Here is a 230686-nt window from a genome sequence, read left to right as displayed (position 1 = left end):
TCAATCTTACATCCAGTTTGATAGGGGTATTCCCTCCTACACGAGTGATTTCACGTTCTTGCAAAACCCTCAGCAACTTACTCTGGTTATTAAGATCCAGCTCTGCTATTTCATCCAAAAAAATAGTACCGCCATCGGCCTCTTCAAACTTCCCTATTTTCCTGGCCACGGCACCAGTAAATGCTCCTTTCTCATAACCGAACAACTCACTTTCAATAAGTTCACCAGGTATAGCGGACATATTTACAGCCACAAACTTTTTATGTTTTCGCTTACTATTATAATGGATAGCCTTCGCTACAACCTCCTTACCTGTTCCTGTTTCACCTGAAATCGAAACATTGATATTCGTCTTGATGGCCTTTTCAATTAGGCCGAATACTTTTTGAAGGGATTCACTGCTCCCGATGATGTGCTTTTGAAAGGAAAATCGCTGTCCCAACTCCTCCTTAAGGCTTTCCACTTCCCTTTTCAGACTTTGGTTTTCCCTGATCCGAATGATGCTGTTCCATAGTAAATCCTTGGTGGCATCATCCTTAAGCAGGTAGTCGCTTACGCCCATTTTAAGTAACTTCACCGCAATGGCAATGTCCTCCTGAGAACTCACCACAATAACTGGCAAATCTGGTTGGGCTTCCCTGATCCTCTTAAACAATTCATCCCCCTTCATATCTGGCAGGGAAAAGTCCAAAGTCACCACATCAGGCTTCTTGTGCAAGTTGGCCAATAGCGCCTTGCCTGTTTCGAAGCGCCTCACCTGATAATCCGGATTTAGTCCCAAATGGTACTCTATGATTTGTCCATACCACGGATCATCCTCTACAATAAAAATCTGAAATCCATCCGTTTTCATATTAATTAAAGAATTGAATTGAGTCTGCCTAAAAACCTAATATATAAAATATCAGCGAATCAAATTACAGAATTTAGAATGTATTCCATATTCTGGAAAATTGGCACAAGCAAAACCCTTCATTAAGCCTCAAAATCAACGATTTAACTTTCAGGCATATCAATTGTTATTTGTTTACCAAGATCCTCCCGGTTTTTGGGAACTGATCAAAAACCTGAGCCATTAGAATACGAAAAGAATGAATCAGGTCATGGTTGCTTTAGACAATAGGAGAATACTTAAGGTTAGTTAGTAAAAGTTGATTGATCACCCGATTACCAACTCGATTATACTTTAAGTTAAGCTTTCGTGAGGGATGATCCCTCCGAAAGCTTTTAATCTTTTATATACTCCTTTATGGAAGTTATAGATATCTCCAACTCCTCCAAAGCCTTATCTATCAACACCTTCAAATTTAAATCTTCAAAATCTTTACAATCGGAACGTTCAATTCCACCGGACAATTCAGCCAGTTTTTCCATTCTCAGTGATTTAGCAGATCCATATAACTTGTGGGCAGCAATGGTCAATTGCGGGTCTTTAGCCGCTGCAAATTGCATGATATCACGGAGTGAACTCTCCAGTTCCTTTAGGCCTGATTTCAAAATAACCTGAAACATCGGATCTTCTATCTCTCTAATGCCTAACAAATTCTTTAACTGCTCCACATCAAAATCACTGTTGGGGGCTGCTTTAAGGGCTTTTATCGGACAAACAGCATGATGGGTGCTCATCTCCCATTTCTCCAGTAACTTGATCAAATCCACTTCCACAAATGGTTTTGCGATAAAATCGTTCATACCTGCCTTAAGGCACTTTTCTTTCTCTCCCTTGATATTCCCCGCAGTCAAAGCGATGATCAGGATATGCTGCTGTGGATATTTTTCCCTAATGGCTGCAGTGGCCTCATAACCATTCATTTCGGGCATTTGGACATCCATAAAAATAATATCCGGAAGCTCAGTGGCACAGATTTCCAAAGCTTCTTTTCCATTACTGGCTTCTAAGACTTTGATGCCAGGAGAAATATTTTCCATGACCGTTTTTGCCAATAACATATTAATGGTATTGTCCTCCACCAACATCACTTTGACACCATTGGGCAAAACCGAAGCTTCCTGCTCCCTTTTGATCTCCTGCCTTTTATTACTTTCTTTTCGGTTGATCGCCAGTAGCGCATCATACATATCCCTTAATTTGATCGGCTTAACCAACCTCAATTGAACATTGAGTTCCTTACAAGCCTTTACTATTTTTTCATCATCGGAAGAGCTGTGCAGAAAAATAATCGGTTGGCTTTCGAAACTTTCCCTAATCTTCCGTATTGTCTCTATACCATCCATCATAGGCATATGATAATCCATCAGAATCACATCAAATTTTTCCTCATTGATAAGCCTTTGGATGGCATCGAAACCATTCTTCGCCTGAACAGTCGCAATTCCTCTTAGCGCCAGCATTCGCTCTAGGATCGTTCTGTTGTTCTCGTTATCATCGACTATCAGAATATTCTTGATGTTGAGCTCTTCATCCCACACCATGGGCTCCCCATGTTCACATTTCACCTTTAGATCAAAGAAAAAAGTACTCCCCTTCCCCACTTCACTTTCCAAACACATTTCACTGCCCATCATATGAAGCAAACTATTGGAAATGGTCAGTCCAAGCCCAGTTCCGCCATACTTTTTGGTGGTGCTAACATCTTCTTGGGAAAATGCCTGAAAGATTTTCTTCTGTTTATCAGGATGTATCCCTATCCCTGTGTCCTTCACAGAAAACCTGATGCTCATCTCTCCATTTTGGTCCTTCTTGCTCAATGGCCTCAATTTCAATTCGATTTCTCTCTTTTCTGTAAATTTTGAGGCGTTTCCCAATAAGTTCACCAAAACCTGTTTTAGCCGCACACTATCCACCCAAATATACCTGGGAATCTCCGGATCGATATTCAGCAACATTTCTAGTCCTTTCTTGTGGACTTCATAAGTAATGATATCACTTGCCTGGTTGCTAAGTTCATACAAGTCACTTTTGTCCACATCCAGATCCAGCTTTCCTGCCTCGATCTTTGAGAAATCAAGTATGTCATTGATAATGTTCAGCAGGGAATTGCCAGACTGATTGACAATAGACAGGTACTGGGATTGTGTTTCTGTAAGCTCTGTTTTTAATACCAAATCCGTAAAACCAATCACCCCGTTCAAAGGCGTCCTGATCTCATGGCTCATATTGGCCAAAAATTCCGATTTGGCAATACTTGCCTGCTCAGCGAGCCGCTTGGCTTTCTTCAGTTCTTCTCTTTGCAGACAGGTTTCTGTAATGTCCTGGGTAAGCATCATGATCCCTCCTATCTCTCCATCAAACTGGTACCAAGGCCTTACTTCCCACCTTAGGTATTGCTGGTGGTCCCAGCCAGGAGGCGTCCATATATCTTCTTCATTACTGATCACTTCCCCCTTCAAACACCTGGAATGGATCTCCTTCCACTCGTCCGTAATACCAGGAAATACCTCGTAATGAGACTTGCCCTTCAAGTCTTGGCCCTGAAGTCTGTATTCTTCAAGCCACCTGTTTGAATAAGCCACATATTTTATTTCCGTATCAAACATGGCCACTGCAGCTGGCGCATGGGTAACAAAGGCATTTAATCGCGCCTTCTCTATAATGAGCTGCTTCTCTGCGTTTTTCCTTTCGGTAATATCTGTCGCAATACCCAAATACCCTATTATATCATCCTTTTCATTTCTAATGGGCGTTACGGCCAAAGAAACATACAATCTGCTACCATCCTTTCTGATATAAGTCCACTCTCTTTCCTCTGCTCCCACCAGCTGTGACTTGTACGCAAATATCCTAAACCCCGTTATCGTCTCTCCGTACTCCTTGCTTAATTCTTCCCCTCTTTTGGCCAGTTCCTTAGGATCATGAAAGATGACCGGGCTTTCTTTATTGACCATCTCCTCCGCACAATAGCCCAGCATTTTTTCTGCACCTCTATTGAAAACGTTGATGACCCCATCTATATCTGTAGAAATAATACTCACTTCCGAAGAAGCATTCTGAACATCCTCTAATAATTTCTTGGACCGGATAATTTCTATTTCTGCCTTCTTTTTTTCATCTATGTCCTGAAAGGCACCAAATAGCCTTACACAAACACCATTTTTAAACTCCGGACGCCCCATGGCCCTGACCCATTTTTCCTTACCCTTGGCAGTAATCAGCTGTAGCTCCAGATCATAAGGTTCTCCTTTTGTAGTCGCCCTTTCAACAGCTTTGATTATTTTTTCCCTACTCTCACCCTCTTTGTAAAAGTTAATCCCTTCATCAATTACTGGCTGGTAATCTCCCCCCACCTCATGGATCAGCTGGGTCACTTCTGACCAATAAAGTTTCTTACTGGCAAAATCACATTCCCATCCACCTACACTCGCCATCTTATTGGTATGTTCTAGCATCTCTTTAAGACGATTATATTCCATCTCCAATTTATTGCGCTCAGTGATGTCCAATGCATTGCCCAAAACATATGCCGGTCCGTCCTTACTCTTCTCCAAAACATTTGAAAAAAGCCAAATTCGAAGCTCCCCGGACTTATTCAGAATTTTCATGGTCCCCTGGGCAAATCCCTTATCTTTGATGATTTTAAGATAAGCATCGAAGCCTTCCTGACGATCAACAGGCATAAGGTCCGGAAGTTTCTTACCTATCAAGTCTTCCTGATTATAGCCCAAACTGTTCGAACTGGATTCATTCACCATCAACAGTTTTCCAGAAAGGTCATGGATACACATCAAGCCCAAAGAATTTTCAAAAAATCTCTTGAATCGCTGTCCTTCATTCCCTTCCATCCCCTCCAATTGGGATAAATGCTCCTTAATTCCCTCCAAAATAAGCCCTTGGGATTTTAGCTGGTTTTCATCGGGCTGGCGGTCTCCTTCCCCCAATAGCACAAGCCAATGCCCGACGATTTGATCTTCAAGCTCGAGAGGCAAAACAGCAGCATAGGACAACTCAACATCCCCACATACAAAACCAACAAGATCCTCAAGTTTTGAATAGTCCAAACCTTCGGAAAAATCCTGACATAAAAGCTGAAAACTATCCTGCTGCTCCTTAAAATCCCCTTCACTAATGCCCAGCCCCACTAAGTACCGGATTTCCTCATCTTCTTTTTTTACAATAAGAGCAACAGGTAAATCCCAATTCATCCTCAACAGCTCCAAAGACCGCTGCACTTTGTGGGTGATTTTTGAGTATTTTGTAAGCTCAGATTGATCATTATTGGTAACTACTTGCTTCATCATTGGGAACAAAAATTGGTCAGGCTAATCATACCCATCTTTTTCCGGTTTCCCCCTAAAAAAACGTAAGTAAAAACTAGCGCAAATAATATTAAAATCAGTATGATTAAAGATATAACAACACAAAGGAATTAGGAAATTCTTTCCTTCAAATTAAAGCCCCTACTTCCTGCCATATCTTAAAAAATTATCTACAGGACAACCTCAACCTCTCCCTTCATTTATCCTGATCAGCTCAAAAAAATATTGCCCCAATCTCTTACTATATGGAGCAAAAGCTTGGGGCAATACCAACAGATGACTTGAAATATTATCGCTACCCCCGGATAATCAACTCATTACTCACATAAAAATCTCCGAATAAACAGGCTTCAAATCCAGGGGATCATCCATCTCTTCCTGTAACTTCAGCAAATCTTCAAACATACTTTTCACCCTATCTGCATATTCCGGCTCTTGGGATAAATCATTCATCTCCATCGGATCCTTATTCATGTCAAACAATAGTATTTTATTAATTTTTGGATAAACCATAAGTTTAAACCCATCCTTGCGGATCATCCTTTGGGAATTCATATAAGCACCATAAATACCATTTTCATAATGACCTCTTTCTTGCTTACCTTTTGCCAAGTCCAAAAAACTGTTGAACGCTACATACGATGGCTTTTCAATATGGGCCAGATCTAAACTACTAGCCATAATATCTTGAAGGTAAACATCCTCATCGACCAGCTTCCCTTTCGGAATATCGGGACCGCTTATCATAAGCGGAACCCTAATACTGTGATCAAACATACTCTGCTTACCCATCAATCCATGGTGACCTACTGACAAACCATGATCTCCGGTAAAGAATATATAGGTATTTTCCATTTTTCCTGAAGCGGCTAAACTGTCCAAAATCTTTCCGATTTGCTCATCCAAATGCGTTATGATGGCATAATATTCTTTCAGATGGGTCTTTATGGCCAATTCAGTCCTTGGGAATGGTGCCAAAGCCTCATCTCTCAAGCCGATGGTATTTCCTATGGCCTCCTTATAAGGATATTCTGGCAACCAATTTTCCGGCACCGGTATCTCGTCGATATCATATCTATCCAAAAATGACGGTGGTGCCTGCCTTGGGTCATGGGGAGCATTAAAGGCCACGTACATAAAAAAAGGATTTTCCTTATTTTTTGCATCGGCCAAGAAGTCCAGTGCATCATCCCTGACTACTTCCGACCAATGTTTACCTCCAGCCCAATACCCACCATTACTCGTATCAGCAGAGGACCACGAGTGATCATTTATATCCAAGGGTCGGAAATAGCCCTTAGGCCGTAAATCCCTATAATCTCTTCCCGCACTTACCGCTTCTATCAACTCCTTTTTATCCGGAACTGTGCCCCAATGATCACGGGGCATACCTGACCGCACATGACGGACCTCTTTAAACACCTGGTCTGGAGCAGCATTTACATGCCACTTTCCTGTCATATAAGTATCATAGCCCGCACCCTCCATTAAGCGACCCCATGTCTGTTGCATCGCCGTCGAGTCTCCGGAAGTCCAGGGGGCATTCATTTGCTGGGCCTGCCAAATATACCTTCCGGAAATCATCATGGCCCTGGATGCCACACAAATGGCACCATTCCACCCTCCCATATTATAGGCATGGGTAAAAGTAGTACCTCCCCTGACCAAGCGATCCAGGTTTGGGGTTTCGATCACTTCATTGCCCAGCGCATGAATGGCTTCATAGGTAAAATCATCCGCAAATAGGAACAGAATATTGGGCGATTTTACGGCTTCTTTGTCTGCATCATCAGGACGATGCTGGCATGCTCCCAAAAGCAGGAGTGTACAGAAAAACAATACATGGCAGCTCTTCATTAGGTTTATTTAAATTTCACTGAACACTTAATCAATCCTTAGTAACTTTTGAACCCCACCAATCTGGATTCGGCTGCCAATCTTTCTCAAACATTTCCATCCTTTGCTTTTCTAGCTGTGGCAACCTGACTTCCCGGGCCTTATTGAGCACTTCCCTCTCCTTGTCAGCATCATATTGCGGATCCTTCTCTGGTAGATTCGCCTCCGTTTTATCCAGTCTTTTGAAAAGTTTTTGTTGCAATTGCTTGGTCACCTTAGGCTCAAGGGAAGCCAAGTCCTTATATTCAAAAGGATCCGTTTCCAAATTGTACAACTCCGGCTGCCCATTCTCCCAATAGTAAATCAATTTCCACTTCCCTTCCCTTATGATCGAGCTAGGATCTCCACCTTGATTTCCATAATGCGGATAATGCCAATAAAGGCTTCTCTTTTTCATGGCTTCTCCCTTCATAGCAGGAAGTAAACTTATACCATCTACTCTTTTACCGGTATTTTTAGCTCCAACCAAATCCAAAATGGTAGGATAGAAATCAATTCCACTCGCAGGATAATCAATCAGCATATTGGGCTGCATTCCCGGAACTTTAATAAAGTAGGGAACACGAAGCCCTCCTTCCCACTGATAGCCTTTACCGCCTCTAAGCGGCAAATTGGAAGTGGAAAAATTATCTCCTGAAGCCACACCACCATGATCTGAAGTAAACACGACAATGGTATTTTTGTCCAATCCACTTTCTTCTAAGGCATCCATAACGATACCCACAGCTTCATCCATGGTTTCTACCAGACCTGCATAAACCGGATTATCCTGGACTTCTCGGATAGGCAGTCTTCTTTCCATGGCAAAACCATTTTCTACAGGTCCTTTTTGCACTGCTTTCTCTCTATATTTGCTCCACCTCTCCTCGGTTGTTTGGATAGGGCCATGAACCGCATAAAAAGCCAACATGGCAAAGAAAGGTTGCTCATGATCTCCTTTGATATACTGTGCCGTTTCCTTGGCCAGTCTGATGCTTAGGTTTTCTCCGTCTGGGCCCTGCTCCAATTTAGGATTGATATATGGGGCAAAATACCCTCCCAATGGGCTGCCTTTATCCCAACCACCTTTGTTGATATCAAAACCATGATCCTCAGGATAAGAACCTTCATCTCCCAAATGCCATTTTCCCGCATAAAATGTCGCATAGCCCTCTTGCTTCAATGCCTCTGGAAGCGTCAGGAAATCGTTCCTCAACTGATGTTCATAATGAGGGGGCAATAATTTAGTGCTTCTTCCATAATTTCTCCACTGCTCTCCTTCAGGCGCACCTATCCAATCAGTTATTCCATGCACATCTGGGCTCACTCCTGTCATGATACTAGCTCTTGCTGGACTGCAGACCCTTCCTGCGGTATATCCTTGGATAAACTGAAAGGAAGATTTTGCCAATGCATCGATATTGGGGCTTTCATAAAAAGTGCTCCCTGTGACGCCTAGATCATGGTAACCCAAATCATCTACCAATACAAAAACGATATTGGGTCGCTCTTGGGCCATCGATACAGGACTTGACACCATAGCCAATAGCCCCATCATAATTGGAGCCATTAAAAACCTTATCACGCTACTACTACAATATTTCAAAACAATTTTCTTTTGATTTACAAGCTAAAAATACAAATAATAAACAAATACAATAGTTTATCGCGATAAAAATAAGTTTTCGAAAATAGCATTTAGAAACCAATCCATGTTACCGAAGCTAATAACATATCAGAAATATCCCCTTCATCCCCTATGTCTTTTTTCTGGACCAATCGAAAAAGTCGATGGGGCATGCTATACCTGCTTTGCCTTTCACCATCCCTCATTAGTTTGATCCACCGATGCACACAGATGTGATGATTTTTTCAGGATAAATCTGTGTTTTTCTTCTTTATCTATGGATAATCATTATCCTAAAACCCTTTAGGCCTGCTCCAATTCCCATCCACTCTTTAGAAATATGGATAGATCCCTTTTCTCTAAGAACCTTTCCATTATTAAATAAAGCAGCCCCCTCAATGCTATGAGGAGGCTGCTTTAACCTAAACAATCTCTAATTAATCAGGACTCATTATTTACTATGGTCTCCTTTTTCATTTTGATTTTCTGTGAAAGTTCATTGATAGAACCCTTTAATTCATCAAACTTCTTGTCCATCTTACCATTTAAGGAGTGGGCCAAATCTTCACCTTGTTTTTGAAATTTCTTTCTGGTCTTGCCACCTTCATCTGGAGCAAACATAACTCCCAAGGCTACACCTGTAAGCAATCCTGCTGCTATTCCTAACAATACTTTTCCTTCACCCATAATTTTACAAATTTTAGTGGTTAATAATTTCAATAAACATATATTCCATCAAAACATCTGCTTGGTATAAAAATCAAATGATCTGATACATTTAACGTTGCAACAACCATGCTAAAACCACAGCATAGACAGTATTTTAAGCATTTATTCTCTTCCTTCCTCAGGTTGGAATGCATCCAAGCCATCTTCTACCAATCGAAAAATAGTCCTCTTTAATTTTCTAAAGTCTTTGGCCAGAAGATTCAATAAATGCTCTAATTCTTCATGACTGGAAATAATAAGATGACTTGCGGATTTGTTTCCGGATTTCAAATGCTCACTGATGGCCTTCATCTGACGGTCTATTTTAAAATCCACTTCCTCTCTTCTTCTATCCAAAATCATCAGCCTATTTTCAATTCTCCGCACATGGTTAAGATCAATATCCTCCATAAACCTGTAGAAATATTTCCCTAAAAGTTCCTTGAGAAACCGGAGTTCATCTTTATAAAAAGCCAAATCTGAACGCCAATGTTCTCCCAAGGCATAACAATTCGTCAGTATATCCCCATTGAGATTTAGGTTCACCCCAACACCTGATTGTATTCCTATTTGCCCTGCCATGTCCCAGACTTGTTTTGATTACATGAAGTCCTGCTGCTAATTCAGCGCAACGCATACACGCTTAATCTATACTGTCCCAAATGGACATCCCATTAGACTCACGCTATTGTCCCTTTTAATAAGGTCCTTACATGATTCCCAACACCTAATTTGTTATATCTTAATTTAACCAAATACCATGCGATTGGCAATATTTTTATGAAAAATATCCTCTTTTCCTTAAAAGGAATTTTCTCCTTATAATTTTAGCTCATTCGGGCTGGGCTTATTCTTATCCCAGCAATCTAAATTAAATGCAGTGACTTCTGCTATCTTCTCCAAGGCTTCCTTTGTTAGAAAAGCCTGATGACTTGTGATCAGAACATTTTGGAAAGTTAGTAAGCGGGCAATCACATCATCCTGAAGAATATCTTCGGAATGGTCCTCAAAAAACAAGTCTTCCTCCTCTTCATAAACATCCATTCCCATTGCCCCGATTTGCCCACTTTTCAATCCTTCTATAACATCCAAAGTATTCACCAATGCTCCCCGACTGGTATTGATCAGCATCACGCCCTTTTTCATCTCCTTGATGCTTTCCCTGTTTACCAAATACCTGGACTCAGGACTAAGAGGCAAATGAAGACTGATAATGTGGGAGGACCGACACAATTCCTTAAAACCGACATACTTCACGCCATATTTTTCCACCAATGATTCATTGATATAAGGATCATAAGCTAAAATCCGACACCCAAATCCTTTTAATATAGCCACCACTTTACTTCCTATTTTCCCCGTACCCACTACACCAACTGTTTTGCCTTCCATATCAAAGCCTACCAAACCATCCAAAGAAAAATTAAGATCCCTTATCCGGTGATGTGCACGCGGCAATTTACGGTTCAAGGCCAACATAAGCGCTACAGTATGTTCCGCTATGGCTGCAGGAGAGTATTCTGGAACCCGGGCCACCTTGATGCTTAGTGCTGCTGCCTTTTTCAAGTCCACATGGTTAAAGCCGGCAGACCTTAATGCCAAATACTTCACGCCCAATTGGCTCAACTTTTCCAGCACAGCCGCAGAGGCATCATCGCTTACAAAAATAGATACGGCATCACATCCCTCCGCCAGCCCAGCAGTATTGACTGTCAGTCTGGCTTCGATCAAATGAAGCTGGTGATTGGGAATCGCCGATTTCAGATAACTTTGCTCAAATTTATGGGCACTGAACACACTTACTTTCATAGGAATAGCATTAATTTTTTATTGCAGTCTTAACCAACAAAGCGCGCTTGAGCTTCTCACTTGTATTTAAATTTAAGCGTTTTTTGAGGACATAAAAATGATATTTGTCAACTACCAAAAGATAAATCCCATTAGATGTACATTTCTAAAAATGGATCAAGCAATATTTCTGGGACGTGAATAATTTCAAACTTAAATTTTGTCCACTCTTGTCAGATTAAGCGTAGTTTAAGTAATAAACCTACTTAGACAGTCAATTGCGCAAAAGGATGAACATGGAACTGCTTATTTATAATACATATGCGTTCATCCTTATCCATCAGTGGTTAATAAATAGCGCATATCAAAGCTAAAAATAGACTGTTTCCCCCAGCTTTTCGGCTTGGTCCATGAAAATTCCACAAAAAAAATCCATACCGCAATGATATGGATTCAAGTAAATGATTTCTTTAAAAGGACCTTACATTTTTGGACTCAAAGCCCTGTCAACCGCCAAATGCAAGGATTTGATCGAAAAGGGTTTTTGAAGTATAAAACTATTTGGAATCCTTTTTATCATCTTTTTCATCGATTCGCTGTTTTCATTTGTACTTAAAAACAACAAAGGGCAGGAATAGTCTTTCCTGATATCCCTCGCCGTCTCAATACCATCCTTTCCTCCATTTAATCTTGTTCCCAAAATCACAAAGGAAGGTGCAAATCGATTGACCAATGCTTTTGAATTGATCCCTGAACCGATACTACATACCTCATAATCTTTGTAACTGAGGATTTCTTTGATATTATCGGCTAGATCAAAATCTTTCTCTAGAATTACGACTTTAGACATAGTTTTCTGGTGTGTGTGGCAACAGATTCGTAAAAGAATAAATTAGAACAATTTTAATACCAAAATGTTTGCTGGTGAGACAAACTTGATACCCAAAACATTCTAACCACCTGAATTACAACGATTATGACCTGATTTTAAATCATAATTATTTCGGAAGATATTACAATATTTCCATAAAGCCAAAATTAATTATTGTACCAAAAAACACCAATGTCCAAATCAATTCCACATATACTATCCCTCTCACTAAAAACCAGCTGCCCAATCGTCTCCCCTAGGATCTCCAGCCCCCTCCAAAAACCCCTCTGCATTGACCAAAATGGCATCTACCCTACCTATATTTCCCCTTTCTTTGATCTCATGTCCCAGTCCTTCCAAGATTGATTTTGTTGCTTCATCAATAGCATTCTTCTCTGGAAAAATAAAGTTAGGCTTCCATTGATGATGGATTCTTCCTGATGAAATGGCCTCAGTCATGTCCATACTGTGGTCTACCACATTTAATATGGTCTGGTACACAGAGGTAATAATGGTACTGCCACCAGGCGTGCCCACCACCATCATTAGTTTTCCGTCTTTTTCCAATATCGTAGGCGTCATGGCACTTAACATCCGCTTTTCAGGCTGAATGGCATTTGCCTCTCCCCCTAACAGGCCGTAGACATTGGGCACCCCAGGCTTGCTGCTGAAATCATCCATCTCGTTATTCATCAAAAATCCAGCTCCTGTAACAAATACCTTCGAACCATAACCAGAATTAATTGTCGTGGTCACTGAAACAGCATTCCCATTGGTATCAACGATAGAATAATGCGTGGTCTCTTCACTTTCCTGATGGTCAAAATTCATGGCCAATACTGCTTCACTATCGGTTGCATGCGCGGTATCGATTTCCTTCACCCTGCTCTCCAAATAAGCCTCATCCAACAAATCATCCTTGGGCACATCCCAAAAATCTGAATCCCCCAAGTGTTTAGCCCTGTCCGCATACACCCTTCTTTCCATTTCTGTCATCAAGTGAATGGTCTCTGCTTGATGAAAGCCCAAATCTCCCAAGGGAAAATGGGCTGACATTTTCAACAACTGCATCAATGCTATTCCTCCACTGCTGGGCGGCCCCATACTGAAAACCTTGATGCCCCTATAATCCCCCACAATTGGAGCCCTCCATTTTGCCTCGTACTTCTCCAAGTCCTCTAACGATATGATCCCATTTCCTGCTTTCATCTCAGCCACTAATAGCTCGGCTGTTTCTCCTTTATAAAAACCATCCCGGCCATTTTCCTGTATCCTTTTCAAAGTCTCGGCTAGATCCTCCTGCACGAGTAGATCCCCTTCTTTCCATTCCCTATCCAACCTTACCAATGGAATATGGGTACTGTCCCGATTATGTTTTATAAATAGAGGTTTATAGCTGTTATAGTTTTTTGCCTGCCTTTCAGTAATGGGGAAGCCCTCCTTGGCCAGTTTATAAGCCGGGTCGATCAATTCTTCCAAAGAAATAGAGCCATATCGTTTATGAGCCTGAATCATCCCATCCACAGAACCAGGCACGCCTGAAGCCATCGGACCGGCTAGACTGAGCCCGTCTATGATCTCACCGTTTTCATCCTGATACATCTCTTCATAAGCTGACAGTGGAGCCTTTTCCCTAAAATCCAAACTGCTCACTTCCCCTTCCACCGGTCGGTAAATCATAAATCCCCCACCACCGATATTTCCGGCAGAAGGATACACCACCGCTAGCGCAAAATGCACTGCCACCATCGCATCAATCGCATTTCCTCCTCTCTCCAAAACTTCTACCCCAACCCTTGTGGCCTCAGGATGTGCACTCACCACCATGGCTTTATTGGCCAAAACCGTTTTGCCTTCCTTATAATTCTTCCTTTCAAAATTTGAACAGGCTAAAAATTGGCTCACCGAAATTATTAGGACCAATAAATGCGCTAACCTAAGCTTAGGACTATAAATTCTTTTCTTGGACATAAATCAACTGTTATTTAATGGGATCAATTATTCATCTTTATACAGTTACGACTTCTTCGCAATATTCAAGCTGCTCCAAGCTTCCCTCCCCTTCAGCCCTTTGGGAACCTAACTTGTTTGAAATCGTCTTTCACAAATCAATCATCAAAAAGCGGTGCTTGACCTTGACCATTTGCACCATCCTTGTCTTTTAAACAGACATTACCTATCTGTTGGACCTCTATATTAGCCCTATTTTATAAGTCAGTTTAATCAGCTTTCCCCTCCTAAAAACACATCAATACACTCCTAAATATAATATCAAACAAATTATTTTTCATTTTCCTAGCCTTATTGTAAACTTAAGCTATTATTCGAATACCCAATAAAATGAAACCCTTATTATTTAAAATTGCCAAAACAGAGGAGGAGTCCATCAGGATCCTACAGGAAGATTACCCGTATTTTTATGACAACCTGCATTATCACTCCGAGACACAGATCATGGTGATTTTGGAGGGAGAAGGCACCTATTTTGTGGGGGATGCCATTGGCAACTTTAAAGCAGGGGATATATTCATTTTGGGTTCTAACCTCCCCCATTTTTTCAGAAGCGACAAAAGCTATTACGAAGAAAACACCCATTTAAGATCAAAGAACATCTCTATCATCTTCTCTTTGGAAAGTCTGGGCGAAAAATTCTTGGAACTTCCCGAGTTTTATGCCATCAAACAACTACTGCACTACAGTAAAAGGGGCCTGATGGTCCAAGGTAATGCCCGCACCAAATTGTATCAATCCGCCAATAAAATGCTGCATAAAAAAGGCATAGAAAGACTGATCTATCTCCTAAAACAGCTGCATAAATTATCCAGAAGCAATGAACTGATGGCCTTAAGCCATATTAATTTTGACCATGAACCTAAACCCACCGATACCAAAAAAGTCAATACCGTCATTAACTTCATTATGGATAACTTCTCCAAGGACATCACCCTCGCTGAAGTTGCCAATGTGGCCAACCTGAGTGTCAATGCCTTTTGCCGCTTCTTCAAGCAGCACACCAGGAAAACCTTTTCCCAGTTCCTTAATGAAATTCGTATTGGTCATGCCTGCAAACAACTGATAGAAGAAGGATACAGTGTAAAAGAAGTAGCTTTTGATAGCGGATATTACAATATTTCCTATTTCAACAGGCAGTTTAAATCCATCACAGGCTATACCCCTTCCCAATATATAAAAACCCATACCCAAAAACATCACCGGGCAAGTTAGCCCAATGCTAAATAGCCCTTTATGAAATTTTGACTCCATTGCAGACAAAAAAGATGATGTCCTCGTCCAAGTTTCCCGGAAAGTATAAACTGCTCTGTCTTGTGGTTGTTAGGCGCTAAGAAAAGGCCTGTTTTCAGAACAATATTTTCTAGTAGCTATATCAGTAATTTCACCAGTATAGGTTATAAGCGAATCAAAACTATAGTTTTGATTAAAACAATCACTTTTTAGCGCAACTTGACATGCTTCTTTGACTGTTTGAAGAATACGAAAGACCTAGTGAAAACACCACCAATCTACAAGCCCCCCTACTACCTCCCTGCAATTATCCTCACATATATCTATTGCCCAATTTACTTTCTTTTGGATCAAACATGCTTTTCTCCCAAATTATCTTCGGATTTCACTCGGAATTTTCCGAGGGTAATCCAAAGGAGATCCGAAGGTGATCCCTGAGTGATCCAAAGAATATTCTGTTTTCCCTCTAACCAAGGTCAAGACAGACCAAAGCCGGAATAAACAGAAACAGGCAGAATAGACCGAACCACCTAGGCAGAACCATCAATGAGACAGGAAACTGTTGGACGTTTAATTACAATTTTACAGGTTCAAATAAGGACTGCTTGAAAAGCTATCGACGGGATGATTTATTTTGGAATCACTATGGACTGTATATGAAATAAGGATAAAGCTCGTGATTTGTACTTGTATACAGAATTGATCAATCTTAATAAAAATAGTCCTCTCTAATTATTCCTATCCCAGCTATTCGGTTAGTACACCCTTCAGTCACTTTATTAGTTCTTTTCACCAAGAACCATTTATAAGTTATTGCCTTATTTGGCTAGTTTATTTCCTAAAAAACGATATTAACATCAAAAAATACCATAATTAAGGTATTTCTTCTCCGCTTTTTAATTACTATTTTAGTTGTGAATAAAATATAAAACTATTTTCCTCATTCCACACACTGATACCTAAAATGCCAATTCTTTTAACTATTAGACTTCCTGTTTTGCTTATGATTTTTGACTGTTTCAAGCGAAGTAACTTTGGACCACTGATAAAATTGAACGACCACGAATACTTTAATTTCATTTTTGGGGCAAAGTATTTCTTAATGCATAAAGTTAATCTCATTGATCTTAGCACTAAACAGTCAAGCTTCTATTTCAAAAAGTACAGTTGCCCCGGAATTTTCTTGGATCCAAATTCCAGGTTAGGCGTATTCAAAAAAACAGAAAATAAAAAAGCCCCGAAGATAGTCGAGGCACTAAATGTTTTCACAACGGAATAATCCTTATTGTGAATTGTTTTCAGGTCAGAAATAGACATGATCTGCATAAAAAACCAAAGCATTATATGAAAATAGACAGAAAAGAATTTTTAAAGGTCATCGGTCTAGGAAGTGCCAACCTAATACTCCCTCCACTGGCCGCTCAGCCAAACTATAATCCCCATTTACTCTCCCAGTCAATAAAAATTTATGACAACTATATCAAAGGAGTACAATATTATGATTTGGGTAAATGCATGAAACTGATAAAGCCAGGAGATAAAGTAGGTCTAAAGAGATTTGCAGATCATAAATACGATCGCTTTGCCATTGGGGTGGAATGGGAGAAATATTTCTTGGGCTATTTACCGGCCTATGAAAACATTGTCTTGGCCAACCTGATGGATGCCGGTGGAAAACTAGAAGGAATGATCACTTCAAAAGGCTCTATCTATGAAGTCAGCATTGGGATTTGGACAGAAATAATCATCAATTCCAATGCCGCCACATCAGAAAAACTCAATGAACTACCAGCAGATAAGGTAGATGATATTTATAGAAGCAATAATTTTTATGATATAAAAGTAAGATAATATGAAAAGGATATTAGGACTGGATTTAGGAACAAACTCAATTGGGTGGGCTTTGGTTGAGAAAGACTTTCAAGAAAAGTGTGGTAAACTGAAAATGGAAGATAGAGAAGGAAATGGTGGAGAGAAACAGGAAATCCCACGGAGTACGCGGGATTAAGAATTTCTTCGGCTTATAGCCTTGTTGTGAATTGTCTTTCAGAAAAACAAAAATACAAATAAAATTTTAATATGGAAAAGATTTTAGGTATTGATTTAGGCACAAATTCTATTGGTGCCACCTTAAGAGAAGGGAGAGCGTTTCCTTGGTACGGTGTTTACACTTTCAAAAAAGGTGTTGGAGAAGGAAAATCAGGAGAATATTCATACGCAGCAGAGAGGACTTCAAATAGATCATCTAGAAGATTGTATAACTCAAGAAGATACAGGAAATGGGCAACTTTGGAATTTTTGATCCAAAATGGTTTTTGTCCCTTGAGTTTAGAAAAGCTTAATCATTGGAAATATTATGCTAAAGGAAAAGGGAGAGTTTATCCTGTTGATGATGACCTATTTCAGTCATGGATAAAACTTGATTTTGATAGAGATGGAAAGCCTGATTATTCCAGTCCATATCAATTAAGAAGGGAACTGATCAACAACACACTTGATTTATCAATCAAGGAAAATAAACACAAAATAGGCAGAGCTTTATTTCATATCGCACAAAGGAGAGGCTTTAAAAGTAGTAGAAAAAATGGTGTAAACGAAAAGGTGGCGATTTACAAAGGAAGTTCGGAAACTGGTACAATTGGAAGAAATGAGTATGAGCAGTTATTGATAGACCATAAATCTTTAGGTGCTGCTTTTGCTCATCTTGAAGACTTAGGAAAACGAATTAGAAATAGGTATACCCTAAGGAGTGATTATGAAAGAGAGGTTGACCTAATTTGTAATGTCCAAGGCTTAAATGACGAGAATTTTACTATCCCTGTTAAAAAAGCTATATTTTTCCAACGGCCTCTAAGATCGCAGAAAGGGCTTGTTGGTAAATGTACCTTAGAACCACAAAAGCCTAAATGTCCTATCAGCCACCCAGCTTTTGAAGAATTTAGGGCTTGGAGTTTTTTGAATAATATCAAGTATTTCGATTCTGAAACTGGTAAAATGGAAAGTTTATCTCTAGAACTGAAATCTGCTCTTTTTAAGGAAAAGTTTTTTCTAAAAGGAAAAAATGATTTCAAGTTTTCTCAAATCACAAAACATTTGCAAAAGATTACAAGTAAAAAATGGAAGCTTAATTATAAAGATGAAACAACTGTTCCAGCTTGTCCTGTTTCCGCACGGTTAAAGTCAGTTTTTGGAGAAGATTGGAAAAACATTGCGATTTCTAAATCTATTAAAAAATATGGTAAGCCTAAAACCATTACTTATACTTTAAATGATATTTGGCATATTTTGTTCTCCTATGAAGATGAAGAGTTGCTAGAGGAATTTTTAATCATCAACTTCGATTTAGATGAAAATCAAGTTAAGGAGATTAAAACTCTTTGGAATTCTTTCCCAGTTGGGTATGCTTCGCTGAGTTTAAAAGCAATCAATAATATTTTACCCTTTTTAAAAGAAGGGTTGATATACACTGAAGCGGTTTTACTTGCCAAAATTCCTGAAGTTATAGGAAAGGAAAAATTTAACCTACATCAAGATTTCATAAAAGAAAGGATAAAAGCTACGATTGAAATCAACAGAAAGGAGAAGAAGGTCGTGACCATAGTCAATAAGCTGATTTCCGATTATCACCTTTCTGATTATAAGCAAGGGTTCCGGAATCCGGCCTATATGATAGACCAAGATGATATAAAAGATATTGAAAATGCTATAGAAAATCATTTCGGCAAAGAATCTTGGGAGAAAGAGTCGGAAAAGGATTATTACACTCACAAAGTTAAGCAGTATTATCAGGGATTTTTTAATTCAAAAGACAGGAAACATTTTTCCTCACCACATTTGCTTGATCAGATTAAGGAAGTCCTTGCAGATGAATTTCATATTGAAGAAAAATCCATTTCCAAGCTGTATCATCCTTCTCAAATAGATATTTATCCTCCTGCAAAACGGTTAAAGGATGGGAATATTTATTTACCAAGTCCCAAAACAGGTGCATTTAAAAACCCAATGGCTTACAAAACACTTTTTGAATTAAGGCGCGTGATAAACAACCTACTCGAAATAGGTGAAATTGATGAGGATACTAGGGTTGTTGTTGAGATAGCCCGAGAGCTTAATGATGCTAATAAAAGATGGGCTATAGAATCATATCAAAGAAACAGAGAAAATGAAAATCGCGAAATTGCCTTTGCCATTTCACAATTGTTGAAAGATCCTGACTTCAAAGGAAGTGCAGATCCAGATAATCAAACGGACAGAGATAAATTAAGGCTGTGGACAGAGCAAGCAACTAATCCCAATGAGTTTTGGAAGGAAATATTTGCCACCAAAGACGATGTTAAAAGATACAGATTATGGAAGGAACAAGGCTGTAAGTGTATGTACACAGGAAAAGTGATTCCATTCACTACTCTTTTTGATAAAAATGTGATCGACTTCGAGCATACTATCCCAAGAAGTAAATCTTTTGACAATTCACTTGCAAACCTGACTGTTTGCTATGCTCATTACAATCGGAATGTAAAGAAGAACTACTTGCCTGTAGAGTTGCCAAATTATGAAAAGGATACTTCTGAAGGTAAGGCTATTAGGCCCCAGCTTGTAGATTGGGAGAAAAGAGTTGAATCTCTTTTCAAGCAAATTGAGGCAGCTAAATCCAGATCAAAAAGTGCGATGGATAAAGCCCAAAAAGATGACGCTATTCGTAAGAGACACATGCTTCAAATGGAGTATGATTATTGGAAAAATAAGCTCGATCGATTTACACGAACCGATGTGCCTGCCGGGTTTAAAAATAGTCAGTTGATTGATAGCCAAATCATTTCAAAATATGCATTTCATTACCTCAAGACTGTCTTTAATAAGGTAGATGTACAAAAGGGAACAGTAACGTCACTTTTTAGAAAAATTTATGGGATTCAGTCTAAAGAAGAAGTTAAGGATAGAGGGAAACACTATCATCACGCCATAGATGCCGCGGTCTTAACACTAATTCCTAAGGCTGCTGAGAGAGAAGCTATCTTGAAAAAGTATTTTGAATACTCAGAAAACAATCAAACTCAAGACTATCCTATAAAGCCTTTTGAAGGATATAGCAATTCTATGTTGGATGAAATCAAGCAGAATATATTAGTTAACAATGTACCAAATAAAGATCAAGCTTTTTCACCAGGTAAAAAGCTAGTTAGAAAGAGAGGTAGAGTAGTTTGGAAAAGAGATAATGAAGGAAAATTCATTCTGAATGAAAAGGGTAAAAAAGTACCAATGATCAAACAAGGTGATTCAGTTAGGGGGCAATTACATTTGGATACTTTCTACGGTAAGATTAGAATTGTTGAAAGAGATGAAAGTGGTAAGCCATTAAGAAATGAATTTGGTCAGTGGAAATTTAAAAAAGGTAAGGAAGAATTCAAATTTGTTTTAAGAGTACCTATTGAATCCCTTTCAGATTTAAATTCAATAGTAAATCCAGAATTAGCTAAAATAATTGAAAACCAATTAGATGGAAGACCATTAAAGAAAGCCATATCTGAGGGTTTATATATGTTAGATAAAAATGGAAAAGTCGTAAATAAAATCAGGAGAGTAAGAGTTTGGCAATCTGTTGATCCAATGGAAATCAAGGAACAAACTTATAAATCATCCAAAGTCTATAAGAATTATTATTATGCTAAAAACTCTGAGAATTTTGCATTTGGATATTATGTTAATGAGGAAGGGAATAGATCTATAATTTCTTTAAACCTATTTCAAACTGCATCTTTTGATAACCTAAACTCTATTAAAAACTTAAAGGAATTGTTTGAAAGTAAAATTTTTAACGCAAAAGGGAAGGAATTTTTTCTTCATCATGTATTTAGACCAGGCCAAAAAGTTCTCTTCTTTGAGGAGAACAAATATGAATTAAAAGATAAGGTCAACTTATCAAATCATTTATACTATGTAAGAAGGCTTTATCAGGCGAGTAGAGGAAATATTCAGTTCCAACATCATTTAGAGGGGAGAGATGACAAGCAATTATCAATAGACTTCCCTGAGACCATGATTGACCCAATCACTGGCACAAAATGCGGGAAGAAGGGGATTAATGGTTTCTCTAAATTTTCAGCTGCTTTTGTAGCTCCTAGACTGTTACTAAGTCCAGGGAATTTTAATTTCATAATTGAGGATAAAGATTTTGAAATGGGGCTAGATGGTCAAATAAGATTTAAATTCTAACTATAAAACCTGTCAGGCTTTAAACCCAACAGATTTAAAAACTTAACTGCTTACCATATGGAACAAGATCAATCCTACCACGCTGATAACTATTGGAGCAACCATACCATTGGCTCACAGAGTAATTTCCTAAAAGAAGTATTAACCGACACCTGCTAAGGTCTATGAAGAAATTATGAGAAACTAAAACCTAAACCGGTCAGGTCTGGAAGACCTGACCGGTTTGAACACATTAACCAGCAAATCAAGCTTATGGAACCAGGTCAAAGCTATCATATCTACAACCACGCCAATGGCTCGGAGGATATTTTCCGGGAGGAGGAAAACTATCGTTTTTTCATGCAGCAGTATGCTAAATATTTGGGGGATGTGGTAGATACTTGTGCATATTGTTTATTACCAAACCATTTCCATTTTTTGCTTGGGGTTAGGTCAAAGGAAGAATTGGAGAAAACTTTTCCAAAGTTTGAAACTTTGGAAAAGTTAGTTAGCAAACAGTTCTCCAACTTCTTCAGTTCGTATACCCAATCTTTTAATAAAGTATATGAGCGAAAAGGAAGTCTATTCCTAAAAAACTTCAAAAGAAAACCCATCCTGACAGCGTCCCAATGGCAGGAAACCTTCCTCTATATCCACCTCAACCCAGTAAAACACGGTTTTTCTACATCAGTAATCGATTGGAAATGGTCAAGCTGGCATGCTTATAAACATTTGGAAAAGAAGTCGCTGTTGGAGCGGACCTATTATATGAATTTCTTTGATGGTATGTCCCATGTAAATGATATGATGGAGATAAAAAGGGAGTCCATCTTAAATAAAAACTTGGAAATGGATAATTGATAAACCCAAACCTAATCAAAATGATCAAACGCACCCTTTTCTTCGGCAACCCTGCCTATCTAAGCACCAAAAATGAGCAGCTAATTGTCAGTTTCCCGGACGACCAACCTGATAAAACGGTTCCCATCGAAGACATTGGTATGGTCGTATTGGAAAATCCACAAATTACCATCACCAATGGGCTGATGGGAAAACTGGTCAACAATAAGGTGGCTCTGGTAAACTGTAATGGACAGCATCTTCCTGATGGCCTACTCCTCCCCTTGCATGGACATTCGGAGCAGACCGAACGGATCAGGCATCAGATCAATGCCAGTCAACCATTAAGAAAAAATCTATGGGCTCAGACCATCACTGCCAAAATTCAAAATCAAGGAGCACTCTTGGCAGAAAGGGATATTCCTATCCAAAAGTTAAGGCACTTAGCCAAATCGGTCCAATCAGGTGACACCGGAAACAATGAAGCCCAAGCGGCAGCCTATTATTGGCAGCACATCTTTGACCTACCTGACTTTAACCGAGAGCAAAAAGGACTTCCACCCAACAATCTCCTAAACTATGGCTATGCCATATTGCGGGGAATCATTGCCAGGGCATTGGTCAGCTCCGGCATGCTGCCCACTTTGGGCATCTGGCATCGAAATAAATACAATGCCTATTGTTTGGCTGATGATATCATGGAACCCTATCGTCCATTTGTCGATAAGGTAGTACGGCATATGGTAGAAACAAAAGACCAAATAGATGAACTGGACATTCATTTAAAAAGAGAACTTCTCACCATCCCTGCATTGGATGTTAAGATTGACGGGCAAAAAAGCCCATTAATGGTGGCTGCCAGTAGAACGACCAATTCATTATTTGAATGCTTTGCTGGAATCAGTAGAAAAATCATATATCCCGAATATGGATGAAAGCTTTTATTCAAGACTTAACCAATATCGAAGTTTGTGGGTATTAGTATTCTTTGATCTCCCTACCGAAACCAAAAAGGATCGAAAAATAGCCAGTTCCTTTCGTAAAAAGCTGCTGGATGATGGCTTTTCTATGTTCCAGTTTTCCATCTATATGCGTTTCTGTGCCAGTCGTGAAAATGCCGATGTCCATATCAAACGGGTAAAAAAGAACCTACCGCCCAAAGGAAAAGTGGGCATTATGTGTATCACGGATAAACAATTCGGTATGATGGAACTTTTCTATGGTACCAAAGTCGCCGAAAAAGAAACGCCTTCCCAACAACTGGAATTGTTTTAGAGTAATACTATCCAACTTTTCCAAAGTTCTAAACTTTGGAAAAGTTTAAAAGCTTCTATACGGTTATCCTCCCGTCTCCAGACGCTGGATAAAATAAAAAAAGAGTCCCCTCCTCTAGGCAGCACACCCCAATTCCCTTACAGACTTTCTCCATTCAAATAAATTTGAAAAACAAAAACTTCATCCCCTCCCCAACTTCATCAACAAAAACAGGCTGATTTTTTAATTCAAAAAACGCACATAAAAAACAGCATACCAACCGGTTATACCGGGGTATGCTGTGATTACCCGTACAAGGTACAATTCTGAAAGCAATTCACAACAAAGTTGTAAAACCTATGTATGATTAATTGCTGTGATTACCCGTACAAGGTACAATTCTGAAAGCAATTCACAACCAGCAAATGTTTACCGAAATGTTCAAAGGTGCTGTGATTACCCGTACAAGGTACAATTCTGAAAGCAATTCACAACAGTTCACATATTCTAAGAACAGAACCATGGCTGTGATTACCCGTACAAGGTACAATTCTGAAAGCAATTCACAACATTGTTCATGCTAAGCGCAAAATGGCCGTTGCTGTGATTACCCGTACAAGGTACAATTCTGAAAGCAATTCACAACTCTTCATCTGTACTGCCCCATAAGCTCGCGGCTGTGATTACCCGTACAAGGTACAATTCTGAAAGCAATTCACAACTTAAGAGAGAAATTTCCTTTTTGAGGCAGAGCTGTGATTACCCGTACAAGGTACAATTCTGAAAGCAATTCACAACTATTGGTAGTGAATATATCTTGACTGTCCGGCTGTGATTACCCGTACAAGGTACAATTCTGAAAGCAATTCACAACACCTTCAAAGTGGTATGTCAACCGATACTAGCTGTGATTACCCGTACAAGGTACAATTCTGAAAGCAATTCACAACATGCTATCCTTTGAGTTTGAAAAGTACTATGCTGTGATTACCCGTACAAGGTACAATTCTGAAAGCAATTCACAACAGAGTAAAAATCGATTCTCCCGTGTTTTCTGCTGTGATTACCCGTACAAGGTACAATTCTGAAAGCAATTCACAACCATATCGATTGGTACTTGTACACCGTGTCTGCTGTGATTACCCGTACAAGGTACAATTCTGAAAGCAATTCACAACATATGGCGAAAACGCCCAATTTTCACAAAAGCTGTGATTACCCGTACAAGGTACAATTCTGAAAGCAATTCACAACTTTACAACACCATCAAAAAAACTTGGTAGGGCTGTGATTACCCGTACAAGGTACAATTCTGAAAGCAATTCACAACGTCACTGGTTCTTCATCCCTAATAGGATTCGCTGTGATTACCCGTACAAGGTACAATTCTGAAAGCAATTCACAACTATTTTGGATCAGCTTTCACTTGTTCATCTGCTGTGATTACCCGTACAAGGTACAATTCTGAAAGCAATTCACAACGAGGCTATTATTTGATGTTTTGGTGCTTTCGCTGTGATTACCCGTACAAGGTACAATTCTGAAAGCAATTCACAACCCAAAGTTCCGCCAACCCACTTGTTACCTGGCTGTGATTACCCGTACAAGGTACAATTCTGAAAGCAATTCACAACCGATGATCGGGGCTTTTTGCATTTAGGGGAGCTGTGATTACCCGTACAAGGTACAATTCTGAAAGCAATTCACAACCCCTATTAGGGTATTTAAGCAAAAGAGAAGGCTGTGATTACCCGTACAAGGTACAATTCTGAAAGCAATTCACAACCCAGTAAAGGTTGAAAGCCTGCTCCCTGGTGCTGTGATTACCCGTACAAGGTACAATTCTGAAAGCAATTCACAACCCCTCCGCTGTCGCCTGAATCCACGAAGGGGCTGTGATTACCCGTACAAGGTACAATTCTGAAAGCAATTCACAACGGGGACGGGGTTCTTTGCTTTTTCTGGTTTGCTGTGATTACCCGTACAAGGTACAATTCTGAAAGCAATTCACAACCCCAGTGTTTGTAGCTAAATAATAGTGATCGCTGTGATTACCCGTACAAGGTACAATTATTCGTGAACTTTTGCTTTTCAATGGTTCTCATGAATGCTTGCGCATTTCTGAAAGCAATTCACAACTCAACTACGTGCTTGGCATACTCCAAAGACGCTGTGATTACCCGTACAAGGTACAAGTATTCGTGAACTTTTACTTTTCAATGGTTCTCATGAATGCTTGCGCATTTCTGAAAGCAATTCACAACAAAGTATGGTGAAGACACTGCCTTGCTTTCGCTGTGATTACCCGTACAAGGTACAAGTATTCGTGAACTTTTGCTTTTCAATGGTTCTCATGAATGCTTGCGCATTTCTGAAAGCAATTCACAACTTATAGATATGGAACACGCTTTAAATTTAGGCTGTGATTACCCGTACAAGGTACAAGTATTCGTGAACTTTTACTTTTCAATGGTTCTCATGAATGCTTGCGCATTTCTGAATGTAATTTACAACAAGTCTGCGCGAGGAAGGATTCGAACCCTCTTTGAAATTACCATTACTAGATACAAATATCCGTAAGATTTTACTTTCAATGGATTCTCCTGAATGCTAAAATGATTCACTATTTCCTCTACTTCAAACTAGTAGTAAAGTAATAGCAAAGCTAGGGTAAAGCTATATCAAAGCTGGGGTAAAGTTGGGGCAAAGCTGGGTTAAGGCTGCATATTAGTAGTAATTTCCAGAAACAATGTAAACTCAGACCAACATCAGCCCTTCTTGATATTATGCTATCTCAGATTAATATGTAACTAGTAATGGGTATACCTCCCCACTGCAAATGCCGCCAATTTAACATCCACCGCTTTGCCCTTTACAAGATCCGCCAGGATTTTGCCTGTTGCAGGTGCCAAGCTCAGCCCCATCATGCTATGCCCAGCCCCGAATGCCACATTCTTCCATTTGGGAGCCTTACCGATATAGGGCAAACCATCCGGTGAACATGGACGCATACCTTTCCATATTTGATCATTTTGGGGAAATTCTGCCTCGAATTTCGGATAATAATTGCTTATCGACTCATAAATCCCCCTAACTCTATTAAGATTGATACTATCTGCCCTGTTCGAAATCTCCATTGTTCCACCAAAACGCACTTTATCCCCATAAGGACTCTGGGAAACCCTGGCCTCTGTAAGGATGCTTGACTGCATTAGCTGTGGACTATTGGGCAGCACAAAACTATAGCCCTTTCCTCCCATCATGGGCAATTTGAAACCGAGCATTTTGGCTATCTCTCCAGACCATGAACCTGCACATACCATCACCTGCTTACAGGTAATCCTACCTTCTGTGGTAAGCACCGCTTGCACTTCATCCGCTCCCTTTTCAAATCCCGTAACATTCAAATTGCTTTTTAATTTTACCCCTTTATTTTGCAAATATTGCTTTAGATACTGGTACAAATCCTTCGGAGACAAATGGGCATCATCTGGAAAATAAATTCCACCACGTACATCCACTTCCTGATTGGGCTCCAATTTTTGGACTTCCTTCCTACTAAGCACCTCCACAGCAATTCCACTTTGCTTCGCCAAATGGCTAAATTCGATTTCCTCCTGCTCACCTTCTTTGCTTTTATAAAGCATCAAAAGGCCCTTATCCTGAAAATTGATCTTTCCATTGCCATGTTCGGCGATAAAGTCCAAATACAACTGCTTACTGAACAAGCTGATTCCCTTTAAAAATGGAATGGATTTTTGTACATGCTTTGCGCTTGAGTTTCTATAAAACAACAGACACCACTCTATCAGTCTCCTGTCCAGTCGGGGCTGAATATAAAAGGGGCTTTTTGAAGATAACATCCAAGAGATTCCCTTGGAAATCATACCCGGGGATGCCAAGGGGACAATATGACTCGGCACGATCATCCCCGCATTGCCCGTAGAGCAATTTTCCTCCAAGTCTCCCTTATCAATGACAATCACTTCTTCCCCCTCCTTTTGAAGATAATATGCCGTAAACAGACCGACTATCCCTCCTCCTATTACAATCGTTGGTTTCATAAACGCTTTCTCAACATTATTAAGAGCATCCAGAAAAATTCCGAATACTAAATGGGTTTTTATTCAAAAAGGGTTACTGTCCCAAATGGGACAAAAGACATTTCAATTCTTGATCATATTGAACCATCTGTCTCCCATCTCACTTCTCATGTCTCAAGTCTATATCAAATCACTTGAAACCCCTCCATATAGGGATCATCATCATCCAGAAATATCGTATTATAACCCGTAATTTTGGCCCATCCCTCTATACTTGGAATGATCGCCGGTTCTCCGCCTACTTGAGTAGTCCCGACTATCTCACCGGTAAATTTTGAGCCTATATAACTTTCATTGACAAAGGATTGATGGACCTTAAGCTTGCCTCTTGCATGTAATTGGGCCATTCTGGCCGAAGTCCCTGTACCGCAGGGAGAGCGGTCTATGGCTTTATCTCCATAAAAGACGGCGTTTCTGCTATCAGAAGCCTCATCCAATGGTTTTCCAATCCACTGAATATGACTTAGGCCATGAATCCTTGGATTTTCTGGATGTACAAACTCATATTTTTCATTAATTGCCTTACGCAATTTCCGGCTCATCACAATAAGTTGTTCTGCACTAAAATCCTGAAGTCCAGCAAAGTTCTCCTGAGGATCAATGATCGCATAAAAATTCCCGCCATAGGAAACATCAAAGCTCAATTCACCCAGTTCTTCACAATGGATACTCAGGTCCTTTGCACTGACAAAACTGGCCACATTGGTCAGCTTTACTGATTTAACATGCTTGCCTTCCTGTACATAGCTTACCAATACCAAACCTGCCGGAGTCTCTAGCCTTAGTTTTCCCGGTACCTTGGGAACCACAAGGCCCTCTTCAATGGCTACGGTCACCGTACCGATCGTCCCATGACCACACATGGGCAAACACCCACTGGTCTCAATATAAAGTACTGCCACATCATTTTCTGGGTCATGTGGCGGATATAACATGGATCCAGACATCATATCATGCCCTCTGGGCTCAAACATCAGACCTCTGCGGATCCAATCATAATGTTCCATGAAAAACTGCCGTTTTTCGAACATATTTTCCCCTTCCAAAAAGGGAATCCCACCGGTGACCACCCTCACTGGATTGCCACAGGTATGGGAATCAATACAACTAAATGTTTTCTTCATTCAAGTATTTAGCACCAATATATTAAGACACCAATTTGCCATCCACAGTTCTTGGAATCCCCAATGGATTGGCTTCTTTTAAAGCTGCCGGAAGCAATTCATCCGGGCAATTCTGTAAAGCCAATGGCCTTACAAATCGCTTGATGGCATAAACGCCTACAGAAGTAGTTCTGCTATCGGTAGTCGAGGGGAAAGGACCTCCATGTTGCATGGCATGGCCTACTTCCACCCCTGTTGGGACACCCCCAAACAACAGTCTACCGCATTTTTCCTGCAATGCACTGATCAAATCCTCCTTAAGCTCAAGTTCCGATTTATCAGCCCAAAGCGTAATGGTCAATTGCCCCTGAAGTGATTGGGCAGCTTCCATCAATTCCTCTGGGCTATTATAGGAAACCACTATCCCGAATGGTCCAAAAACCTCTTCTTGCAAGGCTTTATCTTCCAACCAGGATTGGGTATCGGTAAGGGCCAGGGCAGGATAACCTTTATCTGATTGTTCTGCTTTTTTAGACCATATCACCGTATGGAGCTTTTCTATTTCGGATAGACTTGCACTATAAGCCTTCTGAATACCTGCATTCAACATGGTCTGACCATCAATTTCTGCCAGTTTCCCTCCTGCTACCGAAGCAAATTCTTGAGCAAATTTCTCTGGGATAAAAATCACCCCAGGATTTGTACAGAATTGTCCGACTCCCATGGTAAGTGACTGAGCATATAATGCTGCCAACTTATCCAAATCATCCAAAGGCTTTTCTGTCACAAAAATCGGATTGGTACTGCCCATTTCTGCATATACAGGAATAGGCTCCTCACGGCTGTTGGCCAAATCAAACAAGGCTTTGCCTCCCTTAAAAGAGCCTGTAAAGCCTACTGCCTTGGTCAAAGGATGTTTCACCAAGGCCTGTCCTTCTGCTATTCCTCCTTCTACATGTTGGAAGACGGCTGTTGGCAAACCAGCTTTTTCCAAAGCTTTTTTGATGGCTCCATATACCAAAAGGGAAGTTTTGGGATGGGATGGATGACCTTTATAAACTACTGGACAGCCTGCTGCCAAAGCAGAAACAGTATCTCCTCCAGCGGTAGAAAAGGCCAGAGGGAAATTACTGGCTCCAAAGACCACTACTGGACCTATGGGTACCAAATACCTGCGCAGATCCGGCTTAGCTACTGGAGTCCTTTCAGGATTTCCATGGTCAATGGTCGCCTCAAGCCAACTCCCCTCTTCAATATAATCTGCAAAAAGATTAATCTGTCCCGTGGTCCTGCCCAATTCCCCTGTAATTCTACCTTCAGGCAAATGCGATTCCTCACAGGCTATTGGGATCAACTCCTCTTTTATTTCACCAAGGGAGGCGGCCATGTTTCTTAAGAAGCTGGCTCTCTCTGCCAAGGATGTCTTTTTATAAATAGTAAAAGCTTGCGCGGACTGTTCTAATACCTTATCAATTTGCATTATACGCTTGTTTTTAAAGATGCTAGTGCTGGTCTGTTATCTATACCAGTTTGGATTATCTTTTCAATTCTTTCTCTTTCCTCACCGATCAAAGTCAATCTAGGCGCACGTACATTTTCTGTACCCAAGCCTACCATTTGCTCGGCCAGCTTAATGTATTGTACCAATTTAGGATGAATATCCAATTCCAAGAGAGGAAGGAACCATCTATAAATTTCTAATGCTTCATCTATTTTCCTTGCTTTGATCAAATCAAATAGCACGACAGTTTCCTTAGGGAAAGCACAAACCAATCCAGCTACTAGTCCATCAGCTCCCATCAAAACACTTTCCATGGTCAAAGTATCTACGCCACAAAGTATTTTGTACCTATCTCCAAATTTCGTTTTCATCCTGGTCACATTGGATACATCGCGTGTAGACTCCTTCACTGCCTGTATATTATCACATGCAGCCAATTCCTCAAACATCTCCAAAGTGACATAAGTTTTATAATCCACAGGATTATTATAGATCATGATTGGAAGGGAAGTAGCATCTGCTACGGCTTTGAAATAAGCAACTGTCTCTCTGTGATCTGACGGGTATCTCATCGGAGGCAATAACATCAAGGCTTCCACCCCCAGCTTTTCTGCTTTCTGAGCCCATTGAATCGCCTTTGCGGTTGAACCCTCTGCTATATTCAAAATCACAGGCACCCTGCCAGCCAGCTTTTCAACAGTTCTTTGCGTCAATTCAATTTTCTCCTCATCTTCCAACACACTGGACTCACCAAGTGTACCACCTAAGATCACCCCTTTTACACCTCCTTCAAGCTGTGCCTCAAGATTCAAGAAAAAAGTATCATAATCAATGCTGCCATCAGCATGAAACTTCGTAGTCACTGCAGGAAAAACGCCATTCCAATTCATAGTCTTCAAGTTTATGTTTGTGACAAAGTTAGTATCCCGACCAATGAGAATATTGCACCAAATTAGTGATTAGTAATACAATATTCCCTGAGCTAATACTGGATTCACATTACTATAAAGTATGGCCAAAACATTTGAATTTAAACTATTGCTAAGAAATTCTAATCCATTCTTTTATCCAATGAAAAAATAATACATTTTTGAACCCCTAACACAACCTTTGCAAGCGGATAATTTTTTGAAGCACAAATAATATTTTGAATTTAATTGAGCCTATTTGACATGATGAAACAAGCTTTAATATTACTATCATTGCTCTTTTTCCCTCTTTTGATCAAAGCCAATGCACTTTACGAGCCCATTATGAGCTTCCAGGCGGATCGTTCTGCCCTGAACAGGAAATACAGCAATCACCTCAGTGAAGAGTACTTTCAAAGAATGGATCGCTTTTATCATCAATGGCTTCAAAAAGTAGAGTCCATCAATTATGGTACATTAAGTCCTGATGATAAAATTGATTACTTGGCCTTTAAGAACTATTTGGAGAAGCAACTTTATTTTCATCGAGAAGATCACGGAAAATTCAAGGAGATCAGCGGGGTATTGGACTTTAGCACTGAACTGCAAGCATTTTATGTCAACAGAAGAAGAGCCACAAAACCAGATGCCAAGGCCATCGCAGAACAATTCACAGCGGCCAGCCAGGCAATCGACAAAAAATCGGAAGCCCTAAAAAGCGAGCCTTACGATAGTTGGCAAAAAGCAGATTTGGCAGCCAAGAGCGTAAGATCCCTTCAACATGAATTGCAGGAATCGTATGATTTTTATAATGGCTATGACCCAGTATTCACTTGGTGGGTGGCCCAGCCTTGGGAAAAGCTGGACAAAAACCTAAAAGCTTATGCTGACCTTTTGGAGAAAAACTTTAAAAACACCAGCATCAAAGATGATGGCAGTGGCATCATAGGTCATCCTATTGGAGCAGAGGCCATACAGAAAGAGCTGGAATTTGAGCTGATTCCTTATACTGCTGAAGAATTGATAGCTGAAGCAGAAAAACAATTTGCCTGGTGTGAAAAGGAAATGCTCAAAGCATCTGAAGAGCTAGGCTATGAAAAAGACTGGAAAGCAGCCCTTGAACATGTCAAAAACACCTATGTTCCTGCTGGACAGTGGCCTGAAGATGTAGCTAATATGGTGGTTGAAGCCACAGAATATGTGGAAAAGCATGACCTGATTACCATTCCAGAGTTGGCCAAGGAAGTTTGGAGAACCAAAATGATGTCAGCAGAAAGACAAAAGGTAAGCCCCTTCTTTTTGGGCGGAGAGACCATTCTTATCTCCTATCCTACTGCTGAAATGAGCCATGAAGATAAGATGATGAGCATGAGAGGAAACAACCCGCATTTTTCGCGTGCCGTTGTACACCATGAAATTATCCCAGGACATCACCTGCAAGGTTTTATGATGCAAAGACACAAGCCACACAGGAGACTGTTTTATACGCCCTTTTGGATGGAAGGATGGGCCTTATATTGGGAAATGAACCTATGGGAAAAGGATTTCCCTAGAAATACAGAAGACAAAATCGGCATGCTATTCTGGAGGATGCACCGATGTGCCAGGATCATTTTTTCCCTAAATTACCACTTGGGAAATATGAGTCCTCAGCAGTGTATTGACTTTTTGGTAGAGAAGGTAGGCCATGAATATGCCAATGCTGAAGCCGAAGTGAGAAGGTCCTTTGAAGGGAATTATGGCCCATTGTACCAAATTGCCTATATGGTCGGCGGACTTCAGTTCTACTCTTTAAAACAAGAATTAGTCGATAATGGCAACATGAGCGAAAAGGAATTTCATGATAAGGTTCTCAGTCAAAATGCCATCCCAGTGGAACTCATCAGGGCCAGGATGAAAAACGAGACATTATCCAAAAACCATAAAACCCAGTGGGAATTTTTAAAGGACTAAAAAGATCAATTACTTGAAACAAAAAATAGCTTTCTGGTTAACCTGATTTTTGTGTCATTTTGGCGATAGGAAGAATCTCAAATGATTGATTTCTGGAAGTGAAAAATCAAGAGATTTCTCCTATCGTACCAATGACAAAAAGTGTATCAGCCACTTAATTATTATAGATGAAGCAGCATATAGGGAAACACACTAAGTTAACTATTAATACAAATACTGATCAGTTTCCTTATCCTTGGTAGGTTCAATATTATGTTTTTCTATATCCTTGAAGTATTTATAAGTCCCCACTTTCAAGTCTATAGTTGCTTCCTCATCACATACAATCATGGATTTATTATGCAACTGCAAAGCACTTAAGGTCCACATATGGGAAACGCCTCCCTCTACAGCCTTATGCAATGCCCGGGCTTTTTGATGTCCACTCACGATCACCACTACTTCCTTTGCATCCATTACAGTCCCCACTCCCACCGTCAGGGCTAACTTCGGCACCTTATTGATATCATTTTCAAAAAATCTTGAATTGACCATTCTGGTTTCTGTGTTCAGCGTTTTTACCCTCGTTCTGGAAGACAGTGAGGAGCCGGGTTCATTAAAGGCGATATGCCCATCAGTTCCTATTCCACCCAAGAACAAATCAATCCCTCCTACTTCTTTGATCTTCGCTTCATATTTTTCACATTCCAAGCTTAAATCTTCCGCATTACCATCCAAAATATTAATGTTCTCCTTAGGAATATCAATATGATCAAAGAAATGCTTGAACATAAAGGAATGATAACTTTCAGGATGAGTCTCTTCCAATGCTACATATTCGTCCATATTGAAAGTAATGACATTTTTGAAGCTAAGCTTACCACTCTTGTTCAATGCTGCCAGTTCCTTATATGTACCGATCGGAGAAGATCCTGTAGGCAAACCTAGCACAAATGGTCTGCTATGCTTTTTTTGATGCGCATTGATTTTGTCTGCAATATAATTTGCTACCCACTTCGATAGCAAATCATAGTTATTCTGGATTAGAAGCCTCATTTATTTAATATTTTGATTTATAAAAAAGCCATCAATTATATTCCCAATATTAATTAATCAACTGGTCAATCTTATTGAAATATTTTATTTATTAACGCAATAAATATACAAAAAATACACAATTAAGACTATCAGAGAAATCAATGTACATGATTTTAATTGCCTTTTGTATTGCTAGGCTCATTTCATCGTAGAACAGATTCGCAAAAAAACAGGCCATACACTAGCATAGCCTGTTCTAAAATTCATCTCCATTCCCTGAATTCACCAGTAATTCAGGTATAGTAATTCCAAAATTGATTTAATTAAAAACTACTCCAAGCTGGTGGTTCAACCCCAAGTAGATGTTCTACAAAAAAGTCCCTTCGCTTATGCTCTCCATAACTTCCTCCTGAGCTATGTCCCATACCAGGCACCATCAAAAACTCAAAATCCTTATCATTTTTAATCAATTCATCTACCAATTGATAAGTGGACGAAGGATCTACATTATCATCCATTTCTCCGACAATCAAGAGTAGTTTTCCTTCCAAATTACCTGCATTGACCACATTGGAACATGCTGCATAATGCTCTCCTATTGGATAGCCCATCCATTGCTCATTCCACCAGATTTTATCCATCCGGTTGTCATGGCAACCACAGGAAGAAACAGCCACTTTATAAAATTCCGGATGGAATAATAAGGCTCCGGTTGAGCTTTGACCTCCAGCAGAGGTCCCAAAAATCCCCACCCTTTCCAAATCCATATAAGGCCGGCTCTTAGCTGCTGCCTTCAACCATAGTTTCCTATCTGGAAAGCCCGCATCCTTCAGATTCTTCCAGCAAACATCATGGAAGGCTTTGGAACGATTGGAAGTACCCATTCCATCTATTTGAACTACTATAAAACCCAATTCAGCCAATTCATTCAAACCACGATAATTGGGGGCAAATGATTTGGGCACAAAAGAGTCATGCGGACCCGCATAGATATACTCGATTACTGGATAGGACTTTTTAGGATCAAAATTTCTTGGTTTGATAATCAATCCCCAGATATCCGTTTTCCCATCCCTTCCCTTGGCAGAAAAAATCTCGGGGGCTTTCCATCCTTCTTTTTCAATTTCGCTGATATCAGCTTTTTCCAAATCCATGACCTTATCTCCACTCTCTAAGCTTTTGAGTACAGTAACTGCAGGCATATCCTGGCGGGAATAATGATCGACAAAATACTTTTTATCAGGAGAAAGGCTTATCTGGTGATTGGCCTTTTCCTGGCTCAACTGCCTAAAATCATCTTTGTCCAAACTGATGCTGCACAGGTGAAGATGATAGGGATCTTCCCCATTTTTTAAACCACTGGCCAAAAAGAATATCTTCCGCGCTTCTTCATCTATATGCAGCACCTCTCTGACCACCCAAGATCCTTTGGTAATTTGTCTTTTAACCTTCCCAGTTTCCCCATCATACAAATACAAATGATTCCAACCATCACGTTCTGAAGCCCAAATAATTTCCTTCCCGTCTGCAAGATCCTTGCGAAATTTCTTCCCACTATAATGGATAAAGGTCTCACTTCTTTCCTCAATTAAGGTCCTGATAGAAGCATCCTCAGCATTAACCTCCAACACCCTATACACTTGGTGTCCCCTTTGATTGTATTCAAAAGTAAATGCCCGGCTATCTTCACGCCATCTGATGCCTGAAAGGGAAAACTGATGATCTATTAGATCTGTTTTTATAGGCAAGCACTGTTGAGATTCCACATGAATCAAAACAGGCTGCTTAACAGGCAGGGCATCCCCCGGTTTTACATAATCTCTTGTTTCTATGGAGGGCTGTAGCTGTCCTACAGGAGCAGAAGATATCAAAGTTAATTTTCGTACAGGTGCAGGTCGCACTTTATAAGTGGCTAATTTTTCTCCATCTGGTGACCATTTAAGTGATGCTGCATAAAACTCTCCAGGAGAGCCATCAAAACTCAGTTGGGTCAGCTCACCATTTTTCAGGTCTTTGACCCAAATATTATTTTCTCTAATAAATGCCTCCTGACTACCATCTGGTGATTGCACTGGATCTCCTTTACGCTCATCCCATCTGTTTCCCCAGTAGCCCTTATTCTCCTCATTTATGGCATCTCCTTTTTTTAGATCACCATTTTGCAAATCATACTTCCAATAAAATCTCTTTACCTGAAATTCAAGCAAGGTCCCTTTATTCGCCACCTTAAGTTCCTTAATAGGCAGATGGAAGGCTTTTAGCGTATCTTTCAGTTCCTTATTCAACTTCTCGCTCAAATCTTGCTGATCAAACAAGGGACCTTTACTGGTACTTTCTGGCTTCACTCTGATATATTCAGTACCGTTTTTAGTTTTCATGGAATACCAAAAATCTTGACTATCATCAATCCAGTTAAACTTACCGGGCGCATAATAAACTTTCGAAAAAGCTTTCTTTACCTCTGCAGCACTTTTATAGTCTTTGAGTGTACCCTGAGCAAACAATCCATGACTGAGTAAAGTACCAAGGATCAAACAATACAAATATCTTTTTATCATAAAAAAGAGGTTTAATATTACAAATTTACACCATACAACTTATAATAATCTTAGCTTAACCTATTTCACCAAACTAACCAATACTGATACAGGGTTAACTATTCTATTATTTAAAAGTGCTCTTCTTTCCTCTATTCGGATATCTACTACCATAGCCCCTCAATAAACCTTCAACCATATAGCCTAAGCGTTCTTTTACAAAAATATACAGCCGTACAGACCATTAATCATGGTCAATTATTGATTTTTATTTATTATTATATGTATATCCGCAATTGCACCAGTAAAAGTTAAAAGCGAATCGAAATGTTCGTTTTAATTAAAACATCAACTCCTTCGGTCTTCAGTCTTCAAACTCCCGACCACTTAAGCAAAGGATTTAAGGTTACTGGCATCATTGCGGATAATCAGATATTATTATATTCACAAGTATAGAGGAAACGCTCCTTTCATTATTATTTTCGGTACACCTATCTACCCAAATGGCCTGCTTAAATTTTTAACCATTTCACATCATCACTAATGAATACTATGAAGATTAAACCAGAAAAAACCCTACTGCTAATAGCTCTCTTTGTCTTTCTCACTAGGGTGAATCAACTAGCTGCACAACAAAAACCATTGCCAACGATTTCTTCCTTTACTGAAAACATGGTCAATCAAGACGGTTTTTACCCCTTGTACTGGGATGATGCAAGTGGTAAGATTTATCTTGAAATCACTGCCCTAGATAAAGAAATCCTCTATTACCCCTCCTTAGCCGCTGGTTTAGGGTCAAATGATATTGGTTTGGACAGAGGAAGACTCGGTGGCTCCCATGTGGTAAGTTTCAATAAATCTGGAAATAAAATATTGATGACTGAGAGCAATTATGATTATCGGGCCAATACGGATAATCCCATGGAACAAAAAGCCGTCGAAGAATCATTTGCTAAATCTGTACTTTGGGGATTTGAGCTTTCTGCCCAAACCAACGAACACTACCTAGTGGATGTGACTGACTTTGTCCTTCGAGATGCTATTGACGCTGCCCAATCAATCAGTAGAAATAACCAAGGTAATTATAAAGTAGACAAGAGCCGTTCGGCAGTTTATTTGGAAAGGACCAAAGCATTTCCTAAAAACACAGAAATAGAGGCCATCATTACCCTAACAGGCGCTCAAGCGGGTGGTTATTTAAGAAGTGTCACACCAAGTCCAGATGCGGTGACATTGAGGATGCACCACTCATTTGTGGAACTCCCTGATGATGGATATACTCCTAGGGAATTTGATCCCAGAGCTGGTGTAAATCAGGTAAGTTTTTATGATTTTGCCAGCCCCATCAATGAATCCATCGTCAAGAGATATATTCGACGCCATAGGCTTGAAAAGGTAACCCCAGGCCCAGCCCCCAGTGAGGTAAAAGAACCTATTATTTACTATATCGATCCGGGAACACCTGAGCCAATCCGTACAGCCTTGATGGAAGGCACCCAATGGTGGGCTGAAGCTTTTGAATCCGCAGGTTTTATCAATGCCTTCCAAGTTAAGCTACTTCCCGAAGATGCAGACCCCATGGATATCCGCTATAATTTAGTCCAGTGGGTGCACCGATCTACTCGTGGATGGTCCTATGGAGGAGGCATCACTGACCCAAGGACTGGTGAAATCATCAAAGGAAAAGTCACCCTTGGCTCCCTAAGGGTAAGACAGGATTTTCTCATTGCCCAAGGACTTATAGCCAATTACCTAGAAACAGGCGAAGTAAAAGATGAAGCCATGTTGGACATGGCATTGGCAAGGATGCGCCAATTGGCAGCTCATGAGGTGGGACACACTTTGGGTTTGCCCCATAATTATATAGCAAGCTCACAAAACCGGGCTTCTGTAATGGACTACCCTCATCCTAGTGTCAAACTTAAAGGAAAAAAACTGGATATCTCTGATGCTTATGCTGAAGGGATTGGTGAATGGGACAAAGTAGCCATTCAAATGGCCTATACCGAATTCCCTGAAGGCCAAAATGAAAAAGCTGCCATCCAAAAAATGGTGGAAGATTATAGAAAAGAAGGCTTGGATTTCCTCTCAGACCAAGATGCCAGACCCGCAGGAAGTGCCCATCCCGCAACCCATTTATGGGATAATGGAAAAGATGCAGTAGAAGAGTTAAACCAGGTAATGAAAATAAGGGCTTTGGTTTTGGCTGATTTTGATGAGAGTAAAATCAAAATGGGTGAGCCATTAGCCACAATAGAGGAAGTCTTTGTTCCCATGTACCTATTCCACCGGTACCAAGTAGAAGCCGTATCCAAAGTGATCGCAGGAGTCAATTATTCCTATTGGTTACGTGGAAATAAGGAAAAACCAGTAGTAACGGTGCCAGCCAAAGAACAGAAAGAGGCCATTGAGTCGATTATAGCGACCCTATCCCCTGAAAACTTAAAGGTCCCTGAAAAAATATTGGAATTGATTCCACCAAGACCTTATGGATACCGGGCCAATCCTCAAGAAACCTTCAGTGGTAAAACAGGCCTCACCTTTGACCCAATGGCAGCTCCTCAGGTCGCAGCTGATCTCAGCCTTTCTCTTCTGTTCAACCCTCAAAGGGCATCAAGATTGGTCAATCAACATGCCATGGACAATTCCCTGCCCGGATTAGAGGGGTTAATAGAACAGCTCATCAATTATTTGGATGGCCTTTCAGGAGAAGTCAGTTACGAAGGGGAAATAAAAAGGATGACCGAAAAATTATTATTGCAGAAATTAATCCAACTATCCCAGGACAATGCCGCAAGTGCTCAGGCCAGAAGTATTGCATATTTTGAAATAGAAAAATTAATCCAAAAAATGAGTGCTTCACTTACCAATAGCTCACAAAGGGCCCATTATGAATATTGTGAGGCTATTGTAGCTCAAATGCACAAAGCACCCAAAGAAAAAGTCCAGGTGCTTGATCCGCTTCCCGCCCCTGCTGGCTCCCCCATTGGTAATGAAAGTCTTGAATGGTTAAGGCCAATTTGCAGCGAAGAATAAAAACAAAAAAGCCGGGCAAATCTATTGATTCAGCCCGGTTTTCCTATTTATCTGCATTATCTAATAATAATCCCTATTACTAATTGCAGATGCTACTAATCCTAAACTTTATTTTGCTTCGTACAGTTTTTCATGTACTTTTTTAAGGAAATCTGGTGTCAGTTTAATCACCTTTCTATCATAGGTCATTAGTCCATTGGTCTCTACTTCCACATCAGTGGTTTGTGTATAAACCGCCGCAGAAAGTCCCATAGGGATCAATTTCACCAAATCATCCATTAATTTCTCATACCTGTTTTCCAATTCACCGACAGACTTAAAGCTTTGATAACCCCAGTTGTCTTTTTCTTGCCAAGTATGGCCATCTACAGGAAGTCCTAGCCCACCAAATTCACCTAAAGTAAGGACCATGTCCTTACCAAATAACCTTGGACTTGGCATAGCTGGATCTGGATAGTTGTGCAAATCAATGATCTGACCAACAGGGAAGAAGTTACCACCACTGGCACCATTGATCAAGCGGCTTTCATCATAAGCCACGGTCCACTTTACAATTTCTTCAGTCTTAAACTGACCCCAAGCCTCATTAAACGGTACCCAAACCACGATAGATGGGAAGTTATAATTGGCATCAATAATATCTTTCCACTCTTTTCTATAAATGGCCTCAGATTCAGCAGTACGTTGCCTTTCGGTACCTACACCAGCCACACCTGGTCTTGGGTTCCATCTGTTTCCATGGTCACCGCTTGGCATATCCTGCCATACCAACATACCCATTTTGTCACAGTGATAATACCACCTAGCTGGCTCTACTTTCACGTGCTTACGGATCATATTGAAGCCCATTTCCTGGGTCTTAGCGATATCAAACACCAAAGCTTCTTCATTTGGTGCAGTATAAAGGCCGTCAGGCCACCATCCTTGATCCAGTGGACCATATTGGAAAACAAACTTGTCATTCAAGAGCATTCTTTGAATACCGTCTTCTCCCAATTCCATGCTGATTTTTCTCATGGCAGCATAGCCATCAATCGCATCGATCACCTTGTTTCCTTTCACCAAGCTTACTTCAAGGTCATAAAGGAAAGGATTTCCTGGTTCCCAAAGCTTGGCATCATTAATTGATAATACAGCTGCGTCACCAACGGCCACTTCTTTCTCTGCTACCACTGCGCCATTGGCCAAGGCTTTCACTTTTACCATTTGTCCAGCTTGGGCACCAGCAACTTCAGTCTCTACCGTCAAAGTCCCCGCGTCTACATCTGGAGTATTTTTAGTGGAAACAATATGGCTGCTAGGAACATTTTCTGTCCAAACAGTCTGCCATATACCGGTTACAGGTGTATACCAAATTCCGTGTGGATTATTCACCTGCTTGCCTCTTGGCTGAGGTCCCTCATCAGTTGGATCCCAAACCCTTACCACCAATTCATTGTTCCTTCTTCCCTTAAGGGCGTCGGTGATGTCAAAAGAGAAAGGCGTAAAACCACCTTGATGAACCCCTACAGATTTTCCGTTTACAAAAACCTCTGTTTCCCAATCTACCGCTCCGAAGTGCAGCAGCACCTTTTCATTGCTGGATTTTTTGGCATCAAAGGTGGTTTTGTACCATAATTCCTGGTCTTTTCCAACTGTTTTTCCTACACCAGAAAGTGCTGACTCAACAGCAAAAGGCACCAAGATTTCTCCTTCAAAAGAAGATGGAGCACTTCCACCTTTTGCTTGGATTTCATACTGCCAAAGCCCATTCAGGTTTTGCCAGTTATCTTCCCTTACCATTTGTGGTCTTGGGTACTCTTGATGGACATTTTCAGGATCTACTTGCTCTGCCCACGCTGTCATGATCTTCCCCTCGGCAGGCTCCCAGGCACCATTTTGGGCCCAAGCAAAAGATTGGGCCAAAAGTAAACCCGCTCCCAGTAAGATTGTTTTTTTCATTTTGTGTTTTGGTTTATTTTAAGTTTGATAATTATGATTTCATGTCTTGAAAATATGAGCTGGAAGGCTTCTATAAACCTTTCCAAAGGTTGAACCTTTGGAAAGGTTTTTCACCCAGGCTCTTCTTATTTGACTATTCTTTTAACTCGGGAAAAGCACTGATACGCAATCTGGCTGCTCCCATTGGAATCAGCTCAACATCCACTGCGGGAGCCTCTGTAGTTTTAGGCAAATCCTTCAATTCTCCCACCAAGCCATATTGGCCTAGCTGCCATTCAGGAATTTGCTTTCCCTTTGCTTTGATCAGCACTGGGACACTTTCCGGGGTAAAAGGAAAATCAGATGCCGGCCATTCTTTCTCCTCGACAGTAAGCGAGGCCGCAGGATTATCCTTGTCCAAGACCAAACTATAATTCCAATCCGTCGTTGGATGGACTTCCCAAGAAGGCCATTTCTTGGTGTCTGCACCCTCTTGCCATTTGGAATCCCAAATAGCGGTTTCTTCACTGTCCCTTTTAATATAATCTTCGCCTATCTTTAATGAATAGGTCAAAGGGCCACGGTTCACACTAAAGCTATTGCTGTTTTTCTCCCAAGTATCCACCCTAATCTCCATGGGCAAGGTTAGCTTTACTTGATCCTTGGAATGCCACTCGCGCTCTATCTTGACATAACCAGAATTAGAAATTTCAGATTTTACTAACTCTCCATTGATAAAGATTTCAGCCTTTTGCGTCCATTCAGGTATTCTCAAGTAAAGCGGAAATACAACCGCTACTGCTGTTTCAATTGTAAAATTCAAATCTTCCTCAAATGGATAATGCGTACTTTCATGGATAGTCACTTCATTGCCTTCTAATCCTACCTTAGCTGTCACATTACTTGGGCCATAAATAGCTGCTACCAAGCCATTATCTGGTGTAGCCATCCATAGGTTTTCTATGAAATAGGGCCATCCTTGGGAATGATTATGCTGACAACACCTGGAACTAAAGGGGTTCATCATCAGAAAAGGTCCTGAATTGGCAATGCCTGGGGCATGGTTTTCAGCATCCAATAACACCATATTGGGAGAAGTAATATAATGCAAAGATTTGAAATCAGGCATTACAGCAGCGGGGTAGATATTATAAGCAATTTCTTCCGCATGATCTGCCCAAAATGGATCTCCTGTGATTCTCAACAAGTGTTCATCTGAATTCATCTGCTCTACTATACCACATGTCTCAATACCTTGTCTCGGATCAGCATAACCAGGTCTAGCATTTTCATCACTCCCAAACATCCCTCCAGGAACTTGTCCAAAATGTTCCCTAATGATATTAAAATTCTCATAAGTAGCCGCCGTATGTTGCTCATCATGGGAAAGCAAGGCATACTGAGCTGGTTCTCTGAAGGCTTGGGCATGATTTACATTATGCCAGTCAATCTGGTCTCTGTACCAATCAGGCACCTCTTCTCCATCCCTTACTTCATAATAATTATGGATATCCTTGAGATCATGCTGCCTACCTATCCAGTCAGATGTATTTCGGTGGATCTTTTCGGCCAATTCTAACAGAAATTGATCTCCGGTTCTATTGTACAGCCAATAGACACTGTGAAGGTTATCTCCACCTCTTAACTTTTGCCAATATCCGTTGAGAAAATTTTCATCGGGAACGTTCAATTCAAATTTAAAATACCTGGTCATCAGGTCAATCACCCGCTCATCATGACTGTATTCATAGTAAGACTGTAGACAATACAACATGATCATATTGGCCCAAAAATCCTGATTATCACCATCGAAATGTCTCGGTCCGAAATTACCATCTTCCCTTTGGCTTTCCATGGTGCCTTCCAACCAAACCATGGCCTCATCAATCATCTTTTGGTCTTCCAACAAATAGCCAATATTGGCATAGCCCTTTAACCAATAAGGCACTTCTTCCCAGCCCCACTGGCCTTCTCCATCCTTGCTGAGCCAGGCATTATCTTCCTTTTGTAACCAGGCACTGATCTCTCCCAAATTACCGGTAAGCCCATTTTTCTGTCTGATCAAATACTCCTTTAGAAATCCTTCAGGTCGTACAGCTCCAACCGGAAGCTTTATTAGAGCACTGGGTTTAAGTGGTGCCCTGTTACTGATATAATGTGCATTGGTAGCAGTGGTATCGATCCTGTCGACCCAATTAATATCTACAGCAACCTGCTTCTCCCCTTTACAGGAAAAGAGGAGCGTTAGCAGGACTGCACTGGTTATTAGGGTGTATTTCTTGAAAATCATTTCGTTATAACTTTTCCTTTAGGACAGGCATAAAGTATCCACCAACTACCGATCTGGCCCTAAAGCCCACTGATTTTGCATTGGTAGTTTCATGCCAATCACTTACAGGAATCCTATTAGGCGTCTCATTGATATAGGTAAACATAGGTTCGATAAGGGCTTTTTTATCGGCCTCATCATCAGCCATGGTGGCGGTCCACATTACCCAATCAGATTTGGTATAAGTCTTCCTACTGTCCAATGGCAAACCATAGTCTTCTTGTTTGGTCAAATAATAAGCGATTTCCTTTTGTGCCACATCTTCTGGGAAGATATTTAAGTCCAACAGCTTGTTCCAAACCAAATTGTATTTTTGACTCCAAGTATCTTTCTTGTCAAAGGTCAAGCTATAATGATCTCCGTCTTCAGCTTTCTCCATCCATTTCTGCGCAAAATCCTTGGCCATAGCTGTATACTTTTCAGCGACTTCTGGCTTACCCAAGCTCTCTGCCATCTGCCCATAAGCAGCAATGGCCAAGATGGCTTTTACAGATAGATTCGCATTATGCGCCAAGTGTCCGGCAAAATCATCCGTACAAAGTTGGTTCGCTGGATCAAATCCCTCATTGGCCAGATATTCCACCCAAGTGGTCATCATATCCCAGTGCTTGGAAGCATAATCAGCATTCCCTTCCACTTTGGCTATTGCCCCTGTCAAGAGTAACATATTACCCGCTTCTTCCACAGGCATATCTTCTCCATAAGTCTGTCCATTGGCCAAAGGATAGGTTCCTACATCATGTGCGGGGAAAGGCTTGGCCCATTTTCCACTTTCACTGTAATAGTAAATAGGCTCCAACATGCCCTTCAGAAGGTCCGGGTTATAGATCAAAAACAATGGCGCTGATGGATAAGTAACATCTACTGTACCAATGGATCCATTGCTGAAGTTTTCTTTTGAAAAGAAGAAAAGCTCTCCATTGGGTCCTTCTACTGTCTTATGGGCAGAAACAGCCTGACGGTAAACCAAGGCACAAATAGCTGCATAATCTGCTCCACCAGCCTGCAAAGCATCCTGATACAATTCTTGATCAAAATCTTCGCTGGCTTTTATCAATTTACTATAATCAGTCTGGGCAGCCTGAAGCATTTCTTCAGTGCTCATGCCGTATTTCTTCCACCAAGCCTTCAGGTTTTCCTTAAAAAACTGAACTGCATATAGGTCATCATAAGCCAAGGTCACAAAATTCTCCTTTGCCGTGCTTCCTACTTTTCCATAATCAAAAGCAACTGCTTGCGTTATCATTTTATGGTTCAATGCCAGCGGATTGTCAGTGGCATCTTCGCCACTCAACTCTCCATTTTTGACAAACTCAGTAATGGATGCTGTATTCACACCAATTTTGGAAGTAGTATTCTCCTGATCATTGGCAGCCAGATACAGGTATCCCCAGTCGATCCTGATATTATCCCCTTTCTTCTTCAATACAGGCTGGGTGCTTGTTCCCAACTTCATCACTTGCAGTCCAGCAACTTCCGGTCTTTCCCAAGCAACTTCTTGGTCCAGGGTATTTACAGCCATGTTTCCAGCGGCACTGAAATAAACCTGCACATCATGTTCTGCCCCGTCTTTTGATTGTACCTCAAAGCTGACATAGTTGGCCGGTCTGGTCATTACTTCCAGATTATCAGGAAGCATTGGTGCAGTGAAGTTTACTTCAAGCGCCACTTCTCCACAGTCAAATGTATAATGGGTTTGGGTGGCCCTCACCTCTGCGTGGGTCTGCTTAGCAGTGGCGATTTCTACAGCTGGAGGAAGGACTTCAACCAAACCAGCATCTAAGAATGCTCCTCCTGTAGTATTCTCACAATGGATGGCCATGATATTTTCACCCTCTTTTAGGGCCTTTTTGGCTTTCTCATTGATAGCAAATGTAGAGGGACTGGATACCCAACCCTCTTTTTCATAAGCCAAAACACCATTCAAATACACCTTTATATTATCATCGTGATGGATATTCAATAGGATGTCATGAAAATCCACACGCTCCAAATCAAAACTTCTCCTTACCCAAATATTTTTGGTATTCCACTTATTAGGTGCCGGACTATCATCTCCGTTAGTAAATGCACCACGGGTTGATTTCCATTGTTTACTTTCTTGATAAGCGATTTCTTTCCATTGCCCTGTTGGCTTTTCGAGGCTGTAAGACCAAGTTTCCTTCATTCCAGTCAATGGTAAAACCGCCCTGGTTTCTGTTACGGGCTCACCCAAAAAATAATAGGCCTTACCATCCACTCTGATGATTCCTTGAAGATCATTTTCTGTTCCTGTCCAGTGTCTGGTGGCATCTCCATGAAGTTCATCCCCCATGCTCCATACGCTAAAATAGGGATCAACTGTAATCAAGGGATATGCCGGTGGCCGGATGGCATTCATCGGACTGACGGAGGTTTCCTCTATCTGTTTCCCATCAAGAGATTGACACCCGATTAAAGAGCTAAGACATACTCCTACCAGGATTTGTGCCCAATTTTTCATCTTAACAATCATAGTTTCTTATTTTTATTCAAATACTCTTATTCTATCCAAACAGGCTGAGTAAAGGCCCCATTGGCTGCAATATCCCAAATTTCCAACCTCAGCCATTTTCTTCCTTTTAGCGCTGCCGTAAACTCAAAGACCTCCTGCCCAAAAGCTTTGGTATCACTTAAGTCAATTCTTTGGCGATATACCTGCTCCCCATCTCCGGAAACAATCTCAGCATAGTTCAGTGGGAAAGTCCATTCGGCTTTTACTTTAACAGTTGCTTTGTCATTTGATTTCAACTGAATGCTTTCACCACTTCCTTTGCCATTCACGGAAAATTCAGGCATCAAGACCTCACCGGTACTCACAAAGAATTTCCCATGCTCCATGGCATCCAAAACAGGTTGCCATCCTTCTTCAAACTTGGGCACTTTGTCCAGTTGAAGGTAATTAATGTTCATATGGCCATAGATTTCATAATCCGGCTCAAGCTTAAAAAGGTCCGCCTCTCCTATCACATATTTCCTTTCGCCCCAATTGGCCACATCATCCATTAAACCCAAGACCCTTCTGCCCATATTGGGAATGGAAAGGTCGGCAGGAATGGCCTTCCAAGCGGCTCCATTGAACCTGTCAGAATGGAAAAAGGCCTCTTCTTTATACGCATCTGGAAAACCTGTGGAGCCTTTGGTCCTTGCATGGGCCGTCCAGGCCAGACCTTTTTCTACCTCCAGTAGTTGAAGCATTTCTTCTTTATTGCCCACTCTGTAAACCTTTCCATAATCAGGATGGTCTTCTACAAATGGCTTTCCTTCCTCTCTGGACATGATCCAGTAGACCGGTTTAGGAAAAATATTCATCCAGTGACCTCCATAATGCACATTGGGTTCTTCCCCGGGAAGCATCAGAAAATCAGCTTCCGAAAGCCTGGCACATTCCTCAAACATCAATTGTAATTCAGGTAAACGCTTTGGTCCTAAATCCCTAGGGTTACCTGCCAAGTGATATTCTCCCAAATGCATGATATTGACCCCCATACTGCGCAAAGCCTTCACATGTCCTGGTATATCAGGAATGGGCTTATGCGTAAGCACATCATCCATATGTTCGGTATGAAAGTGACTGGCCATGGTCCTATAACCAGCAATTGGCTTGTATTGGTCACCATGGGTAAAAGCTTTTACCTCTTCCAATATCTGTCCATCCTTGGTATTGCTGAGATAGACAAAAAAGTTCAGTCTTTGTTCTGTATTTGGAGGGGCATTGAACCAAGGAACATGCCTCCTGTCACCCATCAAATCATGACGGATTCCTAAGCCAAAACCGGGTTCAATATCCCTGTAATTACTGCCATACCAAACGTATTTCAGGTTATAGGCATTGTCCAAAGGATAAAAATACTGATGAGGTGCTGGAAAAACCGCTAAGCTACCTTCCTGCCCTTCCCCAATGATCGTACGGTATTTTACGGCCAGGTTTTGAGCGGGCATATCCACACTTGCTGGTTGCTGGGAATGGAGGTATCCCTCTGTGTCTGCCCAAAAAACCTCATTCCAAGCCGCATCACTTTTCACCAATCCAGCATCATAAATAATCGCTTTGGCATCTTCAGGCGTGCTGAGTACAGCTGCCAGGTTCATCAGCGGACTTCCATGGTACATGCTGATCTCCAACCAACCAGAAAAATTACCGGCCTGCATTTTATCCACTTGAACAATGGTGCGCTGTCCATGGCTTATTACCCTGATCTTCTCTGTCTGTAATGAAACCTTATAGGTATCATGGGCCTTGTATGCCGTTCTATCAAAAAAGATATTCCACCCGCTACCTTTGCTCAGATCCCGTTGCCCTACAGTCAATAAAAAACTGGGGTTTAGCTTTTCAGCTATCATATAGGATTCCCCCTGCTTGCTTATTTGAAGTTTGTCAAGAAGTTTGGATCCTTCATTCAGGTTAAGGGAAATGGCGGCCCTGTTCCCTTCCTCCAGGGGCCAGGAAATCTCCAAATGCTGTTGATTTTGTATTACCTTAGCCCCGGTTTTGGTGTTAAATGCGGATAAGTCCACATCCACCTGCCCCAGAACAAAAAAACCTTGGAAAAGCAAAAAGAAAAATATCGAAACTCTAATCAGAAAGTTCATTTACTGTTTTATTTAAATTTAAACTAAAATTGGGGACCGTCATTTGCCTTGGTACTTGGCTCCTGTCTAAATAGACTTGGCCATCCATTATTCCAGATAATTTTATCAATGAGGAGTGTTCTCCTATTAGTGCCATTATTGGTTCTAGGCTTGCTCTTGAGCATACCATGATACACCAACCAGTCATCTCCAGCTGCATCAGTCACGATCTCGGCATTATGTCCAGGGCCGGCAAAGCCCGTACTTCCCAAATTACCTTTTACGACCAGTTCACCATTATGACCATCCAACAATTTATTTCCTGATTTGTCCAAGTAAGGGCCTTCCAGCTTATCTGATCTACCTACCCACACTTGATAAGAGCTGTTGGCACCTTCACAGCATGATCCATATGAACCGAACAAATAGTAAAAGTTATCCTTCTTAAAGACATAAGACGCTTCCAAATGATCCCCAGCTACCTGTACCTTATCTCCCACTGTGGACTTACCATCTTCAGCTAATTTTATCATATAAAGGCCTCTAAAGCTTCCCCAAAAAAGGTACTTTTGCCCGGCTTCTTCATAATAAAAAGGATCTATACTATTGTTTACCCCTATGCTGTTTGAGTCAAAAATTTTCCCATAATCCTCAAAAGGGCCTTCAGGTGAATCAGCGATCGCCAGGCCTATTCCGGGATTGGCATCTCCCCAAGTAGAATAGGAATAATACATATAAAATTGGTCTCCGACTTTGCTGACATCTGGTGCCCAGATGCCGCCCTCGGATTTCCAAGTGGGTTTGGTTTTAAGGGCATCCCCTACCAATTCCCACTGGATTAAGTCTTTTGATTTGATCACTGGCACCAGGTGGTAACCACCTTCATTTCCCCAGTTATCTTCTGTGCCATAGGCATAAAAATAATCTCCCGCTTTTACTAAGGTTGGATCAGCCAATACAGGTTCCCAAACCGGATTGGTATATTGACCTTCAGCTTGATCCGTTTCACTGTCATCAGTATTAGGAATGGCTTCTTGTGCATTGCTGCTACAAGCGGCCAAACTGATGATCAGAAAAAGAATAAAAATAGATTGTAGTGGTAATTTCATTAGGTTACTTATTTAGGGTCAATTACTAAAAATAAATTCAGTTTTGTAAACGCCATTGCGACGACCAAGGAGAGGAAGCAATCTCATCATTATTTGACGGGATTGCTTCTCTACCAAGTCAGATCGCAATGACGTGTTTCATCAGATTGATGCTATACTATCAGAAATCTATTCTCTGAACGGAAGAGAACAACATATCCTCCACACCATCAATGCGCACCCCTACTCTTGCAAACACATAGTCTTGCGTTGGTGTCATATCAGGCACTGAAGTGCTCAGTTGGATATTGTTTAGATCCGCTATATCAGCTCCTCCAATTCTGGAAGAACTGATACTGGTACGACTATCCACAAAGGTGGTCTTGCTTAAGTAAAGCACTACCTCATTGATTCCTTTGGCGTTTTCATCTGTAATGATCTGCTCCAAAGAAAAGTCAGCATTGACCGTATTGCTATTGCCAGAAATACTAACATTTCTCAACATATAATAAGGCATTACCTCTATATCCATATCTAGGCTTCCTCTTAAGTTCAAAGGAATCGTGTCGGAATTGGTTTCCGTATTGGTCATACTCATAAACGGCCCCTGACTAGCAGGGATGATCAATTTATAATCACCAGAGAAAAGCAAAGACGAAAAAGAACCGTCCTGGTCCACCGATACGCCTATATTTCCGAAAGTTTGCCAACCTTCTTCCCATAATTCAAAATAAACGTCATTGTAGCTAACGCCTATTGGCTCCCCTTGATAAACCAAGTTACCTTCAAAAAGCAACTTTGGTTCATCATAGTTATCATATTCGCATGATGTCAGACCCAAGGTCATACAAAAGAGCCCAGCTATATATTTGATACTATTTTTCATGAATTCTATAATTTAAAGGTCCTTTTACTGGTTAGGGTTTCTAACAATCTTTGGATTGGCATTCCTAACATTATCCCCAATAAATGAGTAGTAATTCCCTAAACGGAACCTGTGAGGGTTGAATACAGGAGTCGGTATAAACTCTTCAAACACCCACTTTTCATGATTGGGACTTCCTGGATCATACACCTTATAAGGTCTCAAACCGAATACACGAGTACTTACTGCCTCCGCATCACCTGGGTTATTGGTCAAATCAACCGACTCACCATTCCAAACCCTATGCGCCAATCTCCATCTTTTATAATCCCAAAGGATATGATTTTCAAAAGACAATTCCACTTTTCTCTCATGAACGATTCTATCAAAATCGATTTCTGATGGCGCCAAATCTGTAGGGAAGCCTGCTCTTCGTCTCACTTCATTCATATAGGCAGCGGCCTTGGCATTATCTCCCAGTTCAAAAGCTGCTTCAGCGGCATTCAATAAGATTTCAGCGTATCTGAAACGGATCCACCATACAGCACTACCAGTACCACGCTGTCCTGATCCTACAGAAGTATCCACATATTTTCTAAGGTAAAAACCACCCTGTGCAGACCATTCCAAGTTAGGAATAGGGCCATCAAAACCTACCAACTGTGCATTTTCTCCATTTGGCAAGGTACCTCTACCTCCCAATTGATCTGAAGTGATCAAAGTACCGTCTGTTGTTTTCCAGCCACCCCAGATATCTACTTGGCTTCCTCTGAAGCTAGCACCAGGAAGGATCACTGTTCCGGCCAATCTTGGGTCTCTTCCTTCGAAAATATCCAATTGGTTTTCATAGTAAATAGGATCTCCATTCTCGTCCGTGGTAGGTAGTGGAGCAAATGTATTGTCCAATAGTTCGAAAGACTGCACCAAATTCAAAGATGGATTCATCTTTCCACCTGAAGTATTTTCTTCTCTCAATGATCTTGGGATATTATCTATTGTAAAACCATGTGTTCTACCCTGAACCAAGAAATCTTTGGCAAAAATCACCTCATTATTGGCTGATTTGTTCAAGAAAATATTGGCATAGTTTTCTGATGGATCTGGATCATTTTGATACAATTCATAAGTTCCCAATCCCATCAACTCTTCAGATGCATTCAGTGAAATGGTATAATACTGATCTGCCATACTAGCAGGAATTCCCACTTCACCACCTGGCAATGAAACATTAGGGGTCAACTGGCCATAATTGGCAATGGAACCTGCATATAAGGCCGCTCTAGACTCAAGGGCAAGCGCTGCTCCTACAGTAGCTCTTGATCTGGTTCCACCATCAGGCAGGTCTCCCTTGATATCCTCCATTTCCTGGATGATATAATCATATACCTCATGCTCTTTGGCCCTTGCATATTGCAAGTAAGTAGGGTCGCCACTGAAATCATATTCCAATGATTCCAAGATCAAAGGCACTCCACCCATTCTTTTCACATGCTCAAAGTACACCATGGCACGGATAAATTTAGCTTCCGCTATAAAACGTGCCTTAACTTCTGAATCCAACTGATCAGCTCTTTCTGCCTTCTCAATAAACAAGTTGATATCACGGATATAACCATAATCCCACATGCCCCAGTTACCATAACCATAATCTACATTTTGGTGTCTCCAGTAATCACCGGCATTGGAAGCAAAAGTCTCATCAAAATTGGCAAACTCCCACCATCTCTCTATGGTCTGGTAATCAGGAAGCCTATTATATAAATCTGCCAAAACAGACAGTACCAAATCCTCATTCTCCCAGACCTGATCTTCCAAAAGTATATTTTGAGGATCTCGGTTAAGGAATTCTTCATCATTACATGCCGTGAATAAAATCAAGCATGCGAAAATGCTATATATGTATTTTTTCATGTCCAGTTTCATTTTAGAAGGTCAAGTTAAACCCTAAGTTCATGTTCACATTTTGCGGATACTGCAAACCATTTGGATCTCTAACTTCTGGATCTATACCAAACTGATGCACATTATCTATAGAGAACAAATTATAGGTGGTAAAATAAACCCTTGCTCTTTCAATTTTCAGCTTGCTCAATACCTTTGGAGGAAGTGTATAGCCGATAGAAGCTGTTCTCATTCTTATGTATTTGATATTGGTCAGCCACCAGGTAGAATTCCTGTTATAGTTACTATGGCCACCTGCATTGAATCTTAAAGCAGGGCTAGAACCTGGAATCCACTCGCTGTTAAGATCATAAGGATCTTCTCTACGCCACCTGTCATCATACATATAGGCCAATAGGTTCCCTCCATTTTGGTAAGGCCATCTCATTTCCCAGTTCTGCAGATAGGATGCCATAGAACCACCTGAGAAGTCCATGGTCAAATCGAAGTTCTTATAGTTGAAATACATGTTCAAACCATAATTGACACTAGGAGGACCATCCAGACTATATCCAATAGGACGCTCGTCATATCCGTCAATCTTGCCATCGCCATTCACATCCTTATAGATCAAATCACCTGGCAATAAAGTACCATTACCTTGGCCATCGATGTTTATTGGATAATTGTTGATTTCCTCTTGAGACTGGAATTGGCCAACGATTTCATAGCCCCAGAAGATACCATTCCAACGGTCTTCTCTTGAATTTCTATAATGATTCCAAGAACTACTGAATACTGGGTTATAAGAAGAAAGGAATTTACTTCTGGCATAGCCAAATGTACCTCCGATTCTATAAGTTAAGTCACCTGCCTTACCGTTATAGTTTAGACCAAGGTCAAAAGCCACATTGGCATCACTACTTAAGTTTTCGTCTGTCAACCCATAGCCCAGTTCAAGTGGCAAGAATACATCATCCCTTATATCCCTTAGGCCATCTCTTTTTCTACGGAAATAATCCGCTGTACCAGTGATTTTACCTGCACCAAAAGAAAAGTCAATACCTACATCAAACATCTTACTGGTATACCACGAAAGGTTATCTATCGGCTTACCTCTATTGGCTGATCCCTGAACATTTTCTCCATCGATAATAACAGTGGAAACACCATAGGAGTATCCCGGAATATAATCAAATGGTCCTATCCCAATATTATCATCCCCCAGTTCACCATAAGAAACTCTCAACTTCAACTCATCCAAATTGGTGCTGGAAGCAATATTGTCCATAAATGGCTCTTGGCTAATTCTCCAACCACCCGATACAGATGGGAAGAATCCCCAACGGTTTTCTGGAGAGAATTTCCAAGAAGCATCATACCTGGCTGCAACTTCTAAAAGGTATTTTCCTTGGTACTCATAATTGATACGTCCTACATAACCAATTCTTGCTTCCTCATAATCAGAGTCATCATATTGGTCCATATCTGCAAACTGTACCAATGACAAATAATTATTAGTCGGTACTGAATGGATAAAGTTTCTATAATCCCTTCTTTGGATTCTTTCATACAAGGCCAACACAGACAATTTATGATCGTCAGCAAACACACGGTCATAGTTCAATTGGAATTGCCCTACAGTCTCTTCTATCTTACGTTGGTTTCTGTCCCTATAAGGGTTATCATTGCCACCGGTTCTGATATACTCATCCGTTTCAGGAAGATAATCATACACATCATAAGTATATTCAAATGTATTACGGTAGTTATCTGCAAAATAATAAGAATAAAGCCCTTTGGCCTTCAAACCCTCTACAGGGATATCATACTCTGCTGAGAAGTTGGTTTGAATATTCTTCCAATAATCAGAATAAAAACCAGTTCGGTCATAGTTTAACAATGCCCAGTTGGTTTCAATATTATTGATATTGGCTGGGTAATCAGGATTGTCATTGGCATATGGACGCTCAGTAGGTCGGTTTCTGAATAGTGCAAAACGCGGCTGCCAGTAATCATCGACACCCGGTACACCTGGGTTTTCCCTATTTTCCAAACGGCCATTGATCTGCATACCAATGGTCAATCGATCAGTTACATCAGTATTGATATTGGCCTGGATATTTGTTCTATTAAACTCAAACTCATCACTGAAAACCGACTTCTGATCAAATCTAGTAAGTGACAGGTAATAGTTGGTCCTTTCAGAACCTCCGGAAACACTGGCACTAAAATTACTTTGTGGGGCATTTCCTTTTATAATAAAGTCCCTCCAATCAAATGAACGGTAACCATATTCTGTCCCAGCTTTCCACTTGTCCAATTCATCTTGGGAAATATTGGTACTTCCGAACTGGTTCATATCAGCCTCAGCACGTCCCTGCATCCATTCATAGCCATTCACTCCCTCAGGGAACCTTGACCAGTTTTGGATACCATAGTAGCCATTGATATTGATAGATGGCTTTTCTCCTCTCTCACCTCTCTTAGTGGTCACCACCACAACACCATTGGCAGCCCTGGAACCGTATACCGCCGCAGAAGCATCTTTAAGTATCGTGATACTTTCGATATCACCAGGGGCCAAGTTATTGAACTGCCCTTGGTCCTTTTGGATGCCGTCAATTACGAAAAGCGGATTTCCAAGATTCCTGATCTGGATATTGGCTCCGGCTCCTGGACGACCATCAGGCATTCTAAAGGACAAACCAGGAAGTTTACCGGCCAAGGCACCAGATACAGTTGCTGTCGGTACCTGTTCGATGTCCCTACTGGTCACATTGGAAACTGCCCCTGTAATGGATTCCTTCTTTTGTTCACCGTAACCAACGACTACCACTTCTTCCAAATCGCCAAGTTCACTTTCCAATTCAAATTCAAAATTGCTTTGGTTACCCACTTCAGTTTCTATGGTCTTGAAACCAATGAAAGAAATCCTGATCGATGGGTTGTCAGTACGCAATTCTAATTTAAACTCACCATCAACACCTGTGACGGTTCCATTTGATGTACCCCTTTCCAGGATACTTACACCAGGGATAGGCTCCCCAGTCTCTTTTTCAATTACGGTACCTTCTACTGTTTTCCCGGACTGGGCATAAGCAGAAAATACCAAACCACATAGCAGGATAAAAATCAAACTGCCATTTCTTAGTAATTTTTCTTTCATTTAATAATTAGGTTTTGGGTTAAGGTTTTTACTCCAACATAAAACAGCAAGCGCAAAGGCTCCTGTTACCATGGTTTTTAGGCTAAAGCACCAAAAAACCTGCATTCGACTATTTCTCCTTCGTAGATGATTTCTTTGGAGAATATTTTATTCTGAGATGTGCTATGATTGGCCCTTCAGTTAGGTTTAACTTGGCTCAAGGAAAATGAGCAGGCCCGAGTAAGGGGTAAGTTCTGTTCTTCATTTATTTTGGGTCAATTCAGCCTATCCTATGGATAAATACAGCAAGCGTTAATTTTGACTAATTCATCAAAGAACAAAGGCTTAATCTATTTAGCCGGTCCTTTGATACTGCTAATCTATGAAGTACTCCTGCAAAGGCTTATCACAAATCCTTCATTAAATGTAAAAATTCCTGCTAAGCCATTTAAAAGGGCATTGAAGGCCTTTCCTATGCCATCTAATACTTCAGCCAAAGCAGTCCATTGAATTTTTTCCTGACTATATAATCGTTAAATAGACCTTTTTCAATTAGCAAAAAAATCATTCCTGACTTTTTGAAGGCACTGCTATAGCATGATCATTCCTTACAGGTCCCCTAAAATCTGGTAATCCTTCCATTGTCCAAGTTAAATTACTGGATCTGTAGCGAACGATCTCCGCAGCCTCCAAGCACATGATCTCTCCATTCGGGATCAAAGGGAAAAGTTTGGGGAGTAAGAAATGGCGTTCTGTATAAAATAACTAGGTATTAGATTATCATAAATATCCACAATTCACGCCACCTAAAAGTTGACTATATAAACAAAGGGAAGTGTCGTTAGCCAGGAATGAGTGTCCGTATGGGAGGGGGCACATGCGGCACAGAAAAGGGCCATTTAAATACAACTTTTCCGTCAGCATACAAAAATTATCCTTCAAACTATGGTTAAAAATCGCAATTAATACGAGTAAAAATATCCTGATGATGCCTTTTTTGTATTTTAGCATATACAAATAAACCCAAGGAAAATTAATGCATTCCCATTACAAATCCCTTCTATTATTTATACTCAGTATTTTGAACATCTTTTATGTTCATGCACAAACCCATGAAAGGTATTTTGAGCATATCAATATGGAGGATGGCCTATCTGGAAGTACCGTTTTTTCTATTTTACAGGACCAGCAAGGCTTTATGTGGTTTGGCACCAAAAACGGTCTCAACCGATACGATGGACACAATTTCAAGGTGTTCAATTCAGAATCAAAACAAAGCCATGGACTAGCTAATAATTTCATTTATGGCTTGTTTGAGGACAGCAGGGGCATCCTTTGGGTTGGTACTGGAAATGGTGTTTATACTTATGATCCCAACACCGAACAATTCACTTATTTCAATAAGGTATCCAACCATGGGCAATATATATCTGGAAATGTAGGTGAAATCAAAGAATCCATAGAGGGTGAAATGCTTTTTGCCGTAAACAATAAGGGTTTTTTCAAATATTCCGTAGAAAAAGACACGCTGATCCAATACCGAGACATCAGCCAACACCATCCAGAGGACAATAATTTCACCAATGTAGATGTCGATGAGAAGGGGGACATATGGATAAGCAGCTCCAGATTGGGCGTTTATAAATACCTGCCCAAGAGGGACCAATTCATCAAAACCCTCCATAATGAAGAGGTAATACAAGCTTCGGTGCTTCATATCGAAGACTATGGATCCAGCCTAATTTTGGGAACAAAAAATGCAGGTGTTTGGGTGATGGACAAAAGCAGTGGAATCGCAGAACCTTTGCTCACCAAGGCTACCAATGGCAAAAACCTATTAATCAGGGATCTTTATAAAATTTCCAATAATGAACTTTGGATTGCCTCAGAATCTGGTTTATTTATTTTTGATTTAGAAAAAAAGAAATACAAAAATTTCAGACAAAACCTCAATGACCCTTATTCTATTTCTGATAATGCCGTTTATTGTATAGAAAGGGATAAGGAAGGAGGAATGTGGGTAGGCTCCTATTTTGGAGGGGTCAACTTTCTTCCCAACCACCCCACCAAATTTGAAAAGCACTATCCTATTCCCAATTCAAATACCATCAGCGGCCAACGCGTGAGACAGTTTATTGAAGGCAATGATAGCACTATTTGGATCGGCACAGAGGACGCCGGCCTCAATAAATATGACCCAGAAACCAACACCTTCACCCACTTCCTTCCAGGAAATGCCCCCAACAGCCTATCCTACCATAATATCCACGGTATGGCCAGAAGAGGCGATGAACTTTGGGTGGGGACTGTTACCTTTGCCGTGGGCCTCAACAAGATCAACCTAAATACCAACCAAGTAGAAATCATCAGGTTTGAGGCTGACCAAAACCCCTCTGAGGAAAATGAAATCCACAGTCTACTGGTAGATACTAATGACCAGGTATGGTTGGGAACCGTGACAGGTCTTTTCCAACTGGATGAAAACAAGAACAGCGTTCACTTCACCAAAGAAATAGGACATAAATTCATCTATGATCTCCTAGAAGATAAATATGGAAATATCTGGGTGGGCACCTATGCGGATGGACTCATCAGGTATAACCCGGAAACAGGAGAAACCAAGACTTTTTTACCCAATCCTGAAAACCCCAATAGCTTACCCCACCCATCTATAATAAACCTATTTGAAGACAGCCAAAACAGGTTGTGGATTGCTACCGAGGGAGGCGGCTTTTGCATGTACAACGAAAAATCTGATGATTTTTCCGTCTATAACAGTGAAACCGGATTTGCCTGTAATACGGTTTATAAAATCCTTGAAGATATATCAGGCCATTTATGGCTGAGCTGCAATAAAGGACTGATGGAATTTAACCCACAGACAAATGATTATAGGCTCTTTACCAAAGACAATGGGCTAATGCCCTACCCTTTCAACTATAAAAGTGGATATAGGGCTGATGACGGCACTCTCTACTTTGGTTGCTTAAATGGGTTCATATCTTTTGATCCAAGGGATTTCAAACCATATGAATATGATCCTCCAGTGGTTTTCACGGGCATACAAATTTTCAATAATCCAGTAAGCATTGGAGGAAAAGAATCAGTTTTGGAAAAGTCCATTACCAAGACCTCAGCCATTACCCTTGCGCATGGTCAATCCTCCTTAAGCTTTGACTTTGCAGCCCTGAGTTATACCGCTTCTGACGCCAAGCCCTATGCCTATAAAATGGAGGGATTTGACCAGGAATGGACTGTACTTAATCAGAACCAACGTATCAACTACTCTTATCTACCTCCCGGGAATTATACCCTTAAGGTCAAATCTGCTAATATTTTTGGGGAATGGAGCCATCGCGAAGGACAGCTTCACATTACCATTTTACCTCCGTTTTGGAAGACCGGTTGGGCTTATTTAACTTATGCACTGTTAGCGGCTATTATCATTTTCCTTATCGTAAGGGCCTCCAGAAACAGGATAATTAAAAGGCAGCGCGAAGCATTTAAAAAACTGGAAGATGAAAAGCAAAAAGAAGTTTACCAGTCAAAGATCGAATTTTTCACCAATATCACCCATGAGATCCGGACACCACTGACTTTGATCAAGGGGCCTTTGGAAAGCATTCTCAAAAAAGAGGAAGTTTACCCAGCTGATATTAAGGAGAGTCTTTGGATCATGAATAAAAATACCAATAGGCTGATAGACCTCAGTAATGAATTACTGGATTTCCGAAAAACAGAGCAAAAAGGTTTCCTGCTGAATTTTACCAGAAATGAAATAGGCCAGCTTATCGAGGACATATTTGTTCGCTTCAAAACCAGTGCAGAACAACAGTGTATCAATTTCCATTTGGTAAAGCAAGAAGAAGTCTTTTTTGCGGATATTGACAAGGAAGCCTTTACCAAAATCCTTAGCAACCTCCTTTCTAATGCCATAAAACATGCTGATAGCATCGTTCAGGTGGATACGATCATATCCCCGATCAAGGGACAATTCCAAATCCGTGTGAGCAATGATGGACAACTTATTGAGGAAGATAAGCAGGAAAAAATATTCGAACCATTTTTCCAACTGGATGGGCATGAAAACAAAAAGACCACTGCAGGAACGGGCCTTGGGCTTCCCCTGGCCAGATCTCTGGCAGAAATGCATAGCGGAAAACTTTATGTGGATGCCCAGCCCAACCATTTAAACACCTTTGTGCTGGAACTCCCCATCAAACAGGAAAACACCATCCACCTTAACGAACCAGTTCCTGAGCAACAAAAAGAAAGGGCGAAGTCGGAAATAAAAGAAGAAGCCAGTTCCCATAAAGCCTCATTGCTTATCGTGGAAGACAATAAAGAATTGCAAAAATTCATTTATGACCAACTAAAAGCCCAATACCATGTGCACAGGGCTGACAATGGTCAGGAAGCGCTAAAAATATTAGCCAATAAACCCATCGACTTGGTCATCAGCGATGTAATGATGCCTATAATGGACGGTCTTGAGCTGTGTGCAAAAGTAAAATCTGACATCAACTTTAGCCATATACCATTTATCATGTTAACTGCGAAAAATAACTTGCAGTCTAAAATCGAGGGGATGGAACATGGAGCAGATGTCTATATCGAGAAGCCTTTCTCTATTGACCATCTTAGCTTACAGGTCAAAAACCTGCTTCACTACCGGGATGAGGTCAGAAAATCCTTTGCCAATCAGCCCATGGTCAATGTGGACACCATAGCCTATACACGTGCAGATGAAGAATTCCTTTCCCAAGCCAATGAAGCCATACTGGAAAACCTAAGCAATGAAACTTTTGGCGTAAATGAATTGGCGGAAATTTTGTGCATGAGTCAATCCAGTCTCTTACGTAAGATCAAAGGCGTTTCAGAAATGACACCAAATGGCTATATCCGGCTGGTAAGGCTCAAAAAAGCGGCTGAGATGTTACAAGAAGGCCAATACACCGTTACAGAAATAAGTGAAAGGGTGGGCTTTAATTCCCCTTCTTATTTCTCCAAGTGCTTCCAAAAACAATTCGGAGAGCTGCCCAAAGACTTTAGTAAAAAGTCGGAAACGATGTAAAGCACCTATCCAATAGGGATATTTTGTCTATAATATAGGTAGCGCAAAGAGAAAAGGGGAAAGAACCAAAAGCATCTTTGTTCTTTCCCCTTTTCTCTTTTTCCTGTTCTGCTACTTTTACTGCAGTGGCAATGACTGAGCAGTAGTTGTTGGGCCATGGACCACTAAAGTTCCATCCTCTTTGATTTCCATTTTATCTAGGAAAACTACCCTATCCTGTCCGGAAGCTTTGGTTCTTCCATGATAGACGCAATACATCTCACCATTGTCCAGAAAAACAATATTATTATGCCCTGTTCCAGTCACTTCACCCCCCTTATGTGTATTCAATTCTAAAACAGGATTATTGGCAGCTTTGGTAAATGGTCCAAGTGGACTTGGTCCGGTGGCATAACCTACTGCATAATTTTCTCCAGCATAATAGTTGCTCGAATACATAATATAATAAATGTCCTCATGTTTAAAGATCACAGAACCTTCCGTCCATCTCCTGTTGATTTCCTGTTTGGTCACTGATCTGCTCTCCCACTCCGCTTGATCATCATCCATAGTCAAAGGTGGTCTTAAACATAAAACTGGCTCACCTATCACGCCAGAAAAGTCAGGCTTCAGCTCCACACCATATACCCAGCTTTCCTCCACCTCATCATACCAACCTTTTTCTTTGGCCCAGTCGGCGACTTCACTTTCCACAGGATGTTTATAACAAGCCCTGGAATAATAGAGATAGTACCTTCCATCTTCTTGATAGACATTGGCATCAATGATAGGATAGCCAGGATCAAAGACCGGCTGGTCATACATTTCTTCAAAAGGTCCTGTTGGACTGTCGGATACGGCGACCCCAATCATAAAATTTTCTTCTTCGTTAGTAGGATTGACCTTCCACTGGGCACTGAAAAACATATAATACTTCCTATCAATTTTATAAACTTCTGGTGCCCAAAAGAATTTGCTGGCCCAAGAGTCTTCCGTGTTCCCACGATAAACCTGCCCTTCAAACTTCCAATCAACGAGGTTATCGGAAGAATAAGCCGCAAAACCATCTTTTGCTCCTCCTCCAGTACCATACATATAATACTTCCCATCACCGTCATTTAGTATGTATGGATCACCGAACTCAACATCCAATGGATTGGAATAAGTACCTGCTTCAAAGGACTCCAATGGTGTTTTAGAGTCGGTTTCGGCATTTTGCTGCCGTTTATTATTGCAAGCTACTAAGTAGAGTACAGAAATAATTAAAATCCCCTTTACTATAGGTTTTCTTTTCATGGTCTAATGTTTTATAATATTTTACACTTTCTAAATTCAAATAAAGTCCAGCAAGATTCGGATAAATAGTGAATCTCTCACCTTCCTCACAATTATACAAAGCAGACACCACTTCCCAATCAGCCATTTCATCTGCTGTCACATCGATATAGTCCAACTGAGCATAACTGTCACCTTTGGCAATTTTGATCTGATTGGTTCCCTTTTTCAATTCAACAGTTGTTTTAGCGGTTGAAAACTCACTCCATCCTGAAGTGGAAGGATAAACCAAATTTTCAAATTGCTTTCCATTGACAAAAACCTGATGAGACGAAGTATTCCCTGTACCGTTTCCATACCCTGCAATTAGCTCATAAATACCTTCTTCCATTGCTTCTATTTCAAACATCACATGGCTGTCAATATGGTCAATTTTCCCTACAAAACTTCCATTGGATGCCACTTCATAGGTATCCTCCGGAATCCAAGCATTGTTCACTTCAGCAAGTTCTGCCTCATACCTTTCGAAAAAGGGGCCATCATCCACTGGAGCATTTTCATAGTTATGTTGGTCTTTCAATTCAATATAATCCAATCCTATCGTTTGATCTTTTACATTCACTTGGATAAAATTAAAGCCTTCCTGAAGGGATATATCCATAAAGTAGCTAGCAAAATCAGTGACATTTTCTCCACTAGAAGGCAAAATTACTGGGACAGTTTCCCCATTGACCACTATGTCTACTTTTGATTTTTGGTTGGCCGCATACCGAAATTCAATCGTCATAGGCTTACTTTCCTGAAAGAACAGGTTATTGAACTGCACAAATTCCTTAATATTCGAATAGGAAGCATTGGATGCAGAAGCATGAAAACGTAATTCCTTGTTCTGAGCACTCTCTGCTTCCAACCGTTTGAGAAAGGGAACCGACATTGGTTTTCCTACTAACCCTTCTGTAATGGTACAGAAGTCTTGAAGATAGTTTTCAGTTACCAATTCCAAACCAAACAAAGAAAATCCATGTTCCTCATCACTTTGCATTTTGACCTCTATATACTCCTTCCCAGCAGTCAATTCAAGCGGAATACCGTAATAAAGATCTGACCAGATATTGTATTTTGACAAACGCTTTAAACTGCCTTGTTCCGCAATCTTCTTACCATCCACATAGATTGAAAAATGACCATGGAATGCTTCCTCCCATCCATAAAACTTCAATTTCAAATAATGCTTAAGCCCTGCCTCTGGATTCAAATTCAACCGATATTGCACCGAACTATTACTTCCTACATGCCTAAGAGGCCTATTCGAGAACCAACCAGGATCCTGATGACCGATAACTTTATAATCGTGGGCTATTTCAGTTGCTTCTATTCCTGGAATCAGACGGTCTGCTATATATTTCTTTTTTTCCCTAAGCTCTCTTTCACTATCAAACCTTGAATAAATGGAAAACTTCTTGTGGTGTGCACTATAAGCGGGGATATAAGTATATGCATCCTCATCACCTATTACTTCAAAAACAAACTTCCCTTCTCTTTTCACCATCCGTTCATTGATATTATCTGCTGACAAATTTATTGTTGGAAAATCTGGGCTTCCGTTATAATCAGCATTGGATGGCCCTCCAAAGAAGTTTGAATACACATTCGTACCTGCAGGCACTGGACCCATATCAGCGGCCAGCAATACCGGCCCATAAAAGAGAGAATAAACATTGGGATCATTGGAATCCTCAACCCTTAGCTCTAATGGAATAACCAGATCAATCTTGTCACCAGCAACCCAATTATGACTAATCTGAATTATTTCTCCTGGCTGCGCCATTACAGCCTGTTCTTCTCCGTTTACCAGTAGGCTAGCTTCTTTTGCCCAGGTAGGATACCTAAAATTGATCGGAGCTTTAAAACTTCCAAGCTTGTTAATGGTTAAGGAAATGGTATCATTCTCAGGAAAATGTGTATCCAGAGCCATTTCTAATCCTTTTTCTTCCCACTTTAGCGCTGACGGAATAAACAGATTTACCAACAAGCCATCTTCCCCAGCGAAATAAATAGCTTCACCATATTTCACATGGTTTTCCAAGCCCGTTTCCCAACAACAATAAAAGGCATCATCTCCCATATATTCCTTGAACATGCCTGGCAACAAACCTGTAAAATAACACATTCCGCCACCTATGTCCTCAGAACCTGGATCTATGGAACCTAGAATATGGTTATAAAGTCCCCGTTCATAATCATCCAAGTACTTTACCTCTCCATATAAATTAAAAAGATGTCTGGTAAACTTAAGCTGGTTATAGGTATTGCAGGTTTCTGTGGACTTGTATCCCAAATGATCCAATAATTTCCCGGCTTCACCATAATGCTCGGCAAGACCATGCCCCCCATTGGGAAGCGTATGGCTTTTGTGGAGAATTTCCCAAGCATGAACGGCTGCCTGCTCTTTTTTGCTATCACCAGTCATTTCATAGTTCCAAATCAAGCCTAAAAACTTAGGATTGGTCACATTGGCATGACGTCCGGGCAACACATCTTTCCCTGCAGCTAATGGTGTAGCTAGATTTTCTTTATGTGTCCATCGATCTGCTGCCAATTTATATTTTTCCAGACCAGTAAAGGCATAGGCATCGACCAAAAGTTCAGCTATTCCTCCATGTTCTACTTCTAAAGCTTTTTGTAGAGAAGAATCAGAAGAAACCTGATTGGTCCAAAGACAGATCCAATCACAGGTCTGTAGAAACACCCTCTTCGCTTTTTCATTATCCGTATACACATACGCGTCCCTTACTCCTGCAAAAACCCGGTGAAGCTGATAAAAAGCATTTTTGGCCATGCCTCCCCACCAGCCCATAAAGTCTCCCCCATCATTTCTGAGGTTGACATTATTACTAGCTCTCATGAGGTCCCAATAAGGGTCATGCTCTTTGTTTCCATTGATAAAAAAATATCCATCCAATTGTTCCTTTTCTTGTGCCTGAGCTATTTGATCTACCATCCAATCAGCTCTTTCTTTGAATTCCTTATTTCCCGTAGCTGCATAAGCTATAGAGATGGCCGCCAGATAATTGGCGAATCCATTTCCAGCACCTCTTTGCCAGCCTCCATAATCTAGCTTATCATTATGAGGAATATTGGCCGCATTCATTACGTTTTTGATCAAACGCTCTGGATCCAAACTCAACAGATAATCAGTTTGCTGATCCATAATCTGCTTGAAATAACTCCCCTCTTTAAGTCGCACAGCAGAAAGCTCGAAATTGGTCCATTTTCTCTCTACAGCTGGTATTACTGAAAATGGCTTATGGTATACCTGAGCCCAAACGCCTTTGATACTGATTATAAAAAGTAAACTTATTAGCAGGCTTAATTTAGGTTTATTGAATAGTAGCATTGAAAGAATTTTGTCACTTCGATTTGAAGACAAAAGTTTTTATAAACTAATTATAGGTGTTAAAACTACCAGAAAAAATGCGAAAGCAGTATTACTAATCATTCAGAAAAAGATAATTTTCCTGCTTAATATGTAAATAAAAAACACCTTTCATAAATGTTATCCGGAAAACAAAACAATCATCATTCTACAATTCAATAAGCAAGAATACCATTAACATCCTTACGCTGCAATTTGTATGTTATTCAACAATTAAAAATTACTTAAGTACAAGAATATTTAACAACCCTAAATTTTCATTTCAACAAAAAACAAACACAAATATTAACATATAAACATATTTTAAATTATTTTGTTAAAATATTTGCATCAAAACACAACTTTACCTACCTTTGAAATATCAAACAAAGACAAATGGTCTTTTATACTGTAGGGTGTTGAAATTGGCAGACAAGCCCTCCTGTCTCGAGGGTGGAGAATCTGGGATAAAGCAAATATCGAGCTCGTGTTTTGCCTAACTACTCCGTGGAGGTTCGAGTCCTTCTCCTACAGCAGGTTATTTTGGGTTTATTGTTAATTGACTAAAGCTATGAGATATTGTTTCATGGCTTTTTTGTTTTAATCCCCTTAAAGCTCATGTCTTAAAGATCTTCCTGCGAGTTTTCCTGTGTATTTTCCTTTTTCGATAGCCATTTCACCGTTTACCCACACATATTCCATTCCACTGGCTTCTTCATAGGGGGCTTCAAAAGAAGCTAAATCCTTTACTTTTGAGGGATTGAAAAGAATCAAATCAGCATAGAATCCTTCTTTTATATATCCTCTATCTTTTATTTTAAAAGTTGTAGCTGTCAAACCTGAAGAGCTGTGAATCATAAAAGGCAGATCAATCACTTTTTCCTCCATCACATACTTGTGCATCTTCCTCGAAAAAGTCCCAAACTGTCTAGGATGTCCTGCGCCTCCATCAGAACCTGTCATGACCCATTTTTGTTGCATAAATAGATTGAGATCACTCTCTTTCATATTAAAGGAAATGACCTGAATACCTCCATCCTTTTTGAGCACTTCTTTCACCGTTTCTGGTAAACTTAATGCCAGTTGTCTGGCCATATCCCCAAGACTAAGTCCAACCATGCTAGAATCCTTCGCAGCAGAAAAAATAAGCGATTCAGCACCGCCCCGCTTACGGATATTCTCTACAATTCCCGAAACAATCGAATCACGAAGACTCGGCATATCAAATCTGGCTACCATATTTTCGTAACCACCATCTTCTGCCCACCTTGGAATCAATGCTGCTTTTAAGGTAGTTCGTGATGCCAAATAGGGATATTGATTGGCGGTAACTTTAATCCCCTCCCTTCTGGCATCTTCTACAAGCTGGATAACTTCAGGGCTTTTATCCCAAACGTCAGTGCCCAGACATTTAATATGAGAGATGTGTACATCCACTCCAGACGCCCTTCCTATATCAATTGTCTCTTTCACTGCATTCATCAAGCCAATATTATAAGAGCCTTCATCTCTCATATGAGTATCATAAATACCATCATAGGACGAGACTACTTTAGATAACTCAATGACTTCATGCATATTGGCAAAACTTCCCGGTGCATAGAATAGCCCTGTTGAAATCCCAAAGGCGCCATCCTTCATGGATTGTTCCACCACTTTTTTCATCTCTTCCAACTTTTCAGGACTGGCCTCCTCAGCCTTCATGCCCATCACCACCCGTCGCACCGAACCATGGCCCACCAAAAGTGCCGCATTGGTACCTATTCCTTCCCGTTCCCATTCATCAAGCTTTCTCTTGATGGGCATTGGACTGCTTCCATCATTTCCAGCAAACACAGTAGTCACGCCCTGTTTTAAGTACCTAATATTTCCTTTTTGTTCTGGATCAGACAATTCCCTATCCACATGGGTATGTGGATCTATGAAACCAGGTGCCAAATAAAGCCCTTCCGCATTTATAACTTCTTTTGGCTCTACCTTACGCTCACCGCTTTCTCCCACATAACTTATCCGATCATCCGTAAGGCCCACCTCCAAAACTTTAGCTGGAGAACCAGTACCATCAAATACCTTAGCTCCAGTAATCAGCAAGTCCACTTTTACCTTTGGCTGACATGAAAAGCACCATAATAAACAAAGGCCAATCCAATAAACCCTAAAGGGAACTTGCTCTTGTTTCATTTCAGTTGCTTTCATTGCCTGTCAATTTTGGAGTGTTTGCCAAGGCAGGGATAAGTGAAAAAGTCGATGGAATGGAACTAGAAAGCCGCTCTATTGTTTCTGCTGGAATATTCTCCGAAGAGAATGGCACTACTTTCACATATTCTTGGATCTCCCCTTCATTTCTACCATACTTGTAAGCATAAGGAAAGCGGCCATTTTCATCGATCTTCACCTTTGCATTATCTTGATTGGGAACACTGATATAAAACTCACTGTCCTTTATGCTTCCTTTGGGATTAAAAAGCTTCTTTTCGGACAAGTAAGCATAAAGTTCCTTTGCCACATTGATAGAAGGATCGATGATAGCCACATCCTTTTCCATAAATTCTCTATAGATGTATTTCCCATTCTTTTGGTACTCATAAAGTTCATCCAGGACCATATCGATATCGGAAGTCAGGTAAGGATAATGTGTACAGCCCAATACAATTGCTTTTAAAGGTAATGCTTTAGGATCCTTTCTGATTTGTTCCATCAAAGAGACCAAGTGGTATCGAACATAATTCTCGGAATCATTGATTTGAAGTACTTGACAATCATCTGTATTCCTGGAATCGCAAAGCATCTTGGAATGGTCAAAATCAAAATTATAGATATCCATCAAGGTCTTATCTATAGGAAATTCCGCACTTTCCAAAGATGGACCACGGTAATTTTTCCGGGGCGATGCGGCATCTCTATCTATAAAATCAGGCTCTTCATCCACCACTTCTGCAATACCGTGACCACCTTGATTATAGACTTGGATATTGCCCGTATATGCAAGTTCATCTTTGATCCGCATAATGGTGTTTTCATATCCCTTTGAAGCTACCGTACCAACAGTTGCCATCACGCCTATAGCACCATCTTCATCTTTACTCAATTCCTGTAAAGCCCCTCTCGCCCCTGCGTCAATCACTCCAATTACATATAACTCAATTCCCGATTTTTGAATAAAGGAATCAATTAATTCTTTACCATAGGCCGTAGCTGTATTACATGCAATAACAAGCGTTTTGATGGGGCTTTTGTTAATAGCAAATTCAGTAGCGCTTTTGCTTTCATAATATTTATTGGAAAGCATAAATTGGGTATCCTTGATGATATGTTCTACCAAAAGATCCGTTTTATCTTCACTTGAATAGTTGCCATATGGCATGTTAGCCTGATCGGCAAGGTAAATAAATTTTTCTCCCTCAAAGTCCGGTTTCCCATCCTTGCCCTGCTGCTGATTTCCATTTTGGTGTTCATCAAACTGTACAAGCGCATCCAATACGGTCAAACCACCAGTTCCTGAATCGAACACACCAATTGGCAAGTTGCTGTCCATTTCAGGATACTGCTCAAAATCGATATAGTAAAAATTGTCCGTTTCTTCTAAAATGGCCTTTTCAATGGCCGTCGAATGAGGTTGTGGGGCTTTTTCTTTATTGGCTACTTTCTCACTGCACGAATACAGCACAAAGGTAATACCAGCCAAAAGGCCATATTTTTTCATTGGTCTCATTGCAATTTCCTATTGATGAAGATTTTGTTTTATCGCTTGAAGATCCTTATCAGCATAAGAATAATGATCTTTATCTACTCCTTTCAACCAAGTATTGAGGTCAAATCCAGGTTCACAGGAAAGCTTGTCATATTTTTCTTTTAAATCAGGCAAAATAGGAGCAGGATCCCGGCCAATGGTTATGGCATCCACAGCTTCCCTGATTTCCTTTATATAAGCACCATGATGGGTATTGTTAAGCAAAACAACCGTACTTTTTATGTCCCTAAACCGCTTGATATAACTTAGATTGCCTGCCCAACTTCCCGTATGATAACTTACATCCCCCACTTCCTCATCTGAATAGTTGTGAAAACCATAGCCGTAATCCGTCTCCACTCCTTCAAAGTCTACAGGCCTAAACATAGCTTGTTTACGATCTTCTTCCAAAAACGCATTGGTATACAATAACTGATCCCAGCGGAGTAAATCCTCTATACTCAAAGACAATCTACCTGGCCCTAATCGATCACTCAAAAAATAATAATACGATTTTCCCGGCATATATTCAGGTCTTATATAAGCACAGGAATCCTTTGACCACATAAATGATGGCGCGTAACCTTCCATATCATAAATTTCTGAGCGCTGATAAAAGTTTGCTTGCTTTAATCCAAACGGCCGGAAAAGGTTTTCTTCTAAATACCCATCCAAAGCCTGTCCAGAGGCGGCTTCAACTATTTCTGCCAGCATTACATAACCGGTATTGCTATAGGAATAATCCGTTCCCGGCTTAAACATAGGCTTTGGCTTGAATTCTAAAAAATAAGCCAAAATATCCTTATTATTGGCCATTTGATCAACTGGCCAGTTTTCTATAAAATAAGCCGTATAATCTGGCAATCCTCCCGTGTGACTGAGCAAATGTTTGATTTTCACCCCTTCATAAGGAAAACCTTTTGGTAAATAGTTGCGAATATCCTCATTCAAGGACAATTTCCCCTCTTGTTCCAAATGCAGCAATGCCGCAGCGGTAAACTGCTTGGAAACAGAAGCTACTTCCATGGCTGTATGTGGACTAAAACGCGTATTATCTTCCAGATTAGCTAATCCATACCCTTTACGGAATATAATATCTCCCCTATCAACTACCGCTACAGCACCATTAAACAATCGATGCTCATACAAATAATTGAACAGGCTATCCAGTTTTTTTGCTTTCTCATTACCCTGAGCAACAAAACCGCCTTGATGACCTCCACAACTGCTTACGAGGAGCATCACGCCCAAAAAGAGTTGGGGGATTATTCTTATCATTGCTTTTTTCATAGCAGATACCTTGATAAAAACAGCCAAGAGAAATCATTGACTTCCCTCGGCTGTACACATTATATAAGGGTTAATAGTCTGGATTTTGAGGCGCTATATTTGGATTCGCATTTAACTCTGATAATGGAATCGGCAAAATAAAGCGATCATTGGGATAGCTTTCCTCTATCACCGCTACACCTTGATCTATATTCACGTTCATTTTATTTCTGTTCAAATCAAACAAACGGTGTCCTTCAAAAGCCAACTCTTTTCTTCTTTCATCCAATATCCTAAGCAATAATGCATCTCCGCTTGCTACCACTGGATCGGCTTCCGGATCTCTGGACAGCACTATGGTATTTAAATCTTCTAAGGCCATTATTGGCTGACCAGATTGAGCATATGCCTCGGCCCTGATCAGGTACACTTCAGCAATCCTTAATATTTTGACATCATCATCCTGCAAGGCTCCCTGAGGAAATTTCATCACAAATAGTGCATCATCTTCCGCTCCGCTCTTTGGCTTTCTTTCAATTGCGGACTTTCTTACATCCGAATCTGAATATATTCCATAAAGGCCCTCCGTAACCAAAGCGTCCGCATAACCTGCCTCATCAAAGAAATGTCCCAGGCCATTGGTTCCCGCATTGTCCGCTATGGTATTGACAATTTCGAAAATAACTTCCGCATTGTAATCCTCTGACCATATAGCGCTATAATTCTCCGCATCCAATAAGCCATAGTCACCGCTTTCGATCACCTCAGTGGCCATATCTGCAGCCAAATCGTATTGTTCGGTATAAAGGTATGCCCTGGCCAATAATGCTTTTGCTGCATTGCTGGACAGCGTCCCGTTAGCGCTTGCTTTGCTCATCAGTTCAATGGCCTTATTCAAATCACTAATGATCAGATCGAAACCCTCTTTCACCGTATTTCTGGAAGGCGAAATCGGATCATCACCGATAGATTCAATAACTGGAATTCCAGCATGGCCTGCCCCTGCTGAAAAATTAAAAGGCTGTGCAAAAAAGCGCGTTAAATCAAAATGAGCCAAAGCCCTTAATGTATAAGCCTCCCCTATCATTTGGTTGGCTTCCTCCTGCTGAGCACCATTGAGCATCAATGCCTCTCCACCTTGGATGGCCCTGGTTGCATTGATCACCACCTCATAAGCTGTATTCCACAGGTCCTCGGCATAGCTATCCTGCTCCCGCACGATAAAATTATGGTAGTCCAAATATCTACCTGTATTTCGTAAGCTCAAATAAAGATTATCTGCCATCAATTCCGGAATCACATAGACAGAACGTCCATAATAGCCACTTCCCTGAAGTTTACTATAAGTACCGTTCAAAGCTGTCTGTAAGGTATTTACATCTGTGATGGCATTATTGGTTGCTACACTTTGTTCTGGATCAATTTCAAGAAACTTTTCGCTACAGGAAGTCAGACTTCCCATAACCAATGCTCCTGCAAGAAAATATATTGTTGTTTTCTTCATGATTATGCCTTTTTAAAATGAAAAGTCTATACCTATCAAATATTGCCGGGAAGTAGGAATACGCAAATCCGTCATCCCTGCAATACCCACTTCTGGATCTGATTCCAGGTCTTTGTCATTTACCCAAGTCCATAGGTTATTCCCTCTAAGGTAGATCTTGGCATTACTGATTTTCAACCTGCTCAAAAGTGTATTGGGAAGGTTATAAGACAAGGTTATATCCCTCAATCTCAAGTAAGTTCCATCATATAAGAAACGGGATGAATGTTGACTGGAACTACCAGACTGGGTATTTCCCCATACGACTTTAGGAACATCCGTAATATCTCCTGGTTCCTGCCATCTTCTTTCATAAATCTTTCGGCTCATATTACCCCGGTCATTCAATTGGGCACTTCCATCACTGGCTACATAGCGCCCCCAATAATCATAGACCTTATTGCCATAATTAAGGTAGAATAAGAAAGACAGGTTGAAACCTTTATAACTCAAATTATTGGTCAATCCGGCAAAAAACTTAGGAGAGGCACTTCCTTGCTCATAAGGATCAGCATTACCATAATCATTGGTCGTTTCTGTTTCTGAAGCATCCGTGTACCATAGCGCATCTCCATTTTCGGGATCTACTCCTGCGTAACCTGGCATATAGAAGGTGTAAAAATCCGCTCCTTCTCTACGAATATACTGCCCGTCCACTATAGCTTCATCCTCATTTAGCTTAAGTACTTCGTTTTTGTTGGTAGTCAAGTTAAAATCCGTGCTCCAGAAAAAGCCCTCTGCCTGGTCTATATTTACTGAGCTCAAACTAAATTCCCAACCACTGTTTTGCATTTCCCCAATATTTGCCAAATAACTGGTAATACCATTTGTACCTGAAATTGGCACATTGAGCAGTAAGTCTGAAGTGACGCGGTTATAATATTCCACTGTACCGCTCAAGCGTTTAAACACCCTGAAATCCAGCCCAATATTCAATGGCTTGTTCTTCTCCCAAGTCAAATAAGGATTGGATTGTTGGGAATAAGCGTAACCTGGCATGCCATTATAATCATTACCAGTATTATAAAGACCTCTGGATTCAAAATCTCCAATTCCCTGGTTACCATTGATACCATAACTACCTCTAAGCTTCAGTTCATCCACGAAGTTTTCTCCAAAGAAAGTCTCTTTATGTATATTCCATCCCAAGCCCACAGAGCCAAAATTGGCATAGCGAACAGATGAACCAAAGCGAGATGAGCCATCTCTTCTCCCCGTTATATTTAAGTAATAGCGTTCACCAAAAGCGTAATTGGCACTTAGAAAAAAGGATGAAATGGAGGATGCGGTTTTTTCAGATGAGGCATTCTTGTAAACAGAGGCATTGGCTAAGGTAGTCAGGCCTGGAGCTCCATAATTACTCGCATAAGCATAAACGGAATTAGCGGAGATTTGCTGTGCTTCCTGCCCTAAGGTAAAGCTAACACTGTTATCATCATCCATTACCCACCTGTATTTAAGCAAATTAGTCACGTTCCAATTGACCACGATATTGGTATAAGCTCTTCCACGACCCCCATCATTTCTTGCTTCTCCGAAATAAGGATTATCATATTGAAATTCATCTGCCAGATTAAAGTCCAAGTTGGCCCTGGTCTCAAAAGAGAAATTGTCCATGATATCATATTTCAGACCTACATTACCCAAAGCATTATAAAGCTTCGTTTCCCGAATATTTTCATTCACCAAACCCACCGGGTTATAGGTCAGGAGAATGTCCGTATTATAACTTCCATCCTCATTATATACCGGCTCCCAAGGTACTTCCCTGAACATACTTCTTACAGGGTTATTGGCACTTCCTGCCTCACTATTGGTATGCATGATCTGCGTGTTGGCAGCCAAGCCCAAATCCAGTGTCAATTTACTGGTGGCAGAATGCCTAACATTAACCTTGGCATTTAATTTTTCATAATCAATCCCAATAATCGGTGCTTCTTGATCATAATAACCTACTGAAGAATAAAAGTTAGTCTTTTCGTTTCCTCCAGAAGCACTGATAAAATACTGTTGGTAAGAACCGTCCCTGGTGATTACATCAAACCAGTTGGTATTGATATTTTCATCTATTCTACTATAAATATAATCTTCGGCTTCTTGGGGACTATCACCATAATTCACCCTGGATTCTACCAGCAACTCCGCCAACTCTGGAGTGGTCAAGGGCTTGTTCCTATCATCCAATAGGACCTGGCTGGTGCCCCTTTGCACACTTACATCGAACTTGGTCTTTCCTGACTTTCCTTGTTTGGTCGTTATCAAAATCACCCCATTGGCGCCCCTAGACCCATAAATAGAAGTAGCCGATGCATCTTTCAATACTGTCATAGAAGCAATATCATTGGGGTTCAATCCAGCAATGGTATTGGAACTGGTTGCAATCTGGGAAATATTACCCGCCACAACAGGTATCCCATCTATGACATATAGGGGATCAGAGCTGGCATTGATAGAGCCCACCCCTCTGATTCGGATATTTGGAGAGTATCCTGGCTGACCACTCGGAGATGCTGACTGAACACCAGCAATATTACCTTGCAGACTCTCCTGGAAAGAAGCCCTTGGTGCACCTTGTACCTTTTCCAATTTCACGTCCACAGCAGAACCTGTAAAGGAGGCCCTTGACTGCTCATCGTAGGCTACTACGATCACCTCTTGTAAGGTCTGAACATCATTGTCCATGACTACGTCCAGCTGGCTTTGGCCAGCATTCACGGTCACCTCTTTTTTCTTATAGCCTACAAAAGATACCACCAAGGTAACTTGACCATCAGGGACATTCAGTTCAAAGGAACCGTCCAAATCAGTGATCGTTCCTCTAGTGGTCCCCTTTATCATAATGCTCACCCCTGGCAGGGTCTCCCCATCACCTGCGGTCACCACACCAGTTACAGTCCTATCTATTCTCTTTGAATTGCTCACGGCCATGTGCTCCAGTCTTCTTGCTGATGTTTGGGGCACAGTAGCCTGATCTCTATCTACCTTTTTTACGGTATAAAAATTGGCTTTGATCCGGTCAAACTCCAAAGCGGGGTTTTCTGTGGTAATTTGTTTCAGCACCTCACCAAGGCTAAGGCTTTCCAGCAATTGGAAATCCCCTTTTACCATTGACTGACTGATTTCATCTTTATACAAAAACGAAACGCCATATTTACCTTCTACAGTTTTCAAAAGATCGGTGAGGCTGACCGTCTTTGTTTTGTTTGAGCGTGTATTCTCCACTTGGTAATTATAGGACAAGGTCTCTTGCGCAGGCCTTGCCATCCCCAAATTCCAAGCTAAAACGCACCCCATAATCGGTAAAAACTTTACTTTCATATTGTTTATGGGTTAGATATGGTTAGTGAATTAATTTGATTACATTTTCTTCCCTTACGATCTTTATTTCCAATAAAGAACGAAGTCCATCCAAAAGGTCATCCACATTCTTTGAAGGGACTACACCGGATAATTTTTCATTCAACATCTCAGCATCATTGACGATAACCGTAAATCCATAATCGTCTTTCAAAATCCTGACGATCTCCTTTAGCGGTGTCTTATCAAAAACAAGCTTGTCATTCTTCCTGCTGGTATATATCTGAGTTTCCACTTCCTTTTTGATCAACAAATCATTTTGATGATCTATCTCCACCAATTCTCCAGGAACCATCTTGATCTCATCCTCTCCGGTGGTCTGCGCTATCTTAAGTGCAACGGCACCTGATTCCAGCACTACCCTAGAGGTAGTAGGTCTTGCTGTCACAGTAAATGTGGTGCCCAATACTTGTACATCAAATTTCCTTGACGTGTGTACGGTAAACTTATTGGCCGCTTTCATCTTAACTATGTCGAAATATCCTTCGCCCTCAAACCAAATTTCCCTGGCCTCATCATCCAGCCATCCCTCTTTGAATTTGAGTTGGCTATTACCACTCATATGCACAGCGGATCCATCAGGAAGGACCACGTCTGCGGATTCTGCATAGGCCGTCCGATAGGTCTTATAAGTCCCCCAACCCATGATAAAATAAACCAGCGCAGCAGTAAGCAATGCCAAGGCTCCCAAAACGGCTGCCATTGAACCCTGGCCTATTGCATTCCGTCTTTTGGTCATTGCGGGTTTGTGCTCCAGGGAATGGGATGCCTTGAGAATATCTTCCGCGGTGATTTTTGGTCTCAGGATGGTTTTCTGACCTTGATCCATGGTAGCAAAGTCCTCATCCAAGCGCAGACTCAGGTATTGTTGACCTTCGGGCGTGGACAACCAGTCCAAAACTTTCTTGGCTTCACTGGTTTTCAATTGATTGTTGAAATAACTGGCTAACTTTTCCTCACTAGGTCGGTTCATTGACTTTCGGGTGTTTTGTAAGGAATACACCCGAAGGTTACCGAAGTATTACGCTAGGATGAAAAAAAGTTTATTTTTCATATTTCTGGAGGATCAAGAAAGTTTATCCATCGCATAAACTGACAGCGCGATCACTGAATAATACTTACTCACAAAGTCTTGTACAGATTTCAATCCCTTTGTATACTGAGACTTAACTGTATTGATAGAAATTTCCAGCTTTTCAGCCACCTCTTCATTACTGAGCCCGTGGACCGTTTTTAATAAAAAAATCTCTTTTCTCTTTTCAGGCAAAGATTTAATGGCTTCTTGATAAACCTTATTGGTTTCATTATAAATCACTTGTTCTTCCGTCTTGTTGGTAGCCGGTGAATTCGTCGCCAATAACTCCACATGCTTAATAATTTTTCGCTTTTCATCCCGAATCATGTTTAGAATGATTCGCTTTGCAAAAGTAACGATCAAAGGCTTAATGGGCTGTTTTGAATCAATATGAGCGCGATAATTCCAGAGCTTCAAAAAAGTATCTTGTACCACATCATTGGCCAAATCCTCCGACTTTAAATATTTTAAAGCGATGTAATACACTTGAGGAGAATATTCCTTGAACACCTTGGAAAATGCTTGCTCATTGCCATGGGCTAATTGATCGATGATCGCATTTTCATTTTCCTGATAGTTGGTATTAAGCATAAACAGACCTTACTCCTCGATTAAATAGAAGCCTAAAGGTGAAAAAAAATATTTAATATTCACAAACAAGCTTTCTTTAACAAACTAAAAACCAGTAGCAGACATCATTTTTTTCATTTTAACGGTAAATTAAAACAATACCATATGAAATAGTATGGCTAATCCATACAACGAAATACGGAGTAATGAAATCATGCTGATTTTTGGGGAAAATATAAACTGATCTGTCCTGCAGCTATTGATCTTGATTAAAAGTCCTCCTTTTCAAGACCAATACTTATGATCACCATCCGCATTCCATTTGGAATCTTTTTTGGGCTGTCTGAAGCACGGGAAGAGGCTTGGTATTAATACTACCAACCTACCACTTCCCTCCAACGTCTTAACCATTCCCTTAGGATAGATCCGTTACTCCGTTTACTTTTCTTTGGATCAAACAGGTTACATACCCAAATTATCTTCGGATTTCTCTCGGTAATGTCCGAGCTTGATCCGAAGGTGATACGAAGGTGATCCTTGAGTGATCCGAAGATTATTCTGTTTTACCCCAAAACAAGGTGAAGTCAGGGTAAGGACGTAATACACCGAAATAGGCAATAAAACCTGAACTCCACCAAAGGAGTACCACTATCAAACCTGAAAATTTGCAGGTACTTAACTGAGGTTTTACGGGATGAAATTAGTTGCTGCATGAAGTGTATTCAGCAGTAGAATTTTTTCACACTTTTTGGTCTGAGCAGAAAAAGGCATAAAGGTCGTGATTTGTAACCTAAACTGGATTTGTCATGCCTTCCTAAATCTAGTTATCCATAGTAAATCAGATAGAACCCTTAAAACGATAGAAAACATTGAGGTCTGAAATTTTTAAACAACCAGACTTTTCTTTACCTGAGCTTTCCTTTTCAGTCTATCTTTTAAATATCTCCGAATGGGCTTATCCATATATTCCATAACAACATAGGCAAGGCCTATCAAAAGCACCGTCCCAAAACAGGTGATAAGGATCAGTTCATTCATATCTGGACTGTAAGCTTCCCAATAACTATAAAACAGCCATATAAACGGATAATGGACCATATAGAGTGGATAAGAAATTTCGCCGGATAAAACACAGATCTTTTGGTGTGAAGGTTTCAATGTCGCTCCAGCCCCTAAAGCTACTAGAAAAGGAAAATAAAAGATTACAATCACAGACTCCGTTATCCAGTTGATAGAGGCTTCATAAGGAAATAATAAAGCGGCCATCAATAAGACTGAGAGTACACCAAATCCCAGCCTAGATTTGATAATCCAGTTATTTCGATAAACCAACATCCCTGCCAAAAATGAGAAAAGAATACGAGCTCCTCCACCCCAGAAATTATCTCCTCCCCATCCTATACTCAGGTTTTCATAATAATACGCTGAATACCAAAGCACGATCGCTGCCAAAACAGCAAGCAGCCATAAAGCCTTATTACGTAATTTAAATAGGACAAAGGCATATATAATATTAGCAATATACTCCCAAAACAACGACCAGGTCGGAGGATTCAAATGAAAATTATTGAAATAGCGTTCAGGAACCAATGGATATGGAATCATCAAACAAGAAGTCACAAATAACATCACATTTTCTCCGAAACTATATTCAAAAATCAGATCACTAAAAGGATCAAACACAAATGCAAAAAGCCCTACTATAGAACCAATAATCACCAAAGGCTGTAAACGTATTAGCCTCATCTTAAAGAACTGCCCTGCTCCTATTTTCGTTATCCTATTGTCATAAGCATAAGCAATTACAAAACCCGATAAGCAAAAGAAAAAATCCACAGCCAAATAACCATGAGCAATAAAATTATCATGGTAATCCGGAACTATAATTTCCATAAAGTGAAAAACGACTACAGCCACGGCTGCCAATCCACGAAGTCCGTCTAGAATTTCATAATGCTTCTTGGTTTTCAGAAGCTTGGTATTACTTACGGTGGAATACATTTATCTACTGCTTATTATTTCAGATTCTTTTGAATGCTTTCGCAAGGAAATAATTTAGGCGGAATATACAGTAACCGTTTATATAAATTACTGGAACAGGCTTATCACCGCATTACTTTTTGACCAAATCCCCTTTGATCATCCAGACTTCAGTATTTCCCTTTGTCGAATAGGCATTGGTACTGCTAAGGGCCAAAATACGGCCATCGTCCAAGACAGTAATGCTATTCCAATGTCCGATGCCCCCTTCCTTCATATCAAAAGGCCAGGTAGGACTGGTAAAGTTATGTGCATGTTCATCCCCTATCACTACTGCCATTTGTGCATTTTCCAGCTTATCCCCCCACTGGAAGGACAATAAAGTAAGACCAATGTCAGACTGGGCCAAATAAGGCGCACCCACATAATCTTCTTGTGGAATTTTCTCTGCGAGGGCATATTTGCGCATGGGGCTATCCGCGCCCACGGTTCCATTCCAATCCATTCCCTCATTATGAATAATATAGGGCTTAAAAGGACCAAAGCCATTATCCTCTATGGCCATGGCTATACCATCCTTGCCTTCCAATACAATAGGCACAGGCATACCATCTCTGCTTCCTTTGCGGTAACTAACCGTTTCTGCTTCCTTGGTCCAACTATGTCCTCCATCCTGCGAGGCTACCATAGCGATCCTCTGCTCATTAGAGGAAGTAAAGACAGCCTCATCTGCAAAATATAATTGGATGGTACCATCAGGTAATTGTAAAAAGACAGGTTCCCAGCAGCCGTTTTCAAAACTGGTCCCTGCCGAATAAACCAATTGGTCTTCTTTCCAAGTTTGACCATGATCACTGCTTCTGATCGTCCTAATGGCAAAGTGCTTTCCCGACTGATCTCTTCTTGGCCGAGGGTTATAGCCCAATAAAATATCCCCATTTTCAAGCACTGTAAAATCAGGAACGGACATTCCTACTCCATCCTGCCTAGCTGCTACCAAAATGGGCGTCCCCCAAGTTCCCTGATCTTTAAGCCTAAAAAATATATTTCCATCTGCTTCAAAAGCAACCCCTAGTTGTCCATTGGCCAAGACCCTTGCCCGGGCATAACCCGAATAACGAAAACTGTCGGTAGAAACCCTTTCGAGACTAGATTGATCCCAATGGATGGTATAATCTGCGGGACTAGGGGAACTTCCCGTTCCTAAGCTGGAACAGGAAGTCATGAATAATAAAATACAAAAACCCCACAGGTTCAATCTCTCAGTTTTCATCTTTCTGTCAAAGATTTGATCAGATCTGTTTCAGATTTTTTGTATGGTCTACCATCTGTATGGAATACTTCATGAAACCATAATTCAGGCTCATCTGTATAAGTCTTTTCCCAACTGTCCCAAGGATATTTGGTCTGGGTCTTGCCATCTACCAAGCCCCAGTTAAACATCCCGATGTTTTCCGCTTTGGCAATAGGTAAAAATCCTTCAAAGGTACTTCCGTTTGGACGTGCCATATATTCTGTACAGATCATCGGACGGTCATACCTTTTTAACCAATTGATGCGCTTTTGGAATTCTTCCGGAGAATCGTAATTATGAAAGGATATGATATCAGAATTTTCAATTTGGGCTATCTGAATAGGGCTCATTACCTCTTCAGATGACCAATCACCCAACCAAACCCCAGATGTCAAAGGTTGAACAGGGTTTTGTGACCTTGCCCAAGTAAATGCCTCCTTCATCAGCGGCAATACATAATCCACCTTATTTGGATGCTCCTTATCGCGGTAAGAAACCCCTGTATCATTGTCCGGTTCATTCCATATATCCCAACCTAAAATCCGCTCATCTTTTGCAAACCTACCAACAACAGCCTTCACATATTTCTCCAGTCTAGGATATTGGGTAGAATCGGCCAAAGCATAATAACCAGGGCTTTGTACCCAGCCGGAATTATGGACATGAGGCTTAGGGGCACGCTGCTCTCCAGCCTCTACAAATGGATCCCAACAAGAATCAAAGAAAACAAATAAAGGTTTCATACCATGCTTATCCATAAGCCCCAGCATCGTATCCATCCTATCCAAAAACCCTTCAGGATCCTGCTTATATGCTAAATCATGGAGGTAAACCCTCATGGTATTCATACCTATTTCTTCTGCCCATCCCAGTTCCTTATCAATCAACTCAGGAGAGAAGGTTGCTTCCTGCCACATTTCCAGTTGATTGATGGAATTGCTTGGATTAAAATTGGCCCCTACCAACCACTCTTGATCGGCATACCAAGCCTTTGCTTTCTCTTTGGACCATCTTGCTACAGTCTCCACTGTCTCACTTGCCTCTGATTCGGATTGCTTTTCTCCAGCTCCTCCTTTTGGTCCGCAGCTAATCGCAATTGCAATTAGCCCCAAACAATTCAATATTTTCAAATACTTACTTCCCATATTTTATTCTTAAGACCACAGATTTAAAGGATAGGCACAGATCCAAAAATTAATTTTAATATCTGTGTTAATCAGTGTCCATCTGTGGATAATTCATGCTAATTCATTTGATCAATAACTAATCTATTTCTCTTTCTGCCACACCTTCAAAGGTGATTTTCACAGGTTTGATTTTTCCATTTTCATCAAATTCCATCTTATCAATACTGGTCGCTCGATGGTTATGATGGGTTTCTGTCAATGGTCTTCTATGGTATACTATATAATACTCATCTTCTCCAGGAACTTGGATAACCGAATGGTGTCCTGCACCGGTAGCTACTTCAGGATCTTGCTGAAGAATCTTCCCTTCTCTTTTAAAAGGTCCAAATGGGCTATCAGCAATGGCATAGGCTACGGAATAGTCAGGTCCTCCCCAGCCACCTTCCGACCACATAAAATAATATTTACCATCACGGATAAACATAAACGGTCCTTCTACATAACCTTCAGGAGTGACTTCCTTGTACATTTCGCCATCTTCAAAAGGCACAATACCCGTAAAATCATCATTCAATTTCACAATATTACAATGTCCCCATCCTCCATAATACATATAATAGGTTCCATCTTTATCCTTGAATATATACTGGTCTATAGGCTGGGCACCATTGACAATCTCATTGATCAAAGGTTTGCCTAATAAATCCTTAAAAGGGCCTTGTGGTTGGTCAGCAATGGCTACACCAATACCTCCCACCTCTCCTTCATGGACATCATTAGCAGCAAAAAACAAATAATATTTATCATCCTTACTGATTACTCCAGGTGCCCACATGGCCTTTTCTGCCCATTTCACCTCTGTCGTATCTATGATTCTTTCATGCTTGGTCCAATTCACCAAATCCTTGGATGAAAAAGCATCCATGAACACCTGCTTTTCATAGGCATCCGAATAAGTTGGGTACACCCAGTAGGTGTCATCATAAACGATGGCCTCAGGATCAGCATACCAACCCTCAAAAATTGGATTTCCAGACATTTTGGTGCTTTCCTGCACCTCTTCCTTGGCCTCCCCTTCTACCGTTGACTTGGTATTGCAGGCAAAAGTCCCCGCCAGGGCAAATAGTAAAAGTCCGTTTATTTTTTTCATGTTTCTAGTGGGTTTAATGTATTATACCTTTTCAATTATTTATGTTCAATATTAACATTTTTAAAATTCACCGTTTGAGCTTCACTTCCTTTGGCAAAAAGCCCCAATCGGAAGCCCATACCCCAAGGCACCAAATGCGCCGCATCATATTCTTCTCCAAGCTTCACCCATTCTCCCTCAGTTTCAGCATAGGAAAATTGAAGCAAATGTCCCTCTTTTACCACCATTCTTAAATTGGCCTTTTCACTAGTCTTCAAGCTTCCTTCTGCCTTTACTACTAATGCTTTATCCCTGTTTTCTATCACCTGCACCTTGTCATCCACAATACCAATCCCAAAACCTGCTACCGGTGCGCCAAAACCGTTATTTGCACCTCCTACCAATAGCAAACCACCCATAGCATCTGAATTAGACGGGTCGATTCCTACTTCTATCTCATATTCTGTTGAGGTGGAAGTTTGTACCAGCAATGAACCCAGTCCCTCATTTTCTTCCGAAGCCTTTAACAATAAGCCATTTTCACCAGTGGAATATTGAATATCTTGGGTCACTCTCCACTGCCAAATAGGATTCAGTTCAGGATTGAAATCATCAGAAAATGTCAAAGAAACTTTTTCGCGATCATAACTGGCATTGTTCTCAAAAATCGGCCATCCCTCTTCGGTCCACTTGATTTTTTCCAAGACACCTTCCCTGCCCACAAAAACACTCCCTTGGGTGCTGTATGCATGGTATAATAAATAATGATCTCCGTCTTTTCTTACTACCGTTCCATGACCAGCACACTTCCAGTTTTCATTGTCCTTCAAAACAGGGTTATGCTCATATTTTTCCCAAGGCCCCAAAAGCGATTTGGCCCTGGCCACTCCTGCTTTATAATTACAGGCCTTATCACAGCAGGCCCCCGCAGAATAGGTGGCATAGAAATAATCGTTTTCCCTGAAAATACATACTCCTTCAACCAGGTTCAACTCCCAATCCACATCATTTCTGAAAAGCTCCTTTGGCTCGCCCAATAACTGGGTCCTTTCCTCATTGATCTCCTGTGCCCAGATTGGGGTAGGAAGGCCCCTACTGTTACCGTCTTCCTTCCATGTCAGGTAGAGTTTTCCATTTTCATCCCGCACCTCAAACGCATCTATTGAGCCCGCTTCTTGTGCTACCAATGGCCCATGATCTTTGAATTCACCTTCAGGGGAATCAGCACTGGCTACGGCCACGCTTAGACGGTTACTGGTCTTATCTCTGGCAGTATAGTAAGCATAGAACTTACCCTGTTTTTCATCATAAGAGAGCTCCGGTGCCCAAAAATTATTCCTGGCCCATTCGGGTGCTCCATCAGGAAACACATAATTGACCAATTCCCATTGTACCAGGTCTGGAGATTTATAAATGGGAAAAAGCGGGGCCCACTCATTGGAGGTAGTGGAAGCGTAATAGTACTCACCGACCTTTACCACCGTAGGATCCGGACGGTCTCCAGGCAAAACTGGATTTACGATAACAGTGGCTGATGCTGTTTGTGCTTCTTTGTTATCCTTGGCCGTTTGACAGGCACTAATAATCAAAAAGGCCAGAAATGATAAAAGCAGCGTAACTCTATTGGTGCTCATTTTCTATATCAGTTAAGTACCCATTGTATTTGTTGAGGGCAGAGCCCACAAACTGTAATGTACAGTTTGCAAAGCTTGCCCGCAACGGGTTCAATAGGTATAGGGTTATTTTTTTATCTATGGTTTAATCTAGTTCTTTATCAGGTAAATAAAAATCAAAGGGCTTATTCCTGTCTGCCTTCAGGCTTTTTCCATCAAAGGTCAAAGGAGCCACTTGAATAGTAGTTCTATGGTTTTGATGAAAGGATTGATCAGGCTTGGTCTCTGAGTGGCTGTTTCTTCCTGGATGTGTGAAGTAAAAAACATAAGCTTTATCTCCAAAAACCAACACATCCCCATGTGCCCCACTTGGACGATCATCTTCTCTGGTGGAAGGCTTGTCCAAAATAAGTCCCTGCTTCTCCCAATTTTGAAGATCATTTGAGCGATATACTCTCAATCCATGCCATTCATCAGTAAGCATCCAATAGAAACCTTTGTATTCAAACACTTTGGGGCCTTCGTGCGCCCCACCGCCAATAGCGGGTATATCCTTTGTTTCCCAATTCACCAAATCATCCGATTCCGACACCATGGTAATACCTCCACGGCTGTCATCTTTATACCAAATACGAAACTTATCATTGGGCATTTTGAAAATCGTAGCATCAATGATCTTATCAGAGGAAAGCGTCAGGGGACCATGATGCTCCCAATCCCACAAATTTTTGCTGGTAAAATAATGGATATTACTCTTTCCTCCCCAATGATTTCTTACGCCTTGAATATATGAAACAAACATATGGTACTTTCCATCATGACAAATCACTTCTGGTGCCCAAAAAGTATTCCAGCCCTTTTCAAATTCCAAATCCAAATAGCCTCTAAAAACCCAAGTTTGCCCATGGTCCTTTGTCTCCGCTATTCCAATGCGGTTTCCATAATAGGCAGACACATCTTGTGTGGGCATATTGGCCCTTCGGGCAGTATATAACATCCACCAGGATTGTTCACCTTTGTTCCACACCATCACAGGATCTGCCGCCCCATCATAAATAGGATCTCTAAATATCGGAGCAGGTGCATGGCTAAGATCATCATGTTGAGCCATCAGGGAATTGCTCGACAGCAATAAAAAAAGCACCAAGCAAGCAACATTCAATAGCGACCTCAAAAAAACATTCGCTAAAAACAGTTTATGAAACCGCTTGGGATAATGGTAAATATATTCATTCATAGTAATTATTTTGGGCCAACCTACTTAGCAAGCATCAACTAGGATGATTCAATAACTCAAAACTACTCCAATAAATAGAAAGGACGGTAGCAAAAAACCGTCAGGAATTGGCAATTATTCTTCTAAAGAGGCCACAAAAGGATTTTTCGCTACTTTCCACTCATTTCTCCTAAGCCAAAGTTGCTATTAGACATCGTCATGTTGATGGATTTATGGGATTTCATGAAGAAAAGTTAATATTTGACCGTAAAATTGTCTATCATTTGTTTCACTTTTGAATCCATAAATCCCAAACAATTTTAACCATTCCTTACTTCTTTAATTTTGAATGAATTGAATACTCCATATTTACCAGCGCTCACCGGTATCAGATTCATAGCAGCTTTGATGGTGTTTTTTCATCATATCCCCCCATTTACTATTGAACAAAGCCCATTATTTTTCATTAAATCCATCAAAGAATTTCACGTAGGAGTAACCATCTTTTTTGTATTAAGTGGTTTCATCATAACCTATAAATACCTATTGAATAAAGATTTCGACTACAAGGAATACCTTTGGAATAGGTTCACTAAAATATATCCATTATATTTTCTATTGACCATTTTTACATTCGTAATTTATGTAGGATATTATCAATCATTTACCTACAACAAGCTCCTTGAATTGTTAATGAACCTCACTCTATTAAAGGGGTTCTTCAGCAGTTTTATATTCACCGGAATTCCTCAAGCATGGACACTATCTGTAGAAGAATGTTTCTATTTGATCTCACCAATATTAGCCCCAGCTCTTTTTAAAAATATCCCGACAAGGATCATCACGCTTTCCATATCTATCATCACATTAGGTATTATTGTTGGATATTTAGGCCAACATATACTAGCTTCTGACTTTATCCCAAATTTGAAATTCCTGTTTAACTTTTCTTTTTTTGGAAGAGTATTCGAGTTTCTGGTAGGGATGGTATTAGCGAAGTTTTATGTTCAAAACAAAAAAAAACATATCAAGCGGTGTACATTCCTAGGGGGATTTGGAATAATTATTTCTATTTATGCCTTATCGATTATTGCCAAGTTCCCGGATACCGGAGATCACAGTTGGCAGGGAATCATAATTAACAATTTCATTTTACCCTTATTCGGAATAGCCCCTTTCTTTTGGGGATTACTCAATGAAAAAACCTGGATTCAAAGATTTTTAGGTTCAAAACCAATTCAGATTCTGGGCAAAAGCAGCTATGCCTTTTATTTGATCCATGCTGGCATTTTCCAAGAGTACTTGGATATCCACATTTCTTCTGTGTTATTACTGCTTATTATGCTCTATTTCATTTCCTTTCTACTTTATTATTTTGTGGAAACCCCTCTTAAAAATAGGCTGAGAACTTTGATGTAATTAATTTTGACAAATAGCGCTATTTTTGTTCTAAAATAAAATCAACTGCTGTCTCATTTTTCCGAAAATTCCCGTATAAGTACCATTAGCCAAAATTGATCCCATAATTTAATGTCATACACCAAAAGTATCTCTATCATCATCCCCAACTATAATGGGCAAACATTGCTCGAAAAGTACCTGCCTTATACATATAGGGCCATTGAAAATTCTGGGGCTGATTTTGAGATAATCGTTGTGGATGATGCCTCCCAAGACAGTTCCCTTAATTTCATAAGCAAATACTACCCAAATATTATCCTATTGGCCAACAAAGAAAACTGTGGTTTTTCTTTCACCTGCAATCAAGGCATCCAAATGGCCCAGCATGATCTGGTGCTTTTGCTTAATTCAGACGTAAAGCTAGAAGAAAACTATTTCGCAAAACTTTGGCCTTATTTTGATCTTCAAGACACCTTTGGAGTAATGGGAAGGATCATTAATCCGGCAGGTAAAATAGAAGATGCTGCCAGAATGATGGCCTTTCAAGGATTAAAATTCAAAGCTACCCATTTCTATATCAACAAGGATATTTCCCAAAAGACACCTACGGCCTATCTCTCCGGTGCCAATGCTTTAGTGGACCGTAAAAAGTTAATTGAACTTGGAGGATTTGATGAAATCTATTCGCCCTTCTATGTGGAAGATGTAGACCTGAGTTTTAGGGCCTGGAGGCTTGGATGGAAATGTTACTATGAACATGAAGCCATTTGTCATCATGAAGTATCCTCCACCACCAAAAAAGAACATTCCAAAAAGACACTTTACCCTGTCTTATACAGGAATAAATTTATTCTTCAGGCCGTTCACTTGGATGGAATCAAGCTGTTTCTTTGGAAAATTCAATTATTGACTATAGAAGTATTTATAAGAGCCTTATTGGGGAAATGGTGGATTATCAAGGCCTATTTTAGTTATCTAAAAAAGAAACCTGATATCCACTTTTCCAGAAAAAAAATAAAAGATCTAATGAAAAAACATCAAGGATATAAAGGTCTGTTTGATATTCGAAAAAACGTCTTTGACTCCTTAAAGAGCGGGAAAATTGAGAGGTTGAAAGCGTGAAAAGATCTGCTTATCCTTCAATATAAACGAAGTGAAAGTGATATATAGCAATCTCAACTTCTAAAAAGGAGATTGCTTCGTCGTTCCTCTTAGCATTGACAGTAACATGAATCAAATTGTCATACTGACTATATAGCCTGTCCCAATTACTTTCGGGAAAGCATCTCTTCCAGTAACAATTAACTAAAGAGATTCCTCCTTTGTCGGAATGACATCGATTAGAAGCTCACGTCATAAAACACTTTGTGTTTAGATATATGTTACCTCTCGGATTGATGTATAAACATCTACCTTACTCTGTAGTGTGTAAAAAAAGTGGGCAAGCAAATTAAATAAAGTACCTTTGCAGAAAATTAAGCTGCATGCATCCGTATCTATTTATGGAACATGCAGTCGAAAAAATATTTAAATATTAAATGAAAACCTATTTCAGATTACTGGCATTTGCCAAACCTATAGAAAAGTTCGCTGTCCCTTACTTGATCTTCACCTTGTTGGGCGTGATTTTCAATACCCTCAACCTGGCCATGCTTGCTCCATTATTGAGCACTTTGTTCAATACTCAGGGAGACGATACTGCAGAAATCCTTAAACCAGAAAGTTGGACGGACGTTTTTGGCTATCTCAACTATTATGCAAATATCGCTAAAGTCGAATATGGTCCATTGGGAGCACTCCAAGCAGTATGTGCGGTAATCATTATTTCAGTGCTTTTGGGCAACCTCTTCCGCTACCTCTCCCAATTGGTCATGGAGAATCTAAGGATTCACACCTTATTGAACTTAAGAAAAAGAGTCTTTGATAATGTGATGAACCTACATGTGGGTTATTTCAGCAACCAGCGAAAAGGAGATATCATTTCCAAAATATCATCCGATGTACAAGTGGTACAGTTTTCAGTCACTGGGACTTTGCAGGTGATCTTTAAGGAACCCCTACAGCTGATCGCCTATATTTTCATGCTCTTTGCCATATCTTATAAACTGACCATCTTTTCTCTTTTGGTCATTCCGGTTTCAGCATTTTTTATAGCTCAAATAGTCAAGAGACTAAAAAAACAAGCTTCCCAAGCCCAGCACCTTTACGGTGTAATGATCAGCTATTTGGATGAAGCCCTTTCAGGCATTAAGATCATCAAAGCCTTCAATGCCACAGAAATGATCAAGGACAAATTTCATGGTGAAAATGTCCGCTTTTCCATGCTAGGAAAGAAAATGGCCAAACGCCAACAAATGAGTTCTCCTGTTTCCGAATTCTTGGGTGTAACCATGGTTTCAGGTATTGTACTTTACGGAGGCTCCTTGATCATCAACAACCAATCTGAACTCAGTGCATCTGACTTTATCGCTTATATCGCCTTATTCAGTCAGGTGATGCGTCCGGCAAAAGCACTGACCAACTCCTTTAGCTCTATACATTCAGGATTGGCTGCTGGAGAAAGGGTCTTGGACCTAATAGATGAAAAGCCTGCGATCAATGACGCTAAAGATGCCATAGACATCAAAGCATTCAATGAGCAAATAGAAATCAAAGACCTTTCCTTCTCCTATCCAGGAAGGCCAGTACTCAAAGATGTTAACTTAACCATTCCCAAAGGAAAAATGGTGGCTTTGGTAGGCCCCTCTGGTGGAGGAAAATCCACTATGATGGACTTATTGCCACGTTTTATTGAACCGGACAGTGGCCAGGTATTATTAGACGGTAATGATATTTCCCATATTTCCATGGATTCATTGAGAAACCTGATGGGAATGGTCAACCAGGAATCCATCCTATTCAATGACAGTATTTTCAATAATATAGCCTTTGGCGTACCTGAAGCTACACAAGAAGAAGTGGAAGCAGCTGCTAAGATTGCCAATGCGCATGAATTTATCATGCAAACCGAAAATGGCTATCAATCCAATATGGGCGACCGTGGATTAAAGCTTTCTGGCGGGCAAAAACAAAGAATCTGTATTGCTCGGGCAGTGCTTAAGAATCCTCCTATCATGCTCTTGGACGAGGCTACTTCTGCCTTGGATACAGAATCAGAAAAACTGGTACAGGATGCCCTGAACAAGCTAATGAAAAACCGTACTTCCCTGGTCATAGCCCACCGATTAAGCACTATTCAGAACGCCGACATTATCGTGGTATTGGAAGATGGAAAGATCATCGAACAGGGCAGCCATCAGGAGCTCGTAGCCAAAGATGGCTTGTATAATAAGCTGGTCAATATGCAACAGTTTACAGAAATTGAAGGATAAAGAATGAAGCATCAGGTCAATCCATCCATTAAGATAACTGAAGTAAAGGAACATCCTTTTCAGTATTCCATCTGTACTCTCGTAACTAACCATACAGAGTACTATGAGATGAAAGCATCTTGCCTGAAAGCTGGATTTGGAGAAGACGATTGTGAATATTTGATAATAGACAACACTACCGGAAATTCCATTGATGCTTATAAAGGACTCAATCTATTCCTCCAGAAAGCACAAGGGAAATATATTATCATCTGTCATCAGGACATTATCATGCATGATGATAAGAGAGCTATTCTTGAGGAAAGAATAAAAGAGATTGATGCTAAGGATCCTATGTGGGGAGTTCTTGGCAATGCGGGGAGGGTAAATATGAAGTACTTTGCTAGAAACCTGAAACAAGGTACTGAAGGAATCGATTTTGCAGAAAAAGATGCCCCTATTCGGGTCATGTCGATTGATGAAAATTTTATGCTAGTAAAAAATGAAGCCAACCTTACATTATCTGCAGATATAAAAGGATTCCATATGTACGGGGCAGATCTTTGTCTCATAGCTCAAATTTTAGGCTATCATACTTATGTCATCAATTTTAATCTGCTTCACAAAAGCGATGGTAATTTGAACAATACTTTTATAGAGGCCAAGAATGATTTTATTGCCAAATATAGCAAAGCACTACGCCCAAGGTTTATGGCTTCAACAGCCGCAAGATTTTATTTAGGATCAAATCCATGGAAAAAAGCATTGTTTAATACAAACTTGGTACTGTTCTTCATAAGGCAATACGATAAGTTTTTTAAGGGAAAGAGAAATCGTCTTAATTAAGTTATTGATGAATAAAATATCTATCATTATCCCTACCTATAATTATGGTTTTGTACTTAGCCAAACACTGGAATCTGTCCTAGAACAGACTCATCAAAACTGGGAATGTATAATTGTAGATGATGGCTCTACGGACAACACCGAGGAAATAGTCAATAAATACCTTAGTAAAGAAAAGAGATTCCTGTATCACAAACAGCAAAACAGTGGTGTATCAGCTGCTAGAAATAAAGGTATTAAGCTTGCAAGTGGAGATTTTTTGCAATTTTTAGACGGAGACGATTTAATAAGTCCTGAAAAGCTTTCTCTCCAAATCAGGCATTTTGAAAGTAATCCTGATATCGATATTAGCTATACAAACAATTTTTATTTCAGAGATCACCAACCCGAAACCCTAAGTTACGATTCAGAAATGAATAATAAAGAGTGGATGTATAAACTCCAAGGTAGGGGAATCGAAACAGTAAAGGCCATGCTGCATCATAATATTTCGGTCATCAGTAGTCCGCTATTAAAAGCATCCATTCTCAAAAAGGAAGTTCAGTTCCCAGATAGCGTCGCTTTACTAGAAGATTGGATATTTTGGTCAAGACTTGGCTTTGCCAATTGCTCATTCCATTACTTAAATCATCCAAAGGCATATACAAGTAACCGGCTTCATCCTACTAGTGTTAGCAAAAAAAACTTAGTTAAGATGAAAGAAGGTGACATCCTAATAAGAAGTCTTTTCAACAAAATGATTGAGCAATCTGGATTTAATCAACAAGAAAAACAGTTGCTTCACTCCTTGAATAAGAAGTATTATAAGTGGAATTTTAAAAAACTACTCTATCAGATTGGCCCATGGAATTTTGCAGAATTGAAGAAAATAAAAAAATATGTCAACACAATTGATTTTGGTATATACTATATAAAAGCCATTTATCAGCAATTAAAATCACCATCCAACAATGAATAATCCAGTTGACATAGATATTATTATTTTAAGTTATGCTAAAAGACCGGAACTAAGAAAGCTAACAGAAACAGCACTAAGGACGCTTTATGATTCCGAACTTCCAAAAAACATCCGCTTCAATACAGTAGTAATTGAATCGTATAAAAGTGCTGAAAAGTATGATTTCCCTAATACGCAGACTATATATCCAAAGGAGAAATTTGGATACCATAAGTATATGAACATTGGGATTGAGATGACCCAATCTCCATTTGTTTGTATCTGCAATAATGACCTAGAATTTCATAAAGGCTGGGCTAGTGAAATTTTAAAAGCTTTTCAAGAGGATCACGAACTACGTAGTGCCTCCCCAGCATGTTCTATCCATCATCCAAATCATGGAATAGCGCTTAATAGTGGAATATATTATGGACATGAAGTAAGGAAAGAGCTAACTGGATGGTGCTTGTTCTTTAAAAGGGAAATACTGGCTATCACTGGTAAGCTAGATCCCAGGTTCAAATTTTGGTTTGCAGACAATGACTACAGCATGACGTTGCAAAAACATGGCCTCAAACATGCTCTGGTGACTTCATCCATCGTTGACCATCTGGAAAGCCAAACATTAAACACCAAAAGGACCCGCGAGAGACGAAGGTTAACTGCCAAAGAAAGGTTCTTTTATGAATATAAATGGGAAGGAAGAAGTTATTGGTCCTATTTATGGAAAACCAAGAGATTAAAATAATAGCTGTTGCATCGCAACTTAAGTTATTATAAGAATTCGCAAAATCAATTTCATTACCTCGTAGCATCGACTGATTCAATATGAAGATCTATAAATGGATAGACAAGTATAATACAAAGTATTGTTTTAAAATCAACCGAAAATTCTATCAAGGAAAAGATGGCGGAAAGGATGATTCCATTAGATTTCGTCCAAAATTCATTCTTTATTATCTAATCAGAATTTCCTCACTATTAATTGGAGCAATTTTTCTTAAGCGAAGTGTCTTGAATGAAATAAAACAGGCTTTCAATACAAAAAGATCTGTTTTTTTTAACCCTGATCGAAAATCAGATGTATCTATTCGGCTTCAAGAATGTTTATTGACCTTATTAGGTTATCGGTATTTCGTTCCTTCGAATGTCCTGCCACTGCTGACTTCAAAAGAAATATTAACTAAAAAACTCTCCTTTGACGAAGAGTCTGTTCCTCACATAACCATCATTATTCCAGTTTATAATCAATTGGCATACACCTTTAATTGTTTAAAATCCATAAAGAACAATTTTCCAAAAGACATTCCCATAGAGATTATTGTGATCGATGACTGTTCTCAAGATGATACGGAAGGATTTTTCAAAAGAAATGTTAAAGGTGTCAGGTATATTAGAAATAAAGACAATCAAGGATTTTTACAAAATTGCAACTTGGCAAGTCAAATTGCCAAGGGAGACTTTTTGTATTTTCTGAACAATGATACCCAAGTTAGACAGGGCTGGCTTAACCCACTCATTAAACAATTTAATAATGAAGAGGTAGGATGTGTCGGCAGTAAACTTGTCTATGCCCACGGGCTCCTACAGGAAGCTGGAGGCATGATATTCCGTGATGCTTCAGGCGCTAATTATGGAAGGAATGATCTTCCTGAAAGGCCTAGTTACAATTATATCAGAGAAGTCGACTATTGTTCCGGTGCAAGTTTGATGATTCGTAAAGCAGATTTTGACAAATTAGGAACGTTTGATAAGCAATATGCTCCTGCCTATTACGAAGATACCGATCTATGTTTCGCCGTGAGGAATCACTTAGGAAAGAAGGTAATATACCACCCTCTTTCTGAAGTCATCCATTTTGAAGGCATTACCTCTGGAAAAAGAGCTAAAAAAGATTCTGTAAAGAGGTTTCAAGATATCAATAAAATCAAGTTTAAGAAAAAATGGGGTTTAGCACTTTCCAATCACTATGCTGACCATAACATGGAACCTGGAAGTCGTAGACTATTGGCCCAAAAAAGGTTGATTTTTATCGATACCATAATTCCAGAATACGATAAAAACTCTGGCTCCTTTAGAGCCTACCAAATCTTGAAAATCCTAAAAGAACTGGGATACCACATTACCTTTATCCCTGGGGACACTAGAAAAACCCAACCCTATTACAATCAAATGATTGAATTGGGCATCGAAGTACTCTTCAGGTATCCCAACCGAGCTGGGATGATAAAAGAAATCAATAAAACGATCGATTCATGCGATGCTATTTGGATCAGTCGTCCTGAATTAAATGAAAGTTATAAATGGCTTATTGAAAAATTTCCAAAAGCCAAATGGATATACGACACGGTGGATCTTCATCATATAAGGCTACAAAGACAGGCAGAACAAAACAAGGACAAAACCTTAGAATTAAGCGCAGCCAAAGTAAAACTTCAAGAATTGGACATCGCAAAAGCTGCTACTCATACATTTACCGTAACCGAGAGCGAAAAGGTGATGCTGGAAAATGAAGGAATTAAAAATGTCACTGTTATCCCCAACATTCATGAACCAGAAATCATTAGAAACAAACTGAATTTTGATGAAAGACAAGGCTTGCTCTTTATTGGTGCTTATGATCACCCGCCAAATATTGATGCCGCCATATGGTTAGTACGGGAAATCATGCCCGAAATCTGGAAAGAACTCCCCAATCTGAAGCTTACCTTACTGGGAAGTAAGCCCACTGAAGAAGTATTACAACTTAGAAGCGATCTAGTAAAAGTCCCTGGATTTGTCCAAGATGTTTCTGAATATTTTGAAAATAACAGGGTATTTGTGGCACCTTTGAGATTTGGAGCAGGAATGAAAGGAAAAATAGGACAAAGTTTGGCATATAAGCTTCCTGTGGTTACTACAAACATTGGAGCAGAGGGAATGGGACTAGTAAATGGTCATGATATAGTTATCGCTAATTCTTCAGAGGAATTCATCCAGAAAATATTATACCTCTATCAAAATGAACAAGTTTGGTCAAAGATTTCTGAAAATTGTCACAAGGCATTAGCTCCTTATTCAATAGAATCTGTAAAGAAAACCCTCACTACAATTGTTTAATATGAGTTCATATAAAAACAAGAAAAACACCGTTATCTATACCGCCATCTTTGGCAAATACGATATTATCAGAGAGCCTCTTTTCCCCGAAGAATTGCTTACTGAGGTGGATTTGATTTGCTTTACGGACAATAAACTATTGAAGTCCAAAAACTTTAAAATCATAAGGGTTAAAAGGCAGTTTGAAGATCCAACTTTGGAAAATCGCTTCTATAAGTTACAGCCACATAAGGTCCTAAATAAACAATATGATTATAATATCTATGTCGATGCCCATTACCTCATTACTACTAAAAGGGTAAAACATCTTCTCTCGGAACATTTATCTAATGACACCCTATTGGCAATATTAAAGCATCCTGAGAGAAACTGTATCTATGAGGAGTTTAAAGCTTGCCTTTTCTATAATATGGACAAGCCTGAAAAATTTATCGCCCAAGAAAAATTTTATAGAGAAGAAGGTTTTCCAGAAAAATACGGTCTTAATCTAGGGGGTCTTCAGTTCCGAAAATCCGACAGAAGGTTGGATGAGCTACTGGATTTTTGGTGGAATGAAGTCATCACCAGAAGTAGACGAGATCAGTTGTCCTTCAATTATTCCATTTGGAAGTTAAACTTCCAAAACTTTAAAACACTGGATTGGATTCCAGAAAAAAATCCTTTTGGAGAACTTAAGAAACACGAACCTTTTATCAAACAATACGGGCCATTCAAAAGGAATTTTCATAAAATCCGAAGAAAAATATTCGGGTATTCCAAAAGGCATATCAAATAGAATTGATTCAATTACCACTATCAACTATTAAGCAAAATCAGCGCTTTATGGAATTAAAATGAATTTATATTATTTCTTATAAATTTTATCTACAGCTATGGAAGTAAGCTCATTACTTCCCATACCGCAGTAACTTACCCCCGTGGTAGAATAAAAGAGAATCACTTCCAAGCCATCAATTTGGAATTGTTCTTTTAAACTTTTTGGCTTATAGTTTTCACCATTAATCTCCATCAACCAGCCACAGCCATCCACAGCGGGATTTCCTCCATCCACTATTTTTGCCTCCACCTGTAATACTGGCCTATCATCATCGGTACATGCACTGAAAAAAACAGCTAAAAAAAGAACAATAAATAAACTAAGTTTCATATCTATAAAAATTTGATTTTCTTTCTTATGTCACCAAAGCGGGCTTGGCAGGGCAGGTTTCCAATACCTGTTGATAGACATTCATGATATCCCTGGAAATAATACTTTGGTCAAACCTCGCAATATTTTTAAACCCCTTGTCTATAAATTCTGCACGAATGTCCTCCCTAGAAAGACTTTCTAGGTGCTGGACCAATGCTGATGGATCATCTGGATCCCCATAGAGCGCCCCTTCTCCCCCTGCTTCATGGAAACAAGACCCCGTACTGGTGATCACTGGTGTCCCCATCCTTTGGGCCTCTATAATCGGTATCCCAAACCCCTCAAAATAAGAAGGATAGATAAACACATGGGCCAATTTGTACATGGCTGGCAGGTCTTCAAAAGAGACATGATGCAGAAAAATCACCCTATCCTGCAAACCATATTCTTCTACCATCGCTTTCAAAGTACTTATATACGATGTCGCTCTTCCAACAACTACCAGAGGCAGCTTCCAATCAGGCCGCTGCTTCATGGCTTTGAGGATCAACTGGACATTTTTTCTTTTTTCTATCGTACTTACAAAAAACAAATACTTATTCGGTAGACCATACTTTCTCTTGACCAACCTCAACTGCTCAGCTGTCACCTCTCTATTATAGTTTTCATGATAGCCCTGATAAACCACTTGTATTTTCTGGGCATCTATCCCCAAAAAGTTCACCAGATCCTCCTTGGTCTGATGACTGATGGCAATTACTTGATCTGCCTCTCGGCAGGATCTTTCCATTTTTAATTTATAGATCTGTACATCGATGGGATTAAATAATTCAGGATACCTACAGAATAATAGGTCATGTACTGTTACCACATATTTGGTCGATTTGTTCTTGATAAAGGGAATTTCATTGCTCAGTCCATGGAAAATCTCCAATTGATTATCCAGATGTTTGATGCCTTGAAACACACTCCTCCATGCTCCAGACAACACGGGCAACTTCCACATATCATTTGGCAATACGATTTTCTGATTGGGATTACTGCAAGCGATCGCTATTTCCTCACTTTTACGATTATAGTTAGTCGTAAATAAAAAGTATTTGTTTGTTGGAAAATTATCACTTAGCGATTTCAGGATAAACCGGCTATAATTGCCCAATCCTGTAAAATTCTTAAAAGCTCGCTTTGCATCAAATCCAATTCTCATGTGATTAGTAATTTGTGGTTTGTTGGTTCGTCTGCCAATACCTCAACAAGACGTAGATAAAAATGATACCGCTACAGCTCATTTCTAAATATTCTCAAAAAACTTAATAAAAGGATAATCAACATCCTTTAAGCTGCACAACTTAAAGTCGCTCACAAAACATCCTTATTAAGACTTACCCAAAATCTGTGCAATTTTCATTGGTTATTTTCAAAAATGAGATTTTGGTATTTTTATTAAAGCAAAATTAATAAAAAAATAATCTTAGAAAAGTACTTAAGGAAAAGGGAGAAAAGAACAAAGGTTTTATGCATACTGACATCATAGTGGATTATCAAATCTAATTCATGGCCAGACTGAAATTCCGGCCATGAATTAGATCTTATCAAAAAATCATATTTTCACTTTAGGATCATTGGCATATTCTTCCCAGAGCTCTTCTAGGGACTTGCCCGTGTACAAATTCCAAAGCGATGCCGTATATTCCTTGTTTCGCATTTTTTCATCCATACGCTTGACAAAATCCCCTTCAAAATTCTGGTTGATCCAAAGCAAAAATCTGGCTGTGATTCTATAGCTGTTCTTATAATGATGCTTGCTATCAAAATCAGGTAAGGACCAGCCAGCACCCTCATTATCCACACCATAGGCATAACGAACATAATCAGCTATTCCCTCAGTAAGCCAGCCTGGACCAGATCCTCCGGGATATGCCTGCACTAAATGCATCCCCTCATGGGTGATTACATCCAGATCTTCAGGCTTTTTGTCCAACCACTGCGAAGCGATAGTAATCTTCCCATTATGGGCATAGGCCACCCCATTATAGGCTGTATCAATCGTCACTGTGACCAATTTAGTTGCCTCATGGTTGAAGTCTTTGACCATCTTCGGGTAGACCTTAAAAAAGGTTTTGATCAACCCTTCCTTCACAGTCTCATCCAAATCGTGATCTTGATTGATAAAAGTCAAGGTATACTTGCCCTTTTTAATAACCTCTTTGTCCTCTACTTCTCCTTTGGCGTATAGCCCAAATACAGTCATGCTACTCATTACAAGGGCTAGGCTTAGTCTTTTGATGTTCATAGCTTTTTCTATTAGAATTATCCAGGTCTTTTTAATAAAGCAATTTGATAAAATAACCTCCTACTACAGACCTGGCCCTGAAATTCATCACATGGGCGTCCGTAGTTTCGTGCCAATCACTAATAGGCACCCTGTTTTGGGTTTCATTGGCATATTTCCACATAGGAGCAATTAAAGCCTTGAAATCGGCCTCATTATCAGCCAAGGAAGCTGTCCAAAATACCCAATCTGATTTGGAATAGGTTTTTCTACTGTCCAGAGGCAAGCCATATTTCTCCTGCTTGGTCAGATAATAAGCAATTTCCTTATCAGCCACTTCTTCAGGAAATACATTTAAGTCCAGGATTTCATCCCAAACCAAATTATACTTTTCACTCCAAGTGCCTGGTGTTTCAAAAGCCAAGGAATAATGGTCACCGTCATCGGCCAACTTCATCCATTTTTTGGCCATTTCCCTAGCTTCATTGATATAATCCGCCTCGACATCTTTTTCTCCCATCGTTCCGGCCATTTTCCCATAAGCGGCCAATGCCAATATAGCTTTAACAGAAAGATTGGCATTCCTTGCCAAATGGCCTGCAAAATCATCTGTAGAAAGCTGATTAGCGGGATCAAAGCCACTTTTCCTCAGGTACTCTGCCCAAACGGTCAATACCTCCCAATGCTTTTTGGCATAAGCAGGATCATTTTCCTGATCCACTATTGCTGCTGTCAACAGGAGCATATTACCAGCCTCTTCCACCGGCATGTCTTCCCCGTAAGTTTGTCCGTTAGCTATTGGGTAGGTACCTAGATCATGGGCAGGAAAAGGTTTCTTCCACCTGCCACTTTCTGAATAATGAAATATCCCATTCAGCATCCCTTTCATCAAATCCGGATTATAATGCAGGAAAAGTGGGGCTGAAGGATAGGTAACATCCACGGTATTGATGGAACCATTACTATTGTTTTCTTTGGACATGAACAGCAATTCCCCTTCTGGACTTTCCACTAAGGTATGGGCAGCTATGGCCTGACGATAGGCCAAAACACACATATCTGCATATTTCTCTCCGCCGGCTTTTAGCGTTTCTTTGTACATCTTTTTATCAAAAGCTTCACATCGCTTAGCAATGCTTCTATACTCATCTGCTGCTTTTCCTAATAAAGCTTCAAAACTTCCACCTTCAGCGGTTTTCCACCAAGGCTTCAGGTCTTTCCCGAAATACTGAATAGCGAGTTCTTCGTCATAACCAAGCAAAAACAATTGCTCCTTCGCTTTGGAACCAATATTCCCCATATCCACTGTTGTATTCAACATGATCCCCCTAGACTGAAGGTCTTGACTTGTAGAATGGCTTTTATCCCAAGTTCCCAATATATTGCCACCGCTATTTAACCAATGCTGGGTATTTTCACTTTTTACAGTAGCCACATACAAATGACCCCAGTCAATGCGCACATCATCTCCCTTTCTTCCTAAAACATTTTGCTCAACCGTGCCTGCTTTCATGATATCCAATTCCCCATCCTGATACCTAGAAGCAGCAACTTCTTGGCTAGGCTGGTGGACCGCCAAATCTGAAGACACGCCAAGGGCAATCTGGACATCATGGTCTTTGCCATCTTTGCTTTTGACTTCCGTGGTAATATAAGAAATCGGCCTTGCCAGAAGGTCCAGGTCATCCAATAGCAGAGGAGACATGAAATTCACGGTCAAGGCTACATCACCACAATCAAATTCATACTGGGTTTGGGTGGCTGAAAGATGGACTCCTGTCTGCACAGCTGCAGTCAGCTGCTCCATTTCAGGCTGGACCACTCCTTCTGCCAATCCTAGATCCAACCATCTTCCACCACCTGTATTTCTAATATGCACTGCCAACACATTGCCTTTTTCTTTAAGGCTTTTTTTAATGTTTTGGGGAATTTCTATATAATCATAGCGATGAATAAATCCTTTCAATTGATAGACTTGTTGTCCATTGAGATAAACCTTGATATTGTCATCATGCCTAATCTTCAGGAATAGTTCTTCCAAGTTTTCACTGTCCTTCAGATCAAAACTTCTTCTCAACCATAGATCATCAGTTTTCCAAAAAGTACCATCCACATCACGGCGATCTGTAAAAGGAGCCTTTCCTTTTTCCCATGCACTGTCATCAAAACTTACTTGTTCCCATCCGGGTTTGGGGGCTTTTTCAGTATAGCGCATACTATAGTCACGCTGATCAGTAGTAGGAAGCACGGCATTGAATACCTTGGATTCTTTGCCTAAAAAGCGATAGGGTTTCCCATCCACCTTTATCAGCCCCAAAAGCCCATGTTCGGCTGTTGTCCAATGTTTTGGAGATTCTTGGTTTAGCTGGTCGTTCATCGACCAGATACTTAGATTGGGATTATGGGTAATCAATGGATAGGCCGGTGCCCTAAGCGCATCCTGCGCCAAAGTCTCCGTACCTATCATTAAGCCCAAACCCAAGGTGATCTTTGCAATTGCTTGCTTTACTCTTTTTACTCGTTTCATAGGTTTAATTTTCTAAAAGGCACTACTTACTGTCCACAAAAGAAGCTTTGGTAATTTGAAAAAGGAAAACAATCTCCACAAAATTGAAATCTTTGTAAATGATTTGATTCTAATCTCATCTTCTATAAATACTCCCTGACAGCACAGCCGTTCTAAATAATAGTTTTAGTTAATTGATGGATATTTTTTCTAATTAATGGTTTGTTTTTAGGGCTTGAAATACATTCATATCCCTTGTTCAATCTCCAAATTCATGTACAAAACACGCATTCATAGATAAAGCCTTTTGGGGAAAAACCACCCCAAAAGGCTTTATGAATTTGATGATACCTTTCATTAAAACAGTATCAAGGCTGATTTTTAGTCTTCTTCTTCACCTGACTCCTCTTCGTCCATCTCCTCAAGAGCAATCTTACGAATCCTATGATTCATCTGATCACCGACATAGAAGGCTTTATCCTCTTCACTGTAGGCAAGACCAGATGGTCTATCAAACCTGGCTTCTTCCCTCAAATCGCCATCTACATAACCCCATGGGTCAGGATTGATACTAGAACTTCCCCTACCGGCAAATGTGGTCACACTACCTTGTGGGCTCAGCTTACGGATACAATGGTTATACTGGTCTGTAAAATAGAAATCATATTCATCTGGTTTGCCCTCAGCCGCATATTCTTCGTTTTTCACAAACACGCCTTGATAGGGGTTTCTTAGGCGAACATCAGAACCTACACCATCTTGGTAACCTGCTCCTCTTAACTGACCGCAGACCAGATAAGGTTGATTAAACTGTTTCTTCTCCCAATTATAATCTACTCGAAGAATATAGTGCTGGTTGATGACCATGATATATGCATAATTGCCCGTAGGATGCATAAATATCTTGTACTCCCATCCTGGATCTTGTACTACAAACAAGGTCTCGTAATCTTTGACTCCCAATCCTTCGCTGAAATACTTGTTCAGGTCAAAACGGAAAAACTGGCCTTTCTCATAACTGTTGAAATAAAGCTCTCCATTGATAGGGTGGACAGCAGCTCCATTACACTGTCTGTACCTGGTCATTACTTCCCTGTCCTGCCAATCTTTATCACGGGACAATCGGTAGGTCGCCCGGTCATTTTCTCCGCCTCTATCTTCGGCAATGATCATATACTGGCCATCAAGGGTAAAATCAATACTTCTTGGCCGATCAAAATCAGAACGTTTTTTGGTTACCGTACTATCTTCCAAATCGATCAAATACAATCCATTATTGAAATCAAATACAGCCCATAGGTGCTTAGGATTGAGTGGATCAAATTTGAAAAAAGAGGGCTCCCAAAAACCACTTGCCATATCAATTGGGTCATCGGCCTTAAATTTACCATCTTTCCAGGGTTCATCTCCACGGTCGTTTTTATATCCTACCAAAGTGGACACAACCATTTTTCGCTGATAGTTAAAATCCTTGCTGGAATTTCCCGTAACCTCTCGGCCCTCGCCTCCTACACGTACTTCTATTTCACCTCCAAAAGCTTGTCTGGGAACCAAGCAGTATAAGGCATCCCCTTTTACGTTGATTACTGTGGCTTCTTTTCCACCTATAAATACCGAAACGATATCTTTATCATTTCCGAAGTTCTTACCATAAATAACAAGTCGCTGTCCTGCCCCTCCAGAAGAAGGTGTGAAATTGGACACCACTACAGGTTGGGATGGATCAAAGGCCTCTCCTATATCAAGCCCTTCTTCCTCAACTTGACAGCTATAAAATAGCCCAATTAGCAAGGCCAACACCAAGTTCAGTGTATAGCGGCCCCATTTTATATTTATCATATTTATTTGCATAATTTTTAGATTTAAAGTTCACAATACTTTCTGGGTACAAGCCCAATTTAAACCGTATCGCTGCTGCGCTTTATTACCACTCTATCGCCTGGTCTTCATCAGGGATTTGGGTGTTCAACTGACGCTCTAAAATCAATGAACCCTTCACCTTATAGTTGATATCGACATTGGGCACCATGGTATAATCTGAAAATTGGTAATCAATATTATTGATGGTAATATAACGGTATAAAAGATATGGACGAACTTCATCCATCTGCTCAGTTATGGTGTAACTTGCGTCCTTATTGACCTGGAACTTCATTTCAGGATTATCCGAATGGAAAGTCACTCCCCCATTCGTATTGAAGGTAGCGTAAACTTTATAGTTGCGGCGATCTTGACGATCTTCATCGATATTACCTGCGTAGAAGAAAATGGTATTTTCATCTACTACATAGCCTCGGATTTCCTCTTTTACAATCGGCGTTTCATCTTCATAACCTTCCATGGTGGTTTTCAGTGCAGTTCCACTGTAACTACCGGAGTAGTCATTGAATGGATGAATACGCAAAATAGCTTTGCGATAATATTTACGCGGATTGGGGATATAGCTATTGGCTGGATCATCCTCAATATTGATGGGAAGTACCCATTTCTCAACCATATCAATATCTTTTAGCGTAAAATCGATAGGCATCAAAGCAGTATTCTCACCAGCTTTAATATCCACTGTGGAAGGAATGGAATAGTACTCACTATTCAGTTCTCTATAATAAAAGTTCTCTCGATTCTGAAAGTGCTCGTAATTCAGCACTTCCAAGGTATCGGAATCCACCGCTACGTGCACTGTCCTGTCTTTACCGTTGGTCGTAGACCCACTCACGATCAGTGGTTGCTGGAAGGTGGTCTTTTCCTCTCCCCTATAACGGATATAGATATCACATACCCCTTCATTGGTCAAGGGAGCCTTGAATGAGATATAATTTTCAAATTGTTCTTCCGTCCACTCATCATTGCAAGAGCTGCAGATGATAATCAGCGTGAGCAGAAGAAACGACATATATGATTTATTCATGATAATGCTTTTTAAATTAATCGTTATAAGTCCATCCAGGATTCTGAGTAAGGCGGTTATTCCGCTTTAGTTCGGTATGGCTAATTGGCCAGAACCACATCTTATCAGCAAAAGTGGTTTCAAGTGCCCATATGGCCACAGGTTGATGGAATAAGTCCCTTTCATTTTCATTCATCAGCACATTACAACCATAGATTGGCAAAGATTCCTCCACAGGAGCATCCATCCAACGACGCAAATCGTAATAGCGCTGTCCTTCTCCTAAAAGCTCAATAAAACGCTCACGTTTTAACTTTTTCCTTAGCTCATCCTTATCAGCATATACACTTGCTGAATAGTCAGGCACACCCGCGCGGATACGCACAGGGTGAATACCTCTTTGCATCTCAGCAATATCTCTGGAGATACTATAACTTCCACCGTTCCAAGAAGGAATATTATACGCCCCATCCAATTCATTCAAAGCTTCTGCATAGAGCAGCAATATATCCGCATAACGAATGGCAGGTTCGGCTTTAGGAACAATATTCGCCAAACTCCCCCCCTCGTAAGTATCACTAGGATGTACATATTTCTTCATCCCAAAACCGGTTCTCAGCCAGTAGGCATTCGATGAATTAAAGCCATTTCCTTTAGGGTTATCACGATAGTAGAATACTTGTTGGTTACGGTTACGCTCTTGGGATTCATTCAATAAGGTCCAAAAGCTACCATTAAAGGCCACAGAAGCATAAAACCTGGGTTCCCTGTTGGCATACTGCAAAGAAACACCTGGTCGCAAAGGTCTATACATCCCTGCATCATAATCCTCTTGGCTCACAAAACCGCTTACACGTTCAGAACCGTCTCCACGACCGATTTCCTTGTCCTTTCCAGGTATATCAGTGCCATCATTCATCGCATAGGCATCAACCAATTTTTGAGTTAGCCCCTGGGTATTCCAGCCTGTAGCCGAACGTGGCAACTGGTGAGCTACCATGGCTCTTATACTTTCTCCATCTTGGTTATTACCTCGGGTAAAAATCAATTCAGGGTTACCGGAAGGCAATAAGGTCCCATCAAACACCTTGGCGTAAGATTTTGCCGGATCAATATTTGCCCAGCCCTCTGGCCAGCTTTTGTCCGAGAAATCCTCATCATATGGTGGGATAATTGTCGCATCATCTCCTGTTTCCTGAACAGGCACCGTATAGAGTTCATAGACTCCGAGTTCGAGGACGTCCCTGGCAGCTGCTGCCGCTTTTGCCCATTTCTCTTCCTGATAATCAGCAGAGAGCAGTCGCTCACCTTGATCGTCTGTCAAACGTGCTGCATAATCCGAGTTGTTTCCATTCGCCAGGGGACTCGCCGCATAGATCAATACTTTCGCTCGGGTAGCCAAAGCTGCTCCTACAGAGGGACGGGCGGAACCATCCTGTCCACGTACCATTCCTCTCCTCTCCATTTCCTTTGCCGCCATCAGCATTTCTTCGCTGATAAATTCAGCACAAGCTTCATAGCTACTTCTTGGGACAGCTAATTCATCATAGCTATCTGTATAATCTAACCCTTCATCCGGTAATAATGGAATCGGACCATATTTACGAAGTAACAACCAATATAAATAAGCCCTTGCAAAACGTGCCTGTCCCCTATAATCCTCTATTTCCGCATTTGAAAGTTCTGTATTCATATAGATATTATGAATAAAGGTGGACGCATTACGTATACCTCTATAGCATTGTGTCCAAGTACCCTGCTTATCATTTTCGCCATATTGTCCCATCCTGAACATATTGTAGGACAACTCGTTCTTGGACGGATCATATTCACTGTCCCTATCGCCATAAAACATGCCATCGGCAAAGTTGTGGGGAGTAACACCCTTACTGGCTACATCAGCATTGATTCCTTTTAGCTCCTCAAATACATTGGCCAGCCATTCTTCCGAATAGACCTTACTTTGGAAAACCTTTTCTTCTGTAAGTCTGTCTTTAAAATATTGACTGGAATCCAGATAGTCGCCATCACAAGCAGAAATTAAACCTGTGAAAACAAACAATATTATTATATATATTCTCTTCAAATTCATCTCTTCTCTTTTTACAGGTTAACATTAATACCCAAGGTGAAAGATTTAGCTGGCGGATAGTCTTCTCCCCTAGGAGTGGCTAATTCTGGGTCCCAAAGTTTGAACTTAGACCAAGTGAACAGATTCGTTCCCACCACAAACAATCGAATATTTTTGGCTCTAACCAGCCTGGTCAAATGTTTAGGTAAATTATATCCTAAATCTAGCGTCTTGAGACGAAGATATCGGCCATCGCGTAGCCAGAAAGTAGATTCCCTGAAGTTATTAGGATTTGGACCAAAACTTAGTCGAGGATAAGAGGCATTAGGATCTTCAGTGGAAGGATCTTCTGAAATATCAGAATCAATCCAACGATTGTCGCCCATGATTCCCTTCATGACCTGTCCCCACTCTCCTTCACTGAAGGCAAATACTGTTTTTCCATAAGTAGAGAAAGTGGATTTACCTGCTCCTTGAAAGTGTACACCCAAGCTAAATCCTTTCCATTGTGCAGATGCACCCAATCCATAAATCAGGTTAGGTCTCCTGGTAGCACCGATAGCGACACGGTCACCATCGTTGATCACACCATCACCGTTTACATCTTTGTACTTAATATCTCCTGGCTGATAAGGGCCGAAAGTTTGTGTTGGGCTATTTCTGATATCATCATAATCCTTAAAGAGACCCAATGCCACTAAACCTCTGGACTGGCCTACACGGTAGCCTTCTTGGTTCTGATAACCGTACACATTATTCTCCTCATCCCTTTCTACGATTTCATTTTTACTGTAAGTAATATTACTTCTGGTAGTCAGGGTAACTTTACCTATTCGCTTGATGAACTTAAAACGTCCATCAAAACCTCTGGACTTCACGATGCCCACATTGGCCCTAGGCGTACTCTCCAATCCTACCATAGCTGGCAAAAACTCTCTGGCCATGTAAATCCCCGTACGCTCTTCATCAAAGAAATCAAGGTTAGCTGTAATACTGTTGGTTTCGATGTCAAAACCTAGGTTTTGTTTTGTCGCTACTTCCCAAGTTACATATGGTGAGGCCACCTGTGAATACCTCAAACCGCCAAAGTAACGATCAAAGCCATAGTCAGCCCACTGGTAACCACCTGTAGGATCACCATCTCCATTAACAAGCTCTTCCATGGTATACAAATAAGGGAAACGCTCTCCACCCATTAATTGGTCATTACCGGCCTTTCCATAAGAGTAGCGGATCTTGAACAGATTCAACCAACTGATGTTATTTTTAACAAACGACTCATCTGCCACATTCCAACCAAATGAAATTGCGGGGAAGAACCCATACTGTTGGCCGGGTGCAAAATTCTCAGATCCAGTATATCCAAAGTTTAAATTGGCGAAATATCTGTATTTCCAATTATATAAAAGGCGACCGGATAGTGCTTGGTTTCTTCGGGCAATACCATTTTTGATATCACCTCCTATATTGACTGTCTGCACATAGGCATCCCTAGTCAATCTGGTAGCCGCTCCTATATGATGGTCTCCGATGCTCTTATCATAATTGAACATCAAGTCAAAAAACTCAAGTCTATTACCAGAAGAACTACTGGACTGTTGCATTTCACTAGGATTGGAAATATGGGTAAACACCAAATCTCCGTTGATATCTCGGGCACGATCAGCACGCCATTGCTCAGGCCATTTACGACGCTGAATATTATTACTGTTTCGCGTATCATAACCCACGATTCCCCTCATTCGAAGACCTTCAGTTACAAATTTCAGATCCTGTTCAACAGTAACATTGGTCTGTACCTGATTGACCCAATTTTCATTAAAACCTGTTTGAGTAGCCATTACCCATGGGTTGGTCTGATTTCCTGTGCCTACTGCTGGCACATAGCCATTAGAATACAAAACAGGAGTACGGATAGGAGAATAGCCAAAAAATGCTCCCCAGAAATCCACATCACCCAATCCAGGACTATTACGCTTGCTGAGGGAACCTGCTACGCCCACTTTGACCTCTGTCGTTTCAGTAAGGTTAAAGTCTGCATTCAAACGGTAATTCCAACGTTTATAATTGGCATTGGTATTATAATCATCCTTTAAGGCCTCATCGATTTCATACATCCCTCCTTCATCTATATAACTTGCAGATGCATAATAACGGGATGTCGGTCCACCACCACTCATATTCAAATTGGCGCGATAGGTCATGGCACCATCTTTTAGGAGCAAGTCCTGCCAGTCCACATTTGGATATAAGTCTGGATCCAATCCAAGACGCAAGATTTCCAATTCCTCTGGCTGATAAATCGGTGCATGGTTCCGGGTTACCCGCGACTCATTCAAAAGCTTAGCATAAGTCACCCCGTCTTCAAACTCTGGCGTAATGGTACGGGTATTATAGATAAACTCATCTTTGAAATTAACTTCTATTTTCCCAGCGCTACCCCTCTTAGTGGTAATCAGGATTACACCATTCGCTCCTCTGGAGCCGTACATGGCCGTCTCAGCAGCGTCTTTAAGTACAGTGATGGACTTGATGTCTTCTATATTTAGTTCATTCAAATCCCTCTCAATATTATCCACCAATACAAGAGGATTGGTTCCTCCACCAAAAGTGGATATACCACGAATCCAGAATTCAGAAATATTTTTTCCAGGCTGCCCGGATTGCATCATCCCCAAAACGCCAGGTACATTTCCGGCCAGCGCATTTGACAAACTTGAAGTTGGGTTTGATTTCAGGTCCTCTGTATTTACAGTGGATACAGCACCGGTCAAGGATATCTTTTTCTGCTCACCAAAGCCCACAACTACCACTTCTTCCAATGATTCCGCATTAACCATCAGCACCACATCGATCTTACTTTGGTTTCCTACTACCACCTTCTTGGCTTCAAAGCCTATATAACTAAATATCAAGGTAGTACCTTCTTCCACATCTATGGAATAATTCCCTTCAATGTCCGTAACCGTTCCTTTATTGGCCTGGCCTTCAATCAGTACGGAAGCTCCGGGAAGGGGCTCTCCTTCTTCATCGGTCACCACACCGGTAACTTCTTTGAATATTTCTATGGACGGAGTAGTAATGACCACACCTTTGTCCTTTATTTTCTTGACACTAATGCTATTGTTGACCTGTCGAAATTCCAATCCAAGGTTCATCGCCATCTCTTTCAGATGTTCTGCTACCGAAGCCTTCTGATTGGAAATACTTACCAACTGATTCCTGTCGACATTCCTGTCCGTATAAAAGAAATGAAAAGAAGTATTTTCTTCTATCTGCTCTAAGACTTCTGCTAAGGTCTTTTGGTCACTGGACAGCTCTATAAACACTTCCTCGATGCTCTTTACCTGGGCAGATGAATTGCCTGCCAGAACCGAGCTCATTGTCAAGGTCAGGAAAATAAAACAGTAGCCTGCATATTTTGAGACCATAATAATTTTCTGGGTTAAATTTTGTTTCATATTTTGGGTATATCAATTTAACATAGGTTATAAAGGCAGTTGGAGGTCCAGTCCATATGCTGCCTTTTGTTGGATTGATTTCTTGTCCGGGAGCGTATGCCAGTACATTCCCGGACTCTTTCGTTTTGGAGTTATTATCTCATAGGCTAGCTTATTTTATGGATTGAATTTCATATTGATTTGTCTTTTATTTATCTGGTACTCAAAACCACTGGAATGACTGAGTATATTAAGGACATTGTCCAAGTATTCATTTTTATCAAAAGTACCGGAACATAAAAAGCCCTTGTCATACCTTCCTTCCACTGTGATCTTAACATTGTACCAGCGTTCCAAAGTCCGTACAACTTCCTCAAATGTATCTTCGTCAAAATGGAGGATCCCTTCTTTCCAATAAAGCACCTTCTCCACATCTATTTTTTCTTTTCTAAAATCACTATCTGTCCCCTCACTGATAATCGCTTCCCCAGGAATCAATTCTCCGGACTTTGCTCCACCTATTTCTTCTACACTTACTTTGCCATGGGTAAGGGCCACTTCTGTCAAGGGCGAATCCTTATAAGCTTGGATATTAAAAGCTGTCCCAAGCGCTTTGGTAACCAATCCCTTGCTCCTTACACTAAATGGATGCTCCTTATCCGAAAAAACCTCAAAAAATGCCTCCCCTTCCAGCTCTACCTGCCGATTAGTCTTAAATTCCTTCCGATAGCGAATCGTACTCTCCGCATTCAAATAAACTTTGCTGCCATCGGGCAGGATAATTTTGGATTTTTGGCCCGCAGGATTTGATTTTGTAATCATGGCCTGGGTTTCTATTGGACTCGTTTGGTGGTCCAACATGTATTGGTAGCCCAATATGCTGACCGTAAATAAAATGGCCAAACTAGCCGCTATACTAAAGCCCCAATGCTTGCCAGTCTTTAACTTGATTGATTGATCGCTTGAAGACTGGTTACTTCCCTCCTTTTTTGTGCTGATTTTCTTAAATAAAACTTCCCTGTCCCATGAGCTGTACTCTTCCATCACCGGATCTTGTTGATCCCACTGCTCTTTGAGTTTCGAAGACATATATGCTTCACCTTCCTTAGAATGGTACCATTGCAAAAAATCTTCGGCCTCTTCTTTAGATAAATTCCCTTGGTAAAATGCTTTTAACTGTTGTTCTCTATCCATTTGAATTGTGTTACAAATGGATATACCCTTAAGTCAAGTGAAATACTCACGCAGGCTCAAAAAAAAAATTATTTTTTTCAAGCTCTCCAATAGCCCATTGAATGGATTCATTCATGCAGTTAGGTTCAAGCGGAAACTTGGGGATTAACAGGTTACCAAGCCGAAAAGCAGGGAAAAACAGTCTGTTTTAGCTTTGATATGCGCTATATATTAACCACAGATGGATAAAGATGAACACGGATATGCCTATTTATAATACATCTGTGTTCATCCTTTTACGCAGTCTAGGCAGCTTGATTGCTTCAACTACACTTAATCTGACAAGGGTAGGCAAAATTTAAATTTGAGCTTATTCACCCCCAGAAATATTGTTTAATCCCCCAACTTTTAGGAATGATCGGTAGGGTTGCCTCATCCTAATGTTAAAATTCATTAATATTAGGATGGATTCTTATAAGGAAGCATTGAAATAATTCGGTTATGCACATTCATACCAGTAGGAGTAAATAGTAGCAAGTAACCTTAAATTTATAAAAGGAATTCTGAAAACAAGAGAACTACCCCATAGGACACACCATGTTCTGTCTCCAATTTCTTTCTTAATGATTTGGTGGCCCGATAAATCTGGTTCTCAACCGTCCTCACAGATACATCCAATTGGCTCGCTATTTCCTCAGCACTCAAATGCTGTTCTGTCCTCATGACAAAGACTTCCTTTTGCTTCTCAGGTAAGGAATCTATCGCCTGAAGCGCATAGGCATATAAATCTTCAAAGATGATTTCATCCTCTGTAACAGTAGAATATGTCTGATTTAGCGGAATGGCATATTTCTGATAGGCTACAAACCTGGCTTTCTTCTGGGACTTTTTGATGACTAATGATCGGACAATTGAAAAAATAAAGGCATTGATGGATAGATCGGAATTCAATCGTTCCTTATTGTTCCACAAGTACAAAAACACATCCTGCACTATTTCTTCTGCATCATGGTGGTTCATCTCCATTCGCTTGGAAATTCTATAAATCTTCGCAGCATAACGCAGATAAAGTTGGTGAAAAGCCTCCTCATCGTGCGCTTTTATTCTCTCCACCAATTTGAAATCTTCAATTAAACAGGTCATAGGGTCTATACATCTAATTCAAGCCAAAACCCTAAATCGGTTTAGCTATTTAGAAAATAAAAAGAAGACTTGAACATCTTCTAGCCCTAAATGAACACAATAGATTTAAAAAATGCAAACTCACCACCCATAAATTCACAAATTAAATCTCAGTACAGAATTTAATTTCAAAAATAAACCATTCACCAATAATGCGTTTGTCGATATAACAACTTTCACCAAATTTAAGGTTTCAACAATATATCAAAGTCATATTCCCCTGACCGGATATTATACTCATCATAGGTTCTTCCTTTCAAAACTGGCTGAAGCACTGTCTTATCACTTTGCTTCAGCCTGGCTCCTGAAGGTAACCTCAGACTTGCAGTCGAATTGGCCGGGATACGGACCTTATAAGTCAGTCTATTCTTTTTCTCTTTTTGCCATGCTGACCTAATTTCCCCATATGGCCCAGTATGATGGACTTCAAAAGCATCCAATCCCGTCACAAAATTCGGTGACAAAATTACATTTTTGAATCCTGGCTGCTCAGGGTCTGGCAAAATACCACCCAGAGCCTTATACATCCAGGCCCCTACTTCGCCAAACATAATATGGTTCATGGAGATATCACTTTCAGAATCGATATTCCAGTTTTCATAAAGTGTGGTAGCCCCATTCACTATCCACCAGCCCCAAGAAGGGTAGGTTTCTTGGGAAGCCATTTTATAAGCCACATCAGCATAACCATTTTCACTTAGGGCATTTAAAATAGCTTTAGTGCCCAATAGTCCAACATCCAAATGAAAACCGTCTTTTTCAACCCGCTTGGCCAAATTTTCAGCTACCTTTGCCCTCAGTTCATCTGGAACGATATCCCACTGAAGGGCTACACTCATCTCTGTTTGTATGCCTGAACCATAAATTCCCCGCTCCCTATCTAAATACTTGTCATTAATGGCCTTTCGGATTTTCTTGGCCAAAGCGGCATACCTTACCTCATCTTCCACTTGCCCCAATAAACCGGCTACTTTTGACAAAATCTTGGCATCGACATAATAATATGCTGAAGAAGTATACTCAACTGGAGATTTTGATTTCACGGGTACCCAATCACCTAATCCCCATGCCGTAAGCCCATCCTCGCTGATAGCCGTAATATGGTCCACATACTTTTTCATGGCCTCGAAATTCTCCTCCAAAATCCGCTGATCACCGTAAAACAGAAATACATTCCATGGAATCAAGCATATGGTACTGGTCCAATCTGGGCCATTTCCCCATTCATAGCCCCAACCTGAAGTAGGAATAATAGAAGGCAAAACACCATTGGGCTGCTGTTCATCCCTATGGTCGTCCATCCATTTCTCATAGACCTTGATACCATCATAACTGTAAAGTCCTGTCTCTATCGCTATATGGGCATCTCCTGTCCATCCATTTTTTTCCCTTTGGGGACAATCGGTAGGATAGCCAAAGAGATTGGACAAATAGGAACTGTTGGTGGCAGACAAAAGTAAATCCAAGGTATTATTGCTGGACTTGATCCCTCCCACTTCTGGCACATCACTGTACATAAAATAAGCACTTAAGTTATCTTTCTTTAGTTCAATGGGTCTATCCGCAGTTACTTCCACGTATTGAAAGCCTTTATAGTTGAACTTGGGAACAAAAGTCTCTTTTCCCTTTCCACTAAGAATAAAAATATCCGTTTGAAATGGATCCGTGTCATCTGTGGGTCTATAATGTACATCAATATTGGACATATCCACTTGACCATTTTCTTTTAGCCTTTCTCCATGTTTCAGTCTTAAAGTGGTCCCCTCTTGGCCAGCTAAGGTGATTTCACTTACCCCAGAAATGTTTCTGCCCACATCAAACACATAGGTGCTGTCATTGATCTTATGGGCACTTTTGGCGGACAAGCGCACATTATGCCTAATGGGAGGCATCACTTGAGCAACTATGGTTTTGCTAGGAGCTGAGCGGTAAAAGACATCTTCCCATTCGGCATCATCATATCCTGCTTGATCCCAGCCAGGCAATTCCAATCTTGCATCATAATGCTCAGCAGTATAAATACTGTTAAAAATAACAGGGCTCAAATGGGTCTTCCAATCCTTTCCAGTCCCAATGGTCTCTACTGTTCCATCTTCATAGATAATCCTCAGATCCAAACAAAATGTAGGTCTGTTCCTCCAAGGTGCCTGGTGAAAATCCCAAACTGCAGTAGACTGATGATTATACCAGCCATTACCCAGCAAAACACCTAGGGCATTGTTCCCCTCCTGAAGGAATTCCGTTACATCATGGGTAACATATAAAAGCCTCCTGTCAAACCGGGTATAGGCAGGGTCCAGTTGGTGATTGCCGACTCGCTTTCCATTGATGCTCAGCTCATACAATCCACCAACGGCAATATATGCCCTCGCACTTTTAATTTTCTTTTTGGCATCAAACTCCTTTCTGAAATAGGGCGCAGGCTTGACTGCTTTGGATTGCCCATCTCCTATCCAGGCTCCTTGCCAGTTTTCCTCAGCCATCATACCCGTCTCAAAATGGGCCACTGAAGACGTTCCCAAACTTTCCCCCTCCTTGTCCCAAACTTCGACAGTCCAAGAATAGGTCGTAAACGGCCTTAATGACTTCCCCGAATAAGTGATGAGTTGTTGATCACCTGGCTGTTTGCCCGTATCCCAAACGACATCAGGCTGATTACCGGAAGCATTAGTAGATGAATAGACAATTATCCTAAAAGCTGTTTGTTGCGCACCAGGCCGCTTATCATTCATTTCCCAGGTCAAACGAGGCTGGGCAGCATCTATGCCCAAAGGATCTTTAAGGTATTCACAACGCAAACCAACTTGGGACCAAGCTGAATGAAAAAAAACAAAAAGTATAATGACCAGCAACGTCAGTCTATATGTAAAGTTCATTGGTATTTTATGGTTATTGTTAAAATCCTTTTCCAAAATTGTCAATTCACTTCATCCAAACAACTGACCTTCACTTTCTTTCCCACTAAAATGCTTCTTCATACCAGACACTTCCAGCACCGATCAATGCTCCTTGTTCTCCTAGTACACTTTTCACCAAGGGGATTTTTTTGTTCTTTTCCTTCAATGTGTTTTTTACTGCTGGAAAAAATAAATCAGATGACCTAGAAATACTTCCCCCAATAATGACTATTTCGGGACTTTCCTCTTCCATAAACCTGTTTAAATACTGTCCCAGCAAACTACCAAACTCTTCAAATGTGCTGCTTACCCACTCCTTGTCTGCTAAGTCCAACATTTCCTTCACCCCTGCCAGTTGCTTTCCGGTCTTTTCAAGGTACTTTTTAGCAAACCAACGCGTAGAAAAGTGATCTTCCACAATGCTTTCTCCAAATTGATCGCCCCAACGAGCAGCATCTTGGGCTTCAGTGCCATGATAGTAGGCCGTTCCTGCCCCAGTTCCCAAAGTCATCCCGATGGCCCTTTGATAACCTTTACCTGCGCCTGCAAAGATCTCTCCTTGCAGGAAACAGGCTGCGTCGTTTTTAAACTTGATTTGGGATGGAGCTATTCCCAAATAACTGGCAAGTAGCTCTTTTATATTTTTCCCGTATAACACCTCGTATTTGTCCTGGGTACTGCCGATCCATGAAATCCCCTTCTCATAGTCAAATGGCCCAGGCATTGCCAGCCCTATGCGTACAGAGGGCTTTTCATCCTCCATAAGCTGCCCAATAGCCTTGCTCCATGATCGAAGAATCTCTTCCTCGCTCCCTTTGGAATTGACATGTTGCCGGACCAACTTATCATCCAAAAGCCTGCGGGTTTCCAGATCTACTTGTCCGACAGTAATATGAGAACCTCCTACATCTACCCCCAGTACTTTGTTTGCATGCATTTTTCTTTGTTTTTGCTATTCTGTGATCAGCTCTATTTTACCACCGGTTTTAAAAAGCTCATGCGGAATAAAATATCCTTCCAATGCTTGTCCATTCACCTTTATTCCTCGTAACTTTCTGCCTTGGGCAGGGTTTTGTATGGTAATCGACTTTCCATCCGCTACCTTCCAACTTACCTCATCAAATACCGGAACCGTCACCAAATACTCTGTATCTGCCGGGCTTAATGGATAAAGTCCCATGGCCGTCCAAGTATACCAAGATGACATTTCTCCAGCATCGTCCATCCCGGAGAAAGCTAGCCCATATTCACCAATACCAAAGTAATCAGATAAAAGTTTATCCAATACCTCCTGGGATTTTTCTGGCTTATCGACAAAATAATAGGAGAATGGCGCTTCATGGTCAGGTTGGTTACCCTGGCAATATTGGCCCATAAAACCGGAAACGTTTCTGGCAATATATTCAGGATTCCAAGGTTTTGTAAAAAAAGTATCCAATTTTTCTTCAAATGCCGCTTTGCCTCCATATAATTTCACCAAACCAGGCATATCATGTGGAGCATAAAAGGACAATTGCCAAGCATTTGCTTCCCGGTACATGTATTCATAATAAGGATATTCCGGATTAAAAGGACTGATCCAGTCACCATTTTCCAGTCTCCCTCGCATAAAATTCACTGAAGGATCAAATACATTGCGGTAATTCTGTCCTCTTTTCATCAAGTCCTGATAATGTTCATCGTCGCCCATTTCCTTGGCAAACTGCGCCAATGCGTAGTCATCATAGGCAAACTCCAATGTCTTGGACACACCTGCTTTGGCTTTGGTCTCCACATGGGGATGCTCCACATGCGGGTCAGAGATAAAGCCCTTTTCAATATACTCTTTGATATATGGTCTCGTACCACCTTCCTTATAGGCATTGTTCAATAGGTACTCATAGGCTTTTTTGACATCAAAATCTTTGATCCCTCTTCGGTATGATCCTGTAATAAAGGAGGCAGCATGATCACCATGGAAGAAAGTCGGTATGAAACCTGTTCGATGTCCTTTATCCACCAATGACTGAATCACATCAGCGGTCACCTCTGGCTGTACAATACTTAGCAGTACCACCTTGTTACGATAGGTATCCCAAAGTGATGGCAAAGTATAATACCTAAAGTCCTCTTTGCGTGTTTTACCAGTCTCATCACTGAATTCACCATTTACATCACTTCTCAATGCTGGCCATAGGAAAGACCGATAAAAAGAGGAATAGAACATCTCCTTCTCTTTTGCTGTACCTCCTTTGACGGTGATATGGGAAAGCAATTTGTTCCAAGTATCTACTGCTTCCTCATGCACTTGTTCAAATGACTTGCTCCCTACTTCCTTTTCCAAATTCTCCTTAGCATTGGCCTCACTTACATAAGACAATCCGATTTGTAATACCACAGGGCTGTTTCCTCCGTCTTTTATATCTACCGTGGCATAGCCATCCCGCTTTCCTTCCTCAATGATATTGACCGTCTCTATTTCATGGCTCAACTTCACATAAAAATGCACCTTATCTCCTCCCACTCGCTGAAAGCCTTCTAAAACTGTTTTGGAAGAATTGGTTATCTTCCAGTCAGAAACCCTGTTATTAGCTTTTCCCAGGTCAAAAAGTATCGTCCTGTCTGTTGGTTGATCAAAGGTATATTCATGGATTCCGGCCCTAAGGGTACTGGTCAATCTCACCTTAACTTTATAATCTTCAAGATAAACCTCATAATAACCTGGGCTAGCATTCTCTTGATCATGGCTAAAAGTCGACTTAAATGGTTTGGTCGAGGTCCTGTTTACTGGTAAAATAGGAATATTACAGAGATTCCAGTGGCCTTTGTTGGTATGGGTAAAAGCTAGGATTTCTGTGTCCTCATATTCATAGCCTGCTCCAGAACCAAACTCCGTAATGGGGCTAAGTTGTACCATGGCATTGGGCAAAGAAGTACCCGGGTAAGTCAAACCTGCCCAGACCCTCCACCCTTCTGGGGGGGTATAACCGATTTGGGAAGGATCGGTCAAGGGTGCCGTTCCGATAAAAGGATTGACAAATTGGGTAAGGTCAGCTTTATCTTCTTGTGCTTTGGCACAGCCAAAAAGATATATTGAAGCTAGAAAAAAAGTAATTAGGCTCAATGAACGCATAGGTCTTTTAGGTTTTATCAAATAGGTTAATAGGTTCGATAGTTATTTTGAGTGTCAAGTACAAAGACAGCTCATTTTGTGATCAGAAATCATAAGAGAGCTCCTCACAAAGATTTTGGAAAGGCTATAAAAACCAGAAAACCCCTGTGAGAAACGCTCTTTTATGACCGTCAAGCCAACAAATGTGGCTTTTCTTTATATAGCGTATAAATCAACTCACCGAACAAAGTATTGGCCCAAGCAAACCAGCTACGGGTAAAATCGTCCGGATCATCTTTATGGAATCCTTCATGCATAAATCCTGTTCCTGCATGGGTGGTTTTGATCCACTCCAAACATTGCTTGATTTCTTCATCATCAGTAGCTGTCATGGCCTGTAAGGTAATGCTCATATGCCAGATATAATCCATTCCCACATGTGGCCCTCCTATCCCCTTAGCTGCTTTACCCGAGAAGAAATAAGGATTGTCCTCACTCAATACAAAGTTTCTTGTGTTTTGATAGATAGGATCATCAATATCCAAACAGCCCAAATAGCCCATACTTAATAATGAAGGCACATTGGAATCATCCATGAATAATTTGTTGCCATATCCATCCACTTCAAAAGCATAGATCTTTCCATGATCCAAGTGCTCTGCCACGGCATATTTTTGGATGGCCGCTTCTACTTCATTGGCCAAATCCTCGCAGGACTTTGCAGAAGCACGGTCCTTCTTCACTTCTTTATAAATATTCGCCAACTGTCTCAAAGACTGCACTGCAAAAAGATTGGAAGGAATCAGAAAAGGATAGATAGTCGCGTCATCTGAAGGTCTAAAAGCAGAACATATCAGCCCTACAGGTTTTACTGGATTGCCATAGCCAGCACCTGAAAGGGTATCTGTGGCACGGGAAGTGGTTCGCTGAAAATGGTAAGGACCATTGCCTTCTTTACGCTGCTGCTCTTGGAAAGTCTTCAGTACCAATTTCATGGCCTTTTCCCAACGATCATCGAATATACTGGTATCTCCTGTTTCTTTCCAATAACCATTGGCCAAACGAACGGCATAGCATAGAGAGTCAATCTCCCATTTCCGCTCGTGCAGCTCCGGTTTCATATCGGTATGGTCACTTTGCCACTCTCCTCCTTCTGCACCTTTATTAAAGGCATTGGCATAAGGATCGATAATGATACATTCGTTCTGTCTGTTGATCACTCCCTGGATAAGTTTTTTGAGTTGCTTATCCTTATTGACTAATGTGACATAAGGCCAAACCTGAGCCGAAGAATCACGCAACCACATGGCATGAATGTCCCCTGTGATGACAAAAGTATCAGGTTTGCCATTTTTCTCTGAATACTCCACCGTGGTATCCAAGGTATTTGGAAAGCAGTTTTCAAATAACCAAGCCAATTCCTGGTCTTTGATATTCTTTTTAATTTCCTTAATCGTATTTTCTACCGCCTTACTGGTAAAGTTTCGCTCGGCCATTTTTGGGCGGTTTGTTTCTTTCATCCCCATGTTTCCTGCAAAAGAAACTGCTGGCCCCATGGCCACGCCAAATGTGGCTGCCGCACTGGTTTTTATAAAATCCCTTCTGATCATGTAATATTCGAATTATTTCGGTTGTATTTCTCCAAACTCAAGCCAGGATATCCCTTCTCACTTTGGAGATTATTTGTATTTGGCTGGAAAATTAATCGATTTAGCTTAACAATACAAGCAAATTTATAAGAGAGGCATTTCCTTAAATCTCAAAGGTCGCCAAGCCCGTCCCAAAGTACTTAGGGCAGCTTGACGACTTATCTTCTATAGCATTAGTCCAATTTGCTTAATAGGGTTTTTGCTGCCCCCATTATTCCAAAACTCCTTCTTCCTGCAATAAAGCAGCGGCCTCCATCAGCATCATACCTGAAAGCTGTGTGGAAAGGTCTACCTGCTCTCCTGGAAGCTCCCTCCAATAAGGTCCGCATAACATATCCGGACGGCGTAGTCCTTTTGTATAGAAGGTTTCAATATTGAATTTTAAGAAATTCACCATATTTCCTTTATCGCCATCTGATACCGCTGGTTCTTGGATCAATTCTGTGAAATACCTGACAAAAATCCCTTTGAACAAACCACCATCTCCTTGCCCCTCACTCTTCAAAATACCATCCGTTGTCAGTTCGGATCTGTTCATGGCAGATTTAGCGGTTTGTAGGGCATCAGTTAGGTAACCTGTTTCTCCAGTAATTTGGAACAAACGAAGTCCCGAACCGATCCAAGTCCCGGCATTATACGTAAAGATCCAATCCTTTTTGACCGTGGGTGTTCCCTCCAGTATTTCGATATGATCCCAAACCAAACCAGTCTGTGGATCCACCAAATTGGCTTTTTGCCATTCATAAAGATCCTTTGCCCAAGTCAGGTATTCCTCGTCTTGAGTCACATTATACAGCCTAGTAGCCAGAACAATGGTAGGGCCATTGGAAACGGCATTCTTAAGGTTTGGCGTGTCTTTTTTCCAAGTAATTCCTCCTCCAAATACTTCACTGTAGCTTTCCAAGACATCATCCCAAAGAAACTCGGCTACTTCCAAATATTCCGCATCATCGGTGGCATTGTATGCACGGACACAGGCATTTCCTAGCCAAAGCATATCATCATTGAATACATTGGAATAAGTACCGCCATTCCTGGCTTTGATACCTAGCAGCAATTTCTTCATCTTATCCAAATAGGCGCCATTTCCAGTACGGGTATAGGCATCCACATATACATGCAGGGCATGGGCATTGGGCCAATAATTCCCGTAGGACCCTCCTGGATTAAAATTAAAGGTGCCATCTTGGGCAATATATAGTGAATAGGTGCTGTTTTGCATAGAATCGGCTGTTGCAGCATAATCATAACTGATCTCTTCATTCTGCTCAAAATCCTTTCGCAAAGGCCCCAGATCACTATCGACACAAGCGGACAATATTCCGCTAAGCGCCAGTACCGATAAGGCAATTTTATATGTTTTCATCTTTTTTGCTTTTATCAAATCAATCATTAGGTTTTGTTCCTTCTCTACATCAAATCCACACTATTGATCTCTGTTAACGAATAATGGTGAAGTGAAGCAATCCCGTGTACTAATAATGGGATTGCTTCGTCATTTTTTGCAAAGACGGTTTTTTGAGTTATCCTAAACTTATTCCACGGTCACGGAATGAGTATAGTTGGAAACTTCAGCATTGAACATGATCTGGATATCTGCTGAAGCATTGTCCACTTCTGTAGCAAACTTAAAGCAGTTATTCCAACGGTCATTGGTGACAGGCACCATGTACCAATATGCTGGTCCAGTTGATTCATTTGGACGTTGGTTGTCACCATTGGTGCTACCAAACCACTCTTCTGAGGTATTGCCTTCAGCATCAGTCACCATAAAACGGAACTTGTACCTTTCATCCCTACCCCAGCTTTCTTGCCTAAACTCAATAGGAAAATCATCTACGGCCCAGATGCCATTGGAAGTATAAGGCAAGCCAGTTAAAAATTCTCCATTAGGCGCAAACCAAAGTTCCACATCCCCTATTTCATGGATTTCAGTAGTTCCATTAGAAAAGTCCACTCTGATTCGATATACTTTTTCTTCTCCCGAATAAGCTGTTTCACCTTCCGCTTTCAGCTTTTCACCCTCAATATAATAAGTACCCGGCTCTCCCGAATTTCTTTCCGCGAAGAAATAAGATCCTGCTTTCAAAGAAGTATATGCTTCAAAGGTATTGGCACTGGTCTTCTTCATCAAAATGGCATTGGAAAGGTCCTCTCCGGCCTCAGTAGCAGAACCCGTAAGGTATAGTTCATCAGGAGCAGGGAAACCTGCTGGCCTTTCTACTTCTATGGTTCTGATGTCCAATATCTCCTGCACATTGATTCCCTTGGAAGACTGAACAGACCACTGTAGTTTCCCCACTCCTTCAGGCTGGATTCCAGCCATTTCTGCGATTCTATTCAGTTCAGAAAATGGCAAGGTAAGGGTTCTTTGCATTCCTCTACCATCTGATGGCATTACGAAAAGCGGCTCTGAAAAATCCCCTCCTTCCTCATCAAAAACCACATCATAAAGCACCACTCCATTATCTGCAGCCTTTGCAGCTTCCCACTCAAATATAGCCGAACTCTGAGCACCCAAATTCATATAGGCATTGTTTTCAGGTGCATATAAGGTCTGTACAGGACTAACCTCAGTGTGCAACTCCGTATCTTCTTGACAGCTCCAAACGGCCATCAGTACCATTATTAAGGAAAGAAATTGATAACTTATATTTTTCATTTTTCTTATTGTTTTCAGGTTATTGTTCAGGTTTATTCCCAACCAGTATTTTGGGTTAAATTAGGATTGAGGTTTCGTTCATCGCGTGGAATCGGCCATAAGTAATGCTTGGAAGGATCAAAAGATCTCAAATTGACACGGAGATAGCCATTATCTTCAGCTGGTGGCCCAAACTGTGCCCCATGTGCCCAACCATTCAACACCTCTTCTGCTATGCGCCATCTTCTGATATCAAACACCCTCAAGCCTTCCATGGCCAGCTCTACCCGGCGTTCGTTTCGGATGACCTCTCTCCAGCCGTTTTGTCCTAAGTCAGCATCAAAATCCAAAGCAGTCGATACCTCAAAACCAGCCCTTTCCCTCAATGCACCGATCGTTTGATCCCAAGTAGTTTGATCCATTTGGTTCAATTCGTTTTTGGCTTCCGCATACATCAACAATACATCTGCATACCTGAAGAGCATCAGGTTAAGCCCAGAGGCAAACTGGGTAATACGGGAAGGGTCAAAATACTTACGGGTATAATAACCGGTCGTCGTAGACGAAGACCCTGGCACATATTCATCCGGTGCAGATTCATCAGGATCAGTTCCTGGTTTGATATAAATGGTATGGGTTTCTCCATTGTCTTCCCACTCATAGAGATGATAGACAATAGTGGCTTTTAACCTTGGATCACGACGGACATATGGATTTCCCTCGTCATAGCCGGAATTCGGATCATTGATCGGCAGGCCATTTTCCATCAAATAGCTGTCGACCAATTCCTGAGTAGGTGCCAGGGCATTGAGACGGGCTCCAGCAGATAAGGGAGCCATATCAAAAAACTGTCCCCAAGTGCGGAACTGTGGCACATATTGCATGCTCAGGATATCTTCCTGATTGTATTCATTTTCGGGCATAAATAAGCCTTCATAAGAGGGAAACAAACCATAGCTACCATAGTCATCCCCAAAGATCAATGGTTCTGTTGTTTCAACCACTTGCTGCCATTGTCCTTCATAAAGGTGCACTCTGGCCTTAAGGGCCATTGCTGCGCCACTGGTAATTCTACCTCTTTCAGCCGCTGCCAATTCCTGTTGCGTCGGAAGAATACCGCTAATATCCGCAAGCTCACTTATGATAAAATCCAGTACTTGGCTTTTTGGAGTCCTACTAACGGACTGGGCTTCCTCAATAGTAATATCCCTTTCCAATAAAGGCACATCTCCAAACCAAGTCGTCAACTGAAAATGCTGATAAGCACGGATAAAGCGAGCTTCTGCTTTCATGCGCTCCCGCACACTTTCATCCATCTCTTCGACATTATCTATATTTTCCAATAGGATATTACAGGTTTTGATGGCGCTGTAATTATTGTCCCATTGGCTTTGCAGGCGACCCAATGAGGGATCATAAGTTCCTGCGGCCAAGGAAGCCGCTCCTGCATTATCTCCACGTCCATTATAGGCATTGTCCGATGCACCTTCATTATAAAAAAAGCGGTTGCTGTCAAACATCTGCGAATAGGCTGTATTCAGCATACTTTGCGCTTTGGCTTCCGAAGTCCAATAGGTCAAATCGGTAAAGGTATTTTCGGGTGCCAAATCCAATTCCTTGCATCCTGTCCAAAACAGGGTACAGCATGCCGATAAAATGATTGTATAGTTACTTAGTTTTTTCATCTTTTGAGCTCATTAAAATGTGATGTCCAATCCAAAACCGTAATACACCATGGTGGGATAAGCACGGGCACTATTGGCGCCACCGCTTCTCATGCTGTTATCAAATTCCGACAATTCCGGATCCACAAAGTCCACCTTGGAAAGGGTAAACAGGTTTTGGCCAGAAACGTATGCGCGGCAATTTTGCATCCCTAGCTTTTCTGCCAAACTACTAGGAAGGGTATAGCCCAACTGTATATTTTTCAAACGGAGGTAAGCTGCATCAAACAAGTACATATCAGAGCCTCTTCGGAAATTATTGGTATTGGACTGACTGCCATTATCCGCTAATCTTGGAAAACGTGCATCTGGATTTTGAGGTGTCCAGTAATCCAACTGGTGCTCATACATGGTCATGCCGTAATTATAATGGAAAGGTTCCACCATTTCCCCACGGATCATCATGGTTCTGCTACCTACTCCCTGGGCGAATACATTCAGGTCAAAACCCTTCACACGAACATTATAAGTAAGTCCAAAGGTCATTCTTGGGAAAGGGTTGCCAAAAACATATTTGTCATCATCATTGATGATACCATTGCCATCCACATCCACATAGCGGTTGTCTCCTGGCTGCACATTCAAGCCTTCAGGCTTTGGTCCATTTTCTGCTTCGTCTATATTCTGGAAGTAACCGTCTCTTTTTAATCCCACATAGGAATTGAATGGATACCCTTCCTTCAGCAGCACTTGGAGTTCTTCCACTCCAGTAAGTCTTTCTTCTCCTTGGAAGTCCAACACTTTGTTTTTGGAATCAGCCAGATTGAATGAGAAAGTATGTTCAAATAAATCTCCGCGGTGTCTGTAAGAAGTGGTAATTTCCCAACCTTTGTTGCCTACTTTTCCACTGTTAAAATCCGGTAAGGAAGTCCCAAACACGCCTGGTACGGCTGGTGGCACCAAAATATCAGATGTTACTTTATCAAAATAATCCAAGCTCAAGGTCAAGGCTCCATCCAAAAAGTCAAGGTCTGCACCGATATTGAAGGTGGAAGCCCTCTCCCATTGAATATTGGGATTGGCATAATTAAATCCTGTGCCTCCTACTGCCGCGTTATTAAAACCATAAGCATTTTGGAAGGTAAAGAAAGTAGTCTGGTACTGGTAATTCCCCACATTTTGGTTACCCAAAACCCCATAAGAAGACCTGATTTTTACTTCTCCAAAACGATTACGATAATCACTCATAAAGGCTTCTTCCGAAAGGCGATAGCCCAAGGATGCTGAAGGGAAAAATCCCCATCGCTTACTTTCTCTGAATTTAGAAGAGCCATCATATCGGAAACTTAATTCTGCGAAGTATTTCTTCTCAAAATCATAAGAAACCCTCCCAAACAAGGAATTCAAACTGTTTTCGGATGAACTTTGGTTGGAATTATAAGAATCAGGATTGATGACTGTTTCAGTTACGGGTGTTCCCAATTCCGGATCGGTAAAACGCTTATAGATTCCAATGCCACGATCACTGTGGTTTTCATTGGACACACCTAGCAAAGCGCTGATCTCATGGGATTCAGAAAAAGCCTTATCATACTGCATCATCAGTTGCGTGTTGAGATCAAGTCCCTTTCGGTTTTCATCGGTCGTATTCCTATCTCCTCCATAAACACCTCTTGGATAAAAATCCACCTGCATGGTCCTGGCATACATATTATTAGAATACATATTGAATCCAAATACACCACGCATTTTCAGGTCATTGGTCAGCTTAAGTTCCCCGCTGATATTACCAAATACATTATCATCCGTATGTTCTCTGAAGCCACCTTTTTCCAAAATGCCTAGCGGATTAAACTCCTGAAGAATATCATTGGTCAAGTACCTTCCCAATGAGTCTTTCTGGTTGTAATAAAGCGGAACCCTGTTGGCATCAGCCATCAATGTACCACTGGAATAGGAATGGTCCTTGATCAATCTTCTGGTATAAGCCAACCTAGAGCTCATTTTGAATCTACCAAATTCATTGGTCAGGTTCATGCGGAAATTATATCGGGTATAGCCTTTTTCAGGCCCAACAAAATTGCTTCGCTGATCTGTATATCCTGCAGAAACAAGGTATGTTGAATTTTCACTTCCACCGGATACAGATAAGTTATGGTTTTGCTGAATGGCATTTTTAAATATTTCCTTAGCAAACCATTCCGTATCACCATTTTCTCTAATTTGACGGATTTCTTCAGGGCTGAATACCGCCTCACTTCTGCCAGCATTGAAAGCCGACTCATTTCTGAGCATGGCATTTTGATAGCCATGAACGGGATCTGTAAAGAATTTAGGGGTGTTGACGCCCACCAGACCATTATAGGTTACTTTAGTTTTAGAATTCTTTTTCCCCTGTTTTGTAGTGATCAGCACCACACCATTATTAGCTCTGGAACCATAGATAGCGGCACTACCAGCATCCTTTAGCACCGAAACACTTTCTATATCGGAAGGGTTTAGCAGATTAATATCACCACCAATAACACCATCGATCACGATCAAAGGGCTATTATCTCCCAATGTACTGATTCCCCTGATATTCAAGTTAATTCCAGCTCCGGGCTCGGAATTACGCTGCTGCACAATCAAGTTTGCCGAGACACCCTGCAAAGCTTGGCTCATGGTAGCCACTGGCCTACCTTCCAGTTTCTCTTGACCTACCTGGTCCACTGCCCCCACTACACTGAGCTTTTTCTGCGTACCATAGCCTACCACCACTACTTCTTCCAAAGATGAAGTGCTCACATTCAAGGTAATATTGATAACATTCATATTACCTACAACCACCTTTTTGGACTCAAATCCAATAAAGGAAAACACCAATGTGGCCCCTTCTGCAACATCAATAGAATAATTTCCATCCAGATCTGTCACAGTCCCTGAACCTGATTCACCCTCCACAATTATAGTAGCTCCGGGTAAAGGTTCTCCATTCTCATCCACTACCTTCCCTTTAATTTCTATCAAATCAAGCTTGGCAGGACTATTATTTTGCCTTACAGCCCCTTTATCTTTCACAATATGGATGGTGCTGTTGATCTGCTTAAAAGTCAACTGCGTTTTGAGGGAAATTTCCTCCAATACAGATAGCAATGATTGCTGTTTTGCTTTTAGACTGATCATCGGCGTATTCCTGACCTGGTCTAAATCGTATGCAAATTTGAAATCTGTCTGTTGTTGAAGATTCCTTAGGACTTTTTGGACTGGAGCGTCCTCCACGCTTATGGAAACGATGACACTCTCCAGGTCTTTTTGCTGATTGGCGAAAGCTTCCTGCGCACCTGCTCCTCCCCCGGCAAAATATGCCAGACAAAGAAAACAGCGTAACAGCAACTTCCTCTTGAATACGAGTAGTTTTTCTTTCATTATTTTGGGATTATTTAAATTGAATTATTTGGCATCAAAGCCGTTTTATTTTTGATTGATTTTTACTTTTCCATCCTTGATCACATAGTCAAAACCCAAAGAATACTGCATACCTTTCAGCACATTCTCAAGGCTTTCATTTTTAAATTCACCACTGTATTTTCCAGGGAAAACAGTTCCATTATTAAAGTCAAAACTTATATTATACCACCTGGATAAACGCTCGAAAACACGCGCATAAGGTTCTTCCTGAAACTTCAGCACCCTTTCTTTCCAGCCGATCAAATGGTTATAATCATAGGTCCCTTTAGTAAGGGATCGCTTTTCGGTATCATAAAAAGTAGCCTCATCAGGAGTAATCATGGCAGTTACTCCATTTTCTGTGTCCACCTTAACTTTCCCTGTTACTACTGCCACATGAAACTCCTGATCTTGGGGATAGGCACTGATATCAAATGAAGTCCCTAACACAGTGGTCTTTAGCTCACCACTTCGTACCATAAAAGGCAGTTCGGGATTCTTGACCACATCAAAAAATGCCTGACCATTCAATTCAACCGTACGCTCCGTCTCGAAACTGGAAGGATATCGGATTTCACTGTCCGAATTGAGGGTTACTTCAGAACCATCTGGCAAATGAACTATTTTCTTCACACCTTTTGCCGCCGCTTTCGTAATCCATATGATCTCTGGTTCATCGTCATTTGAATCTCCTACAGGCTCAAAATAGCGCAATGACAAAAAGCCCAAAAGCAGCAATGATGCCGCAGCAGCCCACCACCATTTAAGCCTACCAGCTTCTCCCGTGCCATGTATATTCTTTATTTTATGTTGATGCTCATATTTGGCATTGAACAGGATCAGGTTGTCCAACATCTTATCATAATCCTGCTCATCCATGGAATATTTGTTTTTCCATCTCAAGGATTTGGAAAGTTCCTTGGCCCTTAACATCATTGGAGCCTTTTCCGGATGCTTCTTGCCCCAAGCTTGCCAAAACCTATCCAATTCTGCATTGGGGGTCTTTATCCACTTCAGAAAAAGAGGATTTTTCAAAAAATCGGATTCAGTATTTGGGTCAAATTTCATTGACTAATTTAGGTTACTTTCTGGTCTATTTTTCACTTGCAACCTATAAGAGACCTGGCCAATAAAAGTGACCCCAATCAATGCTATTTTTTTTATTTTTTTCAGCTTTATAAAGCGCCCCTTCTATCATGATATTTTAAAAAACTCCTAGGGGCATTGATAAGCTGAACTGAGCACAGACCAATTAAATGGTCGATTAATTTCGTTCTGGTATCCTGATGTATTCAAAAAACATAAGGTGTTTATGCTTTTTATCAAGCAACAAATGCATCCATAGCTATTTTAGACAAGTTATATCTCTACTAAAAATCAAGCTACAAAAACAAACAATATCCTTAAAATGTCCTTATGTTTATGCAGTCTCGTGTTAAGGCTATCCAGGGCCCTGTACAACAACTTTCTAGCGGATTTCACTTGGGAAAAATCCATCACGCTCGCAATCTCCTTATAGGATAATCCTTCAAAAAAATACAAGCTTAGGATTTCCCTTTGTCGAACAGGAAGTTGGTTGCAGGCCTCCTCGAGCACCTTTTTCTGATCCAAGGTAAACATGGTTTGAATCGAATGATAGTCTGGATCTATACTCATCAAAAACTGCCCTTCCTTTTCAATGTTTTCCTCACAAATCATTTTTCTCTTCTGCTTGAGAAGTCTCATCAGTCTCCTTCTAAAGCTACTGAACAAATAATATTTGATTGAATTTGCTGTTGAAATCTTGTGCTTACTTTTGATCAACTGATAAAACACATCTTGGATGGCATCATTTACCAGGTCCTCATGAGCCGTTATTTGTCGTCCATAGTTAAATAAATTATGGGCGTATAATTTAAAAATTTTGGCCAGAGCCAACTCGCTTCCTTGCTGAAACTCCCTCCAAATACCTGATTCTTGCTCTGCATGTGCAGCAGCATCCATCTCTTTTGCATATTTGCTATCAGAAATTGAAAAGGTTTCTATTTCTTTAGAAGGTATCATTTCGGTCTAGGGTTATTGTCAAAAAACCTTATAATTCAAGCTTACGAGGCTTCTAATCCAACTGTTTATTCTTCAAACTTAGTTCCTTGTAGGAATAAACCGTGTTAAACTTACAAATTCCATTCACAAATAGCAATAGCTAAACCATTTTAGTGATCGAATGAAACGCCTTTTTTGCACTAAAAAGTCTTTTTAACAAAAAAAATGAAATACTATCTAATCCCTGTCCTAAGGATAATTAACTATTTTTTAATCTTCACTCAGCTTGAATTATTTTTAAAGCAAACCTGTCTTTTTACTCCTTTTAAAGACCTATTTATCAATTAGATGAACAAAAATTAAAAACCCATTAAGCTGTACCAAGTGTTATCAATCGTCTGATGAAAACAAAGGTAAAACCGACTAGTAGGATATTCAGCCTAGAGAATAAACAGAAAAAATCTATCTTTACCCAATTCCTAAAAGTGATCTTCTGATGAGCCCAAACTTGGGGCTTAAGCCAGGTTGTTCAACATCCTAAGAATTATAATAACCACAGATTTAGGAATTTTAGCCTTATGGTAAACAAAGCATAGTTTCCCTAATGGTATTTTATTCAAAAAATATATTATCCTAATTAAAAACCCATTAAGCTGAAAAATTAAAATGAAAGCATTACAAACCAAGCTATTCCTGGTGATTTTTTCCCTAGGAATGTTTTCAACTGCCTTTTCTGCCATTGCTCAAAGTGAAAACCTGACCATTGCCACCTTTAACATCCGCTATGATAATCCTAAAGATGCCCCGAATAACTGGGACAACCGAAAAGAAATAGTGGTGGACCTGATCCAATTTCATGGATTTGATGTATTTGGAGTTCAAGAAAGCTTAAAGCATCAATTACAATACTTGGATGAACAATTGGAGGATTTTGACTATGTGGGTGTAGGTAGAGAAGACGGAAAAGAAAAAGGTGAATATTCTCCTTTGTTTTATAACAAGAAAAAATTCAAAGTACTGGAAAGCAATACCTTTTGGTTATCCACCGATACTACCCAGCCAAATATAGGATGGGATGCTGCCCTATCGAGAATTTGTACATGGGCAAAACTAAAAGACAAAAAATCCGGCAAACAATTTTATGTCTTCAACACTCATTTTGACCATGTTGGTGTAGAAGCCCGGCAGGAAAGTGCCAAATTGATTTTAAGTAAAATAAAAGAGGCGGATAAAGCAGGCATCCCAGTAATGCTGACAGGTGATTTCAATGTGGATCAAGAAAATCCTGCTTATAGCTTACTTAAAGATTCAAAAGAGCTGAAAGATTGCTATGAAGCCGCAGCTATTCGCTATGCCAACAATGGTACCTTTAATAGCTTTGATAGCAGCAAAAGCTCTGACAGAAGAATCGATCACATTTTTGTCAGTGAAAATCTGAATGTAAAAAAATATGGTATCCTAACAGACACCTATCATAACCGCTACCCTTCTGACCATTTCCCTGTAATGTCAGTTATTGAATGGAAGAAGTAATAATAGTATTGAGTAGCTAGTATTGAGTAGCTAGACATTCTAACCCGCGCTTGCAGCGCGGGTTTTTAGTTTATAGCCCTTCAAACGCGACAAAGTCTCTCAATACTTTATACTTAGTACTTAATACTTGCTACTTCAACATCAGCCCCATTTCACCGAAGTCATCGTCAGAGATCCTCCCACGGCCTTATCATTAAAGAAATTGATTTCTTCTTGAGGACTGCTCAATCCCATAGTATACAAAAGGGGAATATAATGGTCTGGTGAAGGTATGGCCAATTGAGCTGCTTTGCCCAATTTTTGATAATCCAATAATGCTTTATGGTCACCATCCTGAATTAAATTTTTAAAATTTTCATTCATTTCTATCGCCCAGTCATAACCATATTCTGGTTCATTCAGCTTATCCCAAGCGACCATCCTCAAATTATGCACCATATTACCACTACCAATAATCAGGACACCCTTTTTCCTCAACTGATAAAGCTCCTTTGCCAATTCATAATGATATCGTGGACTTTGATAGTAATCTATACTAAGCTGCAAAACAGGAATTTTAGCCTCAGGGTACATATGCCTCACCACCGTCCAAGTTCCATGATCCAAGCCCCATTCATGATCCAAGTCTACCTTGGCTGACTGAATACTTTTAGCCGTATAAGCAGCCAACCCAGGATCTCCTGGTGCTGGATATTGCACCTCAAACAGTGCTTGAGGGAATCCTCCAAAATCATGAATGGTTTTGGGGAAATCCATGGCCGTAATCCTTGTCCCTCTACTTAGCCAATGGGCAGAAACCACTAATACTGCCTTAGGAGTAGGAATTTCCTTTCCCAGCTTCTTCCAGTAATCACTGAATTCATTATTCTCTATCCCGTTCATGGGTGATCCATGACCGATAAACAATACCGGCATGATTTTTCCGTTTTCCTCCAAATCATCTGTAAATCGATTAAAATCAGCTATATTTTTCATTTTCTTCTATGGTTTCTTATGCTTCACATCCACAAGCCTAGCAACTTTCTCTATCTTAACTAAAATCAGCGCAATTTAATTCATGTATATACATCAAATATAAGGCTTAGGTAATATTTCAACTTATTTTTTTACTATACTTTGCAAAACTGCTGTCATAAAGCTATCATCGTTTTATGAATCTAGATCTCCACTATTCCAAATTGGCGCAATCCTCACAGGAAGGCATCCATAACGACCAATATGATATAGACACCTTAATTGAAGCTCCCAATGATTCCAGACGTGGATTGACGGTTCTTACCCGTCCCGATGAATCGGTAACATCAAAGATCCAAGTTTTTTTGGCTGAGCTTAGGGCTATTGAACCCCATCAGTATTATTACCCCAGCTCTGATATCCACATCACTATACTATCTATTATTTCCTGCTTTCCCGGATTTTCACTTGATAGTATTTCATCCACTGATTATATTGAAATTGTCCGTCAAAGCATTCATGGAATCCCTCCCATTTCCATTCAATACAAAGGAATCATGCTAAGTCCTGCCGGAGTACTAATAAAGGGCTATCCACAAAACACCGCTTTGCATGAACTAAGAACACGACTTAGGAAAAACTTCAAAAACAGTCATTTACAGCAAAGTTTGGATAAAAGATATACCCTTCAAACAGCCCATTCTACCATTATGAGGTTTACTAAGCCCTTACAGCAAAAAGATCAATTGTTTGAATTGGTCAACAAGTATGATATGCATGATTTTGGCCATTTCAAAGCAAAAAATATTGAATTGGTTTATAATGACTGGTATCAAAGAAGAGAAAACACCCGGAAATTATCTGATTTTTCATTACAAACTACTGTATAAGTCTATCCAATATACTTTTTGAAGCCTCACCGAAGATCAAACTAAAGCACTAAATTCTTTAGATTGCAGCAGGCCCTAATTAACATTTATTGGCCATTCATTCATGATTACACGACATAAATACTCATTTATGAGTATATTTTTTTATTTTACAATGCCCTATTTTTATCTCCACATAATATTTAGATTCTATTTTGAAAAGTAATACTCATTTATGACATTCTTATGAACAAACTTTTACCCCTTATTTTCCTGATTATTTGCTGTTTTGGCTGTAGTAAGGACGAAGACATCAAACCTGACCCAAAAAACATCACCGTAGAGGAAGGTCAGGAAAAATATACCGGTTCGGTAGAACTTCCATCTTCCATCGATCCACAAACACTCTCTGTCACCTCCACATCAGGAAGCTATGAACTCTACGGTGAAAATGAATTCACCATTGCAAAAAACAAGATTGACAAACAGTTTCTCTTTGTGGAGGATCAAAATGGAGAAGTGATGTTGGCCAAATATTATGGTGATGACGGCGAACTTATTAATGCACGGACCACTGCAAGGGCCATTATTGCACTTGCTCCTTGGACAGCTTATGTTGAAGAGGGTAAACTTAAAGAAATCCTGGATGAAATCAGTCAAATGGAAGAATTTAACAAGCTGCATGAAGCTGTTCAGCTTGCTTTGGAAAATGGCATTTCACCATTAAACAATGAAGGAGTCCAGAGTGCTTTCCAAGTTCTCAACAAGGCCATTATCTCATCAGAAACAAGCTCTCCTAATGACCGGACCACCATCATTCCGGAAGTTGATTATTTAGTCGAGCCTTCCTTGAGCTTTTCCAATAAGACCCTGACGATTCGTAATGATGGGACTACCACAGCTGCTTGGGGCGTGGAAGTATTCCATGAAGGAACTTCCATTACTGACAACCTCATCTTGCCTGGAAATTCAGTATCATTCCCCTCTCTCTCCAGCATTTGGGCTGCAATAACAGGTAATACCTCAGATGCAGTTTTTAAATCAGGTCCCAACTTGGAAATCCCATTACCATTGGAGAGCAAATATCCCATTAAATTCGGTAGTCCTACCAGTTCCAATTTAATGAACTCAAGTCTCTCCATGGAAGCGGCCTATTATAATATCGCCGTTTCTCATGCAATAATCCTTAAAAGCTTCGGCATCGAAATCCCTACTTTGGAAATTTCCAATATTTTTGATCAAGGATGTTTAAACGAAGTTTTTGATGCCACCTCCAATGTTATTGTCGACGCCATAAATGCCGATAAATTAACTACCGAGTTCTATCTTGATCATTTGACAAGCCTATTTAAATCTTCCTCAAAATCCATGGCGGCTTGTACAGATATGTTTAGCAACTTTCCAGGAAGCAGTACCACTGCTAAGGAAGTATATCTCAAAAAACTGGTTTCATTTTTAAATTTATATGCCAAATCCGAGGCCGTCTTTATCACAAGTAAGTTATTTGGGGATATGTTTGTTCTAAACGATATCAGCATTTGTAGACAGGTAATCAATGGCAAAATATACCCTTGTTTTAGTCTTATAAAAAATGAAGAGATAGAAACAGAAACCATATACCAAGATGATGAAATAAATTTGGATGTAAAAGGACAATTGGATTTCCCTTCTGCTGACAATACAACTTTTCCAAATGGAATGGAAGTCCATTGGGAAGTAACAGAAGGTGACGGCAAATTATCTTCAGACAAATCAAACATTAACACTACAGGCTTGGCCAAAATAAGGTTCACTGCTGGGAAAGAGGCTAGACAAACCATTAAATCCTCTATCAAAAACAGTAAGGGAGAAGATATAGATTTCATCAACTATACACTATATGTCCGAGAAATTGATTCCACAGCCATCTATGAAAAAGCAGTCGTAGGGAACTGGTCCGTTTATGGAATCAATGAAGGAATAACGGATCCCAATCCAGGAAACCTAGAATTGTATGAGGGTGGAATAGGACGCTATATCGTCGAAGGTCCTAATTCCCCTAATAGAGATGGAACAGATGAAAATGGAAACTCTTTTTATAATGTTTCTTGGGAAATATATAAGCGGGATGGAAGATACTTTCTTTCCGAAAGTGGTTTCTGGCATTATGGCTTTGAGAGCTATCGAACATACGATGTGAACCTTAAAAATAATGCACTGACCTATCCGCTCAACTTCCATATCACTTATAATGAATTTGATGACGGCCCATACCCCTCTCGAAAATATGTGAAAAATTAAAAACGAAAAAGCCCTTTCAGTAACAAGACTGAAAGGGCTTTTTCAAAATCAGTTAATCCTTAATCTTCATTAGAAGGCTTGCCAATAGTAGCCAAAATTCCTCCATCTACATAAACAATCTGTCCATTGACAAAGTTACTGGCTTTACTGGCCAAAAAGATGGTAGTTCCCTGCAAATCCTCAGGATCTCCCCATCTGCCTGCAGGCGTTCTATTCACAATAAAATCATTAAAAGGATGGCCATCCACACGGATTGGTGCAGTTTGCTCAGTAGCAAAATAGCCTGGACCAATCCCATTTACCTGAATATTATACTTGGCCCATTCCGTGGCCAGGTTTCTGGTCAACATCTTCAAGCCTCCTTTAGCAGCAGCATAGGCAGAAACAGTATTTCTCCCCAATTCACTCATCATGGAGCAAATATTGATGATTTTGCCGCCTCCTTTTTCCTTCATGCCTTTAGATACCCTTTTGGCCATGATAAAAGGAGAAACCAGGTCCATATTCACCACCTTGGCAAAATCAGCCACTTCCATTTCCATGGCTGGCGTCCTTTGGATCATCCCTGCATTATTCACTAAAATATCGACTGTCCCGAATTTAGCTTCTATATCAGTAATGTTTTTATCTACTTCTTCCTCACTGGTTACATCAAAGAGATAACCATGAGCTTCTATCCCATCCTCCTTATATGCCTTGATAGCCGCCTCCATTTTGGCTGGTGTATGTCCATTCACGATCAGGGTAGCGCCACTTTTACCCAATGCCTTGGCCATCGCCATACCAAGACCATGCGTAGCACCGGTTACTAAGGCTACTTTCCCTGTCAGGTCAAATAATTCTTTCATTGATTGGTTATTAGTTATTTGGTTATGCTTTTTTGAAATACTGTAGGCCTAATTGACACTTGATTTTCAACCGTCACAAGATCCTTATCTCATGTCTACAGGTGCCACTTTGTCCATATCTCCATAATCCAGGTTTTCACCGGCCATCCCCCAAATAAAGGTATAATTAGAAGTTCCTGAACCTGCGTGGATAGACCAAGCTGGGGAAATCACCGCTTGGTGATTGGTCATCCAGATATGTCTGGTTTCATGGGGCTGTCCCATATAGTGACATACAGTAGCATCCTCTGCTAAATCAAAATAGAAATAAGCTTCCATCCTTCTGTCATGAGTATGCGCAGGCATGGTATTCCATACACTTCCAGGTTTCAATTCTGTCATTCCCATCTGAAGTTGGCAAGATTCTACCACACTATTGACGATCAATTTATTGATAACTCGGTGATTGGAGTTTTCCAATGAACCCAATTCCACTTTTTCAGCGTCTTCCAAGCCCACTTTTTTGGTTGGATAAGCTTTATGTGCTGGTGCAGAATTAAAATAAAGCAAGGTTTTCCCTTCTGCTGAAGGATTGAATATCACTTCTTTTACTCCTCTACCTATGTACAATGCCTCTTTGGTATTCAATTTATGGTCTGTACCATCAACAGTAATCAAAGTCGGAGCACCTACATTAATGATCCCCAATTCCCTTCTTTCCAAAAAGTATTCTGCCTTCAACTGATCAACGGTTTCAAGCTCCAATGCCTTATTAACTGGAGCGATACCTCCTACAATCAGTCTATCAAAAGTTGTGTAAACACCCGTAATCTGATCTTCCTGAAATATATTCTCTAAAAGAAAGTGGTCTCTTAGCTTCTGGGTATCATACCCTTTGACATCATCAGGGTGCGAAGCATGTCTCGTTACGATGTTTGTATGCATATTTTCTATTGTTTGTTTATATAATTTATTTCAAGGTCCTACAACTGTGCAATCGATTACCCAGTCTTCTAAAATAAAACTGAAAACACCATATTGAATTCAGTTTCTATTGCTATCAGATGAAATGGAAGTACTGGCCAAAGATTTATGATCCGTTTACCAGCTACATTCTTTCGTAATCTTAGATAACAAAGCTAACAATAATCAGGAGAAAACGTAAATTCAAAGCGAGCTCATTTTCTCTTGATCGTTGCTATAATTCCAAATTTTCATTATCCATTCGAGGACAATTTCTATCAACTAATAATTATTGCACCATCACCTTTAAAGGAGATTTTAACGCCTTGGCAAACTGCTGTAAATAATGATCCCAATCAGCAGAATTATCAAATTGCCCACTTTTGTCCCATCCAAAACCAGCAAAATAAGAAACAGACTGATCCTTAGGTTTAGCCACCATCAATAACTGACTTCCATCCTTATATTCCACCCTGTGGTCCAAAATCTCATTCACATTTTTGGGATCCATGATCACCCCAAGTCCGAGCATACTCCCATCGATAGGCTCATAATAACGCATAATCCCATCTTCTTCCATGATCAATACTTCCCCCTTCTTGTCATGTAAAGTGATCCCAACAGTTATATTTTCCAATTCCCCCTCACTAATAAAAGATGACTCAAATCGGCACAAATTGCTTCCAAGGTCCAAGCTAACCCGCTTAGTTTCTGAGACCATTTGTCCGTTGGCCTCCCAAGGAGCATATTTCAATTCAAACATGGTCCTGATCGGGCCTACTGCAATCCTTTTATAACTAATGAAATTTCTTGAGGTGTACAGGGAATCTTCCGCCCAAATACCTACTCCACCAATTCCTCTTGAAGAGCCCACATGATAGGGATCATAGCCTTCTCCGGTATCTTGGTGATAGGCGCCTTTTTTTTCATCATTTTCCTTATACCACTTATCAATAATCGGATAGTTCACCCTTTTTAACCAAGCATCTATTCCGCTGGACAAGGTTCCGTCAGGTAATTTTTGCTCTATTCTTCGCTGAGCATCTGGCCCATAAGTTCGAAAAGCCACCTTATCATTTTCCCAGGTATAATCATCAGTACGCTCTGGAACGAATCTTGAAAATGTCTTTATTTCAGTTTCTGGCTGCTGCTCACCTTCTGCTAAAGGCCTAAGCATGAAACTCTTGGTTTCAGCTGCTTCCAAATCTGTTTGAAACAGGTACTGATCCATCTTTTTGTCTCCATCGAGATCTATCCATTGGCTGACCAAACTGCTGCCCGTTTCAAGGTCTTCAACAACCAATTGGTCTGTTCCATATTGCTTGATCAAGGCTTCAAACTGCCCTGCCTCCAGTTCAATGGTTGCAGACTTCCTGGCCAAATCACTTGGATTGGACACCTCTATTTTCGGAAAATCACCCGAACCAGAATTACAACTGGACAAACACAAAAGGGAAACTACCCCAGAAAAAACCATCCATCCTTTTTTGGATTTAGAGGTCTTAGACAAAAAAGGTAAACTGATATTATCAATCATAAAATTGGCTTATTTAATGCTTCGTTTAAAATCAACCGCTAATAAAGGATTCCTCCATTGAAAGTGCAAGCTTGTCGGATAGATTAAAGCAAAAATTCACCATAGCCCCCCAATATTGATCTATTGGACCACCCAAGCAAGTCAAAAGCCAAACATAATAACCCATTTTTATTTTTGTACCAAACCATTTATCTTCAGAAGCAGTAAACTAAATACTGATAAAAATCAGAATTTTTATTTTCACAATAACCCAAGAAATAAAATGCCCCTAGAAAACCTTAACCGCCGTCACTTTATTAAAGGAAGTACCGCAGCATTAGCCCTCACCTCACTTGGCGTCATGGGAATGAGCATTCCCAATATCCGTAAAAACTACCGGGTTGGACTCATTGGATGTGGTTGGTACGGCACTAGTGACCTTTTTAAATTGATACAAGTCACCCCACTGGAAGTAATAGCACTCTGTGATGTAGACGACAAGCATTTGGAAAATGCCCAAAAGTTGGTCAGTGAAAGACAAAATTCTGGCAAAATCCCAAAAGCATATCAAGATTACCGAAAAATGCTTAAAGAAAACCAATTGGACATTGTTCTCATTGGCTCCCCGGATCACTGGCATGCCCTTCAGGCCATAGAAGCTATCAAATCAGGCGCCAATGTTTACCTACAAAAACCCATCAGCGTAGATGTACTGGAGGGAGAAGCCATATTAGCAACTGCAAGAAAACACCATAAAGTAGTACAAGTGGGTACTCAAAGGAAAAGTACTCCGCACCTCATTGAGGCTAAAAAACAAATAGTAGACAAAGGCCTTCTGGGGAAAATCTCCCATGTAGAAATGTGCTGTTATTACCATATGAGGGCAAATGGCAACCCTGAGGTGAAACCTGTACCTGAATTTTTGGACTATGATAGCTGGACAGGCCCTGCCCCGTTTAGACCTTATGATGATATCCCACACAGAAGATGGTGGCGCACCTTCATGGAATATGGCAATGGCATTATGGGTGATATGTGCGTGCATATGTTAGACACGGTTCGCTGGATGCTGGACTTGGGATGGCCTAGCAAAATCAGCTCTACAGGAGGAATCTATGTCCAGAAAGATGGAAAATCAAATATTGCAGATACACAATCAGCGGTCTTTGAGTACGATGATTTAAACTGTGTATGGCAGCATCGTTCTTGGGGAACCCCTGCTGACCCTGACTACCCTTGGTCTTTCAAGCTTTATGGGGAAAAAGGCACCCTTTCCGCCAGTGTTACCAGGTATGATTTTGTACCCCAAGGAAAAGGAGAAGCCATTCATGGAGATGTGGTCTATGAAAAAGAAAAATATCCTGAAGACCTGAAGGAAAAAGACATTGAGCTACATGCTGCACCTGCCACCCGTAATCATATGAGGGACTTCCTAAGTGCCATAGAAAACAATCATCTTCCCATAGCGGATATTGAGCAGGGACATATATCTTCTGCCTCCTGTATTCTTGCCAATCTATCCATGGAACTGGGCAGACCTCTGAGCTATGACCCCGTCAAAAAAATGATCCCCAATGACCCCGAAGCAAGTAAACTATTGAAAAGAGCCTATAGAGAAGGATATCAGCACCCATATTCTTAAAACCTGAAATATCAATATCGTTAGTTATCAAATTTATGGAGATGGTAGATCCCCCGCCTAACTGATAGTTAGGCGGGGCTGTTCGATTGTACTAAAACTCTCGTCTATTTCCAATTGGATAAATCCAGCCCTCATCCCATAGCTTTTTATAAATAATTTGCTTCTTCTTTATATCCTCTCCCAACAATCCTACCAACAAATCATGATAATGCTTGCTGTTTTGAAAAGCTGGAAGTCGGTGTCCATCATTAATCAGAAAGAATGAGCCATCTCCATAATAGGATATTAAAACTTGATCCACACGATGATCTACCAGTTTATCCTTCTCGCCAGATAATACCAGCGCCTTACCTTTAAAATCTCCTAAATGATCATAGTGAATACCCTCCACTGAAAAGGGGGCTTCCTGATAGAATTTCACCAATGAGGCTCCTTTTTCACCCAACCAAATTAGGGGCGAAGGCAGTTTAGCCTCAGTATCCAAAAAGGAATAAAGATGCTCAAAAATCCTAACCTGTAAAGCAATATCATTTGATTCCTCATTTATTGCATCTTCATTTGAGAAAGGCTTCCCCTTTTGATAGCACTCCCAAAAAACATCTTCGAAACTTTTTGAACCATTGGGCAAAATATTATAAATCATAAGTCCCATCGCCTGCTGAAGGTCCAATAACATAGGATCAATCAATAAGATTTTCTTCACCTTTTCTGGATATCTAGAAACATAATGCTGGGCTAGGGCAGCTCCAGAGGATTCTCCCAATAAGCTTATGGATCGGTTATTTAAAACCAATTTCCTGACTGCTTCCAAGTCCTGTATTTGCTGCCTACTATTAAATATCTTATAAGCCATTTCCCAGTCAACCTCTTCATCTTCCAGCCAAAAACGAGCTCCAAAATTAGGCTGGGCATATCTTCCTTTAATGAGCAATACATTAAACTGTTCTATAGCCTCCCCCGCAAGGCCTTGATCATCCAAAAACTGCGTCAACGCATCTTCGACGATCATCAAGATAGGCTTATCAGGATCATAGGGTTGTTGAAATCGATAATTTATTTTTCCCCACCCCATCTCGGGGGCTCCGTAAACCAAAGGAACGTCCAATGTCTTCCAAGCTTCCTGAGCGTTGGCAGTAGTGTTCCAAAGCAAAAAAATCATTAAAAACATCATACTCCAAAAAAAACATATCGAGATTAAAAACACATTTTTATTGTCTTAAGAATAGTTAAATCTATCTATATAAATCACAGGGGCTTTTCTTCACTATAACTGGGATTTACATGAAGATTAACTAATTTTGATTTTAACCAAAAATATGCGCAATCGTGACCTTATCAGACTTCAAAAAAAGCTTAGCAAACAACCAGCCCCCAACTGGCCTGAGCATTCAGTTACAATCATTATGGTTTGACGGTAAAGGTGATTGGGAGCAGGCCCATGATTTGGTCAATGACCTGATGGATGAAGATGCTGCTTATGTCCATGCTTACCTCCATCGCAAGGAAGGAGATCAATGGAATGCCTCCTATTGGTACAGAAATGCAGGCAAAGCCAAGCCTTCTGTTAGTCTGGAAGAAGAATGGGAACAACTGGTAAAACACTTTTTATAGACGCATAGACAAGAAGAAAAATCACCTTCAAAAACCTGACTTTTATCAGTTTTTGAATTGAGGGATATCAAACTTTATACAGGCCGTTCTAAATAATTTTGGCTTAAATAAAGATTGATTCCATGAATGATTCCAATAATCTTCTCCGCAAGTACAATATAGCCGTACCAAGATACACCAGTTACCCCACTGTTCCGCTTTGGGAAAACAATATCGATGAACTACAATGGAAAAAAACTGTACAAAAAGCATTTCAAGATTTTGGAAAAGATGAAGGGATCAGCCTATACATCCATCTTCCATACTGTGAAAGCCTCTGTACCTACTGTGGCTGCAACAAAAGGATCACCAAAAACCACGATATTGAAGCACCTTATATCAGGGCGATCATGCAGGAATGGGACGAATACTTGAAGATCTTGCCCAATAAACCCAAACTGGCAGGAATACATCTTGGAGGTGGCACTCCTACCTTCTTTTCTCCTAAGCATTTATATGAGATGCTTAACTATATCATACAAAGTTCGGACCTTATGCCGGATGCTGATATGAGTTTTGAAGGGCACCCCAATAACACTAGCTTTGAACATTTGGCCAGCCTTAAGCTGCTCGGCTTTAACCGCGTCAGCTATGGCATACAGGATTTTGATGAAAAAGTGCAAAAAACCATTCATAGAATCCAGCCATTTGAAAAAGTAAAAAATGCAGTAGAAAATGCAAGATTGGTAGGCTTTGAAGCCATCAACTTTGATCTGATCTATGGCCTGCCTCATCAATCCAAAAAAACCATCAAAGATACCTTTGAACAAGTGGCAAGGCTTAAACCTGATAGAATAGCTTTTTATAGTTATGCCCATGTACCATCAGTATTCCCTGCCCAAAAGAGTTTTGAGGAATACCTCCCCATGTATGAGGAGAAAAGAGAATTATATGAAACAGGTCACCAGCTTTTACTTGATATGGGTTATTATGAAGTAGGCATGGACCATTTTGCCCTAAAGAATGATCCGCTCTTCTTGGCCAAAAACGAGGGAATCCTTCATCGAAACTTCATGGGCTACACCACTGAACCCTCAAGGATGCTTCTAGGATTAGGGAATAGTGCGATCAGTGATGTCCACTATGCCTATGCCCAAAACACCAAGGACATTGAGCTGTACAAAGAGCAAGTAGGGCTCGCACATTTCCCTTTGACCAAAGGCCACCTGATGACCAAGGAGGACATACAAACAAGACATACCATTATGAACTTGATCTGCCAGGGAAAAACAAAAATGACCGATACCTATTGGGACATGGACACCATCAATGAATTAATGGAATTCCAGAAAGATGAATTAGTGGAAGTTCGAAAAGGATCTGTATCTGTACTGGAAAAAGGCATCCCCTTTATCAGGAATATCTGTGCAGCCTTTGACCACAGAATGAAAAGCCAAAAATCTAAAAAGTTTGTTTTCAGCAAAGCCATTTAAGTTCGCTATGGAATTATTACACTTGATAATTTGAATCTCCAACGTTGGGGCCTGAATCATTGAATTGATTTTGGCCCTTTTTGTCATCATATTTCTGAGTAAACCAGAAAAATACAAGCAAGAATAAAGCTTGGTCATTATATTTGCACCCAAATGGTAAACACCTTGTTCCACATATGGCTTTCGATAGTCATCGTGCTCAACAGCATGATCTTTTCGGTGATCCAAATGGATTATGCCATCAACAAGGAATACATCGCAGAAAACTTCTGTATCAATAAGGACAAACCTGAGATGCACTGTGATGGAAAATGCTTTTTGGCCGAAAAACTCAAATCCGCTCAGAATCAACAAGAACAACAACCAGGAGCGATAGATTTTAGCCGTGATTTTGGTATTTATATCATTCATGAAAATGGTATCGCATTCAACAAATCACAATCGATTTGTTTTAAAGCAACCGCATTTTATTCCGAAAACAAAATAGTTTTCAAAGCAGAAGGTATTTTTCATCCCCCAAAGGATATTGCCTGATCTTTCTTCCGTGATCATTTAAGCAAATAGGACCGATAAAACTTACCCATAACCGGAGAGGATTTATCCCTATTTCCTATGCACTAAAATATCAGATCACTTATTCATCTCCTCGTGTAATGCTGACCGCAAGATGGGCTATACTTTCTGCCATTCATCTAAATTGGTCTTATAGCTTATTTACCTTGATATAGTTTAACCCGGATTTTGCATTAGCAATCGTAGTGAGGGCTGAAAAAGCAAGAAAATCAGGTTGTTTGGAGACTGAGGCATAGCACCGCTATGATGAACCTGTCTTCCGCCAAGTAGAGTCGAAAACAGCAGCAAAGCGTCTGATTTTAAAGCATTTTCAGTCCGTAATACTTGTGCGCCGCGGCGTAGATAAGCTAATGCATATTTCGGGTTTAAGCTAGCCAGGGTCAGCCGTCTTAGCATAGGAGTAAAAGCAATATATTAACCGACAAGGGTCTTGTGCCTTTGTCATAAGTATCTCTATGACCATGCAATACGCTATCCTTAACTACCTGGGATGCTTGTCTGTGTGTGCAATGTCATGGGCATGTAGTACTGGTGAAGGGGAAAAGCCTGCACCAAACAACCTTGTCCTGACCTTACAGCACCCAGATTACTTCCCTAATGATATCCCTATGCCTGCTGACAATCCTTTGACCGAAAAGGGTGTTGAGTTGGGAAGAATGCTCTTTTATGAAAAACAGCTGTCCGCAGATGGTTCTATATCCTGCGCCTCATGCCATCAGCAGTCCAAAGCCTTTACCGATGGCTTGCAGTTTAGCAAAGGGGTCAATGGAGCCTCCGGAGATAAAAACGCCATGTCACTGGCCAACCTCCACTGGACCTCTCGCTTCTTTTGGGATGGCAGGGCCAAGACGCTAGAAGAACAAGCCTTGGAACCCATCTCAGACATTCGTGAAATGAACTTGGAAATTGGTGAAGCCGTCGATAGGCTTCAGGCTGACAAAGACTATCCAGAGCAGTTTGAGCTGGCCTTTGAAACTGATCAAATCAGTCCTGAATTAATCGGTAAAGCGATCGCTCAATTTATGAGAACACTAATTTCAGGCGATTCCAAATTTGATCAGTGGATCAAAGGAGAAATAGAACTTAGTTCCACAGAACAAGCGGGAATGGAACTCTTCTTTACCCATCCTGATCCTTCCCTTCAGATTAGGGGAGGTAACTGTGGCGACTGTCATCTGGGATTCCTGACCTCTGGTGATCGAAATGGCCTACTTGGCTTCCATAATAATGGACTGGACAATGATGATAATCTGAATCAAGGCTTAGCATCAGTCACCGGTAAAAACAGTGATCGGGGAAAGTTCAAAGCCCCTACCCTAAGGAATATAGCCCTAACCGCTCCTTATATGCACGATGGGCGCTTTGAAACATTGGAAGAGGTGCTGGACCATTATAATGAACATATCCAGATAAACAGCAACTTGGATATCCTTATCCTTGAGGCCAGCAATGAACCAATAAAGCCTAGAGAAGATATAAAGCTCCATCTTTCTCCCAGTGAAAAAGAGGCCATCATTGCCTTTTTGCATACCCTTACAGACGAAAAATTTATTACCAACCCGAAATTTTCGGACCCATTTAAATAAGACATTAAAATGAAAAAATTAGCCATACTAATATTGTCCATCATCGGATTTACAGCTTGTCAAAACGATGACAAAGACCAAATTCCAGCTGAAACAGAAGTAAATTTTTCATTTACTCATCTCTTTAATGGGGAGGAGATTGACTTGGAAAATCAAACCTACACGCTTCCAGCCGGAGAAAGCTTTACGCCAAGAAAGTTCAAATACTATATCTCCAATATCACATTTGAAAACAGTAATAGCGGGGCTTCTTATAAAATTGAAGATGGCTATTTCCTGATAGACCAAGCGGGCAAAAAAGAATTCAGTGTAAGCCTCCCCACTGCAGAATATGATCAATTGACTTTCTATGTGGGCATAGACAAAGCCAGGAATCTCTCCACTGATCAAGTAGGTGATTTGGACCCAAACAATGATATGGTCTGGAACTGGAATACAGGCTATAAATTTTTGGTCCTGGAAGGAGAATGGAATTATCAAGGTAGTGAACGCGCAGGCTTGATTGTTCATATTGGTAATAACAACCCAGAAAATGAGCAAAACTTCAAGGCTATCAGCATCGATCTTAATGCCAAAGGAAAAAGCCTGGGCAACAAGGCCAGCATAAACCTGGATTTGGAAGCCGAATTAAGCGAATTGTTTATCCACCCAAATTCCATCAAAATTCATGAACTGGAAAACACCAGCATTATGGGGGGAGATGTGGCCATTCAGGTTGCCAATAACTATCAAGAAGGGCTATTCAGTTTAAAATAATTCCATTTCAGCCAGAAAGTGAATATCATAAAAAACATAAAACACTTATTGTTCATTGCATTGGTACCATTAAGTGCCTGCTTGGACAATCCATCCCCAAATGAGCTAAAAGGACCTGAGCTTTTCACTCCTGTACTTTCCCCTTCATTGCAACAGGAAAACTTCCCACAATTGGCAAGGAATCCAATGAGCAAAGAAGGAGTACTTTTGGGGAAAACGCTTTTTTATGATCCGGCACTTTCCCAAAATGGGAAAGTATCCTGTGCGAGTTGTCATGAGCCTAAGCAGGCATTTTCTGATGGCTTGCCCCTTTCTGATCAGGGCGTTTCAGGGAAACCGCTTCACAGACACTCACCAGTGCTTTTCAATATGGCCTGGCATCCTGGACTGTTTTGGGATGGGGGAGCTACCAACTTGGAATCCATGGTTTTTGGTCCCCTCACCCATCCTGATGAGATGGGCGCAGATCTAAAGGAAGTCATTCACTACCTCAATGGCAGTGCCCAGTATCCGGAAATGTTCAAAGCTGCTTTTGAAACAGACAGCATCACCAGTTCTCTGATCGGCAGGTCTCTAGCGCAGTTTGTGCGTACATTGATTTCTCAAGACAGCAAATATGATCAATGGAAACGGGAAGAAACTGAGCTAGATAATGTTGAAGTCCGAGGTTATCAGCTCTACCATAAACATTGTAGCACTTGTCATACAGAAGGGCTTTTTACCGACTTGGAATACCATAATAATGGCCTTGACATGAACTATCCTGATCCTGCTGAGCTGGAAGGAATTTACCTTGGTCGATATAGGATTTCCTTTGATAAAAAAGACAAAGGTGCCTTTAAAACACCAAGTTTAAGGAATATTGCACTGACTGCTCCTTATATGCATGATGGGAGGTTTTCCAGCTTGGAAGAAGTACTGGACCATTATGAGCATGGCATAAAAGTAAATGAAAGTCTTGCTCCTGAGCTGAAGACAGGTATCCGACTGAGTGCTAATGAGAGGGCTGAACTGCTTGCCTTTTTGGAGACCCTAACTGATTACAAATTTATAAATAATAAAGCTTACCAAAAGTAAGCACCAAAACATGAAAAAACACGCGCTTATAATAATGCTTTTACTAGCCTTGCCCTTTTTCAATAAAGAAGCCAAAGCTTGTGACAGTTGTAATTTCTTTGAATATAGCTTATTGGAAAACAGAAGTTATATTGGCCTATTTTACCGTCACAGGGCTTTTGGAGGATATGACCAGTATGGTTATGCCTCACCGCCTCCCGTTACCAACAGCTACCTGGCCAATGCTTTTCAAAACGGGGCTACTGCTAAATATAGTCCAAACGCTAGGGTCCAGGGAGTTGACCAAGTCAATCAGGATATGATCGTCATGCATGAACCAGAAGGTACTGGCCTTTATGTCAATAAGACTGATCAAGACTGGGAGACTTATCAAACTGTGGAATTAAGAGGAAATTTTATGTTCAAAAACAAATGGAATTTCACCTTCTTATTGCCTTATGAATCCAACAAGGTACACTATGAGAAAATGTTGGAGCTTCCCAATCCTGTTCAGGACACCACCATTTCAGTCCATGGCTGGGGAGACCTTACATTGGCAGCTGACCGCATCTTCTATGTCTATCATAAAAAATCCCGACACACTTTCAGACCCGGTTTAGCCATTGTAGCCCCTACTGGGCAATCAAGAAAAGTAGCCAATAATGGCAGCTTGATTGATCCCATCATCCAGCCAGGTACTGGATCTTGGAGCTATGTCGCTAGGTTCAATTACCAACTATTTTATACCAAAACAGGGTTGAATGCTGGATTTAGCTTTAAGGAATCCTCTGAGGGAGCCCAAAATTATCAATTTGGCAATAGCCTCAATGCCTCTCTAACTGGTTTCTACCAGATTATCGTGAACAAAGATTGGTTGTTGGTTCCAAATATTGGTGCTTATTTTGAGCAGGCCCAAAAGGACACCTGGGAAGGCGAAAAGCAGACACTTACGGGAGGAAAGGTGCTTTTTGCCCAAGGAGGCCTGGACATCAACCGAAAAGACTTTACCTTCAGTTTCCTTTGGCAAAACCCTCTCCATCAAAATTTAAATGGCAACCAAATACATCATGGCAATAGACTGAGCATTGGCTTTATTAAAGCTTTTAAACTCTAAAATCGAAAAAGTCCTGAAGGTCTTCATAGCATCTTCAGGACTTTTTTAAACCCGGATTATGCATTAGCAATCGTAGTGAGGGCTGAAAATGCAAGAAAATCAGGCTGTTTGGAGACTGAGGCATAGCACCGCTATGGTGAAGTCGAAAACAGCAGCAAAGCGACTGATTTTAAAGCATTTTCAGTCCGTAATAGATAAGCTAATGCATATTTCGGGTTAAATAATGGGTGAACAACAATTATAATGCTACCTGAAACTGCATCACCATCATGCCTTTTCTATCACTGCTTATATAGTTACCATCAGTATCCATTGTAAAAATAGGACGGCTTTGATAATTCAAGGAAAGCTTGGCCCTATTTCCATCTATCAGCCAGTTCAGACCTGCATCATACATGACCATTGGGTCAGAAAATAAGTCAAAATCAGCATACTGACTGGAAATATAAGGCTGCAAAGTCCCAGCATTTCCCAGCAGCTCCCGTTGAAACAAATAGGCCAACTGTCCATAAAAGGTATTTCCTGTCCCGATCGTAGGAAAAGCATTGCCAGCACCGTTGAAGGTTCCCCGGGCATTGGTGCTCGTAGCAGGGTTCATCGGCCCAATATTCCTGACATAATTCTTCCCGTAATCATTAGAGCTAAAAGAAGCATAGGCTGATACCGCATTGCCTTTGATGGTATTGATGGGCTTGTCATAGAACAGGTCCACTGCCAGCAAACTTAAATTACTTTTTACGGTATCCATTCCATTTTCAGCTTCATGCCACATCGCATCCTTCTGGCTCATAAAACCCGCCCCAATATTGAATACCCTTTTACTTCCCAAATAGGAACCTGCTTGGTAGGGTGTGGTATTGGATTCTTTGTCCCAAAACATATATTTGAAGTATCCATGGACCTGTGCGTAAGTTGGCTCAGCAGAAAAGGTGGCATTTTCTCCTAATCCTGTTCCCTGCACACTGGAGTTTTGGATGGCCATGGGTTTGGAAACCGCCAAGCGGTAATCCAATTTCCCTAATTGTCCTTTGGCATAAACACTGAACTTCCTGACAAACTGGTCATTGACATCATTGGTAGCCTGCTGATATAAGGGGGCATCCAAAGTAAGTAAGGAACCAATAGAAGGTGAAGAAAACCTGGAAACTCCATTCCATCCTGTCAATCCACTTCCTATGGAAAGCTTTTCATTGACGACTTTGAACTCGCCCAATGCATCATGAAAAAACAAGCCCTGTTTCCTTGACGACTTGTAGGACAGATTATTTTGTCCAAACTGTGTATAAAAAAACACCCTGTCGGTCAACTGCCCAAAAAGCTGTAATCTGGTTCTCCTAAGCCCAATATCCAGGATATGCGCATCGGCTGTACCAAAGACCTCCGATCCTGGATTGGCCTGGGTATACCTCAACCAAGTTTGTACCAAGAAGGTCCCTTTTACATAATGGCTGCCATCTTGGTTCAATTTAAAACGCAACTCCTTTTTATCTTTTATTGCACTTTCTTGATGGTCACTTTGGGCATTTGCTGCAAACAGGTTCAAAAACAGGATTCCCAGCAAAAGATTAACATATTTCATTCTAAAATTCATAAAATTACGAAATAGACCATTTTTTGGCCTATCAAATGCCAAAACTACTCCTTACTCTTCGACCTACCAAAAAAAATAATTTAATCCCCCTTATTCCTCAATGAATGGTATTTCTACCCTTTGTATTATAAAAAGGGAATGATAAGCAGGATACCAAAATATCTTTCTAATCTAGAGACAAGATCTTTTTAGCCCTAATTATGCGTTTTCAGTCCGTAATAGATGAGCTAATACATATTTCGGATTTAGTACAAAGCCACCATCAGCTTTAGATAAAAACTTACTTTTTCATGATAATAAAGCTATTAACTGTATTCGGAAACAAATCATAACTTATTTTTAGATTAGACTAATATTTTTTTTCTACTTATTTAATTTTTAATTTCGCTTATCATAATAAATAATTTAGTAAAACTAAAACAGAATGAAACTGATCTCAGCTACCTATAGCATGATTATGCTACTCATTGCTTTACCAGTTGTGGCACAAGAAAGCGGTTCTCTCTCCGGTCATATCAGTACTGAAACTGATGGACCTGTTTATGCCACCGTGCAGGTTTTGGGAACTAATTTGGGAGCTATGACTGATGCAAATGGAGAATTTACCATCCACAAAGTCCCTGTGGGAGAAGCTGAGATCGAAGTAAAACAGATGGGCTATCAGACTGTTCAACAAAAAACCATCATAGAAGCAGGAAAAAACACCCAGATAAATATTCAATTAAAAGAAGACAAGCTTAAGCTAAACGAGGTAGTAATCAGTGCCACCCGATATGAACTGGACAGAAAGGAAGCCCCCGTGGTGGTCAATGTTTTGGATAACAAAATCTTCAATGCCACCCAGTCCCTGGCCCTTTCTGATGGACTTAATTACCAACCAGGAGTAAGAGTAGAAACCAATTGTCAAAACTGTGGATTTACCCAAGTCCGCCTAAACGGCCTCCAAGGAGCTTATTCCCAAATCCTAATCAATAGCCGCCCTGTTTTCAGTGCCTTGAATAGTGTATATGGTCTGGATCAAATACCTACCAATATCATTGAGCGTGTGGAAGTAGTTCGCGGCGGCGGTTCCGCGCTCTATGGCTCCAATGCTATCGCAGGAACGATCAATATCATCACCAAAGAACCCATAGAAGACACTTGGCAGATCAGCACCAACAGTGCCTGGGTGGGCGGAAAAAGCCCTGACAACATGCTGAATTTTAATGGTTCATTGACCAGTGAAGACCTCAAAACAGGAGTTACTTTTTATGGAATGTTCAGAAACAGGGACAGCTTCGATGCCAATGGAGATGGTTTCACTGAAATCACCTATTTAGCGAACAACACCTTTGGTTTGAAATCATTTATCAAACCTACCGAACTCAGCAAAATCACCCTGGACTTTAGTGCCATCAAAGAGTATCGAAGAGGTGGTAACGCTTTGGATTTGGCATCCCACTTCACGGATATTACAGAACAACTGGACCATAATACTGTTATCGGGGGGCTAACCTATGAATTGTTTAGCCGGGACAGGAAGAACAAATTCTCCACCTATATTTCAGGTCAAACCACCCATAGAGACAGCTATTATGGCGGCCTTGGAGGAGGAAGAACAGCAGCAGACAGTGTATTGGCTGCCAATGCTTATGGTAAAACAAAAGACCTGTCTTTGGTTTCAGGCTTGCAGTTTTCAAGAAGTTTCAGCAGCAATGATGCCTTGATACTGGGCACGGAATACCAACTCAGCACGGTAGAAGATGTCATTGCGGGTTACCAAAGACTGGTGGACCAAAGTGTCCAATCGCTTGGATTTTATGGCCAATATGAATGGCGCCCCAGCAACCGACTGACTGTACTCGGAGGAGGCAGGTTTGACCATACTATGGTGGACGGACTATACGGAATTGGTGATATCAACAGAAGTGCTAACATCAACACGAGCGTATTCAGCCCACGATTCAATATCCTTTACGATATCCATGAGAACCTTCAGTTTAGAACAGGTTATGCCCGAGGCTTCCGCGCTCCACAAGCTTTCAATGAAGACCTCCATATCTCATTAGTGGGTGGAGAACCAAGTTTTGTGATTTTGTCAGATGATCTAAAAACAGAGCTTTCTGATGCCTATACCCTATCCTTTAACTATACCAATAACCTGGGAGAAACCCAACTCAGTTTCTTGGCAGAAGGCTTCCATACCACCTTAAAAAGGCCTTTTACCACGGTGAGTACCGGCTCCAGCCTTCCCAATGGTTCTATCCTCCATGAAGTAAGAAACGGCACTGGAGCTTATGTTCAGGGAAGTAATTTAGAATTAAGCATTTCTCCATCAGCTGACCTGCTTTTCCAAGCTGGAGGCACCTTCCAACATTCCATCTATAAAGATGGGCAAGTCCTGTTTGAACCTGAGGAAGGCAATGAAAATGAACCAGCCGTGGTCATCAAAAACTTTGTTCGCTCCCCGAATATCTATGGCTACCTTGCCTCCAACTGGTCCATTACGGAGCACTTGGCCTTTGACCTGACAGGAACTTATACTGGTTCCATGATTGTCCCTCATGTCATCAGTGATTCAGGGTACATGGACTTGGTGGATAGCACCCCCTTTATGGATACCAATATAAAATTTGCATACCACTTTGACCTGATGAAGGATTTCCACCTTGAACTGAGCACAGGAGTACAAAACCTCTTCAACAGTTACCAAAAGGATTTTGACAGTGGGGCATTGAGGGATTCCAATTTTATCTATGGACCAGGAAGACCAAGAACCTATTTCTTTTCAGTCAAAATCGGGAATTTCCATTGAGCAATGCAGCACATCAAAGTCCTCATATTGGCCTTCATATTCACTTTCCAGTGCTCATACAGCCATGCCCAAGAAGCATCCATTCATTGGATCAGTTTTGAGCAGCTGGAGGACGCTTTGGAGCTAAAACCCAAAAAAGTATTTATTGACTTTTATACGGACTGGTGCTCCTATTGCAAAAAAATGGACAAAAAGGTTTTCACAAAAGCTGAAGTCATTGAAAAGATAAACAAGGAATATTATGCTGTAAAAATGGATGCAGAAACCCAAGACAGCATCCGCTTTGATGGACAGGTATTCATTAACCGTCAAAGCTCCACGAGAAGACCGGGAATCCATGACCTCGCCCTTTTACTGGCCAATAGGAATGGACAATTTGCTCCACCAAGCATGTTGATCATGAGTCCTGAATTCAAAATACTAGACAGGCGGTTTGAATACCTTTACAGTGAACAACTATTGGAGTGGCTGAATAGATTTTGACAACTATCCTAAAAATAGCCCATGAATCTCCGCTCCTAGCTACAAAATTCAGACCTAGAAAAAAGCCCTCCGATTTCGCGGAGGGCTTCTTAATCAGAATATAATACTCAATGAATATTAGTCTCTTATCTGGCCATCACCAAATACATAGTATTTGTTGGTCACCAATTGTTCCAGCCCTAATGGACCTCTATGGTGCAGCTTATCTGTACTGATAGCCAACTCAGCGCCTACGCCCATTTGACCACCATCTGTAAACCTGGTGGATGCGTTATGATAAACAGCCGCACTATCCACTTGCTCCATAAACTTGGCTGCTTTAGCCTTGTCAGTGGTAAGGATAGTAGCCGAGTGTCCTCCACTATACTTGTTGATTTTTTCTATCACCCCATCCAAACCATTGGCTTTTCCCAACAAGGCTTTCAAAGCCAAAAATTCCTCATACCAAGCATCCTCGGAAGGGATTTCTTTAGCCCCTTCTATATTAGCTAGTAAAGCCTCTTCAGCGAGAAGTTCCACTTTGTGCTCAGCCAAGGATTTACCGAGGTCTTTTAGCTTTGCTTCAAAATCCGGCAGTTTTTCATCCACCAATATCTTATCCAAAGCATTACAGCCCGAAATTTTATTGGTCTTGGCATTAATGATCACCTTCTTGGCCTGCTCCCAGTCTGCATCTTCGGCGACATAGGCAAAGTTATTTCCCCTACCACTCACCAATACCGCGCACTGCGCATGCTCTTTTACAAAGGCGATCAATCGCTCTCCGCCTCTAGGAACAATCAGATCTAGCTTTTCAGATGGATTTCTCAGGAACTCCTGCGTTTGCTCCCTGTTCAAGGTAAACAGTTCAATCCAGTTTTTATCCAGCCCATTTTCTTCAAGTGCTTCATGCCAGCATTCCACCAGTGCCTTATTGGAGTGGACAGCTTCTTTTCCGCCTTTGAGCAAAATTTTACTGTTGGCCTTAAAAGCCAGCACAGCAGCCTCAATGGTGACATCCGGACGGGATTCATAAATGATCATAATGGTCCCGAATGGAGCGGTTTGATTGACTATTTCCAAGCCATTCTCCAATTTCCTTTTGGAAATTACTTTTCCTACAGGATCTTCTTGCTCCATCACTTCTTTGACCGCCTGAATCATACCATCTACTTTGGCATCATTCACTACAAGCCGATCAAAAAGCGCCTGATCATCTCTTTGAAAAGCATCCAGATCTGCCTTGTTTGCAGCGATTATTTTTTCGCGGTTTTTGTCAATGATCTTAATCATGGACGCCAACACACTATTCTTTTTCTCTGTGCTTAGTATTTTCATTTTTCTTGTTTTTCTTAATTCAAGGATTTCATTTTACAATTTTAACTCCAAGAACCATAGTTCTTGGCCCCCATTGAATGGATTAATCATCTGAAACCTTGGTTCCCACTTCCTTGCCATCGACAATATCTATAATCATATTATCTTTATTACCGTTGGCGATATAAGTTGGTATATTTTTGCGGGCAGCCTCTTTCGCCACATTGAGCTTGGACTTCATTCCCCCTCTTCCTTCGGCTTCTCCTTTGGTGGACTCCTGAATAAAGTGTTCTACTTTTTCGTCAGTACCAACATGGGCAATTCTGTGCGTATTGTCATCATCTGGATGACCATTGTACAACCCATCAGTGTCTGTCAGCAAGATCAACATATCCGCTCCGATAAGTTCTGCCACCAGACTGGCCAATTCGTCATTGTCCGTAAAGGTGGACATGGACAAGGACACTGCATCATCCTCATTGGCAATAGGTATGATCCCTTCAGAGAGTAAGCCTTCGTAGCAGTTGATCATATTTTCTCTATGCTTACCTGGATCAAAGTCCCTCTTCGTAGCCAAAACTTGGGCACATCTCATGCCATAGTCTTGGAAAATATTATAATAATGGCGCATCATCCTGGGCTGACCCACGGCTGAAAACACCTGTCTTCGGATGATTTTATCGGTGATGTCCACCCTGTTTCCCAAGACTTCCTTTCCTGCGATCACAGAACCTGAAGAAACGAGCACGGACATGATTCCTCTCTCATACAAAGTAGCAATTTGATCCACCAATTTCTTCAATACCGTATTCACAATACGGTTGTCCTTATTGGTCATCACATTGGTACCTACTTTAATTACTATTCTTTTTGGTTCTTCCATCTTAGGCATTTTTATATTCCTTGCCCAACTCTACCGCACGGTTAAATGCAGCATAGGCAGCTTCTTTGATTAATTCTTTAACATTATTATCTTCCATAGAATCCAATGCAGCACGCGTAGTACCTCCTTTGGAAGCTACTCTGTCCATCCATGATTCTGGATCCATGTCGGATGAACTAAACAACTCAACAGCACCGGCAAATGTTTGCTCTACCAATACCCTTGAATCATGCTTGGAGAAGCCCATCTTCCATGCTGCTTCCAACATCGACTGCATAAAATAGAAAATATATGCAGGACCACTACCCGAAATACCTGTAGAAGCATCTATATCTGCCTCTGTATCCAAATGAACAGATCTACCTGTTGTATCCAAAAGGTTTTCTATGGTGGACAGTTCCAAACGGGAAACTTCATCTGAAGCAGTAAAGGAGGTCAAGCCCTTCCCTACCTGCGCGGGTAAGTTAGGCATGGCACGCACCACTTTTCTGCGCCCCAGTCCTTCCTGTATAGCTTCTATCGACACACCGGCCATCAGGGAAATGAAAATCTGACCTTCTGCGGTCAAAGGTTTCATGTCCTGCATCAATGCGCCGGCATGATAAGGTTTTACAGCAATAAAAATCACATCCGCCAGAGGAACGCAATCTTCAAGCTTTTCAAAAACCGCAAAGTGGCTGCGCTTTCTGAGCTCTTCCGTTTTTTCTTTGGCACTGTCAAGGATCATCAGATCCTTATCTTTTAAAAATTTTGATTTGGCAATAGCCTCGGCGTAAGTCAATCCCATATTGCCTCCACCGATTACAAGAACTTTCATAATTTTATTAGAAAGGTTATTTAAATTTTGTACAGGGACTATCCCTGTCAATCTTTACAAGCACCTATGCCACAATCATCGTGCGGGGATGCTAATATTCACAAAAACTTTGTTTTATCATTATTTTTCTTCCGAAAATAAGCTGTTTGGCACAGTTATTATCACCAATATAGACTATTTTAACAGTTTATTATCCGTATAAACACTAAAACGGTGTTTTTTACCTGTAAAAAAATTTACTGAAAATTAGTCAGTATTTATTTTTGCATAAAAAAAAGACACGTCAGTAACAGGACATTTTGTCATAACCGGCAATACACTGGAAAATTTTACAAAACTTGTCCATCCTTATATTTTATGAAATTATATTTTGTTTTTTCAACAACATATCAGTTACCACTTAAATCTAAATAAGATAAAATTGTATTAAATCTGTAATTCGGCCTAAGTTTTATATATTCATAAGCCAAAGTTTATCATTGAGTATTTGCCATCAATATTGGCCTATGGATCAAATAAGAAAAGGGTATTTCATTATTTGTTTTTTATCTGTCCTTATGATAGGAAATTTGGTTTTTGCCCAAAACAAATCCCAAAAAGCTAATCCTAAAATTGGATTGGTCCTTAGTGGTGGCGGAGCCAAAGGAATAGCGCATATAGGCGTGCTAAAAGCCATGGAAAAAGCGGGCATTAGACCTGACTATATTGTAGGCACCAGCATGGGCGCAGTAATTGGCGGACTTTATGCCATTGGCTACAATGCCGAAGAGCTTGAAACCATCATCAATACTGTCGATTGGGATTTAATCATCTCCAACAGGATCAATTTTAACCATATTGCCTTTGAGGAGAAGGAATATTATAACCGGTATTTATTGGAACTCCCCATAGTCGACAGGAAAATCACGGTTCCCTCTGGCCTGATTGAAGGTCAAAAACTATCAGAAACCCTTCATTATTATACCTGGCCAGCCAATCAGTTCAAAAATTTCGATGAATTCCCTATTCCCTTTCGATGCATCGCTACTGACTTAAGAAACGGAAAAGACATGGTCTTCAGATCAGGCTACCTCGCAGACGCCATCCGCGGGAGCCTGGCCATTCCAACGGCCTTCACCCCTTTTGACCTGGACAGCACCATAGTGGTTGATGGCGGTGTTGTAAACAATTTCCCTGTTGATGAGGTCAAAAAAATGGGCGCAGATATCATCATAGGGATCAATGTAGGTGATGAAGATTTTCTTTCTCCAGAAAAACTGGGTTCCTTCTCCAGCATACTCATGCAAATCGCCATGTCCACCTCCAACAGCAAACTACAACAAAACATCAATGATTGCGACATTTATATCAAACCAGATCTAAAAGACAATAACACCAGCAGCTTTTCAAACTATCATGAAATAATGCAGATGGGCAAATCGGCAGGTGAGGCATACCTCGAAAAATTCATAAAGTTGGCAGATAACTTAAATATCAAAAAGACCAATCCTGGAATTGGCCTTAAAGTTAATCCAATTATCATCACTGCTATCGAGATAGAGGGAAACAGACTTTTTTCCGACCCATTGGTGCTTTCCAAACTCGATATTGCTCCTTCAGACACGATTACCAGAACACAGCTTAGAGAGGGGATCCAGCGGATCTTTGGCATGAATGGCTTCAAAAAAGTAGACTACAGCTTAGTCCCCGTCAATGGAGACCAATTTAAACTTCTTATCAAAATAAAGGAAAAAACAGATGCTGTGATCTCCAGCTCCTTCCATTATGACAACCTCTTGTCGGCTGGTATTCTGCTCAACCTTACTGTAAGGGATTTATGGGGCAAGCAAACAAGAACCATTGGTATCGCAGATATATCAGAAAACCCAAAATTCCGCCTTGACCATTATAAATACCTGGGCCATCACAAGAGGTATGCCCTCAACCTCCGTTATAATTACTTGCTTCAACAAATTCCAGAATATGAAGATGGAAAAATCACGGATATAAACATCAGCAGAGACACCCATATCTACGCCAATATACTTTCCACCCATTCACTGAAGAACAGTATTGCCTTTGGAATGTTTTATGAAAAGACCCGTTCAAGATCCAAGTTTGACATTTCCATCCCTTCTGAAGTAAAATCGGGAAATTATGCCTATTACGGTATTCGGTTCCTCTTTAACAAAAACTCACTCAATGACAGAAACTTTCCTACCAAGGGGCTGGAAACTGTTTTAGAAACCAAATTCAACCTTTTCAACCACTATAAAATCAACCTGGAAGATGGTGTGGATACCTTGACCCTCCAGTCCAATGGGGAAACCCTTAAAATCCCTAGAGCATTGCTGGGACAAGCCATGGATGCCATCACCCCATCCAGTCACTTGAGTGTATATTATCGTCATAACAGGTACTCTTCCTTACATCCAAAATTCCAGCTTATCAGTAATTTTACTGCAGGAATCACCCTTTCCAATGAATCTCAACAAAAATCTTTCAGCGAATTCAAGCTGGGTGGTTATCAAAAAGTAGAATTCAATGACAGTCCCGCATGGGGATTCAACTACGCAGAGCTAGACAGTCCGAACTTCTTTATCATAGGTTTATCCCCTCAGTACACCCCTATAAAAAATTTATACATTAGAACTGGAGTATCTCTTATCGGAATGCATGAACATATCCCAATCAATGAGGTCAATATCAACAATGTCTTCCACGAAAATCTCCTTTTAGGCTATGGTATAGATGCCTCACTAGATTCATTTTTGGGTCCGATCACCGTTGGCATCAGTAGCAATGCCAAAGACAACAAACTAAGGGCTTATTTTTCTCTGGGTTATTCATTTAATCATGCTGACCGATAGATACATCCCACATCAGCCTATTGATCATATATAATTTGTCATTAACAAACCTTTACTTATATTTACCCCCTATAAGCTCCCATCATCCGGTTTTTATGATGGGAAGACAAATTTCAGAAAAGTAACAGGACCATTCCACTCCCATGTCTAGCGCTTTCCAGCATACCCAAAAGCCCCCTAGTACAGGATAGTAGTCCTAACTATAAACAATATTTTCATGGTAGAATTAAAAAAACCTTACGGTAACACATGGAATATTCCGTGACACCTATAGAGGTACTTTGTTTTTAATCCGTTTTATGCATTAGGAATCGTTATAGCCCGTCCCGTCCACTGTCGGGAAGAACTGAAACTACAAGAAAATCAGGCTGTTTGGAGATTGAATCGAAAACAGCAGCGAAGCGACTGATTTTAACCCGGATTATGCATTAGCAATCGTAGTGAGGGCTGAAAATGCAAGAAAATCAGGCTGTTTGGAGACTGAGGCATAGCACAGCTATGGTGAACCTGTCTACCGCCAGGTAGAGTCGAAAACAGCAGCAAAGCGACTGATTTTAAAGCATTTTCAGTCCGTAATAGATAAGCTAATGCATATTTCGGGTTTAAAGTAGTTTCAGGTCGCAATACTTGTGCGCCGCGGCGTAGATAGGCTAATGCATAATGCGGGTTTAATACCTAACCTAAATAACCAAAACTATATGAACACCGCTTTTTTCAGACTCCTCTTTTGCAGTCTTTTCTTCGCCTTTTCAATTTCTTTACAGGGCTTTTCCCAAAAGATAAAAATCGAAAAACTTCTTATTGAAAACAGGGAGCAGCCTATAGGAATAGACAATGCCCAACCCCTATTTACCTGGATAATTTCCAGTGAAAACAGGGACCTACGCCAGACCAGTTATGAACTGCAAGTCAGCAGCTCAGAAAAGCACTTCAGCTCCAATATCATCTGGGAAAGTGGAAAAGTCAATACCGACCAATCCATAAAAGTCCCATATCAGGGGCCTGAGCTCTCTTCTAACCAAAGCTATTATTATCGGGTAAAAGTGGGTACTAACAAGGGCAATTCGCCCTGGTCCGGGATAGCCGCTTGGCAAATGGGCCTATTAAAAGAATCCGACTGGAAAGCAGAATGGATCATTCCCGGCTATGAGGAGCCTGATGGCTTAAAACCAAGCCCCATCTTCAGAAAGGAAATCCAGATTGAAAAACAAGTAACTTCTGCCACCGCCTTTATTACCGCACATGGTTTGTACGAAGCCCAGCTCAATGGCCAAAGAATCGGGGATGCCTACTTTACCCCAGGCTGGACCAGCTATAATAAACGCTTACAGTACCAGGCCTATGATATCACAGATCAACTTAAAACGGGTAAAAACACCATCGGCGCCATATTAGGTTCAGGCTGGTACAGGGGCGAGATAGGCTGGGGTGTCAACAAGTATGGAAATGGCATTGCCCTTTTGATGCAAATTGAGGTAAAATATAGCGATGGCAGCAGCCAAACTTTCGGTACGGACAGCAGCTGGAAATCCGGCACTGGGGCCATCCAAAGCAGCAGTATTTATGATGGTGAAACCATTGACGCAAGGAAAGCACAAAAAGGCTGGTCCACCGCGGATTTTGATGACCAAAGCTGGCCCAATGCAAAAACGGCGGACTTTGGCTACACCAACCTCATCGCCACCTATAACGAGCCTATCAGAAAACAGGAAACCCTTCCAGCTGTAAAGCTCATTACCACTCCAAAAGGGGAAAAAGTATTGGATTTTGGGCAAAACCTCGTAGGCTTCGTAGCTCTTGACATTACTGGAGAAAAAGGCAGCAAAATCACCTTGCAACATGCAGAAGTGCTGGACAAGGAAGGTAATTTTTATACCACCAACCTCCGGGCAGCCGATCAGGAAAACACCTATATCCTAAGTGGGGAAGGCCAAGAGCATTTTGAACCCCACTTTACTTGGCAGGGATTCCGCTTTGTAAAAATCATCGGTATGGAAGGAGAAATCCACCCAGAAAACTTCACAGCGGTAGTCCTTAATTCTGACATGGCCAAGACAGGAACCTTCACCACCTCCAATGATAACCTCAATAAATTACAGCACAATATCCAGTGGGGCCAAAAAGGCAACTTTCTGGATGTGCCTACCGACTGCCCACAGCGGGATGAAAGGCTGGGCTGGACAGGTGATGCCCAGGTTTTCTTCAGAACAGCCGCCTATAATATGCGGGTGGACAATTTCTTCAGCAAATGGATGCAAGACCTGGCAGCCGACCAGCGCGCAGACGGGGCCGTTCCCCATGTCATCCCCAATGTATTGGGTGAACATGATGCTGGCTCTGCCGGTTGGGCAGATGTCTCGACCATTATCCCATGGCAAATGTACCTGCTCTATGGCAACCAGTCTATTTTGGAAAAACAGTACCCTAGCATGAAGGCCTGGGTGGATTATATTCAAAACAATAGCCATCATCAACTTTGGAATACTGGCGCTCATTTTGGTGACTGGCTTTTTTATAGACCAGATGATGACAATGATGGCAGGTCGGCATTAACCGACAAACACCTGATTGCCCAATGCTTCTTTGCCCATTCCACCCAATTGCTGATCAATACCGCTAAGGTCTTGGGCAAGCAAGAAGACGTACAAAACTATACCCAGCTATTGGAGCAAATCAAAGCGGCCTTCCTCCAGGAATTTGTCACGCCCAATGGCCGGATGGTCTCCAGTTCCCAAACCGCCTATGTGCTGGCCCTTCAATTTGACATGCTCCCTGAAGACCTGAGGACACAGGCAGCACAAAGATTGGCCAATAATATCAAAAGTTATGATTACCACCTGACCACTGGATTTTTAGGTACGCCCTACCTCTGCCATGTCCTAAGCAGGTTTGGCCAGCAGGACCTGGCTTTTACCCTTTTGATGCAGCCAACTTATCCTTCTTGGCTATATCCTATTTCCCAAGGTGCCACCACCATTTGGGAACGATGGGATGGACAGAAACCTGATGGCAGCTTCCAGACTCCTGGCATGAATTCCTTCAACCATTATGCCTACGGTGCCATTGGGGATTGGATGTACCGTAACCTGGCAGGTATCAACAGTAGTGAAACTCCGGGAGAAACGGGCTATAAATCCATCATCATCAGGCCCCACTGGAACAATCAGCTCCTTTCTGATAAGGTAAAGGAAAAAGTTCAGCAAGACCTGGATGAGGTAAACGCCCAGCTTCAGACCTATTATGGAACTGTCGCTAGCCACTGGAAAAAAGAGAACCATCAAGTCACACTGAACTTGACTATTCCTGCCAATACCACGGCCATGGTCTATCTCCCTACCGATAGCCTGGAGACTATCACAGAAGGAGGAGCCGCCCTTGAAAAGGTAAAATCCATCCATACCATCACCCAAGAAAATGGGCAAGTAAAACTGGAGATCGGTTCAGGGAACTATACATTTATCATCGCCGAAAAACAAAATTAAACCCGCTTTATGCATTAGGAATCGTTATGAGAACTGAAACTACAAGAAAATCAGGCTGTTTGGAGATTGAATCATAGCATCGCTATGGTGAACCTGTCTACCGCCAGGTAGAATCGAAAACAGCAGCGAAGCGACTGATTTTAAAGTAGTTTCAGGTCGTAATAGATAGGCTAATGCATAATGCGGGTTAAAGGCGTCAAGGTCAAAGCTTTGGCAAGCTCACTTTCTTGAACTATATTCGCGCGCTGGATAAGGCTGTCTGAGAATTCTCAGACAGCCTTATCTTATTTATTAAGCCGTGACAAAACGTATATTTCAAGCAATGAGGATTTCACTATTGATCAAAAAGCATATCGGTACAAGCACATTTGCCTTGACCTGCATCCTTTTTTTGGCTTTACAGCTAAATGCCTTGGCACAAAAAGCTGACAGCACCCAACAACTTGAAGACCCACTCTTTAAACCATTTATAGAACGCTATATCCTGGATGAGCTCAAAACATTGAGGGAAAGCCAGGCGGAGCTAAAAAAGGAAACGGTAGAAAAAATCACCGCCGCAGAACTGAACAGTGCTGACCGGGCCATGAGATATACCACGGACACCACCAATAATATTTTCTATATCATCACCATTGCAGCCTCTATCCTGGTAGTCATCGGTTGGCGCTCCCTGAGCGATATCAAAAGAAGGGTGGAACAAATTACCGAGGACAAGATCAATAAAGCTACCACTGATTATGAAAAACGCCTTACGGAACTGGAAATCGATCTGAAAAAGCGGACCAATGAACTGATGAAAACCCAGGAAAAACTGGCCGTCACCAACCAAATTCAAAGCATCTGGAGAAGGGTCTCCATTGAAGACAAAATAGAGGAAAAAATACACCTTTATGATCAAATATTGGAACTGGTGCCCAATAATGTGGAAGCCCTGACCTATAAGGCTGATGGACTCCTGGACATTGGAGAAATCAGGTGGGCCAATTCCCTTTCCAATCAGGCCATTGAAATCGATCCTGAATATTACCTGGCCTACTGGCAGCGGGCCTGCTCCAATGCCAAACTGGGCAATAAGAGTGAGGCGCTGAAGGACCTGGAAATGTCCGTGGAACTTTCTGACCTCACCAAATCAGAATTGATCAACGAACCCATGTTTGATGAGATCAAAGAAAGCAGCAAGTTCAATAAGATTTTGAGCAGGTTAAAGTAATCCCCTGCTCTCCATATACAAAAATTCACCTTAACCACCGATAGACATTTTAGATACAGCCTTATAAATTAAAAAATCTGTCTTTCTGAGCGAAGCGAACTTGTCTGCCGAAAGCAGAGAATCTCTCATGAAAGAATCTCTTTCTACATCATTACTGGAAGAGATGCTTCCTTACGTCAGCATGACAATTGTGAGACAGCTCCATCCTCAGTGCCCTCTGTGGTTAAAAAACAAAATGTTTCCGCCTATCCCCCAGGCCGCTGCTTTTTGATAAACTGGCTCGCTACATTCAACGCCCGCATGGCATTCTTTTTCTTATGGCTATGGTCTTCCATCCTGAACAGGATATCTTTTAATACCCGGATGGCATGGAGAATATTGGGTCCCTTGTTCAGCATGACACATTCCGCCTGCACGGACAGGGTCACATCGCTGATCTCTGCCCGGGTGGGAATACCGGTCTTGGCCAGGTTTTCCAGTACCTGGGTGGCCCAGATCACCGGGATATGCGCCGCCTCACATAGCCACAGTATTTCATTTTGCACCTCGGAAATCCTTTCAAAGCCTATCTCTACCGCCAAATCCCCACGGGCGATCATCACCCCGATTTTATCCCGCTCCATGCCCTTGATCAAAATTTCCGGCAGATGTTCGAAAGCCTCCTGGTTTTCTATTTTAAAGACTATGCCCAAATGCTCCGCCTGCTGCTCTTCCAACGCCTGATACAGTACCTGAACATCCGCTGCCGTCCGCACAAAGGAATACCCCAGTATGTCTGCATATTGGCAAACAAAAGAAAGGTCAGCTTGGTCCTTTTTGGTCAGGGCAGGAAGGTTCAGCTGGGTTTGGGGCAGGTTGATTCCTTTGTGGGAGCCTATTTTGGATTGATGACATTCGGTCAATTCCAGCTTAAGTTGATCTTCCTTTTTATCAATGACGATTCCCTTGACCATCCCATCGTCAAATAAAATGGTGTCCCCTATTTTGGCATCATCCACCACCTGATGGAGTTGGACGCGGATCACCTTTCCTTCCTTGTCCTGCTTTTTATGAGAAGCTTCTTTTTTGGCCAGTATAATTTGCTCTCCCAGCTCTACAGGCATACTCTTTTTGACTTTACCCTTCTTGGAAACATATTCAATTTTAGCCGTGCGAAGCTTAGGACCAGACAGGTCCATATAGATATTGATTTTGCGAGCGGTTTCCTTTTCTGCTGCCCGGATATTGGCGATCATCTTCTTCCAGATTCCCCTATCTCCATGGCTCAGGTTGATCCTGGCGATCTCCATACCGCTCAATATCATGTCCTTGATCAAGCCTTTATCCTCGGCGGCTTCATCAGGCAGGGTGACCATGATTTTAGTGAAATGCTCCTTCTTGGCTTCGTGGAATAGGCTGTTGGCATGCAGGCGGATAAGCTCAAAACTCTTGGTATAACCGATGCTTTCCAAATCATATTTTAAGGAGAATGGGGTATTTAGGATCAGGTGCAGGTTCCTGACCACATTGAAGAGGTTACTGTACACATAACCTTCCCCAGATCTCAGGGAAGAAACCCCAAGGTCAGACAAGGGACCATGGTATTTCCTCAGATCCTTATTGCGCAGGACCAGGTAACGCATGAGGTTTTTGGCACTGAGCTGATAATAGGGATGGACATTTTTGATATAATCATTGATAAAAGTTTCGCTGTCAATGATCTCAGCAAGAATTTCCGAAAGTTCTTTTACTAATTTCCTAGTGTCCATTTTCAACTTAAGTTTAGCTTATATTGCCCTCTTGGTCTAATTTAAGGAGATTTATGGGGATAAAGGTGGATTAAGGGGAATATAAAATAGGGCCGGTCATTAGCCCTACATATACGTATAAGAAGCCCTATACCCATCTGCACCTTCCTGTAAGGGTTATGGGTGCCCCGATCAAACAGGAAGGCCTCCCAAAGCTACAGGAAGCTCCTTAAAGGAAACAGGAATGGTAGTTCTATATACAGGAGAACCTAAAATATTGACCGGAGGAATAATTTTTGCGATGTTAACAAATGCCAGTCTAAAGAATTACTAGTTGACTAACGGTATATTGACCTAAAATCGATTTGCCACTTACCCCAAAGGGGTAAAACATACGTAAACGTCATATTACAAAAAATCCCCACGACCCCAAAGGGGTCGAACAATGTCCCAAAACAAAGCCATCCTATTGGTTGATAGATCAAAATTGGGAGTCAGGAGACTCCCAGTATTAATCGTTCCAAGTCACCGCTACGCTAAAGACTTGGAACAGCGGGAACTTGATCGATCCCGTCCGACTAAAATATCAAATCACCCATTACCAAATCCCAAGTCATCCCTGACTGCTCATCAAAAGAAAAACATTATTTGACTGAATTTGGCAGAATTATATTATCAAACAGCCCACATAGCTCTCTAGCCTTTTCCTAGTAGATACCTTGGGTATTCCTTGGGGATACGTTACCTACAGGTAAATTATTTCTTGGAAATATGCAAATTTAAAGGATTCAGTAACAACCAAATAAAATTTGGACGTTCCCTAGACGTTCCCTAGACGTTCCCACGATGTCTCCTCTATATGCCCACTATACCTCCTCTATGGCCTATACTTGAATAGTATTTTTAAGGGATGTTTTTAGGTATTAAATTGAGGTATTGAACAAGCCCAACAGCAAACGTGACCTATAAGCCTAAATGGACCAGCCCAATAACCGGGAGAAATATGGCTTGATTGTTGAATTTTCAGAAAATTCTCTTAAGTGATGGTGCTATATCTATTACCTTGCCATCAATAGTATACCTTACTCCTTTGTATCCATCTCCATTAGGAGTGACAAGCTTATAAAGTTCTCCCGTTCTGTAATAGACTCTCAGGGTATCAATCAATATTCCGTTTTGGAAAGTCCCTTCTTCTCTAAGCTTCCCATTACGATAGTAATCCATTACTTTTCCATTGGCAAGGTTGTCGGGACTACAAACAAAATACTTAGGTGGTATATTGGGGGTATTTCCAATCGATTTACTGGGCTTTATCCAAACTATACTTTGCAGTTGAGACAGGTTGAAGGTATCTCGAACTGTTTCTTGTGTACTGATAGATATATTAATTGGTGCTTCTGAAACAGCTCGGCAGTCTAGAATATAATTGCCTGTTTTGGGAAGTGTAATAGTAGGCCCAGGCCTTCCTACATAATTTCCCCCATTATATTTAGTAGCATCTACTATCATCCAAAACACCCTGCTTTTCGCAGGTTCTTCCGTACATGGATCAATAAATACAGGACTATAAACAATTTGTCCAAATGCAACTTGGGACCATATTAGTCCTAAGATTAAGAATAACGTTTCCATTTTTTTTGTCATTAATATTAAAAGTAAACTATATGGATAACTGTGGACAACATGGCCTTATTTTACCCATATCTAAAAAGGGTTCACGGCCACTGGAATTACAAATTCCAAAGATAGCCAGGAGTTATCACAGGCTACACCTATTCGGGCATCATATTATATTTCTAGCAAGTCAGACATCCATCATTGGGAAACTGCAAATTCGCTTTTCAAAAATATTGCTTGTATGTATCTGTAATCTTAACCGCTCATTTCTTCGTTTATATTAATCCACGCCAACAATCCTATAAGAATCGTAGCTTTGCTTCGAGCACTGCCCATTGTTGATTTCATACATATTGTTATACAGCTTTTAATTTAGTTCTTTGCTAAGATGTTCCTCAATTACAGTATGTATTTTAGTATTTCCACCCTCTTTATAGAATGAAACTAATCCATCTGGATTAACAATTATGTGCTTAGGAAATGATTCACCTAAAATTGTCGCTACTTCAGTTGCTCCAATTGATTGATAATAGTTGAACGCTCTCCTTGTCAAGAATTTATTTACCTTATCAACTGAATCCCATGCGATTGCTAGAAATTCTATTCGGTCATCTGACTGATACTTTTCAAAAAGTTCATTTAACCCAGGCATTTCACCAATGCAGGGTCCACAACTCGTTACCCACCAATTGATAACTAAATACTTTCCCTTAAAATCATCAATACTAATCGTATTCCCATTGAGTGACGTGACTTGGAAGTTGGGCATTTTTTCTCCTAACTCAACTGCTTTTTCATTCTTTCTGACGATCATCACCTTCGATGATATATTACCATCTAGCCATCTGTAACGCACTTTATCAGAGCCTTTTTCGTATTTAATGAATACCGAAATCTTCTTTGAGGAATTATCATATTCTAGCGTGAGCGTATCAATCAAGTTCCTTGTCTGAATATCTGAAGGAGAAAGTGTACTAAATTTTAATAGTTTTTCGTTATTCAACAATGCAATCCAATACCCATCATTCACGCCTTGTGTAAATCCGCCAAATTTAACCTGTAGCGAATCAATTTGAGTGTCTAATATAGATTGAGTAACATTTTTTAGATTAATTTGATCCTTGATAAAATCAATTTCCACCGGAAACCCCTGATTCAATTGTGCTTCATCTAAATCACTTTTTTGTTGGGAAAAAGATGTGACTGAAATCAATAATAGTAAAGCACTTGGTATTAGTATTTTCTTCATGAGTATCTTATACTGTATCACGAGCTTATTTAGGCAATTTGCTTATATCGCCTAAGTTTAAATTTTCAAAAAAGCCTTCCAATTTATTTAATATCTATATCCGCAATTGCACCAGTAAATATTAAAAGGGAATCGAAACAATCCTTTTGATGAAAGTAGCAATTACTTCAGTCTTCTGTCTTCCATCTTCCGTCTTCCGACCACTTCATCAATGGATTTATGGTTACTGGCATCACAGCGGATAATCAGATTATTTAAAAACACATTATCAATTTACAAACACTTAATTAACATCTGTAAATGGACATATTTCTTAAATCTAAGAAAAACTATGCTTATAAAAAAAAACACCACATGCAGGGTATCATTGACTTATTCTCAAATAAATTTTACTAGCTACCTAATCATTATTCCATTCTATATCCCCCAATAGCTTTATCAAAGGGTATGGGCCAGGACATTTTTAAATTTTTCATTTAAGTTGCTGATATAGACTTTCCTTTTTACCAGCTCATGAAGACTCGCCTCAAAGGTTCGGGTATCCCTCAATTTGGGAAGGGTGAATCTCCCCTTCGCAATGGAAGCACTTATCAGGACATTGAAGAAATTATAAAGTAAAATCAGCTTTTGTAAAAAATCAGTTTTCACAGTCTTAAAGCCCATCTTCCGGGCCGTTCTTTCATTAATGATATAGCTTGTCCCACGGATAATCATATCATCCGATTGCTGGCTTTCTATTTCTTCTATCAAGTGCAATAGCCCCTCCAGATATTGCTGGATAATCAATCGCTGCCGCTCTTTGCCATGCAGCTTCCCATCGATCACAAACACATAATCGAATAAAGTTCCCCCATGAATTTGAACGATTCCATTTTTTGGCTTTTCCGATAAAAACAGCAGGGAATGGTACCTCAGTTTTCCGCTTTCCCTTAAGGAAGGCACATCAAAAAAGGGAGCAATGATGGACAAGACGATCGTAAAGACCAAAACCCCAATAAGGTAAATCCCCGTAGACCATGAAACCCAAAAGACCAGCAGCACCAGCAGCAAGGCCGCAAAACCAATCAAAAACTGAATTTGAATTTGTTGCCCCCGAGACTTGATATAATACCTATGTTCCAAATTTCCGCCCTATTTTATATTTCGCTTTAAATACAACCTCTCTTGTTCATGGGCAATACTTGATCCCATATTTAGATTCATAGCCTAGGTGTAGATGGCATCTACACCTTAATATCTTCTTTATCCCTATCTAGCATCTTCACCTAAGCTGGCCATTTGCAATGGCCTATATCCATGACTAGCAGTTTATCACAAGCTGTATTACCCCAATAATCCACTTTGATAAGGCCTTTTATTCCCTCATAATTACTTGCACTTGAATTATCTTTTTCAACCCATCCTACTACTTGGAATCCAGCAAACAAGGTATATCTTGTTTGCTATAGTATTTTTGAAAATAGCTCAGGCCTACTGGAATTACAAATTTCAAGGATAGGAAGGTGTAGTCACAGACTACACCTAGTCGGGGTTGCATTAGTGCTTTTTAGTCAACAAAGGTTTCTTTCATTACCTCTTTGCATTTTCCAATTTCCGTTTCGGTTAGGTTTTCAAAAACTCGGATTATTCTGGTTTTGTCAACTGTCCAAATTTGGTCAATTGCAACCATTCCTTTTTTTCCTTTGTGTTTGACCGAAACTCGAGTTGGGTATTTTTTTAAATTGGTAGTCATTGGAGCAAGAACTATTGTGTTCAGGTACTTATTCATTTCATTTGGCGAAATGATTACACAAGGTCTTGTTTTTTTTATTTCGCTTCCAATGGTCGGGTCAAGGTTGACAAGAACGATTGAGTATTGTTTTAAATCCATTCCTCAAGATTTTCGTCTTCGAACATATCGTTCATCAGCAACTTATCGTCTCCGTTTTCACTCATTTTTTTAAATTCCTTTTCCCAATTTTCCCTAGGTAAGGCAATTGGTTTGAGAATGATTTGTCCTTTTTCAAGAATAAGTTCCACTTTGTCCTTGATGTTATATTTTTCCAAAATGGTCTTACTTAAACGAAGTCCTTTTGAATTTCCGATTTTGATTATTGATGCTTCCATAAGCCCTTAAATGTTATTACAAAGTAACTACATTTTATTAAAGTATCAAAATTCGTTCCGTATTAATGCCAACGGTTGGACTATGAGCAGTTGGGGATTTTACCCCACTAAACTGTCTGATAGCACTGACCTTTGATTTAAAGAGTTAAGTTTCAAAACAGCACTAAAACCGCTATTGCTTATACACAATGTGTGCAGTTTTATTTATTCATTTGCTCTGAACTTGGAATGTTCACAATTCCACAGCCTTCAACTAACCATTGATTATCTACTTTCTTTACTTTTACAGTAACTTTATACTCTTCCCAGTCAATTCCGCTAAAAATTAAAAAATTAGAATTTGGTTTAATCTTATCAAGTTGAAAACCCTTGTCAGGAAAATCATTTCCATCTAAAATTGGGTCGAAGCCTAAACCATAATCCGGTTCCTTTTCATATGCTTGGTTGATTATTTGAGTTAAGTTTGATTTAAAACTATTTGTCGAAAGCTTGTTAGAGTTTACCCATTCTATAATCCCTAGCGCCTCATTCATTTTCATTATGTTTTTTACATAGCCGTTAATAAACTCATCTGCCAATTTAGATTTTGGATTGTCTATTTGGTCTTCATATTCAATTATTGCCCATTCTCTTTTGGTCATAGCATTGATTAAAGTAGAATCATTTGATGCTGAAATCAAGAAACCATTCTCTACTTTGAATTTAGAGTGGGGTTCTTTATTATATAATGCTGTAATATTTTCCGTAATTAAATCACATCTCGGACAGCCAGTAATTGTTCCGTCATTAAAATAGCCAATTAATCCACCATTTGCATAAAACAGAAATCGTAAATTTCTTTCTTGAGTTTCTTTATTGGCTATTGCCTTTGTTGGATGGATACTATCATTCAAAATAGTATCTTCTTTTAGACTTGCACCCTCATTGTTAGATTTATTCTTTTGAGCACAACTAGCCCAAAAAAGAGCAATACTTAAAAATAATATTCTGAAAGTGTTCATTTTTTGTTCTAATTGCACACGACGGTCTCGTGTATGAGCAGTAGCGGATTTCAAGCCACTAAACTGTCAGATAGCACCGACCTTTGATTAATAGTATTATGTTTCAAAATATCACTAAACCCGCTATTGCTTATACACAATGTTGGGCAATCGTGCTTTTTCTTTTCTGTCTGTGCGTTGGCTCAAACACACTCTTTGACAAGCTTTGGCTGGTGCGTTGGCTTTGAGCGGCTTGGCAATGTGTGTGGCTGTTGAGCGTTGGAGTCATTGGTTATCTTATTTCAATTATTTCAACTTCACTGTTTGTGTCGCCTATTGTTACCCTGTCTCCAATTGTTCTACCTTTTATTGAAGCAGCTAAAGGCTTCATAATATTTACAATTTGCACTCCATCAATAATTTCAGCACCATTAGTAGGATAGTCAACCAATTTCACTTTCAATTCCTTTTCATTACTAAGGAATTTGATTTTAACTGTGCTATTAAGTTCGACTCTATTGTCAAAGAGAGAGTTTGGAATGAATTCTACTCGTTCTACTACTGGTTCTTGGTCTTTTTTCGAATGCCGTTTAATTATAGACCATTCAGATTCGTAATAATTATTATCAACTGGTTTTCCATTGGCAGTAAAACTTTGGAATACTAATCGACTAATGTCATTGTAGATATCTAAAGGCAAGACATTGTATTCTATACGGTCAAAATCATTGTAAATTACTTTGTAGCCTTGCAAGTGAAGTTGCTCCCGTGTCGAAATGTTTTCGGTCAAATGGGCTTTGAATTTTCTACGACCATTCTCATTGAAGTAAATGCCAATGATTTTTTCATTTTCAACAGCTTCGATATGCACCAACTCGCCATCTTTATTCAATCCATTCATATACTCTTTCCCAATTCTCCTTGAAAGAAGTATTGGAATATGGACTTTATTGACATGACCTGATTTATAGCATTGTAGAAGAAAACCTGTCTGGTAAATTTCTTGTATTGGAATTACATAATCAGCTTCCAATGGCTCTTTATCTGTAAGAATATATATCCCTGATTTAAATAGGTTGAAGTATCGAAGTATTTTATCTGTTCTTGGTCGTGAATCAATCGGTTCAAATTGTTCTTCGGAAGTTTCTTCATCATATGCGTCAATGACTAAATCTGAACTTTGCACATCTAATGAATCATCCGCTCTTAATTCTTTTTCCTGTTGAATATTAGATTCCTGGTAGCCATAATCTGAAAGGGGTTCTATCTCTTTCTCTTCAAATATAGGAATCATATTCCAAAGGGGATCTAATGCTTTCTCTCTGTTGGTGTAATACTCATAGCCACGAACTCTAAAGAACTGCCAACCGCATCTTTCAAGTACTTTTTGGCGCATTATGTCTTTTTGATGCTGTTCGGGGCCATGCCATTTATCACCATCACATTCTATGGCTATTTTAGTTCCATCAGGTAATAGAGCAACCATATCAATCTTGTATCGACCTTTCGCCACTTCGTATTGAGGAATTATGCTAAGTTGCTTCCTTACAATATCGTTGTAAACGTCAACTTCAAACCAACTGTCGAAAGGCTCAGGTTGTGTACCCATTCGCCTTTCTATTGGCGTGTTGAAAATCGGTTGATAGGAGTTGTAATTTTTGAAATGGTCTAATAGCTTGTAACGTAAATCATTTGTATTACTCAAATCGTCCAACTGAACCGAATGGAATAAATAAATCTGCTCTTTGGCTCGACTTACTGCAACATTGAACCGTCTTTCGTCTTCTGGTTTCACAAGTGCTGACCTATTGTGATTGTGAGCAGTAACCAAGCTTAAAAAGATAATATCCCTTTCATCACCCTGAAAGGATGAAGAGTTTCCGCAAACAATTTTACGCTTATGAAATTCCTTTTCTCCAATTCTTTTCAGGAGTAGGTTTTCAATCACACTTGCTTGCTGATTTCCCTGAAGGGTTATCACTCCGATTGTCTTCCCATTATAGTTTTCGTCTTCGACTAACTTCCCAATTGTTTCAGCAATGTGATTTGCCTCTGGCTCATTTATAATTCTTGCTCCTCTGCCTTCTGTGTAGCCATTGGGACAAAACTCTGCCATCAATGGTTCAAGACGATTTTCTGAATATTGTTTAAGTGGATAAAGCCCTTTTCCATCAGGTGCATAAAAATGACGATTTGAAAATTCAATTATTTCAGGCATGCATCTGAAATGTTCTCTAAGAACGGTAACTCCATCACAGAAAAATTTAGCATGGTCGAAAAAGCTGAACTCTGTACCGTAATAATCAGAAAACGGGATTCCATTTAGATGTCGCTTTATGTGAGGTGTCATAGTGTTTGCATCCACACCAACATATTCAGGTGAAGTCTGCTTGTCATCTCCAACGATTATAATATTCTTTGTAATGTAGAGTAGGAATATCGCATCAGGCCCAAGTTGACTGGCCTCATCAATAATTACATAGTCGTACATTTCTTGTTCAGGCTGTATCGTTTCGGCAACCTTGTATAAAGGCATAATCCAACAAGGAACAGAATCTTTGCAATGTTCCATTTCTTGTTGAGCAATTTTCCGAAACTTCATTGCTCTTTTTCCTTTTCCTGACTTACCAATTTTCTTTACTGCCATTACCCACGCATCTAAATGCTGTCTTAAAGAGCGGTTTTGTTGTAAACCTTCAACAACTTTATACCATGCTTTCTTTGAAGCGAGTTTTGCAGTCAGCTTTCTTTCCTTTAGTTCTAATTCATTTAGTTTCTGAATGAGTCGGTTTTCATAATTCACATCCATCAGTTTTTCAAGCTGGTGTTGTGCATTTCTGAAGTAAATCGCTTTTTGTAGTTTTTTAAGATCAGGCACTTCAAAAGCAGCTTCTTTTATAGATTCAAAAAGTTCAGGAAAATTTACCTTTACTTTATTTTCTATCGCTTTGAAGACCTTAAAATTATTGTAATCAATTCTAATTTCCTTAATTTCAAATAAAGTCTCTTTGAACAGATTTGGATCTATCTTTTCAAACGAGTCAAGAATCTTATGTTTTATTGGGTGAACATTTATGCCATTAAGAATTACTTTTGATTTTTCAATTTCTTCTTTTAATCCCTCTAAATCCCAAAGCAATTGATTGTATTCTACTTCGTAAAGTAATGCTTCAATCTCCTTTAAACTAATTCTATCCTTTTTGTTATTTAGAGCAGGTATTTCAGTTATCTCGGACTTAAGATTTGAGGCTACTTGTATCGCATTTAATACCTTAGTTACATTTTCACGAATTTGGGAATAAAAATTCCTTTGGATTGCATATTTTGAGCTTCCAGAATTTTCGCCCCAAATTTCTGCAAGCTCTTCAAAATCTTGACTTAGTTCTAAATTTTTGATTACCAATTCAAACTCTTGAATTGTGTCACATGGACTACCATTAACTAAGACATTTTCTACGAAATATAATCTTTCCTTAATCTCATTAGGTAAAAGTGGTTTCTTAAGTTTGAATATGAACCCAGACAAAGTATTGCCTTCTTTGAGATAATTTAGTAAAATCTGCGCATCATACTTTAATTGCTTTATGCTCCTCTTTTGCAAAAATTCAATTTCTATATCACGGTCTATTTTTTCAAAATCAAACTCCCGAATTTTCTTTAGAATTCTATCAGTACTCTGGATTTTATAAGTCCATTTTCCTTGTTGGTTATTTAAGTAGCTTTCAACAATATCTTCTTTAAAGGAAAGATTTATCGATTCAATTTTACTGAAAGTTTCTAATAGCTCAGAAAGTTTGCTTTTTAATTTTTCGTAGTCTTGACTAAATATTGACCTGTGATCATTCTTTGTTGGATAGGTTCTTGAAAATTTATCGAATTTATCCCTATAAATCATCAAATTTTCCAGAGAAATCAATCTTTCAGTTTCCGGAATTTCATAATTATACTCAATGGTATCAACGTTTTGATAGTAATTTTTCTTTTGTATATAGTTCCCAAAATCCTCTATTGCTTCAAAATCTTGGATATCCTGAAAAGAATCTTTATACCAGGCAAAATTTTCCACATCCTGCTCTAATTGCTCAGCAATTTCAGTTAAAGAACCTTTGTATTTCTCGTTAATCTCCTGTTTTCTAATGGCTTTCTCTTTTATTTTAACAAGAACGGTAGATGTTTCAGCGATTAACTCCCTTGTTTTCTTTAACTCATTTTCAAACTCATTAATTTCTGTTTGATACTGGGACAAATTAGCTCTTGACAATTCATCATTTATAGCATTGACACTTGATTGTAAGTCTTGGATGGAAGATGAATCCCCACTCAAAAGGTTTACTGCCAAATCCTGAAATTCAGGTGGAAGCTTATCTTTTAGAACTTCCAATGCTCTTTTTGTATAGGCGGTAATTAGAACTTTTTTACCGTTTGCGAGCAAGTGACAAATTAAATTGGCAATAGTGTGTGACTTTCCTGTACCTGGAGGGCCCTGAACGAGAACCTTATTGCTTCTTTTGGCTTTTTCAACTATCTCTAATTGTTCATCATTGTATTCCTTAGGGAAAAATATTGGCTCAATCTGTGAACCATTTGATGAGTTATCAGGTGAATAATTATCATCTTCAATATTTGGGTGGATGCCTATAAGGTCATTTATTGTCGGAATTTCAAGGCTATCCTCACCATTTTCAATATTCTCTAATATCTTCTCATATAGAGCGGTAAAGCTTCGAGTATTTCTTTTTCTAAGTAAGAGAGCTGGGGAAAAAGTGATATTTGGTTTTGAAGGTGTTCTATTTGGCTTTTCAATTAAATGGTTATAGCTACCATCAGGAGAAACCCTTTCTGCAAACATTTGTAGGGCATCTTCTGTGTTGCTAAAAATTGTTTCAATATTTTTCTCTTTAATGTAGTTTTCTACAGCCTTTTCGGCATCTATGATGTTTTGCGAATCAAACTGATCAAATAAGTCAAGGATGGAATCAGTTTCAATTTGGGGTGCAGATTCTAAGTTTGGTGAAACGAAAATTTGTGAGTCCTTTTGAGAGTACTCGAAGTTAATATCGACTCTTTGGGTTAAAATATGTCTGAAAATCTTCGGTCTTTCATCATTCTCCTTGAAGTTCAATAGTCCGACACCAACAACCAACTCGTACTCTTCTCCAAATTGCTGGGTTTTGTTGAATATTCGGAATAGTTGTTTGTAGACAGAGTTTAATTTTTCATACTTCTCATGTTCAATTCTGTATGCTTCAATTTTCTCGTTATATTCTATGAGGTCATCAATCCATTTTTTGTCAATGTATTGCTGTAATTCTTTTTCAAGGTCTGGGAAATCTTCAATTGAAAGAGTTTCTCCATTGATTTCAAGTGTTTCCTTTAACTTGGGTTCATCTTCTTCATTTAATAATGTTGGCCTGTCAATCCATTTTTCCAAGTTTTCTGTAAGCTTGGCAAATTCTGGTTTCGCTGGCTCTTTAGGCTTTCTTACTTTTAACCAATAGTCATTGTCTTCATTGAAGTCGGGTCTGATAACGTTTTCAAAAAGCTCATTATCGGGAATGTCGTTCAGCCAAAATTTCTCAGGATATTGTGTTTCTTGAGCGTCAATGTCGCGGACAGGGTTACTTCTAAGTTTCGAGAACTCTTTGAGGTAATTAAATATTTGTAAGTATTTATCCTTTTTCATTTCACTCAATTCTTCCTTTGCCATTTTATCAATTTCCTGTCGAGCGTTGGCAAAAATTCGGGCTCTTTTGGTTTTTTGCGTTTGGCATTGTGTGTCGGCAAAACCAAATGTGCCTGAATGTGCGGTCGGCTTTTTGCATGTTGCCCAACTTGTATATCTATAAACCAAAGGTTTAAAAAGCCCCTGCCAGTTGTTGGCTTGGTGTACCTTTGGTGAGTTTTATTTTAAAATATCCTTTGGACATATCCTCCAAAACTAAAAAATTCTTATTTATTAAAAAATACCCCATCTGGGGTATTTTTGACTTATTCCTAAATAAATCCCACTAGCAAACAATTACTTATTCCGCTTATTGACCACTTCTAAATATTCTTTCAGGTATCGCTGGTCATTTTCATCACTGTCCCCATAGCCATTTCTTAGCTCGGTCAGCTTCTTATGCATCATTTCCTGCACCTCTGCATAGGCGGGATCATTATAGATATTGTGCATCTCCTCGGGATCCTTTTCCAGATCATACATTTCCCATTCATCGATATCATAGTAGAAATGCATCAGCTTATACCTTTTGGTGGCCACCCCATAATGGCGCTTCACCATATGCACGGAAGGATATTCATAATAGGTATAGTAAATGGCATCCCGCCAGTCCTTGTCCTCCCCACTCACCAAATGCCTGAAGGACTCGCCCTGCATCTCGGCAGGAACCTCTACCCCTGCATAGTCTAGGAAGGTAGGTGCAAAATCCAGGTTCTGTACCAACTCATTGATCTGGGTACCGGCTTTGATTTCCTTGGGGTACTTCACCAATAGCGGGGTCCTAAAGGACTGCTCATACATAAAGCGCTTGTCAAACCAGCCATGCTCGCCTAGATAAAAACCTTGGTCGGAAGTATAGACCACAATGGTATTTTCTGCCAAGCCATTTTCCTCCAGGTAATCCAGCACCTCTCCCACACCATCATCCACGGACTGAATGGTCCTTAGGTAATCCTTGATATAGCGGTTAAACTTCCAGATGGCCACCTCATCTTCCTTGTCCTTCCCAAAATCAACTCCTTCACCCTTATTAAAGGCCTTTTTGAAGGCTTCGTTTTTGGGATCATAAGCGGCATTCCAAGCGGCCAATTGCTCGGGATTGAACCTGGCCAGCTCCCGATGGAAGCCCGTGCTATCACCATTGGGAGCTACCACCATCTTAAAATCATGGCCCCACCTCGCATGTCCATCCACTTCCATTTCCTGGGTCTTGGCCGCTGTGCCCCGACCATTATAGTTGGTTTTCTGGTCGAAATAGTTGGCCGGTGGATCAAAAGTCTTATCATCAAAAAGGGTCAGGTATTCGGGTGCCGGCTGCCAGTTTCTATGGGGAGCCTTTTGGTGGAACATCAGCATAAAGGGCTTCTCCTGGTCCCGGTCGTTTTTGAGCCAGTTCAGGGCGGCATCGGTGGTAATATCGGTCACATAGCCCTCAAACCTTTTTCGCTCCCCATCCACAATAAAGTCGGGATTATAATAATGTCCTTGCCCCGGCAATACCATGGAATAGTTAAATCCCTGTGGCAGGCCTGCCAGGTGGATCTTGCCGATCAGGGCGGTCTCATAGCCATTGGCCTGGAGCTGCTTGGCAAAATTGTCCTGCCCCCAGTCGAAGGGCTGCACATTATCCACCTTGCCATTGATAAAGCTGTGCTTCCCGGTAAGGATCACCGCACGGCTGGGCGCACAGATGGAATTGGTCACATAAGCCCTATTGAAGATGGCCCCTTCTTGGGCTATCCTATCGATATTGGGCGTTTCGTTCAGTCCATGTCCATAGGCACTGATGGCCTGGTAGGCATGGTCATCGGCCATGATAAAGATGATATTGGGCTGTTTGGCTTCGGTATCTTCCTTGGCCTGTTGGCAGGAAGCCAGGATGCTTAATAAAAGTAGGGAAAGGAGAAGATGTTTTTTTGGTTTCATAAAGGCCAGGGGTATTGTTAAAGTAATTTTTATCTGAATTATTGTGGCAACTAATTTAACAATTAAAGTTAATGTATATCCGCAATTGCACCAGTAAAGGTTAAAAGCGAATCGAAATGTTGGTTTTAGTTAAAATATCAACTGCTTCGGTCTTTAGTCTTCAAACTCCCGACCACTTAAGCAAAGGATTTAAGGTTGCTAGCATCATTGCGGATAATCAGATTAAAGTTAATGTCATTGATAAAAAGCAATTGATTTACCCTTTTACCCTTAAGCTGAGTGAAGAAGTACACAGTTTCTAATAATCTTTAGCATTGAACCTTTTTTTAATTTATTCGTCAAATCTACCTTGGTCGGTAGACAGGCTTGCCTGTGTCTTTCCCTACCCACTTCTTAAATTTCTTAACCTCCAAAATCTGCAAGACGGATCAAATTTCCTGTCAAATATGTAAGTAAAAAACAGTAATCAACTGTATTCTGCTAGCTTCCGCCATAACGGATCAGTCCGCCCGCTTTGGTATTTTTGAAAACAATGTTTTCGTATCACAGATCCCTTAAAGAGGCCCTGCCCTGAAGGGGCAGCATATTGACAACCCGGCCCTGCCTTATATAAAATCTATCACATTATGATCGCTATCATAGGCAGGGCCGGGAAAAAACTAATCCAAACTTCCAGCTTTAGCCGACTTATACAGAAAAGAGAAGCAAGACCTTACCGCTAAAGCCAAATTCCCTTTGCTATGCCCACCCTTTTAAAAACCAAAAAAGGCAGCTGATTCGTCAGCTGCCTTCCTTTTAATTCTTTAAACACCTCTACCAGAACATGGCATAAAGCATCACCAAAATCAAGATAATAGCAAAACTACAGATATTGAAGATGGGTTCGGTTTTGAACAGGTTCTTGCTGATGATAATCGCTTTGGGATGGTTCTTGCCATTGGTTTCCAAATGACTAAATACCACCATAAAGATCATGGTCAGGATCCAGGTATAGAACATCTGGTCCATAAATGGCAGATTTAGGAAGAAGGCACTTTCTGACCAACCATTAGGGGCCACCTTAAAGTAGAAGGCCAATGGAATGGAAATCAGCACACCCCAAATGGCGGCTTTGTTGGTGGTTTTCTTCCAGAACAAGCCCAGCATAAACACCGCCAAAATCCCTGGACTCACAATACCGGTATACTCCTGGATATATTGGAATACCTGTCCCAAGCTCTTCAACTGGGGCGCCAAAATCACGGCAATCACCAAGGCAATAGAGGCTGAAAGCCTACCTACATTTACCAGTTTTTGCTCGGAAGCTTTTTTACCGAAATAAGGCTTAAAGATATCCATGGTAAAGATGGTTGCGGTAGAGTTCAGCATAGAAGCCAAGGAGGAAACAATGGCTGCCGCCAGTGCCGCCAGTACCAAACCTTTCAAACCAGTAGGCACAAACTCCTTAATCAACCATGGCGCCGCATTATCATTGATAATAGCCCCTGTCTCACTGATAAAGGAACCATCCGTGTACATTGCTCCTACAGCTCCATCAGGGCTACTGTTCAAGACAAAGGCCACAATACCCGGAATAACGACGATCAAAGGAATCAATAGCTTCAAGAAAGCCGCCAAGACAATCCCTTTTTGGGATTCTTTAAGGCTTTTGGCTGCCAAAGTTCTCTGGATAATATATTGGTTGAAACCCCAGTAATAAAGGTTGGCAACCCAAAGCCCTCCTACCAATACAGCAAGCCCTGGCAGGTCCCACCAAGCATCTTTACCGTTCGGTGTGATGATCTCCCCTTTCTCTAGGATCATAGAAAACTTCTCAGGAACCTTCTCATAAATGGTCACCAGGCCATCAATGATCCCACCACCTTCAGTCACATGGGAAAGGGCGATGATGGTCGTGATAAAACCACCTGCGACAAGCAATACTACCTGCACCACATCTGTCCAGGCAACAGCTGAAAGCCCTCCATAGAGGGAGTAGGCAGCAGCAAATAGGGCCAAGCCAAAAATACAGTAGGTAAAAATAGAGCCGGAACCATCACCGATAATGGTGTCCAAGGCCGTAGCACCTAGGTATAGTACCGAAGTAAGGTTGACAAATACAAAAAGACAGATCCAGAAGACTGCCAAAATACTTTTTAAGGTAGTGCTATAGCGCACCTCCACAAACTCCGGAATGGTATAGAGTTTTTTCTCAATAAATACCGGCAGAAAATACTTTCCGACAATCAATAAGGTCAGCGCTGCCATCCACTCATAAGAGGCAATGGCCAGTCCTACGGCAAAGCCGGAACCGGACATCCCGATAAACTGTTCGGCCGAAATATTGGCTGCTATCAATGAGGCACCAATTGCCCACCAAGGCAGTGATTTACTGGCAAGAAAATAGTCCTCTGAAGTTCCTCCTTTTCCTCTGGAGACCCACAGACCAATACCGATAATGATCAGTCCATAAGTGATAAAGATTATTTTGTCCCAAATGGCAAATTCCATAAAATAGTTATTGTTGAATTGATGTTAGTTAAAATCAACTACAAAGAAGGGTATTAAAATTCGATTTTAATATTAAAAATCGGTTTTAAAATGCCACAATTCATTCAAAACACAACTTAATCCGCCTCTACTCAACATGCAATAGATCAACTTGAGCATAGGGTCCTTTAATCATTTGTTCTTTTAGTCATAGCAATCCAGCGCTATTTTGGACTAGAGATAAATATATACCGTCCTCTCAATACATTGATTATACACAAAAATCCAAGCGGATATTAACTTGAGAAATACCGACCAATAAATATAAGCAAGGCACAGCCCTGACAAAGCTAATCCAAGCGCAGCACCATACCTTCCTCTAGCAGCTTTTGTTCCAATCCTTGGTAATCTACTGCCTGCACGGAAGACTTTGCATCGATGGCCAATACTGCAGTAGCCGCAGCAGACTGGCCCAAAATCATAAAAACAGGCTCCATCCTCACCGAGCCAAAGGCCGAATGGCTAGCGGAAACACATACCGGAACCAATAAGTTTTTACATTCTTCCTCTTTAGGCAAAATAGATCCAAAAGAAATGGAATAGGGTTGCTTAGGGTGAACACCTATATCCCCCTCATTTTGCACATGGCCCTCTTCGGTAAGGTAGCGCTGTACATTATGGGAATCTATGCTATAAGACCCCATCCCAATGGACTCCTTGACTTCCTTTTTGCCCATCACCTCTAATTCTGTCATCACGTCCTGCCCCAGCATCCTTCTGGCCTCCCTGATATAAAGCTGATGTGGCCAATTCCCATTATCGGTAAATTCATCCTTGGCCAGTCCCCAATCCTGCATACGCTTTCTCACCTTTTCCGGCACCCGATCATCATTGGAAACAAAATAAAGCAGTCCCTTTTGGTAGCGTTCATGGGCTGCAATTATTTCCCTGCGCTCTTCATAGGAAGCCTCAGGATAGGCATAGTTTTGCCCGATAAAATCCGAACTGAATGGGCCGTGATTATTGGTATCTGTCTTTCTGTTCGGAATGGCATCAAACTTATTGAACCATTCATCCCAGCCTGTCTCAAAGACCCTGGCCAAAAGCTCGTAATGGGCCGGATCATAATCTTCCGGCTTTGGAAAAGGAACTCGGTTATCTGGATGATTGCTCATGCAAAGCCTGAAACAATAGGCCTGGATCTTATTATCTCCCTGACCATTTTCCCCATATTCAGTGGCTTGAATATAGGGCAAAAGACCAGAGCTGGGATCTCCCTTTACCAAATAGGGATCTACAGAACTTTTGAAATGGTGACCATGATGAAAGACTTCCTTTTGGATCCCGTTCCATGTTTCTCCATACTGCGCATTGGATTCCCGGCCAATATGATAGGAGACCTTTGATCCCGCCATCAAATCCCCCTCATATGTGGCGTCAATAAATACTTCTGCTTCAAAGCGCTTTCCAGAGAGCATACTGATTTTTTGGATTTTCCCTCCTTCCATTTGCACCCCATTTTCCCTGTCCAACCATTCATCCCGAAATACCTGAATATCGTTTTCAGCTATCAAATCCTCAAAAACCTGCTCAGCCACATGGGGTTCAAAAATCCACATGGTGCGGTTTTCCCCGTCAATGGCAGGTGTACCCTGTCCTTTATTCCCATATTCCTCAGGCTTCTGCCATTTCCAAGTCTCTTCTTCCTGATAATATTGGTAAATTCTATGGTAAAACTCCCTGGCCAGGCCACCAATGGTTTCCTTCTTTCCAGTATCCGTAAAACCTAGACCCGATGAGGATAATCCCCCCAAGTGTTTATCTGGGGACACTATAATTACTGATTTTCCTGATTTGGCTACTTCCACAGCAGCCATCACTGCAGCGGAAGTTCCTCCATAAATGACCACATCTGTCTTATATACTTCCTTTTGTATAAAGGGATATCCTGAGAAACTTATAAAAAAAGCAAATAATAAAAACAGGGAGGTTTTCATGGGTTATTATTAATTAATCGGAGATAAAAACTAGTTAATCAATCATTTAAGCATTGAAGATATCAAATGCGTTCAAAATTCAGTCAGCTATATCCAATTAATTAATAAAAGTCCTAAAAAAAGGTTTCATTCTTCTAATAGCCTTGGTATCCAGTCTTTGACTAATCTGTGGGATCAAAGACAGCTCCAAAGTATTAAAAGCTGGGGATTCTACTATTGACATTGAGGAGGAAAAAAATGCCAACTGTTCAGGGCTAGGTTCAGTTGAGGGCCTTGGCAAAATTTCCTTTGTCTGTTTGGATGGAGAACAAGCAGCCAGTAAAAGCAGCAATACGATTGAATAAATTCGATAAGGCATTATTTTCATTTCTCTTAATCAAGTTTCGACTATCGATTTACTGGAATGGTGACGATAAATGATTCATTTCCCTTTTTACAAGCCACCCCTATCATCACTACATCATCATCTTGAGTATAGACAAAAGGTCTTTCCATTCAGTCTGGTTTAATCAAACTTCCATCCTTCATCTTGATCACCTTTGGCATCAACTCAAATTCTTCCGCTTTTTCCCAATGGATCCCATCCGAAGAATTCACCAAGCCTATAAAGCCGTGGGCATGAAAGGTTCCAAAGTATTTGTCCCGCTTCTTATCATACCAAAGGGACATATCCTCTGTATCTAGATAATCTATAACTGGTTCAGATTGGATCTCAAAAGGCCCTATAGGGCTATCGCCAATGGCCATGGCCTGGTTTCGGATAAACCTGGTTTCATTGGGCTTGTCCCCTTTTATGATCAAATAATATTTACCGTCCTTTCCCTTATCAATGGCGGGGTTGACAGTCAATGTACTAATAGGCCCTGAAGGCGCTATTAAGGGCTTATCGAAGCGCTTCCACTCTCCATTAAGGGTTTCCGCCACTGCTACACCGGTTCTTTGGTTAGGCCTAAGGGTTTTCCAGTTGGGGTGTGAATATCCTGTTTGACTGGTTTCCATCAATTCCTCCTCTGTATAGTCCTGTCTTTCTCCCAAATTGGTAGAAATATAGTAGAGGTAATATTTGCCATCAAAATACTTGATCTTTGGATTGTGGGCAGTGATGGCATCCCAATACCCCTTTCCCCTTCCTTCCAGCACAGTCTCTTTATAAGACCAAGGGCCACTTGGATTGGGAGAAACAGCATGGGCAATTTCTGAATACAACAACCAACCTGTGAAATTGGTAGCCTTTGGCCATCTACTGTAAAATAGGTGGTAAAGGCCATCCTCACCTTTTAGGATGGAACCTCCCCAATTGAAATAATCTTCGGTAAGAAAGATATTTTCTTCGCTTACTGACTGTAGGTGATCCTGAATATGTAGTTTTTCTTTAGAATCTTGGGCAGTCCCCTTTTGGAGCCCAATTAAGCCTATTAAAACTATAAGCAGGGCGGTTTTCTGAAAATGTGTCAAATCAATAATATTTACTAGAAGTTAAATGAAGGGATTCAGATCATTTCTGGTTTAATAAGAAATCACTCAACTTCCCAATTATCTGTTCTGAATGCTGAGGCTGGCAAGCCGTTTTTGCCGAACAAATTGGGCAAGGCTATATCGGAGAATGCAAAGCGAACCGCTACGGGTGCTTTCACTTCTTTTGAGGAAAGCTCCACCATATCCCCTTTTATCTTTGCCTTCGCTGGATAAAACTGGCGGTCTTCTCCTGCTATATAGAACTCCCTGATCTCCTTTCCTTCTGCCTGCAAGCCACCACTGGTATGCTCAAAAGTAACCAAGGCCTTGTTTTTCTTTATTTGCATGGACTTGAATAGAGGACCCGATGGATCCTCATCACTCAGCCCATAGGTCTTGGACAGGGCCCAAAGCGCTAGCCTTCTCCCTACCTCTTGTTTATTCCCAGGATGGATATTCTTTAAATTGCCAATATCATTGGTCACCACCATGCCTGTATGATCGAGCTCATCCATGGTCTTGAGCTGCGCATCCCTTACTATCGCTGCAGCAAGGTCCTCACTATTATTATTTTCATAATCAAAAGGAGCGATTTGAACATAGTAAAATGGCAAATCATCATTGCCCCATTGCTTCCTCCATGACGCAATGAGCATAGGAAAGGTTTTATAATAATAAGCTGCATTTTGGCGATTAGACTCCCCTTGGTACCATAAAAAACCCGCGATACTAAACGGAGCAATCGGATGGATCATGGCATTATAAGCAAAGCCTGGCCTTCTATCATACCAATTGTTTTCTCCTATCAACAAGGAAGCCTCCTTGAGTAGGCCGGGATCCTCCACTTCTTTTTCTGGAGTCCAGATTTCTACAGGAGTACCACCCCAGCTGCTGTTGATCAATCCCACAGGGATATCCATCTGCTCATTTAACTCCCTTCCAAAAAAATAGCCCACTGCACTAAATTCCCTCATGGTTTCCGGCGTACAGCTGTTCCACACTCCGGGAGTGTTTTCCTGGGGACTGCTTGTCCCATGGATTGGGATATTAAAAAAACGGATATTGGGATAATTGGCTGCTTTCACCTCTTCTTCGGCATTGTCAAAACCATTATTGGCACTCCACTGCATATTGGACTGCCCGGAGCATAACCACACTTCGCCTATCAAAATATTTTCCAAAACAATTTCCTTATGCCCCTTAATACTGATGGTAAATGGGCCACCATAAGATGGAGTAGGCAATTCCAAAGACCATTTCCCATGATGGGCAAAGGTCTCTACCGGCTGATTGTTCCAAGAACCTGTCACCACTATTTTTTCGGTAGTATGGCTGCTCCAGCCCCATATGACCGCTTTGGACTTCTGCTGCAAAACCATATTATCCGATATAATGGAAGGAAGCCAGATTTCACTTTTGGCAGAAAAGCCAATCAAAAAGAATAGTAAACAAAGAATATGTTTTTTCATGTTTTAAAGGTTTTTGGGTATGGGTATCATTATACTTTCTTTTCCAGAACGCTAAAATAAACCCATCAGAATTAAATTCTACAAAATCATCTCTTTAATCTACTATTTTTTAATAAACAGCAGTTAATTTAAAAGACTATGGAATGAGCAAAGAACTTTACAGTGAAAAAGATAGGATTGGCAAAACAACCTATCAAACATTAACCCAAGCTGCCTAGCAAACCAATACACACAAAATATCCACACAAACACTCAAAATAGGTCAATTATAACACCAGTTTCAAAACATTTCCACCAAAACAACCAGCAGCCAGTATGTTTTTTACCCTAAGCTTTTCAAATAAGCTATCTATTTAAAATTTATTAATTATCTTTAAGAGAGTTTTGTTAAATTTTAGCAAAACACATATTTAAAACACAACCTATTCAAGCCTATGAAATCTTATTTTCTCATCATTAAAATCTGGATTTTCAGCCTTTGCTTTATCCAGTTAGCCAGCGCACAGCATATTTATGAGCTGAACAGTGAATGGTACTGCAATCCCATCAGTGATACCAAAGCCAATGGAATCGAAATATCCAATACTTCCTATAAGTTAAAAAAATGGATGCCTGCCACTGTACCCGGAACGGTATTGACCACCTTATTAAACAATGGAAAAGTACCCGACCCTTTTTATGGGATGAACAATGAAAAGATAAAAGACATTTATGATACTGGTAGGGAATACTATACTTATTGGTTTGTAAAAGACTTTACAGAAACTGCCAAAGAAGGTGAGCAGATATGGTTGAACTTTAGAGGCATCAACTACAGTGCTGATGTTTACCTGAACGGCAAGAAGGTCAACAAAGAACCTTTCAAGGGCATGTACTTGCGTAAACAATTTAATATCACCGAACTATTGGCCAAAGATGGTCAAAACCGTTTGGCAGTGTTGGTCCATCCTGCTGATCATGTAGGCAATCCCAATGGCGGTCAAGGCGGTGATGGCACCATAGCAAAAGGAGTAGCCCTTCAGTATACTGCTGGATGGGACTGGATCCAGCCTGTTCGTGACCGTAACACAGGAATATGGGATAAGGTATTTATAGAGAAAACCCAAGCGGTCAACCTGAAAAACCCTCACATCGTCACATTGGTAGATGGGCAGCGTTTCCCAGGAGAGCCTCAAGCCCCCGCTACCATTAAGGTTTCTGCCGAATTGGAAAACACGCAAGATGGGCCTGTAAACGGAACCTTGCAATATATTTTGAATGGAAAGACGATTAGCCAATCAGTAAGTCTTGAAGCAAATGAAACCAAAGAAGTCGCCTTGCCGGACTTTAGCTTTGAAAACCCAAAATTGTGGTGGCCAAGTGGATATGGAGAGCAAAACCTTTATGATCTAGACCTTAATTTTACTATCAATGGAAATATTTCAGACAGTGAAAAAATCAATTTTGGTATAAGAGAGATACAAACTGAATGGAACAGCCACACCCGAAGTAAGCAAATTTCGGTAAATGGACAGAAAATATTCATTAAGGGTGGCAATTGGATCATCTCCGATGCCATGTTAAGGTTCTCCAAAGAACGCTATGATGCAGAAATCAGGTTCCATAGAGATATGAACCTTAACTTGATCCGTATTTGGGGCGGAGCATTACCAGAAAGACCTGAATTCTATGAAGCTTGTGACAAATACGGTTTATTGGTGATCCAGGATTTTTGGATTTCCGGTGACTGTAATGGCCGATGGTTGGACCCTAAGAAAAAGGATGACCAATGGACCAGAAGGCAATATCCAGATGATCACAACCTATTTATTGAATCCGCTGAGGATGTGGTAAAACTTTTGAGAAACCACGCATCTTTGGCCATGTGGTGCGGGGGTAATGAAATCACTCCCCCTGCAGATATTATGCATGCCATTAAGAATGAAATTTTACCGAAATATGATGGCACCCGTTGGTTCATAGACTACTCCAACTCCGATGAAATGTCCTATAATTTCAAAGGCGGAAATGGTGATGGGCCTTATGGTATTCAGGATATCTCCACCTTCTGGGCAGAACGCACCTGGCCATTCAATTCTGAAGTAGGTTCTGTTGGAACAGGAGATGCTGTATCCTTGAAAAGGTTCCTGCCAGAGGAAAACCATGTAGTTCCTGTAGAGATGGAAGGCACTGAAAAGATCAAAGACGAAGTTTGGACTTACCACAAATATATCGACTATAGCAACTCCCTAGAACCTTATGGCACTCCTAAGAACATGGAGGACTTTGCCGAGAAAGCGCAACTGGTCAACTACAACCAATACCGTGGATTGATGGAAGGCTTCTCTGCGCATATGTGGGACTGGTATACTGGGGTGATCATTTGGAAAACCCAAAATCCTTGGACGGCTTTAAGAGGGCAAATGTATGATTATTACCTTGATCCTAATGCCTGTCTTTATGGATTGCGCAGTGGAAGTGAAGCTGTACACGGCATGTATGACCCTGTTAAAGGCAATATCATGATCGCCAATAATAGCTTTGAGCAGCAACATGATATTATGCTACGGGTCACGGCCTATGATATGGAAGGAAACAGCAAGCAATTGACGCAAGTGTTTACTTATATCGAACCAAGCAGTATCCGATTAATCATGTCCCTAAAGAAAAGGATTGATGAAATGAGTGCGGAGGAGGGAATGTTCCTCTCCGTACAATTGCTGAATATAAACCAAGAATTAATCTCTGACAATTTCTACTGGTTGCCAGACGCAGAGGGCAATTATTCAGGTTTACAAAATTTAGAAGAGGCCAAGGTATCAGCTACAGCGAAGAAAATAACTGATTCGGAAATCAGCTTGACGCTTCACAACGATGCTGAAAATACAGTTTCCTTCTTTAATCGTATCTCTCTGATTGATGCTAAAACCAAAGAAAGACTGTTACCTACCTTCTTTAGCGATAATTATATATCTATCGTTCCGGGAGAAGAAAAAACCATCACCTTGGACTATGACCAACTGAAAAACACAGATGCACTGATTGAAATTGGTGGCTGGAATGGCCCTAAGCAAACCATCAAAATAGAATAGTTGCTTTCAATAAATAATCACCCAACAAAAAAAATCCCGTTCCTTAATTTGGTCCGGGATTTTTTTATAGTAAATCTAATTGAATCTTTTAATATCAATTCTACCAACAATAACAGCATGCATCAGGCAAGGATATTTTTATCATTTTTTGGCAGTTTATTAATCTTCGTTTTAAAAACATAGATCAGTGACTATATGAGTTTCTTATTGCCTATTTTTAAAGTACCTATAAATCACTATATATAATTTAATACCCGCATATAACAATCCCGCTATTAATAGAAAACCCAAAATTTGCCACACAAACAAACCTGAACCAGGTATCAACTTTTCCATACTTAGTTTAATTTAGTTTTTCAGAATATATCACTACTCAGCCTGCTCCCACACTTTCACATAATCAATAATCATTTCATACGGAAAATACTCCGTAGAATTGACGAGACCAGGCCAGAAATACTTACCTGACTGCCCTTTATCAGCACAAGCATGATTTAGGATAATATAAAAATCGGTTTCAAAAGGCCACATTCCAGCATTATCACCACCTTTTTTATGTGTCATGGTTTTCTTACCATTAACATAAAACTCGATCTTATCTGGTGATTTGATAATTCCATAGGTATTGTATTCATCCAAATCCACCTTTGTTGTCATAGATGGTGCTGGTTCCAGTTTTTCATCTTCCGAAACAGATTGGTGAATCACTTGATAAACCATATCATCAGTATTCAAATGTTCCATCACATCAATCTCCCCTCCACTGGGCCAACCTGAATATACTGGATTTTGGGGCATCAACCAAATTGCTGGCCAAGCCCCTTTTCCCATTCGGGAAAACTTGGCTTTCACTTCTAATTTACCATAGGTAAAGCTAAATTTATCTTTGGTTTGTATTGCCCCTGTTTCAGGCAAGTCAGTTTCCTCATTCCACCTAGCTCTTATATGTAGCTTACCATCCCTCACTTCCGCCAGTTCATCATCATTAGGGACCACATACATATTCCAAGGAGATGACCAAGGCTGTGTCTGATAACTTGCCCAATGATCGCCATTATAAGTATCTCCGTTGAATTCATCTTCAAAAATCAATTCCCATTTTGTTTCCTCTTTGACTGGGGCAGGGTCATTAGCACTATCACATGAGTAATAAAAAGCTTGTAATAGGATCAAAACAATTCCAGTCATTCTTAGACTATTGATTTTAGTTAGCATTTAGGATTTCTTTAATTTTTAAAAGTTTAGATCAAAAAGTCAAACACATATTAAAAAAGAGGTCACTAATAGGTCCATAAGCCCATCAGTGACCATCCCTTATAATCAATTATTCAGTTGCAGCAGAATTCGCCTGTAAAGGCCAACCTGGATTCTGATAAATCACTGAATTTTCAGGAGATCCAGAACCATCAGGCGTGGTAATAATGAAATGCTGAATAGCAATTGGCTCCAAATAATGTGCATAAGCCCATCTATAACCATCTTTCACTAGATTTGTAGCACCCAAAACAATACGGTAAGGCCTCAAATATTCACCTTCAGCTTCACTAGAAACATTGGGAGTACCTTCCTCATTTGGTTGGATCAATAAGGTTTTTCCTGTCTCTTCATCTTTATACCATTCCTTCATAGGTCCCCAAAGTTTAAATCCTTCTATAATATGCGGGTCTGTTTTCAGTTGATCTAATGCACGCCATCTTTTAAGATCAAACATCCGCATTCCTTCAGCCATCAGTTCTACTCTTCTTTCTCTTCGGATATTATAAAGGACTTTATCTGACAATAATACTCCAGCGGAATAGGCTGCAAAATCATTCTGCGCTTCTATATTCATATCTGTAGCAGCAACGGTGATCATAAAATCATTGTTTACACCAGCGCGATCCCGAATAGCCTTCCAATACGTTTCAGCTTTACCAGTTACCACCCCTTCTTTTAGATAGGATGCTTCCAAATAGTTCAGATAAGCCTCAGCGGCCCTGAAAACAATGGATCCTGTGCTGCCCCGATTTCCTTCACCTTGTTCAAAAGCATAGCTCATTCCCTTTTTCAGTGCATATCCGGTGACATATTTCGTTTCCAGAAGCCCGATAATATCCGGTGTCTCTTCAAGTATTGCTGAGCCGTCAGTATTAGTACGGTCATCTACCCTTAACTCACCTGGAGCTTTCATAAAGATCTGCAGACGGTTATCCCTGTCCTTTTTCACATCTGCAATAAAATCGTCCCCGGCGTAACCAGAAGCAGGGGCATAGATAGGCAGGCCATTTGCCATCAGCACATTGTCCACAAATTCTCTGGTGTACCCTGTATTGCCACCATTTCTGTTTATATAATGTCCTGTATTGTGGTTTATGTTCAGGCTCGGGTCATAATCCCTCCAAAGCAATACTTCCTGATAACCTGTCAAGTCTTCAGAGCCGAACATGGTAAAATAAGGGTTATCAGAAGAATCATACCCATTATCTTTGGTGTTGGTCTCCAAAGGTATTTGGTCCGCAACCTGCTCTGCTGCATCCATGGCCTCGGCCAGAAAGTATTCGATTTCACTGTCTATATTGATGGAAAAACCGTCCACTTTTCCTTCCCCTGGCCAACCCGGTCCGCCCGGTACATGGGCTGTTCCCTTGTGGTATTTTAACCAGGTGCCCTCATATAAAGCCACTCTTGATTTGAACAGCAAAGCGGCATTTTTTGTGATTCTTACTTTTCCTCCCAGAGGATTATCTCCCAGCAGCATTATGGCCGAATCCAAATCGGAAATTATAAACCGGGCCACTTCATTTCTGGGACGACGTTTGGAAGCTTCGGTCAGTTTATCCAGATCATCCGGAAGTGTACCCCGTATAATTGGGAAATCACCAAATGTCTGAAGCTTATTAAAGTACTCATAGGCCCGGAGGAAATACCCCTCCCCGATATAATGGTCTATATTAATGGAATTACCGGATATTTGACCGGCTTCCCAGGCAGGAACGGCATTTTGCAGGAAATAGTTAATGTTTCTTATTCCTCCAAAACTCCATCCTCCCCCCGATTGCGGCACGCGTCTTTCGCCGGGAATCCAAATATTGCTTGCGTTACTGGTGGCTTGGTTATCTGTACCGTTATCGATTCCAAACGTCCCTACGTTAAATCCTCCGTGCGTCGGGAATCCATAGGCATTGATAGTATATGCCGCCAAATCCGCTTCGGTTTTCAAGAAAACTTCTGGTGTAACCTCAGAAAGAGGGGCTCTGTCCAAGAAATCATTACAGGATGACAATCCTATGACCAGCGCAGCGGCTGCAAAACCGTGTTTGATTGCTTTTTTATATCTTATCATGATTTGCTTCAAATTAGAAATTGATATTTAGACCACAGGAATAAACGGTAGCAAAAGGATAGGTCTTTCCATCGTTCCAACCGCTAAGCCCAACCGTTTCCGGATCAAAAATTTTGGACATTTTAGTGAAAGTCAACAGGTTTTCTCCTGACACATAGAACCTGGTATTTGAAATCCCCAATCTCTCCAGAACTGAATTAGGCAATGAGTAGCCTAACTGTACATTCTTCAACCTTAAGTATGCCCCATTTTGAAGATACCTTGTTTGAGCCTGATTATTGCGTCCCTGGTCAAATGAAGGTCTTGGAAAGTAGGCGTCCAAATTAACTTCTGCGACTCCGGCTTGAACCATAGGGGAATTTTCGTTTCTAAAGAAATCCATATGCTCTTCAAAACCGGCTGCTTGCCATTGGTTCTGTCCTCCTGCTCCCCAGAAATAAGGACCGTTTGGCATCCAGTCCCGTTTACCTATCCCTTGCATAAAGATGCGGATATCAAAGTTCTTGTAATTGGCATTGATATCCAGTCCATAACGGAATCTTGGGGTCGTATTGCCAATTATTTTTCTGTCTCCCGGATCAGCCAAGGTATTGCTACCAGCATTCACGGTTCCGTCACCGTTGATATCAGCATACATGATATCACCTGCCTGCCAGTTGCTTCCCATTTGGTTTTGGCTTACATTCTCCAAATGCTGCTCCATTTCAGCATCGGTCTTGGCAATACCCAAGGTGGTATATCCCCATATTTCACCGTTTTTACGCCCATTATACCATTGCGAAAGGTTACCGGTATCATTCGGATATTTGGTTACCTTCATTTGGTCATCGGAAAGGACTCCCCTTACATGATAGAAGAAATCCCCGATCTCATCTTTCCAGTTTACCTCCAGTTCAAACCCATAGGACTTCAAGTCGGCGTTATTGATTCGAGGAACACCTGTCCCCAAAATCACCGGCAGCTCTTTCGCTGGGCCGACCATATCCAATGTATACCTGTTAAAGTAATCGAAGTTCAGTAATAACCTGTTTTCCAGTAAGCCTAAATCCACACCCAAATTATAGCTTTTTACTCTTTCCCAGGTCATGGAAGTACTGATAATACCCGGTGCAGAAGCAATATTTGGCCGTATTCCATTAACCAACCAGGAACCGGAATTTACAGAGAACGGCTGTGACAGGTAGAAAGGATACCAGCTACTGGTATTTTGGTTGCCCAATTCCCCATAGGATCCCCTGATTTTAAACATCGATATCCTGTCCAAGCTCCAGAAATTCTCACGGGCAATATTCCAGCCCGCTGAAAATGAATTGAACAGGTTCCATCTTTTATCACTAATGAATCTACTTGAACCGTCATAGCGTGCATTGAATTCGAAGAAATATTTTTCTTGATAATTATAGTTCAAGCGACTAAAAAAACCGGCTGTTGCCCAATGGTTGTAGACTCCGCCATTGGTAAAATTATCGGTGGCCGTATTGATTGAAATAACGTTGGGAGTAATAAGCCCGGTTCTTCCTGCGCTGATATTCCGATACTTATTCAATTCAGAATTAAAACCTGCCATCAATTTAAAATGGTGATTTTCAGCAATATCCAAACTGTAATCTGAATAAATATTTGATGTAAAGTAATTTTCCTTTTGGCTAAACTCACTTACGGCAGTATGTCCGGGTGCCGACCAGTAAACTGAAAGAGGAAACGGCTCTCCAGCAACATCATGCGCATAAGCCGGTAGGGTATTGGAAGCATTATTGATATTGATAACGCGGTAGTTACCACTGGCATGGATATTCCAGTTTTTGATTGGCGTATAGGTCAGTTTGCCCTGGATGTAATAAAAGTCCTTATAATTATTCACCCTGCCACCTTCACGCAACTGGTTGATTTCACTTGGATCGGAATAGTATCCGTTTGGATCCTTGACTGGGACGGTAGGCCATCTACGGGCCACATTGTGGTAGAACAAGTCATTCAAATGTGTTGCTTTGGTAAAATACTCCCTTACAAAACGGGTATTGTAATTAAAGCTTAATTTGTCATTGAGTTTTAAATCCACCTTACCGGCTAAGCCGTAACGGTTAAAGTTGTCCCCTCCATGTCTGGTCAAACCGCCTTGGTCCAGATAGTTTGCGGAGAGGTAATACCTGGCACCTTCATTTCCTCCGTTTACACTTAGATTATGTTCTTGGGAGAAGGACATGGATTTATACTGCTCTTTGAACCAATCTGTATCACCGTTGGAACCACCATAGTACTGCCATCTATCCCCGTTATTGTTTGGAATTGTGGAATTTTCAATTTCTCCCGCTTGGTACTGACGAATCCTTTCCAGCACATCATCCTGAAAAACGGGCCCTCTACCGGCATTTAGTGCTGCTTCGTTATAATACATGGCAAAAGTGTAAGAATCCATCATTGTAGGCAGTCCCATAGGTTTGGAGAACCTGAAATTATTATTGTAATTCACTTTTGCTTTGCCGGCTTTACCACTTTTGGTCGTGATAAGGATCACACCAAATGCCGCTCTTGACCCATATACCGATGCCGCCGCCGCATCTTTCAATACAGTAATGTTCTCAATGTCCTGCGGGTTAAGTGCATTCAGATCGCCATCCATACCATCAATCAAAACCAAAGGGGATGAGTTAGATCCTGCACCAATGGTTCCTGCTCCACGGATGTTAAAGCTTAGGTTCTGGTTTAATTCCCCCCCTAATCCTGAGGTTTGCAGATTTAAGCCAGGAATTACTCCTTGAAGCATTTGACCCACATTCTGTACAGGACGAGCTTCGAGCACTTTTGCATCCACCGTGGTTACCGCACCAGTAAGGTTTGCCTTCTTTTGCTCACCAAATCCAACAACCACTACCTCCTCCAAACTTTGCATGTCTTCCCGAAGAGTTACATCAATGTTCTCGTTGCCATTTATACTGATTTCTTTGGAAACATAACCAATAAATGAAAAAACAAGGACATCTGATTCTGAGACCACTAAATTGTAATTTCCATCCAAATCTGTCACAGTCCCTTTTCCGCTACTTTTGGCCAAAACAGTGGCACCAGGAATGGCAAGGTTGTTTTCATCGGTAACTTTTCCCTTTACCGTAATTTCCTTGACCACTGTCAGCTGGCTAAGAACATTGTCCCTTGCTACCACACTAATGTTTCCGTTCACCTGTTTGAAAGAAAGCTGATGGCTTTTAGAAAGGCTTAACAACACCTCTTCCAGGGACATATTCTGGACATTAATATTTACTGGCAAAGCATTCCTTACTAGCTTTTCCTTATAACTAAATTCAAAATCAGTTAAGCTACTGATCTCTTTGAAAGTCTCTTCTAGTGAAGTCTGATTTAAATTAAGACTTAGATGTACTTTGGTTAAATCCAATGATTCCTGAGCCTTGGAGGGTGCTGCGTGGATGAAATTCAGGAAAAATAATTGGACTACGAACCCGTACAGATAGAATTTTCCTATCATACGTAACGCATGTAATGTTTTTTTCATAAATTAGAATGTTTTTTGTAATTGGAATTGCATTAAACGCCAGCAAATAGTGTAGCCTGAGAAACTTTCTATTTGCCAACAAGGGCCAATGTTCATCATTGGCTTTTTTTGGTCATAGGCGATTGGTTTTTATTGAAATATTAAAGTGACATTTTTATTCTCGATTTTGTACCTCAATTGAAGAGAATGGGACATGCTCTCCAAAATATTTTCTAGCGTGGCCTTTCTATACTTGCCACTAAAGCTAAATTCCTTTTTAGGAGCATTTTGAACTGCAATTTTGACCCCATACCATCTTTCCAACAAGTCTACTGCTTCGGACAGTGAAGCCTTGTCAAAACTTAGTGTTCCCTTTACCCAAAACGGATAATACTCAAGGTCAAAACTGCCTTTCTTGGGTGATTCGTCCCCCTGATAAACCACTTGTTCTCCGGGCAACAGCAATAGCTCCTCTTCAGGACTATTAATTGGATAAACCTTCACTTTACCCTCAGTCAGCTGAACACCAATATCTTTCACATCAAAAGCTTTTACATTAAAAGCTGTCCCAACGGCCTCAGTAACCACCTTACCACTCTTGACTTTGAATGGAATTGCTTTATTTTTTGCCACCTCAAAGAACGCCTCTCCTCTCAATGAGAGCTCCCTGTGACTGATGGCGAAATGCTTATCATACTTAATTTGGCTGCCTGAGTTTAAGTAGGCAATTGTTCCATCAGGAAGAAACACCTTGCTCTTTTGGCCCAGCTTTGCATCTCGAACTGTCCACTGCTCAGCCACAACCTCCTCAATAGATGCTCCGAAATAATTTTCCAGCTCCGTATTCCACACCAACAAACCACTTAGCAATATCACCAACATGGCTACCAATAAGGTCGGTGTGCTGATCGCTTTTTTGTTGCCATAAAATCTCCGAACGGGTCTTATTTGAGATGATATGTTATTAAACAATTCATCTTCTTTAAGCCTTGACCAATCATTGGCAGGTGCTTCCAATTCCTCCAAAACCATTTTGGACTTATACAGCAAATCCAGTTTTTTAGGATAATTCTCTTTGAACCAGATAAAGAACTCATCATCTGTATCTGCTCCAGAGCGCACCCAGTCCTTAAAAAGGGGATAACCAAGAAAATCTTCTATGTTCTCAAAGGATTTCATTTCTTTTCGTCTTTCAATATTATAGAGTAATAAAAGTTGCTTAATCTCACCTAGACAGCAATAAAAAATTAATTTTTACAGTTTTTAAAAAACTTAAGGAGGTTTTTTAAAGTATTTAAATTAAAAAGTAGGTTTTAATGAAATATTGATAAAACCCAAAAAACAAGGATTTTAGCAAATCGTGAAATTTTGATATTTTCTTTCAGAGTTTTTAAACCCTTAAAAATTAAATTATAGATATATGGAATTTGAACACCCATAATATCTGAAATAGACTCATAAGACAATTCTTCTATATACCTGAGGTATATTGCTTCCTTTTGTCTACTAGGTAGTTTCTCCAAAGCGGAAATAGTTTTCCCCCCTTCAAAATCAGATATGTTGGTCTCTTCTAATACCCCTTGCATATAATGATGGAAATCCAACATATTATTGGGATCATCGATAGACTCACAAAATTGTTCCTCATTAATCTTTTTAATGATCAAACGTCTATAAGAACTAAAAATATAATGGCTCAAAGATCTAGAAATAACTATTCTATTCCTTGATGACCATATTGAAATAAACACTTCTTGAATAGCATCATCGATTATGGACGTGTCTTTAGTAAACCGATGTCCATATACATACAACTTTTTTGAATGAGCTCTGTAAATAAACTCAAAGGCCTTATTGTCTCCATCTACTACCTTGGCCCACAACTTTTGATCGCTTAAACTTCCATAATCCATATCAGTAGATTTTTAGCATATAGTCCTCTTTATTTTCCTAAAATATATCCGGTACAAATAGTTGTTTTACGCTTAAGGTATTGCCCTCACATTTCTATATCTCAAATGTTAATTATTTGGATTCCACACATCATTATTTCCTATCATGAAAATGAAATCTCCAACAAGCCCATCAACCCTAAAATAGTTGAGGAAAGAGCCTAGCTAAACCCGGCCTAAAAGATTTATTTTTGAAGAAATATTAAATAAATCATCTTTAAATAAAACAATTTATTCTGACATTAATAAATAATAAAATAAATAATTTACTCAAACTTATTCTTTCGCTTATTTTTTAACTAAACTATTCTTTCTTATACATTTTTTACTTAAAAGAAAATTATTCAAACTCCAGATGAGGCAAAACAGATTACATAAAACATACAAAGTCGATTTAGCATAATTTTATCATGATGATTTACCAAGATCATTTCGCTAAAATACAGTGAAGAAAAAAATTTCATTTCCTTATACATACAACCGACAACTCTTTCAATACCTACAGTAAATAAGAAATAAATTCTAAAGAAAAGTGTCAGTTACAAGACTATATTTCAACGTTTATTGGGATTCAAAGACATTAAGAAAAGGCGAAAATCAGAACTATATCTCTTATTAATTTGGCGACCAAGTAATTCTGAAAATAAGCACTGATCTTCCCTAACAATTCATATATCGAAACTATTCGAAATCAATTAATAATGGATTATTTCACTGCTATTATCAACTCAAAACTACCCCACCCTATTAGGCCAAATAAAAAATCATTGATTCAGTAAAAAAATAAGGCAATCAATCTACCTCATCCACCAGACAAAAGACCTTAACAATGGACTAAATCACGATATCATCCTCTCAGGCCTTACAGCCTTTTAATCTTAAATAAAACAATTTATTTTTGTTTCGACCATGTTTTACTGATTACAAATAATTATGCGGCTTCTTAAAAACCTTACAATATTACTGTGCATTTTAACAGTTTCCTTCTCAGCCTTGGCTCAAAATATTGATCTTTCGGGGCAATGGAATGTAAAACTTATAAAATCAAACAATTCCTCCGAATACTTTCGTATCGACTCGAAGGTCAAAGGTGAAATCCAACTTCCCGGATCACTAGCTGAAAATGGCTACGGTCTCAAAACAACCGGCTCTGACTTTGGAGTACTTACCCCTGAATTCAAATATATAGGGGAAGCCGAATACTCAAGAGAAATCCTAATTCCGAATTTTTGGAAAGACAAAGAGATAGAACTGTTATTGGAGAGGGTTTTATGGGAATCAAAAGTGTTTATCGATGGCATGGAGATGGGAACTGCCGATGCTTTGGGAACACCCCATTACCACGACTTGGGAGTACTTAGCCCAGGAAAACATACCTTAACCGTAAGGGTCAATAATGACATGATCCATAATATTGGGGACAAAGGCCACGCCTACGGAGAATATACCCAAAGTATTTGGAATGGTATCATTGGAAAAATAGAACTAAGAGCTCATGACCTTACCTCCATTAAGCAGTTAAGGACCTTCCCAAAAACTTCGGATGACCATTTGGACCTAAATATTAGTGTAGATGCTGAAAAGGCCGAGAAGGCTAAGTTTGAAATCAGCATTACTCAAATAGACCATAAAGAACCCGTTTTCCAGAGCACCTTCCGTCACAGACTTCAACCTGGCCACCAAGAGCTCAACATTCCTTTGAGCCTTAATGGGGCCTTAAAAAAATGGAATGAATTTGACCCTACTGTCTATACACTTAAAGTCAGGTTAAAAACCAGAAAATCCGAGGATTTAGCAGAAACAGAATTTGGATTTGTGAACTACAGTCATGACGGCACCCATGTTTTGGTCAACGGAGAACCAGTTTTCCTAAGAGGTAACCTCGACTGTGTACATTTCCCTCTTACCGGCTATAGTTCAGCCCAAATAGAAGACTGGGAAAGGATTTTTGAAATATACAAAGACCATGGACTCAACCATGTCCGCTTCCATTCCTGGTGCCCTCCTGAAGCAGCATTCAAAGCAGCCAACAGAATCGGTATTTATATACAAGCAGAAGCTTCCATTTGGATCGATTGGTGGATGAGCGTAGACAACACCCAACGTGGACGCCCTGAGATGAACACCAAGGGCTTCCCCCAAGGCTTGGGAAAAGATCCTGAAAGAGATCAATTTGTCATCAATGAGATGAACCGCGTAGTGGATGAATACGGCAACCATCCTTCATTTACCATGTTCTGCATCGGAAATGAACTGGGCAATTCTGACTTTGACATTATGAAAGAATGGGTTGCAGACCTCAAGGCCAAAGACCCCAGACACTTATATGCTGTTTCCACAGCCAGGACCATTACAGAGGTGGACCAATATAATGCTACCCATTATATCAAAGGCATCGGAAGAACACGGGGATTAAATGGCGCACATACAGATTGGGATTTTGAGGAGGTCTATAGCCAAATGGACATTCCGATCATTGCACATGAAATTGGTCAATGGCCCGTCTATCCTTCTTGGACAGAAATAGACAAATACACCGGTGTACTCAAAGCCAGAAACTTCATGGAATTTAAAGCGATGGCCGAAAAAAACGGCATTGCCCATCAAGCAGAAGAATTCAAAAAGGCTTCGGGAGCTCTGAACCAAATCATGTACAAGTATGAAACAGAATCTTTCTTGAGAACAAAAAGCTGTGCTGGAGTGCAACTCCTGAGCATGCAGGATTATCAAGGCCAAGGTGAGGCGCTGATCGGTTGGCTGGATGCCCACTGGGAAAGCAAGGGAATCACTACACCGGAAAAATTCAAAGAACATTTCAGTGAAACAGTCCCCTTACTAAGAATGAAAAAATTCGTTTGGGACAATGGTGAAGTTTTTGAAGCAAGCGCCCAGCTTTCTCATTTTGGTCCATCTGGAATCACTAATGGAGAAATCCTCGTCAATATCAGCGATGCATCCGGAAAATCGATCCATCAAGAAAACTGGATGATCAACAATATTAAAAGAGGCAGTCTCAATGACATCGGAAATATCACCTTTCCGCTTGGAAACATTCAAACTGCCCAAAAACTAAATATCGAGCTAAAACTAGCCGGAACAGCCTTTAAGAACTCTTGGGACATTTGGGTATATCCCACAAAGCTCCCTCCATATGAAGATGGAGACATCATCATTACCGACCAATTGGACAATACGGCCTTTGCTGCTTTGGAGGCCGGCAGGAAGGTGCTTTTATTGGCGGATCAACTGGGAACTGATAAAAACAGCATCGACTTGAGTTTTTATCCATTGTACTGGTCATTGACTTTCTTCCCTGGCCAAGGCAAAACCAATATAGGCATGTTGATCCAAGACCAGCACCCTGCCCTGAAAGATTTCCCGACCGACTACCATTCCAATTGGCAATGGGAAAGCATCAGCAAAGGAGCCAAAGGCTTTATCCTCAATGAAACACCAAAATCATTTCAACCACTCGTTCAAGTTGTGGATGATTTTCATAGGAATAATAAAGAAGGCGCTATCTTTGAGTTTTCGGTTGGAAAAGGAAAGCTTTTGGTCAGCGGATTTGATATTCGGAATGCAGAATTACCTGTAGCCAAACAATTGCGCTATAGTCTCATAGAATATATGAAAACATCGGATTTTGCTCCATCCACTGAAGTTGACAGGACTTTTTTGTCCAAGCTCTTCCCTAAAATTCCCCTAGCAAAAGATGAGCAGATAGATGGCCAATACAATAACGTGCTCTTACGGGTCAATGCTGGAGAAAAAGCAGAAAGTAAGCGTAGCTCCCTACCTTGGAACTCCAATAGCGATCAGGTCATCAAGATCGGGGAAAATATAGGCTATAAAGTCAAAGCGGATGGTGTATGGAAGGATGACAAAGGCAGCGCTTGGCACGGAAAGGAAATCATCTTGGAAATCACTGTTCCAGACGGAATCCTAGGCAGTTTCTATGTCTTATTTGATGATTGGAACAATCAAGGAAGAGAAGGATTATTGACCTTTGAAGGAAGGAAAGTGCGCTTGGGAAGACATCATGAAGATGGTGGAAAATGGATAAAATTCCATGTTATGCGCGAAGACAGCAATGATGGAAAAATAATTCTAAAAACCAATGTAAGCAATGGAGGTAATTTAATGATCCGTGAAATAGTATTAGACAAGGAATAGACTTAAACAATAACAATGAAAAAAAAGATATTAATAAAACCTATCCTCTCCCTTTTCTCCATAATTGGACTGGGGACATTATTAGGCTCATGCGGGCAAAAAGAAACAGCCATGGCTGTAGATAAAAAACAACCCAACATCATCCTCATCGTAACCGATGACCAAGGATATGCCGACCTCAGTGCTTATGATCACGTATCCAAATACTGCGAAACCCCCAATATGGACAGGATCGCTGACAATGGTGTGCTCTTCTACAATGCCTATGTAACTGCACCTGTATGCAGTCCGTCCAGGGCCGCAATCTACACCGGCCAATACCAGGAAAAATGGGATCCTAAGATGGCTTGGGCCTCTGGGCTTCCTCACAATGTAAATACCATTGCGGAAGTGCTCCAAAAAGCAGGATATACCACCGCTAAAATTGGCAAAAGTGATTTTGGCACCAATTACCACAATGCACAAGTAAGGGAATTTCCTCTGCAACATGGCTATCAGTCCTTTGTTGGATTCAGTGCCCACGCACATGACTATTTCCTATTGGACGAAAAAACAGAAATAAGCACCCCTGACCCTTATGGAACCAGTGAGTCATTGGGCAGACTCTTTGTGGATAGCACCAAAACCAGCTTTGAAGACACCTATAGCACCGAGCTTTTCACGGATAAGGCCATTGAATTTATCAATAAAAACAATGATGGACCATTTTTCTTGGACCTTTCCTATAATGCTGTTCACCACCTGATCCATGAAGTGCCAGACGAATACCTCAAAAAATGGAATGTAAAAAAAGTGGCCAACTATGACAGCAGTTATGGTAAATACAAAGAATACTACTGGGATTATACACAGGTAGGCAAAATCTCAGATGAAGAAATGAGAAAATACTTCCTGGCCAATTTGAACTGTTTGGATGATAATATTGGTCGTCTTTTGGATGCATTGGAAGCTGCTGGAAACATGGAAAACACCATGATTCTTTTGGTCTCTGACAATGGAGGTGAGCCTTTGGCCGGCGCCAACAACCTGCCTCTTTCGGGCAGCAAATATACCATGCATGAAGGCGGCATCCGCGTACCCATGATCCTTTCATGGCCAAATGGACTCCCCAAAGAAAAAGACTATAACCACCGGGTATCCACACTGGATATTTTCCCTACCTTTATGGAAGCTGCTGGCATTGACATTCCGAAAGATGCTGCACTTGATGGCAGTAGCTTGATTGCCCCTATTAAAGAGAACAAAGCATCAAAGTCCGCTAAAGACCCTTTATTCTTTCAATTCGGAAACCAATGGGCTGTCATTGACCAAAACTACAAACTGGTTTTTGCCAATGATTATAACCCTAAAAACAGGCCCATTACTAGCCAAATTATGCTAGGTGCCCATCCAGGTAAAGTGGCGCTTTACAATTTGGAAGCTGACCCGGGAGAAAGACAAAATCTTATCGAACAGGATAGTCTTAGGGCCCAAGAAATGCAATCCCTTCGAGAAAACTGGTTGCAGGGAATGAAAGGAAAATACGGAAACTACAAGAAGGATTAGGTACAGTATGGCCAAACCCCTAGAAATATGACCAAAAAAAGAGAAGGATTCAAGGGCCAAAGAGCCCTGGTGCTTCCCAATGACATTCGTAAGTTTTGCAAGGAAGACCCCATCTTGTCTTCCTTGTACCTTACGGATATTGGTTATTACCCCCGCGCGCAACACCACTTCAGAAAGCGACCAAAGGGAGCAAACGAAAATATATTGATCTATTGTATCGAAGGTAAAGGGACAGCCTCTATCAATAATGAGCACTTCCTGATCAATCCGCATGACTACCTGATCATTCCTGAAGGTATCCCAAACTCCTTTGCCGCTGATGAACACTTACCTTGGAGTATTTATTGGATTCATTATAAAGGGACACTTGCACCAGAATTCAATAATATGCTCATCCAAAAAAAGGATAGCTACGTCCAACACTCTCCTTATGTGGATGCCCGTGCAAAACTCTTTCATCAAATTATCAATCTATTGGAATCCGGATATGGAAAAGAAAATCTGATCAATGTACTTCCTCTTCTACAACAGATTTTTTTCTCTTTGGTTTACCCCAAAAAGCTCCTCTTGGAAGAAGCTTCTCCAAAAAAAGAAGAGATTGAAAAAGCCATTGAATACATGAAGGAAAATGTGGAAAACCTTCTGACCTTGGAGGAAATGGCCAAACAAGCACAATTGTCAATTTCTCATTTTTCTTACACATTCAAACAAAAGACTGGCTATACCCCCATCAATTATTTTAATCACCTCAAAATCCAAAAAGCCTGTCAATACCTGCAATTCACTGACTGGACACTCAAAAGGATCTCCTCACAATTAGGCTTTGAAGACGCTTATTATTTTTCTCGCTTGTTCAAAAAACACATGGGTTATGCCCCCAATTTCTACAGAAAAAGCCACCTTTGATAGGTGATATTAGCAAAACTGCGAAATCAAGGATTTGCTTCTTTATAAGTTTTGACCTTCCTTATATCCTGAAAATCACTTTCATTCACCCAACCGGCCTTTAATTTCTCCCCTTTCATATACCTTGAATAAAAGTCTGCCCCACTTTGATCCGCATATTGGTAATGATCAAAAACAGCTCCATTGCCAAACATTCTGGGATCTCCTTGGTCTTTTAACTTCTTGAACAGGCTCTTTTTCAGCTTTTCCTTTACTTTCTCAAATTGACCGCTAAACGCTAAATTATTCAGACAATCCGGATCTTCTTTGATATTATAGAGTTCTTCAGCCGGGCGTTTTCCAAACGACCATGCCCAATAATCAAATGTACTCTCTTTATAAATGGAATTGATACATACTGTTTTGGTAGGGCTACCGTCTGTATTCAAATATCCAGTTTCAGGATTCCCTGCCGGCCATCTAACTGGCTCAAAATTCTTCAGGTAAAGGAAATTTTCTTGGACAATCCCCCTAATGGGATAGCCCTGATCATCAGGCCTGCCTACATCATGCCTTTCCTTCCCTATTAAAACATGGTTTCTTTTTGAATCAACCATATTTGGCTCCTCAGAAGACAAAATATCCGTAAAACTACTTCCGGTAATAGGCTGCATGCCACTGTCCTTTTCCTTTATTCCTGCCAATTCCAAAAATGTAGGTGCAAAGTCAATAAAGCTGATAAAGTCGTCTATTTTTCGCCCTTTAGTTGAAATTCCATTTCCCCAGCAGATCGCCAAAGGAAGGTGATTGCTATACTCGTATTCCTGCCCTTTCACTCTTGGAAAAGGCATTCCATTATCTGCAGTCACTACTACGATGGTATTGTCGAGTTCACCTCTTGCTTCAAGCTCTGCTATCATCTTGCCCAACTGTTTATCGAAATATTCTATCTCAAAAGCATAATCCAGCAAATCTGTCTTCACTGAATCCTTAACGGGCCAAAAACCAAAGATCTCCTCATCCTTAAGCTCAACAAGCGATTTACCTCCCTTGGCAATTCCTGATCCATAGGCATAGCCTCTATGAGGTTCCAAACCACCATACCAAAAAAAGAATGGCTCCCCCTCACGATTATCATCTAAAAAGGCCTTAAAATTGGCTGCATAATCTACATTACTGATTTGAGGAGTCGGTGGGGTTGTCTTGATTTGGCTGTAATTGTTGACCAAAAGGTTCCTTGCACTCCCATCTTTGTTTTTTGCCTTGCCTGGTGCCCAGCCCTTTCCTGTATAGCCTACATGGTAATCATGTTCATCTAAGACTTCTGCAAAGGTTTTAAACTTAGTGGGAAAATACGACCAGTGGTTGGCAGCTTCTTCCAATTGCCAGGAATTCCTGCCCGTCAGGATATTGGACCGGGAAGGGGCACATTTTGCATTGGGAGTATAGGCATTATTGAAAAGTATTCCCTCTGCGGCTATCCGATCAAAATTGGGGGTATTCACCCAGTCACAGCCATATGCACCCATATGCTTATAAGTAACATCATCCATGATGGCAAATAATATATTGGGTTGGGTTACTGGCTTGCTCCGATCCTTTTGGACATAGCTCCAAAGACCAATAATAAACAGCAAGCCCAATGGAAGAAGCATTTTTTTCATAATTACCTTGGGTTTAGGGATCGTCACATCAAAACAATCAATATTCCAAGTTATCAATAAACCAGTAATTAACAATGAAATAGCCAGCTACACATCAAATGTAGCTGGCTATTGAATTACTTTATTTTGATTTTATGATTGTTTAGGGAAGTCTCTTTGCCTTTGGATATTTTTTCAGTTTCGCTACCAATTCCTCTACAATTTCAGGTTTGTCTTCAGCTATGTTTTTCTTTTCCCCTGGATCATTAAAATAATCATATAGCTCATAAACCACTTTTCCACTTCTCAGGTTCGTCCATCTCACCATCCTATATTGCTCGGTCCTGATAGCTTCCCCCATATTTCCTCCCATTTCAAAGGCATGATAAGCATGGTCCTTTATCATTTTAGATCCATCCAGTAAGCTTGGCTTCAAACTGATACCATCGATTGGCTGAGGTCCTTCTGGCCTCTCCAGTCCTGCCAAATCTGCCAATGTAGGAAAAATATCCACAGTCTCCGCCAACTGTTTGGTGGCGCTTCCTGCCTTGGTAACGCCTGGTGCCACAAAAACCAAAGGAATATGATTGGCTTGTTCATAATTGGTGTGTTTGGTCCAAATACCATGGTCACCCAAATGCCACCCATGGTCGCCCCAAAGTACAATAATGGTATTTTCATCCATATTCAAACGCTTCAATTCATCTACCACTTTTCCCAATTGGGCATCCATATAACTCAGACTGGCATAATAACCATGGATCAACTTGCGTTTTAGATCCTCTTCATAAATATCTTCTTTTGTTGGAATAGGGAAAAACTGTACGATTTCACCTTTTCGTTTTACTGCAAAACCTGGTGCTCCATCCGGTCCTTCTTCAAATTCCGGCATAGGAAGTTCATCTGGATTATACATATCCCAATATTTCTTCGGGGCACTAAAAGGCAAATGTGGTCTCGCAAAACCCACGGCCATAAAAAATGGCTGCTCAGGATTTTTGCTCAATTCCCTCAAACGATCAATGGCATGCCTCGCCACACGACCATCAGCATAGCCCTCATCTACCACATCAGGGCTTTCCCAAGCTGCTCCTCTTGGCAGTTCATGGTTCTTTGGCGTGTCTTCAATATACATTCTGGTATTTTCGAAGAAAGCCTCTTCACGGGTCAGCTTGCCATTGGTACTTGCTGGATCTAAGTATTCGATCACCTTTTCCTTCCAGTGAGGCACAGTCCAGGAGGCTTTGTCATTGGTATTGCCATGTCCAACATGATAAACCTTGCCCATGGATTCGGTGTGGTAACCGGCATTCATAAAATATTGTGGCATGGTGACCGCATCAGGGATCACATCCCTAAATTCCTTACCAAAATTGTACAGCCCAGTACTTGTGGACCTAGAGCCCAAAAGCAAATTGTACCGGGAAGAAACACATACTGCTTGGTTACAATAAGCCATATCAAATCGCATCCCGCTATTGGCCAATTTATCCACATTGGGACTGATCGCTACGGGATCTCCATAAACACCTAAATTAGGTTTAAGGTCATCCACCAAGAGCAGTAGAATATTGGGTTTGGATGATTTCTTTTGGGCCATGGTCGTCAGTGAAACCATGCTAGCTAAAATCAGAAATGCTCCCCTGATCATAGAAGAGAAGAACCTGCTTTTTAAATTCATAATCTATTATTTTGAGTTTACTGTTTCCTTTTTTCAATACCAAAAAACAAAAATATCCAAGCACAAGAAGTACGGTCTATCTCCGTCAAAACCATCAAAGTGAAACCCTAACGCTTCCTTCATATTACCTGGGTCAATCATTCACTGATACTTTCCAATATGATTTCGTTTCCAACACCAAACGCTTCATCCAATTGCACAGCCATAAAAGTCTTCCCTTCACCTGTCCTAGAATTAAATCCTAAGCTGCAAGTAGTATGGGAAACATTTTCCTTACCTTCTCTACTGGCATTTTTGTGAACAATCACATTCTTCAAAATTAAATTTACTTGTCCATTTCTAATATGAAAAATTCGTCAACGGTTAGCAATTATACTTCAAATAGCACCACAAGCCAAACAAACATCCATATCAAGCACTGAACATATGTGCTAATCCATCTTGAATTTGGCCATTACAGATCAATGTCCAAACAAAAAACAAGTCTCTTCATGCTTCATTTTTTTTGCATTTACACATTTGGGGACCGGGTAGGGAGAGATTTAAATATAGCCTATGCAACAGATGTTTCCAACTTTCCCTTGCCCTTCTCTGTTTCAAAAACCTGTATACTTAATAAATTATAAATAGAGATCACTTATCAGGAAGATCATCTATATTATAAGCGACTTTGTTCTTAAAGAAAAAGGAAATTTTAAACCAGAAAGTGAATTTTACGTTAGACCTTTAATAATAGGATCTATCGTAAAGTGAAATCAGCAAACAAACATACAGCAACTGCTAACAACAAAGCTAGGATAAAGCCTTTTGCATCTCCTGTCTGTTATCTGACTGATCCGGACATCGACCCCCAGTACCTTTTTGACCTTGTTCCTGATACCTCTAAAAATAGTAAGCAACAGGACAAGACAGCCAAACGTTAACGTAAGTTTACATTTTTACATCCCCCCACTAATTCATCAACATCTTGAAACCTACCAAGTATATAAAGTCATACGAAGTGCGTTCCTGCATTGCAGGCAAGGATGTTATTCTTTTGTTTTCATGTAACAAGGCCTTTATCACGCTGCTCTCCACGAGCTGTTAGTGGAGAGCTTTGCCTTTTATAGTAAAGGTTATACCTGGTACGCCAGGCTAATGGGACATGCTTTTAATATGTCCTAAACGCATATGTTCTACAAAATTTTCAACATCATGAAACCAATCATAAAAAAATCTGATTATCAAACCATTAAAAACATCATCATCTCTGGAAACACCAATGGATTTCACATTGACCTTCGGCAATTACAGGAAGAATTGGCCAATTGTAAAATTGTTGAGGACAACAAAGTCCCCAAAGACGTCGTGAAAATCGGCTCGGAGATAGAGGTGCAGGACATGGACAATGCTCATATTATAAAGGCCAAAATAGTACTTCCCAACCAGTCCAATCTCAAAGAAGGAAAAATATCACTTCTGGCTCCCTTGGCTGTTGCTTTGATAGGCGTAAAAAAAGGGAAGGAAGTTTCCTGGAATATGCCAGCCGGAATTCGCAGGTTGAAAGTGCTATCCGTCAAATAAATTACCATACAAAAAATAGACTGTCTCATCAGTAAGTCGATTTACGCCATGATGGGACAGCCTCTATTTTACAGAAACTATTTCCTTCATCTACCATACCTCCCTAATAATTAAAGACCAGTCATTCCCGGGAAAACCTTCTCTATTTCAGCCTGTTATCAATAACAATCCGCTACCGATCGAACGGACAAATTTGGATTGATTACCGTTGTCTTTTCTTCATTCAATAACCAACCAAGTATAAGAATTGGCTGGAATAGTAAGGTCTACCTCAATGGAATAGTCCCGGGCCAACTTATAGCTTTTAACGGTTCCCTCCTTTATGCGCACCTCAGCAGTATCTCTTAAGCCTGTATAATAAAGTGGGAGTTTGATTTTTCGCTTCATATCCTCTTCGGTAGGATTGAAAAACATGGCCAATCCCTTTTCTTTCAATTCAGGGTTGGCATGCATAAAACCATCCCAATCCTTTCCAGAAGGCCGGCGCAAATGGATCAAATCACTATTGAGTATTTCACGGTATTGTTTATACCAACCAATGACCTCTTTTACCAGGGCTTTGGTTTCAGGAGCATCGTATAGTCGCGGTCCTCGATAACAAGCCTGAACTCCCGAACCATAATTTTGCATCATATGATTTTCATAATCCTGCAAATGATCTTTCAAAGGTTCTAAGGTAGCTTCTGCTCCTCCACCATGATACTGAGTAAGGGGTACAAAAGTCCAACACATACTTGGTATACGGTCCCAGAGTCCATCATAAATATTCAGGCGACCATGCATCAGGTGTCTTTCCCTTGGAAGTGACCAATTGACCTCTCTGTAGCCAATTCCGGTTTTGTTGGTACCCGAATTGACATAAAAATCCGGCACATTCATATAAATTCCCTCTGCACGCATCCATTGGTACAGGCCTTGGATTTGGGCATACTGTTTCCATTGGGAATCACCTAGCCCGTTATGATAGGCATGGCTGGTAGATGCGCATACATTGCCTGGATAGGATCCATCATTCTCAAAAACCTGCATCCCTGTTTCATTAAAGAACCTTTTGATCTTGCGGAAATAATCATAGCCCCATTCGCTGCTCAGGCAAGGAGAAGAACCAAAAATCATCCCGCCACGCTTGCCTGTTTTTGGGTTGATTACATCCACTTCTTCACTTATCCAACGGCTGGAAAGCAGGGAATAGCCTCCAAGTTCGATTCCCTTGGAATTGGCATATTCTCTCAACGCCCTGAATTTAGCATAATTTTCAGGAGACTCATCCTCCATATTCATTCCGCTACCAAAACTCAGGATGATCATCTCATACCCTACCTCGGCACATTGGTCCACGGCAGTTTTCACCACTTCTGGGTCAGTAGATGTAAGATGGAGAAAGATCGGGTTTTCAGTGGTCCATGGAGAAATGCTTCGATACATCTTTCTTTTGAACAAGCCCTGTCTTTCCTGTTCACGGGTATCCATAGGCATTTCCCAAACCCTAAATGTGGTCAGTGAGCCACCCACCGGAATCCCCGTATCTGGTCCCAAGGGAGGTTTTACCTCCAATAGACAAGGTACACTCATGGGATAATTGGTCTGCGAGGTATATCTCGGGTCTTTCTCCCAATAAGTTGTTTGATCAGAAGTCTTCTGCTGCATGGCACCAAAGGCATAATCCGTTTCAATATGTATATTCGGCTTCACCCAATACGATGGAATATCCACCAAATTCTCTCCTTCCACCATGGCCAATTGCTCCAGTTTAAAACTGTTCAACTGTACCAAAAGCTCTCCCTCATTGATCATCTCTATCCATTTGGAAAGGGTAGGAATGCCATCATAAAGGGCATAATGCACCTTCACCACTATGGCATCTTTCACAAGGGTAAATACCAATTCCTTCCCACCTGGCATCTCTTTGTTCATGGCCCAGCGCACCTGTTTCCATTGAAGGCGGTCCGTAATTGCTTTCACTTCAAAATCCTGAATTTGGAATGAATTTTTGGTTGCGGACAGACTTTCCACCCATTTCATCAGGGTATACCCATATTCCCTTTGTTTGCTCAGGCCTCCTATCTCAATGGACTTACCATCTATGGTCAATACACCCTCATTTGACACGGCTCGTAACAGGCTCTCCCCTGTCATTTGGTTGATATAATCTACCGTCGCCAAGTTGGGGCTCAACGCAAAAACCCTAGCTATCAACCCATTGCTCAAAACAATACGGTTATCTTCATTTCGATAAACCGCTGCATTGGCCTTGGAATGATCCACTAACCAATCATATTCAGGCTGAGGCAATGGCATGGTAACCTCGGGAAGTTCTGCTAATTGCTTCATCAGATGCTCCCTCACTTCATTTGTCTGTTCTATCTTCTCAACAGCAAAGTCCACAGGAACAATGATGGGGGCTATTTCAAAATATTCAATGCTGGGATTGATCCAAACGGCATGATCACCACTTTCCCCATCCCCTGCATCTTCTACTACCATTTCAAGCAATCCTCCCTTTACATCCAAATCCACCTCTTTGGCAACATCTCCTCCCCTCACCAATCCACTGTTATAAATTTCTTTGCCATTGTGCATAAGCTTAAAGACCACCGTCCCCTGATCAACCTTCCCCGCTTCACCTTCCACACCCAAAAACTGTTTTTGGGTTTCGGTAACATCGTAAAATATTCGTTTTCCATCTGTCAATGGTATAGTTTTTACTGATTCAGCAGCATAATCTATATCCGAATCATTTATGCCTATTTTAGCAGAAAAGTGTCTAGCATTGTTCAATTTGATTTTGATCACTGAACGGGAATGCACCCCTATCCCCTTGGAAAATCTTTCACCCGCCACCGATAAAGCTTCCCCAGTAACGGATTGGTCTTTCACTGGTGCAGCATAAGTCTGCTGTCCGGAAGTAATATCCAATTCCTGCAATTCTGTAATGGTCTGCGCTCGGCTGCAAAATACAAGCAAAACGAATAATACTATGGATAATGATATTTTAAACTTCAGGTAGTGACTCATTTGATAAAATCGAATTAATTATTCAAATCTTCTACTTTTAAGAAATTATGACAGACTCTCTCCAAAAGACCTGATCAACTATAACCTCCTTAAAAATAATGAAATATAAATCAATATCTTTCCTTTATACCAAACCATATAATAAACGAACTAACATCATTCAAATACAAATAAAATATTTTCTTTTCCTTATTATATTTTACCTTATTTCCATTTCTAACCCGCTTTATGCATTAGGAATCGTTATAGCCTGTCCCGTCCACTGTCGGGAAGAACTGAATCTCCAAACAGCCTGATTTCAAAGTAGTTTCAGGTCGTAATACTTGTGCGCCGCGGCGTAGATAGGCTAATGCATAATGCGGGTTTAATGATAAGCCCTTATAAAAATACTGATCAGGTTTATAATTTGATCCCAGGAATCCATTGGATGACAACAATAAGCTAGCTGATTTTATAGCACAGGCGCTTAGAAGGATTGTTTGATAGAAGAAAACCTATTTATCTTCTAAGGAGAGGATATAAGCGACCATGGCCATGGCATCCTCCAATTCCAATTTGGGATGGGCGCGCATTACAGGATGTCCCCAAGTGCCACTCCCACCTGAGACCACCTTCCGACCCAATAGCTTAAAATAAACTTGATTATTAGGGTACCTTCTGGCTATATCAAAAAATGTAGGCCCCTTACCTGCACTTTCCTCTCTATGACATTCATAGCAGTCTGCATAGGAAATCAGCACTTTTCCCCTTTGCACCAAAACCGAATCAATGGGCTCATCTTCACCTGGCACCACAAAAAACTCCTTTTTCTCGATCTCGGCAACCTGCATTCCATTCTCCTTCTTTTCCGATTGACAAGAAAACAGTACAAGAGCCATGCTTAATAAACAAGTCACGAATTTAATAAAAGAGGTAAATAAGGACATGAAGAACTTTTACAGTAATCTTTGATTATTGGGTAAATATAATTCATATTGGCAAGTTTTCAGGTTCATGCGCATAGTAAAGCCTGATTTCTTTGCCTATAAAGTACCAAGGTTATAAAGATATTGATCCTTTAACATCATAAAGCTGCCTTCTCTTCAGTAAAAGACCGAGTCCTCTTCCATCCAAGCTATTTTTTGATCTCCATGGATAAAAGCTATGAAAAGCCCCTTTCATTCAACTTCCAAAACTGTTTCTGATAGTCTCTGGGAGGCATTTTTTTTATTTTCTTGAACTGCCTGTTAAAATTCGATAGATGATTGAAACCCGATTCATAACATATTTCGGAGATGTTTAAATCCGATTTCATCAACAGCTTACAAGCATGTCCAATACGCACTTCGTTCAAAAACTCAGAAAAATTCTTATTGGTCTTCACCTTAAAATACTTGCAAAAATATTCAGGACTCATATGGACCAGTGAAGACACACCGGCCAAGGTAATCTTTTCCTTAAAATGTTTCATGACATAATTAAACACCAAGTCCATCTTATCTGAGTCCTTTTCATGATGCATTTCTGGACTATAATCCGGAGAACTCAAATATATACGTTCTGCAGAAGCCATGGATTCCAATAACATCAACAAAGCGGTAACTCGTCCCATCCCTTCCATATCCACCAGTTCCAATATTCTCTCTTTAAGCACTTTTTGCCCTCCGCCAATGAACCTGATTCCTCTGTTTGCTTGCTGAAGCAGCTGTTGGATTTTAGCCATCTCAGGGATCACTAGAAAATCTGCACCTAAAAAATCCAGGTTAAATTGTATACAAATAGCCCGGGATCTAAGCTGAAGATCTCCATGGTAAAACTCCTGATCACATTGCCATAAATGAGGGATATTTGGTCCAAGCAGCACCAAATCCTCCGGACCAAAAGCCTCTATGCAGTCTCCTACATATCTACTTCCATAACCTTCCAAGATGAATAATATCTCAAATTCAGGATGAAAATGTAAGGGTGCAGTAAAATAAGGTTTATTGACTTCCTTGACAAAAAAGGATTGGTGAGCCAGGGTGTTTATCTTTTCAATCGAAATCTTCATAAGCTTAATATAATGCCAGTAATATGCATTATCGGCGTAGACATTTGGATATCCTTACAGTAATTTGGTTCATAGCATTTATTTACGTTAAATATTAATATATATGAAAAGAATAGAAAATACGAATTCAGGAAAGGAAAGAAGAAAGGGGAATCGCTACTTGATTACAGAAGAGGAAATCCAAAGCTATAAAGACCAAGGCTATCTGGTCTTGAACGATGTTTTGACGGAGGAAGAACTATGTTTTCTGGACCCATGGTTTGACCATTTTATGGATGGAAAAGAACAGGAACGCATGGGCAAGGATTTTTGTGATATGAGCCAGCCTTATGGCACAGCACTTGAAGATTTTCAGCTGGTCAATGCCATGCTTCCCAGTAAATATGCACCTGCGCTCAAAGACAACATTTTCTCCAAAGTGGCCCAAAGCATCGCCGATCAACTTTACACCGAAGGTATTGCCAAAATGGACTATGAGCAGTTTTTGGGTAAAAAACCATCCAAAAGCAAAGCTGAATTTGCCATGCATCAGGACCTTGGGTATTGGCCAAAAACCAAGAACACATGGACGGCCACCTTTTCATTGGCCCTGACAGATTCAGCATTGGAAAACGGCTGCCTGCAAGTGGTACCTGGCTCCAATAAAGAACCAGAACTAAGGCGGCATAAACCTATATCTTTTGATCTATCCAAAGAAAATGATAGCAGAGGTGATGCCCACACCTTGGTCATAGAAAGCAAGCCTAGTGACGAAATTGTTTATTTGCCCGTAAAGAGAGGAAGTATTACTATCCATGACGAACGGATCGTCCATGGTTCAGGAGGAAACCTGGCCAAAGGTTGGAGGAAGACCTATGTGATGGCTTTCAGGGATGCCCAAACAATCAAAGAAGAAAGAGCCATGGGCTTCACCCATTCCCATAATGACACTTTGGACTGGAAGGAAATTATTGGACAATAATTTTTCCATTTCGCTAATTTATGTGTATCCGTGTCTTTACCCATATCCTATGACCATCACAAATAAACACCACCAGAATAAAAAGTAGTAATACCTAAAAATAAGTTAAAACCTTGGTTTATTCGGTTACGGGCAACATTGCGTCTACACTTTTCTCTAAATTTAGTATTTCAGGCTTATAATCTTGATTCGAACAATTTTGTTACTTGTAATATAACAAAGTGACACTTTACCACATTCTAAGTACAGCTTAAGCCGCGAAAAAACCTTCCTCCTGTCGAAATAATAAAAATCAGCATCAAAAAAAGGTTCGACCAATTGGCCGAACCTTTTTATCTGAAATTTGCTCGTTAGTTTAATTATTTTTACTGATCAATTGATGTACCATGGATTCCCACTTTTTAACCAAAGACAATTCACCATTTAATTGGGATTTTTCTTCCCCATTAAAAAACTCCAATTGACTTTTAACACCATTTTTCAAGATAAATACAAGCTCCAGTTTATCTATAATAGACTCCTTCCCTTTCTTGGTATTCATGAAGCGATTGACCGTGTGCATCGTGCAGTTTTCCACTGTAGCAATAGGAATGCTCTCTTCTTGCACTTTTTCATTGGTTTTTTTATAGTAAAATAAATGGTCTTTATTAGGTGAAAGTCCAACTGCAAATTCAAATCCTAGGTCTTTTGCTCCTACCTCACTCCTGGCCTGAGTAGCTATAGCCTCCAGTCCCTCCTTTAGTTCGTTTTCCTTCTTTTTTCTACTTCTCTGTAAAAGTACAAACGGCAAAATGCACAGAACTAGTCCTACTAGTCCCATGACAGTTGATGATAAATCCATATAAATTGATATAATTTGATAAATAAACAGTTGTCCAACAAAAGCTTTTAAGCTATTGTGGTGTGACAGAAGGTTTTGTTCACCTCCTTTGATCATTTATATGAAAGTATTAGAAGAAAAAGTGGAAAGGATAAAGAAGTATTAGCTTTTTTTGCTCGGGCAGTATGCTGAGCAATTTTATCAACTGCCTTTGATAGCGGCATTCAAATTGAAAATTATGGATAATGGCAACGGCCCATGAACCAACCCCATCAGCATGACCAGGCTCATAAGCAGGAGGAACCTCAATACTGGAAAAATATTTGACGGGGCCAGCATGGTTAAAATTCACCATCAATGCATCAACCTGAGCACTGTTTTGACTACTTGGCTGATGAAAGTGAGTTTCCTGACTTTGAAGACAGCAAATCGCCGTCATGGCCACCATATAAATGGCCACTAGGGATGCTACAGTAAATATATTCCTGATTGTCTTCAAACCTGTCTATACTATCAACCTCCAAAACTAGTTTTTTACTTGATTAGTTTCAAGAAATCTATTTAAATACTTTGGAACCAGGTTTTTGTCAACATAATGACCGCACTGTCCAAAAATCAATTTATGAAAACGATGGTGTCTTGCCTTACTCAAACCGGCATGTACTTCTTTAGGTAGGCCAAACACATATAAAACACGCTGAACGAGCTAAATATCTATTGTTTAGTTTTACTTAATTGATCAAGAAACCCCTTAACAGGCTGTAAGATAAGTTCTGGCGAGTCCCTATATTCATAACCCACAATTTGATTTACATCTATTTTTTCCAGTTTCATGTACTCCCCAAAGGCCCTTTTGATCTTTTCCTGGGCTTCAATCATTGCTGGATAAACCTTTTCCATATGATACTGATATATTATATTTTGTTGGGCACTGTCCGTGGCCAAATCCAGAAAATATTGCCTGGCAAGAGCATCTTGAATATTACTGAGCACCTCATGTCTGAATGCAGGATCATCAGCTAATCGATCCAACATTTCTCTGGTGCGGGAAGGAGGAATTTGCTTTCGAACCTCCTCCATAAGAGGCGAACCAACATATACCAATGCTCCGAGTCCCTTTTCAGATCCCTGCATGCCGTTTTTGGAAACGATGGCCAAAGCCGGCACCTCGATACGCACGGAATCATCTGTATAATGCTCGGGACGATATACTCCCCTTACTTTACTAATCGCAACAATATCCGTCTTTGCTGTATTGGCCGTTGGACTTGCTCTCAAAAACATCTCATAGGCATGATGGGGATCATTCTGGTTTTCTTCCAGCCATGGCACTGCCAAACCAGTTAAATAGACTATACCTGCGAGTCTTTGGGGGTAATTTTCCGCCAAATACGTCAGCTCAGCGGTGACGGAAGCATTTCCGATAAACACCGCCCGATCAATATTCAGGGCATCAGCAAATGCGATCAAATAATCTCCTTGACTTTCTACATCATAATGCCCCATACCAGAATCACCATAGCCTGGTCTTGTAATGGCAAAGACCCTGTTGTTATCAGTCAGCAGCGGTCCAAAGTCTTGGAATGCATAAGCGCTCCATGCTTCTGAATGCACCAAAATCACCGCCAAACCTTCTCCTCCAAAATCTAAATAATGCGTCCTGATTTCACCAAGCTTGACGAATTTGCTTTCATAATTCAGTCCAAGCTGTTCCTGAGCATTGATCTTGCCCAAGGTCATGAAAATGAAAAACAATATTGATATTTTCCGTAACATTACATTCCTCAATCTACCATTTGATCAAATCGGTTTTCTCATTTAACTCCTCCCAAAAAAGTCTCTTTAGCAAATTAATCAATAATACTGACTTTTGCTTATGGATCTTTTGGGCAAGAAATACACTTCAAGAGCTAGTCAGATCAGCTTGGTCAAAATTTCACTTGTGCCTGAATGCGCATAAGACCACCTTTCTGGTGGTTAATTGGTTTTTCAAAATCCTCATACCTGCGATTGGAAAAGGCATACTCCACCAACAGTTCAAAATGCGGTAATGGATGCCATTCGACTCCTACTTCGGTATCTCTAACGGTATAACTCCTGGCATCTAACTCGTGCTTTTTGCCACCATCATAATATTGCAGACGAAGGAAAGGATAAAACTGCTGTTGCCATTTCTCCAAATAGTACGAAAAAGTAGCATATCCTCCTTCCAGTGGTTTGACCTGAATGGTATTGGAAGCCCTGTCATATTCCGGGCCTCTACCAATATTATATTCTGCTTGGATGCCAAAAGGCCTAGGGTAGAGCACAAAAGACATCGCCGCCCGTTGATCTGAATACCCCTCCGTTTTGACTTCAATATTGGGACTATGCTCTGTCACCACATACTTTCCAGAATAGGCCTGCAAGCCCGGCTCAATCACCTGATTTCCCAATGCTACCGGATAAGAAAAACGTGTCACTACATGAAATTCATCGTTCTTATCAGGATGATTGGCTGTTTGTCCATTATAGAAACCCAAAGCAAATAAGCCAAAGTCACCACCGCTTAAACCAGCCTTTCTTAAACTCTTTATCAACGCCCTTTTTTCCTCAGTCGCCCAATAAAAGAAAACCCCAAGATCTCGCTCATCTTTTACTGCACTATTCAGGGCATCATTCCTGTCCAATGGTAGTCGGTTACTGCTAGATTGCATATTTTCATAGCCAAAGGGCACTTTGCTCTGCCCAATCCGGATACGGAACTCATTCTTTCTGTCAAGTCCAACATCAATATAGGCATCTTTCAGACGGCCCACATGATGCGATCCCCCTACTGACTTGGCAAAGTCCGGCTGAAAATAAAAATAAACTCGGGGTGAAATTTGGCCTTTCACCTTAAAACGAACACGCCTCAAGGAAAGGCCTCCTCCATCTCTGCCCCAATTTTCATCACACTGTTCACAAGCTAAATTGGGATTGGTTTCAAACAGGCCATTGTAACGAACTTGTAGATATCCACCTATGTGAATTTCATCAAACCATTTTGCCGACTTGCCTACTTCTTGTGCCCGAAGTGAAATATTTAAACCAAGCATTAAGGCAATTAACAGGAATATCCGCATCAGTCAGCTATTTTATTCAATACCTCTCCTTTTTCATCAATAACAACTTCCCAATCCTGCTCCATAAGTGCCTGAAGTTCCACTTTATAAACCACATCACTCCGATCACATATTCGCACCAAATCATCCACTGAATAGCCTTTAAAATCTGTTTCAATTCGCTCTCTTACAGCTTCCGGCAAATCCCCAACAACCATATCTTCCTCGTGCCTGACTATTTCCCCCTCAGCATCAAACCAAACTTCATGGTCTATATCCCACCCCAGCTCAAAATCAACATTGTAAAAACTTCCGTCCTTTTCCCAATCCACATCTGTTGCTTTGCGAAATTGTTTATTGAATTCATTGACAATAACTGACGGCACTTGGCTTTGGGCCATATCTTGCGCATATAAGCTTGACATGGCAGTCATTGCTGCGAAGAAAAATAAAACATGCTTTTTCATCTTGTCTTTTTTTTAGTTTACAAGACAAAATAAAGCCCCGATTTGGGAAAGATTTGGGAATGGAACTTAAGCCCTGTAAAAGACTATTTGAAAGGCATGTAAGCCCTGGTCAAAAGAGTAGGAAACCTCGAAATCATACAAGTCTGCAATGGCTTTTACGATAGCCAAACCAAGACCAGTCCCCGCGGATGTGGCTTTAGGCTTATAAAAACGCGTAAAAATCAATTTTTCATCAAGCTCCTGATGATTACCAGTATTACTAATTTCAATTGAATTTGATGCAATCTCTACGAACACCTTTCCTTTTGGCTTATTATGGAAAATGGCATTTTTCAATAAATTCGAGATGATCACTTCAGCCAGAGAAACATCCATTACTATTGCTAATGAAGCACTATCATTCACCATAATTTCCACGCCTTTAAAAGCAGCCATATCCTCCAAATTATGAATGATTTTATGAACAAGGTCATTGAACGAAACGGTTTGGTTATCCAGAAACTGCTTGTTTTCAATTTTGCTTAACAGCAACAAAGATTTATTCAAACGCACCAATCGCTCAATGATGCCCATAACTTCTGCTATACTTTCAGCCTGTTCATTATTGAGTTTTCCGTTTTCGATGAGCAGCTCCAATTTGTTGGTAGCAATGGCCAAAGGTGTTTGTAACTCATGGGAAGCATTTCCTATAAATTGCTTTTGCTGTTCGTAGATTTCTGTGCTATGCTGTAGTAGCGCATTAACCGCAATCTGTAGATCGGTAAATTCTTTTGTTTTGGTCTTTGACTGGGGAAGAATGGCTGTTTTTCCCAAACGGTACTTTTTCAATTGATCCAAAAAATCATAAAAAGGCCTCCATAGTTTTTTTAACACAAAATTGTTGATCAGCACAATGCCTATGATCAAACTCAAGTATAACCAAAGAGCATCGTCAAGCAGTTCTTTGATCAAATCGTCCTCTTCGACCATGGAATTGGCTACTTTTAGCTCATAATACTCTCCCTTAAGTTCAAAAGCCGTGATAAGCATTCTCACCGGCTCTATTTCAGGAAGTTCATCATCAGCATCCTGCATATAAAGTTCCGTATCCAAATATTGGTCTTTTAGAGAAAGGGCTTCTTCTTTATCGATCTTACGAATGGCAAAAAAACTCTCATCAAAATAACTTTTGTTCAAAATTGTGGCATCTTGCGCAGCATTTTGAATAATAAGTCTTTTGTAGTTTTCAAGTCCCTCATCAATACTGCTCTTTATTTCATTGAGCATATTGAAATAAAAAATCACTGCCCAAACAGTCACAATCCCTAAAATGGAAATAGACACATATTTAATGGATTGGTTGAGTAATTTCATGTTTCAATTAATTTGTACCCAATGCCGTATATGGATTCAATTTCTATATTCGCCTCAGCCTGTTGTAGTTTTTTCCGCAGGTTTTTTATCTGATAATAAACAAAGTCAAAATTGTCTGCCTCATCCGAATGATCCCCCCAAACATGCTCTGCCAAGGCAGATTTGGTGACCAAGCGGTTTTTGTTGAGCAAAAAGTAATTGAGCATATCAAACTCTTTCCTGTTGAGAGCAATATTTTGCTGGTTGACCATAAATGTACGCTCATGGAGGTCCAAAACTATATTGGCCATTTCAAGCGTATTTTTGCCGTTCAGTTTTTGTCTTCTCAATACCGCTTTTACCCTTGCGGTAAGTTCTGCCAGATGAAAGGGCTTGGTAAGGTAATCATCTGCACCAAGTTCAAGCCCCTTGAGCTTATCATCCAAGGAATCTTTGGCTGAGATAATAATGACATTTTCACTTTTGCCTGCCTGCTTGAGAGCCGATAAGATGCTAAGGCCGTTGCCATTTGGAAGCATTATATCCAGCAAAATGCAGTCGTACTCATAAATAAAAATCTTATCAGTAGCACTCAAAAAATCTGAAGCTGTTTCCACCAGAAAATTCTCTTTTTCAAGGGATATTTTAATGTTACTAAGTAACTGAGCTTCGTCTTCGATTACTAATATTTTCACATCACAAATATACTTCAAGATCTTGGAAAGAATTGGGAATTTTAATTTCAAACCTTTAGGTAAGACCCTTTTCCCAACGGGGTTCCCCGATAAAGAGACAAGGACAAATCACTTCACTTACCCAATAGAGGACACTTATTCCGTCCCAAATACCTTTCCGTTTAGGGTATGGGTACAGCATTCACAAAAAGGACTCAAGTCCTTTGCTTTTAAATCAGGATTGACCAGTTGTAATTTACCCGAATCATCTACAAATAAGCCAGAAAAATAAGAAGATTCACCTGTTCGGACATAATCTTGTTTTTCACCATCATCCATTGCTACCAACAAGAAAATTGGGGCTGTCTGGTCCAGCCGTGAACTGGCTTCCTTAAATATCTCATCCCATTGCTCCCCTACATTGGACAACAAAAACCTGTACAAAGGTGTGTAATCAAGTCCTCGGTACTTTTTGCCATGCATCGCTCCCTTCACCTGTTCTATTGATGCTCGTTTTTTATGTCTGGAATGTTTAAAATCTCCGCCAAAATCATGTTGCACTCCCCTTGCACGGGTATTTACCTTTCTGTACAACGGTTTCTTATTGTTGTTCATTTCGCTTTTTTAAAAGTCAACGGATAGATTTCACAGATTACCCAGTATTATCTATTTACATCTGTCTGCCTGTAAGTCAATTTGCTTCCTTTAAATATACACTGGTAGATACATAAATTAAACTTTTTGATTATCCGTTTTCACATTAGTAGCCTTATTTTCCACTGGCAGCGTGTGGTGGAGACTGGCGTGGGGCAGGTGGGAAAAATATTTAATCACTATACGATCTTCCCCCTAGTTCCAGCGCCAGTTAAGCATGGCATTGAAATGGAGCATTTCTACCTTATTGAATATTTGCCCATCGGTCAGGCCCTCCTTCTTCATGGGCTCCTTATTGACCAGTATCAGGTGCACATCCAGGCCCTTGATATTTTTGGGCTGGTATTTCATTCCCAGGTTGAGCTGCCTATAGCTGGGCATATTGTATTTATTGGCCTCTGCATCTGCCATATCCGGCAACCAATGCAGTCCTCCCCAAGTATAAAAACTCAAAGGCAATTCGACCAGCTTATAACCTATATATGCGGTCAGCGCATCTAATTGGCTGTTTCCCTCATTTCTCTCCCGGGGAATAAAGGTGTACCAAGCATCCTTACCCCACTCTCGCGGACTGAGCCATCGACCTTTTCCATCCACATGGGTGTAATTCAGGTGCATGGTCCATTGACGGGGTTTCCAAAGTATCCGGGTAGAAAAGGAGTAATTCCTGTCATCTGGATTTTTGTACCGGAAATCAGGATGCTCATCCCCTCCATCTCCTATACCTGCCTGATAGCCCAATTGCAGACCATAACGCCAAGAACTGTTTTCCATCTTCCTTGTTTTTTCAATTTGTAGCATGGAAGTATTAAATAGGTTGGCGGCCAAGGTGTTGGAATAATGCAATGTCCAACCTTCCTGCCAGTCCCTGTCTATTTCCAAAATCCCCACCCAAGGACTTTGGGTTTTACCCGCATAGGCTGAAGCTGTTCCCGATTCAGAACGCCCAGAAGGAAAAAGCCCTATCGTCTCCCCGGGACTTAACCAACCTTTGCCCCCTCTGATGCTAAAGCGGTGAATGGCCCAGAGGGAAAATTTCCAGCTGTCCTCCGGCTGAAACCAAGTGTGCAGCCCTTCTATCATGGTAGGCCCCAGTCTCCCATCCTGAGCATTGACCCAATCTTGGTTGATGCCCATTCTACCTATTTTCACACCAAACTTGTTCTGCTCATAGCCCAAATAAAGACGCTCCAAGGTGCCAAAAATTCTGTCTTGGGGATTTTGAAGATCAAAAAGTCCAGGTTCATAGCGGCTCGCTTTACCGGAAACTGGATCCGGAGTCCAGAATTCGGTACTGACCACATTACCATACATACGGTAGCCTACTCCTAGTTCCCAGTTGTCCTGGTAATGAATCTTAGTCCCCAAATTTAAACTCATGCCCAAAGCATGATCCGAACGGTAATCCATGCGCGGATATGCCGTGTTCATCCAAAAAGAACGATAGTGGATATCCGGTGAAATTGCCCAGTTCTTTTCTTCTTGTCCCTGCCCCATGGCCAAAAGGGATATGCTCCAAATCCAAAAACTCAATAGGTATTTCACTTTCATGGTGCAGGGGATTTTTGGGCCAATTGAATAGGTTTAAAAGGTCCGAACTTATGTTGCTCTTCGGAAAACCCATCTGCATATGGACCAAAAGGATGGTCTATGGGTTTCTTGGTCTTGTCCGGCCAATCTCCAGATAAATCCTTCTCAGGACGCTCCAGACTATTCACATAAGCAGCCACATCCCAAGCCTCCTCATCGGTCAACAGTGGATTTTCAAAAGTTGCTCCCAAAGGCATATTGACCTTTACAAAGCCTGCAAAACGAGAAAGCCTATAGAGCCCTGCCCCTTTATTATAGCTGTGCGCTCCCCAAAGTGGCGGATAAATATATTCCCTCTCGGCCTGATCAAACATTCCCTGCCCATCTGCTTGGTGACAACTTTGACAATTTTGGGCATAGACAGCCTTGCCCTTGATAGGATCTGCTGCTCGGTCCATAAATTCCAGAGGATAGATCCCTGCACCTTGTGGCTTTTCACCTTTCGGCACTTCCTTTCCCAACCATTTCAAATAAGCTACCATTGCCTTCATCTCTTTGGATTCCTTATCCAAGGCCTGCCCATTCATGCTCCGCTCAAAACATCCATTGATACGATCTGCTATATCAGTAGATTTTCCAGAACGTGCCCTGACTTTGGGATAAGTGGATGCTACTGCCCCATAGTTATTGCCCAGAGGAACTGTCCCCCCCTGCAAGTGACAGTTTTGGCAATTTAACCCGTTGGAGATGGTCATAACCTTTCCCTTTGGCCCGAGATAATCCGCTGTATGTACGATCAACTCCTTGCCGTATTTGATATCCTCAGCATTTTCTTCCTCCTCAACGGTATGCCAGTCCGGGGCTTGCCACATTCCCTCAGCTTCAGCCAAAGGAAATATTTCCTGCGCACTTTCCACCGCCACCATTTCCTGTACTTCTTGCTCTAGCAACCTTGGCAATTCCACCCCCTGTCTGGAAAGAAAGAGTATCAGTCCCACGACCAGCACAAAGCCTATCAATACACCCAACAGTCCTACCAAAGCGGAGAACCATAATATGATTTTTTTCATTGGTTTGATTTTTCCTAGCTATTTAATTATCGGATAGCCAAAAATCACCAATTTTCTGTCCAATGGATGTGACAAGAATCACTTAAGGTACTTTGAAACTATGTTTGCTCCTTATTACTCTTCCTTCAAAAAACTACTGGATAAAACAATTCTTAATAATGGTCATCGATATCAGCCTATGAATACCAGCAATTATCCCTAAATAGACTTTAATCCTTTTTACTTCAAATCCACCCTTAGTATATCATGATGGGCGGTAAGATAGACTTGCTTTTCGTCAGTCGTAAAGGCACAATTGGCAGTAAGTCTGCCCGTATGAATCTTGGCCAAGGGTTTTCCTTCAGGGCTAAAAATCCACAATCCTCCTGGACCTGTGGCAAATAGATAACCCTGGCTATGGACTTCCATACCATCGGGTAAACCATCACTTTCACCAGCAGCCACGATTGCTGTAACATCATAAAAGACTTGCTTATTGCTTACCCGTCCAGCTCCGTCAATATCATATTGGTACCATACCGCATGATGCTCATCAGAAACGGCTACATACAGTTTATTTTCATCAGGAGAAAGTGCTATGCCATTAGGCCTGGACAGGCTGTCCAAAAGTAACAGCTGTCCTGAATTTCGCAGACAGTAAACACCCTGAAAATCCAGTTCCTTGCCTGCAAAATTTGGAGGAAGGCCATAAGGAGGGTCTGTGAAGTACAAATTGCCATTTTTGTCAAACGCCCCATCATTGGGGGAATTGAAACGCTGCCCTTGATATTGCCCTACCAAGCTTTCATATTCAGGTATCGGAGCGGCCAGTGTTCCCCTCATCCTGGCTATCTGTCTATCCCCATGCTGCATCAAGATCAAAGCACCTTTTTCATCCATGAGCAAGGCATTGGAGCCCGGCTCATTACTGTATTTTCCCTCTCCAGTATAGCCGGAAGGCTGTAAATAGGTACTGGTATCGCCAGCAGCCGTCATTTTATAGATTTTATTTCGCGGAATATCCGAAAACAGTAAATATTGGCCCTCCTTCACCCATAGAGGCCCTTCAGTCCAAGTAAAACCAGAGGCCATTACTTTGACAGTAGCATTTGGATCAATGATCTTCAAGGCTTCCTCGTCCATTATTTCTATGGAAAAGGGACTGGCATCTTGCTCTGTTTTTCCCAAGGGATTGGACACTTCACTTTCAGACTTTTTGGACTTTTGACAGGCGGTCAGCGCTAGCATTAAAGAGGCAAATAATAGGTGTTTTATGGTCATTTAGGCTAAGATTTGAGTGATGATAAAGATCAAAAACATGGCAGTAGTTCCAAAAATAAAGGTTCCAGCGGTTTGCACCTGATAACCTTGTTTGATATTCATTCCGGTAAGTTGGGTGAGCACCCAGAAGAAACTGTCATTTACATGGGAAGCCACAGAGGCCCCTGCTCCAATGGCCAACACAGTCATGGTCTGCATAAAAGGATCGTCCAAGCCCAGGGCAGGCATCAATGGGGCACAAATGGATGCGGTGGTCACCAAGGCTACAGTTGAAGAACCTTGAGTGGTTTTAAGGCTGGCTGCCAAAAGAAACGGGAAAAACAAGCCCCATTTCATTCCAGAAAAGCTTCCTGTGACCACTTCCGCAATACCTGAGTTTTGAAGCATTTTCCCAAATATTCCTCCAGCTCCCGTGATCAATATTATAGGAGCAGCCACCCTGAGGGACTCGCCTATCCAGCCCTTGGATGAAAAGACTTTTTCATCTAGTTTTTTGGGTAAGGTCAAAGCCAATAAAACTCCCACAAATAAGGCGATAACGGGTGTTCCCAAGAAGGTAAAAATATTCAACCATGGTGATGATCCTGCATTGATGCTGGGGTATTCCAAGACGGATTTGACCAATATCAATATAAGGGGAATCAGCACTGCCAAGATGGATTTCCAAAGCTTTGGTTCTTCACCGGTCTCAACCGTAATATTCACTTCCACGGGCAAATTGATTTTGGAGGTAATCCTAGTCGCATACCAATAGCAGGTAAACAGGGACAATCCGCTGACCAAAATTCCCCAAATGATCACATCTCCCAGATTGGCACCCAAAATCCCCGCCGCAGCAATGGGGCCTGGTGTGGGCGGGACCATCACATGGGAAGCGGTCAGCCCCATGGCAAGGGCAGCAGTGGTTCCAGCAAAGGAAACGCCGGCCTTGGAAGACAGCATTTTGTTCAAGGGATTCATCATCATCAAGGCACTGTCGGCAAACACGGGAATGGAAAGAAAATACCCCGTGAGCATCATGGCCAGGTGAATGGATTTTTTACCGATCATTTTCAAAATTCGATTGGCAATGGCCAAAGCACCGCCTGATTTCTCCAGAATGGTACCTATAGTGACCCCAAAAAGTATGATCAAACCAATTTTACCAAGAATATCCCCAAAACCATTATTAACAGCGTCAAGAATCTGTGCTGTGCTCATCCCTGCTATCAAGCCATAACTCAGGGCAGTAATCAGCAACATAAAAAATGGATGTACTTTAAACTTAACTATTCCAAGCACCAGAAGGGTCAGGGAAATCAAAAGTGCAATCAAATAGGTCATTGGATTAGGGTTTATTAAGTTATTTGTCTATGATATAGTCATTAAGTTAAGAATCGCGAATTATTTTCAGTTAATCAGACCTACAGGTCCGGAAGACAGATGCAGGGCTAAACAAGCTGAATTTTCTTGGCTCATTTCCAATTTGAGCCAGAGCCCCAATCTTAACAGGTACCAAGTTAGAGACTTGTTACAGCCTTTGGAATCACCGATCATCCCCACCTCCAACTTCCCACCTCGTACCTCTTTCTAAAGTCTAGTTGTCTCAAGTCTCACATCTTGCTACTTAGTACTCGCTACTCCAAATCACCATTCTGCAAAACTACCATCTTTATTCCGCCAAATGGGATTGGCCCAATCATGGCCTATTTTCTGTCCTTCCAACAGTTTTTCCTCATTCATTTCTATACCCAATCCGGGCTTATCGAAACATTTGATATAACCATCCTTCAATTCAAAGATCTCAGGATTCATCACATAATCTAAGAGGTCAAAGCCACGGTTATAATGAATACCCAAACTGCTTTCCTGTATGATGGCATTAGCAGACACCCAATCTACATGGAGGGCCGAAGCAAGTGAAACAGGTCCCAAAGGACAATGTGGCGCCAAACTAATATCATAAGCTTCTGCCATGGCGGCAATTCTCCTCACTTCCGATATACCGCCTGCGTGACTCAAGTCCGGCTGGATAATGTCCACCACTCCCTGATGCAATAGTTCCTTAAAATCCCATCTTGAAAACATCCTTTCCCCGGTGGCAATGGGAATGGAAGTATAGGAATAGATATGTTTTAAGGCTTCATTATTTTCTGACAACACAGGTTCCTCAATAAAAAGTGGTTCGTAATCAGCCAATTCATCTATCAATCGTTTCACCATAGGTTTGTGCACCCTTCCATGAAAATCCAAACCTATATCAAGATCATATCCGAAAGTTTCCCTTAACAGTTTGATATTGTCCACCACTTTTTTCACATCCTTCATAGAAGCCACCCAATCCATCTCTCCAGTAGCATTCATTTTCACAGCCTTGTAGCCGGCATCTACCTTTTCCTGAGCCTGCTCCAAAACTACCTCTGGATAATCACCGCCTATCCAGCAATACATTTTCATTTTTTTACGAACCGCTCCGCCCAAAAGCTCATATACGGGGATATTGAGGTATTTCCCCTTAATATCCCATAAGGCCTGATCTATCCCGGAAATGGCACTCATTAAAATGGGACCTCCTCGGTAAAACCCTCCACGATAGAGTACCTGCCAGATATCTTCGATTTCATTAGCATCCCTCCCGATCAGGTATTGCTCCATTTCCTTTACACAAGCTTCCACGGTAGCTGCCTTGCCCTCAATTACCGGTTCCCCCCAACCCACTATTCCCGATTTAGTGGTGATTTTTATAAATAGCCAGCGTGGTGGGACTTTAAATAATTCTATCCGCTCAATTTTAAGGTCTTGCATAGTAGGTGTTTATTTTTTTCACAAAGGTCCTCGCCCTGTTCTCTATATTTTCCTTATTGAATTTATCCTTTTCAAAATCTGTCAGTACAGCCCCCAAGCCAAGCCCTACAGCCCCTGCTTCTAGCCACTCCCACATATTATCCAAGTGTATACCGCCCACAGCAAAGAAACTCACCTGATCAAATGGTCCCTTAATTGCTTTTAAATAATTGCTGCCAAAATTCGCAGCAGGGAATAATTTGATGATATCTGCTCCTGCTTCCACCGCGTCACTTACCTCAGTGGGTGTCAATGCCCCCATAACAATAGGTACATGATGTTCATGAGCGACCTGTACCAATTCCGTTTGAGTATTTGGGGAAACAAGAAATTGGGCTCCTGCCTCTAGGGCCTTTTGCGCAATGCTTGTATTCCTTATTGTTCCTGCTCCAATCAGTGCTTCAGGGTGCCGCTTTCTACTCTCCCTGATCAAATCTTCAAATCCCGGGGTGTTGGAGGTGATTTCCAATACCTTAATCTCTCCTGACAGCAAACCTTCAAGGATCATAGAAACTTCGCCCGGTTCTTTTGTCCTGATGATGGCCATTAGTCTTTCCCTTAGAATAATATCTTTTATGGCTTCTCTGCTCATTTATTCAATTTCCTTTCTTGGTAAAGATGTCTTCAACGATCTATGATAATTGGTCCAAGTATCCTTCAAGTGATCCCTCATGGCCATTTCAGCTGCATCAGGATCCTGTTCTTTGATGGCTTTCAGTATATTTCCATGGTGCTGAAGCATATGGTTCTTTTCTGTTGCCAAATCTCCTTCTTCAGGCTTGGCAAAAACATTCACTTTGAATTTGGGCATCAGGCTAAACACTGGACTCAGTAGTAATTCAAGTACTTTATTTCCCGTGATATTCAGCAAAATCCTATGAAATTCATTGTCCAAATCTGCTTCCTTTTTTTTACTAGCCAGAGGGCATTGCTGCATAGACTGCATGTTTTTCTCCAACAAACGCACATGGCTTTCTTCTCTCTTTTCCGCTGCTTCCCGAGCTATCTGAGGTTCTAATAGCTGTCTGGTTTCAATGGTCTGTAGGATCAGGTCAGCATCTGAGGATAGCTCAAAAAACATATTCAAGATTTCTGCAGCATTTTGCACACTCACCTCTGTCACAAAAGCCCCACTGCCCTTTCTCACTTCTACCATACCTCGGGCAGTCAATACCTTGATGGCCTCCCTAATAGCTGTACGGCTCACATTGAAAATTTCACAAAGGGTATTTTCAGTCGGGATTTGCTGGCCGGGCATATACTCGCCATCCCGAATAGAACGGGTGATCTCATCTACCACTTGCTGACTCAAGGACTTCTTCTTCCCTATCTGCTGAAACATACGTATTTATATTTTCTCAAAAGATATAAATTTGTAATACATCATACAAATTAAAGCATAAAAACCATGGTCTAAACTCCCTATCCTCCGGAAGTCGGTAGTAAACCTGACATGGGTATAATCATTTATAAATTGGCAAAAAGGTTTATTTGCCCATACAAAAAACACCTAAGCCAGTATTTTATATCTCCAAAAAAGAAAGGAGACAATAATTTGTCCCCTTCTACTTTTACACAAAAATTAACTATAACCGTTTATTCAAACCTTTTGCAATTCTCCACTTTTATTCTTTCGTTTCTTATTTCTACCATAGTAATGAATTCTTAAAAAGGGTTGATTCGCGCTCACATACTTGGCCACCCGAAGTCTATAAAAATCATATGCAATAACAATAATCAAAAATAGACTAACAATGTAAAACACATTATAAGCGATATTCAAATAGATCAAACCGGCCGATACTCCTCCCAAAAGATAGGAAAACATAATGGCCAATTGCACTTTTGC

147 protein-coding genes and 1 CRISPR repeat array (2 of these 148 only partly in view) are annotated in these 230686 nt (G+C 40.7%); of the genes, 40 read left to right on the top strand and 107 right to left on the bottom strand.

All coding sequences use genetic code 11. From position 1 onward, the window contains the following. From KZP23_RS14170 to ggt, 9 genes are all read right to left on the bottom strand, one after another. Nucleotides 1–853, bottom strand: the 5' portion of a protein-coding gene (locus KZP23_RS14170; protein ID WP_226332416.1) for a sigma-54-dependent transcriptional regulator. The gene continues 497 nt to the left of window position 1, outside the view; 853 of the gene's 1350 nt are visible here — the first part of the coding sequence; it begins with the start codon at nt 851–853; its stop codon lies beyond the left edge, outside the window. 374 nt (nt 854–1227) lie between these two features. After that, nucleotides 1228–5196, bottom strand: a complete 3969-nt coding sequence (locus tag KZP23_RS14165) for a PAS domain-containing hybrid sensor histidine kinase/response regulator (RefSeq protein WP_226332414.1) — start codon at nt 5194–5196, stop codon at nt 1228–1230. Between the two features lie 339 nt (nt 5197–5535). Next, nucleotides 5536–7071, bottom strand: a complete 1536-nt coding sequence (locus KZP23_RS14160; protein WP_226332413.1) for a sulfatase-like hydrolase/transferase — start codon at nt 7069–7071, stop codon at nt 5536–5538. A 31-nt stretch (nt 7072–7102) separates the two neighbouring features. Next, nucleotides 7103–8659: a sulfatase gene (locus tag KZP23_RS14155; protein WP_226332411.1), complete on the bottom strand. Its 1557-nt coding sequence runs from the start codon at nt 8657–8659 to the stop codon at nt 7103–7105. A gap of 498 nt (nt 8660–9157) precedes the next feature. Continuing rightward, nucleotides 9158–9403: a YtxH domain-containing protein gene (locus KZP23_RS14150; protein WP_226332410.1), complete on the bottom strand. Its 246-nt coding sequence runs from the start codon at nt 9401–9403 to the stop codon at nt 9158–9160. Nucleotides 9404–9547: 144 nt separating this feature from the next. Next, entirely contained in the window at nt 9548–10006 is a 459-nt protein-coding gene (locus KZP23_RS14145; RefSeq protein WP_226332408.1) for a hypothetical protein, read from the bottom strand. Nucleotides 10007–10243: 237 nt separating this feature from the next. After that, nucleotides 10244–11233, bottom strand: coding sequence for a 2-hydroxyacid dehydrogenase (locus KZP23_RS14140; RefSeq protein WP_226332407.1), 990 nt, complete (start codon nt 11231–11233; stop codon nt 10244–10246). A 460-nt stretch (nt 11234–11693) separates the two neighbouring features. After that, nucleotides 11694–12062, bottom strand: a complete 369-nt coding sequence (locus KZP23_RS14135; RefSeq protein WP_226332405.1) for a response regulator — start codon at nt 12060–12062, stop codon at nt 11694–11696. Nucleotides 12063–12311: 249 nt separating this feature from the next. Next, nucleotides 12312–14054, bottom strand: a complete 1743-nt coding sequence (gene ggt, locus KZP23_RS14130; RefSeq protein ID WP_226332404.1) for a gamma-glutamyltransferase — start codon at nt 14052–14054, stop codon at nt 12312–12314. A gap of 369 nt (nt 14055–14423) precedes the next feature. Here ggt and KZP23_RS14125 point away from each other — a divergent pair, with 369 nt between their 5' ends. From KZP23_RS14125 to cas2, 7 genes are all read left to right on the top strand, one after another. Then, the gene (locus KZP23_RS14125) at nt 14424–15308 is read left to right on the top strand and encodes an AraC family transcriptional regulator (RefSeq protein WP_226332400.1); all 885 of its coding nucleotides are present in this window, start codon (nt 14424–14426) and stop codon (nt 15306–15308) included. A gap of 1362 nt (nt 15309–16670) precedes the next feature. Beyond that, a complete protein-coding gene (locus tag KZP23_RS14120) occupies nt 16671–17177 on the top strand; it encodes an HIRAN domain-containing protein (RefSeq protein WP_226332399.1) in 507 nt (168 codons plus the stop codon). Nucleotide 17178: 1 nt separating this feature from the next. Beyond that, the gene (locus tag KZP23_RS14115; RefSeq protein WP_226332398.1) at nt 17179–17334 is read left to right on the top strand and encodes a hypothetical protein; all 156 of its coding nucleotides are present in this window, start codon (nt 17179–17181) and stop codon (nt 17332–17334) included. Between the two features lie 71 nt (nt 17335–17405). Then, nucleotides 17406–21539 carry a type II CRISPR RNA-guided endonuclease Cas9 gene (gene cas9, locus KZP23_RS14110; protein ID WP_226332397.1) on the top strand — a complete coding sequence of 1378 codons (4134 nt, stop codon included), beginning with the start codon at nt 17406–17408 and terminating at the stop codon, nt 21537–21539. Between the two features lie 252 nt (nt 21540–21791). Continuing rightward, a complete protein-coding gene (locus KZP23_RS14105) occupies nt 21792–22379 on the top strand; it encodes a transposase (RefSeq protein ID WP_226332395.1) in 588 nt (195 codons plus the stop codon). 20 nt (nt 22380–22399) lie between these two features. Beyond that, complete coding sequence (gene cas1 / locus KZP23_RS14100) at nt 22400–23293, top strand: type II CRISPR-associated endonuclease Cas1 (RefSeq protein ID WP_226332394.1); 894 nt, start codon at nt 22400–22402, stop codon at nt 23291–23293. Next, a complete protein-coding gene (cas2, locus tag KZP23_RS14095) occupies nt 23286–23633 on the top strand; it encodes a CRISPR-associated endonuclease Cas2 (RefSeq protein ID WP_186755497.1) in 348 nt (115 codons plus the stop codon). The genes cas1 and cas2 overlap by 8 nt, the downstream gene beginning before the upstream one ends. Before the next feature lie 277 nt (nt 23634–23910). Next, a CRISPR array of direct repeats spans nt 23911–25626; the repeat unit is 46 nt; unit sequence GCTGTGATTACCCGTACAAGGTACAATTCTGAAAGCAATTCACAAC. A gap of 796 nt (nt 25627–26422) precedes the next feature. On the opposite strand, the gene KZP23_RS14090 is transcribed toward cas2, so the two are convergent. The 4 genes from KZP23_RS14090 to KZP23_RS14075 form a co-directional block, all read right to left on the bottom strand. Continuing rightward, nucleotides 26423–27676, bottom strand: a complete 1254-nt coding sequence (locus KZP23_RS14090) for an NAD(P)/FAD-dependent oxidoreductase (protein WP_226332392.1) — start codon at nt 27674–27676, stop codon at nt 26423–26425. 164 nt (nt 27677–27840) lie between these two features. Next, nucleotides 27841–28839: a 4-hydroxyproline epimerase gene (locus KZP23_RS14085; protein ID WP_226332390.1), complete on the bottom strand. Its 999-nt coding sequence runs from the start codon at nt 28837–28839 to the stop codon at nt 27841–27843. A 22-nt stretch (nt 28840–28861) separates the two neighbouring features. After that, nucleotides 28862–30298 (bottom strand): aldehyde dehydrogenase (NADP(+)), encoded by a 1437-nt coding sequence (locus KZP23_RS14080; protein ID WP_226332389.1) that lies wholly within the window; start codon nt 30296–30298, stop codon nt 28862–28864. Continuing rightward, the gene (locus KZP23_RS14075; RefSeq protein ID WP_226332388.1) at nt 30298–31209 is read right to left on the bottom strand and encodes a dihydrodipicolinate synthase family protein; all 912 of its coding nucleotides are present in this window, start codon (nt 31207–31209) and stop codon (nt 30298–30300) included. Before KZP23_RS14075 ends, KZP23_RS14080 begins: the two co-directional genes overlap by 1 nt. 282 nt (nt 31210–31491) lie before the next feature. On the opposite strand from KZP23_RS14075, the gene KZP23_RS14070 reads away from it, so the two are divergent. Beyond that, nucleotides 31492–33180: a DUF885 family protein gene (locus tag KZP23_RS14070; protein WP_317197998.1), complete on the top strand. Its 1689-nt coding sequence runs from the start codon at nt 31492–31494 to the stop codon at nt 33178–33180. 204 nt (nt 33181–33384) lie between these two features. Here the strand turns inward: KZP23_RS14070 and nagB are convergent, their stop codons facing one another. Both nagB and KZP23_RS14060 read right to left on the bottom strand, forming a co-directional pair. Then, entirely contained in the window at nt 33385–34215 is an 831-nt protein-coding gene (gene nagB / locus KZP23_RS14065; protein WP_226332387.1) for a glucosamine-6-phosphate deaminase, read from the bottom strand. A 305-nt stretch (nt 34216–34520) separates the two neighbouring features. Then, nucleotides 34521–36755, bottom strand: coding sequence for a S9 family peptidase (locus KZP23_RS14060; protein ID WP_226332386.1), 2235 nt, complete (start codon nt 36753–36755; stop codon nt 34521–34523). A 531-nt stretch (nt 36756–37286) separates the two neighbouring features. Here KZP23_RS14060 and KZP23_RS14055 point away from each other — a divergent pair. Next, nucleotides 37287–39770 carry a zinc-dependent metalloprotease gene (locus tag KZP23_RS14055; RefSeq protein ID WP_226332385.1) on the top strand — a complete coding sequence of 828 codons (2484 nt, stop codon included), beginning with the start codon at nt 37287–37289 and terminating at the stop codon, nt 39768–39770. A gap of 108 nt (nt 39771–39878) precedes the next feature. Here KZP23_RS14055 and KZP23_RS14050 read toward each other — a convergent pair whose 3' ends face one another. From KZP23_RS14050 to KZP23_RS14015, 8 genes are all read right to left on the bottom strand, one after another. Next, nucleotides 39879–41711 (bottom strand): glycoside hydrolase family 2 protein, encoded by a 1833-nt coding sequence (locus KZP23_RS14050; RefSeq protein WP_226332384.1) that lies wholly within the window; start codon nt 41709–41711, stop codon nt 39879–39881. Nucleotides 41712–41844: 133 nt separating this feature from the next. Further along, nucleotides 41845–43980, bottom strand: coding sequence for a beta-L-arabinofuranosidase domain-containing protein (locus tag KZP23_RS14045; protein ID WP_226332383.1), 2136 nt, complete (start codon nt 43978–43980; stop codon nt 41845–41847). A 4-nt stretch (nt 43981–43984) separates the two neighbouring features. Then, on the bottom strand, nt 43985–46501 hold the full coding sequence (locus tag KZP23_RS14040; protein WP_226332382.1) for a glutaminase family protein: 2517 nt from the start codon (nt 46499–46501) through the stop codon (nt 43985–43987). A 38-nt stretch (nt 46502–46539) separates the two neighbouring features. Continuing rightward, nucleotides 46540–48630 (bottom strand): CehA/McbA family metallohydrolase domain-containing protein, encoded by a 2091-nt coding sequence (locus tag KZP23_RS14035; protein WP_226332381.1) that lies wholly within the window; start codon nt 48628–48630, stop codon nt 46540–46542. Nucleotides 48631–48653: 23 nt separating this feature from the next. Continuing rightward, nucleotides 48654–49718: a family 43 glycosylhydrolase gene (locus KZP23_RS14030; RefSeq protein ID WP_226332380.1), complete on the bottom strand. Its 1065-nt coding sequence runs from the start codon at nt 49716–49718 to the stop codon at nt 48654–48656. A gap of 160 nt (nt 49719–49878) precedes the next feature. Beyond that, nucleotides 49879–50583, bottom strand: a complete 705-nt coding sequence (locus tag KZP23_RS14025; protein ID WP_226332379.1) for a DUF3823 domain-containing protein — start codon at nt 50581–50583, stop codon at nt 49879–49881. A 24-nt stretch (nt 50584–50607) separates the two neighbouring features. Then, nucleotides 50608–52473, bottom strand: coding sequence for a RagB/SusD family nutrient uptake outer membrane protein (locus tag KZP23_RS14020; RefSeq protein WP_226332378.1), 1866 nt, complete (start codon nt 52471–52473; stop codon nt 50608–50610). 13 nt (nt 52474–52486) lie between these two features. Then, nucleotides 52487–55612, bottom strand: a complete 3126-nt coding sequence (locus KZP23_RS14015) for a SusC/RagA family TonB-linked outer membrane protein (RefSeq protein WP_226332377.1) — start codon at nt 55610–55612, stop codon at nt 52487–52489. A gap of 1015 nt (nt 55613–56627) precedes the next feature. On the opposite strand from KZP23_RS14015, the gene KZP23_RS14010 reads away from it, so the two are divergent. Then, entirely contained in the window at nt 56628–60665 is a 4038-nt protein-coding gene (locus KZP23_RS14010) for a hybrid sensor histidine kinase/response regulator transcription factor (protein WP_226332376.1), read from the top strand. A gap of 117 nt (nt 60666–60782) precedes the next feature. Here the strand turns inward: KZP23_RS14010 and KZP23_RS14005 are convergent, their stop codons facing one another. From KZP23_RS14005 to KZP23_RS13935, 15 genes are all read right to left on the bottom strand, one after another. Further along, on the bottom strand, nt 60783–61940 hold the full coding sequence (locus tag KZP23_RS14005) for a glycoside hydrolase family 43 protein (RefSeq protein ID WP_226332375.1): 1158 nt from the start codon (nt 61938–61940) through the stop codon (nt 60783–60785). Then, the gene (locus KZP23_RS14000) at nt 61873–65316 is read right to left on the bottom strand and encodes a beta-L-arabinofuranosidase domain-containing protein (RefSeq protein WP_226332374.1); all 3444 of its coding nucleotides are present in this window, start codon (nt 65314–65316) and stop codon (nt 61873–61875) included. Before KZP23_RS14000 ends, KZP23_RS14005 begins: the two co-directional genes overlap by 68 nt. Before the next feature lie 627 nt (nt 65317–65943). After that, nucleotides 65944–67530 (bottom strand): N-acyl-D-amino-acid deacylase family protein, encoded by a 1587-nt coding sequence (locus KZP23_RS13995; RefSeq protein WP_226332373.1) that lies wholly within the window; start codon nt 67528–67530, stop codon nt 65944–65946. Continuing rightward, the gene (locus tag KZP23_RS13990) at nt 67517–69046 is read right to left on the bottom strand and encodes a glutamate racemase (protein ID WP_226332372.1); all 1530 of its coding nucleotides are present in this window, start codon (nt 69044–69046) and stop codon (nt 67517–67519) included. The genes KZP23_RS13995 and KZP23_RS13990 overlap by 14 nt, the downstream gene beginning before the upstream one ends. Nucleotides 69047–69055: 9 nt before the next feature. Continuing rightward, nucleotides 69056–70342: a serine hydrolase domain-containing protein gene (locus KZP23_RS13985; protein ID WP_226332371.1), complete on the bottom strand. Its 1287-nt coding sequence runs from the start codon at nt 70340–70342 to the stop codon at nt 69056–69058. 82 nt (nt 70343–70424) lie between these two features. Beyond that, complete coding sequence (locus KZP23_RS13980; RefSeq protein ID WP_226332370.1) at nt 70425–71837, bottom strand: RagB/SusD family nutrient uptake outer membrane protein; 1413 nt, start codon at nt 71835–71837, stop codon at nt 70425–70427. Between the two features lie 12 nt (nt 71838–71849). Further along, the gene (locus tag KZP23_RS13975) at nt 71850–75194 is read right to left on the bottom strand and encodes a SusC/RagA family TonB-linked outer membrane protein (RefSeq protein ID WP_226332369.1); all 3345 of its coding nucleotides are present in this window, start codon (nt 75192–75194) and stop codon (nt 71850–71852) included. Between the two features lie 22 nt (nt 75195–75216). Then, complete coding sequence (locus KZP23_RS13970) at nt 75217–76206, bottom strand: FecR family protein (protein ID WP_226332368.1); 990 nt, start codon at nt 76204–76206, stop codon at nt 75217–75219. A gap of 93 nt (nt 76207–76299) precedes the next feature. Next, nucleotides 76300–76899 (bottom strand): RNA polymerase sigma factor, encoded by a 600-nt coding sequence (locus KZP23_RS13965; RefSeq protein WP_226332367.1) that lies wholly within the window; start codon nt 76897–76899, stop codon nt 76300–76302. A gap of 864 nt (nt 76900–77763) precedes the next feature. Continuing rightward, nucleotides 77764–78879: an acyltransferase family protein gene (locus KZP23_RS13960; RefSeq protein WP_226332365.1), complete on the bottom strand. Its 1116-nt coding sequence runs from the start codon at nt 78877–78879 to the stop codon at nt 77764–77766. Nucleotides 78880–78991: 112 nt separating this feature from the next. Then, a complete protein-coding gene (locus tag KZP23_RS13955; RefSeq protein ID WP_226332363.1) occupies nt 78992–80131 on the bottom strand; it encodes a sialidase family protein in 1140 nt (379 codons plus the stop codon). Continuing rightward, entirely contained in the window at nt 80128–81297 is a 1170-nt protein-coding gene (locus KZP23_RS13950; RefSeq protein ID WP_226332362.1) for a cellulase family glycosylhydrolase, read from the bottom strand. Before KZP23_RS13950 ends, KZP23_RS13955 begins: the two co-directional genes overlap by 4 nt. A 118-nt stretch (nt 81298–81415) precedes the next feature. Beyond that, on the bottom strand, nt 81416–82429 hold the full coding sequence (locus KZP23_RS13945; protein WP_226332360.1) for a glycoside hydrolase family 43 protein: 1014 nt from the start codon (nt 82427–82429) through the stop codon (nt 81416–81418). A 35-nt stretch (nt 82430–82464) separates the two neighbouring features. After that, entirely contained in the window at nt 82465–84042 is a 1578-nt protein-coding gene (locus tag KZP23_RS13940; protein WP_226332358.1) for a family 43 glycosylhydrolase, read from the bottom strand. A gap of 124 nt (nt 84043–84166) precedes the next feature. Further along, entirely contained in the window at nt 84167–85258 is a 1092-nt protein-coding gene (locus tag KZP23_RS13935; RefSeq protein WP_226332354.1) for a family 43 glycosylhydrolase, read from the bottom strand. A gap of 324 nt (nt 85259–85582) precedes the next feature. Between KZP23_RS13935 and KZP23_RS23145 the strand changes: the two genes are divergently transcribed. The 8 genes from KZP23_RS23145 (at nt 85583) to KZP23_RS13895 (ending at nt 95645) form a co-directional block, all read left to right on the top strand. Further along, nucleotides 85583–86656 carry an acyltransferase family protein gene (locus tag KZP23_RS23145; protein WP_394370931.1) on the top strand — a complete coding sequence of 358 codons (1074 nt, stop codon included), beginning with the start codon at nt 85583–85585 and terminating at the stop codon, nt 86654–86656. A gap of 111 nt (nt 86657–86767) precedes the next feature. Then, complete coding sequence (locus KZP23_RS13925) at nt 86768–87760, top strand: glycosyltransferase family 2 protein (RefSeq protein WP_226332353.1); 993 nt, start codon at nt 86768–86770, stop codon at nt 87758–87760. 416 nt (nt 87761–88176) lie between these two features. Then, nucleotides 88177–90009, top strand: coding sequence for an ABC transporter ATP-binding protein (locus KZP23_RS13920; protein ID WP_226332352.1), 1833 nt, complete (start codon nt 88177–88179; stop codon nt 90007–90009). Nucleotides 90010–90012: 3 nt separating this feature from the next. Beyond that, on the top strand, nt 90013–90834 hold the full coding sequence (locus KZP23_RS13915; RefSeq protein WP_226332350.1) for a hypothetical protein: 822 nt from the start codon (nt 90013–90015) through the stop codon (nt 90832–90834). A 7-nt stretch (nt 90835–90841) separates the two neighbouring features. Continuing rightward, a complete protein-coding gene (locus KZP23_RS13910; RefSeq protein ID WP_226332348.1) occupies nt 90842–91792 on the top strand; it encodes a glycosyltransferase family 2 protein in 951 nt (316 codons plus the stop codon). Then, complete coding sequence (locus KZP23_RS13905; protein WP_226332346.1) at nt 91785–92519, top strand: glycosyltransferase family 2 protein; 735 nt, start codon at nt 91785–91787, stop codon at nt 92517–92519. Before KZP23_RS13910 ends, KZP23_RS13905 begins: the two co-directional genes overlap by 8 nt. An 80-nt stretch (nt 92520–92599) precedes the next feature. Beyond that, the gene (locus tag KZP23_RS13900; protein WP_226332344.1) at nt 92600–94870 is read left to right on the top strand and encodes a glycosyltransferase; all 2271 of its coding nucleotides are present in this window, start codon (nt 92600–92602) and stop codon (nt 94868–94870) included. A gap of 1 nt (nt 94871) precedes the next feature. Continuing rightward, nucleotides 94872–95645: a glycosyltransferase domain-containing protein gene (locus KZP23_RS13895; protein WP_226332343.1), complete on the top strand. Its 774-nt coding sequence runs from the start codon at nt 94872–94874 to the stop codon at nt 95643–95645. Between the two features lie 69 nt (nt 95646–95714). Here the strand turns inward: KZP23_RS13895 and KZP23_RS13890 are convergent, their stop codons facing one another. From KZP23_RS13890 to KZP23_RS13795, 20 genes are all read right to left on the bottom strand, one after another. Next, nucleotides 95715–96017: a hypothetical protein gene (locus KZP23_RS13890; protein ID WP_226332341.1), complete on the bottom strand. Its 303-nt coding sequence runs from the start codon at nt 96015–96017 to the stop codon at nt 95715–95717. Nucleotides 96018–96042: 25 nt separating this feature from the next. After that, nucleotides 96043–97206, bottom strand: coding sequence for a glycosyltransferase family 4 protein (locus tag KZP23_RS13885; protein ID WP_226332339.1), 1164 nt, complete (start codon nt 97204–97206; stop codon nt 96043–96045). Nucleotides 97207–97599: 393 nt separating this feature from the next. Next, the gene (locus KZP23_RS13880; RefSeq protein WP_226332338.1) at nt 97600–98292 is read right to left on the bottom strand and encodes a basic secretory family protein; all 693 of its coding nucleotides are present in this window, start codon (nt 98290–98292) and stop codon (nt 97600–97602) included. Between the two features lie 31 nt (nt 98293–98323). Then, complete coding sequence (locus tag KZP23_RS13875) at nt 98324–100798, bottom strand: glutaminase family protein (protein WP_226332336.1); 2475 nt, start codon at nt 100796–100798, stop codon at nt 98324–98326. A 360-nt stretch (nt 100799–101158) separates the two neighbouring features. Continuing rightward, nucleotides 101159–102616: an IPT/TIG domain-containing protein gene (locus KZP23_RS13870; protein ID WP_226332335.1), complete on the bottom strand. Its 1458-nt coding sequence runs from the start codon at nt 102614–102616 to the stop codon at nt 101159–101161. Between the two features lie 85 nt (nt 102617–102701). After that, a complete protein-coding gene (locus tag KZP23_RS13865) occupies nt 102702–103685 on the bottom strand; it encodes a DUF4973 domain-containing protein (RefSeq protein WP_226332333.1) in 984 nt (327 codons plus the stop codon). A gap of 16 nt (nt 103686–103701) precedes the next feature. After that, complete coding sequence (locus KZP23_RS13860) at nt 103702–105756, bottom strand: RagB/SusD family nutrient uptake outer membrane protein (RefSeq protein WP_226332332.1); 2055 nt, start codon at nt 105754–105756, stop codon at nt 103702–103704. Nucleotides 105757–105767: 11 nt separating this feature from the next. Continuing rightward, the gene (locus tag KZP23_RS13855; RefSeq protein WP_226332330.1) at nt 105768–109196 is read right to left on the bottom strand and encodes a SusC/RagA family TonB-linked outer membrane protein; all 3429 of its coding nucleotides are present in this window, start codon (nt 109194–109196) and stop codon (nt 105768–105770) included. A 156-nt stretch (nt 109197–109352) separates the two neighbouring features. After that, on the bottom strand, nt 109353–110369 hold the full coding sequence (locus tag KZP23_RS13850; protein ID WP_226332329.1) for a FecR family protein: 1017 nt from the start codon (nt 110367–110369) through the stop codon (nt 109353–109355). Between the two features lie 528 nt (nt 110370–110897). Further along, nucleotides 110898–111491, bottom strand: coding sequence for an RNA polymerase sigma factor (locus KZP23_RS13845; RefSeq protein ID WP_226332327.1), 594 nt, complete (start codon nt 111489–111491; stop codon nt 110898–110900). A gap of 224 nt (nt 111492–111715) precedes the next feature. Continuing rightward, a complete protein-coding gene (locus KZP23_RS13840; protein ID WP_226332325.1) occupies nt 111716–114406 on the bottom strand; it encodes an alpha-L-rhamnosidase in 2691 nt (896 codons plus the stop codon). Between the two features lie 85 nt (nt 114407–114491). After that, on the bottom strand, nt 114492–115364 hold the full coding sequence (locus KZP23_RS13835; protein ID WP_226332324.1) for an ROK family protein: 873 nt from the start codon (nt 115362–115364) through the stop codon (nt 114492–114494). Between the two features lie 15 nt (nt 115365–115379). Continuing rightward, entirely contained in the window at nt 115380–117539 is a 2160-nt protein-coding gene (locus tag KZP23_RS13830; protein WP_226332323.1) for a GH92 family glycosyl hydrolase, read from the bottom strand. Between the two features lie 170 nt (nt 117540–117709). Then, nucleotides 117710–119128, bottom strand: coding sequence for a glycoside hydrolase family 125 protein (locus KZP23_RS13825; protein WP_226332321.1), 1419 nt, complete (start codon nt 119126–119128; stop codon nt 117710–117712). 250 nt (nt 119129–119378) lie between these two features. Further along, a complete protein-coding gene (locus KZP23_RS13820; RefSeq protein WP_226332320.1) occupies nt 119379–120533 on the bottom strand; it encodes a glycoside hydrolase family 76 protein in 1155 nt (384 codons plus the stop codon). 168 nt (nt 120534–120701) lie between these two features. Beyond that, the gene (locus tag KZP23_RS13815; protein WP_226332319.1) at nt 120702–121829 is read right to left on the bottom strand and encodes a SusE domain-containing protein; all 1128 of its coding nucleotides are present in this window, start codon (nt 121827–121829) and stop codon (nt 120702–120704) included. 32 nt (nt 121830–121861) lie between these two features. Continuing rightward, nucleotides 121862–123493: a RagB/SusD family nutrient uptake outer membrane protein gene (locus tag KZP23_RS13810; protein WP_226332317.1), complete on the bottom strand. Its 1632-nt coding sequence runs from the start codon at nt 123491–123493 to the stop codon at nt 121862–121864. Between the two features lie 12 nt (nt 123494–123505). Further along, nucleotides 123506–126880, bottom strand: coding sequence for a SusC/RagA family TonB-linked outer membrane protein (locus KZP23_RS13805; RefSeq protein WP_226332316.1), 3375 nt, complete (start codon nt 126878–126880; stop codon nt 123506–123508). Between the two features lie 45 nt (nt 126881–126925). Further along, nucleotides 126926–127969: a FecR family protein gene (locus KZP23_RS13800; RefSeq protein WP_226332315.1), complete on the bottom strand. Its 1044-nt coding sequence runs from the start codon at nt 127967–127969 to the stop codon at nt 126926–126928. Between the two features lie 309 nt (nt 127970–128278). Next, nucleotides 128279–128944, bottom strand: a complete 666-nt coding sequence (locus KZP23_RS13795; RefSeq protein ID WP_226332314.1) for an RNA polymerase sigma factor — start codon at nt 128942–128944, stop codon at nt 128279–128281. A gap of 645 nt (nt 128945–129589) precedes the next feature. On the opposite strand from KZP23_RS13795, the gene KZP23_RS13790 reads away from it, so the two are divergent. Next, nucleotides 129590–130456 carry an endonuclease/exonuclease/phosphatase family protein gene (locus KZP23_RS13790; protein ID WP_226332313.1) on the top strand — a complete coding sequence of 289 codons (867 nt, stop codon included), beginning with the start codon at nt 129590–129592 and terminating at the stop codon, nt 130454–130456. 141 nt (nt 130457–130597) lie between these two features. Here KZP23_RS13790 and ygiD read toward each other — a convergent pair whose 3' ends face one another. Continuing rightward, entirely contained in the window at nt 130598–131431 is an 834-nt protein-coding gene (ygiD, locus tag KZP23_RS13785; RefSeq protein ID WP_226332312.1) for a 4,5-DOPA-extradiol-dioxygenase, read from the bottom strand. A gap of 176 nt (nt 131432–131607) precedes the next feature. Between ygiD and KZP23_RS13780 the strand changes: the two genes are divergently transcribed. Next, nucleotides 131608–132300, top strand: coding sequence for a 2'-5' RNA ligase family protein (locus KZP23_RS13780; protein WP_226332311.1), 693 nt, complete (start codon nt 131608–131610; stop codon nt 132298–132300). A 225-nt stretch (nt 132301–132525) separates the two neighbouring features. Then, nucleotides 132526–134559: a hypothetical protein gene (locus KZP23_RS13775; RefSeq protein WP_226332310.1), complete on the top strand. Its 2034-nt coding sequence runs from the start codon at nt 132526–132528 to the stop codon at nt 134557–134559. A 59-nt stretch (nt 134560–134618) separates the two neighbouring features. On the opposite strand, the gene KZP23_RS13770 is transcribed toward KZP23_RS13775, so the two are convergent. From KZP23_RS13770 to KZP23_RS13760, 3 genes are all read right to left on the bottom strand, one after another. After that, the gene (locus KZP23_RS13770) at nt 134619–135407 is read right to left on the bottom strand and encodes a gluconate 5-dehydrogenase (protein ID WP_226332308.1); all 789 of its coding nucleotides are present in this window, start codon (nt 135405–135407) and stop codon (nt 134619–134621) included. An 84-nt stretch (nt 135408–135491) separates the two neighbouring features. Continuing rightward, nucleotides 135492–136331: a 5-dehydro-4-deoxy-D-glucuronate isomerase gene (kduI, locus tag KZP23_RS13765; RefSeq protein WP_226332307.1), complete on the bottom strand. Its 840-nt coding sequence runs from the start codon at nt 136329–136331 to the stop codon at nt 135492–135494. Nucleotides 136332–136638: 307 nt separating this feature from the next. Beyond that, nucleotides 136639–137886: a DUF4861 domain-containing protein gene (locus KZP23_RS13760; protein ID WP_226332306.1), complete on the bottom strand. Its 1248-nt coding sequence runs from the start codon at nt 137884–137886 to the stop codon at nt 136639–136641. 262 nt (nt 137887–138148) lie between these two features. On the opposite strand from KZP23_RS13760, the gene KZP23_RS13755 reads away from it, so the two are divergent. Then, nucleotides 138149–139507: a Gfo/Idh/MocA family oxidoreductase gene (locus tag KZP23_RS13755; protein ID WP_226332305.1), complete on the top strand. Its 1359-nt coding sequence runs from the start codon at nt 138149–138151 to the stop codon at nt 139505–139507. 91 nt (nt 139508–139598) lie between these two features. Here the strand turns inward: KZP23_RS13755 and KZP23_RS13750 are convergent, their stop codons facing one another. Beyond that, nucleotides 139599–140666, bottom strand: a complete 1068-nt coding sequence (locus KZP23_RS13750; RefSeq protein WP_226332304.1) for an alpha/beta hydrolase — start codon at nt 140664–140666, stop codon at nt 139599–139601. A 167-nt stretch (nt 140667–140833) separates the two neighbouring features. On the opposite strand from KZP23_RS13750, the gene KZP23_RS13745 reads away from it, so the two are divergent. The 7 genes from KZP23_RS13745 (at nt 140834) to KZP23_RS13715 (ending at nt 147675) form a co-directional block, all read left to right on the top strand. After that, nucleotides 140834–141118 carry a hypothetical protein gene (locus KZP23_RS13745; protein ID WP_226332303.1) on the top strand — a complete coding sequence of 95 codons (285 nt, stop codon included), beginning with the start codon at nt 140834–140836 and terminating at the stop codon, nt 141116–141118. A 122-nt stretch (nt 141119–141240) separates the two neighbouring features. Continuing rightward, the gene (gene hemN, locus KZP23_RS13740) at nt 141241–142590 is read left to right on the top strand and encodes an oxygen-independent coproporphyrinogen III oxidase (RefSeq protein WP_226332301.1); all 1350 of its coding nucleotides are present in this window, start codon (nt 141241–141243) and stop codon (nt 142588–142590) included. A 153-nt stretch (nt 142591–142743) separates the two neighbouring features. Beyond that, the gene (locus KZP23_RS13735; RefSeq protein WP_226332299.1) at nt 142744–143124 is read left to right on the top strand and encodes a hypothetical protein; all 381 of its coding nucleotides are present in this window, start codon (nt 142744–142746) and stop codon (nt 143122–143124) included. A 500-nt stretch (nt 143125–143624) separates the two neighbouring features. After that, complete coding sequence (locus KZP23_RS13730; RefSeq protein WP_226332298.1) at nt 143625–144749, top strand: cytochrome-c peroxidase; 1125 nt, start codon at nt 143625–143627, stop codon at nt 144747–144749. 9 nt (nt 144750–144758) lie between these two features. Next, nucleotides 144759–145505 (top strand): MbnP family protein, encoded by a 747-nt coding sequence (locus KZP23_RS13725; protein WP_226332297.1) that lies wholly within the window; start codon nt 144759–144761, stop codon nt 145503–145505. An 18-nt stretch (nt 145506–145523) separates the two neighbouring features. Then, entirely contained in the window at nt 145524–146582 is a 1059-nt protein-coding gene (locus KZP23_RS13720) for a cytochrome-c peroxidase (RefSeq protein ID WP_226332295.1), read from the top strand. Nucleotides 146583–146592: 10 nt separating this feature from the next. Next, a complete protein-coding gene (locus tag KZP23_RS13715) occupies nt 146593–147675 on the top strand; it encodes a transporter family protein (RefSeq protein ID WP_226332294.1) in 1083 nt (360 codons plus the stop codon). A gap of 238 nt (nt 147676–147913) precedes the next feature. Here KZP23_RS13715 and KZP23_RS13710 read toward each other — a convergent pair whose 3' ends face one another. Then, a complete protein-coding gene (locus KZP23_RS13710; RefSeq protein WP_226332293.1) occupies nt 147914–149254 on the bottom strand; it encodes a hypothetical protein in 1341 nt (446 codons plus the stop codon). A 436-nt stretch (nt 149255–149690) separates the two neighbouring features. Here KZP23_RS13710 and KZP23_RS13705 point away from each other — a divergent pair, with 436 nt between their 5' ends. Beyond that, on the top strand, nt 149691–152060 hold the full coding sequence (locus KZP23_RS13705; RefSeq protein WP_226332290.1) for a TonB-dependent receptor: 2370 nt from the start codon (nt 149691–149693) through the stop codon (nt 152058–152060). A 3-nt stretch (nt 152061–152063) separates the two neighbouring features. Continuing rightward, entirely contained in the window at nt 152064–152543 is a 480-nt protein-coding gene (locus tag KZP23_RS13700; RefSeq protein WP_226332288.1) for a thioredoxin family protein, read from the top strand. Nucleotides 152544–152660: 117 nt separating this feature from the next. Here KZP23_RS13700 and KZP23_RS13695 read toward each other — a convergent pair whose 3' ends face one another. The 3 genes from KZP23_RS13695 to proC form a co-directional block, all read right to left on the bottom strand. After that, nucleotides 152661–153860 (bottom strand): glutamate-5-semialdehyde dehydrogenase, encoded by a 1200-nt coding sequence (locus KZP23_RS13695; RefSeq protein ID WP_226332287.1) that lies wholly within the window; start codon nt 153858–153860, stop codon nt 152661–152663. A gap of 82 nt (nt 153861–153942) precedes the next feature. Beyond that, the gene (gene proB, locus KZP23_RS13690) at nt 153943–154722 is read right to left on the bottom strand and encodes a glutamate 5-kinase (protein ID WP_226332286.1); all 780 of its coding nucleotides are present in this window, start codon (nt 154720–154722) and stop codon (nt 153943–153945) included. 1 nt (nt 154723) lies between these two features. Beyond that, complete coding sequence (gene proC, locus KZP23_RS13685; RefSeq protein ID WP_226332285.1) at nt 154724–155539, bottom strand: pyrroline-5-carboxylate reductase; 816 nt, start codon at nt 155537–155539, stop codon at nt 154724–154726. 557 nt (nt 155540–156096) lie between these two features. Here proC and KZP23_RS13680 point away from each other — a divergent pair. From KZP23_RS13680 to KZP23_RS13670, 3 genes are all read left to right on the top strand, one after another. Next, nucleotides 156097–158388 (top strand): patatin-like phospholipase family protein, encoded by a 2292-nt coding sequence (locus KZP23_RS13680; RefSeq protein WP_226332283.1) that lies wholly within the window; start codon nt 156097–156099, stop codon nt 158386–158388. A gap of 698 nt (nt 158389–159086) precedes the next feature. Beyond that, nucleotides 159087–161870, top strand: a complete 2784-nt coding sequence (locus KZP23_RS13675; RefSeq protein ID WP_226332282.1) for an alpha-L-rhamnosidase — start codon at nt 159087–159089, stop codon at nt 161868–161870. 322 nt (nt 161871–162192) lie between these two features. Then, complete coding sequence (locus KZP23_RS13670) at nt 162193–163080, top strand: tetratricopeptide repeat protein (RefSeq protein ID WP_226332280.1); 888 nt, start codon at nt 162193–162195, stop codon at nt 163078–163080. Nucleotides 163081–163325: 245 nt separating this feature from the next. Here KZP23_RS13670 and KZP23_RS13665 read toward each other — a convergent pair whose 3' ends face one another. From KZP23_RS13665 to KZP23_RS13605, 13 genes are all read right to left on the bottom strand, one after another. Continuing rightward, nucleotides 163326–164828: a pyruvate kinase gene (locus KZP23_RS13665; RefSeq protein WP_226332279.1), complete on the bottom strand. Its 1503-nt coding sequence runs from the start codon at nt 164826–164828 to the stop codon at nt 163326–163328. Between the two features lie 1002 nt (nt 164829–165830). Further along, nucleotides 165831–166439: a toxin-antitoxin system YwqK family antitoxin gene (locus KZP23_RS13660; protein WP_226332277.1), complete on the bottom strand. Its 609-nt coding sequence runs from the start codon at nt 166437–166439 to the stop codon at nt 165831–165833. Between the two features lie 352 nt (nt 166440–166791). Continuing rightward, a complete protein-coding gene (locus tag KZP23_RS13655) occupies nt 166792–167673 on the bottom strand; it encodes a TlpA family protein disulfide reductase (RefSeq protein ID WP_226332276.1) in 882 nt (293 codons plus the stop codon). A gap of 438 nt (nt 167674–168111) precedes the next feature. Then, nucleotides 168112–168795 (bottom strand): hypothetical protein, encoded by a 684-nt coding sequence (locus KZP23_RS13650; protein WP_226332275.1) that lies wholly within the window; start codon nt 168793–168795, stop codon nt 168112–168114. Nucleotides 168796–169219: 424 nt separating this feature from the next. Next, on the bottom strand, nt 169220–169543 hold the full coding sequence (locus KZP23_RS13645; protein ID WP_226332273.1) for a type II toxin-antitoxin system PemK/MazF family toxin: 324 nt from the start codon (nt 169541–169543) through the stop codon (nt 169220–169222). Then, nucleotides 169534–169779: an AbrB/MazE/SpoVT family DNA-binding domain-containing protein gene (locus tag KZP23_RS13640; RefSeq protein ID WP_226332272.1), complete on the bottom strand. Its 246-nt coding sequence runs from the start codon at nt 169777–169779 to the stop codon at nt 169534–169536. The genes KZP23_RS13645 and KZP23_RS13640 overlap by 10 nt, the downstream gene beginning before the upstream one ends. Before the next feature lie 200 nt (nt 169780–169979). After that, entirely contained in the window at nt 169980–170780 is an 801-nt protein-coding gene (locus KZP23_RS13635; protein ID WP_226332271.1) for a hypothetical protein, read from the bottom strand. Nucleotides 170781–171051: 271 nt separating this feature from the next. Next, nucleotides 171052–176610, bottom strand: coding sequence for an AAA domain-containing protein (locus KZP23_RS13630; RefSeq protein ID WP_226332270.1), 5559 nt, complete (start codon nt 176608–176610; stop codon nt 171052–171054). A 168-nt stretch (nt 176611–176778) separates the two neighbouring features. Beyond that, entirely contained in the window at nt 176779–178407 is a 1629-nt protein-coding gene (locus KZP23_RS13625) for a sulfatase family protein (protein WP_226332269.1), read from the bottom strand. Nucleotides 178408–179220: 813 nt separating this feature from the next. Continuing rightward, a complete protein-coding gene (locus tag KZP23_RS13620) occupies nt 179221–180897 on the bottom strand; it encodes a sodium/sugar symporter (RefSeq protein WP_226332268.1) in 1677 nt (558 codons plus the stop codon). Between the two features lie 329 nt (nt 180898–181226). Beyond that, nucleotides 181227–182873 (bottom strand): FAD-dependent oxidoreductase, encoded by a 1647-nt coding sequence (locus tag KZP23_RS13615; RefSeq protein WP_226332267.1) that lies wholly within the window; start codon nt 182871–182873, stop codon nt 181227–181229. 495 nt (nt 182874–183368) lie between these two features. Next, a complete protein-coding gene (locus tag KZP23_RS13610) occupies nt 183369–184328 on the bottom strand; it encodes a glycoside hydrolase family protein (protein ID WP_226332266.1) in 960 nt (319 codons plus the stop codon). Nucleotides 184329–184390: 62 nt separating this feature from the next. Further along, a complete protein-coding gene (locus KZP23_RS13605; RefSeq protein WP_226332265.1) occupies nt 184391–185797 on the bottom strand; it encodes a sialate O-acetylesterase in 1407 nt (468 codons plus the stop codon). A 434-nt stretch (nt 185798–186231) separates the two neighbouring features. Between KZP23_RS13605 and KZP23_RS13600 the strand changes: the two genes are divergently transcribed. Then, nucleotides 186232–188868, top strand: a complete 2637-nt coding sequence (locus KZP23_RS13600) for a glycoside hydrolase family 2 protein (protein WP_226332264.1) — start codon at nt 186232–186234, stop codon at nt 188866–188868. A gap of 369 nt (nt 188869–189237) precedes the next feature. On the opposite strand, the gene KZP23_RS13595 is transcribed toward KZP23_RS13600, so the two are convergent. The 5 genes from KZP23_RS13595 to KZP23_RS13575 form a co-directional block, all read right to left on the bottom strand. Further along, nucleotides 189238–190083, bottom strand: a complete 846-nt coding sequence (locus KZP23_RS13595) for a glycoside hydrolase family 16 protein (RefSeq protein WP_226332263.1) — start codon at nt 190081–190083, stop codon at nt 189238–189240. A gap of 109 nt (nt 190084–190192) precedes the next feature. After that, nucleotides 190193–192190, bottom strand: coding sequence for a RagB/SusD family nutrient uptake outer membrane protein (locus KZP23_RS13590; protein WP_226332262.1), 1998 nt, complete (start codon nt 192188–192190; stop codon nt 190193–190195). A 13-nt stretch (nt 192191–192203) separates the two neighbouring features. After that, nucleotides 192204–195698: a TonB-dependent receptor gene (locus KZP23_RS13585; RefSeq protein WP_226332261.1), complete on the bottom strand. Its 3495-nt coding sequence runs from the start codon at nt 195696–195698 to the stop codon at nt 192204–192206. 129 nt (nt 195699–195827) lie between these two features. Further along, the gene (locus KZP23_RS13580; protein WP_226332260.1) at nt 195828–196856 is read right to left on the bottom strand and encodes a FecR family protein; all 1029 of its coding nucleotides are present in this window, start codon (nt 196854–196856) and stop codon (nt 195828–195830) included. Between the two features lie 134 nt (nt 196857–196990). After that, nucleotides 196991–197590, bottom strand: coding sequence for an RNA polymerase sigma factor (locus tag KZP23_RS13575; RefSeq protein ID WP_226332259.1), 600 nt, complete (start codon nt 197588–197590; stop codon nt 196991–196993). A 972-nt stretch (nt 197591–198562) separates the two neighbouring features. On the opposite strand from KZP23_RS13575, the gene KZP23_RS13570 reads away from it, so the two are divergent. The 3 genes from KZP23_RS13570 to KZP23_RS13560 are packed head-to-tail and all read left to right on the top strand — an operon-like array spanning nt 198563 to nt 204253. Beyond that, nucleotides 198563–201802, top strand: coding sequence for a glycoside hydrolase family 2 TIM barrel-domain containing protein (locus tag KZP23_RS13570; RefSeq protein WP_226332258.1), 3240 nt, complete (start codon nt 198563–198565; stop codon nt 201800–201802). A gap of 15 nt (nt 201803–201817) precedes the next feature. Next, nucleotides 201818–203347 (top strand): sulfatase family protein, encoded by a 1530-nt coding sequence (locus KZP23_RS13565; protein ID WP_226332257.1) that lies wholly within the window; start codon nt 201818–201820, stop codon nt 203345–203347. A gap of 27 nt (nt 203348–203374) precedes the next feature. Next, nucleotides 203375–204253, top strand: a complete 879-nt coding sequence (locus tag KZP23_RS13560; protein ID WP_226332256.1) for a helix-turn-helix domain-containing protein — start codon at nt 203375–203377, stop codon at nt 204251–204253. Between the two features lie 26 nt (nt 204254–204279). Here the strand turns inward: KZP23_RS13560 and KZP23_RS13555 are convergent, their stop codons facing one another. The 3 genes from KZP23_RS13555 to KZP23_RS13545 form a co-directional block, all read right to left on the bottom strand. Then, nucleotides 204280–205896 (bottom strand): sulfatase family protein, encoded by a 1617-nt coding sequence (locus tag KZP23_RS13555; protein WP_226332255.1) that lies wholly within the window; start codon nt 205894–205896, stop codon nt 204280–204282. Between the two features lie 142 nt (nt 205897–206038). Then, a complete protein-coding gene (locus KZP23_RS13550) occupies nt 206039–207556 on the bottom strand; it encodes a sulfatase (protein WP_226332254.1) in 1518 nt (505 codons plus the stop codon). Between the two features lie 137 nt (nt 207557–207693). Continuing rightward, entirely contained in the window at nt 207694–207864 is a 171-nt protein-coding gene (locus tag KZP23_RS13545) for a hypothetical protein (RefSeq protein ID WP_226332253.1), read from the bottom strand. A gap of 886 nt (nt 207865–208750) precedes the next feature. Between KZP23_RS13545 and KZP23_RS13540 the strand changes: the two genes are divergently transcribed. Then, the gene (locus KZP23_RS13540; protein WP_226332252.1) at nt 208751–209119 is read left to right on the top strand and encodes a GreA/GreB family elongation factor; all 369 of its coding nucleotides are present in this window, start codon (nt 208751–208753) and stop codon (nt 209117–209119) included. Nucleotides 209120–209338: 219 nt separating this feature from the next. On the opposite strand, the gene KZP23_RS13535 is transcribed toward KZP23_RS13540, so the two are convergent. The 3 genes from KZP23_RS13535 to KZP23_RS13525 form a co-directional block, all read right to left on the bottom strand. Further along, nucleotides 209339–212134: an NPCBM/NEW2 domain-containing protein gene (locus KZP23_RS13535; RefSeq protein WP_226332251.1), complete on the bottom strand. Its 2796-nt coding sequence runs from the start codon at nt 212132–212134 to the stop codon at nt 209339–209341. 494 nt (nt 212135–212628) lie between these two features. After that, a complete protein-coding gene (locus tag KZP23_RS13530) occupies nt 212629–213012 on the bottom strand; it encodes a c-type cytochrome (RefSeq protein WP_226332250.1) in 384 nt (127 codons plus the stop codon). Nucleotides 213013–213275: 263 nt separating this feature from the next. Next, nucleotides 213276–214163, bottom strand: a complete 888-nt coding sequence (locus KZP23_RS13525; protein WP_226332249.1) for an AraC family transcriptional regulator — start codon at nt 214161–214163, stop codon at nt 213276–213278. 103 nt (nt 214164–214266) lie between these two features. Between KZP23_RS13525 and KZP23_RS13520 the strand changes: the two genes are divergently transcribed. Continuing rightward, nucleotides 214267–215124 (top strand): phytanoyl-CoA dioxygenase family protein, encoded by an 858-nt coding sequence (locus tag KZP23_RS13520; protein ID WP_226332248.1) that lies wholly within the window; start codon nt 214267–214269, stop codon nt 215122–215124. A 355-nt stretch (nt 215125–215479) separates the two neighbouring features. On the opposite strand, the gene KZP23_RS13515 is transcribed toward KZP23_RS13520, so the two are convergent. From KZP23_RS13515 to KZP23_RS13440, 16 genes are all read right to left on the bottom strand, one after another. Then, nucleotides 215480–215965 carry a hypothetical protein gene (locus KZP23_RS13515; RefSeq protein WP_226332247.1) on the bottom strand — a complete coding sequence of 162 codons (486 nt, stop codon included), beginning with the start codon at nt 215963–215965 and terminating at the stop codon, nt 215480–215482. Nucleotides 215966–216074: 109 nt separating this feature from the next. Next, nucleotides 216075–216443, bottom strand: coding sequence for a hypothetical protein (locus KZP23_RS13510; protein ID WP_226332246.1), 369 nt, complete (start codon nt 216441–216443; stop codon nt 216075–216077). Nucleotides 216444–216658: 215 nt separating this feature from the next. Beyond that, on the bottom strand, nt 216659–217720 hold the full coding sequence (locus KZP23_RS13505; RefSeq protein ID WP_226332245.1) for an alpha/beta fold hydrolase: 1062 nt from the start codon (nt 217718–217720) through the stop codon (nt 216659–216661). 152 nt (nt 217721–217872) lie between these two features. Then, nucleotides 217873–219048 (bottom strand): porin, encoded by a 1176-nt coding sequence (locus tag KZP23_RS13500; protein ID WP_226332244.1) that lies wholly within the window; start codon nt 219046–219048, stop codon nt 217873–217875. Further along, nucleotides 219048–219494, bottom strand: coding sequence for a PepSY-like domain-containing protein (locus KZP23_RS13495; protein ID WP_226332243.1), 447 nt, complete (start codon nt 219492–219494; stop codon nt 219048–219050). Before KZP23_RS13495 ends, KZP23_RS13500 begins: the two co-directional genes overlap by 1 nt. Nucleotides 219495–219560: 66 nt before the next feature. After that, nucleotides 219561–220847, bottom strand: a complete 1287-nt coding sequence (locus KZP23_RS13490) for a sensor histidine kinase (protein WP_226332242.1) — start codon at nt 220845–220847, stop codon at nt 219561–219563. Next, nucleotides 220844–221521, bottom strand: coding sequence for a response regulator transcription factor (locus tag KZP23_RS13485; RefSeq protein WP_226336530.1), 678 nt, complete (start codon nt 221519–221521; stop codon nt 220844–220846). The genes KZP23_RS13490 and KZP23_RS13485 overlap by 4 nt, the downstream gene beginning before the upstream one ends. Before the next feature lie 135 nt (nt 221522–221656). Beyond that, entirely contained in the window at nt 221657–222115 is a 459-nt protein-coding gene (locus KZP23_RS13480; RefSeq protein WP_226332241.1) for a hypothetical protein, read from the bottom strand. A gap of 234 nt (nt 222116–222349) precedes the next feature. Continuing rightward, a complete protein-coding gene (locus KZP23_RS13475; RefSeq protein WP_226332240.1) occupies nt 222350–223705 on the bottom strand; it encodes a hypothetical protein in 1356 nt (451 codons plus the stop codon). Further along, a complete protein-coding gene (locus KZP23_RS13470) occupies nt 223702–224754 on the bottom strand; it encodes a c-type cytochrome (protein WP_226332239.1) in 1053 nt (350 codons plus the stop codon). Before KZP23_RS13470 ends, KZP23_RS13475 begins: the two co-directional genes overlap by 4 nt. Nucleotides 224755–224973: 219 nt before the next feature. Beyond that, complete coding sequence (locus KZP23_RS13465) at nt 224974–226014, bottom strand: SMP-30/gluconolactonase/LRE family protein (protein WP_226332238.1); 1041 nt, start codon at nt 226012–226014, stop codon at nt 224974–224976. Further along, on the bottom strand, nt 226015–227337 hold the full coding sequence (locus KZP23_RS13460) for a GntP family permease (RefSeq protein WP_226332237.1): 1323 nt from the start codon (nt 227335–227337) through the stop codon (nt 226015–226017). Between the two features lie 303 nt (nt 227338–227640). Then, complete coding sequence (dgoD, locus tag KZP23_RS13455; protein ID WP_226332236.1) at nt 227641–228798, bottom strand: galactonate dehydratase; 1158 nt, start codon at nt 228796–228798, stop codon at nt 227641–227643. After that, the gene (locus KZP23_RS13450; RefSeq protein WP_226332235.1) at nt 228785–229429 is read right to left on the bottom strand and encodes a bifunctional 4-hydroxy-2-oxoglutarate aldolase/2-dehydro-3-deoxy-phosphogluconate aldolase; all 645 of its coding nucleotides are present in this window, start codon (nt 229427–229429) and stop codon (nt 228785–228787) included. Before KZP23_RS13450 ends, dgoD begins: the two co-directional genes overlap by 14 nt. Further along, the gene (locus KZP23_RS13445; RefSeq protein WP_226332234.1) at nt 229430–230179 is read right to left on the bottom strand and encodes a FadR/GntR family transcriptional regulator; all 750 of its coding nucleotides are present in this window, start codon (nt 230177–230179) and stop codon (nt 229430–229432) included. A 258-nt stretch (nt 230180–230437) separates the two neighbouring features. After that, a protein-coding gene (locus KZP23_RS13440) for a YoaK family protein (protein WP_226332233.1) crosses the window boundary here: on the bottom strand, nt 230438–230686 show its final stretch. 489 nt of this gene lie beyond the right edge of the window; the window shows 249 of its 738 coding nt (coding positions 490–738); the start codon falls outside the window, past its right edge — the gene reads right to left on this strand; the stop codon is at nt 230438–230440.

Origin of the sequence: Echinicola marina, assembly GCF_020463795.1 — a bacterium.
Lineage (GTDB): Bacteria > Bacteroidota > Bacteroidia > Cytophagales > Cyclobacteriaceae > Echinicola > Echinicola marina.
This window is presented reverse-complemented; position numbering and strand designations above follow the sequence as displayed.

Bases quoted from the DNA above. Each gene is read 5' to 3' on its own strand.
- KZP23_RS13825 (WP_226332321.1), bottom strand. From the start codon at position 119,128: ATGATCAGAAGGGATTTTATAAAAACCAGTGCGGCAGCCACATTTGGC.
- KZP23_RS13725 (WP_226332297.1), top strand. From the start codon at position 144,759: ATGAAAAAATTAGCCATACTAATATTGTCCATCATCGGATTTACAGCT.
- KZP23_RS13840 (WP_226332325.1), bottom strand. From the start codon at position 114,406: ATGAACTTTACATATAGACTGACGTTGCTGGTCATTATACTTTTTGTT.
- cas9 (WP_226332397.1), top strand. From the start codon at position 17,406: ATGGAAAAGATTTTAGGTATTGATTTAGGCACAAATTCTATTGGTGCC.
- KZP23_RS14135 (WP_226332405.1), bottom strand. From the start codon at position 12,062: ATGTCTAAAGTCGTAATTCTAGAGAAAGATTTTGATCTAGCCGATAAT.
- KZP23_RS13460 (WP_226332237.1), bottom strand. From the start codon at position 227,337: ATGACCTATTTGATTGCACTTTTGATTTCCCTGACCCTTCTGGTGCTT.
- KZP23_RS13675 (WP_226332282.1), top strand. From the start codon at position 159,087: ATGAACACCGCTTTTTTCAGACTCCTCTTTTGCAGTCTTTTCTTCGCC.
- KZP23_RS13755 (WP_226332305.1), top strand. From the start codon at position 138,149: ATGCCCCTAGAAAACCTTAACCGCCGTCACTTTATTAAAGGAAGTACC.
- KZP23_RS13760 (WP_226332306.1), bottom strand. From the start codon at position 137,886: ATGATTGATAATATCAGTTTACCTTTTTTGTCTAAGACCTCTAAATCC.
- KZP23_RS14150 (WP_226332410.1), bottom strand. From the start codon at position 9,403: ATGGGTGAAGGAAAAGTATTGTTAGGAATAGCAGCAGGATTGCTTACA.
- proB (WP_226332286.1), bottom strand. From the start codon at position 154,722: ATGGAAGAACCAAAAAGAATAGTAATTAAAGTAGGTACCAATGTGATG.
- KZP23_RS13910 (WP_226332348.1), top strand. From the start codon at position 90,842: ATGAATAAAATATCTATCATTATCCCTACCTATAATTATGGTTTTGTA.
- KZP23_RS13445 (WP_226332234.1), bottom strand. From the start codon at position 230,179: ATGTTTCAGCAGATAGGGAAGAAGAAGTCCTTGAGTCAGCAAGTGGTA.
- KZP23_RS13530 (WP_226332250.1), bottom strand. From the start codon at position 213,012: ATGGCTCTTGTACTGTTTTCTTGTCAATCGGAAAAGAAGGAGAATGGA.
- KZP23_RS13970 (WP_226332368.1), bottom strand. From the start codon at position 76,206: ATGAACCGACCTAGTGAGGAAAAGTTAGCCAGTTATTTCAACAATCAA.
- KZP23_RS13845 (WP_226332327.1), bottom strand. From the start codon at position 111,491: ATGACCTGTTTAATTGAAGATTTCAAATTGGTGGAGAGAATAAAAGCG.
- KZP23_RS14010 (WP_226332376.1), top strand. From the start codon at position 56,628: ATGCATTCCCATTACAAATCCCTTCTATTATTTATACTCAGTATTTTG.
- KZP23_RS13935 (WP_226332354.1), bottom strand. From the start codon at position 85,258: ATGAATGAATATATTTACCATTATCCCAAGCGGTTTCATAAACTGTTT.
- KZP23_RS14125 (WP_226332400.1), top strand. From the start codon at position 14,424: ATGAAACCCTTATTATTTAAAATTGCCAAAACAGAGGAGGAGTCCATC.
- KZP23_RS14080 (WP_226332389.1), bottom strand. From the start codon at position 30,298: ATGCAAATTGATAAGGTATTAGAACAGTCCGCGCAAGCTTTTACTATT.
- KZP23_RS13605 (WP_226332265.1), bottom strand. From the start codon at position 185,797: ATGAAAAAACATATTCTTTGTTTACTATTCTTTTTGATTGGCTTTTCT.
- KZP23_RS14020 (WP_226332378.1), bottom strand. From the start codon at position 52,473: ATGAAAAAATACATATATAGCATTTTCGCATGCTTGATTTTATTCACG.
- KZP23_RS13975 (WP_226332369.1), bottom strand. From the start codon at position 75,194: ATGAAAGTAAAGTTTTTACCGATTATGGGGTGCGTTTTAGCTTGGAAT.
- KZP23_RS13680 (WP_226332283.1), top strand. From the start codon at position 156,097: ATGATAGGAAATTTGGTTTTTGCCCAAAACAAATCCCAAAAAGCTAAT.
- KZP23_RS13855 (WP_226332330.1), bottom strand. From the start codon at position 109,196: ATGAAACAAAATTTAACCCAGAAAATTATTATGGTCTCAAAATATGCA.
- kduI (WP_226332307.1), bottom strand. From the start codon at position 136,331: ATGCATACAAACATCGTAACGAGACATGCTTCGCACCCTGATGATGTC.
- KZP23_RS13965 (WP_226332367.1), bottom strand. From the start codon at position 76,899: ATGCTTAATACCAACTATCAGGAAAATGAAAATGCGATCATCGATCAA.
- KZP23_RS14105 (WP_226332395.1), top strand. From the start codon at position 21,792: ATGGAACCAGGTCAAAGCTATCATATCTACAACCACGCCAATGGCTCG.
- KZP23_RS13620 (WP_226332268.1), bottom strand. From the start codon at position 180,897: ATGGAATTTGCCATTTGGGACAAAATAATCTTTATCACTTATGGACTG.
- cas1 (WP_226332394.1), top strand. From the start codon at position 22,400: ATGATCAAACGCACCCTTTTCTTCGGCAACCCTGCCTATCTAAGCACC.
- KZP23_RS13575 (WP_226332259.1), bottom strand. From the start codon at position 197,590: ATGGATTATGGAAGTTTAAGCGATCAAAAGTTGTGGGCCAAGGTAGTA.
- KZP23_RS13960 (WP_226332365.1), bottom strand. From the start codon at position 78,879: ATGTATTCCACCGTAAGTAATACCAAGCTTCTGAAAACCAAGAAGCAT.
- KZP23_RS13655 (WP_226332276.1), bottom strand. From the start codon at position 167,673: ATGAAGAAAATACTAATACCAAGTGCTTTACTATTATTGATTTCAGTC.
- nagB (WP_226332387.1), bottom strand. From the start codon at position 34,215: ATGAGGCTTCTAATCCAGAATAACTATGATTTGCTATCGAAGTGGGTA.
- KZP23_RS13715 (WP_226332294.1), top strand. From the start codon at position 146,593: ATGAAAAAACACGCGCTTATAATAATGCTTTTACTAGCCTTGCCCTTT.
- KZP23_RS13705 (WP_226332290.1), top strand. From the start codon at position 149,691: ATGAAACTGATCTCAGCTACCTATAGCATGATTATGCTACTCATTGCT.
- KZP23_RS13995 (WP_226332373.1), bottom strand. From the start codon at position 67,530: ATGAAAGCAACTGAAATGAAACAAGAGCAAGTTCCCTTTAGGGTTTAT.
- KZP23_RS14060 (WP_226332386.1), bottom strand. From the start codon at position 36,755: ATGATAAAAAGATATTTGTATTGTTTGATCCTTGGTACTTTACTCAGT.
- KZP23_RS13780 (WP_226332311.1), top strand. From the start codon at position 131,608: ATGAATCTAGATCTCCACTATTCCAAATTGGCGCAATCCTCACAGGAA.
- proC (WP_226332285.1), bottom strand. From the start codon at position 155,539: ATGAAAGTTCTTGTAATCGGTGGAGGCAATATGGGATTGACTTACGCC.
- KZP23_RS13695 (WP_226332287.1), bottom strand. From the start codon at position 153,860: ATGAAAATACTAAGCACAGAGAAAAAGAATAGTGTGTTGGCGTCCATG.
- cas2 (WP_186755497.1), top strand. From the start codon at position 23,286: ATGGATGAAAGCTTTTATTCAAGACTTAACCAATATCGAAGTTTGTGG.
- KZP23_RS14165 (WP_226332414.1), bottom strand. From the start codon at position 5,196: ATGATGAAGCAAGTAGTTACCAATAATGATCAATCTGAGCTTACAAAA.
- KZP23_RS13885 (WP_226332339.1), bottom strand. From the start codon at position 97,206: ATGAGAATTGGATTTGATGCAAAGCGAGCTTTTAAGAATTTTACAGGA.
- KZP23_RS13940 (WP_226332358.1), bottom strand. From the start codon at position 84,042: ATGAGCACCAATAGAGTTACGCTGCTTTTATCATTTCTGGCCTTTTTG.
- KZP23_RS13580 (WP_226332260.1), bottom strand. From the start codon at position 196,856: ATGAAATCCTTTGAGAACATAGAAGATTTTCTTGGTTATCCCCTTTTT.
- KZP23_RS14005 (WP_226332375.1), bottom strand. From the start codon at position 61,940: ATGAAAAGAAAACCTATAGTAAAGGGGATTTTAATTATTTCTGTACTC.
- KZP23_RS13770 (WP_226332308.1), bottom strand. From the start codon at position 135,407: ATGAAAGAATTATTTGACCTGACAGGGAAAGTAGCCTTAGTAACCGGT.
- KZP23_RS14140 (WP_226332407.1), bottom strand. From the start codon at position 11,233: ATGAAAGTAAGTGTGTTCAGTGCCCATAAATTTGAGCAAAGTTATCTG.
- KZP23_RS13985 (WP_226332371.1), bottom strand. From the start codon at position 70,342: ATGATAAGAATAATCCCCCAACTCTTTTTGGGCGTGATGCTCCTCGTA.
- KZP23_RS13775 (WP_226332310.1), top strand. From the start codon at position 132,526: ATGAACAAACTTTTACCCCTTATTTTCCTGATTATTTGCTGTTTTGGC.
- KZP23_RS13560 (WP_226332256.1), top strand. From the start codon at position 203,375: ATGACCAAAAAAAGAGAAGGATTCAAGGGCCAAAGAGCCCTGGTGCTT.
- KZP23_RS13615 (WP_226332267.1), bottom strand. From the start codon at position 182,873: ATGAAAACCTCCCTGTTTTTATTATTTGCTTTTTTTATAAGTTTCTCA.
- KZP23_RS14035 (WP_226332381.1), bottom strand. From the start codon at position 48,630: ATGAACTTTCTGATTAGAGTTTCGATATTTTTCTTTTTGCTTTTCCAA.
- KZP23_RS14115 (WP_226332398.1), top strand. From the start codon at position 17,179: ATGAAAAGGATATTAGGACTGGATTTAGGAACAAACTCAATTGGGTGG.
- KZP23_RS13500 (WP_226332244.1), bottom strand. From the start codon at position 219,048: ATGCGGATATTCCTGTTAATTGCCTTAATGCTTGGTTTAAATATTTCA.
- KZP23_RS13710 (WP_226332293.1), bottom strand. From the start codon at position 149,254: ATGAAATATGTTAATCTTTTGCTGGGAATCCTGTTTTTGAACCTGTTT.
- KZP23_RS13550 (WP_226332254.1), bottom strand. From the start codon at position 207,556: ATGAATTTAAAAAGCAGGTTCTTCTCTTCTATGATCAGGGGAGCATTT.
- KZP23_RS13585 (WP_226332261.1), bottom strand. From the start codon at position 195,698: ATGAAAAAAACATTACATGCGTTACGTATGATAGGAAAATTCTATCTG.
- KZP23_RS13795 (WP_226332314.1), bottom strand. From the start codon at position 128,944: ATGATACCTTCTAAAGAAATAGAAACCTTTTCAATTTCTGATAGCAAA.
- KZP23_RS13815 (WP_226332319.1), bottom strand. From the start codon at position 121,829: ATGAAAAATATAAGTTATCAATTTCTTTCCTTAATAATGGTACTGATG.
- KZP23_RS13490 (WP_226332242.1), bottom strand. From the start codon at position 220,847: ATGAAATTACTCAACCAATCCATTAAATATGTGTCTATTTCCATTTTA.
- KZP23_RS13800 (WP_226332315.1), bottom strand. From the start codon at position 127,969: ATGAAATTTGACCCAAATACTGAATCCGATTTTTTGAAAAATCCTCTT.
- KZP23_RS13535 (WP_226332251.1), bottom strand. From the start codon at position 212,134: ATGAGTCACTACCTGAAGTTTAAAATATCATTATCCATAGTATTATTC.
- KZP23_RS13505 (WP_226332245.1), bottom strand. From the start codon at position 217,720: ATGTTACGGAAAATATCAATATTGTTTTTCATTTTCATGACCTTGGGC.
- KZP23_RS13990 (WP_226332372.1), bottom strand. From the start codon at position 69,046: ATGAGACCAATGAAAAAATATGGCCTTTTGGCTGGTATTACCTTTGTG.
- KZP23_RS13820 (WP_226332320.1), bottom strand. From the start codon at position 120,533: ATGAAAACATATAAAATTGCCTTATCGGTACTGGCGCTTAGCGGAATA.
- KZP23_RS14030 (WP_226332380.1), bottom strand. From the start codon at position 49,718: ATGAAATTACCACTACAATCTATTTTTATTCTTTTTCTGATCATCAGT.
- KZP23_RS13905 (WP_226332346.1), top strand. From the start codon at position 91,785: ATGAATAATCCAGTTGACATAGATATTATTATTTTAAGTTATGCTAAA.
- KZP23_RS13805 (WP_226332316.1), bottom strand. From the start codon at position 126,880: ATGAAAGAAAAACTACTCGTATTCAAGAGGAAGTTGCTGTTACGCTGT.
- KZP23_RS14090 (WP_226332392.1), bottom strand. From the start codon at position 27,676: ATGAAACCAACGATTGTAATAGGAGGAGGGATAGTCGGTCTGTTTACG.
- KZP23_RS14155 (WP_226332411.1), bottom strand. From the start codon at position 8,659: ATGGCTCCAATTATGATGGGGCTATTGGCTATGGTGTCAAGTCCTGTA.
- KZP23_RS13480 (WP_226332241.1), bottom strand. From the start codon at position 222,115: ATGAACAACAATAAGAAACCGTTGTACAGAAAGGTAAATACCCGTGCA.
- KZP23_RS13735 (WP_226332299.1), top strand. From the start codon at position 142,744: ATGGTAAACACCTTGTTCCACATATGGCTTTCGATAGTCATCGTGCTC.
- KZP23_RS13465 (WP_226332238.1), bottom strand. From the start codon at position 226,014: ATGACCATAAAACACCTATTATTTGCCTCTTTAATGCTAGCGCTGACC.
- KZP23_RS13835 (WP_226332324.1), bottom strand. From the start codon at position 115,364: ATGCATGCAAACAAAGTACTGGGGGTAGATGTAGGAGGTTCTCATATT.
- hemN (WP_226332301.1), top strand. From the start codon at position 141,241: ATGAATGATTCCAATAATCTTCTCCGCAAGTACAATATAGCCGTACCA.
- KZP23_RS13515 (WP_226332247.1), bottom strand. From the start codon at position 215,965: ATGGATTTATCATCAACTGTCATGGGACTAGTAGGACTAGTTCTGTGC.
- KZP23_RS13570 (WP_226332258.1), top strand. From the start codon at position 198,563: ATGCGGCTTCTTAAAAACCTTACAATATTACTGTGCATTTTAACAGTT.
- KZP23_RS13665 (WP_226332279.1), bottom strand. From the start codon at position 164,828: ATGGACACTAGGAAATTAGTAAAAGAACTTTCGGAAATTCTTGCTGAG.
- KZP23_RS13555 (WP_226332255.1), bottom strand. From the start codon at position 205,896: ATGAAAAAAATGCTTCTTCCATTGGGCTTGCTGTTTATTATTGGTCTT.
- KZP23_RS14045 (WP_226332383.1), bottom strand. From the start codon at position 43,980: ATGATTTTCAAGAAATACACCCTAATAACCAGTGCAGTCCTGCTAACG.
- KZP23_RS13830 (WP_226332323.1), bottom strand. From the start codon at position 117,539: ATGCGTTCATTGAGCCTAATTACTTTTTTTCTAGCTTCAATATATCTT.
- KZP23_RS13600 (WP_226332264.1), top strand. From the start codon at position 186,232: ATGAAATCTTATTTTCTCATCATTAAAATCTGGATTTTCAGCCTTTGC.
- KZP23_RS13595 (WP_226332263.1), bottom strand. From the start codon at position 190,083: ATGCTAACTAAAATCAATAGTCTAAGAATGACTGGAATTGTTTTGATC.
- KZP23_RS13700 (WP_226332288.1), top strand. From the start codon at position 152,064: ATGCAGCACATCAAAGTCCTCATATTGGCCTTCATATTCACTTTCCAG.
- KZP23_RS13660 (WP_226332277.1), bottom strand. From the start codon at position 166,439: ATGGAAACGTTATTCTTAATCTTAGGACTAATATGGTCCCAAGTTGCA.
- KZP23_RS14050 (WP_226332384.1), bottom strand. From the start codon at position 41,711: ATGAAAAAAACAATCTTACTGGGAGCGGGTTTACTTTTGGCCCAATCT.
- KZP23_RS14025 (WP_226332379.1), bottom strand. From the start codon at position 50,583: ATGAAAAATAGTATCAAATATATAGCTGGGCTCTTTTGTATGACCTTG.
- KZP23_RS14015 (WP_226332377.1), bottom strand. From the start codon at position 55,612: ATGAAAGAAAAATTACTAAGAAATGGCAGTTTGATTTTTATCCTGCTA.
- ggt (WP_226332404.1), bottom strand. From the start codon at position 14,054: ATGTCCAAGAAAAGAATTTATAGTCCTAAGCTTAGGTTAGCGCATTTA.
- KZP23_RS14160 (WP_226332413.1), bottom strand. From the start codon at position 7,071: ATGAAGAGCTGCCATGTATTGTTTTTCTGTACACTCCTGCTTTTGGGA.
- KZP23_RS13865 (WP_226332333.1), bottom strand. From the start codon at position 103,685: ATGAATAAATCATATATGTCGTTTCTTCTGCTCACGCTGATTATCATC.
- KZP23_RS13790 (WP_226332313.1), top strand. From the start codon at position 129,590: ATGAAAGCATTACAAACCAAGCTATTCCTGGTGATTTTTTCCCTAGGA.
- KZP23_RS13475 (WP_226332240.1), bottom strand. From the start codon at position 223,705: ATGAAAGTGAAATACCTATTGAGTTTTTGGATTTGGAGCATATCCCTT.
- KZP23_RS13900 (WP_226332344.1), top strand. From the start codon at position 92,600: ATGAAGATCTATAAATGGATAGACAAGTATAATACAAAGTATTGTTTT.
- KZP23_RS13920 (WP_226332352.1), top strand. From the start codon at position 88,177: ATGAAAACCTATTTCAGATTACTGGCATTTGCCAAACCTATAGAAAAG.
- KZP23_RS13540 (WP_226332252.1), top strand. From the start codon at position 208,751: ATGAAACCAATCATAAAAAAATCTGATTATCAAACCATTAAAAACATC.
- KZP23_RS13915 (WP_226332350.1), top strand. From the start codon at position 90,013: ATGAAGCATCAGGTCAATCCATCCATTAAGATAACTGAAGTAAAGGAA.
- KZP23_RS13730 (WP_226332298.1), top strand. From the start codon at position 143,625: ATGCAATACGCTATCCTTAACTACCTGGGATGCTTGTCTGTGTGTGCA.
- KZP23_RS14120 (WP_226332399.1), top strand. From the start codon at position 16,671: ATGAAAATAGACAGAAAAGAATTTTTAAAGGTCATCGGTCTAGGAAGT.
- KZP23_RS13750 (WP_226332304.1), bottom strand. From the start codon at position 140,666: ATGATTTTTTTGCTTTGGAACACTACTGCCAACGCTCAGGAAGCTTGG.
- KZP23_RS13980 (WP_226332370.1), bottom strand. From the start codon at position 71,837: ATGAAGAAAACAACAATATATTTTCTTGCAGGAGCATTGGTTATGGGA.
- KZP23_RS14075 (WP_226332388.1), bottom strand. From the start codon at position 31,209: ATGAATTGGAATGGCGTTTTTCCTGCAGTGACTACGAAGTTTCATGCT.
- KZP23_RS13950 (WP_226332362.1), bottom strand. From the start codon at position 81,297: ATGGGAAGTAAGTATTTGAAAATATTGAATTGTTTGGGGCTAATTGCA.
- KZP23_RS13635 (WP_226332271.1), bottom strand. From the start codon at position 170,780: ATGAACACTTTCAGAATATTATTTTTAAGTATTGCTCTTTTTTGGGCT.
- KZP23_RS13880 (WP_226332338.1), bottom strand. From the start codon at position 98,292: ATGAACATCAAAAGACTAAGCCTAGCCCTTGTAATGAGTAGCATGACT.
- KZP23_RS13810 (WP_226332317.1), bottom strand. From the start codon at position 123,493: ATGAAAAAACTAAGTAACTATACAATCATTTTATCGGCATGCTGTACC.
- KZP23_RS14085 (WP_226332390.1), bottom strand. From the start codon at position 28,839: ATGAAGAAAACATTTAGTTGTATTGATTCCCATACCTGTGGCAATCCA.
- KZP23_RS13590 (WP_226332262.1), bottom strand. From the start codon at position 192,190: ATGATAAGATATAAAAAAGCAATCAAACACGGTTTTGCAGCCGCTGCG.
- KZP23_RS13525 (WP_226332249.1), bottom strand. From the start codon at position 214,163: ATGAAGATTTCGATTGAAAAGATAAACACCCTGGCTCACCAATCCTTT.
- KZP23_RS13470 (WP_226332239.1), bottom strand. From the start codon at position 224,754: ATGAAAAAAATCATATTATGGTTCTCCGCTTTGGTAGGACTGTTGGGT.
- KZP23_RS13895 (WP_226332343.1), top strand. From the start codon at position 94,872: ATGAGTTCATATAAAAACAAGAAAAACACCGTTATCTATACCGCCATC.
- KZP23_RS13520 (WP_226332248.1), top strand. From the start codon at position 214,267: ATGAAAAGAATAGAAAATACGAATTCAGGAAAGGAAAGAAGAAAGGGG.
- KZP23_RS13870 (WP_226332335.1), bottom strand. From the start codon at position 102,616: ATGATAAATATAAAATGGGGCCGCTATACACTGAACTTGGTGTTGGCC.
- KZP23_RS13850 (WP_226332329.1), bottom strand. From the start codon at position 110,369: ATGGATAGAGAACAACAGTTAAAAGCATTTTACCAAGGGAATTTATCT.
- KZP23_RS14055 (WP_226332385.1), top strand. From the start codon at position 37,287: ATGAAGATTAAACCAGAAAAAACCCTACTGCTAATAGCTCTCTTTGTC.
- KZP23_RS13565 (WP_226332257.1), top strand. From the start codon at position 201,818: ATGAAAAAAAAGATATTAATAAAACCTATCCTCTCCCTTTTCTCCATA.
- KZP23_RS13890 (WP_226332341.1), bottom strand. From the start codon at position 96,017: ATGAAACTTAGTTTATTTATTGTTCTTTTTTTAGCTGTTTTTTTCAGT.
- dgoD (WP_226332236.1), bottom strand. From the start codon at position 228,798: ATGCAAGACCTTAAAATTGAGCGGATAGAATTATTTAAAGTCCCACCA.
- KZP23_RS13645 (WP_226332273.1), bottom strand. From the start codon at position 169,543: ATGGATTTAAAACAATACTCAATCGTTCTTGTCAACCTTGACCCGACC.
- KZP23_RS13945 (WP_226332360.1), bottom strand. From the start codon at position 82,429: ATGAAAAAAATAAACGGACTTTTACTATTTGCCCTGGCGGGGACTTTT.
- KZP23_RS14145 (WP_226332408.1), bottom strand. From the start codon at position 10,006: ATGGCAGGGCAAATAGGAATACAATCAGGTGTTGGGGTGAACCTAAAT.
- KZP23_RS14040 (WP_226332382.1), bottom strand. From the start codon at position 46,501: ATGAAAAATTGGGCACAAATCCTGGTAGGAGTATGTCTTAGCTCTTTA.
- KZP23_RS13450 (WP_226332235.1), bottom strand. From the start codon at position 229,429: ATGAGCAGAGAAGCCATAAAAGATATTATTCTAAGGGAAAGACTAATG.
- KZP23_RS14070 (WP_317197998.1), top strand. From the start codon at position 31,492: ATGATGAAACAAGCTTTAATATTACTATCATTGCTCTTTTTCCCTCTT.
- ygiD (WP_226332312.1), bottom strand. From the start codon at position 131,431: ATGAAAAATATAGCTGATTTTAATCGATTTACAGATGATTTGGAGGAA.
- KZP23_RS13875 (WP_226332336.1), bottom strand. From the start codon at position 100,798: ATGAAACGAGTAAAAAGAGTAAAGCAAGCAATTGCAAAGATCACCTTG.
- KZP23_RS13495 (WP_226332243.1), bottom strand. From the start codon at position 219,494: ATGAAAAAGCATGTTTTATTTTTCTTCGCAGCAATGACTGCCATGTCA.
- KZP23_RS13640 (WP_226332272.1), bottom strand. From the start codon at position 169,779: ATGGAAGCATCAATAATCAAAATCGGAAATTCAAAAGGACTTCGTTTA.
- KZP23_RS13860 (WP_226332332.1), bottom strand. From the start codon at position 105,756: ATGAATTTGAAGAGAATATATATAATAATATTGTTTGTTTTCACAGGT.
- KZP23_RS13625 (WP_226332269.1), bottom strand. From the start codon at position 178,407: ATGAAACCAAAAAAACATCTTCTCCTTTCCCTACTTTTATTAAGCATC.
- KZP23_RS14000 (WP_226332374.1), bottom strand. From the start codon at position 65,316: ATGCTACTATTCAATAAACCTAAATTAAGCCTGCTAATAAGTTTACTT.
- KZP23_RS13955 (WP_226332363.1), bottom strand. From the start codon at position 80,131: ATGAAAACTGAGAGATTGAACCTGTGGGGTTTTTGTATTTTATTATTC.
- KZP23_RS13925 (WP_226332353.1), top strand. From the start codon at position 86,768: ATGTCATACACCAAAAGTATCTCTATCATCATCCCCAACTATAATGGG.
- KZP23_RS13670 (WP_226332280.1), top strand. From the start codon at position 162,193: ATGAGGATTTCACTATTGATCAAAAAGCATATCGGTACAAGCACATTT.